Genomic DNA, 230,686 nt, shown 5'->3' on the forward strand with positions numbered 1-230,686 from the left:
TGGCCGCGCCCAGGTGCAGGAGCAGCCCTTCCACCTGGCGCAGCAGCGCCTCCCGCTCGGCGCCGACCGTGCTCAGTGACTGGCTCGTGGTATGGATTCGCCGGGCGAGGGTGCCGGCCTCGCGCAGGCGCGACTCCAGCAGGTCGCGCTGGCCCGCCAGGTCGAGGGCCATCATCGCGCAGACGCCCAGGCCCGTCACCAGCCCCGCGAGCAGCATCCAGTGCCGCAGCACCTGCTGGCGCACGTGGCGCTCGCAGGTCTGGAGGAACTCGCGTACCGAGGTCGTGAGCTGCCGCTCGTGCTCCTTCCGGATGAGGAGCGCGCCCGCCAGCCGCACGCCCGTCGCGAGGTAGGAGCGGCCGCCGTCCGCGTCATCCCGGTGCGCCTGCCATGTCTCCGCCATGGCCCGCAGCTCGCGCCATTGGAGCAGCCGCTTCCGGTTCGCCCGCAGCCAGCCGCGCAGGCGCGGCCACCGGCGGATGAGCGCCTCGTGCGCCACCTCCAGCCACACCCGGCCTCCGCGCTCCGCGTCACTGCTGCGGGTGACCAGCCGCTGGTCCACCAGCTTCTCCAGCACGCGGTCGAAGTCGGCCCGCTCCTTCGCCTCCAGGGGGCGGATGTCGTCCAGCCAGACGCGGCGCCGGCTGTCGGGCGTCGTCTCCTCGCCCAGCGCCACCAGCTCCGCGCGCAGCCTGCGCGCCTGCTCGCGCTCGCCGTCCTCCAGCTCCTCGTACAGCCGCTCCGCCGTCTGCGTCAGGGCGCCGGCCACGCCCTCCATGCGCTCGTACGTCGCATGCGTCAGCCGGTGGCCGTCGCGCCCCTGCCACAACAAATCCAGCGCGTGCTCCAGCAGCGGTAGTGCTCCGGGCTCCTGCCCCACGTCGCGGCACAGCCGGTCCACCAGCCCCGGCTCCAGCTCCAGGCCCACGCGTCGCGCCGGCTTCTCGATGACCTCCGCCAGCTCCTTCGGCTGCAGCTGCGCGACGAAGACGCGGTGCTCCTCCGCGTACACCACGGTGTCCAGCCGCGTGGCGTCGTCCAGCGCCACTTCGCCGCAGCGCTCGAAGGAGTCCACCCGCATCGTGGTCACCACCACGCACTCCAGCTTCGGCTCGTTCGCCAGCGCCCACAGCACCTGCATCACCGCCTGACGCTCCTCCTCCACGTACGGGTGGGTGAAGACCTCCTCGAGCTGGTCCACCACCAGGAGCAGCTTCCGCTCCGGGCGCGCCCTCCGCAGCCGCCGCGCCTCCGCCAGCACCTCGCGCGGGCCGGGGCACACGTCGTCCGGGAGCGGGTCCGCGTCCCACACCCGGTGCAGCCGCTGGAGCAACTCGCGCAGCGGCTCCGAGCGCACGCCCACCGTCCCGGGCAACGTGCGCACCAGCTCGCAGGGGCGCACCACCACCACGTCCCACTCATCCTGTGGCAGGCACGGAATCAGTCCCGCCATCACCACCGAGGACTTGCCCGCGCCGGACGCGCCCGCCACCACCTGGAAGCGGGGCCGCCGTCCGTCCGCCGCCTCGTGCACGCGCGCCAGCAACTCCTTCTCCAGCCGCGCGCGGCCGAAGAAGAAGCGCCGGTTCTCCTTGGTGAAGGGAAGGAGCCCCTGGAAGGGCCGCAGCACCACCGGCCGCAGGTCCGGGTGGCCCGAGCGGCGCGCGTAGAGCTGCAGCGAGGCCCAGTCGAAGCCCCGCGACTCCACCCGCAGCCGGCGCCGCACCGCGCCCAGCGCCTCCTCCAGCGAGCACGAGTCCACCAGCAGCTTCGTGTACAGCGTCTGCGCCAGCAGCACCGAGCCCTCGGTCGTGAGCGGCAGCCGCGACGCCACCACCATCTCGATGCCGGCCCGGTGCAGCTCCTGCGCGACGCTGCCCAGGTGGCTGGACTGCGGGCTCGCGTCCCCACCATGGCACGCGCAGAGCACCACCATCCGCAGCGTGTCCTTGTACGGGGCCAGCACCGCCTGCAGCGCGCCGCTGTCCACCGGGTGCACACCGCCCCTGTCTCCGGACGCGTTCAGCACCAGTCCGTAGTGGCTCGACGACTCCGAGCCCAGCGTCGTGCCATGGCAGAGCAGGTGCAGCACGGACACGGGCCGGCCCGCGTCCTGGGCCGCGCGCAGCGTCCGGTTCAGGCTCTCCAGCGACACCTTGGGGAGCACGTCGCGGCGCGGGTCGAAGTCGAAGCCTCCCTCCCGGCTGGCCTGGAGGAGCGCCGTCCGGTGCCGCTCATCGGGCACGGCGCCCGCCGCCTCGGACCAGGCGAGCAGCACGCGGCCCTCTGCGGCGGCACCTCGCGAGGGCGCCACCGGCGCGCTCCGCGGCCACTCGTAGCGCAGCGTGAAGCCGGGCACGTCCGCCAGGTGCAGCCCGCTGTCCTCGAGCGTCACCAGCTCCCACGGCAGCGAATACAGCTCCGCCGCCGCCGAGCGCACCACCAGCCGGGGGCCACGTCCCCGCCTCAGCTCCCGCTCCAGCGTCTCCTCGTGTCCGCCCCAGTCCAGCGCGTCGAGGAAGCGGCGCAGCTCCTCTCCCAGCCGCCGCGCCGCCACCGGGTCGGGCTCCGCGCGCGCCAGCGCCGCGAGGTCCTCCAACACGCGCTGGCTCCACGGGAAGCTCGCGCCGCGCATCGAGCCCTGGCCCACCCGCAGCAGGTACTTCTGCGGACGCAGGTCCAGCCAGGCATGCGGGTCCTCCGCCCGGTGCGCGCGCGTCAGCTCCAGCACCACCTCGCGGGGCGCGGACTCCCGCTCCTCCTGCGCCTCCACCTCGTCCACCTCGAGCGCCGGGCCCACGACCTCCAGGTGTGCCGTGTTCATGCGCCTTCCCCTCCCTTGCACGACATTCGCCGCGTGCGACGGCGCCCCCAGGCTTCGGCCCTCCAGACAACGCGCCGTGCCGGATTTCTTACCGACGGGCTGCCCCACGGGGCGGCGGGTAACAATTTCCACCCCAGCCGTCTTCTCGCCCTGGAGGGGACCCACGTTCTCCTCCATGTCCTCCTGACCCGAGGAGACGGATGGCCCTCCTGGAACCACCATCGCCGTGTGACACCGCGCCTCCGGGTGCGGAGCGACCCTCGGAGGACGCGTCGGATTCGGCGCGACACGTGGGAGCGGATGCCTCCCCGGCCAGGGGTGCCCGTGTCATAAAGCTGCCCGTTCGGGCCCGCGTGACAGACGCGGGACGGAGCGGGGGGCATCCACAGCCAATGGACAGGGAAAGCCACGAGCGCTGGGTCCGGGAAGTCGTGGCCCGGAACAGGGCGCTGCTGGTCGCCGAGGCCAACACGTTCTGCCGCAACGCGGCCGACGCGGACGACCTGGTGCAGGACACGCTGCTGCGCTTCGTCCAGAGCGCGAGCAAGCCGAACGCCCCCACCGACGAGCGTGGCTGCGTGCTGCTGATGCTCAAGATTCTCTCCAACCGCTTCTTCGACCAGTGCCGCAGGCGGCGCGTCCGGGACCGGCACGCGGAGGACGTACGCTCGGAGAGCGACGAAGTCTTGGACCCGTACGACGCCGCGGAGCCCACGCTGTCCGAGCGCGTGACGGACGAGCAGCTCGCGCAGGCGATGCAGTCGCTGAGCCCCAAGCTGCGCGACACCTTCGACCTGCTCACCGCCGGAATGAAGTACCGGGAGATTGCGGCCGCCCAGGACATCACGGTGGGCACGGTCTCCAAGCGCATCTTCGACGCTCGCGCCCGGGTGCGTGAGCTCCTCTTGAAGCTGATGAATCGGGAGTGAAGCGACATGGCCACCCTTTGCGAGACAGTCGGCCCGTTCGTGGACGGGGAGCTCGGTCCCGAGGAGGCCGAGGCCTTCCGTCAGCACCTCCCGGACTGCGAGAGGTGCCAGCGCGACATGACGGAGCTCGTGCAGCTCAAGTTCCTGGCGCGCGGCCAGCAGGAGCGCGCCGGCAAGCCCACGCCCGAGCGACTACCGCCCGCGCCCATTCCCCTGTTCCGCCGGCGTACCGTCGTCGCGGCGATGTCCGCGTTCGCGGCGTCGGTGCTGGTGGTGTTCGGGGTGCGGCAGGTGGCGCCCTCCGGGCCGCCGCAGGATGCATGGCTGGTGAATCGCCCCGAGCGGCTGCTGGAGGCGCGGCTCGGCTACCCGGGCGCGGATGTCTACCGGCCTCCCGCCGCGAAGATGATGGGCGGCAATGGCACCGCGGGGGACCTGCCGCATGCGGCGCTCGCCTGGCTGGAGGAACACCATGACGTCCACGGGCTGGCGGCGGCCTACCTCGTGCGCGATGCCCCGGGCTTCGCCGAGCATGCGCTCCAGAAGCTGGCGGAGCTGAAGGAGCGCTCGCCGGAGGTGGACAACGACCGCGCGGTGGCGCTGCTGATTGAGCACAAGCCCAAGGAGGCACTCCAGCTCCTCGACGCCGTGCTGCGCGAGCACCCGCGCCATGCGCAGGCATTGTGGAACCGGGGGCTGGCCCTGCGCGAGCTGGGGCTGCCGTTGATGGCGGCGCGGTCCTTCAGCGAGGTCGCGGCCCTTCGGGAGGCCGGCTGGGCCGACGAGGCGGCGCGAAAGGCGGAGGAGCTCCAGCGCGTCACGTATGAGAGAAGAGACAGGTGGAACGCGGCGTACCAGGCGGGGCGCGCGCTCGTCGATGCGCCGCCGGCCATCCTCCCCCCGGGCTTCGTCCAACTGCCCATCGCCCGCCTCTTCTTCTACGACGCCATCCGGGCCGCGCCGAATCGTGAGCGCGTGCAGGAGCTGCTGCCCCTCGCCCGGGAGCTGGATGCGCGCGCGGGCAACACCTTGCTGGAAGCCTATGCGAGCCGCGTCGCGGTGGCGGACTTCTCCCGGCGCGCCCCGCTCGCCCGCCGCTACGCCGCGCTGAGCCGGGAGCTGCCCCCGCCAGAGGAGCAGGAGCGCTTCATGACGGCCCTGCGCCAGGCCCGCGAGGACGACATCCTCCTGGGTACGCTCCTCATGACGTTCGCCACGGACCGCCACCTGGAGCTGTACACGGAGAAGGCGATGGCGACGGGGGACACCTGGTTCCAGCTCCTCGCGGCGCAGGCGCGCGCGCGCGTCGAGCTGTCCGCCGGAAACCGGAAGCAGGCCCTGCGCACGCTCCAGGACGCGTGGAGGCTCTGCCCCGCACGGGGCCTGGAGTACCGCTGCCTCTCCCTGGAGCTCGCCCTGGCCGACCTCTATCGGCAGCGCCACATGGTGGACACCGCGCTGGAGCATGCGGAGCGGGGCTGGAAGGAGGCCGTCGCGAACAATGAGTGGAAGCTGGAGGAGGAGCTGCTGTGGACCCTCTCCCAGCTCGCCCGGCTGGTGAACGACGGGACGCTGACGCGCGCGTACCTGGGGGAGTACCTCGAGCGCGGCCGGGGGGACCCGGAGGCCCAGCTCCGCGCCCACCAGGACCTGGCCAACATGGCGCTCCAGGAGCTGTGGGTGGACGAGGCCCGGAGGGAAATCGACGCCGCGCTGTCCACCGGACTGTCCCTCTACTTCAGCGGGGCCTTCGTCCTGGCGGACATCTCCCGCATGAAGCGCTCGCCCGGAGACGAGGCGCACCTGATTCGCGCGCTGGAGACGTCCCGCCTGCAGCTCGGCCCGGGCGGGCGCGCGGGTGTCACGCACGTCCTGGGGCGCTTCTACCTGGAGCAGGACCCGGCGCGCGGCCGGGAGTTGCTCTGGCGTGCCATCAAGGAAGCGGAGGCCCCCGGGCTGGAGGAGGATGCCGCGGCGAGGCGGGCCCGCGCCTACAGCTACACGTCGCTGCTCCACGACGCGGGCCGGCGCGGAGACTTCAAGGCGGCGCTGGAGCTGTTCTCGAAGGAGCGAGGCACCCGCCTGCCCGGCCAGTGCCTGCTGACCGTCACCGCGGACTCCGAGCGCACGCTGCTCCTGGCGCTGAGCACCTCGGGGGCGCTGGTGGGCCACTTCGACGAGTCCCGGCGCCAGCCGCTGCCCTCCAGGCTCGACGGCCTGGTGCCGGAGCCGCTGCTGGCGGCCCTGCGAGGATGCTCCCGGGTGGAGGTGCTCGCGCGGCCGCCGCTGCATGGCCGGGCGGGGTTGCTTCCTCCAGAGATGGCGTGGAGCTACCTGACCCGCACCGCGCCTCCCACCGCGCAGCGCACGGGGCCCGCGGTGCACCTCGTCGTCTCCGACGTGGCGCCGCCATCCGGCGGCAACCTCAAGCGGCTCAACACGTGGACGCCCGACTTCGGCCCCGACGAGCAGCCCATCACGCTTTCGGGGATGGGGGCCACGCCTTCGCGCGTGCTCGCCTCCATGCGGGATGCCACCGAAATCGACCTGGTGGCCCATGGCGTCATCAACGGAGCTTCCGACAGCTCCTACCTGATGCTGGCGTCCGGCCAGAAGGAGGACCCGGAGTTGAGCGTGCCGCAGGTGCGTGCCGCCTCGCTGCGGGGGGCGCCGTTCGTGGTGCTCGCCGCGTGTCACGCGGCACATGCGACGTACTCGCTCGACGCGCCCTTCAGCCTTCCGGCCGCCTTCATCGACGCGGGTGCCCGGGGCGTGCTCGCCGCGACGGTGGAGATTCCCGACCTGGAGGCCGCGGCCTTCTTCAACGCCGTCCGCCAGCGCATGCGCTCGGGTGCGCCTCCGGCCATCTCCCTGCGCGACGAGCGGATGAAGTGGCGGGAGCAGCAGCGGGGCGCGTCGTGGCTCGACAACGTGCTGCTGTTCGAATGAAGGCCCGTAAGAATTCCGGCGGACCGCGTTGATTGGATGGGTAGGGCGCTCCAGCTACTACCCACCAAGGGGAGGGAGTCATGAGTCAGCGGGAGCCGGTCTTCTACAACCTGGAGTTCACCGAGAACGATACGCCCTTCTGGGCTGACGCCGGGGGCTCCTCGCGGCGCACCTTGCTGATGCCGCTGCCCGACCCGGCGAGCTTCGTGGCCTTCGGAGTGGTGGGCACCGACAGCACCGTGCTGTTCGTGGCGCGGGGCCGCGTGCGTGAGCACCTGGGCGCGTTCATCGCAGCCATGGAGGGGAGCGGGGCCGGCGTGGAGCTGTACGCCCGGGTGCCGCTGCCGTGGCACCTCGTGAAGCGCTACACCTCGGACGACCCCTACGAGAACCAGGAGACGACGGGGCCTCGGAATCCACCCGTGCAGGGCTTCGTCGCCTACGGCGGCGGCGCGCAGGATGGCGAGGCGTGCCTCGAGGAGGGGAGGACGGCGGGGCTGCCCTGCGCGAACCTCGCGTGGCCCTCGGGTGTGGTGGCGTCCGCGAGGCGGGTCTACGTGATGTCCGGGGCGGGCGTGGATGAGTTCCTCGCGTTCGGCGTGTGCCTCACGCCGGACCACTTCGTCTTCCTGGCGAGGGGGCGCAAGAGCGACGAGCTCGGACCCCTCCGCGACCGGGTGAAGCTGGACGGGGCCACCGTGGTGGAGTGCACCTGGCCGTCGTCGGTGGGGTTCATCGAGGACTACCTCGAGAAGCACCCCTCGCTGTACCAGTCCACCCCGGTCATCGGCCTGACCGCGCAGCCTGCCTGAAACCGGAACACGGGAGGGCGTCACCATGGAGCGCAGGCGAAGTCCCATGAGTCTCGACCTGCTGCTCGCCCCCGCCGACGAGGCGGTGGCCGAGCCTCACGCCGGGCTTCGCCTGGATGCGCTCCAGCACGCCCCCCAACCAGAAGCGCTCGACGAGCCCGACGCGCTGTGGGACGCGACGGGGGACCCGAACGATGTCTGCCGCCAGCGATGGGGGCTGGTGGCGCCGTCGGGGCCGAGAGGGGACCAGCTCCTCGGGCTCGTCGAGCCGCTGCGGCGCTGGCGCCAGGAGCAGCAGGGCGCGGACGTTCGCGTCTACCGCGTCAAGCCGGTGATGGACAGTGCGTATGCCCGGCGCTGGAAGCGCGAAGTCTACCGGGACGAGCGCACCTCCGAGCGCAACCGGCCGCGCTACCTGCTCCTGCTCGGAGACCTGCACGAGCTCTCGCTGGAGCTCCAGGCCGAGCTGTCCACCGACGCCTTCGTGGGCCGGCTCGCCTTCGCCACGGATGCGCAGTACACGGCCTACGTCGACAAGGTGCTGCGCTGGGAGCGCGCCGCCGCGCGCGAGACGCAGGCGCGCATGCTCTTCTACACCTCGCGGGACGGCACCTCCGCCACGGAGAACGGCCACCGCGCGCTCGTCTCTCCCAGCGTCGACGCGTGCCGCGAGCGCCAGCAGGAAGCGGACTTCCCCCGCGCGTGCATCCAGACGCTGGGGGACGCGGGCGCCGTGTCGCTGGAGACGCTCCTGGCCCACGCGTCGGATGGCGGGCCGGGCGTGCTCTTCTCGCTGGCCCACGGCAGGGGACGTCCTCCGGGTGGCTGGGCCCGGCCCGAGGAGCGGCTTACGCACCAGGGTGAGCTGAAGCTGCCGGACGGCCGCTTCCTCTCCGCCGAGACGCTGGCCTCGCGCCCCTTCGTCCCCGGCGGTGTCTGGTTCAGCTTCGCGTGCTACGGCGCCGGGACGCCCGCGCGCAGCAGCTACGCGCACTGGCTGCGCACGCTGCCCGCGTCGGACCCCAACGCGCGCCGGGGCCTGGAGGCCCTGCCTCTCGAAGGAGAGACGCCCTTCATCGCCGCGCCGCCCAAGGCCGCGCTGGCCAACCCCGAAGGGCCGCTGGCGGTGATGGGCCACGTGGACCTCGCCTGGAGTCACAGCTTCAGCGACCGGGGCCGTGGCACGCCGTTGCGCTTCATCGAGCTGCTCAAGGAATTGGCGCGAGGAAGCCGCGTGGGCGTGGCGCTGCACTCCTTGATGCGGGTCCTCAACGAGACGAGCAGCGAGCTGGCCTCGCTCTACAACCTGGAGGAGCAGGAGCGCGGGCGCCCGTCCTCCATCGACCTCGTGGAGCGCGCGCGGCTGTGGATTCTCCGCCAGGACCTCGCCAACTACGTCCTCCTGGGGGACCCCGCTGTCCGGCTGCCGCTGGCCTCCCCGCGTGAGTTGGAGCGCGTCGCCCCCGGAGACGCGCGGTCGGCGATGAGCGTCCTGCCCTCGCAGTTCCGTCCGCGTCCCGAGAAGACCTCCACGCGCCCCCCGTTCCGAGCGGGTGCCGGGAAGCCCGCCACGCAAGATTCAGGGAGCACGGGAGACCTGGAGGCGATGGAGGCGGCCATCCTCGCGCTGCTCACCGGAAGAGGGGAGCCCGAGCACCTCGCCAGGGAACATGGCCTCTCGCGCATCGAACTGGAGCAGTGGAAGGAGCGCTACCGCGCCGCGGGCCGCGAGGCACTCACCCGGTGTCTCGCGTTACGAGAGAGAGTGTAGACATCCACCCGCATCCATCCGCTCGCTGCCTCTTCCTCCTGCGTCCATCTGCTCTCGGAACCAGGAGGGCAACCAGCCCGGCGTGCCTGTTCCACGGCCGGCTGAAATCTCGGCTCTCGCTGTGCCACTCTCACCTTGAATCCGAGGCTTGCGTCGGTGTCACTTGCGCCACCTCGGGGACCTGAGGTGTAGAATCCGACTGATGCGCGCCCTCTCGCGTTCCCCCTGGCTCCTCCTCCCCGTGCTGTTGCTGTCGTGCACCGACTCGGGCCTGTATGCCCTGGACGGCCGTGGCCCCAGTGGAAAGGACCGCGCCAGCTTCTCCGGCAACGTCTGTGTTCCGCTCGCGGGCGGCGATGCCTTCCCCACCAAGGTGCTCTTCGCCATCGAGGGAGGACAGGGCGTGGAGGCGGAGATGGTGGGCTACGCCACCGACGGCCTGTCCACGCTGACGAGCCGCTTCTCCGGCCCCTTCGTGAAGTTCGGCCTCGTGGCGTACCACACGGTGGCCACCGGCCTGTTGGGTGGCTTCTCCGACGCCTCGGAGTTCCAGGCCACGCTGCCGCGCTACGCGTCGTACCAGGAGTCGGGGCCGGTGAGCATCCGCGCCTCCCTGAAGCTCGCCAAGACGCTCCTGTCCGGCGACATGCAGACGTCCTGCCGCGGCGAGGTGGCCCGCACGCGCTACATGGTGGTGGTCATCGTCCGCACGGGCGACAGGACGTGCGCCCGCGCCGCCGACAACGACATCTTCGGCGCGGGGCTCGACTCGCGCTGCCTCGCGCTTTCCTCGGGGGCGGGCTGCGGCCCCGTCGGCTCGTCGTCGCGCGACGCCTGTGATGCCGAGTGCGGGAGCTGCGAGCTGACGGCCGTCACCGGCGAAATCAAGTCGCTGGCCCAGCAGTTCGGCGCGGGCGAGGTGGTGGTGCAGCCCATCTACGTGCGCGGCACCTCGCCGGACCCGCTCACCCGCAAGCTCGTGGCGGCCATCGCCGCCGCCGGCGGCACCGAGCCCATTGAAGTGGACTTCGCGGGCCTGCCCGGCGCGCTCACCGGCATCAAGTACGCCGCGCGCACCAACTCCCTCAAGCTCAAGCGCTTCTTCGCCTACAACCGCAACGTGGTGGTGCGCGCCGGCCAGACGCTCGCCGACAGCGACGGGGACGGCCTGCCGGACGGGGACGAGGACGCGCTCGGCACGGATGCGCTCGCGCTGGACTCGGACCAGGACGGGCTCATGGACGGCCTGGAGGTCCGCATGGGCCTGGACCCGCTCCAGCCGGACGTCATCAACGGCTGCAACCTCTCCCTCGACGAGGACGGGGACCGGCTCAACACCTGCGAGGAGCGCGTGCTCGGCACGGACCCGTGCATCGGCGACACGGACGGGGACGCGATACCCGACCTGGTGGAATTGCTGTCCATGACCAACCCGCTCGTCCCCGAGGACCTGCTCGACACGGACCGCGACGGCATCTCCAACGTGGCGGAGGTGGAGGCGCACGGCGACCCGCTCAGCGCGGACATCGACTTCCACGTGGAGCGCGGCTACGGCTACGACCTGGTGGAGGGCGAGCCCTCCGAGGACGGCCGCACCTGCTACGCGGCCCGCGCGGAGAACATCACCGTCGTCCCCACCCGCCAGCGCCCCCACCCCTTCATCCCGGGTGAGGTCATCCCCGCGGGCACCAACGAGGTGTACATCTACCTCCAGGCCGGCCGGGACAATGACCCCCGCGGCGCCGGCATCGGCTCGCTCTTCATCCAGCCCATCCAGTACAGCGACAAGGACGGCCGCAACCCCGCGGGCACCGTCGCCCTGGAGCCCAACGACTTCATCCTCGGAACCTGATCCACCCCTCGGTGTGGAGTTTCCCCCACGTCTTCAATGGGGAGTGCCCCCCACACTCTCCGGCCTGCAATCCCCGGCCTGTCTTCAACCTCTTGATTTTCCTGGTTCTTCACTGAGTGTTGGGTACGGATCGCTCCTTGCTAGGAGCAGCGGGCTGAAAGGAGTCACCATGTCACTTGTTCGCATTGCTTCAGCTTTCACGCTCGGGGCGTTCCTGTTCCTGAGCCCCTCCGTGGCGAAGGCGCAGTCCAACAACAACCCGGACAACCCGGAGTGCCTCGGCGATAGCTGCGGCAAGCCCCAGGAGGAGGGCGGCGGCTGCGGCTGTGGTTGTGGCTGCTCCGTCTGGGTGAACTACACGGACGACGGCGACACGCTCGCCTACACGGACGACGCGGACGGCGACGGCAAGGCGGACGACCGCGACAACTGCCCCTTCGTCTCCAACCGCGACCAGACGGACGAGGACGGCGACGCGGTGGGCAACGCGTGCGACAACTGCTCGGCGCAGTCCAACTTCGCGCAGAGCGACGCGGACGGCGACGGCAAGGGCGATGACTGCGACCCGGACAAGGACAACGACAAGGTCCCGAACGAGCAGGACAACTGCTCGCTGGTGCCCAACACGGACCAGAGCAACCTGGACGGTGATGACAAGGGCGGCGACGTCTGCGACACCGACGACGACAACGACGGCGTCGCTGACGGCCAGGACAACTGCCCGCGCATCTCCAACCCCAACCAGGTGATGCCCACGGACGGCAGCCAGTGCCGCGTGGACGCGGACGGCGACAACATCTCCGACAACGGCGACAACTGCCCCGGCCTGGCCAACCCGGACCAGGCGGACGCGGACGCGGACGGCCAGGGTAACGCGTGCGACGCGGACGTCGACGACGACAGCATCCTCAACGCGCAGGACAACTGCGTGGCCGTGGCCAACCGCGAGCAGACCGACGATGACCACGACGGCTTCGGCGACAAGTGCGACACGCGCTACTGCCTGGTGCTGGACGAGAGCCGCCCGGATGACTGCCTCGACCCGAAGGGGCCCTTCACCGTCAGCGGTGGCCACACGATGACCGTGGACGAGTCCGGCAAGACGCTGCGCCCGCCGCTGTTCGCCAACCGCAACGGCGCGGCCATGGAGTACAAGTGGACGGTGACGAAGCGTCCCGAGGGCTCCAACGCGGTGGTGGAGAACCCGCAGGGCGCCGTGACGCTCAGCCGTGACTGGCAGTACACCTACGTGGACGGCAGCGTGCCGACCTTCACGCCGGACGCGGATGGCGAGTACGAGCTGCAGGTGACGGCGCGTCTGGCCTTCGCCGACCGCGTCTTCCCGGACCAGCGCGTGTCCACGTCCAACCTCGTCATCAAGGTGGGCAAGGACTCGGGCGACGGCACCAACTGCAGCTCGGTCCCCGCGGGCTTCAGCGCCACCGCGCTGGGCGCGGCCCTGCTCAGCGTGCTGATGCGCCGCCGTCGTCGTCACCAGTAGAATCCGAAGCCCCATGCCAGGAGGTCTGTTCCGCATGCGCCGCCTTGTTCGTTTCCCGCTGCTCGCGGCGGGCCTCCTGGCCACTGGCCTCATCTCCTGCACCGACTCGCTGCTCGAGCCGCGCGCGGAGGTGCAGACCCACCTCGATGACCGGTTGACGCTCCAGGGGCGGGTGTGTACGCGCCCGCCCAACCCCTCCGGCTTCCCGGTGAAGGTCGTCGTCGTCATCGACGAGTCGGGCAGCATGTGCATCTCGGACCCGCCGGGCGCGCAGCTCGACAGCGGCTTCTGCCAGCGCGCGGAGGTGCAGGCCGTCATTCCGCCGGGCGTCACCGAGCCCGCGCGCGTGCGCGCCCTCAAGCGGCTGGTGCAGCAGTTCCGCCAGGTCAACGCGCAGGGCGGCAACGTGCAGGTGTCCGTCGCCCCCTTCGAGACGAACGTCCGCAACGTGTGGCCGCCCACCACGGTGGGCAGCCGCTTCGCCACGCCGGACAACAACATCGACAGCTACATCTCCAACCTGCAGAGCCAGCTCGGCAAGGGCACCGACTACCAGGGCGCCCTGTCCTACGCGTACAGCGTCATCGCCAGCGACATCACCGCGGTGGCCCAGTCCAACCCGGAATTGCTGCCGCGCACGCGCTACGTCGTCGTCTTCCTCACCGACGGCACCCCGTACCCGCGCTGCTCCGCCAGCGACAACCTCAGCGTCTACGCCAACCCGGACAACCCGGACCTGACGTGGGCGGACTCCCTCATGGACTTCTGCAACGCGACGAGCACCACCGACGCGATTGACGGCTTCGAGGTGGGCACGGACCGCAACCAGAACTACCAGCTCTTCAGCTACGTGCGCCGGCTGATGGAGCTGAAGGACCAGTACAACGTGGGCGACGTGCGCATGCACACGGTGCTGCTCTTCAACCAGGAAGCCGTTCGCGCCTGCGGCCCCATCTGCCAGGAAATCTACGGCATCTACCCGGGCGTGCCCCAGGCGCAGTACCCCGAGGCCGCGAAGAAGATTGCCTCGTGGCTGCTCAAGCGCTTCGCGGACATGGGCAACGGCGTGTACCAGGAGTTCAACGACACGAGGGAAATCTCCAACCTCGGCCTGGGCGCGCTGGACTACTCGTCCTTTGCCTCGCGCAACGTGATGAAGTCGCTGGTGGTGGAGGCCCTCAGCTCCGGCCCGGGTGACGAGGACAAGGGCCGGGTGCTGGACAGCGACGGCGACGGCGTGCCGGATTCGTCCGACAACTCCTTCACGCTGAAGACCAACAGCATCCTCCCCGACAGCGACGGCGACTGCCTGGACGACGGCTTCGAGTCCCGCCGCGAGGACCAGGGCTTCCGCGCCGCCAATGATTTGGACGCGCGCGGGTGTGACCCGCAGTCCCCGCTCACGCGCAACTGCGTGTGCCGCGACACGGACGGTGACGGCCTGTCGCAGTTCGCCGAGGACTACCTGCACACGCGCACCGGCATCGTGGACAGCGACGGCGACGGCGCCACGGACGCCATGGAGGCGCGCTGGGGGTTGGACCCGCTGGAGCCCAGCGTGGCGGGCCTGGACACGGACGGCGACGGCCTGCCGGACGACGCGGAGCTGCATGGAGGCAGCGACCCCACCCGCAGGGACAGGGCCTTCCACGACCGCTACGGCTACCAGTACGAGACGCGCATCGCCGAGGTCCGCGCGGACGGCAGCATCTGCTACGACTTCACCGTGTCCAACCTGCAGCTCGTCACGCCGCCGGACCGCGCGGGCGCGAAGCAGGGCTTCAACCTCTTCAAGGTGTGGTTCGCCGAGGCGCCGGAGAGCGGCGTCTCCACCGACTACGGCGTGTGGCGCACCGCCTGCGCCTGGGCCCAGTACGCCCCGCCCACCGTGCGCGTGCCCGCCGGCCCCGAGCTGTCCCTGGAGGACTCCGACTTCCGCCGGCCCGACCAGTTGAGCAACCCGTGGACCAACCAGAACAACTGTGTGGGAACGCCGCCCTCGGGCGCGCAGGGAGTCAACCCGTGAGCCGTGCCGCACGAGTGCTGGCGGGCTGTCTGGTATCGCTCGTGGTGGTGGCGGCCTGTACGGATTCGTACCTGTTCGACCCGCGCCGCGACGAGGAAGTGCCCGTGGACAGGGCGGTGTCCTTCGACGGCCGCTTCTGCACCGTGGGCAGCAACGAGGTGGTGCGTCCCATCAAGCTCGTCGTCGCCATGGACGCCTCGCAGTCCATGCGCGTGAGCGACCCGGACGGCACGCGCGCCACCGCGCTGGTGCAGCTCATTGAAAACCTCCCGAGGGACCCGGAGGTCTACATCGCGGTGATGCTCTTCGCGGGCAGCACCACGGCCTTCCTCACGCAGGCGCCGGGCAACCCGCCGCAGGACGGCTTCGTGCAGGTGGCGACGATGGACGACGCCGCCCGCCGCAAGCTCACCGAGCAGCTCCTCACCTTCCGCAACCCGGACAACTCGCCGAATCGCGACTCGACGGACTTCGTCAAGCCGCTGTCGGACATCTACTCGCTCATCAACACGGACATCGCCCGCAGCCGCCTGGAGCCGGGCGGCGCGCAGGCGCTGGCGCAGGCGCGCTACTCCGTCATCTTCCTGTCGGACGGCAAGCCCACCAACGACCAGGACGACGAGCTCATCCAGGGCGACGCGGTGGTGCGCATCCGCCAGCTGCGGGATTTGGTGGAGGAGGTGCGCGTCAACACCGTGCACGTCTTCCTGCCCACCCAGCCGGTGTCGTCGTGTGACATCGAGGGGGACGCGGGCTGCCCGCTGCTCATCATCAACCAGAACGCGGACCGGCTGGAGCAGATGGCCGGGCTGGGCGGCGGCAACTTCCGCGACTTCCGCAACAACGAGCCCATCAACTTCCTGGACTTCTCCTTCGGCCAGGTGCGCCGCGCCTTCATCGTGAAGGAGGTGGTGGCCACCAACTACTCCGCGCCCCCGGGCAGCCCCGTGAATGCGGCGGACACCGACGGAGACGGCCTGACGGATGCGCGCGAGGCGGAGGTGGGGACCAACCCCAACCTCGTGGACACGGACGGCGACGGCTTCAGCGACGGCGTGGAGGTGTACTTCCGCGACCGCGGCGTGGACTTCAACCCCACGCAGATTGCGCTGCCGGACGGTGGAGGACTGGACCCGGGCTGCCCGCCGCTCCTGCGCGCGGAGGACTCGGACTGCGACCAGTTGCTGGACTGTGACGAGCAGTTCATCGGCACCAACGCCAACCTCGCCGACAGCGACCGCGACGGCGTGCCGGACGGCGTGGAGTGGCGCGGCGGCACGCAGGGCTCGAGCAACGATTTGGACGAGGACCCGGACAACGACGGGCTGACGAGCCGCGCGGAGCTGCGCCTGCACACGCGCCCGATGGAGGTGGACACCGCGAACCTGTCGGTGGACGGCTACCGGTACTCCTTCGAGGCGGATGGTGCGCCGGACGCGCTGGGCCGCCAGTGCTACAAGCTTCGCGTCGACAACGTCCTCCTGGCGCCCACCGTCGCCGCCGCGGATGACGCGGGCGTGGTGACGCGCGGGGCGGGCTTCAATGACCTCTCACTGTCCGTGGCCATGGTGCCCGCGGACGACCCCACCGCGCGCACCCTCGTCCGCACCTACCGGGTGGACACCGTGCGCTACCCGGTGGGCGGCATCAAGTCGCCCGCCGACGGCGTCATCCGCGTGGAGCCGGAGCTGTTCATCGACGGTTGCCCCGGCCGCGTCGACTCGCCCTCTTCGCCTTGAGAAATCACGCCATGCCCACCCACTTCCGACTGCTGCCGTTCGCGCTGCTCGTCCTCGTTGCCTGCAAGTCAGGAGGCGGTGAGGGGGAGCAGGATGCCGGCTCCAACCCGGTGGAGGACCTCTGCAACAGCCGCGAGGAGGCGCTCACGCTGCCCGAGTGCGAGCTGAAGCCCGGCCAGGCGCTGGACCGCTTCATCGTGCAGGCGGGCGAGGTGAAGGCGGGGGACCAGGACTGGTACCGCATCGTCCTCCCGGCCGACACCAGCGCGCGCACGCTGCTCAACGTCAACGGCACGTACCTCGCGTCCAGCACCGCCGTGAATCTCTCCGTCACCGTGCTGGAGACGCTGCCCAACGGCACGGACTCGGCGCTGGTGAAGAAGGAGGACAAGCACGGCCAGGGCGCGCCCCGTCCGGTGGACATGGTGCTGCCGCTGCGGGAGGACCTGAAGAGCAAGACGCTGCTGGTGCTGGTGCAGGACTCGCCGGACGTGCCCACGCGGCCCAACTTCGACGCGAAGAGCCCGTACCGGCTGAAGGTGGAGATTGCCACCAACCCGGACACGCACGAGCCCAATGACACCCAGGCCGCGGCCACGCCGCTGGTGCTCAACAACGAGGGCGGCGTGCTGGTGGGCGCCATCACCGGCTACCTCGCCACGGACAACGACGTGGACAACTACACGTTCGACCTGGCGGTGGGGAAGGTGGCGTACGTGCACCTCGTCGCGCCGGACCGGCAGGCCGTCCCCAACTGGCGTCTGGCCTACGAGCTGCGCCGGCCGGGCTTCACGGACAAGGAGGACGAGGGCCAGGTGCCGCCCCAGGTGCGCGGCGGTGAATTGGCCACGGCGCGCAAGGTGAAGCAGGCGGGCAAGTGGCTGCTCGTGGTGAAGGGCTACCGCGGCACCAACGACAAGGAGACGGCCGCGGGTGACTTGAGCCAGCCCTACGAGGTGGAGGTGCGCGTCATGGACGAGCAGGACGCGCAGGACGCCACCGGCACCGGCAACGACACCGTGCAGACCGCCACCGCGCGCAGCCTGGAGAGCGCCACGCCCGGTACTCCGCAGGCGGCCACGTCCGTCACCGGCCGCATCGGCTACGTGCCGGACCGCGACTGGTACTCGGTGCGGCTGCCGGCCTATAGCGCTCCCACGCTGCTGCGCTACCGCCTGGTGCCGCTGGGCACGGGCGGGCGCTTCCCGGCGCTGCCGGACACGCCGGACCGGCTGGTGCAGGTCTTCACGCTGGTGACGAAAGGCGCCAACCTCAACGAGTGGCGCACCGCCTGCCTCAGCGACGTCACGGCCTGCCCCAAGGGCTACGGGGAGAACCCGGACGCGCGCCAGCTGGTGGAGGGCTACTGCACCCGCACGGACCTGCCGGCGCCCATGTGCACGCACTCGTACCGCGAGGAGGCGGCGGAGAACCCGCGCTTCACCAACCTGAGCAACTTCCGCGGCGTGCTGCCCGTGGCCGCGCATACCTCCGCCCTCACGTACTACTTCGTCGTCCAGGACGACGGCACCAACTGGGCGGATGACCGCGACTACCGGCTGGAGGTGTCGTGGGACGCGGAGGACGCGGACGAGTTGTCCCGCTACACGGGCGGCGTGGAGGCGCCGGTGGCCCGCACGCTGGCGCCCACCACCGCCTACCCCGCGCCGCCGGACACCGCCGAGTTCTCGGTGACGGGCCAGCTGTCGGCCGGCTACGGCCGGCTGCGCAGCGGCGATGACCGCCTCAACGGCCTGGGCGTGCGCGGCCCGACGGACTACGACGCGGTGCCCTCGGACGTGGACTCGTACCAGTTCCAGCTGCCCACCGTGGCGGCCCCCGAGGACCGCGCGTGGCTGGTGCAGTGGGAGGTGGCGAAGCTGGCTGACGGTGGCACGCCGCACGGCCTCGCGCTGGACCTCACCTTCTGCGACGGCGACGCGCTCGGTGACGGCGGCACCTGCACGCAGGTGAAGACGGGCAGCCGGAATTCCCCGCTGACGCTGGGCTACCGCGCGGACGCGCTGCGCGCATGGCACACGCCGACCAACGCCACGCTGAGCAGCCTGCAGCCGCAGTACACCCTGGAGGAGCGTCCCAACTCCACCGTCGTCACGCTGGCGCCGTACGCGTGCGGCTGCCTCGAGCGGCGCTTCATCCACGGCGGCACCATGCGGGTGGATGTGTCTGCCTCGGAGCGCCTGGACTACGAGCGCGTCAACTACACGCTGCGCACCGGCTACGGCGCGTACCCGCAGAGCTACACGGTGGATGGCGGGGCCGAGGTGAAGTGCCCGGCGCCGGATGGCGGCATGGTGCAGTCGGACGGAGGAGTGGCCCCCTACGTCGGAGGCTGCGTCTTCACGCGCCAGCCATGAGCGCCGGGGTGGTACGGCGGGAGCCGGAGCTCCCGCCCGGCGGGGGCCGAAGCCCCCGCCTCGAATCAGGGGTCCACGCCCAGGCCGTTGAGGGTGATGACCTTCTCCGGCGCGTTGGCGGCGTTGGACTTGATGGTGAGCGTGCCCGTGTACGCCACGTTGTCGGTGGGGCGGAACTCCACCGTGACGAAGGCGCGCTTGTATGTCTCCAGCGAGAGCGGGGTGCCCGGGGTGAAGCCCTCGGGGAGCACCAGCTTGAACTGCGACGGCGCGGACAGGGTGATGTCCGTCACCTGCAGCGTGCCCTCGCCGTGGTTCTCGAAGACGAGCGAGTTGTAGCCCGTCTGTCCAACGAAGGTGCCGCTGCCGAACTCGCGGTTGAAAGCCATCTCATCGCGGTCGGTGAAGAGCGTGGGCTCCTTCGGAATCTCCGTCTCGTTTCCACAGCCAGCCAGGGCGAAGAAGAATATGGGGAGCCATCGGGTGCGCAGTTGCATGGACGTCCACTCCTCTGATTGAGAGCCAGATGATGAAAGTGTTTGTAACAGTGTTTCGGCGCAACGCACAGGTGGCCGCGAGTCTGTTTTTCGCGATGGTGCTGGGCGCGTGTGGGGGCTCGCGCGAGGACTTCATCGGCGCACGTGTGAAGGACACGTGTGATGCGGCGTGGCCTGTGTGCAGCCAGGTGGCCGGCTGCATCCTCGGCACGGAGAGCTACGCGGAGGGACGCTTCCCCGGACAGGGGCAGTTCATCGTCCAGGTGCCGGAGGCCGCCACCGTCAAGGTGCGCTTCTACCTGGAGGACGTGACGTCCGCGGGCGAGGAGACGGTGGTGCTCTTCCACGAGGAGGGCTGCCGTGCGCGCACGCGCGAGGCGGCGGACGGGCGCACGGTGCAGGACTTCATGGAGAAGTTCGGTGAGTTCTCTCGCGAGGCGGACCTCACCGGCGTGGGGGACCACCTCATCGAGTTCGAGTCCGACATGCAGGCGCGCTACATCGTGAAGGTGGAAGTGACGCCCCTTCGCAACCGGTAGCGCGCCTGGCGCCTCAGCCCTTCAGCGCGCGCACCAGGTGGTTCGCGACGCGGAAGCTGTTGGCGGCGATGGTGAGCGTGGAGGGCACGCTGCCTCCGGTGGGCATGAAGCTGCCGTCCACCACGTAGAGGTTGGGCACCTCGTGCGCGCGGCAGTTCTTGTCCAGCACGGAGGACGCCGCGTCGTTGCCGAAGCGGCAGGTGCCGTGCTGCAGAATCGTCGTCTCGCCCATGACGCCCTTGCGCTGCATGTCATCCGGGTCCAGCCGCAGCAGCACCTCTTCGCCGCGCTCCACCAGGAAGCGCGTGGCGGCGAAGTCCATGGGGTGGCGCTCCACGGTGAGGGCCGCCACGGGGATGCCGTACTTGTCCTTCACGTCCTCGGACACGCTCACGTAGGTGCCGGGCGTGGGCAGCCACTCCGCGTAGACTTCGAACTGGAGGATGCGCGAGTCGCGGTACTCCCGCATCTTGTCCTTCAGCGCCTTGCCGAAGAGCGCGTTCTTCCCGTCGCCGGCCAGTTCCACCGCCGCGTGGATGGGATTGGGGTGCGCCCACATGAAGCCCAGCGTGCCGCCCTTGCGGAAGCCGAAGCGGCTGTCGGGCAGGAGGTAGAAGTCCTGCACGCTGCGGTTGACGAAGGGCGCCGGGTCCTTCAGCCACGGCCGCGCCTCGGCCTGCTTGGACATGCGGAACGTCGCGTACGACTCGCCGAAGGAGCTGAAGAGGAGATTCTTCCCGACGAGCCCGCTGCCATTGGCCAGTCCGCGCGGGAAGCGGCGGGAGGTGGAGTTGAGCAGGAGGCGCGCGCTCTCCACCGCGGTGCAGGACACCACCACCACCTTGGCGGGCTGCTCCTGGGTGACGCCATTCTCGTCCAGGTAGATGACGCTCTTCGCGCGCCCCTGCTTGTCCACCTCCACCGTGCGCGCCATGCAGCCGGGGCGCAGCTCCACGTTGCCGGTGGCCAGCGCGGCGGGGATGAGGCTGGCGTTGGTGCCGCTCTTGGCGCCCGTCTCGCAGCCGTAGCTACCGCACAGCGCGCAGTACGAGCACTGCGCGCGGCCCCGGTACGGCCGGCTGATGATGCCGCGCGCGGTGGGCAGCGAGTGCCAGCCCATGGCCTTGCAGGCCTTGTCGATTTCCGACGCCACCGGGTGCACGTCCAGCGGGGGGAGCGGGTAGGGCCCCGAGCGCGGCTCCGCGAAGGGGTGGGGCACGGCCTCTCCGGACACGCCCAGCTCGGCCTCGGCCTTGTCGTAGAAGGGCGCCAGTTCCTCGTAGGAGATGGGCCAGTCCGCCAGCGTGCTGCCCGGCACCGCACCCAGCGTGGAGCGCAGCCGGAAGTCCACCGGCTTGAGCCGGTAGAAGAAGCCGCTCATGTGCACGGTGCCGCCGCCCACGCAGTTGGCCGTCCACGCGACGTTGGAGCGCTCGTAGCGGTCCTGCGCCCCATGCCGAATCAGGTGCGGCTCCTCCCACGGCAGCGGCATGAAGAAGTTGCGGCGGCTGTTCAGGATTTCGTCGTGGACGAAGTCCTGCGGCTGGTAGTGCCGGCCCTTCTCCAGCACCACCACCTTGAAGCCCGCGCGGCCCAGTTCCAGCGCCATGGGCGCGCCGCCCGCGCCGCTGCCGATGATGCAGACGTCGACCTCGGGCAGGCTCATTTGTGGGCGCCTCCGTGGTGGAGCCCGCACTCGCGCAGGCACTTCGGACCGTCATGGCCCTCCGGAGGCGCCATGGCCACGGTGCCCACGGTGTCGAACCCCATCAGCTTCCAGCCCACCTTCCCCTTGTTGCCGCCGTAGGACGGGTCCCCGAGGTAGCCCTCCAACGACATGACGGTGAGCAATTCGAAGAAGTGCGCCTCGCCGCTCTTCGGCGGGCTGTCCCGGAAGAGGGCAATCAGCTCGTCCTGCTGCTCGGGCGTGAGGGCGGAGAAGCCCTTCTGGAACATGCGCTGCGAGCGGCGCTCCAGCGCGGCCACGCCGCTGAGGAAGTCGTCGCGAATCCGCCCCAGCTCCGGTGTCTGGAGGATGCGGTCGATGTAGACGGGCACGTCCGCCTCCAGCGCGCCCGCGTCCTCGTCGTGGGGGAGGATGCGCTCGGTGGCGGCGGCCACCACGGCGTACTCGAATGCCGAGAAGGTGCGAAGCGCCTGGCCGTTGGCGGTGGCGCCGAGGGGGCCCGGGTCCGCGGGCGGTGTCTTGGCCTTTTCCTCGGAGCGCTTGCAGGCGGGGCCGAGCAGCACCACGCCACCACCAAGGAAGGAGAGTCGCTGGATGAAGGAGCGCCGGGACAGTCGGCTCCGGGGAGAACGTGTGCGGGGCATGGGGCGCCGAGTCTAACCCAGCACTCCGCGTATCGCCTCGAAGATGCAACCTGCTCGGCTGCTCACTCGGACGCGCGGGTGACGTAGGATGCGCGCGACGAAGTGCAGGGCCGACAACGCAAGGAGAAGCACATGAGACGGCACGCCTGGGTACTGGGAACGGCACTCGCGCTGGTGGGCTGCGGCAAGGACAACCCGGGCAACCCGGATGCGGGCAACAAGCCGCCGGACGACCCCAACGCCAACTCACCCTTCACCCGGCTGGTGGTGGACTCGGACCCGAGCCAGTTCGAGCTGATTTCGAATATCGCCATGGCGGTGGGACCCAATGACCGCATCGGCATGGCGTACTTCGTCAGGCTGGCCACCCAGACGCAGAACACGCCCGACTACGAGCTGCGCTACCGCGAGTTCGACGGTGGCTCGCTGAAGGCCGCGGAGGTGGTGACCAAGGTGCAGCGCGTGTACGGCGTGTCCGTGGCCTTCGGGCCGGACGGGCAGCCGGCGGTGACGTACCTCGGCGGCGGCCGCGACGACTCGACGTACTGGTACCAGAGTGATTTGGCCGTCTCGTACCGGAGCGCCAGCGGCACGTGGACGGAGCGCGTCCCGGTGACGCGCTCCAACCAGGCGGTGTCCGGCAACCCGGTGAGCGACAGCGGCTTCCTCGTGGGGCTCAATCCCTCCATCGTCTTCTCCGGCAACCAGGCGCTCGTCGCGTACCGGGACGGGCACCAGGGCAACTTCGGGCGCCAGGACTGGGAGTCGAGCGACGTGGAGCTGGCCTCGGGCGGCCCCACCGCGTGGCAGTACCGCATGCTGATGGCGTCGGGTGACAACAAGCAAGGCTACGGCGGCCACATCCAGCTCATCATGGCGGGCGCGCAGCCGGCCATCATCTACGACAAGGCCCCTGGCGCCTCGACGGACCCCGGCACGGACATCATGTTCCAGCGGCGCAACGCCGACGGCACCACCTGGACCTCGCCGGTGCGTGCGCTGGCGGTGTCGAACGCGCAGCTCGGCGGCTCGGTGGCGTACGACGCGCAGGTGGGCTTCGGCATCGCCGCGCTGGAGAAGGTTGGCGACAAGCTGACCTACGTCGAGTGCGACCAGGGCTCCGCCACGAAGTGCGCGGCGTCCGGGGACTGGTCCACGCCGGACCCGGTGTTCAACTCCGGCACCGGCGGCTGGTACCCGTCGCTGGCGTTCGACCCGGTGAACCACGAGCCGTCCATCGCCTTCTACAACTGCGCGCTGGAGTCGGGCCGCAACGACACGGGCTGCAACCCGAACGACGACGAGCTGGTGGTGTCCACGCGCATCTCTGGCATCTGGCGCGAGACGCTGGTGGACGCGGGCGGCGGCTGGTCTCCCAAGCTGGCGTACCTGTCCAACGGCAAGCGCGTGATTCTCTACCGCGCGCCGGTGGTGGCGTCGGACAAGGGCACCCTGAAGCTCGCGGTGGAGAAATGAGTCCGGCGGCGCGGGCACTGGTGGCCCTCGGGCTGGCGGGCCTCGCGTCCGGCGCGGGCCTGATGGGGTGCGGGCTGTCGGACAACACGCTGTCCGGCAGCGCGTCCGAGCTCTTCTCGTTGGACGACATCTCCCGCGTGGAGGTGCTGCGCAACGCCGAGGCGCTGCAGGTGAGCTACTACCGCAACAACGAGCTGGACGTGGACCTGGTGGCGCGCCTCACGGTGTCCACCGAGGGGCTCGACCTGCGGCCCGGCGCGAAGGTGAACCTGGCGGGCACCACGCCCTCGGGGCTGGCGCGCGCCACGGTGGTGCACCTCAACGCGGGCGAGCCGGCGCGCGTGTTCGCTCCGGTGGAGAACGGCGACCTGCAGCTCGACAAGGGCGGCAACCCGGGCGAGGAAACGCGCGGCGACTTCTCCATGTCCTTCAAGAAGGGCGAGGGATTCGGCGCGGGCCGCAACCTGGAGGGCGCCTTCAAGGCGGTGGCCACGGACGCGAGCTTCGGCCCGGAGCCGGGCGATCTGCTCGACGCGGGCGTGCCGCCTCCGTGACGACGTAGCTACGGCCTACCGCTCGGGGAGGGCTCTCTCGGCCCTCGAAGTCCCGAGCGGAACAGCCACAGGAAGAGCAGCGCGAAGGCGAGGGTGCCGGCGATGAAGATGCCTCCGCCGACGTAGCTCTCCAGCGTGTGTCCCTCCTCCTCGAACAGGACGGCGATGACGACGAGCAGCCACAGACTGCTCGCCGTCAGGCCCAGGCCTCCGACGATGAGCTTCACCCACGCGCCCGCCGTGCGAGGAGGCTCCTCGGGACGGGGGAGCGGGCCCTGCATGTCCACCATGACGGCGCTCGCCGAGGCCATCCGCATGCCGGGGCCCTGCAGCGCCATGACACTCTCGGCGACGTACAGCTCCGCGGGCGCCGCCATGAGCGCGAGCTGCTCCTTTTGGAGGGCGCGGTAGAGCTTGCGGCCCCACTGCACCTCGACGAGCAGCACGCCCAGCGAGAGCACGGCGAAGCCGGTGCCCGTCATGATGAACCAGTCGTAGGCGCCGTGCAGAAGCGTGGCCAGGCCGAGTCCCGCGGCGAGCGGGCTGAAGCGATGCTCGGGTAGCGCGAGCTTCGCGCGGCCGACGAAGGCGCCCATGATGACGCCGGTGAAGGCGTGGCCCGGCACGGCGGTGAGGGCGCGCAGCAAAGCCACGCCCAGACCGTGCTCGCCGACGTAGAGGATGTTCTCCAGCGTGGCGAAGCCGAGCGACGCGGTGGCGCCATACACCACGCCGTCCAGCGGCTCGTCGAAGGCGGGCTGGCGCCAGACGTAGAGGTACAGGACGAGGAACTTGAAGAGCTCCTCGGGGATGGCGGCGCCGAGGAAGGCCCTCACGGCGGCGGAGCCCCAGACGCCCACGGCGAAGGGCTCGCCGAGCTGCTGGAGCGCGTGGGCCGTGGGCACCACGGGCGCGCAGATGACGGCACCGAGGAGGAACGTGCGCCACAGCACGGCATGCGGCTCGGGGCGCTTGTCCCGCGCGTAGACGTACCAGAAGAGCAGCAGTGACGGGACGACCGCCGAACCACCGAGCACCAGCACCGACATGGCCGAGCACGGTAGCAGGCACGCCGCGCGCGACGGAAACCAGGCCCGGGTGCGCGGAAGGGGCGCGAATCACCCGGGCCCGGAGTGGCTTACGGAGCCACGCAGGCGTTGAGGGCGAGGCCGCGGGACACGGAGGCCTGCGCCACGGTGTGCTTCGCGAGGGCCTCGGCGCCTCCCTCCTCGTAGATGCGGCGGGCGAGCTGCATCGCCTCGCTGCCGTGGACGGTGAGCGTGTTGCCGGCCGCGTCCGTCACGGCCACCGCGCCGTCGGCCGCCGCCCGAGCCTGGACGAGCACGCTGCCGGATTCGTCGCGAGCCACCATGCCATCCTCCAGCGGCTCGAAGTAGCGCACCACGGGCTCCTGTCCCTCGCGGTCCAGCTCGATGCGCATGACGCCCGTGTCCGCGTCGCGCGACAGGCGCAGCGTGTCCGTGGGGCTGAGCTTCACCACGCGCGTGCCGTCGTCGGCGCCGTCAGCGCTGCTCACGGGGTTGTTGCCGGACCAGAACTCGATGCTGTTGATGATGAGCGCGTCGATGAGCGAGCCCAGTTGGTAGACGGGGACGATGACGAGCACGAGGAACATCAGCCACTGCACGAACTTCTCGCCCGAAATATTCTTGTTGAACTGCCAGATTTTCTGCGTGAGCTTGAACTGGCCGAAGCAGCCCGTTGCATGCATGGAGATGAATCCAGCGCACAGCAAGGCGAGCCAGGGGGAAGGACGCTTCATCGTGAAACCTCCTCAGGGGGATGGCGTGACCGCAAGTGCGAAGCCACCATGCCACGTGTGCAATAGCTGTCACGACCTCTTCGGTATTGCGTCCGATGTCTGCCAATTGCCTGCGCGCCGGGGGAGGGTGGTGTGACTGCGCGCTTTGCAGCCGTGCTGCTGTTGCTCACGTCGTACGTGGCCGAGGCCCGGGATGTGGGGTCTGCCTCGGACGCGGGTTCCGCCTCGGTGGACGCGCCGCCCGCGCGGCTCGTGTGCATGGCGAAGTGGTACCCCGCCGTGGTGCCGGTGCGTCTGGAGTCCGGCTGGGGCTTCCGTCTCCCCGACGGCCGCACGTACCCGTTCGACGACGGCCGCGAGAAGTCCTTCGCGCAGAAGCTCGAGTCTCCCGACCTGGAGGACACGCTCTCCATCCCGTACCGCACGGGCCCCCTCACCCCGGTGACTCGCGAGGACGAGGACCCGGGTCGCATCCGCTTCGACCCGCTCTTCCTCGCGACCTATGGGGCTTCTGAGGCAAAAGTAGATGTGGTGCCCGTGGTCATCCTCGGCCAGCGCTTGAGAGTCCACCGCAAGGTGGCGCCCGCCTTCCAACGCGTCAGCAAGCGACTGGAGGCACTGCTCGCGGAGGACGCCTCGGTGAAGCCCTTCCTCACAAACCTCGGAGGCACCTTCCACTGGCGCACCATCGCCAACACGAACCGGCGGAGCGCGCACTCCTTCGGCGTGTCCATCGACCTGAACGCCGCGCACGCGCACTACTGGGAGTGGCAGCAGCCGAAGTCACCGCCGCGCTGGCGCAACACCGTGCCCCAGTCCGTGGTGGACGCCTTCGAGGCAGAAGGCTTCATCTGGGGCGGGCGCTGGTACCACTACGACACGATGCACTTCGAGTACCGGCCGGAGCTGTTGGACCCGGCCTGCGCATCGCGCTGACTTCTCAATCCCCCTCGCTCTGCACCAGCCCGTACTTGTGCAGCAGCGAGTAGAGGTGCTTGCGGTCCAACTCCGCCTCGCGGGCGGCGCGGGCGATGTTGCCGCGCGAGCGGCCCAGCAGTCGCGTGAGGTACTCGCGCTCGAAGGCGCGAATCAGCTCGTCCTTGCAGACCTTGAACGGGCCGGTGAATTCCACGGGGAGGAAGTCACCGGCGGCGGCGGGGGCCTCGCGGGTGAACTCGCGCAGCAGCGTGTCCCCGGCCAGCTCGGGGATGTCCACCATGTGCCGCGCGCGCTCCAGCGCGTTGCGCAGCTCGCGCACGTTGCCCGGCCACGTGTGTCCGGTGAATTGCTCGCGAATCTTCTCCGGCAGCCGTCCCCACAGCCCTTCCCCGGCGAAGGCATCCACCAGCAGGGGGATGTCCTCCTTGCGGTCTCTCAGCGGGGGCAGGCTGAAGGTGAAGACGGAGAGGCGGAAGTAGAGGTCCTCGCGGAAGCGGCCGGCCTGCGTCTCCGCCCACAGGTCCTTCTTGCTCGCGACGATGATGCGCGCGTCGAAGGAGATGGGCGACGACGAGCCGAGCCGGCGGAACTCGCGGTCTTCAATCGCGCGCAGCAGCTTGGGCTGCAAGTCCAGCGCGAGGTCGTCGATTTCGTCCAGGAAGAGGGTGCCGCCGTTGGCGCGCTCCAGGCAGCCGATGCGCTGGCCCACGGCGCCGGTGAAGGCGCCCTTCTCGTGGCCGAACAGCTCGCTCTCGATGAGGGAATCGGACACGCTGGCGCAGTCGAAGACGACGAGCGGCCCGGGGGAGCGGGGGCTCAACTTGTGGATGGCCTTGGCGGCGGCGCCCTTGCCGGAGCCCGTCTCGCCCACCAGCAGCACGGTGGAGTCGGTGGGGGCGATGCGCTGGAGCAGCGCGAAGATCTGCCGCATGGGCAGGCTGCGGCCCACGAGGTCGCCGAGTCGGTCCTCGGCGGTGGGCTCCACCTGCACGGGGGCCACCTGCGGGCTGAAGCGCAGGCGCACGTCGCCCACTTCGAGCAGCGCACCGGGGCGCAGGTACGCCTCGCGCACCTGGGCGCCGTCGAGGAAGGTGCCGTTGGTGGAGCCGAGGTCCTGCACGAGGAAGCGGTCGCCCTGTCGACGCACCACCAGGTGATTGCGGCTCACCGTCGGGTGGTCGATGACGACGTCGTTGTCCGGCGCCTTCCCCACGCTCAACGCCTCATTGGCGAGAGGGAAGACGGTGCCAGCGCGCTCGGTGTCGAGGAGAACGAGATGGAAGTGCTGAGCGGACAGCCGCTCACCCTGCGCCCGAGCGCCGACGACGGTGTGGGTGGGGATGGGGGCTGGGGGAAGGGCGGGCATGACTGGCGGGGATTGTAGACGGCTTCTCGTCGGGTGGTGACTTTGTACTGGGGGGCAGTGCCCGACCGGCAAGCAGCCAGGCGTGGCTGGCCCGGGGGGTACCTGCTACGACGGGCGCCCCATGCGCACCCCCTTCCTGCTGCTGGCGCTGGTCACCGCCTGCGCCACCGTCCCCGAAGCGCCTCCCCCCTCGGAAAATCCCACCCCGCCGCCCACGCCCGCCCGCGTCTGGAAACAACCCCGTGCGGTGGTGGTCCGTCACGCGACCGTGATGCCCGCCAGCGGGCCGGCCATCGAGGACGGCGCGGTGTCCTTCGTGGACGGGAAGCTTGCCGCGGTGGGTCGTAATGCGGACGTCGTCTCGCCCCCGGGGGCCGAGGAGGTGGACGGCACCGGCATGTACGTGACGCCCGGCATCATCGACGCGCACAGCCACCTCGGCGTGTATGCCACTCCGTCCAGTTTCTCAAACGACGATGGCAACGAGGCCACCGCGCCGGTGACAGCCGAGGTGTCCGCGGAGCACGCCTTCTGGCCGCAGGACCCGGGGCTGCGGCGCGCGGCGGCGGGCGGCATCACCTCGCTGCTGGTGCTGCCGGGCAGCGCCAACCTGATTGGCGGGCGGGGCTACCCGGCGAAGCTGCACTTCGGGCGCTCGGCGGCGGAGATGCGCTTCCCCGGCGCGAAAGACGTCCTGAAGATGGCTTGTGGGGAGAACCCCCGGCGTGTGTACGGCGAGGCGAAGAAGACGGCGCCTTCCACGCGCATGGGCAACGTGGCCGGCTACCGGCAGGCCTTCGCGCAGGCGCGCGAGTACATGAACAAGTGGGACGACTGGCGCAAGAAGCAGAAGGAGAAGCCGGACGAGGCGGGCCCCGAGCCGCTCCGCGATTTGAAGCTCGAGACGCTGGCGGAAGTGCTGCGCGGCAACATCCTGGTGCAGAACCACTGCTATCGCGCGGACGAGATGGCGGTGATGCTCCAGGTGGCGGAGGAAGCGGGCTACTCGATTCGCGCCTTCCATCACGCGCTGGAGGCCTACAAGCTGCGTGACAGGCTCGCGGAGAAGAGCGTGGCCGTGGCCACGTGGGCGGACTGGTGGGGCTTCAAGCTGGAGGCGTGGGATGGCATCCCCGAGAACGCCGCGCTGGTGTCACAGGCGGGCGGGAAGGCCGTCATCCACTCCGACTCGGAGTACGGCATCCAGCGACTGAACCAGGAGGCGGGCAAGGCGATGTGGCGGGCGCGCGAGTCCGGCATCCCCGTCACGGAAGAAGAGGCGCTGCGCTGGGTGACGCTCAATCCCGCGTGGGTGATGGGCGTGGACGGCGTCACCGGCTCGCTGGAGCCGGGGAAGATGGCGGACGTGGTGCTGTGGAAGGGGCACCCGCTGAGCGTCTACGCACGGGCGCAGCGCGTGTGGGCGGACGGCGTCGTCACCTATGACGCCGCCACCGGCGCGGTGGACCCGAGCGACTTCGAGGTGGGGGACAGCGTGGCCAACGCCGCGAGGCTGGTGGCCGGTGCCGCGCCCGCGCCGTCGCTGGAGGAGCTGGGCCTGGCCACGCGCTGCGACGCGGGCGAGTGCGCGCGGCCCCTGCCGCTGGCGAAGGAGGCGTGCACCGCGTTCCAGGACGTGACGGCCTTCACCGGCACCACGTGGCTGAAGGGCGCCACGGTGGTGGTGGCGGACGGCAAGGTGCGCGGCGTGCAGGCCGGCGCGGCCCCCGTGCCCGCGGGCTGCGCGGTGGTGCAGGGGAAGGGTCGGCTGCTCACGCCAGGGCTCATCGATCCGCTGACGGAATTGGGGCTGGTGGAGGTGGGCGCGGAGGAGTCGACACAGGACGAGGCGCTGCGCGGGGACGCGGCGAAGCAGGACGTGCGCGCGGCGCTGCTGGCCGCGGACAGCGTCAACGCGGCGTCAGCCGTCTTCCCGGTGGCGCGGCTGGGCGGTGTCACCGGCGCGGTGTCGGCGCCGAAGGGCGGGCTGGTGTCGGGGCAGAGCGCCTTCGTCGCGACGGACGGCACCGTGCGCCAGGCGTCGCTGGCCATGCACCTCAACCTGGGCCGGTCGGGCAGGGACGCGGTGTCTGGCTCGCGGGCGCTGGTGCTGGAGCGGGTGCGGGAGTTGTTGTTCGACGCGCGCGAGTACGGCAGGCGCAGGGCGGACTTCGAGCAGCGTCGCATGCGCGACGTGGCGGCGAGCCGGTTGGATTTGGAGGCGCTGCAGCCGGTGCTCGCGGGGAAGCTGCCGGTGGTGGTGAAGGCGGACCGCGTCTCGGACATCCGCGCGGCGCTGGCGCTGGCGAAGGAGTACGGGCTGAAGCCCATCATCGCGGGCGGCAGCGAGGCGTGGATGGTGGCGGGGGAGCTGGCGGCGGCGAAGGTGCCCGTGATTCTCCGGCCCACGCAGAACCTGCCGGCGGACTTCGACCGGCTGAGCAGCCGTGCGGACTCGGCGGCGCTGCTGCGCGCGGCGGGGGTGAAGGTGCTCATCTCCGTGCTGGGCGAGCCGTACATGGTGCGCACGCTGGCGCAGGAGGCGGGCAACGCGGTGGCGTGGGGCCTGCCGCACACGGACGCGCTGCGCGCGGTGACGCAGGACGTGGCGGAGGCGTTCGGCCTCGACGGTGGGCGCATCGCCACCGGTGCCACCGCGGACCTCGTGCTGTGGAACGGAGACCCGCTGGAGTCGTCCTCGCGCCCGGTGGGCATGTGGCTCGGCGGGAAGCAGGTGCCACTGGCGAGCCGCCAACAGGCGCTGTTCGACAAGTACAAGACGCTGGCGAAGTAGCGCGCCCGCGCGAAAAAGACGGCGGCCGTCCCCGGTGAGAGGGACGGCCGCCGTGCCTTCAGGCTACCCGGGTGGGGTCAGTCACCCGAGTAGATGCCAATGGCACCCGGAACCACGGTGCCGTCCTTCTTCGTGTAGCCCTGGAAGGCCACCAGCACCCGGCGCTTCGCGCCGCCGCGGTCGAACTGGATGTCCCAGACGCTGCTGCCGTTGGTGAGCTCCCCGCCGAAGACGCTGCTGCTGTACTTCAGCACCTGGCCCGTCTTGAACCGGGTGATGCCGCCCCACCAGTGCGCGCCGGCCCAGACGCTGCCATCCAGCGGGTCCACCGCCACCGACGACGTGGGCGCCATCGCCGACTTTCCGTTGCCCGCTGGCGTGTAGTTGACGAGGTCCTGCATCACCTTCGTCTGCACCGTGCCATTGGGGCTCAGGCGGGCCAGGCCGTAGAAGAAGGAGCTCACCCACACGTCGCCGCTTCCCGGCACCACGGCCATGCCGGAGACATGGTCATCCACCCGGTCCGCCTCGGTGGGGTAGGGCCACGCCTCGTCGCGGTCCTTGTCCTCCCAGATGTCGAAGCGGTTCCAGGCATACGGCGGGTCCTCCGTCTCCGACTGGGCCTTCCAGTAGTTCTCTTCGTTGGTGCCGTAGCGGAAGCGCGTGGAGCGAAGCTGCCCGCCGAAGAAGACGTCACCATTCGCGGCCACCGCGATGCCGAAGTAGCGGTCCGTCAGCAGCGGGGCGGACTCCCCGGGAGGGGCCGCACCGGGGATGGCCGGGTGCACGTGCTCGAGGAGCCCGTTGCACGAGAAGTCCCACCAGAAGTCCTTGTCCGTGTACGGACGAGGGTCGAAGCAGGCAAGCGGCACCTTGCCGTCGAAGTCCGCGTCACCCCGGGCGAAGCCGTGGTTGCCGCCGAACCAGACGCTGTGCGTCTTCGCGTCATACGCGATGCGATAGATGGTGCAGACCTTCTCGCGTCCCCGCATCTCATTGCCGACCTTGTTCGGTCCGGTGTGGATGTCGTAGTGCACGACCTTGAGCGTGCCGTCCGCCTGGAGCATCACCTTGTCCGCGTCACCGCTCTTGTAGATGGCGGCAATGGGCTCGCGGCCGTCGGCATGGGCCCGGTCCCACTCGTCCTCGCAGGTGGGCATGCCCTTCTGCGGGGGCTTGCCCTCGTAGCCCACGAAGACGGTGCCCGCGGGGCCGCCGGCCACGGAGATGACCTTGAGGTACTTGTCACCCGGAGGCGGGCCGCCCACGCCGTCGCGCATGAGGCCATACGGGTGCAGGCCGTCCTCCAGGGTGAAGCGCTGGTAGGTCTTCTCGCCCTTCTTCAACAGGAAGAGCCCGTCCTCACCGCCGGCCACCCAGACGTTGCCGCCCTCGTCGGCGCTCACGCCGTAGACGAAGCGCGGGCCACCCTGCTGCCGGCCGTAGAACTCCCAGCCCGCGGAGGAGGGGATGTTGACGACCACCTCGCCCGCGTCCGGTGTGCCCGAGTCGGGCGTACCGGAGTCCGGCGTGCCCGAGTCGGGTGTGCCGGAGTCAGGCGTGCCCGCGTCGGGAATCGGGTTGCTGCCTCCATCATCGGGCGTGCCCGAGTCCGGGCGCGGGTTCCCGGCGTCCGGAGTTTCGCCCCCCGCGTCGGGAGTCCCGGAGTCCTCCGCTGGCGGCCGGACGGCCTCGGGAGGGTCTTCCACCACGGGCTCCCCTGAGTCCGTGGTCTCGTTCCCCGAGCCGCAGCCCACCGTCCACATCGCGCCCGCCATGAAGAGCGCGCCCGCCCAACGCCATCCGCGCGTCATATCCGCCACCACCCCTGCGAAAACCGGCCCCGTCTCCTGCCTTGGAGACGGGCAGCCGTGTCCACCCGGGCTCCATCGCAAGCAGGATGCCAGCGCGGCCTGTCCGAAGGCGTGGGGCCACCGTCCGTTCCCGGACAGGCGGTGGGAAACACTGTTCCCACCGTGTGCACGTGGCTGTCCCGAACAACCCTGGAAACGTGCTAGGCCCAGGGCCAATGGGTGGGAACGACGCGCGGGGCCGGACGCCGCTTTCACTGGTGGGGCAGGAGCCGGACCTCCTCTTCTACACGCGGCAGGCGAGCGAGCACGGCGGGCCCGTGCTCGTGCTGGGCGCCGCCAATGGCCGCGTGGTGTGGGCCCTGGCCGAGCACGGCTTCACCACCGTGGGCGTGGACCCGTCCGAGGTCATGATTCGCTCCGCCGAGGAGCGCCGCGCCACGGAGTCCGCCGAGGTCTCCAACCGCGCCCGCTTCCAGGTGGCCGACCTGCGCGCCCTGCGCCTGCCGGACCGCTTCCCGCTGGTGCTCGCCCCGCAGCACGCGCTGGGGTTGATGCCGGGCAACGACGACCTTGAGGCCTTCCTGGCCACGGTGCGCTACCACCTCGCCCCTGGAGGCACCTTCGTCTACGACGTGCTCAACACGCCCCGCGAGCCGGTGCTCCCCCGCGACGACGAGGAGCCCAACGCCGGCCTGGAGCCGCGCCGCCCGCTGTTCGCCCTGCACCTGCGCGAGCGCAAGCGGCCCGACGGCCCGAGCCCCATCCGCCGCCTCAAGCTGCGCCACTTCTCCCCCGAGGAGCTCGACACGGCCCTCACCGCCGCCGGCCTCGTCCCGCGCGAGCGCTATGGCCGCTTCGACGGCAAGCCCTTCGATTTGGAGGACTCGCGCCACATCGGCATCGCCGGACCCTGAAGCGGGCCCGAATACACCGACGCGTGCTCAGCGCTCGAAGCGGTAGCCCAGCCCGCGTACGGTGAGGAAGTGGCGGGGCGCCTCCGGGTCCGGCTCGAACTTCAGCCGGAGCTGGCGCATGAAGTTGTCCACGGTGCGCGCGCTGCCCTCGTAGTGGTAGCCCCACGCGCCGGAGAGCAGCTCGTCCCGCGTGAAGGTCCGCCCCGGGTGGCCGAGGAAGTGGGCCAGCAGCTTGAACTCCTGCGCCGTCAGCTCCACCGGCGTGCCATTGCGCGCCACGGTGCGCGCGGCCATGTCCACCGTCACGTCGCCGAACGTCACCGGCGGAGGCGCCGCGCCCGACGTGGGGTAGCGCCGCCGCAGCACGGCCTTGATGCGCGCCAGCAGCTCCTGGAGGCCGAACGGCTTCACCACGTAGTCGTCCGCGCCCAGGTTGAGGCCCAGAATCTTGTCCGTCTCCATGCCCTTGGCGGACAGCACCACCACGGGCGTGTCGCGGCCGCGCTGGCGCAGCTCCTTGAGGAGCTCGTAGCCGCTCAGCTCCGGCAGCATGATGTCGAGCACCATCAGGTCCGGCGCGTCGTCCAGCGCGCGCGCCAGGCCCGTGCGGCCGTCCTGCGCCTGGAGCACCTCGTAGCCCTCGAAGCGCAGGTTCATGGACAGGCCGGTGAGGATGGACAGGTCGTCCTCGACCACCAGGATGCGCCGCGTCTTCTCCGTCATGCCTTCCCCACCGGCAGGTGGATGGTGAACCGACTGCCCTTGCCGGGCTCGCTCTGCACGCCGATGCGCCCGCCGTGAGCCTCGACGATACGCCGGGCGATGGCCAGCCCCAGTCCGCTGCCCTCCGTCCGCCGCGTCAGCAGGTTGTCCACACGGTAGAAGCGCTCGAAGATGCGCTTGCGCTCCTTGGGGGCAATCCCCACGCCGTTGTCCTCCACCGAAAGGTCCACGTGCCGGGCTCCACCGCGCACCGAGAGGACGATGCGCCTGTCTTCCGGGCCGCTGTACTTGTAGGCATTCTGCAGGAGGTTGAGCAGGGCCCCGGCCACCGCGTCCTTGTCCACGTCCAGCCGGGGCAGCCCGTCCTGTACGTCCACCTTCAGGTCCACGCCGCCTTCCAGCCGTTGCGCGCGGAAGGCCGCCACCGCCGCCTCCACCACGTCCGTCACCGGCAGTGGCGCGCGCTGATACACCTTGCGCCCGCCTTCGATTCGCGCCCAGTCCAGCACGCGCTCGATGAAGATGGACAGGCGCTCCGTCTCGCGCATCAGCAGGGTGAGCACCTCCTGCATCTGCGCCGGGTCCTTCAGCCGGCCCAGCGCCAGCGTCTCGATGAACATGCGGATGGAGGTGAGCGGCGTGCGCAGCTCATGGCTCACCAGCGACACGAAGTCCGTCTTCATCCGGGACAGCTGCGCCTCGCGGTACAGCGCGCGGCCCGTGTAGACGACGCCGAAGGTGAGCGTCAGGTAGAAGAGGCCCAGCAGCACGCCGTACAGCACGCGGTTGCGTAGCGAGGCGCGCGCCACCGGGTCCTCGCCGGTGGGCAGCACCACCAGTCGGAAGTCTTGAAGGGGCGGTGACAGCACGCGCTCGGCGAGGCCCACGGGGCCCAGTGCGCTGGCGCGCGCATGCGCCACTTCCGACACCAGCCGGCCCATGAGGCCGCCCTCGCTCGGAGGCTCGCGTGGGACGGACTGCAGCGTGAAGAGCACCGGCTCGCCGGACACCGCGCGCGGGTCCACCTTCTCCGCCAGCAGCGCCTCCAGCGCCCGCACCGACAGGCGCACGCCGCGCACCTCGCCGCCCTGGCGCTGGGCGGCCACCATCAGCGCGCGTCCGCCCGCGGACAGCGAGAAGATGGTGGGCTCGGCGGGCACCGCGCCCGTCTCCGGGAGCACTGCGTTGAGGGCCTCCTGGAGCTGCGGGTCGCTGGTGTGCACGCGGCCGTCGACCACCTGGAAGGTTCCGTCCGGCTCGGACACCACGCGCCCGTCCGGCATCACCATGCGCAGGAGTCCCGCCTCCTCCTCCAGGCGGGCGGACGCCAGGGAGTGGGGCAGCTCGGCGGACAGTGTCTCCAGCGTGCCGCGCCACGCGGACTCCAGCCGTTTCTCCACGGCGGCGCGCTCGTTGATGATGGCCACCACGCCGAAGCCGGACAGGCCCGCGGACGGCACCACCACCAGGACGATGAGCAGGGCGAAGGTGCGCCGGAAGTTGAGGATGACGGGGGGGGAGCGCGACACGACCCCCCTCCTTTACTCCCACCTGAAGTCACACGCTCGCGACGTTTCATGCCGCTGCGCGCCACGCGATTGTCCACCACCCACACCCGGGGTGCGGAAGGCATCGACTTCCGGGGGATTCTGGTGCAAGCATGATAGGCCTGTGGGGGAGGCGAGCGACCAGGGCCGGCCGCCAGTTCCACCCACGAGGCGCTGACAGCTCCGGCGTCGTCACGGGCCGGTGGTGGGTGGGGCTTCAGGCGCTTGTCGAGGAGGACATTCCCAAATGAGACGGCACGTTCTTGCCGCGGTGCTGGCTTCGATGCTGGGACTGACGGCCTGCGGAGACCGCCAGGCCGAGCCGACGTGGAACAACGCGTCAGGCTCCATGGCGCTCAGCCGCGATGACGCCTTCCTGTACGTGGTGGATGCCGACAACGGCGTCATGTCCGTGGTGGACACCGCGAGCAACGCGAAGGTGGGCGACGTGAAGGTGGGCCGCGGCCCCGAGCGCGTGGTGGTGGGCCCGGACGACACCGTGTACGTGTCCAACCGCGCCGAGCGCAGCGTGTCCGTCATCCGCCGGGGTGACTGGAACGAGTCCGCGCGCATCCCCGTGGGCGTGGAGCCCATGGGCCTGGCCGTAGCCCCGGGCGGGGACACGCTGTACGTGGTGAACAGCACCGCGCTGGACTCCACCGGGCACGGCACGCTGATGGCGGTGGACACGCGCTCGCTGACGGTGCGCTGGGAACTGCCGGTGGGCGAGGAGCCGCGCGGCATCGCCCTGGTGGACAATGGCAAGCGCGCGCTGGTGAGCCTGTTCCGCCACAGTGATTTGGTGACGGTGGACCTGTCGGACTCCGGCCGCCCCCGCGTGCAGCGCGAGCGCACGGACCTGTACTCGCGCGCCAACGTCAGCAACGAGTCCTCCAGCGGCGCCGGCCCGGACATCCTCATACCGAGCGCCCGCTTCCGGCCGCGCGGCATGTCGGACGTGGTGCTGACGCCCGACACCGAGCGCGCCCTGGCTCCGGTGCTGTGGGCCCGCGAGGACCCCATCGGCACGCCGACGACGGGCACGCCCACGAGCGGCGGCTCGCTGTACGGCGGCGGTGGCCCGTGCAACACGGCGGGCGTGGTGGCCCCGGGCATCGTCACGTTCGACACGGACGACGGCACGCCGGTGGTGGACGACCTGGACCAGTGCCGCCCGCCTCCCGATGAGTCGCCGGACTTCCCGCCGTCCACCATCGTCAGCCCGGAGCCCACGCACGCGATTCAAGGCCCGGTGGCCGCGGTGGTGGACCCGTCCGGGCTGTGGGTCTTCGTCGTGAATCGCGAGACGGACAACGTGGCCATCATCCCCATGGACCGCCGCACCGGACCGGACATCGTCAACTTCACCGGCAGCAGCGTGCGCCAGTTGGTGCGCGTGGGCTCGGGGCCCAGCGGCATCGCCATGACGCGCGACGGGCGCAAGGCGTACGTGCACAACGCGTTCGACCACACGGTGACGACGCTGGTGAGCGACGGCTCCTCGGGCGTGGCCAACGTGCGCGCGGAGGGCGCGCCGCTGGTGTTGCTGGGGGACGTGCTGGAGCCCAACGCCGTCGCCGGCCGCAAGCTCTTCTACTCCGCGCTGGACACGCGCATGACGAGCCCCACGGTGAGCGCGTCCTGCGCGTCCTGCCACCTCGACGGCCGCGAGGACGGCCACGTGTGGGGCTTCCCGGACGGCCCTCGCCAGACGCCCAGCCTCGCGGGCCGCAAGGTGACGAAGACGGGCCCGTTCCACTGGAGCGGCGAGTTCCCCACGCTGCGCGACTTCCTCGACGCCACGGTGCGCCGGCGCATGGGCGGCTCGGCGCTGGACAGCGTCATGGTGTCGCAGCTTTCGTCCTTCATCGACGTCATCCCCGTGCCGGACAACCCGCACAAGCGCGAGGCGCTCACCGAGGCGCAGCGCCGCGGCGAGCAGGTCTTCAAGAAGGCCGCCTGCGACACCTGCCACGAGGGCGAGGCGCTCACCAACAACAAGCAGGCCGACGTGGGCACCTTCATCACCACCGGCCCCATCCAGGATGACGTGCAGGTGCGCAAGGTGGGCCTCAACACGCCGTCCCTGCTGGGCCTGGCGCGCACGGCGCCGTACCTGCACGACGGCAGCGCGCCGACGCTGAAGGAACGCCTGCTGCAGGGGCGCACCTCCAACCGGCACGGCACCACGTCGCAGCTCGGCGACGCGGAAATCGACGACCTGGTGGAGTACCTGGAGACGCTGTGAGCGCGTAGGGCCCGCTCGGGGCCAGGAGACGGGGGCTGCCTTCCGCGTGTGGATGCGGTGGCGGCCCCTGGTTTCGTTTCAGGGCTCTCCGGCGTCGGGGGCGGCCGGAGGCGGGGCGAGCACGGCCGGCGTCGTCGCGACGAGGGCGGAGCGCGCCACGTCGAGGGCCCGGTCCGCGTCGGCGCCCAGCCACGTGACGACGACGGCGCAGGGCGTGTCGTCGTCCCATGTCATCACCTGCAACATGCCCTGCGCGGGCGCGCGGCGGACGGCGGCGCGGCCCAGGGCGGGCACCTCCTCACCGCCGGCGCGCAGGGTGGGCGCCATCAGCGCCTTCACGTCCGCCTGCGTGTGACGGGGGTTGCAGTCCCAGGCCACCGACACGGACGTGTCCGCCTCCGTCGTGGAGCGGAAGGTGCACAGCGGGCCGCAGGACGGGCACGTGCGCTCCTCCTTCAGGGTGAAGCCGGGGAGCATCACGTCGCGCAGGTCCGAGGGCAGCAGCACGTCGCAGCCCGGCAGCGGCAGGTCCGAGGCCAGCGCCCGGGCACCCGCGCCGGCATCCGGGGTCGCGGTGGCGTCCGGAGTGCGGGCGCGACACGCGCCCAACGTCAGTGCCAGCACCAGTGCCGCGCGCCCTCCAGCCCTCATCCCGTCATCTCTCCCTGGCGCACGCCGTGCGCGGCGCGGACTGTAGACCGGAGCAGGCCTTGCGCGGCCACGTTTCCCGGCGGGTGCCTGCTTCCGAACGGCTCTCCCGCCGGGCGGGGGAGCAGTCGGGCTTCCCTCGTTTCAACCTGCCCGGTGGACTAAGCTGCCGCCCGCTTCCATGGCTTCCACCCGCCTCCTGTCCCTGCTGTTGCTCCTGCCGGGCCTGCCCGCCCTGGCGCAGTCCTCCGAGGCATCGCCCGCGCGCAATCCGCCCGCGGACGAGTCCTGGGCGACGCCGGGCGGGGAGAAGCCGCCTCGGCGCAATGGCACCCAGAGCGAGCCCGGGAGCCGGTCCTCCGGCTCGGTGGAAACCACCCGACGCAACAGTGTGCCGGACGAGGCCTGGGCATCACCGCCCGGCGAGGTGGAGGCCCCCCGGCGCAACAGCGCTCCGGACGATGCGTCGTGGCAGGACTTCCCTGGCGCCACGGCGGTGCCATCCGGGAGGGACGCGGCGGAGCTGCCGAAGCTGCCTGACGTGCCGCCGCTGGTGCCGGTGGAGGACGACATCGTCATCGCGCCATCTCGGCCTGCGCGCCGGCCCGCGCCCCCGCCGCAGGAGCCGCCGAAGCCCATCAACAACCTCGTGAGCATGCTGGGCGCGCGCACGATGGGGCAGGGCGGGCTGGGCGCGAGCTTCTCGCTGGGCTTCCCCACGCTGTCGGCGCGCGTGGCGTATGGCGTGCTGCCCCGCCTGGACGCCATGGCGGGTGTGGACAGCCTCTACGGGATGATGAACGAGCTGCGCCTGGGCGGGCGTTGGATGCTGCTGGACGGCGGCGCGCGCTGGAGCGTGGGGCTGGTGGCGGAGGGCAGCCATGCCTTCTTCCTCCGGTCGGCGAGCGTGGAGCTGAAGGGCGCGCGCTACCTGAGCGGCCGGCGGAACTGGAACGTGCAGCCCGGGTTCGTCGGCAGCCTGCGGCTGAACGGCCGGCGCGCGTCGCGGTTGTTCCTGGACGTGCGCTACCACCTCTCCCTGGATACCGAGCCGATTCAGCGCACGCCGCTGGGCGGCCTGCCGCCCGCCGTGGTGTCGGGCTCGGCGTTCCCCATCCGCTTCGGCGCGGAAATCCCCCTGAGCGAGAAAACGTCCTACTCTCTGACGTTGGGCGGGGACATCCGCACCCGCCCCGAGGACGCGGACTTCATGCCCATGTTCTCCGTCGGAATCGTCACCGGACTCTAGAGGCGCGCGAAGGCCGCCTCCCCCTCCAGCGAGGTCCTGCATGCGTGGCTGTGTCATCGGCTCCGGCTCCTTCGGTACGGCCCTGGCGAACGTGCTCGCGGTGAACTGCGAGGAAGTGCGCTTGTGGGGCCGGGAGCCCTCCGTGGTGGAGGCCATCAACACGAAGCACGAGAACATCACGTACCTGAAGGGCATCCCCCTCTCCGAGCGGGTGCGCGCCACCAACAGCCTCGAGGAGGCACTGGCCGGCGCGGAAATGGTGGTGCTGGCCACGCCCAGCCACGCCACGCGCGAGGTGGTGGCGAAGGCGAAGCCGTACCTGCCGCGCCACGTGCCCATCGTCACGGTGGCGAAGGGCATCGAGAACGAGACGCTGCTGACGATGACGGAGCTCCTGGAGGACTGCCTGCCGGAGGAGTTCCATCCGTATATCGCGGTGCTCTCCGGGCCGAGCTTCGCGAAGGAGTTGGCGAAGCGGATGCCCACGGTGGTGACGATTGCGTCCCACTGGGACAAGGTGGCGGTGCGCTGCCAGAAGGCACTGCAGACGGAGACGTTCCGCAGCTACACGTCGACGGACGTGGTGGGCGTGCAGTACGGCGGCGCGCTGAAGAACGTCATCGCGATTGCGGCGGGCATGGCGGACGGGCTGGGCATGGGCCACAACGCGCGCGCGGCCATCATCACCCGCGGCCTGGCGGAGATTACGCGCCTGGCGGTGCGCAAGGGCGCCAACCCGCTGACGCTCTCAGGCCTGTCCGGCATGGGTGACCTGGTGCTGACGTGCACGGGCGAGCTGAGCCGCAACCGGCACGTGGGCATGGAGCTGGGCAAGGGCCGCAAGCTGCCGGACATCCTCGCGGAGATGAAGGAAGTCGCCGAGGGTGTGAAGACGGCGAAGAGCGCGCGGGACTTGGAGCTGAAGACGGGCGTGGAGCTGCCCATCTGCCATCAGGTGTATCTGATTGCCTACGAGGGCAAGAGCGCGAAGAGCGCGGTGGTGGACCTGATGACGCGCCAGCCCAAGTCGGAGCTGGCGGGGGGCTGAGGGTCAGCGCGGCTTGTCCCAGACCGGCATGGTATTCCTGTCTGGCGGTCTTGGCTGATAGAACGCGTTTCGCGTGCCTGCCCGCCTGTCGAGTCTCCCTTCGTTCCGCGCCTTCGGGCATCGTGACTTCGTCGCCCTGTGGAGTGGAGCGCTCGTCTCCAACATCGGCGCGTGGATGGAGGTGCTGGCGCTCGGCGTCTACGTGACGACGGTGACGGGCAAGGCCGAGTGGACGGGCGGCATCGCCGCGCTGACGTACCTGCCCTCCGTCATCCTCTCGCCGCTGGGCGGCGCGCTCGCGGACCGGTTCGACCGCCGCGTCTTCATCGCGGTGTGCAACCTGGTGCAGCTGGTGCTGGCCGCCACGCTGACGGCACTGGCCTTCACCGGCCACCTCACCGTGCATGCGGTGGCCGTCATCTCCTTCCTCAATGGCTGCATGCACGTGCTGGGCATGCCGGCCTATGCCGCGCTGACCACCGGGCTGGTGCCGCGGGAGGACATGCACAGCGCGATGAGCCTCATGTCCACGCAGTTCAATCTCGGGCGCATCGTCGGGCCGATGCTGGCCGCGTCGCTGCTCGCGGTGGGCGGCGTGGGCTGGGTGTTCCTGCTCAACGCGGTGTCCTTTCTCGCGGTCGTCGCGGCGATGATGACGGTGCGCCCGCAGACCCGCCCGGCCTCCGCGCCGCCCTCGCGCGGGCTGTTGGCGGACATCGCCGAGGGCGCGCGCGTGTCGCGGCGGGATTCGGCCATCTGGCTCGCCATGATGAACACGTTCGTCATGGCGATGTTGATTTCGCCGTTCATCGCCCTCGTCCCGGTGTTCGCGCTGAAGGTGTTCGGCCAGGGCGCCACGGCGGCATCGGGGCTCCTCTCCATGCAGGGCGTGGGCGCGCTCCTGGCCTCGGTGCTGGTGGGCTCGCTGGTGGAGCGGTGGGGACGGCAGCGGCTCCTCGACACGAGCCTGCTGGTGCTGGGCCCGGTGGCGGCGCTCTTCTGGCTCTCGCCCACGCTGCCCGTGGCCATGGGCGCCATGCTGGTGTTCGGCGCTGTCTACATGGTGGCCCTCACCGGGCTGGGCACACGCTGCCAGGAGCGCGCCCCGCGCGAATTGGCGGCGCGGGTGAGCGGCCTCTCCGCGGTGCTTCTCAACGTGGGGTACTCGCTGGGCGTGTGGCTGCAGGGCGCGCTCGTGGACCGGGTGGGCATGCGGCCCATCACCGCGGGCGCCGCGGTGCTGTTCCTCGTCGCGGCGGTGGGCCTGCGCGCGCAGCGCCCTCGCGAAGTGAGCGTTCCGGAGACGTGAGGCCTTCCTCCGGGACGTCGCGCTTCAGCCCTGCGAGCCTTCCTTCGTGGGCAAGAGCGCGAGCACGCGAGAGAGCACGGCGATGCCCTCCTCGTACTCCTGCAAATCGATGTGCTCGTTCGGCGTGTGGTCCAGCGCGGAGTCCCCGGGCCCGTAGGCGACGATGGGCACGTTCCACGCCGACGCCACCGTGTTCCAGTCGGACGTCCCCGTCTTCAGCCGAAGGGTGGGGCGCACGCCGCGCTCGCGCAGGGCCTGCTTGAAGGCGCGGGTGAGCGCGTCGTTCTGTCCCGCGCTGACCGCTCCCTTGCGAGACACCGTCCGCACATTCACGTTCGGCACGCCCGACAGACTCGCGAGCAGCGCGTCTCCGTCACTCGACGGTCCGGTGCGGATGCTCACGCTGGCGGTGGCCCACTCCTCCGCCTCTTCCGAGCCGGTGTGGAACGCCGTCAGAGACGGCAGGTCCTGCTCGAAGAGGGTGCGCCCCTCGTTCCACCCGTCGCAGCGGCGGCGGAGCGCATTCCAGGCCTCGACGACGTGCTCAGCAGGGGCGCGGTAGTCGCGGCTCGCCGTATGCCGCCGGCTCGCGCGGTGCTCCAGCTCCAGCCGCATCAGCCCCTTGTAGCCCACCGTGACGGCATGGGCGCCGCTCGGCTCGCCGTTGACGACGAAGTCCGGACGGTGATGCTCACGCAGGTGGAGCGCGCCGCGCGTAATCGCAACCTCCTCCTCCACGCAGCCCAGCAGGAGGAAGCGCTTGCCCGCGCGCTCCTGCGCATCCAGCAGTTCGACGGCCTCGATGAACGCGGCCAGCGCGCCCTTCGCGTCCACGGCGCCGCGGCCGAAGAGGCGCGAGCCCTCCAGCCGCACCGGCACCTCGCCGGGCACGGTGTCGATGTGGCCCAGCAGCGCGATGCAGGTGTCCCCGTCACCGAGGCTCGCAATCGTGTTGCCCACCTCGTCCACGTGCGCCTTCCAGCCGCGCTGCTCCAGGCGGCCCGCCAGCGCACGGGAGAAGGCCTGCTCGTGATGGCTGGGGCTGTACTGCTCCACCATCCACCGCAGCAGCTCGGGGCTCTGCTCACGCGCCCGCATCGACCACCGCCTGGGGATGGGTGAGCTTCTTGCCGGACTCGGTCACCGACTGGGGAAGGGTGAGCTTCGTACCGGCCTCGGCCGTCAGCGCGGACAGCACGGGCCGGGGATGGCGAGACGCACTCACGTGGACGACGGGCACGCCGCCCGTCAGCGCACGCCGGGCCGCCTCCATCTTGTAGCGCATGCGTCCCCCCGCCAGCTCCATCGCGCGCGGCAGGTCGTCACACCAGCGCACCAGCGACGCGGGATTCTTCGGGTCCTCCAGCAGCCCCGGCACGTTGGAGAGCATCACCAGCGCCCTGGCCCCGAGTGCCGTGGCAATCGCCGCGGCCGCCTGGTCCGCGTCCACATTCACCAGCGTGCCATCCTCCGTCACCGCCGGAGGGCAGACGACGGGCACGTGGCCCTGCTCCATCAGCAGGCCCAGCAGCCGCGTGTTCACCTCGGTGATTTCTCCGGACAGGTGCTCGCGGTCGATGCGCACGCGCTCGCCGTCCTGGATTTTCAGTGGAGGCCGCCGCCGCGCCAGCAGCACGCGTCCGTCCGCGCCGCACAGCCCCAGGCCGGACACGCCCTTCGCCAGCAGCGCCGTCACGGCGCGTTTGTTCACGTCACCCACCCACGCCATGGTCAGCACGCGCAGGGTGGCCGCGTTCGTGAGACGCACCACGTTGCCGCTGGCCGTCTTCACCTCGGTGCGTTCCATGGACAGGGCCTTCAGCAGCCCGTCCCCGGCGTCCGAGCCGCCATTCACCACGACGATGCACTCGCCGCGCCGGACCAGCTCGGCCACGTCCGCGCAGACGTTGTCGAGGTCCACACCGGCGGCCCCGCCAATCTTCACCACCACCGGCGGGCGTCCACCGCCCTTCTGCATGACGGTGGCGCTCATCCGATCACACTCGCGCCGCCATCCACGAGCTGTACCGTGCCCGTGATGAACGACGCGCGCTCGCTGGCGAGGAAGGCGGCCGCGGCGGCGAACTCATCCGCCCGTCCCACCCGCTTCATGGGGATGTGCGCGGCCATGGCGCGCAGGCTGGCCTCTACGTCCGCCCCGTTCGCCCCCGCGGTGCGCTCCACCGGAGGCGTGCGCGTGTAGCCCGGAGCCAGCACGTTGACGGTGATGCCGCAGTCGCCCAGCTCCTGCACCAGCGCGGAGGCGAAGCCGACCAGGCCCATGCGCGAGAAGCCCGAGAGGGCGAAGCGTGCCACCGGGCGCACCACCGTCTCCGAGGTGATGAGCAGCAGGCGTCCCCACCGCGCCGCCTTCATGTACGGCAGCGCGGCCAGCGCGAGGTTGATGGCGGGCAGGGTGACGACGTTCATCGCGTCCTGGTACGCCTGGAGGCCGAACTGCGTCGCCGGCCCGGGCGGCGGCCCGGCGCTGTTCGTCACCGTGACGTGGATGCCGCCCAGCTTGCTGGCGACGTCCTCCACCCACGCCTTCGCGGCGCCGGCGTCTCGCAGGTCCACGGAGGTGGCGAGCACCTTCCCGCCGCGAGACAGCGTCTTGAGGAGCTTCTCCGCGCGGGCGAGCTTCTCCGCGTCGCGCGCACCAATCGCGACGTGGGCTCCTTCCTTCACCAGCTCCTCCGCCACGGCGAGCCCCAGTCCGCTGGAGCCACCGGCGATGAGCGCGACTTTATTGGCCAGTCCCAGTTCCAAAGGTGTCCCTCCTGGAGTCCGCGGCAGTGACGGATGGCTCGGGCCGAACGACGTGCAGGGAAGGGGGCGACGCTCGGCCGTAGCGGTAGCGCCCCATGAGCGGCCACGCGAGCGCGGTGGCCATGGCCTTCGCGCGCGAGGACAGCTCCTTGCGCCACGTGTCGTCGCCGGCTCGCAGCAGCGTGGGCCCGCTGAGGAAGCGGTCCGGGTTGCCGGTGACGGTGTGGTTCTTCCCCAGGTTGACGGTGCGCCCATGCACCGGGTTCTTCGAGCGGTCCACGCCGATGAGCGACAGCAGGCTGTCGATGGTATCGGCCGGCTCGGCGATGAAGTCCTCGTAGCGCAGGAACAGCGAGCGCTCCGGGTAGCGCCACGTGACGAGCTCGGAGCCCACGTTGAACCCGAGCCAGTACGCGGTGCTGCGCGCCGCGGACATGGGGACGACGTACTGCTTCGTCTTCGTCCACGAGTGCGCGACGGCGCGAGGGTCCCTCACCAGGTGCAGGTAGTACGGGCGGATGCCCTCCACGTGCGGCAGCAGCGCCGCCTCGGAGGGGAACTTGCCGCTGTCCACGATGATGCTCGAGCCGGTGGCGTCGGCAATCGTGCGGTACGTCTTCGCCAGCAGCTCCGCGTGCTCGCGCAGGGCGGGCGTGGGCGTGTCGTGCCGCAGCACGCGCAGCGTATGCCGCGTGCGCACCGTGGTCTGCTGCCGCTTCACCACGCGGGCTGCGTGGGCCTGAGGCGTCTCACCCGGCGCCACGCCCTGCTGGAGCACCTTGGACCAGAGCGCGCAGTCCACGAGCTGCGCGCCACAGCCGCACAGCGTGTTGGAGCCATTCCCGTACGCGTTCTTCCACAGGAAGCTCAGCTCCCCGGTGTGGAAGGCGCCGACCACCTCGTTGAGGACGTTGCCGATGATGGTGCTGCCGCTGCGGCACCATCCGGTGACGTAGAGGACGGTGAGCGGGCTCATGGGCGCAGCGAGGCGACGAAGAAGTGCGTGGGCAGGTGGATGGCGAGCGCCTCGTAGATTTCGCCGCAGACGGCCAGGCCTTCGCGCGGGAAGATGCCCGGGGGCGGCTCCGCGAAGCGGATTTCAGAACGGCCGCTGTCGTAGATGGTGGCGCCCGCGGTGAAGTCACCGACGACGACGGTGCCCTGAGTCACCATGCGCGTGCGGCAGATGCGGATGCCCATGGCCGTCAGCTCGGACAACAGGCCGTTCTGCCCGAGCAGGTACTGGTAGTAGTCCACCGAGTTGATGAGGATGCCGTCCGCCGAGCCGCCCATGTTCTCGACCTCCGCGCACGCGGCGAGCAGCGAGGACACCGGGTCCTTGCGCGCGGGCAGGCGGGTGACGCCCGGCGTCTCCAGGACGCCGCGCACGCGGTCTCCGCCCTTGCCGATGGTGAGCGCCTGGTTCTCCGCCGTGCACAGGCGCACCAGCAGGCGGAAGTCGATGAACTGCGCGAGCGCCTCCGGGTCGTCCAGCAGGTTGGGCGGCACCTGAATCCAGCCGGTGGTGGGCCGCAGCGGCTGCTGGTCGAAGTGGAACTCGAACGCGGCCTCCGGGCGCAGCGTCACGTCCTGCACGTGCGCGCCGGGCGCGGTGGCGGGGCGCGTCTCGTACCAGTAGCGGGCCTGCTGCTTGTCGGACGTCTTCACCTTGAAGAGCGCGCGCACGGCCACGCGGGGCCGGCGCTTGAAGCCCGGGAAGTCCTCGGTGATGGTGGTGTTGAAGGTGGCGCGCGCCTTGGTGCCCTCCTTCTTCACGGCGGCGGCGAAGATGGCTCCGGGAGACAGAGGGGTAGGCTCCGGTGACAGCGTGCTCATGGTGTGCCTTTCGCTTTCGCGCTCTCGCGTCAGAGGGGGTGGAGGCCCCGGAAGCCGAGGCCTTCCGTCTCGGGTCTGCCCAGCATCAAATTGAGGACATGCACCGCGGTGCCGGCCGCGCCCTTCACCAGGTTGTCCAGCGCGGCATTCACGACGATGCGGCCGCGCTCCGCGTCCACGTCCACTGACAGGTCGCAGTGGTTGGTGCCCAGCAGCGGGCCCGGCTCCGGGAAGGGAGACGCGCTCGCGTTGGGCCGCACCACGTGGACGAAGGGCTTCTCGCGGTAGGTGGAGGCCAGGGCGCGCAGCGGCTCGGACTCGTCGATGGGACGCGCGGCGAAGGCGTGCACGGTGGCCAGCACGCCGCGCACGCTGGGCACCGCCGTCGCGCTGAAGTGCACGGTGGGGCGCTGGCCGGTGAGGCGCGCGGTGATGCTCTCGATTTCGCCCGTGTGCCGGTGGCCCACCGGCTTGTAGCAGCGCAGCGCGTTGGCGCGCTCCGGGTGGTGCGACGCGCGGTCCGGCGTGGCGCCACCGCCCGAGGAGCCCGTCTTCGCGTCCACGATGACGTCTGGCTTCACCAGCCCCGCGCGCACCAGCGGCAGCAGGGCCAGCAGCGCCGCGTGCGCCATGCAGCCGGGCACCGCGACGAGACGCGCATTCGGAAGGTCCGCCGCCGTCCACTCCGGCAGGCCGTAGACGAACTCCGGCGTACCGGCGGGGCGGGGATTCTTGCGGTACCAGCGCGCGTGCTCGGCGTCCTCCAGCCGGAAGTCCGCGCTGAGGTCCACGACACGGCCCGCGAGCTCACTGATGCGGGGCCAGCGCTGGAGCAGCCCGCCCTGGGGCATGCAGCTCAGCAGCACGTCGCAGGGACCCAGTTGCTCGTGCGGCGTGAAGCGCAGCGCGCCGAGGCCGCGCAGGTGCGGGTGGGGGTAGTCCAGCCGCTTGCCCGCGAACTGGTCCGACGTGGCCTGCACCACCTCCACGCCCGGGTGCGCGAGCAGGAGCCGCAGCACCTCGCCGCCCGTGTAGCCACTGGCCCCCAGCACCGCCACGCGCGTCATCGCAGCACCCCCAGCACGTAGTCCGCCATCAACTCCGGCAGCGGAATGTGGGTGACTTCGATGCTGCGCGCGAACTCCACGCAGTGGTTGATTTCATTCACCAGAACCTGGCCGTCGCGTGTCTCCAGCAGGTCCACCGCCAGGATGTCGCCGCCCACGGCCTGGGCCGCGCGCTCGGCGAGCTTCGCGTGCGACGGCGGCACCTCGTACCGCTCCGGCATGGCGCCGCGCGCGGTGTTGGTAATCCAGTGCTCCGAGCGCCGGCGGATGCCGCCCACCGCCTTGCCCATGACATAGACGCGCAAGTCGTAGCCGGGCTTGTCGATGTACTGCTGCACCAGCGCGACGTGGTCCTGCGCGCCGCCCATCTCGAAGCGCATGGACATGAGGCCTTCGGCCGCGCTCCTGCTGTCCATGCGCGCCACCATGCGGCCCCACGAGCCGAGCACCGGCTTCGTCACCGAGGGGTAGCCGCGCCGGTCCACCTCGTTCACACACGCCTGCTCCTCGAAGCCGAGGAAGGCCCAGGGCATGGGCACGTCCTTCGCCGCGAGCGCCAGCGTGGTGAGCGCCTTGTCCCCGCACGTGGCGATGGCGTGCGCGCTGTTCAGCACGCGCGAGCCCTTCACCTCCAGGATGGAGGCGAGGTAGCGGGCGCGCGTGAAGGACATGCTGCGCATGAGCACGGGGGCACCGTCGCCCCAGCGCTCCCTGTCCAATGACAGCACCAGGCCCGCGTCCGAGTGCGTCTCCACGGTGACGCCGCGCCCGCGCAGCGCGTCGGCGATCATCCGCTCCTCGGTCCGCAGGCGCGTGTAGACGAGGTTGACCTTCATCCCGGGCTCACTCGCCCCAGTCTTCTTCTACTTCCGGGGCCTCGGCGAAGCGCAGCGGGGCCAGGCTCACCACCTCGAGCTCGGCCGAACAGCCTCCGCACGTGACGACCTCACCCACCTGGTACCGGTCCCCGGTGATGGGGGCGGCACACGTGGGGCACTCGTTGACTCCGACGCTGTCGAGCTTCTGCGGCTGCATTCTCATCCCCTCCTGAGGGCAGGTTTCAGCGCCGCCCGGAGCGGGCGCGGCAGTGCGTGCAGAATCTGTTCGGCCACCGTGGCTCCTTCAATGCCGTGGCGCTTCAGCAATTCCTCATGCGAGCCGGCCGTGGCGTCGTACCGGTCCTGGATGCCCACGCGCAGCACTCGCGCGCCCAGCCCCAGCTCGCAGACGCTCTCGCACACCGCGCCGCCGAGGCCGCCGATGACGGAGTGCTCCTCCACCGTGACGAGCAGCCGCGTGCGCTCCGCCGTCTCGCGCAGCGCCGCCTCGTCCAGCGGCTTGAGCGTGTGCATGTTGAGCACGCGCGCGAAGACTCCCTGTGCCTCCAGAATCCCCGCGGCCTCCAGCGCCACCGCCACCCCCACCTCGCCGTGTGCGATGAGGCCCACGTCGTCGCCCTCGCGCAGGCACATGGCGCGGCCGATCTGGAATCCGGGGCGCTGCGCCACGTCCAGCCTGCTCACACGGTTGCGGCCGAGCCGCAGGTACACCGGGCCCTCGAAGTCCACGAGCGCGCGGATGGCCTGCACCGTCTCCAGCGCGTCCGCGGGCGACACCACCGTCATCCCCGGCATGGAGCGGAGGATGGCCAGGTCTTCAATCGCGTGGTGCGTGGGCCCGAAGAACGCGCCGGACAGCCCGCCGTAGTCGCAGACGAGCTTCACGTTGGCGCGGCCGTAGGCGAGGCCGAGCCGCACCTGCTCGCACGCGCGCATGGCCCCGAAGGCCGCGAAGGTGTGCGCGAAGACCTTCTGCCCGGCGGCGGCCATGCCCGCGGCCGCGTCGAGCATCGTCGCCTCGCAGATGCCCAGGTTGATGAAGCGGTCCGGGTGGCGCGCCTCGAACGGGTCTCCTCCGCCCGCGAGGTCCGCCTCCAACAGGACGACGCTCGTGTCGTCGTCCGCGAAGCGCGCGAGCGCGTGGCGGAACACCTGCCGGTTGGAGAGGGTGGGGTTCTCCTTCAGCCACGTCTCCGGTGCCACGGCCAGGTCCGCGCCGCCCTGCCTGGCGGGCGTCACGGCGTCACCTCACCGAGGGAGGCCAGCGCGCGCTTGAGATGATCCGCGCTGAAGACGGCGTAGTGCGGCCCCTTGCCCTTGAGCATGGGCACGCCCGCGCCCTTCTGCGTGTTGGCCACCACCGCGCGAGGCCCGTCGGAAGGCGCCTCCAGCGCCGCGCAGAGCGCATCCACGTCGTGCCCGTTCACCTCGGCCGTCTGCAGGCCGAAGGCGCGCAGCCGCTCGCCGAGCGCCTTCTGCGAGAGGATGGACTCCGTGGCGCCGTCGTTCTGTCCGCCGTTGCGGTCGACGATGACGGTGAGGTTCGAGAGCCGGTGGTGCGAGGCCACCTGGAGCGCTTCCCAGTTCGAGCCCTCGCCCATCTCTCCGTCGCCGCAGATGACGTAGACGCGGTTGGGGCGCTGCCGCATCCGGTGGCCCAGCGCGAGCCCGACACCCAGCCCCAGCCCATGTCCGAGGCTGCCCGTGGGGAAGTCCACACCCGGCACCTTTGCACTCACGTGTCCGGTGAAGTGGCTGCCTTCCGCGTTGTATCCGCGCACCAATTCTTCAACATCGATGAAGCCGAACTCCGCCAGCGCGGCGTAGAGGCCGGCGGCCGCATGGCCCTTGGAGAGGATGACGTGGTCCCTCACCTCGGCACGCGGCGCGCTCGGGTCCACGTGCATGACACGGCCGAGCAGCGCGACGAGGACATCCACCATCGACAGCGAGCCGCCGAGGTGGCAGCCGGTAGACGTCGCCGCGAGCCGGACGATGGTCCGGCGGATGCGACGGGCGCGCTCCTCGAGGGTTGACTGGGCCATGGGTGTCATGTGCGTCCGCAGGGGTTTCGGACGTCTTCATCTCTGTCGAAGATTCCTGGCTTTGCCGCGCAAGCTAGGAAACCTGATGCACGCAAGTCAATGTGTGTGATTGAGATACAGAGCAATGGACTGTGAGGAATCGCAGCCTTGCACGAAAAACAGGTGAAAGCTATGGTCGCGCGCGGCCGCGTCGGCCCACATTCCAGGGAGCATGCGCGAGATGGCGGGAGGTATCGGCAAGGGCTCGGCACTGGAGAAGGGCGCGCTGTATCGCGGCAGGGGTTGGTGGCGTGATGAGACGGTGCTCGACGATCTGCGCCGTGCCATCCAGTCCCACCCGAATAAAACAGCGATTGTCGCAGCCCGTTACTTCGCGAAGGACGTCACGAAGCTGACATACGCGGAGCTGGGGCAATACACCGAGCGTTTCGCCTGCGCGCTGCTGGAGCTGGGCGTGGGCCGCGGGCAGCTCGTGGCGGTGCAGCTTCCGAACTGGTGGCAGTTCACCGCGCTGGCGCTCGCGTGCGCGCGCATCGGCGCCGTCATCGCGCCCATTCCCCCGGACTACCGTCGCCGCGAGGTGGAGTTCATCCTCGGCCGCACGGAGGCGTCCGTCTACGTCGGGCCCGCGAGCTGGACGGGGCATTCGCACCGTGACATGGCGCGTGAATTGGCTCGCGCGCTGCCCACGTTGAAACATCGCGTTCTCATCGGACTCGATACCCAGACACCGCGTGAAGAGGGTGAGTTGGATTTCGACACACACTTCATCCAACGCCGCTGGGAGGATGAGCGTCCGAAGAGCGTGCTGGACGAATTGGAGGCGCGCGCGGACGACCTGTGCAACGTCCTCTACACGTCCGGTACGACGGGCGAGCCCAAGGGCGTCATCCACTCGCACAACACGAACTACGGCATCACCCGCGCGCTGAGTGACACCATGGCGCTGCGCAACGACGACGTGGTGTCGCTGCCGTCGCTGCTCACCGCGTCGAGCGGCTTCACGTACCTCTACCTGATGCCCGTCCTCCTCGGGGCCACCGCCGTCTACATGGACGTGGGGGACCCGGAATTGACGCTGCGTCTCATCGAGGAGCACCGCGTCACGTTCATGTACGGGATTCCCACGTACATCATGAATGTGATTGCCGCGAAGCGTAAACACGGACGCGACACGTCGTCGTTACGCCGGCTCGCGACGGGCTCCATCCCCGTGCCGCCGCACCTCATCGCCGCGGTGCGTGAGGACTTCGGTGTTCAATTACATACACTCTGGGGCATGACGGAGAACGGCGCGGTGACGATAACGCGCCGCGAGGACCCGCCGGAGTGGCCGTCGAGCAGCGATGGGCGCCCCGTGGAGTGGATGGAAGTGAAAATCGTCCCCGCGCTGGCCGAGGACGGCACGCCCTACCCGGAGGGGACGGGCCGGCTGCTGGTGCGCGGCGCCAGCCAGTGCCTGGGCTACTTCAAGCGCGAGGACCTCTATGCCGCGTGCGTGGACGCGGACGGCTGGTTCGACACCGGAGACCTCGCGCGGGATGACGGCCGGGGCGGCATCCGCATCGTCGGGCGGCTGAAGGACGTCATCTTCCGGTACGGCCAGAAGATTCCCGTCGTCGAGGTGGAGTCGGCGCTCTACTCGCACCCGAAGGTGAAGGAGGTGGCGGTGGTGGGCCACTCCGACGACCGCATCGGTGGCGAGCGGGTGTGCGCGGTGGTGGTGCCCCGCGAGGAGGCGCCGACGCTGGCGGAATTGCGCAACCACCTCAAGGGGCTGGGCATGTCCAACCAGTACTGGCCGGACCGCCTGGAGGTCGTCGAGGAGATGCCGAAGACGCCCTCGGGGAAGATTCGCAAGTACCTGCTGAGGGAGCGGCTGAAGGAGCTGTCCGCGAAGCAGGCCTGAGTGGTGCCGCCGAGCGGTGAGGAGTGACAACGTGAGCAACGACCAACTCATCGCTCCGCTGATGGAGCGGCTGTCCAGCTACTGGCGCGAGCTGCTCGGGGTGGAGGCCGTCCGCCCGGAGGACCACTTCCTGGAGGTGGGAGGCAACTCGCTGATGGCGACGATGCTCGCCAACCGCATCGAGAAGGACCTGGGCGTCCAGCTCTCCATGGTGGACCTGTTCAACACGTTGGAGCACGTGGCCGCGCTGTGCGAGGAGCTGCTGCGCGAGCAGGGCGGCTCCATGCCGGCGGCCTGAGCCGTGTCGCCGCCATGACGGGCGCAGTCCTCGTGGCACCGCAGGGTGCCGCCCAGGCCCCGCGAAGCTCCGCCGATGACGGCCGGAGCCTCGGCGGGGCCTTTCACTTTCAGTATTCCCCCCAGACACGACACGAAGAGGTCCCGACATGAGCGCGCACGAGCCGAAGCCCACGGCCTCCCGGAGCCGCAGGCCGCCCCCGGTGGTGCCCGCGCCCAGAGGCGAGGCGACGCCGCTGTCCTTCGCGCAGCAGCGCATGTGGTTCCTCGCGCAGCTGGACCCGAAGGGCTACGCGTACAACGCGCCCTTCTTCGCGCGGCTGAAGGGGCCGCTGGACGTGGCCTCGCTGGAGCGCGCGCTGGCTGAGGTGGTGCGCCGGCACGAGGCGCTGCGGACGACGTTCGCGGAAGTGAATGGGCAGCCTTCGCAGGTGATTGCATCTGACACCGCGGTGCCGCTTCCGGTGGACTCGCTGGAGTCGTTGCCGCGCGAGGCGCGCGAGCGCGAGGTGGTGCGGCGCGCGGAGGAGGAGGCGCGGCTCCCCTTCGACTTGGAGTCGGGCCCGCTGCTGCGGGCGAGGCTGCTGCGGGTGGAGCCGGAGGAGCACGTGCTGCTGCTCTCGCTGCACCACATCGCGTGCGACGGCTGGTCGCTGAGCGTGATGGAGCGGGAGCTGCGCGAGCTGTACGCCGCGTTCCACTCCGGCGCCGTGCCCGTGCTCCGGCCCCTGCCGGTGCAGTACGTGGACTACTCGCTGTGGCAGCGCGGGTGGCTGAAGGGCGAGGTGCTGGATGAGCAGCTCGCCTGGTGGAAGGAGAAGCTGGCGGGAGCGTCGCCGATGCTGGAGCTCCCGTTGGACCGGCAGCGTCCGCCGGTGCAGTCCATCCACGGCGCGGTGCTGCACGTGCCCATGCCCGCGGAGTTGATGCGCGCGGCGCTGGAGCGCAGCCGGCAGGAGGCGGTGACGCCCTTCATGCTGCTGCTCGCGGGCTTCCAGGCGCTGCTGGCGCGCTACAGCGGGCAGCGTGACGTGGTGGTGGGCACGCCGATTTCGGGACGCAACCGGGGCGAGCTGGAAGGGCTCATCGGCTTCTTCGCGAACACGCTGGCGCTGCGCGTGGACGTGGAGGTGGAGGAGAGCTTCCGGAGTCTGCTGGGCCGCGTGCGCCAGACGTGCCTCGGGGCGTACGCGCACCAGGACGTACCCTTCGAGACGCTGGTGGACGCGCTGCAGCCCGTGCGCGACCTCAGTCGCTCTCCGCTGTTCCAGGTGATGTTCGTCCTGCAGAGCGCGCCGCCGCTGGTGCGGCTGGATGGGGTGCGGACGGAGGAGGTGGACTTCGAGCCCGGCGTCTCGAAGTTCGACCTGACGCTGTTCCTGCGAGAGACGGCGGACGGCTGGGTGTGCGTCTGGGAGTACAGCACGGCCCTCTTCGACGCGGCGACGGTGCGCCGGCTGGCGGAGCACTACCTTCACCTCCTGGGCGCGGCGCTGGCGCGGCCGGAGACGCGCGTCGTCGAGCTGCCGTTGCTGGGTGCGGAGGAGCGCGGTCGGCTCGTGAAGGAGTGGAGTGGCAGCATCGACTCCACGTACGCGCCGGGCCTGATGCACGAGTGGGTGGAAGCGCAGGTGGCGCGCACGCCGCACGCGGTGGCGGTGACGGACGGGCGCGAGTCGCTGACGTACGCGCAGCTCGAGGCCCAGGCGAACCAGTTCGCGCACCACCTGGTGGCGCTGGGCGTGAAGCCGTGCGGCACGGTCGGGCTGTGCCTGGAGCGCAGCAGCCTGCGAATGCCGGTGGCGGTGCTGGCCACGCTCAAGGCGGGAGCCGCCTTCCTTCCCCTGGACGCGAGCTACCCGGCCGAGCGCCTGGTGCAGATGCTGGAGGACACGGGCGCGCCGGTGGTGCTGGTGCAGGGAGGGCTGGAGGAGGCACTGCCGCGCAATCTCCAGGCGCGCGTGGTGCGGCTGGAGGACGAGGCGGAGCGCATCGGCGCGCGGCCCACGCACGCGCTGAAGCTGCCGCTGTCGCCCGAAACCCACTGCTACTTCGTCTACACGTCCGGGAGCACGGGCCGGCCCAAGGGCATCGTCATGTCCCACCGGGCCATCGGCAACCAGATGCGCTGGCTGCTGTCGCGCACGGTGGACCCGGCGGCGACGACGCTCCAGTTCGCGTCGCTGAACTTCGACGTGTCCTTCCAGGAGCTGTTCGGCACGTGGTTCCTTGGAGGCCGCGTGCTGCTCGTCAGCGCGGAGGCGCGGAGGGACCCGCTGGCCATGCTGCGCTTCATGCGCGAGCACCAGGTCGGTCGGCTCTATCTGCCCTTCGTCGCGCTGCAGGCCTTCTGCGAGGCAGCGCAGGGGGAGGCGCAGCTTCCTCCGCTGAAGGAAGTGGTGACGGCGGGAGAGCAGCTCCACGTGACGCCCGCCCTGGTGTCCGTCTTCGAGCGGCTGCCCGGGTGCGTGCTGGAGAACCAGTACGGTCCCTCCGAAGCGCACGTGGTGACGGCCTGGCGCGCGAAGGGCGCGCCGTCGACGTGGCCGGCGCTGCCGCCCATCGGTGCTCCCATCCACAACGTGCAGGTCTACGTCCTGGACGAGCGCGGTGAGCCGTGCCCGGTGGGTGTGGCCGGTGAGGTGTACGTCGGCGGCGCGAGCGTCGCGCATGGCTACCACGACCGGCCGGAGCTCACGGCGGAGCGCTTCCTCCCGGATGTGCTGAGCGGGCAGCCCGGAGCCCGGGTGTACCGGACGGGCGACAAGGCGCGCTGGTTGGCGGATGGCAGCCTGGAGTTCCTCGGCCGCCTGGATGGCCAGGTGAAGGTGCGCGGCTTCCGGATTGAGTTGGGCGAGGTGGAGGTGGCGCTGCGAGCGCTGCCGGGCGTGAAGGATGCCGCGGTGGTGGTGAAGGACGCGGATGCCGGCGCGAAACGGCTGGTGGGCTACGTGGTGCTGGGGGCGGACGCGGCGTGGGATGCCGAGGCGCTCAAGCGGCAGCTCGGACGACGCTTGCCGGAGTACATGGTGCCGTCGGTGCTGATGCGGCTGGAGGCGCTGCCGCTGGCGCCCACCGGGAAGGTGGACCGCAAGGCGCTGCCGGTTCCGGACTTCAGCCGCGAGGAGCTGGGCAGTGGCTACGAGGCCCCGCGCACCACGCTGGAGCGGCAGTTGGTGCAGGTCTGGGAAGAGGTGCTGGGCGTCCGTCCCGTCGGTGTGCGAGACGACTTCTTCGCGATGGGCGGGCACTCGCTGCTGGCGACGCGCGTGGTGTCCCGGCTGCGCGAGGTGCTGGGCCGAGAGGTTCCGGTGCGCCTGCTGTTCGAGTCGCCCACGGTGGCCGGGCTCACGGGGCAACTGCGCGAGCTGGCTCGAAGCGCGCCGCCACCGAGCCGTCCGCCGCTGCTGCCCGCGCCCCGAGAGGGCGAGCTGCCGCTGTCCTTCGCGCAGCAGCGCCTGTGGTTCCTGGGGCAGCTGGACACGGGTGGAGCCACGTACAACCTGCCCTTCGTCCTGCGACTCACGGGACGGCTGGACGTGGCGGCCCTGGAGCGCGCGGTGGCGCAGGTGGTGCGCCGGCACGAGGCGCTACGCACCACGTTCACGGAGGTGCAGGGCCAGCCGGTGCAGCGCATCGCTCCGGAGCTCGCGGTGTCCGTGCCGGTGGAGGACCTGGCGCCGCGCGATGGCGAGCCGGTGGAGGACGCGCTGCGGCGCCGCGTGGTGGATGCATTCCACGGCACCTTCGATTTGGAGCACGGGCCCCTGCTGCACGCGGTGCTGCTGCGGGTGACGGCCGAGGAGCACGTATTCGTCCTGGTGGTGCACCACATCGTGGCCGATGGCTGGTCCATGGACGTGCTGTGCCGCGAGCTGGAAGCGCTGTACGTCGCGAACGTGAAGGGGCAGGAGCCCGCGCTGAAGCCGCTCGCGGTGCAGTACGCCGACTACGCGGTATGGCAGCGCGACTGGCTGAAGGGGGAGGTGCTGCAGCAGCAGCTCGCGTGGTGGCATGAGCAGCTCGAGGGGGCGCCCTCGGTGCTGGAGTTGCCCGGAGACAGGCCGCGTCCGGCGGTGCAGACGTTCCGTGGCGCGAGCCTCCCGGTGAAGCTGCCCCCCGAGCTCTGCGCGGGCCTGCGCGAGCTGAGCCGTCGCGAGGGCGTGACGCCGTACATGACGCTGCTCGCGGCCTTCCAGGTGCTGCTGGCGCGCTACAGCGGGCAGTGGGACGTGGTGGTGGGCTCGCCGATTTCGGGACGCACGGCGAAGGAGGCGGAGGACCTCATCGGATTCTTCGTCAACACGCTGGCCCTGCGCGCGCGCCTGGATGCGCGTGAGTCCTTCCGCGCGCTGCTGCGTCAGGTGAAGGAGACGGTGCTCGGCGCCTTCGCGCACCAGGACGTGCCCTTCGAGAAGCTGGTGGAACACCTGCGCCCCGAGCGTGACTTGAGCCGCTCGCCGCTGTTCCAGGTGCTCTTCACCCTGCAAGGGGCTTCGCCCACCGTGACGCTGCCGGGCGTCACCGCGCGGCCGTGGGACTTCGCGAGCACCGTCGCCAAGTTTGATTTGGAGTTGCTGCTCGTCGACTCCGCGCCGGACGCGATTGCCGGCCAGCTCATCTACAACGCGGACCTCTTCGAGCCCTCCACCGTGGGCCGGATGGCGGACTGCTTCCTGGAGCTGCTGCGCGGACTGGTGGCCGAGCCGAACGCACGGCTCGGGGCTCTGCCGCTGCTGCCCGCCGCCGAGCGCCAGCGCGTCCTGGAGACGTGGAACGCCACGGCGGTGGACTTCCCGCGCGACGCCTGCGTCCACCACCTCTTCGAAGCGGAAGCCGCGCGGCGTCCCCATGCGGTGGCGCTGGAGTTCGGCGAGGAGCGTCTGACGTACGCGCAACTGGACGCGCGGGCGAATCAGCTCGCCTGGGCGCTGCGGGAGCGGGGCGTGGGGCCGGACGTGTTGGTGTCAGTGTGCCTGGACCGCTCCGTGGAGCTCATTGTGTCGCTGCTCGCCATCCTCAAGGCGGGAGGTGCGTACGTTCCGCTGGAGTCCAGCTATCCCGCGCAGCGCCTGGAACAGATGCTGGAGGACTCGCGCCCGCGCCTGCTCATCACCACGCGCGCGCTGCTCGGGCAGTTGCCGGCGCATGCGCTGCCGGAGTTGATGCTGATTGAGGAAGAGCGGCTGGAGTCGCGACCGGGACATGCGCCGCTCGCGGCGGTGGGCGGGCGGAACCTCGCGTACGTGGACTTCACCTCGGGAAGCACGGGGCGCCCGAAGGGTGTGGCCGTGGAGCACCGGGGGGTGCTGCGGCTGTTGTACGGAGCGCCCTACGCGAAGCTGGGTCCAGAGGAGACGTTCCTCCTCATCGCGCCCATCTCCTTCGACGCCTCCACGCTGGAGGTGTGGGGACCGCTGTGCCTCGGGGGCAGGCTGGTGGTCTTCCCGCCTCGCTCGCCCAGTGATTTGGATTTGCTGACGGAGGTGCTGACGCGGCACGGGGTGACGCTGCTGCACCTGACGGCGGGCCTGTTCAGCCAGATGGTGGACCTGCGCATGGAGGGGCTGCGCGGCGTGCGGCAGTTGCTCACGGGCGGAGACGTGGTGTCCGCGCCGCACGTGAGGAAGACGCTGGAGGAGCTGCGCATCCCGGTGACGGCCTGCTACGGCCCGACGGAGAGCACGCTCTTCACCTCCACACACCGGATGACGCGGCTGGAGGACGTGGGCTCGGCGGTGCCCATCGGCCGGCCCATCGGCAACACGCAGGTGTACGTGCTGGACGCGGGCTTCGAGCCCGTGCCCGTGGGCGTGGCTGGAGAGCTGTTCATCGGCGGAGACGGGCTCGCGCGCGGCTACCTGCGGCAGCCGGACGTGACGGCGGACCGCTTCATTCCCAACCCCTTCAGCCGGGTACCGGGAGAGCGGATGTACCGCACCGGAGACCTCGCGCGCTGGCGCGAGGACGGGGTGCTGGAGTTCCTCGGCCGGCGCGACAACCAGGTGAAGGTGCGCGGCTACCGCATCGAGCTGGCGGAGGTGGATGCCGCGCTGCTGCGCTGCCCCGGCGTGAAGGAAGGGCTCGTGGTGGTGCGCGATGGTGCCGCGGGCAAGCGACTGGTGGCGTACTTCGTCGAGCAGCAGGGCCAGTCACTGAGCGTGTCGCAGGTGCGCGAGTCGATGAAGGGCGGGCTGCCGGAGTTCATGGTGCCCTCGGCCTTCGTGAAGCTGCCCGCGCTGCCGCTGACGGCGAACGGGAAGGTGGACCGCAAGGTGCTGCCCTCGCCGGAGGCGGAAGGACTGAATGCGGGCGGAGCCTCCGCGCCTCGGACGGCGATGGAGGAGGTGGTGGCGGGCATCTGGGCGCCGCTGCTCGGCCTCGAGCGCGTGGGCCTGGACGACAACTTCTTCACACTGGGCGGGCACTCGCTGCTGGCGACGCGCGTGGTTTCGCGGCTGCGGGAAGTGCTCCGCCGCGACGTGCCCGTGCGCCTGCTGTTCGAGGCCCCCACCGTGGCCGCGCTCGCGGAGCGGCTGGAGGGATTGGGGGCACGGGAAGTAGAGCTCAACGCGCCACCGCTGGTGCCGGCGGCGAGGCAGGGCGCGCTGCCGCTGTCGTTCGCGCAGCAGCGGCTGTGGTTCCTGCGGCAGCTCGACGTGGAGGGCTATGCGTACAACCTGCCCTTCGTCCTGCGGCTGAAGGGACGGCTGGACGTGGCCGCGCTGTCGCACGCGGTGGCGCAGGTGGTGCGCCGGCACGAGGCGCTGCGGACGACGTTCACGGAGGTGCAGGGCCAGCCGGTGCAGCGCATCGCCCCGGACGTGACGGTACCCGTCCCGGTGGAGGAGCTGGACGCCCGGGATGGCGAGGAGCTGGAAGACGCGATGCGGAGGCGCGTGCTCGAGGTGACGCAGACGCCCTTCGACCTGTCGCACGGCCCCCTGCTGCGCGCGGTGCTGTTGCGCATGACGGCCGCGGAGCACGTGCTGGTGGTGGTGCTGCACCACATCGTGGCGGACGGCTGGTCCATGGGCGTGCTGTGCCGCGAGCTGGAGGCGCTCTACGCGGCCCGAGTGAAGGGCGGAGAAGCAGCGCTCGCCGCGCTTCCGGTGCAGTACGCCGACTACGCGGTGTGGCAGCGCGAGTGGCTGAGGGGCGGCGTGCTGGAACAGCAGCTCGCGTGGTGGCGCGGGCAGTTGGACGGAGCGCCCGCCGTGCTGGAGCTGCCGACGGACCGGCCTCGTCCGGCGTCGCAGACGTATCGCGGCGCGGTGTTGACGGTGAAGCTGTCTCCGGAGCTGAGCGCGGGCCTCAAGGAGCTGAGCCGCCAGGAAGGCGTGACGCTCTACATGACGCTGCTGGCCGGCTATCACGCGCTGCTCGCGCGCTACAGCGCGCAGTGGGACCTGGTGGTGGGCTCGCCGATTTCCGGGCGCACGGCGAAGGAGGTGGAAGGCCTCATCGGCTTCTTCGTCAACACGCTGGCGCTGCGCCTGCGCGCGACGGAGCGGATGAGCTTCCGTGAGCTGCTGCGCCACACGCGCGAGACGGTGCTCGGGGCCTTCGCGCATCAGGATGTGCCCTTCGAGACGCTGGTGGAGGACCTGCGGCTGGAGCGCGACCTGAGTCGCTCGCCGCTGTTCCAGGTGGCCTTCTCGCTGAACGGACCGTCACCCACGCCCGACCTGCCCGGCCTGAGCACGTCGGCGGTGGACTTCGACGCGGGGATGGCGAAGTTCGACCTCGCGCTGTCGGTGCGCGAGGACGAGGACGGCCTGACGACCTTCTGGGAGCGCAACGTCGCCCTCTTCGACGAGGTGACGGTGGCCCGCATGGCGGAGCACTTCCAGCGCCTGCTGGAGGCGGCCGTGGCGCTCCCGGAGGTCCTTCCGGGCACGCTGCCGCTGCTGAACGAGGCGGAGCGGCACCTCGTCCTCGTGGAGTGGAACGCCTACCGGACGGAGTACCCGCCGAACGTGCCCCTCCCCGAAGGGCTCGAAGTGCCCGACGAGCCGAGGCCGGAGGCACGCGTCTACGTGCTCGACGAGACGCTGGAGCCCGTGCCCGTGGGAGTGTGGGGCGCGCTGTGGCTCGGGGGCGCGAGGCTCGCGAGCGTGCCGACGCCGGAGCTCTTCGTCCCGGACCCGCTGAGCGGCGAGCGGAGAGGAAGGTTGTTCAGCACCGGCGTCTGGGGACGCTGGAGGCCGGGAGGCACGCTGGAGATTCGCGAGCGGCTCGACACGCCGGTGCGCGTGAAGGCGCCGCGCGAAGGTGCGCGCGGGACGGCCGTGCCCACGCTCGACGTCGCGAGGGCCGCTCCGGAGGGCTACGTCGCGCCGCGCACGGCGATGGAGCGCATCGTGGCCGACACCTGGGCGCCGTTGCTGGGCCTGCGGCACGTGGGCGCCGAGGACCACTTCTTCGAGCGGGGAGGTCACTCACTGCTCGTCATGCAGGTGGTGTCGCGGCTGAAGGAGGCCCTGGGCCGCGACGTGCCCGTGCGCCTGCTCTTCGAGGCGCCCACCGTCGCAGCCCTGGCGGAGCGGCTGCAGGCGCTGGTGAAGGGCGCCCCCGAGTCGCGGCGCAAGGCGCTGGTCCGCATGCAGGGGGAGGGGGACGCGCTGCCGCTGTCGTTCGCGCAGCAGCGCCTCTGGTTCTTCGACCGGCTTCAGCCGGAGAGCCCGCTCTACAACATCCCCCTGGCGCTGAGGCTGGAGGGGGCGCTCGACGTGCCGGCGCTGGAGTGGAGCCTCGCCGAGCTGGTGCGGCGTCACGAGTCGCTCCGGACGACGTTCCACCAGGGAGCGAAGGGCGCGGTGCAGTTCATCGGCGCCCCCGTGCCGCTGCCGCTGCCGGCGGTGGACCTGCGAAGCGTGCCCGACGCACAGCGGGAGGAGGAAGTCACCCGGCTGAGCAACGAGGAGGCGCGCCGGCCCTTCGACCTGGAGGTCGGGCCGCCGCTTCGCGCCACGCTGCTGCGTGTGGGAGACGCGGACCACGTGCTCGTGCTGGTGCTGCACCACATCGTGGCGGACGGCTGGTCCATGAGCGTGCTGTGCCGCGAGCTGGGAGCGCTCTACGCGGCTCGCGTCGCGGGCCGGGAGGCGGGGCTGGAATCGCCGCCGGTGCAGTACGCGGACTACGCGCTGTGGCAGAGTGAATGGCTGAAGGGCGAGGTGCTGGAGGAGCAGCTCGCGTGGTGGCGCGCGCAGCTCGACGGAGCCCCCGCCGTGCTGGAGCTGCCGCTCGACAAGCCGCGTCCGGCGGTGCAGACGTTCCAGGGCGCGTGGCACTGGGTGCACCTGCCGGCGGAGCTGAGCGCGGCGCTCAAGGAGCTGAGCCAGCGCGAGGGCGTGACGCTCTACATGACGCTGCTCGCGGCGTTCCACGTGCTGCTGGCGCGCTACAGCGGGCAGTGGGACATGGTGCTGGGCTCGCCGATTTCGGGTCGCACGACGAAGGAGGTGGAGGGGCTCATCGGCTTCTTCGTCAACACGCTGGCCCTGCGCGTCCGCGGGACGGAAGGGATGCGCTTTCGCGAGCTGCTGCACCAGGTGCGCGAGACGGTGCTCGGCGCCTTCGCGCACCAGGACGTGCCCTTCGAGATACTAGTGGATGCGCTGCGCCCGCAGCGGGACTTGAGCCGCTCCTCGGTCTTCCAGGTGGTGTTCGCCCTGCAGAACGCGCCGGCCTCGGAGCTGTCGCTACCGGGGCTGCGGTCGCGCCTCGTGGACATCGACGCGAAGACGGCCAAGGTGGACCTCGCGCTGTCGCTGCGCGAGTCGGCGGACGGGCTGGAGGGCGCCATCGAGTACAACACCGACCTCTTCGAGGTCTCCACCATCGAACGGCTGGGCCGGCACCTGGAGCACCTGCTGCGAGCCGTGGTGGCCGGGCCCGAGCGAGGACTGCGCGAGCTGCCGCTGATGAACGAGGCGGAGCAGGCGCGGGTGATGGCCTGGGGTGGCACCGAGGCGCCCTTCGAGGGTGACTGCATCCACCGCCTCTTCGTGGCGCAGGCGGCGAGGACGCCTGACGCGGTGGCGCTGGAGATGGAGGGCCAGACGCTGACCTACGGAGGGCTCGGCGCGCGCGTCAGCGCCCTGGCCCGCGTGCTGCGCCAGCGGGGCGTGGGGCCCGAAGCGGTGGTGGGCCTGTGCTTGGAGCGGAGCCTGGACCTGGTGGTGGGAATGCTCGCCATCCTCGAGGCGGGTGGCGCCTTCCTGCCCATGGACCCGGACCATCCTCCCGAGCGGCTCGCGTACGTATTGGAGAGTGCACGTGCATCGCTGCTGGTGACGCGCGAGCGGTTCGCATCGCGGCTGCCCTCCTATCGTGGCCCCACGCTGCTACTGGAGGAGGGCGCGGTGCCAGCGGTGGACGTGGAGGCTCGGCGGTCCGTGCACGACGTCACCCCTCGCAACCTCGCCTACGTCATCTTCACCTCGGGGAGCACGGGGCGTCCGAAGGGCGTGCTGCTGGAGCACCGGGGTCTGGCCAACCTCGTGGAGTTCGTGCGCGAGACGCTGGGGCTCGGGCCCGGGAGCCGGGTGCTGCAGTTCGCGCCGGTGAGCTTCGATGCGGCGGTGTGGGAAATCATCCCGGCGCTGCTGTGCGGCGGGACGGTGGTCCTCGCGCGCCGCGAGCAGGTGGTCCCGGGCGAGCCCCTGGCCGAGCTGCTCGTCCGTGAGCGCATCACCGTGGCCACGCTGCCGCCGTCGGTGCTCGCGGTGCTGCCGGACGTGACGCTGCCGGAGCTGAAGGTGCTGGTGTCGGCGGGCGAGGCGTGCACGGCGGACCTCGTGTCCCGCTGGGGCCAGGACCGCCGCTTCCTCAACGCCTACGGCCCCACGGAGAGCACGGTGTGCACCACGCTGGGCGAATGCCGTCCCGGTGAGCGGCCCCTGATTGGCGTGCCGTTGCGCAACCTCGTGGTGCGGGTGCTGGACGAGTCGGGGCGCATGGTGCCGCCCGGCGTCTGGGGCGAGCTGTGCCTGGGCGGCGTGGGGCAGGCGCGCGGCTACGCGGGCCGGCCGGACCTGACGGCGGAGCGCTTCGTGCCCGACCCCTTCCGCGACGGGCAGCGGCTGTACCGGACGGGAGACGTGGTGCGCTGGCGCGGCGACGGCCGGCTCGAGTACCTGCGGCGCGCGGACTCGCAGGTGAAGGTGCGCGGCGTGCGCGTGGAGCCGGCGGAGGCGCGGGAGGCGCTCGCGGAGCACCCCGGCGTCCGGTCGGTGGTGGTGATGGGGCGCGAGGACGTGCCCGGCGAGACGCGGCTCGTCGCGTACGTCGTGCCCGCGAAGGGAGAGACGCTGACGGCCGACGTGCTGCGCGCGTGGCTGCGGCGCTCGCTTCCGGAGCCGGCGGTGCCCTCGGCCTTCGTGGTGATGGACGACATCCCCCTCACCGCGCACGGCAAGCCGGACTGGAAGGCGCTGCCCGTGCCGGATGCGCACCGGCCCGTGCTGAGCAGCGGCTACATGGCGCCGGAGGAGGGCACGGAGAAGGCGCTGGCGCAGCTCTGGGCGGAGGTGCTGAAGCTGGACGAGGTGGGCGCGGGCGACAACTTCTTCGACCTGGGCGGCAACTCGCTGCTGCTCCAGGCGGTGCACGTGCAGATGGAGGCGCGCGTGGGACGCAAGGTGCCGCTGGTGGACCTGTTCCAGTTCCCCACCGTGCGAGCCCTGGCCGCGCACCTGTCCCAGGGCACGGCAACTTCGCAGGCTCCGGCACCAGCGGCCACGCCCGACCGGGAGGACCGCCTGCGCCGCCTCTCACGGCAGCGGCGCCTGCGTCCCGGCGCGGACTGAACCGCTCCGCCCCGTTCGGTTCAGAGGGGAGCGGCGCCGAGGCCCGATTTCTCGGCCTCGGCGGTGGTCATCGCCGACGGAACCTGCTTCGGCTGGCTCAGCGCAGCAGCCGCGCCAGCCGTGCGCCGAGCCCCGCCGCATGGGGAGGCTGCAGCATGGTGTTGTGGTCGCCGGGGACGCTCTCCATCCGAACCACCGCGCCCAGGCGCAGCCAGCCCAGCTCCCCGTCAGCGGGGATGCCCGGCGTGGGCTCGCTGGCGCGGAAGTACTGCAGCTCGCCGCCCTCCCATCGCGGGGGGACGTAGCGGTGCAGGGCCGCGCCATTCGCGCGCCACACGTCCATCTGCCGCCGTGCCTGGTTGAGGCTCGGGAACAGCGGCTCGGTGCCCGCCTTCCGTGCCCGCTCGTTGAGGAACTGGAGCTGCTCCTCCAGCGGCAGTCCGCGGAGCTGCTCCGCGGGCACCTCGTAGCGGACGAGGAAGGACAGCAGCTCGGCGTCGTCGTCGAGCCAGGCCGCGCGATGTCCCGGTACGGGTGAGTCGAGCAGCGCGCACAGGGGAACGGACTGTCCCTCGGCCGTGAGCCGGCGGGCCATCTCGTACACCACGAGCCCGCCGAAGGACGAGGCCACGAGGAGGTACGGCCCATGGGGTTGGACCTTCCGGATGGCGTCGAGGTAGTGCGTCGCCATCTCCTCCACCGTGGTGTGGGGCGTTACGCCCTCGGTCAGTCCCGCGGACTCGACGCCGTAGACGGTCCGCTCGGGGGCGATGCTCCGCGCCAGCTCGCGGTAGAAGAGCACCTGCCCGCTGCCCGCGTGCACGAGGAACAGCGGCGTCCCCCGCGAGCCGTCCTGCAGCTTCACGAGGCAACCCGGCTGCGCGGCGGGGGTGGCGTCCCGGGGCGCGCCCACCCGCAGCGCGAGCTGCGCCACCGTGGGCGCCTCCAACACCGTCTTCAGCGCGAGCGGTACGCCGAAGAGCTCCTCGATGCGCGCGCACAGCCGGAGCCCGACGAGCGAATCGCCGCCCAGCGCGAAGAAGTCATCGTGGACGCCCACCTCGTCGAGTTGGAACACGTGCCGGAAGCACTCGAGGAGCTTCGCCTCGATTTCGTCGCGAGCCGGCACCGCCGTGGCGGCCTTGCGCACGCTCCGGGGCGCGGCGGCCTGCCGGGGGCGCTCGTTCGCATCAATCCAGAACCGCTCGCGGTCGAAGCTGTACGTGGGCAGCGTCACGCGGCGGCGGTGCTCGCCGTCGCGGAAGCGCTCCCAATCCACGCTGACGCCCGCGAGCCATGCTTCGCCGAGCGGCGCCAGCAGGCTGCCCCGCGACAGCGTCTCCGTGAGGGTGGCGATGGCCGGCTGTGAGGCGCGCGCCGGATGCTGCCGCGCCAGCGAGGTGAGGGCCGTGCCCGGGCCCACCTCGATGAGCGCCCGCTCTCCCGACGCGAGCAACACGCCCAGCGCGTCGGAGAAGCGCACCGTCTCGCGCAGGTGACGGCACCAGTACGTGGGGTCCACGGCCTCGCGCTCGGTGAGCCAGCGCCCCGTCAGGCTCGACACCACGGGCAGCGATGGGGCGCGCAGGGAGAAGCGGGACACCACGCGCGCGAAGTCGGCCAGGTGCGGCTCCAGCATGGCCGAGTGCATGGCCCGCGTGGTGCGCAGCCGCTTGGACTCGATGCCCTGTCCCGTGAGCAGCGTCTCGAAGGCGGTCACCGCCTCCAGCGGGCCGGAGACGACGCACGCCGACGGCGCGTTGATGGCGGCCAGCGAGAGCCCTGCCGGGCCAAGCAGCGGCTCCACCTGGCCCACCGGAGCGAGCACCGCCGTCATGCCACCGGGCGGAAGCTGCTCCACGATGCGGCCGCGCGCGACGACGAGCTCCAGCGCCTCCTCCAACGTGAAGACGCCCGCGAGACACGCCGCCACGTACTCGCCCAGCGAGTGGCCGAGCAGCGCCTCGGGCTGGACTCCCCAGGAGCGCCACAGCTGCGCGAGCGCCCATTCACAGGTGAACAGCGCGGCGTGCGTCCACAGGGGACGGTCCAGCTCGCGGCTGGCGGTGTCGAAGCGCTCGGGCCCGGCGAACATCACCTCGCGCAGGTCGCTTCCGAGGTGACGGCGGACCTGCTCGGCGCACCGGTCGACGGCGTCGCGGAAGACGGGCTCCGCGAGCAGCTCGGCCCCCATGTTCACCCGCTGCGCGCCCATGCCGGGGAAGAGGAAGACGGCGCCGCGGCGCTCGGCATTTTCGAAGGCGGTGCGGGCCTTGTCGCCGTCCGTGGCGGTGAGCTTCGCGGCGGCCTCGTCCTTGTGGCCCGCGGTGACGAAGCGCCGCCAGCCGAAGCGGTTGCGTCCCACCTGGAGCGTGTGGGCCACGTCGGCCAGGGACTCGGGCGCGTGGCCCAGGTGCCCGGCCAGCTCGGAGGACATGCGCTCCAGGGCCGCCTCGGAGCGGGCGGACAGGAGCACCAGTTCCTCGCGTCGGCGAGGCGCGTCGGTGGGGGGCAGGGGCGGCGCCTCCTCGACCACGACGTGCGTGTTGGTGCCGCCGAAACCGAAGGCGCTCACCCCCGCGCGCCGGGGGAGCGGGCCGTCCCACGGACGCGGCTGGCTGACGACGTAGAAGGGACTGCCCTCCAGCTCCAGCAGGGGATTGGGCCGCGTGAAGTTCACGGTGGGCGGCAGCAGCTTGTTCTCGAGCGCGAGCACCGCCCGGATGAAGGCGGACACGCCGGCCGCGGCATCGAGGTGCCCGATGTTGGGCTTCACCGAGCCGAGGCCGACGGTGCCCGGCGCCACGCCGCGGAAGACCTGCTTGAGCGCGGTGACTTCGACGGGGTCTCCCAGGCCGGTGCCCGTACCGTGGGCTTCGATGTACGAGATGCTTCGCGGCTCGACGCCGGCCACCGCGTGCGCGCTGCCGAGGACAGCCACCTGTCCGGACACCGAGGGCGCGATGAAGCCCGTCTTGCCGCTGCCGTCGTTGTTGACGGCCGAGCCGCGGATGACGGCGCGGATGGGGTCTCCATCCGCGAGCGCGTCCGTGAGCCGCTTGAGCACCACCACCGCGACGCCGTTGCCGGGCACCGTGCCCGAGGCCTTCTCGTCGAAGGTCCGGCAGCGCCCGTCCGTCGAGGAGATGCCGCCCTGCTGCACGCGGTAGGACTCGATTTGGGGCGCCCGCACCGCCGCGCCACCGGCGACCGCGAGGTCACACTCACCCGCGAGCAGCGCCTGGCACGCGAGGTGGATGGCGGTGAGGGACGTGGAGCACGCCGTCTGCACCGTCACCGCCGGCCCGGTGAGGTTGAGCTTGTACGCGACACGCGTCGTCAGGAAGTCGGGGTTCGTCCCGAGCACGCTCTCCATCAAGTCACTCGAGCGCCGCTCCATGTTGGGCAGCACCTGCCGCAGCAGGTACGTGCTGAGCGTCGCGCCCGCGAACACGCCCGCGTGCAGCGGCTTCGAGCGCACCGCGTAGCCCGCGGCTTCGAGCCCCTCCCACGTGCACTCGATGAACAGGCGATGCTGCGGGTCGAGCTGCTCGGCCTCGCGCGGCGAGTAGTTGAAGAAGGCGGCGTCGAAGAGGTCGGCGTTCTCGACGATGCCCGCCGCCGCCAGCCAGCCGTCCTCCGCGGGCATGCCGGCCTTCGCGCGCTGCTCCGAGTCGAGGACGGTGATGGAGTCCACGCCCGCAGCGACGTTGGACCAGAAGCGGTGCACGGTGTTCGCACCCGGAAAACGCAGGGAGATACCGACGACCGCGATGGCTCCCTCGTCGAGCGTGGTCTCTTGCATGCTCTTGATTAGAGCACACACGGACAGACTGGCTAAACGCGACTAGTGCGCGAGAGTCGGAATGCACTCCAGCTTGAACACACCGGCTCACAGGGGTGTGTCGGGCGGGAAGGCCACCGACACATGGAGTGCCGACCTGCGCTCACTCCACGTGGAGCCGCGGACTGTGTTCCGGAGGGCGGCGCCGGAGACGGCGGCGTGACTCAGTAGCGACGCACGTGCGGCTCGGGCGAGGCGCCGCGGATGCGCCACACGGTGAGACGCTGCGAGTTGGTGTGGCTCACCACCAGGCCCTCATGCTGCATCTGCTCCAGCAGGCGGTTGGTCTTCAACCGGTCCAGCCCCACGGCCTTGGCCAGCATGTCTCCGGGCATGCCGCTGATGTTGCGGCGCAGCTCGTTGACGATGGCCTTCTTGAACTCGTTCTTCTGCAGGCCGTCCAGGTCCTGCGTCCTCCATGCCTGGAGGATGCCCGCGGCGATGATGACCAACGTCAGCACCGCCACCGCCGGGTAGACGATGTGGCTGTTCTGCTCGAGTATCTCGAAGTAGCTCGGCGAGAGGGACGAGTCCGGCTTCGCGTAGTCCGGCGGGGGCTGCTGGGAGAGCAGCGCTTGCACCAACATCATCGACGGGGAGGGCATTGCCACGCCCGGACTCTAGGGGGAGCCCACCACGGTCGCAACCCGGCTTCCGGAGCCCGGAAACACCACGGCCCCGGCGTCCTCTCGTGGGAGGAGCACCGGGGCCGCGAGCGATTCAACACCGCGAGGCTGCGTCAGAGCGCGCCGATGGCCTCGGTGGCGCCCTCGGCGAACAGCGTGGTGTCCGCCTTGGCCAGCAGGGACGACAAACCCTCGCGCGTCACCGCGCTGATGGCCACTCCGCCATGGCCGCGCAAGAGCGACTCCACCTCTTCTGGCGACAGCTTGTCCGCCTTGTTCCACACCATGAGGCGCGGCTTCTCCATCAGCCCCAGCGACTCGAGGATGTTCTCCACCGCCTCCACCTGCTCGTCGCGGGCGGGGTCCGCCGCGTCCACCACGTGGAGCAGCAGGCTGGCGTCGTAGAGCTCCTCCAGCGTGGCGCGGAAGGCCGCCACCAGGTCCTTGGGCAAATCGCGGATGAAGCCCACCGTGTCGGTGATGATGACCTCGCGCTCCTGCGGGAAGCGCAGCCGGCGGCTCGTGGGGTCCAGCGTGGCGAACAGCTTGTTCTCCGCCAGCACCTCCGCGTTGGTAATCGCGTTGAGCAGCGTGGACTTGCCCGCGTTGGTGTAGCCGACGATGGAGATGACCGGCAGCTCGCGACGGTTGCGCTGCGCCCGCCGCACGCTGCGCTCGCGGCTGATGGCGTCGATGCGCTTCTCCAGGTGCGTAATCCGCTCGCGCACCCGGCGTCGGTCGATTTCGAGCTTCGTCTCACCGGGGCCGCGCCCGCCGATGCCACCCGCGAGCCGGCTGAGCGAGTCATCGCTCTGCACCAGCCGGGGCAGCCGGTACTTGAGCTGCGCCAGCTCCACCTGGAGCTTGCCCTCGGCGCTCTGCGCGCGCTGCGCGAAGATGTCGAGGATGAGCTGCGAGCGGTCCAGCACCTTGAGGCTGGTGGCCTCGCCGATGTGCCGCCCCTGCGACGGGGTGAGGTCCTTGTCGAAGATGAGCAGGTCCACCATGGACTGCATGGAGCGCAGGTTCAGGTCCTCCAGCTTGCCGCGTCCGATGAGGTAGCGCGGGTCCGCCTCGCGGCGCACCTGGAGCACACTGTCGATGACCTCCACGCCCGCGGTGCGCGCCAGCTCCTTCAATTCCGCGAGGCTGGCCTCGGCCTTGCCGCGGTTGCCGTCCAGGCACACCGCCACGAGGATGGCCTTCTCCCGGCCCCCGACGGTGCGGGCGGCCGCCTTGCGGTTGAACTCCTCCTCCAGCGCGTCCAGCGTGTCCTGCAAATCCGGCTGGTCGTTGTGGACGGAGGGCAGGGTGCTGACGTGCCAGAACTCGCCGGTGCCGTTCTCCGGCACGAGGTACGCGTAGTGGAGCACGCCGGGCAGGCCCTCCTCGCCCACGCCGACAGCGGCCACGCAGTCCAGGCGCAGGAGCGCGAGGTCCGTCAGGTCGTCCTTCGTGAGGGGCTCGCTCTTGAGGTGCGTGTGCACGAGCCGCAGGCCACGCAGACGAATCTGGCCCGCGCGGGCGCGGCCGATGTCCGGCAGCTCCAGCTTGTGCGCGTTGCCCACCACCACGTGCTCGATTTCGCCCTTGCGGTTGATGAGCACACCCACCTGCCGGTTCGTCTCACGCGACAGCTCGGTGAGGTGGCGGGCGAGCTCGGGCGACACGATTTCGTGCGGCGACACCCGCCGACGGAAGGTGTTGCGCAGCCGGTGCTGCTCGCTCGACTTCAGGCCCAGGGTGTTGCCGTAGATTTCCTTCAAACCGTCTCTCCTGGTGAGGGCCTTGGGCCCCCACGCCTCCGGAACTCTATATGGCCACCCGGACGGTGGGTTTCACGACGCGGCCCGTTCCGAAAACCGCGACTGGGGTGAACGCACGGCTGACGCGCGTTTCTTCCATTTCTGACCTACGCTGCCGGACGTGAGTCCGATTTCCGCTGGCCGCACCGCGTTGCGTGCCGCCCGTCGCGTGGTGGTGAAGATCGGCACCAACGCGCTGACCAACGCCACCGGCCGTTTCAACCGCGACCACTTCGATGCGCTGGGCCGGGATTTGTTGTGGGCCGCCCAGGGCCGGGAGCTGGTGGTGGTCTCCAGCGGCGCGATTGCGCTGGGCGTGGAGCGGCTGGGGCTGCCGGCCCGGCCCAAGGACATTCCCGGCAAGCAGGCCTGCGCGGCGGTGGGCCAGAGCCGCCTGATACAGGCGTACGAGGAGGCCTTCAGCGGCGCGGGCCGCGCGGTGGCCCAGGTGCTCCTCACGCACGAGGACGTGCAGGACCGGCGCCGGTACCTCAACGTGAAGCACGCGCTGGAGCGGCTCCTGGCGGCGGGCGTGGTGCCCGTCATCAACGAGAACGACACCGTGTCCGTGGATGAGCTGAAGTTCGGCGACAACGACACGCTCGCCGGGCTGGTGGCGGGCGTGGTGGAGGCCGAGGCGCTCGTCCTCCTCTCGGACGTGGAGGGGCTCTACACGGGCGACCCGCGCCGGGACGCGGGCGCGGAGCTGATGCTGGCGGTGGAGCAGGTGACGCCCGAGGTGCTGGCCCTGGCCGGCGGCACCACCAGCGGCGTGGGCACCGGCGGCATGGCCACCAAGGTGCGGGCCGCCGCGCGGGCCACCGAGTCCGGCATCCGCTGCGTGATTACGTCCGGCGCCGTGCCGGGCCGCCTGCGGCAGGTGCTGGAGGGCGAGCCCGTGGGCACCCTCTTCGAGCCCACCGGCAACCGCCGCAGCGCTCGCGCCGCGTGGATTGCGCACGCCCTGCGGCCGCGCGGGCGCATCACCGTGGACGCGGGAGCGCGCGAGGCCATCGTCACCGGCAAGCGCAGCCTGCTGCCCAGCGGCGTGCGCGGCGTGGAGGGCGACTTCGGCCGGGGAGACCCCGTGGACCTGTCCGACGAGTCCGGCGCCGTCTTCGCCCGGGGCCTCGCCTCCTACGACGCCAACGAATTGCGCCGCATCGCGGGGAAGCGCACGGGCGATATCGAAGCGGTGCTGGGCTACCGCTACCTCGACGAGGCGGTGCACCGCGACGACCTGGCGGTGCTGTAGGGGACGGCGGGGCAGGCGCTGCTCGGTGCTCAGATGGAAGAGCTGGGCGCGGCCTTGTCGGAGTCCTCGCTCAGCTGCATCAGCGCGCGGAACTCCGGCGAGTCCACCTTCATGAGGAGCAGGTGCACTTCCAGCTCCCCCGGCACCCGGCCGAGTTGGAGCTTGCGCTCCTGGCCGTGCAGCAGGGCCAGCTCGGAGTGCCCCTCGGCCTCCGGCAACTGGAGGTCCAACTGGAGGAGGAAGGAGTCGCCCGAGGCCTTCGGCGTGAGGATCAGCCGGTAGTCCGGAAGGGGCGCGCCCGGACGGCGGCGCTCGGCGCGCAGGGTGCGGCCCGTCTCGCCCAGGAGCTTCGGCGTGGCCACCACACGGCCCTCGCGGCGGACCTCCACGGCGAAGTAGAGCGGCTCGGCGCGGGCCGCGGCGGGACTCACGACGGAGCACAGCCCCACCAGCAGCGCCAGTCCGGCAACCATGTTACGGACGAGGGAGGTGCGGCTCATGGTGAGTCCCTTCGGAAGCACCCTCGCTGACCCGGCCGCTCAGCGTCCGGCCGGCCACCGCCTGCCACCGGTGCTTCTCACAACTTTAGACGTCTCAGGAATATCCCAGTCGCGCCCCGAGTGCGAGCCCCCCGTCCCGGGTTGTCTCCTTCCCGGCTGAGGGCCGCCGCACATACAGACGAATACCTGCTTGTCTGTTCAGTTCGGGCCATATATCCCGCCGGACGCGGTGGGACTCGCCGCCTGTTTCCCATCAACACTTCCACCGAATTGACCTCCCCGGGCCCGCCCGGCATCGTGGCCGACCTTCCGAATGGAACGCACCGAACGCATCCTCGACCTCGTGGCCCTTCTGCTCGACGCGCGCGAGCCCATCTCATGGGCCGAGCTGCGCGAGCACTTCCCCGCTGACTACGGTGGCTCGGACGACGCCGCCGAGCGCAAGTTCGAGCGTGACAAGGCGGAGCTCGTGGAGCTGGGCTTCCCGCTCACCTACGTGCAGGGCGACGACGAGCGCCGCGACGGCTACATCGTCGACCGCGACGCCTACTACCTGCCGGAGGCGGACCTCACCAAGGAGGAGCTGGCCGTGCTGTACGCCGCCGGCTCCGCCGCGCTCGCCTCGGGTGCCTTCCCCGGCCGCGACGACCTGGCGCACGCGCTGCGCAAGATTGGCTTCTTCGCCGGCCAGTCGCTGCCCACGCCCCGCGTCCGCATGGAGCTGGGCGCCGTGCAGGAGGGCGAGGAGAAGGAAGTCTCCGCCCGCCTGGAGCAGCTCTGGGACGCGTGCGCCGCGCGCAAGTGGGTGGACCTGACGTACGCCAGCCCCAAGCACCCCACCGCCACGCAGCGCAAGGTGGACCCGTATGGCCTGGCCCTGCGGCGCGGCGTGTGGACGCTGGTGGGCCACTGCCACCTGCGCGGCGGCCTGCGCACGTTCCACGTGCACCGCATCCGCGAGATGAAGGCCAACACCGCCCGCCCGCGCACGCCGGACTTCCAGGTGCCGGAGGACTTCTCGCTGGACGCCCACGTGGCGTACTTCCCGTGGCAGCACCGCTTCCACGAGCCCATGGAGGTGACGTTGCGCCTGTCCGGCGCGCTCGCCTCGCGCGCCGGGAGCCTGCTGCCCGGTGCCATGCTGGAGCCGGCCGGTGAGGAGGGCGTGGTGCGCGCCCGCATGCGGGTGTCGTTCCTGGATGGCCTCGTGCGCTTCATCCTCGCGCTGGGGTCGGACTGCCGCGTGGAGGGGCCGGAGAGCGCCCAGGCGCGGCACAAGGAGATGGCGACGCGCATCCTGGAACGCCACGCGGAGCCGCAGGAAGAGGTGAGCGCATGAGCAACGTCCACGAGCGGCTCCGCCGCCTGCTGTTCCTCGTCCCCTATGTGTCCAAGCACCCCGGCGTCACGGTGGAGGCGCTCGCGAAGGCGCTCAACATCAGCCGGGAGGATTTGCTGGAGGAACTGGACCTGCTCACCTGCGTGGGCCGGCCGCCCTTCAACCCGGACGACTACATCGACATCTACGTGGACAACGACCGCGTCTACGTGGACCTGGACCAGCGCCTCTTCGCGCCGCCCCGGCTGACGCCCGGCGAGGCCGCGGCCCTGGCCGCCGCGGCGGAATTGCTGCGCCCGGCCGCGGGCGACGCGCTGCAGAGCGCCCTCCAGAAGCTGGAGCGTGTCCTGCCGCCCTCCACCCGCGAGAAGTACCGGGAGATGTACCGGAAGATTGACGCCTCCGCGGAGGCGCCCCAGGCGCTGGCGCCGCTCACCCGCGCCATCATCGAGCGGCTGGAGGTGACGTTCGCCTACGCCACGCCGGGCCGCGCGCCCGAGTCGCGCCGGGTGCGGCCGTACGAGCTGCTCAGCCACCGCGGCCAGTGGTACCTCCAGGGCTTCGACCACATGCGCCAGGACGCCCGCCTGTTCCGGCTGGACCGCATGGAGGACATCACCGTCACCGACACCGCCTTCCTGCCTCCGCCGGACGCGCGGGCGGACGTGCCCAACCCGGCGCGCAGCCGCGCGGAGACGTCCGTGCGCGTGCGCTTCTCCCCGGTGGCCGCGCCGTACGTGAAGGAGCGCTTCGGAAGGGACGCCCGCCCGCTCGCCGATGGGGGCGTGGAGGTGGTGGTGGCCGGCGACAGCGAGCGCTGGCTCACCCAATGGGTGCTGTCCTTCGGCGGCGAGGCCCAGGTGGTGGAGCCCGCCAGCGCGCGGGCCGCCGTTGCCCGTGCGGCGCGCGCCTCGGTAGGATAGTAGCCCCCCATGCCTTTCCAGCTGACGATCTCCGAGGGTAGAGAAACTGGCAAGGAGTTCGTCTTCGACCAGGACTCCGTGCTCATCGGCCGGTCGACGGACTGCGACGTCGCGCTGTTCGACCCGGGCGTGTCCCGCAAGCACTGCCGCATCTTCCTCGACGGTGAGGCCTACGCCGTCGAGGACCAGGGAAGCGCCAACGGCACGCTCGTCAACGGCTCGTCGGTGACGACGCAGGTCCTGGAGGACGGCGACAAGCTCACGCTGGGCCCCGTCACCTTCGTCTTCGCGATGATGACGGCGGAGGCCTCCACCGGCGAGGAGGAGATTCCCGCCGGTGCCCAGGAGGACGGCGCCAACAGCACCCGCATCGTCTCCGTGGACAGTCTGAAACGGCAGCGCAACAAGGGCATGGCGCTGGCGCCGGATGGCGCGAACGAGGAGGAGCTGGAGGAGATTCGCCAGGGCGCCACCCGCCACAACCTCCGCTCGCTGCGCCCCGTCTCGGCGTCCCAGTCCGGCTCGCGCGCCGCCGTGTCGCAGTCGGGCTCGCGTGCCGCCGCGTCGCAGTCCGGCGCGTCCCGGGCTTCCGGCCCCAATGCCATTGAACGCGCGGCCCCGGCGGAGCCGCCCGCCCCGCGCCGTCCGGCTGCGTCGTCCGCTCCGGTGCGGGCCCGCGCGTCGGGCGCGCAGCCCGCGGGCGGCGGTCTGTCCGCGGCCGACCGCGCCCGCATCCGCCGCGAGTCGCCCGGCCTGGTCGCCAGCGCGAAGCTCTTCTGGGTGGACGCCAGCTCCGGCGTGCGCAGCGGCATCATCGGCGGCGGCGTGGCGTTGGTGCTCGGCTTCTTCGGCCTCCTCTACTGGCTGGTGCTCAGCGAGGGGGAGACGCAGAACAAGGGCGAGGAGCCGGTGCTGCTCGGCGGCCAGCCCATCCGCGACTCCTTCGGCCTCGGGCCGGGCGTGACGTGGGAGCGCCCGGACATGAAGGTCTTCACCTGGGAGTACACCGCCGCCACCAAGGCGGTGGTCATCCTCCACTACCAGGCGCAGGGCATCTCCAAGGACGAGGTGGTGGTGAGCGTCAACGGCGTGGACGTGGGCAAGGTGCCGCCCGACACGCTGGCCAGCCAGGACCGCCCGCTGGAGCTGATGATTCCCGCCGGCAACCTCAAGAAGAGTGAGCCCAACCGCATCATCTTCGACAACACGAAGAACCCGCCGGGAGAGGAGCCCTGGGTCATCTGGAACGTGTGGGTGGAGCGCGCGCTGCTGCCGGACCTGCCGCCCGAGGAGCTCGTGCTGAAGGCGAACGAGTCCTACAAGCGCGGCCGCAAGCACTTCGACACGCCGGACATCGGCGCCCGCAACCGCTACGAGGCGTGGAAGGCCTTCCGCGAGTCGTGGCTCATGCTGGAGGCCCATCCAGAGCCCAAGCCGGACCTCTACTTCGAGTCCCAGGAGCGCATGAAGGAAGCGCAGCAGGAACTGGACCGCACCTGCGCCAAGCTGCTCCTGGAGGTGGAGGGCTACTACAACCAGGGCAACTACAAGGCCGCCTCCGCCACGCTGGACCACGTGAAGGAGTACTTCCCCGAGTACGACCAGCCCTGCGCCACGCGCGCGGAGAACAAGCGCGCGGAGTACGGCCTCTAGTCTGTAGCCTTTCGAACGGTACCGCCCGCCATGCGGGCAGGCGTCAGGGCCTCGGGTTGCCGGGCCGCGAAGGCATCCTCACCGTTGGGTGGCCATGCGCGACCCGGAGGTGATGAGCGAGCAGTCAGGCATTTCCAGCAGCCAGGAGACGGGGCTCGTGCGCATCCCGTCCCGTGGCGTGGTGCCGGAGCACCCGCGGGTGTGGAGCCCCAACGTCTCCGGGCTGCTGCTGTCGCGGTACTACCTGCCGCGCGGCCACGCCGTGCAGCGGGGCAACGCCTGTCAGTTGCTGCGCGATGGCGTGGAGGCCTACCCGGCCATGCTGGAGGCCATCCGCCGCGCGCGCCGCTACATCCGCCTGGAGACGTACATGTTCATCACCGACGCCGTCGGTGAGCTGTTCGGCCAGGCGCTCGCGGAGGCCGCCGAGCGCGGCGTGCACGTGAAGGTGCTCTACGACGCGGTGGGCTCGTGGACGAGCCGCCGGAGCTTCTTCGAGCAGCTGCGCGCCCGCGGCGTGGACATCCGCCCCTTCAAGCCCTTCAGCCTGTCCCGGGGACTGCGCCACCTGCTCCGCCGCGACCACCGGAAGATTCTGGTGGTGGACGGTGAGGTCGCCTTCACGGGCGGGGTGAACATCTCCGCCCACTGGGCCCCGGAGGGGCAGGGCGCGGCGTGGCGGGACGACGTGCTGCGCATCGAAGGCCCGGCGGTGCACGAACTGGAGCGCCGCTTCCTGGCCACGTGGCGGATGATGTTCCAGGACCGCTTCCACCGGCTGACGGCGGGGCTGCGCCGCGTCCAGCGCCGCGCGCCCCAGCGCGGGCAGGTGGGCCTGGCGGTGCTGTCCAGCCGGCGGAGCATCCACCGGGCATACCTGCACGCGATTCAGCGGGCACGCCAGAGCGTGCTCATCGCCGCCGCGTACTTCATTCCCGACCGGCGCATGGTGGCCGCGCTGCGCGAGGCGGCCGGACGGGGCGTGGAGGTGCACCTGCTCCTCAACGCCCGCAGCGACCACCCCTTCCTGGAGTTCGCCACCCGGGCCTTCTACGAGAAGCTGCTGTCCGCCGGCATCCGCATCTTCGAGTGGCAGCGCGGCGTGCTGCACGCGAAGACGGCCGTGGTGGACGGGGTGTGGGGCACCATCGGCTCGTTCAACCTGGAGCGCCTCAGCCTGGCCTTCAACCACGAGGTGAACGCCGTCTTCGCCGACCCCCGCCTGGGCCGGCAGCTCGAGGAGTCCTTCCGCACTGACTGTGGGAACTGCCGCGAGGTGACGCTGGCCGAGTTCCGCCGCCGGCCCCTCTGGCAGAAGGTGCTGGAGCGCGTGCTGTACGCCTTCCGCAAGGTGCTTTGAGGCGCGACGGGCGGCCGGGCGTCGGACGCATGCCCTGGCCCGTGGCAGGTGGGGCCGTTACTACTCCGGCACAACCCCGGCCACCGCCAGCAGGACGCATGGTTCCGATGAGCGGGACTGGACGTCTCGGGGAAGAACCGTCCGGCCCTGGATGACCACGCAGGAACCCTTTGCAACGCGTCAAAGGCGGGCCTACAAGTCGGCGCATCCCGCGCACGGAAGGACGGCAACGCACATGACCGACAGTTTCGGCACGAAGTCCCAGCTCAAGGTGGGCTCGGCCACGTACGAGTTCTACAGCCTCGCCAAGCTGGCGAAGGCGCACCCCTCGGTGGAGCGCCTTCCGTTCTCGCTCAAGGTGCTGCTTGAGAACCTGCTGCGCAACGAGGACGGCCGCGTCGTGAAGCGCGAGCACGTGGAGAAGATGCTGGCCTGGGACCCCAAGGCCACCCCGGACGTGGAAATCTCCTTCCACCCGGCCCGCGTGCTCCTGCAGGACTTCACCGGCGTGCCCGCCGTGGTGGACCTCGCCGCCATGCGCGAGGCGCTCGCCTCCATGGGCGGCGACCCCGCGAAAATCAACCCGCGCAACCCGGCGGACCTCGTCATCGACCACTCGGTGCAGATTGACGCCTTCGCCACCACGGCGGCCTTCAAGGAGAACGCCGAGCTGGAGTTCGAGCGCAACCGCGAGCGCTACGCCTTCCTCCGCTGGGGCCAGAGCGCGTTCAAGGGCTTTGGCGTGGTGCCGCCGGACATCGGCATCTGCCACCAGGTCAACCTGGAGTTCCTCGCCCGCGTGACGTTCCGCGAGGGCAACACCGTGTACCCGGACACGCTGGTGGGCACCGACAGCCACACCACGATGATCAACGGCCTGGGCGTGGTGGGCTGGGGCGTGGGCGGAATCGAAGCCGAGGCCGCGCTGCTCGGCCAGCCGATTACGATGCTCATTCCGCAGGTGGTGGGCTTCAAGCTGACGGGCCAGCTCCCCGCGGGCGCCACCGCCACGGACCTGGTGCTCACCGTCACGCAGATGCTTCGCAAGAAGGGCGTGGTGGGCAAGTTCGTGGAGTTCTACGGCAGCGGCCTGAAGAGCCTGTCCCTGCCGGACCGCGCCACCATCGCCAACATGGCGCCCGAGTACGGCGCCACCATCGGCTTCTTCCCGGTGGACGAGGAGAGCCTCAACTACCTGCGCTTCACCGGCCGCCCGGATGATGCCGTGGCCCTCACCGAGGCCTACGCGAAGGAGCAGGGCCTGTGGCGCAAGGACGGCGCGCAGGACCCCCTCTTCAGCGACACGCTGGAGCTGGACCTGGCCTCCGTGGTGCCCAGCCTCGCCGGCCCCAAGCGCCCGCAGGACCGCGTGCCCCTCAAGGACATGAAGTCCGGCTACGAGAAGTCGCTCGTGGAGATGCTGGCCGCCGGCAAGAGCAAGGGCGAGGACGACGAGGGCGGCGCCAAGGCCAAGGCCCCCGCGGTGGAAGTGCCCAAGGAGCGCCTCGCGCAGACGGCCACCGTGAAGAGTGGCCGCTCCAGCTACCAGCTCGGCCACGGCGCGGTGGTGATTGCGTCGATTACCTCCTGCACCAACACCTCCAACCCGGCGGTGCTGGTGGCCGCGGGCATCCTCGCGAAGAAGGCCGTGGAGCGCGGCCTCAACCCGAAGCCGTGGGTGAAGACGAGCCTCGCCCCGGGCAGCCGCGTCGTCACCGAGTACCTGCGTGAGGCGGGCCTGCTGCCCTACCTGGAGGCCGTGGGCTTCCACGTGGTGGGCTACGGCTGCACCACCTGCATTGGCAACTCCGGCCCGCTGCCGGACCCGGTGGCCAACGCCGTCACCGAGGCGGACCTCGTGGTGGCCGCGGTGCTGTCCGGCAACCGCAACTTCGAGGGCCGCATCAACCCGCACGTGCGCATGAACTACCTGGCCAGCCCGCCGCTGGTGGTGGCCTACGCGCTGGCCGGCGAGGTGGGGTTGGACCTGGACAACGAGCCGCTGGGCACGGACCCCAATGGCCGTCCGGTGTTCCTCAAGGACATTTGGCCCACCAACGAGGAGGTGCAGCAGACCATCCGCACCGCCGTGAAGCCGGAGCAGTTCCGCAGCCAGTACGCCAACGCCATGGAGGGCGACGCGCTCTGGCAGCAGCTTCCGGTGGGCAAGGGCTCCACCTTCAAGTGGGAGCCGAAGTCCACCTACGTGCGCAAGCCGCCCTTCTTCGAGAACCTGCCCAAGGAGCCGAAGCCCACGCAGGACATCAAGGGCGCGCACGTGCTGGCGCTGCTGGGTGACTCCGTCACCACGGACCACATCTCGCCCGCCGGCAACATCGCCAAGACGAGCCCCGCGGCGAAGTACCTCATGGCCGAGGGCGTGGAGCCGAAGGACTTCAACTCCTACGGCGCCCGCCGCGGCAACCACGAGGTCATGGTGCGCGGCACCTTCGCCAACATCCGCCTCAAGAATCTGCTGGTGCCCGGCGTGGAGGGTGGCGTCACCGTCCACATCCCCACGCGCGAGCGGATGAGCATCTACGACGCGTCCATGAAGTACCAGGCCGAGGGCACGCCGCTGGTGGTGCTGGCCGGCGCGGAGTACGGCACCGGCTCCAGCCGTGACTGGGCCGCCAAGGGCACGCAGCTGCTCGGCGTGAAGGCCGTCATCGCCAAGAGCTTCGAGCGCATCCACCGCTCCAACCTCGTGGGCATGGGCGTGCTGCCGCTCCAGTTCGAGGCGGGCCAGGACGCGCAGTCGCTGGGCCTCACCGGCCACGAGAAGTTCGAGATTGCGGGCATCGCGGAGAACCTGGCGCCGCAGAAGAAGCTCACCGTGAAGGCCACGGGCGAGGGCGGCACCAAGGAGTTCACCGTGACGTGCCGCATCGACACGCCCAACGAGCTCGACTACTACCGCCACGGCGGCATCCTGCAGTTCGTGCTGCGTCAGCTCGCCAAGGCCTGAGCGGCGTCAGTCACCAGTCACAACGCGGCCCGGCGGGTTGCCTGAAGAGGCGCCCTCCGGGCCGTGGTGTTTTCAGGGCTCGCGCAGGCGCGTCCAGGCGGCGCGGTAGCGCGTGAGGCGCTCGGCGTCCCTCGGCGTCACCGCGGCGAGGCGGCGCACGTCCATGTTGTCCTCCAGGTCCGCCAGCTTCACCCGCCGGGCCAGTGCGTGCGGGCGCACCCGCTCGATGAAGGCCTCGTACGTCTCGCCGTCGCGGCGGGTGAGGGCATCCAGCGCGGAGAGCACCTCCTCCGGGTAGCCCGCCGCGCGCAGCTTCTCCAGCGTCCAGGGCGTGTCCTCCACCACGTCGTGGAGGAGGGCCACGGTGCGCTCGGCGTCCGTCTCCAGTCGCATCATGACTCGCAGCGGGTGGAGGATGTACGGCTGGCCGGCCTTGTCCTTCTGCCCGCGGTGCGCTTCCACCGCGAGGGCGAGGGCATCTTCGACGGTGGGCATCAGGGCCTCCCCGGCGGGAGGGCCCCGCCACTCAATTCATGTTGCCGGTGCCGTTCCCCGCGTGGGCCGTGGAGTACGTGGCGCGCTCGCCGTTGTAGCTGAGGAGCCCCTCGTGGGCGAGGTGGGAAACCACGCTGCTCTCGCTGAAGCGAGGCTTCATCGTCTTGGAGATGCAGATGGCGCCCACCACCACGTTGTGGTCGTTGTCGCGGGTGTGGTTGGGGGCGAGCGGGGTGGGCTCGTCGTCGTTGTCGCGAATGTAGATGTAGACGTCGGGATTGTTGGCGCCGTCGCCGTCCAGGTCCGCGAAGAGCTCCGGGTGGTTCTGCTTGAGCACGGCGTCGTTCGGGTTCGCCGGGTTCGGGTTGAAGCTGGACTTCAGCGGGTCGTAGACGCCCGGAGCCGACAGGAAGGTGTTCCACTGGTTGAAGCTGCGCCCGAAGTAGTTGCGCGCGAGCTGCAGGCCGCTCTCCGCGCAACCCAGCTGCTGGGTGGCGCGGCTGGCGGCCACGGCGCGACCGCGCTCCTGGTTGGCATACGTGAGGATTCCGGCGACCAGCCCCATCAGGACCGTCACCAGGATGAGGACCATGAGCAGGGTGGAACCACGGGCATGACGGGAAGAGGGGCGCATGTCGGGGCTCACAGGCTGGCCGCGGCCAGGTTGGGGAGTTCCAAGCGGCGCGAGTAGAGGCTCCGGAAGAAACCGTCCGCGGCCACGGTGGGCGGCTGCGTGTGGTTCTCCACGCTGATGGGCTTGTCGTCGGACAACACGGCCTCGCTCCGGGTGTCCCGGCGGGGACTGTGGCCGGTGGCCACCACGCTGATGCGCACGGAGCGCAGGTTCGGGGCGAACTCCGGCGCCAACCCATTGTCCCAGGTATACGTGTCGGGATTCCCCGTGTTGTTGGTGTCGAAGCCGTACGCCACCTGGAAGTCCTCCACGAAGTTCTGCACCAGCTGGGGCGGCGTGGCACCGTCCGAGTACGGCCGGCCCAGGGCGTCCTGCGCGAGCCGTCCCTCCGCACGGTACAGCGCCGACCGGCCCGTCACCGGGTTGGGGGCAAGATAGAAGTGCACCAGCCTCACCGGGTACACCCAGTCACCCTTCTGGAAGCCTCCCTTCTCCGGCGCATTGGAGTAGGTCAGGCTGGCCTCGGTGTACGACACCTGGCCCGCGGTGCCGGGCGTCTCCGGCACCAGCTGGACGTTGGACAGGAGCGCGCCCGTCGTCATGTTGCTGGCCACGTGGAGGGCCCCGGGACGCAGGCTCCCGGTGCAGTTGACGTTCAGCACCCCGGTGCCGGACTGCGCCACCGTCACCGCGGCGCCCGAGGGCTGTCCGCTCACCGTCGAGCACGGCTCGCCCATGTAGTTGGCATCCGGGAGCACGAGCCACAAATCGTCGCTGCCGTCGGCGGTGACGACGTTTCCGACAGTGCCCTTGCCCGTGGTGCCGTCGCGTCCGAAGACGGAGTTGGTGCGCAAGGGCACGCCGCCGCTCATGACCCAGAGACCCCCGGGCGCGCCCGCACCGGCCTGGCGCGCCAGGTTCATGATGCTCTCCGCGGCGATGCGGGAGTTGTCGTGGCTGTCCGCCGTGTGCTCCGTGTTGTGCACCACGCGCCCGCCCGCCAGCAGCAGCGCCGTCGCGGCGGCGATGACGATGGCCGCCAGCGCCACGACAATCATCATCTCGAGGAGGGTCATGCCACGTCGCGAGGCGGGCACCCGCCCGGGATTGCGCAAGCTCATTGGACGAAGACCTCGCTGTGCAGCTCGGCGGTGGAGGCGTCGTCGCCCTTGCGCCAGACGCGCGTCCACACCGTGAAGGCCTGCGAGCCCGCGGGCAGCACCGAATTGGGGCCAGGCAGCGCGCCGCTCCGGATGCCCTTGGCGATGAGCACCTCACGGCAGAACGTGCCCTTGGGCACGGGCGTGTCGTTGCACGCCGTACCGGGCGGAATCCCGGTGGCGGCCTTCAGCTCCCCGGTGGCGCTCGCCAGGAAATACGCGCCAGAGGCCGGGTCATTGGCCACCGCCGTCGTCGTGTCCGCCAGCCACGGCGCGGTCCCCACGGGGATGTTCTTCGGGTCGGCACCCTGCAGGTCCACGGCCTGCTGCAGCAGCTTCGTCTTGTCGGCGAGCCGCAGGCGCTGGAGGCGGGATTCCACCAGCAGGCGCTTCTCCTGGAAGAGCTGCCCGTCCCGCACATGGCGGGAGGCGCTCAGCATGCCCATCACCGCGCCGGCGGCGGCCACCGCCAGCACCGCCATGGCGATGAGGACCTCGAGGATGCCCGCGCCGCGCGCCAGGGGGCGGCGACGTGGAGGGGAGGTGTGCACGCTCATCAGAAGTACCTCTGGCTCCAGTTCAGCAGCCGGAACACCCAGTCGTTGACGCCGTTGACCTTCTGGGACTTGTCGGGAATCGACGGGCTATTCGCAGGGAGGCCCTTGAGGGTGACGGTGCTGGGGCTCATCCCCACCACGTAGCTGTTGGTGCCCGTTGCCCCCGCCCGGTGGTACACGGTGATGCCACCGTAGTTGGCCAACGTCATGCTGTGGATTTCCGCCGCCGCGGACGCGGCGGAGGTCGCGGTGCTCCCCAGGTCCAGCTCGTAGGACTGGCCGGCGGGGCGCGCGGCGAGCGTCATGATGTCGCTCACCGGGCTCTCGGAGACGCTGAAGTACGCGATGCGGCCCGCCACGGAAATGCTGCCATACAGGTGCTTCGGCCCCCCGAAGTTCAGCGGGAAGGGGATGGGCTCCTGCAGCACGCCCTGGTTCAGGACCAGGGTGCGCGCCTGGACGTCCGTGAGGTCGGTTCCATCCAGCTTCTTGCCGGCCGTTCCCAGGGGGAGCCGCCGGATGGGGCTCAGCATCGCGACGTGGAGCTGCCCCGCCGCGCTCGCGGGCACCCAGGAGACGCCGCCGGTGCCCACCAGGGCCACCAGGTCGCCAGCGTAGTTGGAGAACGCGGTACCCGTCGCCACCGTCGCGGGAAGCCGCGCCACCGCCACGTTGGTGGTGATGGGGCGGGGCTGGGTCTGGGTGGAGGCCGTGTCCAGCGCGGCGTACTTGCACGGCACGGCCTCCGTGCACACCGGGCCCAGCCGCGACACGTTCACGTTCACACCGGTGGCCGCGTCCAGCTCCCACACGCGGCCTTCCATGTCTCCCACGTACACGCGGCCCGCGCCGCCCGTGTCCGAGAGGATGGTCGGGGCGATGGGCGCCGTGTTGTCCACCCACGACTGGGTATACGGCTGCTCCCACTGCCAGAGCTTCTGGCCGTTGGACGCGTCGATGGCGAAGAGCTCGATGCCCTTGGCGGCCACGCCCGCGGCGCCCGAGCTGTTCGACGCGGCGAAGACGACGAAGGTGGGCTCCATGCCCTGGCGGATGCGGCCCATGGAAAGGCTGCGCGCGCCGCCCAGCTCACTGTAGTCATAGAGGCCGGTGGACACGCGGCCCCCATCCGACTGCGGCGCCAGCTTGAAGGCCGTGGTGGGCTGGTGCCACTTCACCGCCCACTGTGTGCCGCCCGTGTCGCGGTCCGCGAGCGCCACCGGCGCGTGCGGCGGGAAGGTGCCCGCCTGGAAGTGGCTGCCCACCAGGTGCCACAGCAACTGCGGCTTGAGCGGGTTGGTGACGTCCAGGGCGAACAGGTCACGCCCCGTGCCGCCCACGTTGGCCACCAGCACGGTGCGCCACTCGCGCAGGCCGGTCCCCGTGAAGTCCGCGAAGACGTCCTGGACGATGGGCGCGCTGTCCACGCGCGCGTTGTTGCTGCGCAGCCAGGCCAGCTGGGTGGCGGGCAGGAAGCTCCACAGCTCGGTGCCGGCGGGCGGCAGATTGCCCTGGCGGAACCGGGTCGCGTAGTCGGTGGAGAACGCCGACTCGGCCGAGGCGTTGACGGCGGCCCGGGGCGTCGCGGGCCCGTCATAGCCATTGCCGCCGGACACGTAGAACGCGTGGAGCTGCCCGTCCAGGCCCGCGGCGTAGATGACCGTGGGCCGCGGTGCGCCCTGGTCCGCGATGTCCGGGCTGGGCGGCACCACCGCGGGCGTGGAGTTGACGAAGCCGCCCAGGTGCGCGCGGTTGTCCGCGTCCGGGTTGTTGCACTGGAGCTGGGTGGGCTCGAGGATGGGCGTGCCGAAGCCGTCGGTGCCCGTGGTGGTGGCGAAGCAGAAGCCGCGCACGCGCTGGAGCATCTGCGCCACCTTGTTGAAGTCCAGGAAGAGCGCGCCCTTGTTGAGGACCGCCGTGCTCACGCCGTAGTCCGTGCCCGCCAACTGCTGGGTGTACTGCACCGCCTGCTGCAAATCACACACGCCGTCCGCGCCCTTCACGAAGTCGAAGTACGGCGTGCCGTCCTTCGCGGTGGCCTGGCCCAGCTTGATTTCGTCCACGCAGTTCGGGTTGGGCACCGTGCCGTAGTTGTTGTTGATGGCGGTGCCCGCCACCCGCTGCGGCTTCCACCCGACCTGCAGCACTCCGCGCGGCGCCTTCTTCCCGGTGCCGAGGTTCGGGTTCACCGTCACCTGGCCACCGAAGTACGTGAAGATGTTGCGCTCGCCCGGCAGTGGCAGCATGGCGTCCGCGTCCCACAGCGTGGCGTCCCCCAGCGCGTTCTCGCCGTTGTGCAGCGCCGTGCCGCCGATGAGCGAGTGCGCGCGCAGGTGGCCAGGGAAGTAGGGGAACACCCAGTGCGAGCCCTGGATGGGGTCATACGTGTCCACGCCGGGCGGGTAGCCGGACACGGCGTCGTACGTGGCCGCGAACACCAGCGCCCGCGTGCCGTTGGCGTCGCTGCCGTTGATGTCGTCGAAGGCCACCGGGGCCGTCAGCGCGCGCTCGCTGTTCACCGGCTCTGAGCCCAGGTTGAGCAGCGTGTTGAGCACGATGCGCGTGCCGGCCACGTCATTCTTGAAGTCGTGGCCTCCGAGGTAGACGATGGTCGCCTTCTCCGGGTCATTGTCCTTCTGGTTGAAGGAGAAGAAGTCGGCGCCGCGCCACGCCGTCTTGGTGAGGTCCGTCGCGTTGTCGTACACCTCGCCGTTCTGGTACTGGTACCAGCTCACCGCGAGCCGCCGGACGCCCGCCTTGTACGAGGCGGAGTAGTTCGTCGTGTGGCCCACCACGCTGTCGAACTTGAAGTTACCCACCTGGGAGAACGGGTCTCCAGGGTTCGGGTAGAGCATGCACTCGCCGCGGCTCGACACCGACTGGGCCAGGTAGTCCGGGTCCGTGCAGTTGCGTCCATCCCAGGTGTTGTTCTGGCCGTTGTTGCTGCCGCCGAGCGGGTTGCGCGCGAAGTTGCTGGCCCCCTGGAAGCGCGACGACGTCACCGGCGTGTTGTCCGGCCGCGTCGTCGTCTCGTACGAGTGGAGGCTCGCGCACTCGGCGAAGACGCCGTTGCCGCGCTGGTTGGCGAAGTACGCGATGTTGTTGAGCAGGTTCTCCTTCTGCGTGGTGGCGCCGTCGCCGTTGGCCAGGTACTCGCTGTAGTTGCTGTTGCCGAGCTCCCAGTGGGGCGCCCAGAAGACCTTGTAGCGGGGCTTCTGGGTGATGGGGTTCTTCGCGTTGAGCAGGCCGTGAGGGTTGCTCGCGGTGGAGATGAGGTCCTTGTTGGCGTGGAGCGCGTCGTAGATGAGGCCGGGCTGGCCGCCATTGAGCGTGCAGCCGGAGGTGGTGCCCACGGGGCAGCCGCCCGCGCCCGGGAAGTCCAGGCCCGCGTTGCGCAGGTAGTCGTCCAGCATGCCGCCCTTCACGTACGAGGCACCATTTCCGGGCTGCGAGTCGTCCGTCGTCTCGTCCAGGTCCAGCAGCGCAATCTTGGGCGGCGTGCGGTTGATGCGGCGGGCGATGGGCGCGGTGAACTCGATGGTGGCCTGGTGCATGCGCACGTAGTAGCAACCACTGTTGTTGCTGAAGGTGTCGCAGTTGCAGGTGGTGCGGAACTTCTGCGGGGACTGACCGCCGGTGCCCGAGCGGATGAAGTCGATGGCGCGCTTGGCGTCCTCCGCCGCGATGATGAAGGCGCCGCCGCTGTAGCTCACCGAGGTGAAGCGCGGGTTGTTGACGGTGTTGTTCAGGGTCGTGTTGTTGAACCACGGGCGCGCGTCGCCGCTGCCCGTGGTGAAGTTGTCCACGCTCGCGTACGGGTAGACGCCGCCGGTGGGGAACGCGACGCCGTAGTTCACCGGCACCACCGGCTGCTCGGTGGCATTGGTGATGGTGAAGTCACAACCGTCATTCCACTTCGTGTCGTTGACGGGGCTGGGCGGCGTGTGCCGGTTGGTGGGCACGCACCGGTTGGGCGACAGCTTCTGGTCGTTGATGGCCAGATAGATGGTGATGGGGTTGTCCTCGTTGGGCTGGCCGGCCTGATTGGACTGGAGGATGCGCCACACGAGGCCGTAGGCGGACAGCGCGCCGCAGCCCTGCTGGAAGGTGGCGTTCTCCGGGATGATGAGCGAGCCGCGGCTGAAGGTGACGATGTCCGTCGCCGAGGCCGGCAGCGCGCTCAGCAGCGCCAGCGCCAGCAGGGCACGACGGAACCACGAAAGGGGCGGTGTGGAGTGCATCAGGAGGCTCCGTACCGTGGGGGTGGGACGACCCTGCCTGGGTCGGCTTTGCACCACGTCAGTGCACACCCTGTGCCCTTTTCAACTCGGCCGCCCTTCCCAGGGGAGCCCAGAAAATCGCGGTGTTCCTGTAAGGATTTGAGACCTTTTGCTACGCAAACTTTGCGAGCCCGCAAAGCGTTGCGTAGCGCAAGCCTCCCCGCAGGGCAGGTGGGAGTGCGCCGGGAGCCTCGTCACCAGTCCGACTTGCCGCTGCGCATCGACTTCTTCTCGGAGGTGCGCTTCTTGCCCTCCAGGCGGCGCCGCTTCGCGCCGGCGCTGGGCCGGGTGGCCCGGCGGACCTTGGGGACGAAGGTGAGGGCACGCAGGCCCTCGCGCAGGCGGTCCAGGGCGATGCCCTTGTTCTGCACCTGGCTCCGGCGCTCGGTGGCGGTGACGGACAGCTCGGTGGGCGGGTGCGTGAGGCGCACGCCGCTGGCGGTGGTGTTGCGGTGCTGGCCGCCGGGGCCGGAGGCGATGAAGTAGTCCACCTCGCAGGCCTTCAGCAGCGCCTCGTCATCCAGTGCGAGGGCGTCGAGCGCGGCCTGTCGGCGGGCGGGTGAGGTGCTCATGGCACCTCTCAACCTATCCCTCGCGGGCCACGTCGTGGAGCGCCGTCTTGCGCCCCCGTGCCCGCACGGCCGTTCCACGCCCCGAGGGGACTCTCTCATTGGGAGGTTTTGGGTATCAATTTGAGAGTCGTATTCGCGCCAATCCAGGTGGCACCTCAGTGATTCCAGGTGCTTGGCCGTGGCCTGCCGGTTGCTCAAGGGGAGGTCAGGACACGCGGGACACAGGAGATACGCACATGGCCATCCAGACCTGGCAGCTCGACACGACGCACTCCACGGTGGGCTTCATGGTGCGCCACATGGTGGTGGCGAAGGTCCACGGCCGCTTCACCCGCTTCGAGGGCAAGGTGGTGCTGGACGGGGAGGACCTCACGCGCGGCTCGGCGGAGGTGAAGATTGAAGCGGCGAGCATCGACACCGGCGTGGAGCAGCGGGACAACCACCTGCGCTCGCCGGACTTCTTCGACGTGGGAGCCTTCCCCAAGGTCATCTTCCGCAGCCGGAAGGTGACGGCGGCCGGGAAGAACCGCTACCACGTGACGGGCGACCTGACGATTCGCGACGTGACGCGCGAGGTGGTGCTGGACGCGGAGCTGCTGGGCCGGATGAAGGACCCGTGGGGCAACGAGCGCCTCGCCTTCCAGGCCTCGACGAGCATCGACCGGAAGGACTTCGGGCTGGTGTGGAACCAGGCCCTGGAGACGGGCGGCCTGCTGGTGGGCGAGCGCATCGACATCTCCATCGACGTGCAGGCGGTGGCGCCCGCGGCGGAGAAGGCGGCGTGAGCGGCGGCGGGGCGCGTCGCCTGCTCGGCCGGCGGCAGGTGACGGGCGGACTGGTGGCCGGCGCGTCGGGGCTTCTGGGCGGTGCGCTGCTGTCGCGCGGCCCGCGCATCGCGGAGGCCTCTTCCGCATCTCGGTTGCAGCAAGAAAGGGAAGAGAGGCAGGCCATGATCTACGTTCGCTCCGGTGAAGAGCGCGGCCATGCCAACCACGGTTGGCTGGACACGCACCACACGTTCTCCTTCGCGGACTACTACGACCCGGACTTCATGGGGTTCCGCACGCTGCGCGTCATCAACGAGGACACGGTGGCGGGGCGGCGGGGCTTCGGCATGCACCCGCACCGGGACATGGAAATCATCACCTACGTGCTGGGCGGCGCGGTGGAGCACCGCGACAGCATGGGGACGCGCGCGGTCATCAGGCCGGGCGAGGTGCAGCGGATGACGGCGGGCACGGGCGTGCTCCACAGCGAGATGAACCCCACGGACGAGCCGCTGCACTTCCTGCAGATATGGATTCTCCCCAACCAGGCGGGGCTGAAGCCGGGCTACGAGCAGAAGGCGTTCGACACGAAGGAGCGCGAGGGGCGCTTCCGGGTGGTGGCGTCGCCGGACGGGCGGGATGGCTCGCTGACGGTGCACCAGGACGTGCTGCTGCACGGTACGCTGCTGGGCCGCGGGGAGCAGGCGGAGTACGCGCTACCGAAGGGCCGGCACGCGTGGGTGCAGGTGGCGCGAGGCTCGGGCACGCTGAACGGCGTGAAGGTGAAGGCCGGTGACGGCGTGGCGCTCGCGGAGGAGGACCGGGTGGTGCTGACCGCCGACGAGCCCCTCGAGGCGCTGCTGTTCGACCTGGCCTGAAGTGACGGCGTGGAAGGCGCGGAGGACCGCCGCGCCTTCCGCGGCGTGCGCATCGCGGCCGAGCCACCCCAGGCAACTGCTGTCAGGGGCAGTCACCGCCGGAGCCGGTTCATCGGGCTTCGGCGCTGCTGCCCCTGAACGGAATCCGTGGGAGCTGGGGCTCAGCGGACGTTGATGGTGAGGCCGGTGGTGGCCTTCCGTCCGTCCTCGCTGGTGGCCACGACGGTGGTGGCCACCGGCAGTCGCGTGATGGAGCGGTCCGTGTAGATGTAGAGCTCCTTGCGGGTCTCCTCCGGAGCGATGGTCATCGTGTCCGCGCGGATGCGGGACGTGGGGGACTCGAGCGTCACCGTCACGGGGCCGGTGAATCCCTCGGCGCGCGTCACGGTGATGGGCACCTGGTCGCTCTGGCCCGCGTAGAGGTTCACCTGGCGGGGCTCGGCGGTGATGCCGAAGTCCGGCTGGGGCGCGGACTTGGGCAGCACGACGATGAAGAAGGTGGCGCCGGCCGCGAACTCGTTGCCGGGGTCCTCGGCCAGCAGCAGCGTCTGGACGAGGCCCGTCGTCGTCACGTCCGAGGCGACCGAGAGCGTGAGCGTGGTGGTGACGCTCTCCTCCGCGGCGGGGAGGACGACCTCGGGGAGGAGGGTGATGCCCTGGGGCGCGTTGGCGAGGGAGAGGCGGATGTCGTTGCTGACGTCGGCGACGCGGGTGAGCGTCAGCTCCACGGGGGTGTTCTCCCCGGGGGAGAGGCTGACGGTGTCGGGCGCGTCGACCTGGACCTGGTAGTAGGGCACGTCACCCGCGCACGACACGGCGAGCGCGCCAACGAGGGCGAGGAGGCTCCAGCGAAGGGCGGATGTCAGGTTCGAGGATTTCATATCGGCCTCCAGCATCCGCCTGACGCGCCGCGCGGGCAAGGCGACCCGTGAGCAGGCGTGCTCAGCGGAACACCGCGAGCGCGACCTCATACGTGCCCACATGCGCGTCGATGGTGGCGGACAACGGCTTCGCATAGCCGCCGCCGAGGGTGAGGACCGCGGGCAGGCCTCGGTGACGTGCGGCCTCCAGGACGACGCGGTCCCTCTCGCGAAGGCCGGCATGGGTGAGGGAGAGCCGGCCGAGCGCATCCTCGGTGAGAGGGTCCACGCCCGCCTGGAAGAAGAGGATGTCGGCGCCGGCGGTGTCGAGCACCTCGGGGAGGTGGAGGGCGAGCGCGTCGAGGTAGCCCGCGTCCCCGGTGTCGTCGGGCAGGCCCACGTCGCGGGTGGAGGGTTGCTTGCGGAAGGGGAAGTTGTGCTCGCCGTGCATGGAGAAGGTGAACACGGAGTCGTCGCCCGCGAAGATGGCGGCGGTGCCGTTGCCCTGGTGCACGTCCAGGTCTACGACGACGGCGCGGCGGATGAGTCCCTCGGCCCGCAGTGCGCGGATGGCCACGGCGATGTCGTTGAAGACACAGAAGCCTTCCCCGTGGTCCGGGAACCCGTGGTGGGTTCCTCCGGCGAGGTTGCCTGAGATGCCATCGCGCAGCGCGGCGCGGGCGGCGTCGATGGTGCCGGACACGGCGGCGCAGGAGCGGGCGACGAGGCCGGGGGACCAGGGGAAGCCGAGGCGGCGGAGCTCGGCCTCGGTGAGGGTGCCCTGGAAGAAGGCGTCGAGGTAGCGCGACGTGTGGACGTGCTCCAGGACTTCACGGGAGCAGGGGAGGGACTCGGTGAGCGAGCCGGGATGGAGGACGCCCCGCCCCACGAGGGCCTCGCGCACGAGGCGGTACTTCTCCATGGGGAAGCGGTGCCCCGGAGGAAGGGGCACCTCGTAGCTGTCCGAGTGGAAGACGCGCATGGCCGGCGATTCAGCGGAACGCGTCGACGACCCAGACTCCCGCGCTGGAGAACTCGACGATGGCGGTTCCGGGCTTGGAGCCGGGCAGCTTCTTCATCTGGCCGCGCGCGAGCCGGGCGACGGCGCAGATGGGAGTGATGTCGCCACCTGGGGGACGTGCTTCGTAATAGCGGATGACCACCTGCGGCCCTCCGGTCCAGACGCGGCCATACAGCCGTGTGGGCGGATCGAAGATTCCGAGGCTGCTGGTGAGCTCGCTTTCGATGGGACCGTCGTAGAGCGTGATGGGGCTGGTGTCCGCCTGATTGAGGTCCAGTTCGACATGCCCTGCGTCGCCAACTTCCAGACGCAGGTAGCGCATCAGCTTCAGCGCTTCGTCAGAGCACTTCTCGGGGCCGGGGCTTCCATCCGGCCGCAGGGACACTCCGCCCGGCGTCGAGCAACCCAGGACGGTGCCGAGCAGAAGGGCCAGGCCAGCGGCCAGCGCGTGAGAGCGGGTCATGACCAGCCGATCTACTCGCGCTCGATCTGCCATTCCAGGACGACCTGCGCATGTTGCAGGCCGTCGGACCGGAAGAGGTCGACGACAAGCTTGTCGAGGCCCTTGTCCGACTGAAACGCGCTCTGGTCCGCGATGATGGCGATGGTCCCCGAGGTGCCCGGATGAATTTCGTCCTGGGCCATTCTGAGGGCAAAGGGTCTCGCTTCGCCGGTCGATGCGAGCGACACGCGAGCCTCCAGGAGTCGCCATGCATGCGCTCCGTGATGGTTCGCGACCTCGAAGACGACGGCTGCCTTCTTGAGGCCTGAATAGCTCACGACCTTGATGTCCGCATCGTCGCCCTTGAGCAGCCAGGTCCGACTGTGACGGAACGGCGTCTGCTTCACGGCTCCCTTCACCATGAGCGCGGCCAGCGCGTGGTCGATGGAGGTCTCTTCCTCCTTGTACCGTTGATTCTCCTCGCTGAGCGCCCGCTCGCGCGCACGCGCATCGGCCAGGGCCGCGCGCACCGCCTTCATGCTTTCCGGGCGCAGGAACACGTTCACCTGTTGATCAATCCGGTAATCACTGGCGGTTACGACGAACGGCAGGTCCTGGCCGTCCTTCAGGCCTACCGACAAGAGGAACCGGTCTTCGGATTCGAGGTTCTGGAGCGGCATCAACACCACGTTCTTGTCGCTCACCAACAGGGGCTCGAAGCGGCCCTCCCATCCGAGCAGCTTCGTCCGTGCCGGGTCGCAGGGTTGTTCGAAGTGAAGCAGGGTTCCGATGCCACCCGCGACGTACACCGGGGAAGCGGTGTTGGCGGAGTCGTCGAAGATGTAGATGTTTCGCACGGCGGGTTCGGGTTCCCGGGCAATGGCCACCGAGGAACACAGGACGAGCACCGGCACGAACCAGCGGAGGATGGGGAGCCGCATCATGGCTACCAAACCTAGCAGGGCAGTCAGGAGGGCTCCAACCTTGTAGTGCCACATCGTGGCACGGTGGGGCGCTCCTCCAGACGGGGGCAGTTCCATGTTGCTGCTCGCATAGACCTTCCGGGCGGGTCGTCCGTTAACGAGTCGAACGCGCGCGCAGGACCCCATCCAAAACCCGCTGTTTCCGCCCCTCCCTTGGAGAACGCCATGGACCTCAAGTCCCTGTCGCGGGCCGTGCTGTCGGCCGCGCTCGCCACCACCCTGTCCGCTGCTCCCGCCCTCGCTCAAACTCCTGCCCCGGACACGAAGAAGCCCGCCGAGGCCGTGAAGCCCGCGCCTCAGCCGCAGACCCAGGTGGCCCCCAACCAGACGCAGGGCGCGCGTCCGGAAATCGAGGTGGTCTTCGTGCTCGACACCACCGGCTCCATGGGCGGGCTGCTGGAAGGTGCGAAGCGGAAGATCTACTCCATCGCATCGCGCATCGCGCAGGGCCGGCCGACGCCGCACCTCAAGGTGGGGCTCGTGGCGTACCGCGACGTGGGCGATGACTACGTGACGAAGCGCTTCGAACTGAGCGACGACCTGGACACCGTCTTCGCCAACCTGCGCCGCTTCGAGGCGGGCGGCGGTGGTGACGCGCCGGAGCACGTGGGCCGGGGTCTCGGCGAGGCCGTGTCCAAGCTGTCGTGGAGCCAGAACCGCGAGGTGATGAAGGTCATCTTCCTCGTGGGCGACGCGCCCCCGGCCGAGCGCCAGGACGAGTGGAACTTCAAGACGTGGGCGAAGCGCGCGAAGGACAAGCACATCGTGGTGAACACGGTGCGCTGCGGCGCGGACGGGGAGACGGAGGTCGCGTGGCGTCACGTGGCGAAGCTGACGGATGGCACGTTCGACACCATCGACCAGTCCGGCGGCATGGTGGCCGTGGCGACGCCGTATGACGCCGAGCTGGCGAAGGTGAACGCGGAGCTCGCGTCGAAGACGCTCTACACGGGCCGTGCGGAGGTGCAGGCCGAGAACCGCGCCCGCGCGGATGCCATGGCGGGCCTGGCCCCCGAGGCCGCGGCGGAGCGCATCAGCTACATGAAGAAGACGCGCGCCGCGGCGAAGCCCGGAAGTGGAGCCGCCGCGCCCGCGATGGAGAGCAGCGCTCCGGCGGCGGTGGGCGGCGCGGTGGACCTGGTGGATGCCCCGGCGGCCCTGGCGAGCGTGAAGAGCGACGAGCTGCCGGCGGAGCTGAAGGGCCTCAGCAAGGAGGCGCAGGCCGCGAAGGTGAAGCAGCTCTCCGAGGAGAAGAAGGTGCTGGAGGCGAAGGCGGCGAAGCTCGCAACGGAGCGGGACACGTGGCTGTCGAAGAACGTGGCCGAGAAGGATGACGCCTTCGACGCGAACGTGATGAAGGGCGTGAAGGCGCAGGCCGCGAAGCACGGCATCGCGTACTGAACCGCGCATCAGGTTGGAGGCACGAGGCCGCGGTCCCACGAGCACGGGGCCGCGGTCTCACGCTATTCGCGTGTCACCGCCTGCAGCACCAGTTCTCGCCGCTGCTCCAGTACCCGCAGCGCCAGGGGCAGCACGAAGCGGTACAGAGCCACATTCAGCGCGGCACACAGCGCAATCATCGCCGCCGTCTGCCACGTGGGCCCGTCCTTGCCCGCGAGCCTCAGCGCCCAGCCGAAGGGCATGCACCCGGCGCTGGCCGCGAAGATGCCGAGCATGGACGCCGTCAGCGGCACCTTGTCCCGTCGCTTCAGGCTCGCGTGGAACTTCACCGGGAAGAACAGCGACAGGAAGTTGCCCGCGGCCAGCAGCATCGGCACCACGGCCGCCACCGCCGCCATGGCGCACAGCATGTCCACCACCGTCCCGAAGCCGAAGTACACGCGGTAGAACAGCGCCACCAGCGCCGCCATGCCGAGCCCCCCCGCGGCCTGCACTCCATTCTTCGCCTTCAGCACGTCCGCCAGGTCCACCGGCGCCGCCAGGAACACGGCGAAGCCCTGCCCGTCATAGCCGAACGTGTTCTGCGAGAAGGTCGACGCAATCACCACCGCGCCGTAGATGCACAGGCCACCCATCAGCCACGCATCCGCGGAGCGGCCCAGCAGGAAGACGAACAAGTCCCTCCCCGACAGCAGCTTCAGCAGAATGGCCAGGATGAAGGGCACCGACGCGAGCAGCCGCGCGCGCGGGTTGCGCCACAAGTCCAGCGCCTCGCGCAGCACCAGCGTGGAGAACCGCGTCCGCGTCCGCGCGAAGGGATTCGAGTCCCCCGACTCCGCGCTCCGTGCCCCCGCGCGCCCCGCCTGCCGGTGGAAGCGCAACAGCAGCGCATACGCCACCGCCATGCCCACCGCCGCGAAGAAGAACAGGCCTCCTGCTTCCATCAACGCAATCCGCCTGCGCCCGAAGGCGAGCTGCCCCAGCCCGTCCCCGAAGAACCCCGGAGGCACCCGTCCCAGCGCCACCGCCGCGTTGATGATGAGCGTCATGTCCATCGCCTCCAGCCCCGCGTCGCCCACCTCCGTCAGCCACGAGGTGTCGATGGGAGGAATGAACGACGCGGCGACGAGGAACGCCACCATGCCCCCGCCCATGATTCGCGCGCTGTGCTTCGCGCGCAGCACGTTGATGACCGCGTACAGCGCCACCCGGCTCCACGCCGCGCACAAGAGCGCGAACAGCACGTACAGCACCACCGCCAGCCACGGCGCGGCCAGCCGATTCACCGACGCATACCCCAGCGCCGCCCCGGTGAGCGGCGCGTAGAACACCAGCGCGCGCGGCTCGAAGAGGCTCGCCACCGTGGAGGCGATGAGCAGCCGATAGGGCGAAATCGGAAACGCCGCGTACCGGCTCAGCTCCGAGTGGTCATCCACGCCCGCCGACAACAGCGGCCACAGCACCCACACCAGGCAGGTGACGAAGCACAGCAGGTTGAGGATGAAGTATGGCCACACGTTGCTGTGCGCGATGAGCTTCATGCGCATCAGCGCGAAGAAGAACAGGCCCAGGAAGAGGCCGGGCGCACTGGACGCGAGGAACACGCCCACCGCGAGCAGCCGGCTCTTCCCCGGCCCCCGGTTGAGCCCGATGTCGAAGCGCAGCCCCCACAGGAGCCACAGGTGCCGCAGGAAGCCGGGCACGGCCGGGCGGCTCATGCGGACTCCCGGCGTGGCACCACGGCGGCCGCGGCCTCGGGCGCGTCCCCGTAGAAGGACAGGCGCGCGTTGCGCGAGGCCGGCACGGCGATGAGCTTCTCGAACACCGCCTCCAGCGAGGGACAGTCGTAGCGCTCCAGCAGCGTCCCCACCGGCCCCTGGTCCAGCGTGTGCCCGCCTCGGATGATGCCCGCGTGCGTGGCCAGCCGCTCCGCGATTTCCAACACGTGCGTCGTGAGCAGCAACGTCACCCCGCGCCGGCTCAACTCGCGCAACAGCTCGCGGATGACTCCGGCCGCGAGCACGTCGATGCCCTCGAAGGGCTCGTCCAGCAGCACCAGTTCGGGCGCATGGATGAGCGCCGCGGCGATGGCCAGCCTCCGGCGCATGCCCTTGGAGTACTCCGCCACCAGCGCGCCGGCCTTGTATGTGAGCTCCGTCAGCTCCAGCAGCTCCGTGGCGCGCGCGGCGGCCTCGTCACCGTCGAGCCCGTACATGCGAGCACAGAACGTGAGGTACTGCCGGCCGGTGAGCCGCTCGAAGAGGCTCAATTCCTCCGGCACCACGCCCACGCGCCGCTTCACCTCCAGCGGCTTCGTCACCGCGTCCACACCCAGCATGCGGATGGTGCCCGCGTCCGGGCCGTACACGCCCGTCAGCAGCGCGATGCTCGTGGACTTGCCGGCTCCGTTGGGCCCCAGGTACGCGTAGAAGGCGCCACGGGGAATCTGCAAATCCAAGCCGTTGAGCGCGGTGAAGCCGCCGAAGCGTTTGACGAGCCCACGGGCATCGACGGCCAGTTCATCGGAGGAGGGGGGCGACATGAAGTGCCCAGCATCACACCCGAGCCCGGCACTCCGGTACAGCCCCCATCGGACAACGGACGGATGGGCTTGTCGCCACTCAGTGGACGAACGCCATCTCCGGCGGGCCGGCGATCTGCTGCACCGTCATCCGCACCTTGTCGAGGTCCACCGGCTTGGAGATGTAGCCGGCGGCGCCCACCAGCTCGGCCTCCCACTCGAAGCCGTAGCCGGAGATGATGATGATGGGCAGGCCGCGCGCTCGAGGCATCTTCTTCAGCGCGTCCAGCAGCCCCCAGCCGCTCATGACAGGCATCCGAAGGTCCAGCAGCACCGCCGAGGGCATGTCGCCCTCCAGCAGGTCCAGCGCCTCGCGGCCATTGGCCGCCTGAACCGTTCGGTAGCCCATCTCCTCGAGGGCATCGCAGATGAGCGTGCGGTGACTCGCGTCGTCATCGACGACCAGGATGTGGGACATGGCAGGGCCTCAGGGGAGCAGCGGCGCTCGGACCGCGAAATTCTATGGGGGGGAAGATGCGAACTCCCATTCCATTCCGGAAGGGGCTCCGCCACTTTTCAACAGCCAACGTGGGGCGTGAAAGGACTTGCTCCAGGTCTCTTCGGACACGCCGCGCGTCTCATTCCCCATACAAGCGGAGTGCGTTCTGACCCAGGACGCCCGCCAGGGTCTCGTCACCCAGCTTCAAGCCGAGCAGCGTCTTGAGCTCGCGGTCCCACGCGTAGGGGATGTTGGGAAAGTCCGTCCCGTAGAGGACGCGCTCGGGCCGGACTTGAAGTGCCCCGCGGGGCAGGGGGACGGGGAAGTAGCCGGCCACCGTCATGGTGGTGTCCAGCCAGAGGTTGTCGTGCCGTTCGAGCAGGCGCGCGTACGCGTCGAACTCGTCCGCCCCCAGGTGGGGGATGCAGAGCTTCAGCGTGGGATGGTCCTTCAGCACGCGCTCCACGCGCTCGGCGCCGCAGAGGGCGTACGTGTCGCATTTGTAGTTCGGGCTCGAAGGCTCGCGGCCGGCATGCATGACGAGCGGCCGTCCCGCCCTCGCGCACGCGGCATAGATTTCGTGCAGCTCCGGCGCGTCCGGCGCGAAGCACTGCACATGGCAGTGCAGCTTCACGCCGCGCAGCCCGAGGGCGAAGGCCTCTTCGAGAATCGACACGGCCCCCTCCTCGCCGGGCAGCACCGTGGCCAGCCCCAGCACGCGGGGCTCGGCGCGGGCGACTTCCGCCACGTACGCGTTGAGGGCGCGCGCCATGCCCGGCCGGTGGGCGTAGTGGAGCGCCACCACCCGGCTCACTCCTCGTGACAGGAGGAAGGACACCACCTCGGGCGTGTGCAGCTTGTAGCGGATGGGCCAGCCGTAGTGGTCGAACCAGCGCCACACCGCCTCGAAGACGCGGTCCGGGAAGAGGTGCACGTGCGCGTCCACCACCGGGGGAAGCCCCGAGGGCAGGCGCAGACCTTCTTCATCCGCGAGCGCGGGCATGGGCATGTTGATGCCCTTGTCCCGCCACGTGGGCGAGTGGACGAGGCACGGCTCGGGAGCGTCAGTGGGCGGGAGCACGGAAGGAATGACTATTCCTTCTTGGAGCCGCCGTCCCGTCCTTCGACATCCGTCCGCCGCAGGTACGTGTTGTGCGAGTACCCCTGGCGGGCCAGCCGCTGCGACTCGATGGCGTCCGCGACCTTGCTGCACACCTGACCGAGCATGCGCAGGGACTCGGCCAGCAGTCGCTCCGCGTGGTCCTGCGCGTCGGCGGCCTGGATGGTGGTGCGCTCTTTGCGGAACAGCCCGGGCAACTTCATCCCGGGCAATTTAAGGGACGTGCCCGCCACATGCCACCAGCCTCCGGGCTTCCTCCCCGCCGCGCGGCCGACCTCCGTGGGCCCCTGCGTTGATCCGCGAGTCCCACCCGGGAGGCTGCTTGACTGCGTTGACAGCGCCGAAAATTTACACTTTTGAGCAGTCACCGCTGACCTGGCCCCTGGCTGGCCCCGGAAGCGTCGTGCAAGCGACTGGATTCCCAGGAGATTGACGAATTTTCAAGAGGGGGGATGACACGGAGTTAATTCGTTCCTACATTGGGGACCGTTGGATTTACGGCAGAGGAGCTGCGCATGGCTTACGACGGCGAGCTGGTGAAGATGGAGAACGGTCGCTGGGCGCGGTTCCAGCGGTGCCAGGTGTATCGCCCCGGCGTCGAGGACGCGGGCGAGACGATGCTGCTGATCGCGGTGGAGCTGGAGGAGCGTTACCAGCAGCTGCTCGATGGCGCGGCGGATTCGCTGGCCCAGTACCGGTTCCAGGGCGTGCCCGTTCAGGTTCGGCTGGACCCCGACGCGCAGGGCATCACCCTGCAGCCCGAGGCGTCCATGGCCGCACCCGCGGTGCACTAGCCCCCGCACTCCGCGTTCGCGGAGCTGACAGGGATTGACGGATTCACAACACTCGGGGCCTCGCGATTCACATCGCGGGGCCCCGTGCTTTTACAGCCCCTGGCGTGGGGCGTCAGGCGCCGTCCAGCCAGCGGGTGTAGGCGCCGAAGCCGTAGTCGCGGCCGAGGAAGTCCCTCACCAGGTCGGCCGCGTCCTTGGAGCCTCCCGGCCCCAGCACGGCGTCCCGGTAGCGCCGCGCGGTGGTGGGGTCCATCAGCCCGTGCTGCTGGAAGGGCGTGAGCAAGTCGCGCGCGATGACGAGCGACCAGAGGTACGCGTAGTACGCGGATGAGTAGTAGCCGTCGAGCTGGGTGAAGGAGAGGTGGACGTACGAGTCGCTCGCGGCGCGGAAGGGCATGTAGCGCTCCTGCAGCGCATTCACGCGCGTGGTGGTGTCCAGGCCGGCCGGGTCCGCGGTGTGGAGCTGGAGGCTGACGGCGGCGTAGAAGAGCTGCTGGCGCAGCCACAGCCCCTTGCCGAACGCGTCCGCGCGGCGCATGCGGGCGATGGTGTCCGCGGGCAGCGGCTCGCCGGTGACGAAGTGCCGCGCGAAGAGCTGCAGGGACTCGGGGCGCCAGGCCCACTCCTCCAGCACCTGCGCGGGGGCCTCCACGAAGTCGCGCTCGGTGCGCGAGCCGGACAGCCCGGCCCAGCGCGTGCGGCCGCCGAGGATGTGGTGCAGGAGGTGGCCGAACTCGTGGAAGAAGGTGCGCACCTCGCTGTGCTGGAGCAGGGCGGGGTGGGCGCCGGGCCGGGGGAAGTTGCACATCAGCACCGCCTCCGGAAGCGAGCGGCCGGCGCGGCCCGTGGCCAAATCCCACTGCGCCGCGTGCGTGAGCTTGTCGGGCCTGGGGTGCATGTCCAGGTAGAAGCGGCCCAGGCGCGTGCCGCCTTCGTAGACGTCCCAGGCCTCCACGTCCGGGTGCCACACGGGCGCGTCCTTCACCTGACGGTACGTGAGGCCGAAGAGGCGCGAGGTGATGTCCAGCAGGCCCTGCTTCACGCGGGTGTACTCGAAGTAGCCGCGCACCTCGCGTGAGTCGAAGTGGTACTGCTCGGCGCGCACGCGGTCCTCGAGGTACGCCTGCTCCCAGGGCTCCACCTCGGTGGCGCCGGGCACGTCCTTGCGCTTGCGCTCCAGTAGCGCGGCGTAGTCGTCCTTCGCGCGTCCGGCGGCGGCGGCGGAGAGGCGCTCGATGAAGTCCGCGGCGGCCTGGGGCCCGCGCACCATCTTGTCCTCGGAGGCGTACGCGGCCCAGTTGGGGTAGCCCAACAGCGTGGCCAGCGCGTGGCGGGCCTGGAGCAGGCGCGACAGCGTCTCGAGATTCTCCGGGTAGCCGCGCTGCCGGTTGACGCGCCACAGGGCCTCGCGCGCCGCGCCGTTGCGGGAGTACGCCATGAAGGGCAGGTAGTCTGGCGTCTCGGTGGTGATGCGCACGCGGCCCTCCGGCCCGGGCGGGTGCGCACGCTCGTAGTCCTCGGGCAGGCCCTCCAGCGCCTCGGGGGCCACGTCCACGTGCCGCACGTCCTCCTGGATGTGGCGGCCGAACTCCTGGCCCAGCCACGTGAGCTGCTCGTGCAAGCCACGCAGCTTCTGGCGCGTGGCCGCGTCGCGGTCCACGCCCTCGCGCCGGAAGTCGCGCAGCACCCGCGCCACCCAGCGCCGCGTGGGCGCGTCCTGTCCGTTCAGCTTCAGCGAGGCCAGCGCCGCGTAGAGGCGGTCGTCGAGCGAGATGTCGGTGCGCGCCGCCTCCACCTGCTGCTCGCACGTGCGGCCCGCCTCGCGGAAGGCCGCGTCCGGGTGCGCGTTGGCGGCGATTCCCGAGCGCGACACCGCGTCATCCATCAGCGCGATGGCGTCGTCATACGCGGTGAGGGCCGACACCGTGTCGCGAGGCGCGCGCTGCGCCACGAGCCACTCCACGCGCGAGCGCGCCTGTTGGATGTCGTGCAGGCAGGCTTCGAGGAAACGCTCGGGCGTGGTGGCGAGATGGCGCCCCGCGTCGGGCTCCGGCGGCGCGGCCTCGGTGGCGAGGGACGGCGCGGGGCTTGGGAGGTTGGCGTGGCCGGCGCACCCCGCGAGCGCGAAGGTGACGATGATGACAAGCGTGAGGTGCAAGTGCCCTCCCTGAGCAGGGAGTTGGGGCAACGGGTGGAGGTTGGGGCTATTTCCGCTGCTGCTCTTCCTGAAAGGACGACGAGCGCGCCGTTTCATCGAAAAAATACGCGCAGGGCGGTAATCACCCAGTCAGCTCTCTGGCTGTAAGAAGGTGGAGCGAGCAGGCAGACAGACGCTCAGCCGCCCACCTGGAAGAAGCGGACGGCGTTCTCTCGAGCGACGCGGCGCACGATGCGCTCGGAGAGGTTGGCCTTGGCGAGCAGGTTGGCGAGGCGCGCCAGGCCGAGGATGTCGCCCGCGCCGTCGCCGGCGTCGGAGTTGAGCACCAGCCGCTCGCTGCCGAGCCGCCGCACCACCGCCACCGCGCGCTCGGCCTTGAGCGCTTCCGGGTGCAGCGTCAGCCCCGCCCAGTGGCCCACCTCGAGGATGGTGCGCACGGTGCGCGCGTTGGCGTGGTCCACCAGCACGCGCGAGGCCAGCACGCCGGACTGGCGCAGTAGCGTGAGGATGCGCCGTGTGTGGCGCTCCTTGTCCTCCGTGGGCGTGTGCACCACCACGCGCAGCTTGAGGCTGCGCGCCAGCGCGAGCTGCTCCAGGAAGGCTTCCTCCTCTTCCTCGCCGCCCGAGTGCAGCCCCGTCTCACCCAGTGCCACCACGCGGCCGCCCTGGAAGTAGTCGGGCAGCGCGGAGAGGACTTCCGACAGGCCGCGCCGGGGGATGCAGCGCGGGTGCACGCCGAGCGCGGCGTACGCGCGGATGCCCACGCGCTCCAGCCGGGGAAGCTGCCGCTCCACCAAATCATCGAAGTGGCGCAGCAGCGCCTTGGACGTGGGCTCCGGGAAGTGGTGCGCCACCACCAGCGCCCGCTCCACCCCGAAGAAGCGCATCGACTCCAGGTCCTGGTCGCTCAGGCCCTCGGGGTGCAGGTGCGCGTCGAAGATGGGGACGGGCTCCGGCAAGGCGTCAGTCCTGTCCCAGGGCCATGCCCTCGTTGCGTGGGTCGCTCGCGGAGTAGCGCAGGCCCGTCTTCGGGTCGCTGAACACCGCCTCCGCGTCGCCCCACTGGTCCACCCGGCGGACCTTGTGCCCCTTCGCCTCCAGCACGGACAGCGTCGCCGGCTCCAGGCCCCACTTGTCCACCCAGAGCTCGTCCGGCAGGTACTGGTGATGCACGCGGCCCTCGTTCACCGCGCGCGCCACGTCCATGCCGCTGTCCACCACGTGGCTGATGACCTGGATGACGGTGGTGGGAATGGTGGAGCCGCCCGGGCTGCCCACCGCGAGCATCACCTTCTTCGGGTCCTCCTTGGAGAACACCAGCGTGGGGGACATGGAGGACTGCGGCACCTTGCCGGGCTGAATCGCGTTGGGCTCGCCGGTGACGAGGCCATACGCGTTGGGCACGCCGGGCTGCGCGGCGAAGTCGTCCATCTCGTCGTTGAGCAGCACGCCGGTGCCCTTCGCCACCACGCACGAGCCGAAGCCGTAGTTGACCGTGGTCGTCATGGCCACCGCGTTGCCGTCCTTGTCGATGACGGAGATGTGCGTGGTGTTCTTCCGCTCCGGCTCGGGCGTGAGCACCGCGGGCTTGTCCGTCAGCGTGGAGCCCTGCGCGCCCGGCACCGGCGGCAGCAGCGAGGCGCTGGCCGTGGCCTTCTTCGGGTCGATGGAGCCCGCCAGGTCCGCGATGTGGCCCGGGGACACCAGCCGCGCGGTGGGCACGTCCGAGAAGTCCGGGTCACCCAGGTACTTCGCCCGGTCCACGTACGCGCGGCGCACCGCCTCCACGTAGAGGTGCAGCGCCTCCGCGTCCCGGAAGGCCATGCCCTGCGGGCGCAGCTTCTCCAGCGCGCCCAGGACTTGAAGGACCGCCACGCCGCCCGCGCTCGGCGGCGGCATGGTGAGGATGCGGTGGCCGCGGTAGCTGCCCTCCAGCGGCTGGCGCGGGCGCGTCTTGTACGCGGCCAAATCCTCCACCGTGACAACGCCGCCGCCGGCCTGCACCGTGTCGGCGATGGCCTTGGCGACGGGGCCCGAATAGAAGGCCTTCACGCCGCCCCTGGCGATGCCGCCCAGCGTGCGCGCCAGGTCCGGCTGCTTGATGACGTGTCCCAGCGGCGGCATCTCGTACTCGCCCTGCGCGTTCTTCACCAGGAACACGCGCGAGGCCTCCGCGTCACGGCGCAGGCACTCCAGGCGTCCCGCGCCCATGGTGAGGTAGCGCGGCGTCACCCAGATGCCCTTCTTCGCGGCGGCGATGGCCGGCGCCAGCACGACGGACGGAGGCAGCTTCCCGTGCTCCTTCAGGAGCTGGAGGTAGCCCGCCACCGCGCCCGGCACGGCCACCGCGAGCGGGCCGTCCGTGGACAGGCCCGGCACCACCTTGCCGTCCTTCATGTACATGTCGCGCGAGGCGCCCTTCGGAGCCACCTCGCGGAAGTCGAGCACCTTCGTCTCGCCCGTCTTCCCGTCGTGCACCAGCGCGAAGCCGCCGCCGCCGATGCCCGAGTGGTACGGCCCCACCACCGCCGCGACGAAGGCCGCCGCCACCGCCGCGTCCGCGGCGTTGCCGCCCTTCTCCAGCATCTCCAACGCCGCGGCGCTGGCCTGCGGGTACGCCGTGGCCACCGCGCCACCGCGATACGGGCGCGCCGCGTGCGCCACACACGCCAGGAGCACCACCGTCACCGCCAGACACCGTGATGCCAGGCGCCGCGGAGCCGGACGCCGCATGGAGGCACCGCGTGCCGTCATCACTCCCACCCACGCGCCGGGGCGCGAGGCTTCACTCCTGAAGCTCGTGTCCTTCACCGGTCCAGCCTCCTCGCGGCGCGTGAATATCCCAGCCTGGCCTTCGTTCTGGGTAATGTGTTACCCAGGGGACAGAAACCCACCCTGCGGGGATGGGACTCCGGAGCGCCTGACGGACTACAGGACTCTCGGTATGCACGAACCTGCTTCCCAGAACCAGGGTTTCAGCAAGACAGTATTTTTTCTCTTGGATTGTGTCCGGATTGGGTGCATCCTTCCTTCATCGATATGAGCCGTCATCGGGGGAGCGTATGAGCACGCCAGTCGCGCCCGAGAAAAAGACACCACCCGGGTCCATTCAGCCCTCGGGGGAGTTGACGGTCTTCCTGAAGCCCAGCTTCGGGATTTCCGTGCAGAGCAACTCGCTGAGTGTGGCCGTCAGTGCCCGGCCCCCTCCGGTTGACACCGCGGAAGAGACTCCTGCGGGTGCGGTTGACGAGTCGATTCCCTGTCCCTAATTCTCCGCCGCATGACAGCTCTGGCGGCGGTGGTGCTGTGCGCGGGCAAGGGCACGCGGATGAAGTCGGAGAAGGCGAAGGTCCTTCATCCCATCCTCGGAAGGCCCCTCTGCGCGTATCCCCTCAATCGGGCCCTCGAACTGGGCGCCACCACGGTGGTGCCGGTGGTGGGTCACCAGGCCGAGGCCGTGGAGAAGACGGTCCGCGCCTTCTTCCCGGATGCCCCGCTGCGCTTCGCGCTGCAGCGTGAGCAGCGCGGCACCGCGGACGCGGTGCGCTCCGCCGAAGAGGCCCTGAAGGGGTACTCCGGCCGCGTCCTCATCCTCTATGGCGACGTGCCGCTCCTGCGCCGCGAGACGCTGCGGGCGCTCATCGCCGCGCACGACAAGGCCGGCGGTCCGCTGGCGCTCGTGTCCACCGTGTTGGAGGACCCCACCGGCTACGGCCGCGTCATCCGCGAGGGTGGCAAGGTGGCGCGCATCGTCGAGCACAAGGACGCCACGCCGGAGCAGCGCAACGTCCGCGAGTGCAACGCGGGCATCTACACCGTCGACGCGGACTTCCTCTGGAAGGCGCTGGCGGAAATCAAGCCGGCCAACGCGCAGGGCGAGTACTACCTCACGGACCTCGTGGAGATGGCCGCGAAGCTGGGCCCCGTGGCTTCCATCGAAGCGGATGCCACGGAGACGGCCGGCGTGAATGACCGCGTGGAGTTGGCGGCACGCGCCCGCGTCCTCCAGCAGCGCATCAACGAGGCGCACATGCGCGCGGGCGTGTCCATCCAGGACCCGGCCACGGCCTACATCGAGGAAGGCGTCGTCATCGGCGCGGACACCGAGGTGGCCCCCGGGGTGACGCTCTCCTCGGGCACCATCATCGGCAAGGGCGTCACCATTGGTCAGGGCAGCGTCATCACCGCCTCCACCGTGGCGGACGGCACCGTCATCAAGCCCTACTCCGTGCTGGAGGAGGCCAAGGTGGGCGAGCGGAACGTCATCGGCCCGTTCGCCCGTCTGCGCCCGGGCACGGAGCTGGCCGAGGATGTGCATCTGGGCAACTTCGTGGAGACGAAGAAGGCGCAGATCGGCAAGGGCTCCAAGGCCAACCACCTGACGTACCTGGGCGACGCGAAGATTGGCGCCGGGTGCAACGTCGGGGCGGGGACCATCACCTGTAACTATGACGGGGTGAACAAGCACGTCACGGAGCTGGGGGATGGCGTCTTCATCGGCTCGGACACCCAGCTGGTGGCGCCGGTGAAGGTCGGTGACGGTGCGTATGTCGGCGCGGGCACCACCGTGACGAAAAATGTGCCTCCGGGGAGCCTCGCTGTGTCACGGACGCCACAGGTCACCAAGGATGGCTGGGTGGTTGCGAAGAAGGCGCGTAGAGAGACGAAGCCCGGGAAGGGCTGATCGGCGCGGCTCTTGCTTGGTGGGCAGCCAGAGAACTGCCCATACTGGTTGTAGGGGAATGCCCCGGATTGCTCTGGCGGGCGTGGGCGTGAGAGAGAGGTCGATATGTGCGGGATTGTTGGTTACGTCGGTGACAAGGAATCTGCCCCCATCCTCGTGTCCGGGCTGAAGAAGCTCGAGTACCGGGGATATGACTCGGCGGGTGTCGCGGTGGTGAGCCGCAACCAGCTCAACGTGGTGCGCGCCACGGGCAAGCTGCGCAACCTCGAGAACCGGGTGGTGGCGGACCAGCCGCAGGGCACCATCGGTATCGGTCACACGCGGTGGGCCACGCACGGGCGCCCGTCCGACGAGAACGCCCATCCGCACACGTACAGGAACGTGGCGGTGGTGCACAACGGCATCATCGAGAACCACCTCGCGCTGAAGGAGGAGCTGCGCTCGCGCGGGCACGTCTTCTCCTCGGAGACGGACACCGAGGTGTTCGCCCACCTCATCGCCGAAGAGCTGGACCGCGGCCTGGAATTGCCGGAGGCGGTGCGCGCGGCGATTGACCACGTGAAGGGCACCTACGCCCTGGCGGTGGTCTCCGCGAAGGACCCGAACCGCATCGTCTGCACGAAGAACGCGTCCCCCATGGTGCTGGGCCTGGGCCAGGGGCAGAACTTCATCGCCAGCGACGTGCCGGCGGTGCTCGAGCACACGCGCGACATCGTCTACATGGAGGAGGGTGACCTCGCCGTCGTCACCGCCGCGAAGGTCGACATCTTCAACCGCCAGGGCCAGCCGGTGAACCGGGCCACGCGCCGCATCGACTGGACGCCGATGATGGCGGAGAAGGGCGGCCACAAGCACTTCATGCACAAGGAGATCTTCGAGCAGCCTCGCGCCGTCGGCGACACGCTGCGCGGCCGGATGCTCCTGTCCGAGGGCGACGTCCACTTCGAGGGTTGGAACCTCTCCCCGGAGAAGGTCCGCTCGCTGACGAAGATTACGATTCTGGCCTGCGGCACCTCGTGGCACTCCGGCGTCGCCGGCAAGCACATGATTGAGTCGCTGGCGCGCCTGCCCGTCGAGGTGGAGCTGGCCAGCGAGTTCCGCTACCGCGACCCCATCGTCGACCCCACGCACCTGGCCATCGCCATCAGCCAGTCCGGTGAGACGGCGGACACGCTGGCGGCCTTCAAGGAGGCCAAGGCGCGCGGCGCCACGGCCATGGCCATCTGCAACGTCATCGGCAGCGCCATGACTCGCGAGGCCGAGTTCTCCGTGCTCACCAACGCGGGCCCGGAGATTGGCGTGGCGTCCACCAAGGCGTTCACCACGCAGCTCGTCGCGCTCTACCTGCTCGCGGTGAAGCTGGGCCGCATGCGCGGCACCCTCACCGTCCAGGCGGCGCAGGAGCACCTGACGCACCTGACGCAGATTCCGAAGATGATTGAGGACGTCCTCAAGTGCGAGCCGCAGGTGAAGCGCGTCGCGCGAGAGTTCATGAACTCGCAGGACTTCCTCTTCCTCGGCCGTGGCCCCATGCACCCGGTGGCGCTGGAGGGCGCGCTGAAGCTGAAGGAAATCTCGTACATCCACGCGGAGGGCTACGCGGGCGGAGAGATGAAGCACGGCCCGATTGCCCTCATCGACGAGAAGATGCCGGTGGTGGTGATTGCGCCGAAGCAGCCGCACGTCGCCTACGAGAAGATCATCGGCAACATCGAGGAGGTCCGCGCGCGCGGCGGCAAGGTCATCGCCGTCATCGACGAGGACGACACGCATGTCTCCACGCTGGCGGACCACGTCATCCGGATTCCGGCGGCCTGCGCGCTGCTGGCGCCGGTGGTGGCCACCATTCCGCTGCAGCTCCTCGCCTACCACGTGGCGGAGATGCGCGGGAATGACGTGGACCAGCCGCGCAACCTCGCCAAGAGCGTGACGGTGGAGTAGCCGCCGCGCCTTCCGAGCGAAGGTGATTCCACGAGCCCGGGTTCCCCGCGAGGGGGCCCGGGCTTCGTCGTTTCAGCGGATGTGCTGGAGCCCGATTGCCGCGAGGGGCCCGGGCTTCGTCGTCTCAGCCGATGAGGCCGAGCACGTCCGCGAGCCAGCGGCGGACTTCCGCGCGCGTGAGCTCCTGTCCCGAGTCGAGGGACCAGGTGAGGAGCGCGCCGGCGAGCTCGCCCGCGGTGTGGTAGCGGCTGACCACGTCCGGTGCCAGGGCCTTGCGGAGGATGGCCGCCAGCCCCCTATCCAACGTGTCCGGCAGGTGGAGCCGCGCGGCGCGGATGGCGTTCATCACCACCTTCGGGTCTGTCTCCTCGCGACGGAAGGGGTGCCGGCCCAGCAGCAATTCGTGGAGGACGATGCCCACGGCGAAGACGTCCGAGGCGGGCGTGAGCGGCTCGCCGCGCGTCTGCTCCGGCGAGAGGTAGTGCAGCTTGCCCGCGGCCACGCCATCCGCCGGGCCGATGTCCGCGCCCCGCGCCTTGGCCACGCCGAAGTCGCCCACCTTCACGTCGCCTTCGCCGGAGAAGAAGATGTTGGCGGGGTTGATGTCGCCGTGCACGAGCTCCAGCGGCCGGCCGCTGCGCGTGCGCGCCTGGTGGAAGTAGGCAAGGCCGCGCAGCACCTCGATGCCCACGTGCGCGGCGAGGCCGTGCGGGAAGGGCCGGCGCTGCTGCTGCAGGGCGCGCATCAGCCCGCCCAGGTCCCCACCCACCAGCAACTCCATGGCGATGAAGGGGCGCCCGAAGGCCTCGCCCACCTCGAGCCGCTGCACGAGGTTGGGGTGCTCCAGGAGGCCCATGAGGTCCGCCTCGTCGGCGAACACCTCCGCGGGCACCTCCTTGCGCATGAACTTGAGCGCCACGCTGAAGGGCTGGCCGCGCACGTCCACCGCGTCCGCGAGGAACACCTCGGCCATGCCTCCCGAGCCGAGACGGCTGCGCAGTTGGTACTGGCCGAAGCGGCGGGAGGGCACCTCGACGGGGCGGGGGACCGCGACGTGCATGGACGGCAGTGTACCTCGAAGCCGTCGCGCGTCACCCGCCCCCCACTCGGATGCATGGGCCTGGAGGGTGGTTGGGAGGCGGGTGCGCGCAATTCGGTTACACCATTCCGCCGAACGTGGACGGAGGTGCGGGAGGCTCACTCCTCCTGGCTGAGCTCCAGGAGCAAGTCGAGGTCCTCCGTCGTGTCCAGGCTCTCCAGCAGCTCCAGGTTCTCCACCACCTCCTGGTCCTCATCGGTGAGCGTGGTGCGGGAGCGCGGAGCGTCCTTCGGCGAAGGTGGCTGGGTGGGAATGGACGGGGGCGGAGGAGGAGGCTTCGACTCCTGCGCGGCGGCGGGGAGCGCTCCCAGCAGCAGGGCGAGCAGGAACAGGGGGAGAACCCGGGCCAGCATCGCCGCGCCGCGCGCCGGGAGCGCCGTCACCGCATGAGTTGCCGGAGCGCGTGCTGACCGTGCCGCGCATCGTGAATGGCTCGACGCCAGCGAGCGCCATATCGGACCGCGGCTCACTGGCGCCGCCTTTCGCGCAGGCGCTCGCGAATCTCCTGGCGCTGCTCGGGCGACAGCTGCCGCCAGCGCCGCAGGTTCTCCATCATCTGCTCGCGCTTCTCCGGGTGCTCACGGAGGTACTCGCGCACGCGCTGGCGCATCTCCGCGCGCTGCTCGGGGGGCAGCTTCCTCAGCTCGCGCACGCGCTCACGCAACGCCTGACGCTCGGCGGGGGTGAGGCGCTTCAGCTCGCGCAGGTTGGCGCGGATGCGCTCGCGCTCCTCGGGCGGCAGCTTGCGCCAGCGCTCGAGATTCTCTCGGATGCGCGCCCGTTCCTCCGGGGGCAGCGCCTTGAACTCGCGCAGCTTCGCGCGCAGCGCCTCTTTCTCCTCGGGTGTCATCCGCTCGAAACGCTCGGCCGCCGTGCGCGGCGCTTCCGTCTCCGCGCGCACCGTGGCACCGGCGAGCAGCGTCACCACCAGCCCCAGCGCGGCCAGGTCCCATCGCTTCATCACGGCGTCACCTCCAGCTCGTGGAGGTTCGCGACGACCTCCAAATCCTCCGCGGTGTCCAGGCCAAGCACCTCGAAGTCCTCGGCCACCTCCAGGTTGGCGGCCAGCTCCATCACCGCCGGGTCCGCCAGCTCGGGCGGCGCCTCGGGGCCGGGGCCCGCCATCAGCAGCGCCACGCCCAGCGCGGCGGCGAGGCCCACCGAGGGCACCAGCACCGCGGGCCGCAGCAGGACCCCGAGTCGCTGCCACCACGGCACCGGCAGCGCGTCCAGCTTCGCCAGCACCGCGCGCCGCGTGGCGGGGGAGGGCTCATACGCGGGCAGTTCCGCCAGGCGCGCCACGGCGTTGCGCAACAGCGCGTGCGTGGCGCGGCACCCGGCGCAGGTGCCCAGGTGGGCCTCCACCTCCACGCGCCGGGCCGGGGGCAGCTCCCCGTCCAGGTACGCCGTCAGGTCCTCTTCGAAACCACAGCTCATGCCCTGCTCCTCGCGGGCGCGGCGCCCGCCTGCAGCTCTTCAATCCTTCGCGCCACCGCCAGCGTGGCGCGGTGGATGAGGCTCTTCACGGCGGCCTCGCTCGCCTCGAGCGCTTCCGCGATGTCCCGGTACGCCATGCCCTCGAAGCGGCACATGGTGAAGGCCGCGCGCTCGCGGGCGCTCATGTCCCCCAGCGCGGCGCCCACCACCCGCTCCAGCTCCCGCCCCGCCAGCGCCTGGTCCGGCCTGTCGCCTTCCGGCCCCGCCATCTCCACCGCGCCGGTCTCCTCTCCCTCCGGCGTCTCCGACGAGGTGTGGGACACGCGGTACTCTCCTCGACGGACCTCGTTGAGGCAGTGGTTGGTGGCCACCCGGAAGAGGAACGTCTTGAAGCGCGCCGTGGGCTTGTAGGAGCCCGCATGGCGGTAGAGCTTCACGAAGATGTCCTGAGTGAGCTCCTCCGCGCGCTCCCTGTCGTTCACGAAGCGGAAGGCGAACCGCGCCACGCTCGCGTGGTAGCGGTCGAACAGCCAGGCAAACGCCTGCCGGTCTCCCTCGGCCACCTTCAGCATCGCCTGTGCGTCCGAATCCAGGTCCACGGCGGACATCAACCCCGTTGTCCGGAAGAAGTTGCGGGCTCGCTTCGCTTTGAACCTGAACCGGGGCCGTGGCTACAGTTTCTCCGTGTCGGACGTCCCCCGCCTACATCCGCCCACGCACCGGCTCCCAGAGGAGGCGCCTCCAGAGGAGGCCCGACCTGCGGATATGGCCCCGTGGGAGCCGCCCGCCACGGAGAGGCCGGACGCGGCGCCTTCCGATGTGGCGCCCTGGGAGCCTCCCGTCGAGGAGAGGCCTGACGCCGCGCCCTCCGATATGGCTCCCTGGGTGTCCGGGACGTCTCCGGGGGCAGTGCACCCCACCGACGCCGCCGTCCATTCGCTGCACCGCCCGGCGCTGTCCGGGAAGCCCACCCCGCAGCTGGAGCTGCCGCTGCCCGTGCTGGTGCTGACGGAGCAGGCCCGCCGCGTGTCCGACGAGGAGCGCTTCGACGTCGCCCTCAAGCTGAACGAGGTGCTGGAGGAGATGGCCTCGGAGGGCGGCAGCCGCCAGGTGGCGGACACCTTCCACCGCCTCCTGGAGAGCGGGAAGCTGGAGGGACTGGTGGACAGCCAGGGCCGCTCCTGCCGCGCCGTGGCGGTGGAGTCGCTCCTGGCCCTGGGCTTCCCCTATGCCCTGGAGGTACGGCCCGAGGACCTGGAGCACCTGCGCGCCAGCTCGCGACGGGAGCTGCGCCTCCAGGGAGGCCCCGCCATCCCCGGCGCCGTGCTGCTCGTGGGGCTGGTGGCGCAGGTGGCACAGGAACTGGCGAGGTCCTCCGGGCCTGACAGCCTGGTCACCACCCAGGTAGGTCTCTCGGCGCTGGCCCTGATGGCATTGTGGCTTGCTCCTCCGAAGTCCCCCGTATACCGGGTGGGGCTCGGTCTACTGGCCCTCGTCACCCTCCTCGGGGTGGTGGCCCCACAGGTGATGGGGGGGCCTGTGGGCCTGTGGGCCGTCCTGGGCGGGCTGGTGGCCGCCTTCCTGGCTGCCCTCCGCGAGAGCTGAAAGCCAGGATGCAGGACGGATGTCAGAGGGGTGGACTAGGGTCTACCCATCGCGTACTAAAAGCGCGTTCAGGTGGACCGGGGTGGTCCGCCAATACAAGGAGCCGCAAGAAATGGCCGTGAATCAGGAGAAGGAAAAGGCGATCGAACTGGCGATGTCCGCGGTGGAGCGCCAGTTCGGCAAGGGGTCCATCATGCGGCTCGGCAAGGACGAGCCCTTGATGCGGGATGTCCAGGCCATTTCGACGGGCTCCATCTCACTCGACATCGCGTTGGGCGTGGGTGGCGTTCCCAAGGGCCGCATCATCGAAATCTTCGGGCCGGAGTCCTCCGGTAAGACGACGCTGTGCCTCCACATCGTCGCCGAGGCGCAGAAGCGTGGCGGCATCTGCGGCTACGTGGACGCGGAGCACGCGCTCGACGTGGGCTATGCCCGCAAGCTGGGCGTGCGCACCGATGACCTGCTCCTGTCCCAGCCGGACACCGGTGAGCAGGCGCTCGAAATCGCGGAGATGCTGGTGCGCTCCGGCGCCATCGACGTGCTGGTGGTGGACTCGGTGGCCGCGCTCGTGCCGAAGGCCGAGCTCGAGGGTGAGATGGGCGACGCGCACATGGGCGTGCAGGCCCGCCTCATGAGCCAGGCGCTCCGCAAGCTCACGGGCACCATCGCCAAGAGCCAGACGTGCGTCATCTTCATCAACCAGATTCGTATGAAGATTGGCGTGATGTTCGGCAACCCCGAGACGACGACGGGCGGCAACGCGCTGAAGTTCTATGCGTCGCAGCGCCTGGACATCCGCCGCATCGGCGCCATCAAGAATGGCGAGAGCGTGGTGGGCAGCCGCACCCGCGTGAAGGTCGTCAAGAACAAGGTGGCGCCGCCGTTCAAGGAAGTCGAGTTCGACATCATGTACGGCACGGGCATCTCCCGTGAGGGCGACCTCATCGACCTCGCCTCCAACGACAACATCGTGGAGAAGAGCGGCAGCTGGTTCTCCTTCAACGGAGAGCGCATCGGCCAGGGCCGTGAGAATGCGAAGGACTACCTCAAGGAGCACCCCGAGGTGGCGAAGGACATCGAGGCCCGCGTCCTCGAGAAGTACGGCATCGCCAAGACGCCCGCCGCCGCCGCCGCGCCCGCCGCGGAGGAGCCCGCCGCCGAGGGAGCCAGCGAGAAGCGCGCCCGCGTGAAGGCCGTGAAGTGAGCCGGAGCTGAAGCGCACGCGGGCCCGCTCAACGGTCCGCGTCACCGGGTCAATGCAGCGACGGTACGAGGGCCGGCCTTCCGCGAGGAGGGTCGGCCCTTCTGCTTTTTCTCGCCGGGCCCGGGCCCTTCCACACCGCTGGTGGATGACACAGCGCGTTGGGCGTTTGGTGCGAGTGGGATGTTTCCTGGTGGGTAGACGAGCGACTTAGACTCCGCGCTCTCCAGTTTCCAAAACCCGCCTTGGAGTCCTGCCTTGTTCGACAAATTCAAGCGTCGCAGTTTCCTGCAAGCAACCGTCGCCGTCGCGGCGAGCACCGCGTTCGGTTGTGCCGAGGATGTGACGCCGCCGTCGGATGACACAGCGAAGTTCTTCCCGCAGTCGGTGGCCTCGGGTGACCCGCGCCCGGACAGCGTGGTGCTGTGGGTCCGCGCGGTGGACCCGGACAACGCTGGCAGCGACATGAAGGTGAAGCTGGAGGTCTCCACCAGCGAGGACTTCAGCAGCCTCGTGGTGAACGAGGACTTCACGGCGCAGGCGGAGCATGACCACGCCCTCAAGGTGAAGGTCACCAGCCTGACGGCGCGCACGACGTACTACTACCGCTTCACCGTCGACGTGGGCGGCCAGAAGGTCAGCACCCATACGGGCCGCACCCGCACGGCGCCGGCCGCGGGCGCGGACGTTCCGGTGAAGTTCGTCTTCGCGAGCTGCCAGGACTTCATCGGCCGCTACTACAACGCGTGGCAGCGCCTGCTGCAGCTCGACGAGGACCTCGACTTCGTCGTGTTCCTCGGCGACTACGTCTACGAGACGACGGGTGACGCGTCCTTCCAGGATGCCAACGGCCAGCGCTCCATCGTCTTCGCCGAGCCGGAGAAGGCGCAGCGCGAGGGCACGGGCCTGACGGCCTTCTACGCCGCCAGCGCGCTGTCCAACTACCGCGACCTCTACAAGGCCATCCGCTCGGACAAGGTCCTGCAGAAGGTTCACGAGCGCTACCCGTTCATCATCGTCTGGGATGACCACGAGTTCTCCGACGACTGCTGGGGCGACACCGCGACGTACTCGGACGGCCGCGTCAACGAGAAGCAGACGGAGCGCCGCAAGAACGCGGAGCAGGCCTTCTTCGAGTACATCCCCCTGGACAACACCCTGGCGGCCCGCGGTGCCATCGACATCGACGCGGTCGTCGCCGCGCAGGCGGGCGGGACGAAGATCTGGCGCGACTTCGAGTTCGGCCAGCACCTGAAGCTGCTGGTGACGGACCTCCGCACGATGCGGCCGGACCACCTCATCCCCGAGGACGCGTACCCGGGCACGGTGGTCATCACCTCCGAGGTGATGCCGGCGCCGTACAAGCCGGCCTTCGCGGGGGACCAGTTCGCGTACGTCGACATCGATGCCGCGCCGCTCGCCACGTACAAGGGGGCCCTGCAGAGCGTGTACGTACAGCAGGCGGTGCAGGCGGGCCTCACCCAGGAGCAGGCCGCCGCCAAGGCCGCCACGTGGGTGAAGGGCAACCTGTCGCTCTTCTACGTCAACCAGGTCATCGACGCCGTCAACACGGCGCGCGTGGCCGCGGGCCAGCAGGCCATTCCGCGCATCGCCATCACCGCGGAGACGCCGCGCGGCCTCGCCTACGTGCACATGGGCAAGGGCTCGCTCTTCACCATCCAGGGTTCGCGCTACATCGTGGTGAAGCCGACCTTCGACCTGTACGCGGGCATCAAGTACGCATCCCCTCCCACGCCGCGCGCCAGCGAGAACGTGATGGGTGAGGCGCAGGAGACCTGGTTCAAGAGCACGGTGAAGGACTCCACCAACACCTGGAAGATTGCCGTCTCGTCCGTGTCGCTCACCTCCATGGTGTTCGACCTGTCGAACAAGACGGACGTCCCCGAGGCCAACCTGCGCCAGCCCTTCTACTTCAACGTGGACCAGTGGGACGGCTTCCCCACGAAGAAGAAGGAGCTGCTGGGCTACATCGCCGCCAACAACCTCCAGAAGAACACGCTGTTCGTCTCCGGTGACATCCACGCGTCCTTCGCGTCGGTGGAGTCGGGCGTGGCCACACTGACGGCGCCGGCCATCTCCTCCGGCTCCATCAAGGAACTGGCGGGCCGCGCGCTGCTGGGCGCGGGCTACGGCTCGGGCGCGGCGGTGCACAGGTACATCGTGCAGGAGCTGGAGAAGTCGCTGACCGAGGCCAACCCCGGCATGAAGTTCGCCGACGGCGACGGCCACGGCTTCGTGGTGCTGGAGGTGAAGAAGGACGAGGCCATCGCCTCCTTCCACCTCATCCCCAGCACGGAAATCGCGAAGGACTACTCGCTGCGTGCCGACTCGGAGCTGGCGGCGAAGTTCACCACGAAGAAGTTCCGCATCAAGGACGCCGAAATCACGGCCATCTGAAGCGGGTGGCTCGTAGCTGAATCCCCGAGGGCCGCGTGCCGGGAGCTTCCCGGTGCGTGGCCCTCGGCCTTTTCAGGGGCGCGGACAGGGGCGTGTCGGGACGTTAGTCTGCCGGGAATGAGTGCTGGTGACATGCGACTGGTGCCCGCCCGGCCGGAGCACGTGGACTACTGGATGGTGCTGCGCGCGGAGCCGGGCGCGCGGCGCTACGTGGACACGGATGAGGACACGCGCGAGCAGCTCCTGCACCGCATCGCCGAGGCGAGCCTGCTGGGCGACACTCGCGCGAAGGGCTACCGCTGGTTCGTGGAGTACGACGGGAATCTCATCGGCACGGTGTCCGCGCGGGACGTGTCGCGGATGCATGGGCGGGCGCAGCTCGGCTACATGATGTCGGAGGCGTACCACGGCCGCGGGCTGGGCACGCGCGCGGTGGGGATGATGCTGGAGCAGCTCTTCACCGGGCTGCCCTTCCTGCAGCGGCTGTGGCTCGTGACGCTGGCGGAGAACGCCGGCTCCCAGGGCGTGGCGCGCAAGCTGGGCTTCTCGTTCGAGGGCACGATGCGCGGCCACAGCGTGCACCTGGGACAGCGCAGGGACCAGCAGACGTGGGGCCTGTTGCGGTCCGAGTGGGAAGCACGGCGGCGCGGGTAGGCACGCCGTTCGCCACACGTCGCTCCGGACGGCAGGTCACTGGGAGGTACCGGAGGGCCGGGTTATAGAGGCGGCGCCATGCACGCCTACGCCGTCGAGCTTTCGCAGGAGCTGGGCCTCAAGCCCGAGCAGGTGGACCGGACCCTCGCGCTGAGCGAGGAGGGCTCCACCGTTCCCTTCATCGCGCGCTACCGCAAGGAGGTCACGGGGGGCCTGGACGAGGTCCAGATTCAGACCATCCTCGACAAGGCCGCGGAGCGCACCGAGCTGGACTCCCGCCGCGACACCATCCTCCGCACGATTGAAGAGCAGGGGAAGCTGACGCCCGCGCTGGAGAAGGCCCTGAAGGCCGCCAAGACGCGCACCGAGCTGGAGGACCTGTACCTCCCGTACAAGCCCAAGCGCCGTACTCGCGCCGCCATTGCTCGCGAGCGCGGGCTGGAGCCGCTGGCGGACCTGCTGTGGAAGCAGGAGGGGAAGCGCGGTGACGACCGCGACGCGAAGGTGCGCCCGTTCGTCAACGCGGAGAAGGAGGTGCCGGACCTGGACGCGGCGCTCGCGGGCGCGCGCGACATCTGCGCCGAGCGCGTGGCCGAGGACGCCACCCTGCGCCGCGAGGCCCGTGAGGTGTGCACGAAGCGCGGGACGCTGCGCTCGGACGTGGTGCCTGCCAAGAAGGGCGAGCCCACCAAGTTCGAGAACTACTACGGCCACGAGGAGCCGCTGTCCCAGGCCCCGTCCCATCGCGTGCTGGCGCTGATGCGCGGCGAGGAGGAGGGCGTGCTGAAGGTGAAGCTCCACATGCCGGACGACGAGGTGAAGGCGCTGCTCGCCTCGCGCGTGGTGACGAAGCCGCAATCCCTCTTCGCTCAGGAGCTGCGCGCGGCGGTGGAGGACGGCTGGGAGCGGCTGATGGGGCCGTCGCTGGAGTCGGAGCTGCGCTCGGAGCTGAAGGAGCGCGCGGACCGGCAGGCCATCGGCGTCTTCGGGGAGAACCTGCGCCACCTGCTGCTCACGCCGCCCGCCGGAGCGCGCGCGGTGCTGGCCCTGGACCCGGGCCTGCGCACGGGCATCAAGCTGGCGATGATGGACGCCACCGGCAAGGTGGTGGAGACGCTGACGCTCTACACCGAGCGCAGCGCGGACGAGCGCGCCCGCGCCGCGAAGCTGCTGTCCGCGGTGGTGCAGAAGCACAAGCCGGAGCTGATTGCGGTGGGTAACGGCACCGGCAGCCGCGAGGCGGAAGGTTTCGTGCGCGACACGCTGAAGGCGATGGGCTCGCAGCTCCCCGTGGTGTCGGTGAGCGAGCAGGGCGCATCGGTGTACTCGGCGTCGGAGGTGGCTCGCGACGAGTTCCCGGACCTGGACGTGAGCCTGCGCGGCGCGGTGTCCATCGGCCGGCGCCTGCAGGACCCGCTGGCGGAGCTGGTGAAAATCGACCCCAAGAGCATCGGCGTGGGGCAGTACCAGCACGACGTGGACCAGGGGCTCCTCAAGAAGAAGCTGGGCGAGGTGGTGGACTCGTGTGTGAACGCGGTGGGCGTGGATGTGAATACCGCGTCGCCGCAGCTCCTGGAGCACGTGTCCGGCGTGGGTCCGTCGCTCGCGAAGAAGCTGGTGGCGCACCGCGCGTCGAAGGGGCGCTTCACCACGCGGCGCGAGCTGCTCAAGGTGAGCGGGCTGGGGCCGAAGACTTTCGAGCAGGCGGCGGGCTTCCTGCGCGTGCGAGGGCCGGAGCCGCTGGACTCGAGCGCGGTGCACCCGGAGCGCTACCCGGTGGTGGAGCGCATGGCGAAGGACCTCGGCGTGGAGGTGGGCGCGCTGGTGGGCAACGCGGCGCTGGTGCGGAAGATTGATGCGAAGCGCTACCTGGGCCCGGACCTGGGTGAGATGACGCTGAAGGACATCCTCGCGGAGCTGGAGAAGCCCAGCAGAGACCCGCGCGGCGACTTCACGGCGCCGCAGCTGCGCGAGGACTTGCGCACGCTGGAGGACGTGAAGGAGGGCATGGTGCTCCAGGGCGTGGTGACGAACGTCACCGCGTTCGGCGCCTTCGTGGACGTGGGCGTGCACCAGGACGGCCTCGTGCACGTGTCGCAGCTGTCGACGAAGTTCGTGAAGGACCCATCCGAGGTGGTGAAGGTGGGCGACAGGTTGACGGTGCGCGTGCTCACCGTGGACCTGGCGCGCAAGCGGCTGGCGCTCTCCGTGCGCGCGGCGCAGGAGGGCGGGGCGGCGCAGTCCGGAGGCGCGAGCCGGCCGCCCGTGGGCGGCGCGACGGGCCCGGGACGGATGACGGAGCGCGGCGGCGGAGGGCAGGGTGCGCGGCCTTCCGGCGCGGGTGGTCCTTCGGGAGCCGGGAGCCGGCCGGCTCCGGGCGCTCGCCCTGGTGCCACGGGTGGCAAGGCTTCCTCGGGCCCAGGCGGCACGGGCTCAGGCGACAAGAAGTCCCCCGAGCCATTCAACAACCCGTTCCGCAATCTCAAACGCTGAACGCACACGGCAAGGCCGCCAGGCCCGGGATGTACTCCGGGCCCGGTGGTCTGTTTGTGATTCAAGTCATCTCGAGCTGCTCAGTGCTCAGGGATTGGTGCTCCAGCAAGTGCCATACGGCGTGTAGCCGCAGGCACTGGTACCCCTCGCCGTGCATTGTCCGAAGGGCACATTGTTGATGAAGAACCAGGGGGAAGTGCTGGTGCACTTGATGCTGCAGACCGCGCCAGCCGAATAACCCTCACAGATGCCCTGCTCCGACGTGGCGAGCTCTTCTTCAGCGGGCAGCCGCGTGTCCTCATCCATCCCGGCACCACCGCACGCGACGGCACCCGCGGCGAACGCAGCCAGGACGACACTCTTTGCGAAGTTCATGGATTCACCTGTCACTGATGTTGGGAGGAACCCCGGCGGGCAGGGGGCAATCGCTCCGCCGGGGGCGTCCATTCCGGACGCGCGCCATCAGTACGGGTTCGCCATGAGTATCGTTATCGCGGGTTTCACGTATTCGCGTGAATGGTGAACAGACGCGGGCCGTCAAAGGCACTCCTCATGTCCGCTGCGTTGCAGTTGTCACGGAGTTGAGTCAATGGCGAACGGCCGCACCTCGTCCGCCAGCGTCCGGTTGCGCGCCAACAGCCGCGCGAAGCGGTCCGTCCCGTTGCGCGCGTCGAAGCGGGAGGCAATCTCCCGCGCCTGTCCGTCCACCCACGCGTGCAGCGCCTTCACCTCGTAGCCGCAGTCCGCGCGGTACAACGGAAACGCCTTGGTCAGCCGCAGGCTCACCGTGTCCCGGCCGCCCTCCGCGCGGATGCGCTCCAGCAGGAACGCGGCCGCCGCGTAGAAGGTGAACCTGTCCCGGTGGCTCGGGTGCTCCAGCGCCCATCCCAGGTGCTTCTCCAGCAGCGTCAGCCCGCGCGACAGGTTGTCCGTCAGCGCGAGGAACTCCAGGTGCTCGCCCACCGTGGCGAGGAACTCGCGGTTCTTCGCCACCATCGCGTAGCCACGCCGGTGGATGTCACGTGCCTGCTCCAGGTTGCCCAGCTTGAAGAGCGGGTACAGCAGCGTGCCGAAGGTGAGGTGCGGAATCTCCGCGCAGCCCTGTCTGCCTTCCAGAATCGGCCGCGCCTTGCGCAGGGCCTGCTCCCACTCGCCCTTGTCGACGTGGTGGTCCAGCTCGTCATCCAGCTCGCACGCGCGGCAGTCGGTGAGGTGGTCCCTCGGAGCCTCCAGCCAGGCGGCCCACAGGCGCTCGGCCTCGGCCGTGTCGCCCATCTCCCGCGCCGCCATGTAGCGCAGCTTCAGCACGGAGCGCTTCCCCGCGTCCGCCTTCGCGAAGCACTGCTCCATGTCGTCCAGCGCGTCGGCAATCTGCTTGCGGGTGATGTGAGGGAACTCCTTGATGCGCCCCACCACCCACTTCTGCTTCCAGAACATCCCCTCCGGGTCGAAGCGCTTCGGGTCCTTCTTCTGCTGGCCCCGGCACCACGCGAAGGCCACCAGCGCCTTGTCGGGGAAGCCGCCGAAGGTCGCCGCGTCGATGAGCGCGTCGCGCAGCATGTAGCCCAGGCCCGTGTCCGAGTGCGCGTCCGCCAGTCGCACCGCCTCCTCCAGGAGCCGCACCTTGCCCTCGCCGGGCTCCATCGCGTCCGCGCGCTCCCACAGGTCCTGCGCCTGCTCGCGCCAGTCGCCGGACATCAGTGGAACCCCCTGGAGCCGGACCCGCCGCCGCCGTCCTCGCCGCCGTCGCCCGTGCCGCCGAGCTGCGCGGAGATGAGCCCCAGGAGGCCCTGGTTCAACAGCGCCATTTCCTGCGCGTTCAGCGGGTGGTGGCCCAGCAGCAATGCCTGCACGTAGAGCATCTCCACCGACAGCTTCAGCACCTCCCGGTCCGCCACCGCCGCCAACCGGCGCACCACCGGGTTGTGCAGGTTGAAGCAGAGCTGCGCCGGCTCGCCGCTCGACGCCGCCATGACGCCCTCCAGCACGCCCGCGTAGAGGTCGTCGGACTCCTCGCGCGCCCGCTCCGCGTCACGCCGGAAGGTGCCCTCCGCGTCCGAGCTGTAGAGCGTGGGCACCTCCGCCGGGAAGAACTTCTTCACCACCACGCCGCAGCGGAACGGCGCCAGCACGCGCTCCGCCATGCGCAGCAGTGGGAAGACGGCCTCGCGCTCGTCCAGCGACAGCTCCTCGAAGCTCTGTGGCAGGTCCGCCGCGGAGAAGGGCTCCACCCGTGCGTCCGGCACCACGTGCGGCAGCTTCTCCAGCAGCGCCGCGTCGTGCGTGTACGCCGCGTTGATGATGCACAGCCCCTGCGCCCCCGCCACCCGCGCCACCTGCCGGAAGCCGTCCAGCGTGGGCGTGTACCGCACCACCTCGTGCGCCCGCCGGTAGTCCGCCAGCGTCATGACCCCCATCGACGTCTCGAAGGGCAGCCAATGGATGACGAGCTTGTAGAAGTCGTCGTCGTCCAGCGCCAATGCCTTCACGCTCAGCCCGTGGAGGGCAATCAGCCGCTGCAGCGCGCGCGGGTCCTCGTGCGCCAGGTCCACCAGGTAGGTGCGCAGCCCCTGGCCCAATGCCTCACGCGCCAGTGCCAGGGATTCGTCCTCGTAGAAGGACTCGCGGCTGGCGGTGGGACGCAAGGCATTGGCGTTGACCACGCACTTCACGAAGAAGGCCCACTCGGGGAGCAGGTTCTCCGCGCTCTCCGACAGCAGCATGTGCTTCAGGTACACGCGGTGCTTCTGCCGCGCGTTGAAGTGCGGCGACGCCGGCAGCACGAAGGCCACCCCGTCCACGTCGCCCGCGGTGGAGCGCAGGGGGATGCAGTCGATGAAGTCCGTATCGAACACCTCGCGCCCGTAGGCCAGCAGCGCCTTGCGCCGCTCGGATGCGCTCTCGTACTCGCGGCGCCACGGGGGGCCATCCGGGTTGAGGCGCTCGGTGTGGCCGCCCGCGGTGAGCTGGATGGGGAAGGGGAGCAGGCCGCCGTAGTGTCTCGCGAGGTGGCGCAGGCGCTCGGTGGTGAACCACTCCGTCATGTCCGCGCGGGCCATGAGGAAGACCTGGGTGCCCGGCCTGTCGAGCGGGTGCTCGGACGGCCGCACGGCGTAGGTGCCGTCATGGCGGCCGCGCCACTCCAGCGTGCGCCCGTCCCCGCGTGCCGAGCGCGTCACCACCAGCAGCTCATCGCACACCATGAAGCAGGACAGGAGGCCGATGCCGAACTGGCCGATGAAGTCGTTGCGGCGGGCGGCCAGGGACTCCTCGCGCTTGGAGGACTCGCCAATCGTGGCGAGGAAGCGGTGGATTTCGTCCTCCGTCAGCCCCACGCCGTCGTCGCTGAAGAGGAGGGTGGGCGGGCTGCCGTCCTGCTTCTCCATCAGCTCCAGCCGGACGGTGCCGGTGTGGCCGGGCTCCACGAGTTGCCGCGCGCGGATGGCGTCCGTGGCGTTCTGCAGGAGCTCGCGCACATACACCCCGGGCGAGCTGTACAGGTGGTGCGAGAGGAGGTCGATGACCCCGCGGAGGCTGACTTGGAATCGGTGGTCCACCGTCCGGGGACGTTAGCGCGGGGCCGCCCCGTGCGGGGAAGGAAGCTCAGCACGCCCGGCGGGCCCTCCGGCTGCCCGCGTGCCCGTCATGTCGACGGTCGATTCGAGATTGAGGCCTCCGCTCCTCCCAGGCATCTGTCCGCCGGGTGGCAGGCGGGTGTGGCAGGCCCTTGATTGGCCGTCCGGGGAATGACAATCGGCGGCCCGGCCGTGGGGTGCCTCCAGACGGCGCCACGGCGGCGGTTCGATATCTCGACGCACAGGAGTGGACACATATGCGGACGCAGCTCATGGCAGTGGTGGTGGGAGCGCTGTTGACCTTCGGCGGGACGGCGGCGGCACAGGGCGCCCCGGCCGCTCCGGCCCAGGGCACTCCGGCCACTGGCAAGGCCTCGGCGGGCGCGAAGGGCGCGGCGGCGGCGAAGGGCAAGACGGAGGTGACGTGGTGGGGCCACGCGGCCTTCATCGTGCGCACCCCGGGCGGGGCGGTGATTGCCATCGACCCGTGGCTCACCAACCCCAAGGCCCCGCAGGGCGCGGCCCAGCCGGACGCGCTGGACGCCATCCTCGTCACCCACGGCCACTTCGACCATGTGGGTGAGACGAAGGCGCTGGCACAGAAGACGGGCGCGAAGGTGTTCGGCTCGTTCGAGCTCATCAACCTGCTCGGCCTGCCCGAGGCCCAGGCCGTGGGCGCCAACGCGGGCGGCACCTTCAAGGTGAAGGACGTCACCATCCACCTCGTGGAGGCGGTGCACTCCAGCAGCTACCAGGCGGACCCCAAGGCCCAGTCCCAGTACGCGGGCGCGCCGCTGGGCTACGTGCTGGCCATCGACAACGGCCCCACGCTGTACCACGCGGGTGACACCGGCCCCTTCGAGGGCATGTCGCTCATCGCCACCCAGTTCAAGCCCACCGTGGCCATGCTGCCCATCGGCGGGCACTTCACCATGGGCCCGGCGGAGGCCGCCCAGGCGGCCCGGCTGCTGAAGGTGCAGAGCATCGTCCCCATGCACTACGGCACCTTCCCGTTGCTCCAGGGCACCCCCGATGCACTGCGGGGTGAGTTGAAGACGCTGCGCGGCCCGGCCAAGGTGGTGGACCTGGAGCCCGGCAAGGCGACCGCGCTGTAGTGCACGCCGGCGTCCCCGGCCCCCGAAGCGCGTGCATGGTGCCGATGTCTGGGGTTGAACAGAGCCATCGCGCCGGGGTGCAATGAATTGCGTGGACTCCGCCCGCCGTTGGATGGTGGCGGTGTCTGGGATTGGTTAAGGCCCTCCTTGCCTGCTCGTGGCAAGGGGGGCCTTCGTGTCAGCACATATCGAGAATCACACCCGCTTCGCCGCGAATGATTTCCTGCTCTGGGACAGGCACGGGTGTGAAGTCCTGGTGGTGTGTGTCGCGGGTCGCTTCGACCTGCCGCCCGCCGGGCGCTCGACATCACAGCCATTGAAGGTCAGCGACGTCCAGCGTCCCCCACCCGAGGCGGACGTGTACTGGGGCGAGCCGGAGCTCAGCGCGGGCGGGCCGGGTGAGCCGGCCAACCCGGTGGGCCGTGGCCTCCACGCCAGCGTGGGCGCGGCGGTGGACGAGCTCCTGCCGCAGTTGGAGGACCCGGAGTCCCCCTGGAGCACCCCACGCGGCGAGTGGCGCCGGTGGGCTTCGGGCCGGTGGCTCGACACTGGCAACCCCGGCGCGCGTACGCGGGCACGTACGACGCGCGGTGGGTGGAGTCCCGGGCTCCGCTGTGGCCGGAGGACTTCGACGAGCGCTTCTTCCAGGCCGCGGCCCCCGGGCTGAATGCCGCGGAGGGCCTGCGGGGCGGCGAGACGGTGGTGCTCGCGGGAATGCACCCGGACGGGCGAAGGGAGCTCCTCCTGCCCTGCCATGACCTCCAGGTGGAGGTCCGTTTGCGGCGGCGGGCGGAGAAGCGCGCGCTGGTGCTGGACGCGGTGCATCTCGAGGTGGACGCGGGCGCGGTGACGCTGCTGTGGCGCGCGGCCATCCCCGTGCACCGGGAGCTGGCGGAGTACGAGGGCAGCGTGGTGCGCGAGGTGGGGACGCGATGAGCCACGGCACTGAGAGACTGGCCGTGGTGGCGGTGGGGGCCTGCACGCCGGTGGGACTGACGGCGGCGGTGACGTGGGCCGAGCGGACGGCGGGGACGGCGGGCCTCGTCCGGACGGAGGTTCGCGGTGCCGATGGAGAGGAGGTGCGGGCCGGGCGGCTCAAGCTGCTGGAGGCGTGGCGCTCACGCACGCAGCGCATGGCGGCGCTGGGCGCGACGGCGCTGGAGGACTGCCTGGCGGCGGTGAGGGGACGGTGGGAGGAGGCGCGGTTGCCGGCAGTGCTTGTGCTTCCCGAGGAAGGGCTGGGAGCGCCCTGGGACGAGGTGGCGCTGCGGGACGCGCTGGAGGCGGAGGCACGGCTGGAGTGGGACGAGTGCATCGCGCGAGCGGGGCGGGGCGGACTCTTCTCCGCGCTGGCGCGGGCTCGCAGGCTGCTGAGCGAGGGCCGGGCGCGGTGGGTGCTGGTGGGCGGGGCGGACTCGCTGAGTGACGGGCCGTCGCTGCGGCGTCTGGTGGAGACGGGGCGGTGCCTGGGAGGGGGACGCCGGGAGGGGCTGATTCCAGGCGAGGGCGCGGGCTTTCTCCTGCTGGCGCGCGCGGAGGAGGCACGGCGTCACGGGCTGGACATCGCCGGGTGGGTGTTGGCGGAGGCGCACGGCCAGGAGACGCGACACTTCCGGCAGGCGGCGCCCGGACGGGCCGAGGCGCTGACGAAAGTCTTTCACCAACTGCGGAGACACCCGGCGGTGGAAGGGCGGCGGGTGGATGCGGTGCTGTCGTGCCAGACGGGGGAGGGGTACTGGGCGCGGGATTTCGGCCAGGCGTACCTGCGCAACGCGGCACTGTTTCCGGAGCCGCTGGTGGTGCGCGAGATCTCCGAGGGATTGGGAGACGTGGGAGCGGCGGCGGGGGCGCTGCAGGTGGGGCAGGGGCTGTACCTGCTGCGCAAGCGCGGAGGCGGGCGGGTGCTGGTGTACGGCAGCGCGGACGGCGGCGCCGTGGGGGGCTGCGTCCTGGAGGTGGCGCCATGAAGACGTATGTCAATGGCCGCTCCGTGTTGCACGAGGGGGATGGGAATACCCAGACAGCGGCGGCGCCGGACGTGTGCAAGACGCCCTCTCCCGGAGGGCCGGTGCCCGTGCCGTACGGGAATGTGGCCCGGGACAGTGACCTGGCGGATGGCAGCACTTCGGTGGATATCGAAGGGCACCCGGTGGCGCTGAAGGGAAGCTGCCTGAGCACCAGCACCGGCGACGAGGCGGGGACGGCAGGTGGTGGACTCGTCTCATCGAAGGTTCAGGGGAAGGTGGTGTTCCTCACCGCGAGCCTCGACGTGTGGGTCGAAGGCCAGGGCGTGGTGCGCTTCCTGGATACGTTCCTGGCCAATGCCAACACCGGCAACACGCTGGGACTGGTGTACGGCGACCCGCTGGTGGTGCCGAAGGGGAGGAACGGCGAGGAACCGGTATGTGCTGCCTGCGGGCAGCCCTTCTCGGAGCACGCTCCAGGACTCGAGCCCTCCGAGGACGTGCGCAAGGAGATGAGATTGCTCGTGCGCGGGGAGCAGGCGGCCTTCAAGCATACGGTGGCGGCGAGAAAGAACAGTGGCTTCATGCTGGGCGTGCTCAAGTGCCGCAAGCGTGACGGAAGCACGGTCCACCTTCGAGCCACCTCGGGCATGTTCGAGCCGAAACTGGGGCTCGCGCTCGACCCGGCGTTTCACGTCGCGCCTGGCATCGATGGGGCGAAGCTCAACAAGGCCATGAGGATTCAGGAGAAGCGGCTTGCCGAGCGGCCCAGACACGGCTTCGAGATAGAGAAGTTGAAAGGCGAGAGCAGGACCGCCAATCGTCCGGGCAATTGCGCGGCGCCGAGGCTGCTGCTCTATGCAATGAGCCGTGGTTGGGAACCGCTGGAGTTGGTGGAGCAGTGGTTCGGCCCCGCGACGGAGACGAAGGAGCACGGACAGGACTACCCGCCTTGTGAAACGTGCAGGTTGTTGGTGCCAGTGCTGTTGTGTGAGGCGCGGCAGCGGGCCCGGAGTGAGCCCTCGCATGAAGAAGGGGAGGTGTGAAGGTGAAGAACAAGATTGAGCGGGTCATGGACTTCATGCAGGAGAACTGGCCATCGCACCGGATGCCGCTGAAGGGAGCGTCCGCTGAAGACATCGCCGAGTTGGTGACCGAGTGGCAGAGGCCGCTTCCCGAAGATTACGTGGCCTTCCTTCATCGCATGGGACACCGCACCGAGGGGCTCAAGTGGGAGCACATCGACTTCCGGCTCGGCACCATGCTCCGCGGCCTCCGCTACTGGGGCGAGAAGCGCGTCCTCCCCAGACGCTACCTCTTGATTGGAGATGACCTGACGGAAACCGACCTCTGCTATGCGTTGGATTTGGAGAAACGTTCGGAGGATGGGACGGCGGTGGTTCGCACCGTCTACAGGATGAACCACGAGGTTGAGCCCGAGAACACGCTCCAATGGGCGACCAGCCTTGCCGAGCTGCTCTTCCACAACATGTATCTGGAAGTGCGCAGTGAGTCGCTGCCTCACCGTGCAACCTCTGCATGGGTTGAAGTCGTGGGGAAGTCCGACGAGAAGCAGCCCTACGAATTCGTCCTGGAAGAACTGGGCCTCACCCGTCATCCGCTCTCTGGTCCCTACTTCCAGGCGTATGAATGCGAGGAGGGCCGCGTCGCGGTGAGGTGGGAGGAGTTCGAGTCGGACAGGAAGATGCACGGTCAGGTCATCAGCGCCTCGGAGACGGAGGACTGGGTGTGGAAGGTGGGCGGGACGCTCAAGAGCCACCTGCCCCCTCGTCAGTGACAGCCGCCTCCCGAGGACTGAACCCATGGCGTCCCTGTCCAGACACCCCGGCGCGGAGGACTTCCTCCGGGAGCTCGGCGAGGTCCACCTGTCCGAGCTGGAGTTCCTGCTGGCCCAGCGCTCGCGCCACCTGCGCGACCCCAACGTCCCCTGGCCCGGCATTGCAAGGCTGGAGGCTCGAGCCCTGGCCCACGCGGAGGCGCTTCACGCGGGAGGCGCGGGCAGTCTCGACCTCGCTCGTACGGCCCTCGCAGAGGAGGACTCCCACCGGGTGCGCGCCGCCGCCTTCGCGCTCGCCCTGCACGGCCCCGCGAGTCTGGAGGACGTCGTCCGCTCCCTGGTCCAGGCCCCCGAGGACCTCGTCCCCGCCTGGTTCGAAGCCCTCGCGCTGGTCCCCCCGGGCCACACGGCCTCCGCGCTCATGACCCTCCTCGACTCGCCGCGTCCCAACGTGCGCGCCGCCGCGGCCCACGCGCTGGGCTGGAGGAGGGAAGGAGACGCCACGCGCCTGTTCCTCCTGCTCGACGATGCGCTGGCCCCGGTGCGCGAGGCGGCCGCGCTGGCCCTCGCGCGTCTTCGGTACGTCCCCACATTGCAGCTCCTGGAGGCCCGGGTCCCTCACGTTCCTCCGGACGAGGCCGCCGCGCTGCTGCGGGCCACCCTCCTGTTGGGCTCCTCCAGCGCGCTCGGCCGGGTGCGTCACCTGTGCGCGAGCAGCACGCCTCCTCCTGCGCGGTTGCTGGAGCTGTTGGCGCTCGCGGGAGACGCGCGGGATGTGACAGGGATTCAACGCTGGCTGGCGGTGTCCTCGCTGTCCGTGCCCGCGCTGCTCGCGTTGGGCATTCTTGGAGTCCCTTCCACCGTACCGTTGCTGCTCGAACATCTCGAGTCCGGAACTGCCGCGGCCGCCGCCGAGGCACTGGCCCTCATGACGGGCGCCCCATTGCTGCACGAGGTGCGCATGCGCGGCGCGTGCGACGAGGAAGACGAGGAGCCCTCCGGGCCCCGGGTGCTGCTGCCCCGGTGCGAGCCCGGGCCCTGGCGGAGCTGGTGGCAGGAGCACCACGGCCGGTTCCTCTCGGCGCCGCGCTGGCGGCACGGCCGGCCCTTCAACACGGACCTCTGTCTCAGGGAGCTGGCGGACCCGCACGGCCGGTTGGAAGCGCGGACCCGCGCGGCATGGGAGCTGGCCCTCCGCTCCCCACGAGGCTTCGACTTCGAGCCTGACTGGCCGGTTGCTCGTCAGCTTCAGGTGCTGCACGGCGCCCGGCTCCAGCTTGTGGGCTGACGTGCGAGAAGTGGGCGCTGGCTCGGGCTCCAGGCCTGGAAGGCTGTCGGGAGGGAAGCAGTAGCGCGTGTTCTGGGGCCGCTGACGCATGGGGAACGAACGGGGCCCCAGGGCGGGTGGAAACCAGAATGCGGCTGGGTTACATCCGGCGTCACTGCTCCCGAACTGCCGGCGGCGGTCGAGGGGGTGTACCGGTGTTGGACTTCAGCAAGGCGGGATGGCTGCTCCCGCTCCTGGACGAGGCGATGGCCTCCGCGAGCTCGTCCTCGCTGGAGCCGTCCGCCGCGCCGCTGGCGTCCGGCCGTGCCCGGGCCCGCGCGTACCTGCGCCGCACGCTGCGCGCCACCGGGCTCCTGTATGGCACCCCCGCGGATGCCCCGACGCCCCAGGACGCGGACGCCCCCACCGAGCTTCAGGCGCGAGCGCTGGAGGAGCAGCTCTTCCGCGCGGTGGTGAAGACGCTGGCGCGCCTGGCCCTGGACCTGGCCCACCTGGTGGGGGCGCCGGAGGGGCCCCGACGTGAGCAGTTGCTGCTGCTGTTCGCGGTGCTGACCGGCGAGCTGGACCTGGCGGACGCGCTGGACACGCGGCTGGCCGCCGGGACGGCGGTGCAGAAGCGGCTGGTGGGGAAGGTGGAGGCAGCGCTGCGCAAGCGCGAGCCGACGCTGGCGGGCGACCCGATGTACGGGCTGGTGCTGCACAACGGCGCGCAGTACGCGGACGCGCAGCTCTTCTGCCGGCAGGCGATTGATTACTTCTCCTCCGGGCGCTTCCAGCGCGAGCGCGCGCGGCGGCGGCTGGACTTCGCGGCGAGGCAGAAGGCGCTGCTGGTGGACGTGCTGACGGGGCTGGCGTGCGTGGACCGCCTGCCCGGGCCTCCCGCGCGCCGGGCGATTCTGCGGCAGGTGGAGGACCTGCGGCTGCCGGACAAGGTGGAGACGGAGCTGAAGGCGGCGGTGAAGCAGTCCTTCGAGCGGCGGCGCTCGGTGCGCGACGTGGTGAAGCAGGTGCGCAGCGTGGACATGCGGCACTTCCTGCTGGAGCAGACGCTGCTGGCGGCGCTGGTGGACGGCCGGCGCACGCGGCGCGAGCGGGTGTTCATCAGCGAGCTGGCGGACGCGCTCCACGTGCCGAAGGCGGAGCTGCAACGGCTGGAGCTGGAGATGGCGGAGTTCTACGCCCAGCACCGCTCGCTGGTGGACGCCTTCACGGTGACGGACGCGGCCGGTGCCATGGGCGAGGACATGGTGGCCGGGGTGCAGGAGGTGGTGGAGAAGAACTTCCACCGGCTCATGCAGGAGATTCGCGAGACGGGCGACCTGGCGGTGCTGCTGACGAAGGCGGCGCGGCGGCAGACGCTCACGGGTGAGGAGCGCAAGCGGATGCGGGCGCAGCTCATCGACGTGGCCAAGGCGATTCCGGCGCTCGCCATCTTCGCGGCGCCGGGCGGGTTCCTGCTGCTGGCGGCGCTGACGAAGCTGCTGCCCTTCAACCTGCTGCCCAGCTCATTCCAGGATGAGCAGCCCGTCGACGCGGACAACGACGAGCTCGTCCCCGAGCGCGAGGTGGGCTGAGTCGCGCACGACGTCACGGAGTCCCGAAGCTGTGGCTCCACTTTCAGGACCGCGGTCCGCTCCGATGCCGCGGTTCTCGTTCTCCAGTCGACTGTGAGGGCTTTCAGCCCAGCATCCGTTGAATGCTGATGTCCAACTGACTGCGCACCAGTCCCAGCAGGCTCTGCATCGTGAGGGGCTCCTGCCTCAGCCGGGTGGCCAGCTCCGCCTGGACGCGCTTGAGCAGCCGTTCGCGGGCGTGGGCCACCTTGCGCGCCACGCCGGAGCGGGAGTCGCCGTACATCAGCGCGAGCCGGTCCATGGTGAAGCCGTGGAAGTGGTGCAGGCGCAGCAGCGCGCGCTCCTGCTCGGGGAGCGCCGCCACCACCTTCTGGAGCACCTCGCCGAGGAGCTGGCGCGTGTCCTCCCGGAGCACCTCGTGCTCCGGGTTGCCCGAGGCCAGCATCCGGGCGAAGGACTCCGGAGGCTCGGTGACGAGGACCTCGCGCCCGTTCTTCTCCACCAGCTCTCCGGAGATGCGCGCGGCGGTGATGCTCACCCAGGTCAGCAGCGGCCCCCGGCCCCCGTAGCTCTCAATCTTGGGCGGTGCCTTCTCGCTGCCCACCAGCAGCCGCTCGCGGAGCACCTGCAGCACCTCCTCCACCATGCTGGGGGACAGTGCGCCGAGCCGGCCGGGGATGTACCGGAGGACGTGCTGCTCGAAGGCCCGGAGGGCCGCGGTCTCCCCGGTGGCGCAGGCGCACGCGAGGTACAGGTCGGCGCCGTGGATGATGCGCAGCACCTCCGCGGCCTTGCCCGCGGGCAGGTGCCGGGCCAGGTGCCGCACGAAGGCCTCGGCCGAGAGCCGCAGCGTGGGCCATGCCTTCCGGGCCGCGTCGACGTGCTGGAGCAGCAGCGTCTCGAGTCCCTCCAGGGCCTCCAGCTCCGCGCGCTGATTGCGCGGCACGTGCTCCAGCAGCAGCGCCGCCAGTGGGCCTGTCTTCCGTTCCTCGCTCATCACCTTGCCTCACGGCGCTGCCAGGCCAGCACCTTCTGGAGCTCTGGCCGGCCCCGGACTCCCACGGACTCCAGCCACGTTCGGGCCTCCTCGGCCATGGCGAGCGAGCGCGCCCGGTCCGGGGCGGAGCGCGTCTCCACGAGCGCGCGGGCCAGCAGGAAGGACGTCCTCCCGGCGGCCTCCAGGTCACCGGGCTCACCCCACCGCGTCTGGATGCGCCGGGCACGCTCGAGCAGCGGTACGGCTTCCTCCGCGGCGCCCAACGACAGGTGTGCCTTTCCGGCGCAGGCCAGGGCGTTGGCGCCGTCCACGGACTCCACGCCCTGCGTCTTGCCAGTGATTGCGCGCGCACGCTCGCAGTAGGCGCGCGCCTCTTTCGGAGCGTGGGTTGCCAGGGCCAGCTCGGCCAGGGGGAGCAGCACCGTCACCAGGTCTCCACCCTCGGGGCCCTGCTCCTGCTCCAGCCGCTTCAGCGCCTCCATCAGGTCGCGCCGGGCCTCGGGGTAGCGGCCCGCGCTCAGCTGCACCTGCCCCCGGGTCGTCAGTGGCAGGGCGGCGCGTATCGTATCCGGGCCCATCGAGTGCTGGATGCGCTCCAGGGACTGGGTGGAGAGGGCGAGCGCCTCGTCGTGCTGGCCTGTTTCGCTGGCCAGCCTCGCTTGCGCCACGAGCGACTGGACGACCGTGAGGTGGTTGGGGCCACGGGTGCTCTCGAAGATGGCGCGCGCCTGCTCCAGCATGGACCGCGCCTCCTCCAACCGGCCCTGGACCCGCATGGCCTCGCCGAGGTTCAGCAGCACCGTCCCGCGGGCGGTACCTCCCGAGCCTGGAGAGGCCTCCAGGATGGCCAGCGCCGTGCGCCAGAAGCCAACGGCCTCGGCGAGCCGGCCCAGGGGCTCATGGCTCGAGGCGACCCTGTTGTAGGACGTCACGAGGGCGGGGTTGTCGGGGCCCAGCAGGCGCTTGCGCAGCTCGAGGGCCTGGACGTGGAGCTCCAGCGCTTCGTCGAAGCGGCGCTGGCCGAAGCGGATGCGTCCGAGCTGGTGGAGGAGGATGGACGTGCGGAGGCTGTCAGGCCCATTCCTCCTGCGCGAGAACTCCAGGCCCTGGAGCGCCTCCCGCTCCGCCTCGGCGGCGTTGCCCTGCAGCTCTCGCAGCGAGGACAGGCGGAGGTGCAGGTCCGTCGTGATGTCCGGGAAGCGCTCCCGCCCCAGCCGCTCGACGGCGGCCTGAGCGTGCCGGACTATCTTCTCCGCGTCCTCGGTGCGGGACAGCGCCTCACCCACCATCCAGATGAGCTCCACCCATGCACGGGCTTGGGTCTCATCGTCACGCCCGGCCTCGGCGGCCCACACGGCCTTGTAGAGGAACTCCTCCGCCTCCTCCGGCTTGCGGCTCTCACCGAGGAACTCGGCGTGGGCCAGGTACACCTCCGCCGCCAGCGGCTTGTAGTCGAGCGTCTTCAGTTCCTCGATGAGGGGCGTCGTCACCGCGAGGCCCTCGGAGAATCGGCGCGCCACGAGGTGGACCCGGGCCTGCGCCAGCTTGTGCCGCACGGCATCCACCCGGGAGCGCAAGGAGTCAGGCGGCTGCGGGCGGCTGGAGCGCCCGGGCGCGTCCCGGCAACCGGCGAGCCCCTCGAGGGAGGCCATCACCTGAGCCGCGCTCTGCACCGTCTGCGCGTCCGCCTTCTCCAGCACCTCGGTGACCGCGGCGAACTGCCAGAGCCGCGTGTCGAGGCAGGCGGCTGTCTGCCAGGAGCCGTCCCCGGTATCCGCGGGCGCGGCCAGGCACGCCTCGGTCCTGAGCGTCCGCCACTGGGCGGCGTAGGCGTCCAGCGCCGACGCGAGCCTCTCCCAGGACGATGCGGCGAATGAAGTCCCCGTGGCGAGGAAGGCCGCGCGCACCCGCTCGCGCCGCGCGGGGCCCCACGCCGCCGCGAGCTTCTCCACCTCCTGTTCACAGCGCGCCTCGCGCCGGTGCGTCACCCCATAGGCCACGAGGGCGCCCAGCACTCCCGCCACCGTCGCCGCGGCCACCACCCGCGTGAGCATCTTCCGGGGCGGCGGGGTGAGCTCCGTCAGCAGCGACTCCATGGAGGGGAAGCGCTCGGCGGGGTCGGCCCGCAGTCCCCGGAGCACCGCGCGCCGCACCCGGGCCGGAATCTTCACCTCGCGCTCGGGCGGGCACACCCGGCCTTGTTGAATGGCCTGCGCCAGCTCCCTCAGCGTCTCTCCCTGGAAGGGGCGCACGCCGTGGAGGGCCTCGTAGAGCGCCACGCAGAAGCTGAACGCGTCCGAGCGCGCGTCGGCGCGCTGTCCCTGGAGCAGCTCGGGCGCGAGATAGGCGGGAGTGCCCAGCACGAGGCCCGTCCTCGTGAGCCCTCCCCCGGGAGGAACGGGAGCCTCGGGGCTCGCCGCCCGCGAGGGTGCGTCTTCCTCGCGGAGCAGCCGGGCGATGCCGAAGTCCGTCACGCACACCCGGCCATTCCGCCCGAGCAGGGTGTTGGCGGGCTTGAAGTCGCGGTGCACCAGCCCCGCCGCGTGCGCGGCCGCCAGGCCCCGCCCGGCCTCCAGGAAGACTCGCAGCACCTCCCTCCAGGGACGCGGCTCCTTCATCCACTCGGCCAGCGTGGTGCCGTCCACCAGCTCCATGGCCAGGAAGATGCCGTCGCCGTGGGTGCCCACGTCATAGAGGGTGACGACGTTGGCGTGGGAGAGCCGGGCCAGTGCCTGCGCCTCGCGCAGCAGCCGCTGCTGCAATTCCTCATGTTGGCGCCCCTCGGGGCGCAACACCTTGAGGGCCACCTGCCGGCCCAGCTCCGGGTCATCCGCCGCGTACACCACTCCCATGGCTCCGGAGCCGAGGCGCTCGCGCACCACGTAGCGGGAAACCCTGTCGCCGCGCTCCAGCGGCGGTGGGAAGAGCTCCCCCATGAGCGCCGCCGTGGGGCTGGTCAGTGCCCGGGCACCAGCCCCCGCCGCCAGGACCCACTGGCAGTCCGGGCAGTGCTCCACATGGGCCATGACATGACTCCGGTGCTCCTCGGAGAGCACCCCCGCCAGGAAGTCACTCAGCGTCGTTTCTTGCGGGCACGCCTTCATGCAGCCACTCCGAGAGACCCCTGCGCGTCAATGTACGGACAGTGGCCATGCACGATTGGAAGTTTCTGGGATGCGGGCCACGCCATTCCCTCTTTTACGCCCGAACGCCCGGGGCTGCCTTTGGCGGCTTCACGGGGCAACTAAATTGCATTTCAACCAGAGGGGAGTTTTCCCATGGGCGGTCTGGCACCAGTCGGTGGGGGTTCTGGCAAGTCGGGAGTGGACAAGGCCGAGGCCGCGCAGAAGCCCGGGCGGACGCCCGAGGCCGCGAAGAAGTCCCGGCAGGCGGACGCCGCCGCGCCGAAGAAGAACGAGCTCGCCTCCGCCTTCGACGGCACCAGCCGCAAGGCGGAGCTGGAGAAGCTGCTGGGCACCACGGCGCCTCCAAAGGTGAAGCCCGTGAAGGGCGAGAAGCCGCCCGAGTCCATCAACGCGGTGGACTCCAAGGACCTCGAGAAGGCCCGCTCGCTGGCGGACGGGCAGACGTACACCGATGCGTCCTCGGGCGCGAAGTACCAGGTGAAGAAGGACGCGGCGACGGGCGACACGGTCCTGTCCGACGCGAAGAGCGGCAACACCGTCACCGTCAAGCCGGACGGCAGCTACACGTCCACGGTGAAGGCGCAGGAGAAGACGCAGTCGGGCGCCACCGTGGACTCGACGTGGACGAAGACGGTGGACGCCAGGGGCCGGCCCATCAGCCTCCAGTCCCAGAAGAGCACCACGGAGCAGCACCCGGAGACGGGCGCCACCACCACCTCCGTCACGTCCTCCTATGACACGACGAGGTCGCCTCCGCTGCTGAAGTCTCGCACGGAGGAGAAGCGGATGGAGAAGCCCCCGGCGGCGCTGGCGCAGCGGCCCGGCACGCCCCAGGGCCCGGCGACGGTGAAGACGGAGACGCAGTACGACGCGCGGGGCATCCCGACGAAGCAGGTGAAGACGACGGAGGTCCACACTCCGGGCTTCAACGCGGGTGCCGTGAGCGCTTTCGAGGCCGGTCAGGAGTCGGCCCTGCGGAATGCCTCCAAGGGAGAGGACCACCACCGGACGAACAACGCCCCCACCTCGCTCAAGCCCGGCGAGTCGAGCCTCACGACGACGGAGGAGACGCGCTTCAACGCCCAGGGCGAGCCCGCCGTCTCCACGCGCAAGACGGAGTCGGTGGCCACGCAGGCGCTCAAGTCGGACAAGAACGGCAACGGCGTGGAGGTGGTGCGCACCCAGCAGGAGGTGACGCGCGGGCCAAAGGATGCCGCCTCCACCGACGCGCTCCCTGCGCTCGACCCCCAGAAGCCCGGCACCGTCACCCGGCGCACCACGGTGACGGGGTATGACCCGGACGGCAGCCGCTTCGGCGCGGGGCATGCCAGCCGCTCGCGGACGGTGTCCCAGTCCTCGGGCACGGTGGACGCGCACGGCCAGACGCAGCTGAAGCACCAGCCCACCGAGGTGCAGAGCCTCCACGAGGCCAGCGACAACCGGTGGCGGTATGACCACGTCGCCTTCGACGTGGGCGCGGACGGCAAGCCGGTGCCGGGCAAGGAGCCGCGGCAGCTCGACAAGGAGCGGCAGCTGCCCTGGTACGAGGACGCGACGGAGTTCGCCGCCGACGAATTGAAGAACCTGGCGGACCGGGCCGGTGACGTCGTGGACGCCGCGTCCGAGCTCGTGACGGCGCCGCTGGAAGACGCGCTGACGGACGAAATCAAGAAGCTCAACAGCGTGGGGGACACGCTGACGCTCAGTGGGAACCTGGACGTCAAGGTGGGGCTGAAGGCGGGCATCGCGGGCGAGGCCGAAATCGAGCGCACCGAGGACGGCAAGTACCAGCTCTCGGCGGAGGTGACGGCGGACGTGGGCGTGGGCTTCCTGGGCTCCGCGTCGGTGTCGGGCGGGATGCGCATGGAGTGGAAGTTCGACTCGCCCGAGGAAGCGGCGAAGGCGTCCCTCCTGTTGGGCAAGGGGCCCTCTGCGATGCTGCCGGGAAGCGAGGACCAGAAGTTCCTCATGGACCACCTGTCGGCGGCGGAGCTGAACGTCGGTGGCCAGGCGGAGGCGGGTGTCGGCGGGAAGGCCGGCCCGGCGTCGGCGGAGCTGTCCATCAGCGCGGAAGCGACGACGGGCGTCCGTGTGGAGTTCGACAAGGGCAAGCCGACGCACCTGGTGAGGACGACGGAAGTCTCGGGCTCGGGCGCGGCGGGGGCGGCCACCGGGCTCAAGGGCAAGGCGGGCGTCAACGTGGGCGGAGAGGTCAGCGGCTCGGTGAGCATCGAGTCGAAGATTCCGCTGGATGCCAGCAAGGTGGACGCGAAGGACATGCTGGCGTTCCTGGCGAGCCCCACGAGCGCGGCCTTCGCCGGGCCGGCGGAGACGAGCATCACCGTGGAGGGCTCGGTGGATGCCGGCGAGCACGGCGAGTTCTTCACCGCGGAGGTGAGCGGGCTGAGCGGTGAGGAAGCGCAGTCGGTGGCGAAGAAGCTGCTCGAGGGCCAGGGCGAGAAGGCCTTCGAGGGCGTGAAGGCCGAGACGAAGTTCACCACGGGCAGCTTCAAGGACCGCGAGGCGGGCTTCGGCGCGAAGCTGGGCGTGGTGGACTTCGACATCAGCGCGCGGCACCGCGACGTGACGGCGGAGGGCGGCGGCGGCAGCGGTGGCACCAACATCAACGCGGGCGGCGGGAAGCGGAAGGGTGGCAGCGACGGACCCTCGGGGAGCCATGGCGCGAAGGGGGGGAGCGACCCGAGCGGCTCCAACGGCCCGAGCAGCGCCGAGGGTCCGGAAGCAGGGGCGGACGCGCCGACGCGTCAACCGGGGGACACGTCGCGGGGGCGTGACGACCGGCCCGGAAAGGACCCGTCGGCGCGTCCGCCGGGGGACACGACGAAGGACCGCACTCCGCCCGCGGAGTACCGGGTGAATCCCGCCACGGGGAAGCTCGTGCCGGTGACGCCGCGCGAGGGTGGGCCCTCGCGCTCGGAACGGGCCGAGCGTCCCGAGGCGAAGAGTCCTTCCGGAGCGAAGGACGCGAAGGGCGACACGGAGGGCACGTCGGGGCGTCGCCCCGTGCCCGTCGAGAGGAACCCGGAGCTGCCCGGCCGCACCACGCTCGCGCGCTACGACGACGGCAAGGTGCGCATCGAGGCGGGGCCGGACGCGGCGCCCGAGGACGAGTCACGGGTCGACTCCCTTGCCCCGGGGGGCGGCTTCGTGGCCCGGCATGGGCCGACCGCCGCCGTGCCCGACTGGGCGGGGCTCGGGCAGGCCGTGAATCCCCAGGCACCCCGGACAGCGATTGCTCCACCTCCGTACCAGCCTCCGACGGCCGAGGAGAAAGCCGCCATCGAGAATGGCTCTCGTCGCGACAGGAAAGCGGCCCTGCTCGACCATGTCAGGCGCGCCTACGACCCGAAGACGCGGACCCAGACCGAGCTCAACAAGGACGTGGATGAAAAGCCATACAAGCACACGGTTGGAGGCGTCGAGCTCGTCGAGCCAGAGGCCTACGCCAAGGTGCGGGCAGGGCTCGCCCGGGAAGAGGCGGCGCGCCGCGCGGAAATCCGCGACCAGCAGCTCCGGGAGCGATTCCCGGATGGGCCCAGAATCGACATGGCCACCAATGATGCGGCGTTCGCGCATTGGGAAGACCACACGAGGCCGCACACGCAGTCGCGACACGGACCCGAAGTGCCCTACCGGATTTCCGACGCGCCCGGAGCCCAGTCCCTGGAAGGCCGTGTCACCCCGGGCCATCGATGGAAGGAAGACTCGAAGCAACCGGATGCGTCATTCCAGTGGGCAAACAATCGCATCATGAATCAGACCGTCAATCATCACCTGCGCACGCATTGGGACCGCATCCGGCCCGAGCTCGCCAAGAAGGGCCACTACGAAGAGGAGGTGCTCCTTCCCCGCCAGTCTCCGAGGCTCGGGCGGGGGTTCGTGGCCGACGATTCGGGGACGGCCGTGCCGGCGAACGCGAAGAGCTACACCCTCCGAGTCCGTATCGTCGACGGCGCGCCGCCGCGACTCGCGGTGCAGTCGACCTTCCCCGGTCCCAAGAAGGTGTAGCTGCGACAACTCGGGCAGCAAGGGCGCCAGGCTCCGGCCGCTGACGAGCCTGGACGACTCAGGGGCAATTCAATGATTCGCATGTCATGGCTGATGGGATGCCTGCTCCTGCTGGGAGCGGGCTGTGTCGTGCCGGGCATCGATGAGCTCTGCCCGAAGGAGAGCATCATGGATGCCTATCCAGACAAGGATGGGGATGGGCACGGCGCTCGTGGCTCCGTGGCGGAGCGCGTCTGTGGGCGCGTGCCCGAGGGATATTCCAAGACGAAGGATGACTGCGACGACCGTTCCGGCGCCGGCGCACGGGTCCATCCCGGCGCAGTGGAGGTGTGTGACGGCATCGACAACGACTGTAACGACAAGGCCGATGAAGGCCTCGTGAGGGATTACTACCCGGACCTGGATGGTGACGGAGTGGGGGCGGGCGCCGCGGTGGCGGCCTGTGGACCGCCTCCTGCGCATGTCGCTGTCGCGGGAGACTGCGACGACCGTGATCCGGAGCGCAGTCCGGGCATGTTCGAGATGCTCGACGGCAAGGACAACAACTGCTTCGGAGCCACGGACGAAGCGCTCTTCTCCGCGGGAGAGAACCACGCCGTGGCGCTGCGCCAGGATGGAACGCTGCTCTCGTGGGGGCGTAACGGATGGGGCGAGCTCGGGGATGGCACGCTCATCGGCCACGAGGTGCCCGCGCCGGTCCCGGGCCTCGACCGCGTCATCGCCATCGCGGCGGGACGCTTCCACACGGTGGCGCTGAGGCAGGATGGCACCGTCTGGACGTGGGGGGACAACGCGTGGGGCCAGCTCGGCCTGGGAGATACGACTTCGAGGTGGGTGCCTACGCAGGTTCCAGGCCTTGCGGAAGTGACCGCAATCTCCGCGGGGCTGACCCACTCCGTGGCCCTGCTGCGCGATGGCACCGTCAGGGCGTGGGGATACAACGCCAGCGGAGAGCTGGGGGATGGGACCAACTTCAGCCGCATCCGCCCCGTGCAGGTGAAGGGCATCTCGGAAGTCGCCGCGGTGGTCGCGGGAGCGATTCACACCGTGGCCCTGCGGAGGGACGGCACGGTCTGGGCATGGGGGTTCAACGGGAATGGCCAGCTCGGAGATTGCACGACGGAGAACCGGTCCGTGCCCACCCAGGTCCTGGCGCTGCCGGACGTCGAGCTGACGGACGTCACCGCTGTGGACTCTCACGGGGACCACACCGTGGCCTTGAAGAAGGATGGCACCGTGTGGGCCTGGGGGCGCAACGACTGGGGGCAGCTCGGGGATGAGACGGCCACCGACAGTCTCGTGTCCGTGCAGGTCGAGGTTCCGGCGGGCATTTCCTTCGTCTTCGTCTCCGGAGGGGGTGACCACACGGTGGCCTTGTGCCGGGACGGAAGCGTCTGGGCCTGGGGGCGTGGGGAACGGCTGGGGAATGGCACGCTCCGCGGCAGCCCGAAGCCAGTGCAGGTGTCTGGGATTGGAGAGGTTGTATCCATCGCCGCTTCCTGGTCGAACACCCGGGCGGTGCGACGGGACGGAAGCGCCTGGGCCTGGGGAAGCAACGAGTGGGGCCAGCTTGGGGACGGGACGACGACAGCCCGGACGGCGCCGACAGCGGTGCCCGCGTTGGACTACCCCGTGAGCCATTGAGCAGGGCGGAGGACGCGGGCCTAGTGGAAAGGCCTTAGCGCAGAGAGGTCGAGCAGCCTGCTTTCGTGGGGCCGTTCAACGACAAACCATTTCCCGTCAGGGCGATGGACGGCAGCCGCGCAAGTGATTGATGCTTGCACAAGCAACCGCATTGCATTTCAGCCAGGAAAGAGATTTCCATGGATTGCCCTGACGAGTCTGGCATGAGTACGGATGGCGCCGTGCGTCGAGCCGAGGAAGCCCGTCAGAAGGCCGAGGCCGCCCGGTGCGCGGTGGAGGCAGCGGGCCGTGCACGCCGTGCCGCGGAGGCCGCGCGCCGCGCCGTGGAGGCCGCGCGCCACCTGAAGACCGTCGCGGAGAAGGCCGCCGCCGACGCGCGGAAGCCCGGACAGGCTCCCGAGGCCGCGAGGAAGTCCCCTGTGGACGCCGTCGCCGCGGAGAAGCATCGCCAGTGGGCCACCGGGAGGGTGGCCGCCGCCGAGACGAAGCTCCAGGCCGCCGAGGAGAAGAGGGTCCTGACGGCGAAGCGGGCCTGGGAGGCCATGGTCGAGGCCAACGCACTGGCCGCCTGGGCGAAGACGGCGCCGCCCTTTGCCCTGAAGGACATCGACAGCGTCATGCCCGGGGGCGCCGAGCTCGCCTCCGCCGCCGAAGGAACCCCTGCTCCTTCGGCGGCCTGGCCCGTCGAGGAGGAGCAGCGTCCCAGCGCCTCCGACGCCGTGGGCTCCAATGACATCCAGTCCGCCGCGAATCGCGCTCCATCCGGCCTTCCCGGTTGGAAGAGACCTCTCTCGAGGAGCGGCGGGGGAGAGTCGCTCCTTCAAATGGACACGTAGAGACTCCCATGAGCGGGTCCAGGTGCATGGGATTGCGGGCGCCGTATGGGGTTCTCCCAGGGTATGGATTGACCGTCACCCTCGGTGAGCGCCATAAGCTCGTCCATGACGACTCCCGCTCGCACGTTGCTCCTCCCGCTGTGCCTGGTCCTCCTGTTATTTGCTGACGGTGCGGCCGCGGCCAGTCTGGGCTCCGCGTCATCCACCGCCTTCACCATTCCCAACGGGACGTTCGAGACGCCCGCCCTGCCAGCGTCGCCGGGGTACCAGTACGCGCCGGCCGGGAGTGGCTGGACGCTCGACCAGGGCGCGGGGCTCACCCGGAACGGCACCGCGTTCACCTCGGGCAACCCGAGCGCGCCGGAAGGTGCCCAGGTGCTCTTCCTCCAGGGCACGGGCTTCGCTTCGCGGACGCTGAGCTTCGCGGCGGGCTATTACGTCTTCAGCCTCTCCGCCGCGCAGCGCGGAAACCTCGCCAGCAACCAGCAGGTCGGACTGCTCATCGACGGCGGCGTCGTCCAGGGCTTCATTCCCGCCGGCGCGGCCTACCAGCGCTTCACCTCGGTGGCGGTGCTGCTGTCCTCCGGCACGCACTCCATCGAATTGCGCGGGCTCAGCGCGGGGGGAGACAACACCGCCTTCGTGGATGACTTCCGGGCCGTGCGCGTCAGGGATGTGGCCATCAGCGGCTTCGAGTCTCCAGCCCTCCCTGCCTCTCCCGGCTACGCCTATGGCCCGGCCGGTGGGCCGTGGACCTTCTCCGGTGGCGCCGGTCTCGCCCGCAACGGCAGCGGGTTCACCGTCAGCAATCCCGCGGCGCCGGAGGGCGGCCAGGTGCTGTTCCTCCAGGGCGGCGGCTCCACGGCGACTACCACCATCACCATTCCCCGTGGCGGCTTCTACCGGTTCCGCCTCAAGGCAGCCCTGCGCGCCAACGACCCGGCCCAGCCGCCGGCCAAGAATGTCCGCATCACCGTCGGCGGCATCCAGGCGGGCGAGTTCCGCCTCGCCAGCATTCAGTACGTCGAGCAGGTCTCCACCGCGCGCTACCTGGCCGCGGGCCCCATCACGGTGGGCATCACCGGTGTGGACACGGCGCTCGGAGACCACACGGGGCTGGTGGACGACCTCCGGATGGAGATGCTCCACGACTGGCAGGACCCGTACGTCTGGGGCGGCGCGGTGCCCGGCGCGGGTGACGACGCCACCGTCAGCGCCGGCAGCGCCGTCTGCCTCCAGGGGACGCTCGCTCCGAGGAGCATCACCGTGAACGGCGAGCTGCTCGCCGCGCAGGACCGGAACGTGGCCGTCACCACGAAGTACGTCATGGTGATGGGCAGCGGCTCCCGGCTGGAGGTGGGCCAGGAGCGGACGCCCTATCCGGGCTCCGCCGTCTTCACCCTCAACGCCACGCCCGCCGACCCGGACATCATGGGAATGGGCAACAAGTTCATCGGGGCCATGGGCACCGGCACCGTCCACCTCCACGGCCTTGAGCGCGTGAGCTGGACGCAGCTCGGGGCGAATGTGAGCGCGGGCAGCTCCACCCTCGTCCTCAAGGAGCCCGTGGACTGGCAGCCGGGCGATACCCTCGTCGTCGTCTCCAGTCACCTCAACTGGAACGAGGCGGAGAAGCGCACCATCAGCTCCATCCTCCCGGGCAACACGAGCCTCACGTTGTCGAGCCCGCTCGCGTACTCACACACCGGCGTGGTGAAGACCTATAGCGACGGCTCGCGCACCTGGACGGCGGACCTGCGCGCCCAGGTGGGGTTGCTCACGCACAACATCCGGGTGCAGGGCGATGCGGCGTCCGCGTCCTCCGGCGGGTTTGGTGGCCACATCATGGTCATGGACAACTCGACGGCGTACGTCAGCGGCGTCGAGCTCTTCAACATGGGCCAGAAGGCACGCCTGGGGCGCTACCCGTTCCACTGGCACATGCTGGGCAGCGTCGGCGCGGGTCAGTACTTCCGGAGCTCCAGCATCCACCAGTCCTACAACCGTGCCATCACCATCCACGGCACCGAGAGCACGCTCGTCGAAAACAACTTCTTCTATGACCACATCGGCCACGGCGTGTTCCTGGAGGATGGCAGCGAGCGCTTCAACGTCATCAAGAAGAACGTGACGCTGCTCACGAAGCGCCCCGCGCCGGGCGAGGAAGTCACGCCGTCCGACAACCAGCTCAATCAAATCCAGAACCGCACTCCGTCCAGCTATTGGATTACCAATCCGCAGAACACGTTCGAGGACAACGTGGCGGCGGGCACCGAGGGCACCGGGTTCTGGTTCGCGCTCCCCGCCCGCCCGATGGGCCTGTCCGCGACGGACCCGCGCTTCTCGTCGCTGCGGCCCAACGCGCTCCCGATGATTTCCTTCAAGGGGAACAGCGCTCACAGCACCATGAACGGGTTCGACATCTTCGACGGGCTGGATGCCAATCACTCGCTCCAGCCGAACCTGGGCTGGTCCGACACCGCCCTCCACCTCATCGAGAACAGCACGTGGTACGCGAATGATTTGGCCCTCTACACGGGCCTCGGCGCCGGCGGCCCGTCCGACAACCTCATCTTCCGCAACAACGTGCTCGTGGAGAACACGGTCGGCACCATGCTGGCCAGCTACAGCATCGTCGACCAGAGTGTGTTCGTGGCCAACTCCGGGGAGGGGCTCGCCTCCGGCACCCACTACGCCTATCGCGTGTATGACGGCGCGGGACAGGTGCGGGACTCGCACTTCATCGGGTGGGACGCGGCCAACGCCAACTTCCTCATCAACACGGGTGCCGCCACCAAGCATCCGAACCACAACTTCACCGGCAACACGATGTCTCCCGCGAGCCCGCCGCGCACCAGCCTGGAGGACTTCGACATCCGCCCCGTGTTGGGCACCCACGCCAACCACCCCGGGCACCCGCGCTACTGGTCCATCGTGCTCCGGGATGTCACCGGCGGCATCAGCGGCAAGGCCAACACGTCCATCATCTCCAACCACCCGTTCATGCGGGTGGGAGACGAATACCAGCCGCCCACCTGGGTGCGCGCGTACCGGAGCGACCACCGCTTCGTCCTGTCGCGGCTCACCTACGACGTGCCGTTCGAGCAGACGCCCAACATCACTTGCACGCGCGAGAAGGCGGGGACGGCCACGGTGCCTGTCTTCTACATCGACGACGCCGGCTACCACGAGTGGCACCAGCTTCCGTTCATCGTCAATGAGGGCTTCGAGTACACCTATACCTATCAGTCCCTGCCCGCCGTGAAGCGGGTGACGATGAACATGGAGGACGCCACCGCGGGCGACAGCTACGTGGCCCACTTCAAGGACTTCGGGAAGCTGGGAGGCATTGCGCTCGCGTCGAGCCAGAGCAGCTTCACCGCCTACTCGTCGCTGGCCAGCCTGCGCGCCTCCGCCACCTCGGGCTACTACGTGCAGCCGGGTGGAGACCTCCACATCAAGGCGGTCGCCACCGGCAAGAGCCAGTCCTTCAGCATCGCCTGGACCACCAACTTCGCGGTGCCGCCGCTGGACACGGACGGGGACCAGCTGACGGACTCCGCGGAGGTCTCCGCGTCGCGGCACCCCTTCGACGCCGCCGACCTGGGCGCGGAGTTCGCCACGCCTGGCGGCTTCGAGGGCTGGACTGGATTCGGCAACATCTCCGGCCAGGCGGTGGCCAACGGCGTGCTGACGGGCACCTCCAACAACAACGGCGACGCGCAAATCGTGAACAGCGACTACAACTTCAGCGCCAGCCGTGTGCCGCAAGTCCAGGTCCGCATGCGGGCCTCCCAGAACACCGGAGTCCAGCTCTTCTTCGCCACTGGCACGCAGCCCGGGTTCTCCGGCACGCGCGTGGCCACCGTGGGGTACACCGGCAACGGCGCCTACCAGACGCTCACCTTCGACATGGCGGGCCAGGTGGACTGGAACGGGACCGTCACCGACCTGCGCTTCGACCCGGTGTCGGGAGTGGGCATCCAGTTCGACATCGACTGGATTCGCGGGCCGGGGCTGTAGCCGCTCCCGCCGCGCATGCTCCGCACCTTCATACCCAGACTCGGGGAGGTGCGGAGTCATTGCAGGCCCGTCGGGTTGCGAGGACGGCGCGCCGGACCAACCCGCGGAACCACTGCGCCGCGGGGTCGGTGTGCGTCCGCTCGTGCCAGCTCAACGCAATCTTGACGGTGTGCGCGGGGCATGGAGCGTTGACGGCGCGCACGCCCATGCGCGTGCCCTGCGCGGCGGCGAATGACTCCGGCAGCGTCGCGACGAGGTCCGTCTCGGCCACGACCGCCGCGGCGGCCGTGAAGGAGGGCACCGTCATCACCACCTCGCGGGGGATGCCCGAGCGGGCGTACGCGGCACCGACGAAGTCACGGAAGCCCTTTCCCGGCACCATCTCCACGCCGACATGCCGGAGCATGCCGAGCTCGCGCCTGGACAGCCGCTTGCCCAGGGCAGGGTGGTCCTCACGCGCGACGAGGACGGTGCGCTCCTCCAGCAGCGGCTCGACGTGCAGGCCCGCGCCACGCGCGGCGACGCCGATGTGCAGATCCACCTGGGACGAGGCCAGGTCGCCCAACGAGACGAGCGAGGCGATGCCCACCACGGAGAGGCGCGCGTTCGGCATCTCCGTGGTCATCAGCGCGGCAATCCGAGGCACCCAGGTGACCTGCCCCGCGTCGGCAATGGCGAGGGTGAAGGTCTGCTTGCAGCTCGCCGGCTCGAACGGGACCTCGTGGATGGCGAGCTCCAACTCCCGCAGCCCGCGCGCGATGGCGGGTGCGAGCGCGAGCGCGCGAGGCGTGGGGACGATGCCGCGGCCGTTGCGCGTCACGAGCGGGTCTCCAAGCGCGGAGCGGAGCCGTGCGAGGCCGTTGCTGATGGCCGACGGCGTGACGTGAAGCCGCTCGGCCGCGCGCGCCACGCTCCTCTCGGAGAGGACGGTGTGGAGCATCAAGAGGAGGTTGAGGTCGAGGGCGGCAATCGAAGTGCTCACGGTTGGTGAGGTTACTGCTCACGAATCATCACTGCCAGGGAGGAGTCTCCGGGCCCATATTGCCGGCATGCACAGATTGCTCGGCTGCCTCGTCGCGGGCGCGCTCGTCGCGTGCCACGCCGCTACTCCTCTTCCTTCCCGGAGCACTCCCTTGTCCTCAACGACGCATCGAATCCAGGTCCTCGACTCGCACATGACCTACCGAGAGGCCGGCAGTGGCTCGCCCATCGTGTTCCTGCACGGCAACCCCACGTCCTCGTACGTGTGGCGCAACGTGATTCCGCAGCTCGCCGACCGGGGCCGGTGCCTCGCGCCAGACCTCATCGGGATGGGGGACTCGGGCAAGCCCGACGTGCCCTACCGCTTCGCGGACCACGCGCGGTACCTCGATGCCTGGTTCGAGGCGCTCGGCCTGCGGGACGTCGTGCTCGTCGCCTACGACTGGGGTGGGGTGCTCGCCCTGGATTGGGCGCGGCGGCACCCGGACCGCGTGCGCGGCGTGGTGGTATTCGAGACGTTCCTCCGGCCGATGCACTGGAGCGACTGGCCGCCGCAGGGCGAGCAGCTCTTCCGCGCCCTGCGCACGCCAGGAGTGGGGGAGAAGCTGGTGCTCGAGCAGAACGAGTTCCTTGCGCGCTCGCTCGCGAACGGCGTCCAGCACGGCCTCGCGGAGAGCGACCGCGCCGTGTACTACGCCCCGTATCCCGATGCGGCGTCGCGGCGCCCGGTGCTGCAGTGGCCTCGTGAGATTCCGATTGATGGCGAGCCCGCCGACGTCGCCGCCGTCATCGAGCAGAACGGCGCGTGGCTCGCGAGCCCGTCCGCGAAGCCGGCGATGCTCCTGACTTTCGGAGACACCGGACTCAGCGCGACGAAGATCATCGAATGGGCGCGAGGCATGCTCCCGGCGCTCGAAATCGTCCCGCTCCGTCGCGCGGGGCACCATGCGCCGGAAGACGCGCCGGATGAAATCTCGCACGCCCTCCGGAGCTGGCTCGACCGTCACTCGTGGTGAGTGCCTGTCTCATGGATTGAGCCGGCGATGTGGACGATGATGCGGAGAAGCCGTTCCATCCGATGGCCGCTCTACACCGCCCTCATCCCGGAGAATGTATGTCCCCCAGGAGACTTCATCGGTCGCCCGCGGTCCGCTCATTGGCTGCGGCGTTCGCCCTCGCTTGCGCACCGGGCTGCTCGGACGACGCGGAGGACACCGTGGACGTGCCCAATCCGCTGACCAACCCCAAGGACGGTCCGCCCGCCGGCAATCCGAATGCGGAGGCCACGTGCAGCGTCCCGGCCGAGGCAGGCCTCGCCGACGTCTCCAAGCCCACCACCGTCGTCGGGACGGGCACGGCGGCGAGCTGCACCAGCGCGGCCTTCATCGAGGCCGTCGCAAAGGGCGGCGTCATCACGTTCGACTGCGGCTCGGAGCCGGTCACCATCACGCTCGACAGGACCGCGAAGGTCTTCAACGACAAGGGGCCGGACATCGTCATCGACGGCAAGGGCCTGGTGACGCTCAGCGGCGCGGGGAAGCACCGCATCCTCTACATGAACACCTGCGACAAGGCGCAGGTGTGGACGACCTCTCACTGCGACAACCAGGACCATCCCCGGCTGACGCTGCAGAACCTGACGTTCGTGGACGCCAGCTCCAAGAGCGAGAGTGAGTTCGACGGAGGCGGAGCGGTCTGGGTGCGCGGCGGGCGCGTTAAGGTCATCAACTCCCGCTTCTTCAACAACGTCTGCGCGGACGTGGGGCCCGACGTCGGGGGGGGCGCCCTCCGGGTGTTCAGCCAGTACGAGGGGCGGCCCGTCTACGTGGTGAGCACGACCTTCGGCGGCAAGCAGGGCTATGGCGGAGCCTGCTCCAACGGCGGCGGTATCAGCAGCATCGGCGTGTCATGGAACATCATCAACAGCCTCTTCTCGTACAACCGTGCCGTCGGTAACGGCGGGAATCCCGCCAGCGGGGGCACTCCGGGTGGCGGCAGCGGTGGGGCCATCTACAACGACGGCAACAAGATGACGCTGTCCCTCTGCGGCACGCGAATCGAGCACAACGAGGTCAAGGCCTACGGCAGCGCCATCTTCTTCGTCAGCAATGACCACTCGGGCGACATCCGCATCGACCGCTCGGTCATCAAGAACAACGTCGGTGGCTCTTGGTACCCCACGCACCCCCAGATATCGAATCACGCGGATACGCCCATCACGGTCACCCATTCCACGATTGAGTGACGGTGCCGCGGTGGGCGCCCACCGGCTCCAGGCTCCGCATCAGTTGGTGAGCAGCACCTTGCCCACGCCGCCCTGCTCCGCGAGCTTCTGGGCCTCCTTCGCCTGCTCCAGCGGGAACCGCTTGCTGACGGGGATGACCAGGTCTCCCTTCGCCGCGCTCTGCCCGAGCTGCGTGAGGCGGCGCGAATCCGGATGACTGAAGATGGCGCGCACGGTGATGGACCGTCCCTTCGCTTCGGGAGGCTCGCCCACCACGCTGCCCAGGGTGCCGCCCGGCTTCACCTTCTCCAGCAGTCCGGCCACCGTCTTGCCGCCCACGGTGTCCGCGATGGCATCCACCACGGGCAGCTTCGCGACATCCTCCGCGACGTCGAGCGCGACCACGCCGTCCACGCCCAGCTTCTCCGCCTCCGCCTTCTGCTTCGCACGCACGCCGGCCCAGACCTTCACGCCCCGGGCCTTCGCCGCGAAGACGGCGACGCGCCCCACCGCGCCCAGTGCTCCGGTGATGAGCACCGTGTCACCCTGGCGCGGGTTCACCGCTTCCTCCAGCAGTTGCGTGCCCGTCAGCGCGACCAGGGGCAGCGCGGCGGCGTCCTTCAAGTCCATCGACTCGGGCACCTTCGCCAGGGCTTCCACGGGCGCGACGACTCGCTCCGCATAGCCGCCCTGCACGAGGCCCATCACCCGGTCCCCTGGCTTGAAGGCATCCACGCCCGGTCCCACTTCGATGACCTCGCCGGCCATGTCCCTTCCGAGGATGGCGGGGAACTTCTCGGGCATCCTCCCCTTGAAGTCTCCCCGGCGAATCTTCCAGTCCACCGGATTGATGCTCGCGGCGGAGACGCGCACCTTCACCTGTCCTGGTCCCACTTGAGGCTCGGGCATCTCCTGCACGGCGAGCGCGTCCACGTCCCCGTAGGACTTCATCACCACGGCTTTCATGAGGGCCTCCCCGACGCGAGAGGGAGGGCTCCCGCGTCGCACGAACGGTAATCACCGGGTGTGGGCACGCCCATCGGCCGCCACGGAGGAGCGGGCAGTCGAGCCCCACGCGGGCCGATGCGCGGGGGAATACCGTGCCGCGGGCGGGGGCGTCGTGCTGGCCGGCAGAGCGCCCGTGGTGGCCGTGCCGAACAGGCGCCGGAGGTTGTCGCCGAAGAGGACGAGCGTGAGCAGGCCCATCAACGCAATCAGCGAGAGCGCGGCCGTTGCCGTCACGGCCGTACCGAGCAGCGTGGCTGCCTCCGCGCGCTGCTGGTTCCACACGCGGCGGCAGTCGCCCGTCACCACCGTTCCGTCCTTCCGCCGGTAGAGCCGGGCACAGACACGGCCGTCGGGCTGGAGCAGTGCCTCCACCTCGGTCGTGCTCATCTCGCTCACGTTGTAGACGGAGAGCCGGCAGGCGCCGCAGTGCCGGACGCGCGCATTACCCGTCATGTCCTCCCAGCGCATGTCGCAAGGCACCGCGATAGTGAGCCGCTCAGCCAGGGCGCGTGGGTCCATGGCGGATGACGATACGGGCCTCGTGCGGCTCCGCGCATCGGTCGTTCATCCGTAGGACGAATGACCGACCCCTCACGCCAGGAGCACCAGAGCGCTGGAGCACACGACGAGCGACGAGTACCTCGCCTGCCAAATGAATGCCCGTTCCAGCCTCTTCGGCGTCAGGCTCTGCGGACCGTGGTGGAGTGGATGAGTCTGAGCACCAGTAGCAACACCACGGCTCCGATGAAGGCCACGAAGATGGTTCCGGCGAGCCCTCCGAAGGGAGCTCCCGTGCCGAGCGCCCGGAAGATGAACCCTCCGAGGAATGCGCCCACCACGCCGACGACGATGTCGCCAACGACGCCGTAGCCTCCGCCCACCACGGCCGATGCTAGCCATCCCGCGATGAGGCCGATGACCGCCCACAACAAGATCGTCTCCAAAGACATCTCATCCCTCCGGGAGATCCATTTGAGGGAACATGGGCACGCCATGTCGCCTGTGCACTGTTGCTCCCCTGGAGGGCTGGCGAGGAGCCAGGCGGGTTCCAAGCGCGTAGAGTGGAGCTGGCATGGCGACTGTCACCCTGAATGAGCTGCTCGGCCCCGCGGTCGAGTCCTTCGACCGTTACGAGGAGGCCGAGGCCCTCACGCACCTGTTGGAGGCGTGGCGCCTGACGCGCGCGGAGCGCCTCGCGATGCTCATCGAGCGGCTGTCGAAGCGACTGACGGCGGGCATGCCACCGCTCGTGGTCGATACCCATGCGCAGTTGCTGCAGCGGAGCGGGCCATTGGACCTGCCCCGGGTCATGGCCCATGGCGTGGCGCTGGCGAACAGGGGGCAGTGGGACGCCGTGACCTACCTCCTCCAAGGGGTCCACCGACTGCCCGCGGACCCCCGCGTCACCGCGCCCCTGCTGGACCTGGTGCAGCGCCCCGATGCCATCGCGCAGCGGACCTTCACCGCACTCTGCGAGGTGTTCTCAGCCACGAGAGACCCGCGTGCGCTGACGCCCCTGCGTGCGATGTGGAAGACGCTGCATCCCGGCTCCCCTCATGCTGGATTGTTGGACAGGTCGCTGCGCTCCTTCACCCCCGAGGCGCCCCTGGGCGCGGAGGACAGCGCCACGTGCGCGGCGCTGGAGCACGCCCTCTCCGCGCGCGAGGAGGCCGAGACTCGGCGTTCGCCCACTCACGAAGCCTTGCTGGCCCGTGTGTACGCGGACCCCCAAGACACGTCCGCGCGCATGGTGCTGGGCGACCACCTGCTGGAGCAGGGCAACCCGCTGGGCGAATTCATCATGCTCCAGTGCACGCCGCGCTCGGACCGGCAGCGCATCGCGCGCCTGCTGCATGAGCACGGTGGGCGGTGGGCCTCGGTGCTCGGGCCTCACGTGGACCTCTTCTCCACCCGCTTCGAGCGGGGCCTCCCCGCCGCCGTCCGGCTGAGCCCTGACTGGCGCGGGCCGCTGCCTCCGCCCGGGTCTGAGTGGGGCACGGTGCGCGAGGTGGATGTGGCCGGAGCCATGTTTCAAGACCTGGCGGCGTGGCTGTCCTTCCCGGAGCTGCGGAACGTGACGGTGCTGAAGCGCGTGGAGCCGAGGCTCGCACCAGGCCTCGGCGCACAGGCGCTCGGCATGCGGCAGCTCGGACTGTTGGGACCCGCGTTGCAGAAGGCGCCGCGACTGCTCACCGAGCTGGAGCGGCTGCCGTACCTGTCGCGCCTGCTCATCCGCGACGCGGACCCGGAGGACGTGCAGGCGTGCGCCGCGTCTCCAATGGCTGGGATGCTGGAGCGCTTCGAGGCGCGAGGCGCGGGGGCGTGGGCGCTCGTCGCGGCGCCCGCGAAGGGTGCTCCCATCCGGGCGACGCTGATGTTCAGGGATGGAGTCGAGCCCCTCGCCCGTGTCATCCGTGGCGCGGTGGGCTTCGGCAGAGAGGCGCTGCAGGTCCGGGTGAGGGGCCGCGCAACGTCCGAGGGACTGCGGCTGCTGAAGGCCGCGGCGTCTGCCTACGCGCGGGTGGAGTGGTCCTGAAGATGGCGGGAGACATCCTTGCCGACCTGCTGGCGCGCGCGCTCACGGCCTTCGAGCAGCGCGAGGAGGAGGAGGCCCTGCTGCGCCTGCTGGAGGCGTGGCGGGAGTCGCGCTCGGAGCGCCTCGCCGCGCTGGTGGAGAAGCTGTCCGAGCGGCTCATCGTCGGAATGCCTCCGCTCTCCTGCAAACCCGACTCACCCGCGATGCAGCAGCACCGGCCCATCGACCTGGCGAGGATGCTCGGTCGCTTCAGGGATACCGCGACCTGGGGACACTGGGAGATGCTGTGCCAGCAGTTCGAGGCGTTCCAGAAGTGGCCCGCGGCCCCCCCGGCTCACGCCCGTGCTGGTGGCCATCCCCCGGATGAACATCTCGAACAAGCGCCAGGTCCTCGAGGGGCTCTGCGGGCTCTTCATGTACTTGAGAGACCCGCGCTCCCTCGAGGCCCTCCGGCGGCTGCGCGCACGCAGGAGCATGGCGGACCACCTCGTCCGGCGGTTCGAGGAGGCCATCGAGCTCATCACCCAGCAGGAGCTTCCACCGCTGGATGCGGAGGCGCGGGGGTGGCCTACGAGCACGTCGAGTGGACGTGAGGCCTCCTTGAAAGATGCCTCAATGCGGCCCGATGCACTGGAGCACCCGCTGCTGCTGATACGCATTGCGCAGGAACAGCGCCGTGTCGATGAGCAGCAGCATGGTGCCGTGTAGCAGCAGGGACGCGCCGGTTCCCCGCAGCGTCTCGTTTCTCCGTGATGCGCGGAGCGCGATGACTCCGCCCAGCATCGCTCCCACGTCCGAGGCGATGCCCGCGCTCAGGAATCGCAGCAGCCTCGCTCCGCGTTGCACGCTGTCCCGGGTTCCCAGCGTGGCGGGGTCGTGCAGCTCGATGGCCGCGCGGCCCACCACCGCCGTGCCGAGGACGAACAGGTGCACGCCCACGCTCGTCAGGTGGAACGCGCGGGCGCGGGCTCGCTGCGTCCGAAGCGCTCCGAAGGCGCCCACCGCCACGCTCAACAGCGACGTCGCGGCGAGCCCGTCCACCGCGAGCCTGTCCTCGCGCAATCGCTCCGCGTTGATGGACTGGAGCTCCGGAGTCGGTGGCTCGGCGAGCCCCGTCGGAGGCGAGAGCAGCGACCACGGCTTCGAGGGCGGGGGCCATTGAAAGGTGAGCATGTCTGGAAGAAGCAGATGCTCACGGCTCCGGCCTCTGGCAGCTGTCCTGACGGTGGACCCCCAAAGCCGCGCTGGGGTTGCTTGCATGGCAGGCCGTGACGGGGGACGTCGCGGTATGGATATGGCTTCGAGCTGGGGTGTCTGGCATCACCATGGCGTTTTCTGGGGTTGCAAGGCTCACTGGATTACGCTGCATGGATGGCCCGAAAGAAGAAGACCCAGGCTGTCGAGCTTCCGCCTGGCCTGAGCCTCGTCCGTGTCTTGCGAGGCCATGGAGACTCCGTCAATTGCATCGCATGGTCTCCGGATGGTCGGCTCCTGGCTTCTGGCACCGCCGACAAAAGCATCCATCTCTGGGATACGGAGACCGGCGAGCAGCTGCGGACACTGAGAGGGCACATCCACGCGGTCCAGAACCTGGTGTGGGTGGCGAATGGTCAGACGCTGCTCTCGTACTCGGCGGACCGGACCCTCCGGCATTGGGATGTCCGGAACGGCCGGCAGCTCAGCGTCCACAAGGGGTATGGCAATGAGGTGTTTGGCGTGGCCTGGTCCCCGGATGGACGGTTCACGGCCGCGGCCTTCCGTGAGCAGGCCATTCGCATCTGGGACAACCGGACCGGCAACATGCGCAAGGAGCTGGATGGGCACACGGCTACGGTCCTGATGGTGGCGTGGTCGCCGGACGGGCGCGCCCTGGCCTCGAGCTCGGTGGATACCACCGTCCGCATCTGGGATGCCCACAGCGGCGAGCTTCAGCGGACGTTCGATGGCGTCGGCGAAGGGAGCTTCTGCATGGCCTGGGCGCCGGATGGACGGACCCTGGCAACGGGGTCACCGGGCAACACCATCTACATCTGGGACACGGAAACGGGCCGCGTGGTTCACGTGCTGGAAGGGCACACCAGCAGGGTGGAGAGCCTTCGCTTCGAGCGGAATGGCCGCATCCTGCTCTCACAATCCCGGGATGGCACCATCCAGCTCTGGCGCTGCGACTCCTGGGAGTCGGTGGCCATCCTGGAGTCGATGTTCGACCGCCACGGGGACATGAGCTTCCACCCGCAGGCGGACCTCCTCGCCATCGCTTACAAAGAGGAGGTCCAGATTCTCGAGCTGGACCCCGATGCCCTGCTCGGCGCGATGCCCGGCCCCACGGCCCGGCACTATCGGAATGCGAAGGTGGTGCTGGTCGGCGACACCGGCGTGGGCAAGACGGGCCTGGGCATGGTGCTCTCGGGCCAACGCTTCCGTCCGACGATTTCAACGCATGGCCGCCGGGTGTGGACGTGTGACTACCACGAGGAGGACCTCTCGGATGGCCGACGCGAGATGCGGGAGCTGCTGCTCTGGGACCTCGCGGGCCAGCCGGGCTATCGCCTGATTCACCAGCTCCATCTCAACGAGGTCACGGTCGCCCTGGTGGTCTTCGATGCCAGGAGTGAGGTGGACCCCTTCGCGGGCGTGCGTCATTGGGACCGGGCCTTGCGTCAGGCCGAGCGCCTGCAAGACATCACCGCGGGACGCATCAGGAAGTTCCTCGTCGCCGCCCGCTGCGACCGGGGCGGCATCTCCGTCAGTCCCGAGCGGCTCACGGCCACCATCCGCGAGCTCCACTTCGATGGCTTCTTCGCGACCAGTGCCAAGGATGGCGCCCAGATCGCCGAGCTCTCCACGGCCATCCGGCAGTCCGTCTCCTGGAATGTCCTGCCGTGCGTCAGCTCCAACGACCTCTTCCAGACAATCAAACAGTTCCTGGTCAGTGAAAAGGAGTCGCGGGTGCTGCTCGTGACGGCGGAGCAGCTCTATCGCTCCTTCGCCCAGGCCCATCCCGAGCTGACCGGTGACCCCGAGCTCCGGGCGAAGTTCGACACGTGCATCGGCCGCGTGGAGAACCGGGACCTCATCCGGCGGCTGAAGTTCGGTGGGTACATCCTGCTCCAGCCGGAGGTCCTCGACGCCTATGCGTCTTCATTGATTGAAGCCGCGAAGAACGAACCCGACGGTCTGGGGGCCATCGCGGAGGAGTATGCGCTGGCGGGCCGCTTCGCGATTCCGCAAGAGGAGCGCATCCCCGACAGGGATTTGGAGAAGCTGCTGCTCATCGCCACGATTGAGGAACTGCTGCGTCACGAGCTCGTGCTCCGGGAGACGACGGACGCGGGAGTGGACCTGGTCTTCCCCTCCCAGTTCACGCGAGAGGCGCCGGACGCGCCCGCCGCGCCGGGGACCGCCATCATCGGCTTCGAGGGCGCGCTGCTGAACATCTACGCGACCCTGGTGGTGCGGCTCTCCCACAGCCAGCTCTTCAAGAGGAAGGAGATGCGTAAGAACGCAGCCTCGTTCGAAGCCGACGTCGGGGGGCTCTGTGGAATCCACCTGAAGGAGATTGAAGAGGGCAGGGGCGAGCTCACGCTCTTCTTCGACAGCAATGCGAGCGAGACGACCCGCTACCAGTTCGAGAGCTATATCGCCGCCCATCTCCATCGCCGGGCCATCGCGGGCAGCATCCGGCGCCGGCGCATCTTCGTCTGCCCCAGCTGTGGCGAGCCCATCACCGATGGCCAGCGGAAGGGACGCCTGGCACGGGGCTTCTCCTTCGCGGAGTGCCCCGTCTGCGAGACGCGAATCGACCTGCTGGACATCGAGGACCGGGTTCCACCGCACACGGTGCCCTCCGTCATCGCGATGGATGACAACGCCGACCAGCAGCGCAAGCGCAACTCGGCCGAGGCCATCATCCGGGGCAAGCGGGAGTCGAGGGATTACGACGTCTTCCTGTGCCACAACAGCCAGGACAAGACGGCGGTGAAGGCCATCGGGGAGCTCCTCAAGCAGCGGGCCCTCCTGCCCTGGCTCGATGAATGGGAGCTCCGGCCGGGTCTCCCCTGGCAGGAGGCGCTCGAGGAGCAGATAGAGAAGGTCAAGGCGGTGGCCGTGTTCGTCGGCGAGGAGGGCCTGGGTCCATGGCAGGACCTGGAACAGAGCGCGTTCCTCCGTCAGTTCGTCAAGCGCAGGTGCCCCGTCATCCCGGTCATCCTGCAGACCTGTGCGCAGGTTCCGAAGCTTCCGTCCTTCCTCGGGGGGATGGGCTGGGTCGACTTCAGGAAGAGCGAGCCGGACCCGATGCAGCAGCTGCTCTGGGGCATCACGGGGACGCGCAACCCACCCTGAGGTGCACCGGGTGAAGCGGGTGGGCACGGCTCCCCGCTCCGGCACCTGTCCTCCCGGTGGAGTCATGGAGACCTGTCGCTCGCTTGCATGGCGGGCGGGCGCTCCGGGTGTTACCTACCGCCGTGACTTCGATGCGAGAGCCCCACGAGGCGCACGGCCGCCGGCTCCCCTTGCACCCGGGGAGGAGACCCCGGCCGGGAGCGCCCTCGGACACCACCTTCACGGAATGGGTCCGGGCACTCGCGGTGCCCGCGTCGGGAGGAGTGTCGATGCGTGTACACGACCGTGACGTGGAAATCGGTGTCGCCGGGCGGCTGCTCCATGGACGGCTCTCCGTGCCCGAGCGCGCCTCGGGGCTCGTGATGCTCGCCACCGATGGCGCCGGTCAAGACAGCCACCGGAGCAGCCACGTCCTCCGCGTCCTCCACGCCTCGGGGCTGGGCACGCTGAGCCTGGAGCTCCGCACCGCCGAGGAGGAGCTGGCCCAGGAGTGGACCCTGCGCGAGGGCTCCAATGTGGAGCTCGTCGCCCACCGCCTGGAGGTCGCCCGCGACTGGCTGCAGCGCGATGATTCCCTGTCGCTCCTGCCCGTGGGCTATCTCGGCTCGGGCCTCGGTGCCGCCGCGGCCCTCGTGGCCGCCGCGCATCAGCCTCGCGGTGTCCAGGCTGTCGTCACCCTCGGTGGACGTCCCGACATGGCCGGGGAGTTCGTCAACGACGTGCGCGCGCCCACGCTGCTCCTCGCCCCGGCGTTGGATGAGGACCGCGTCGCGCTCCATCGCCGCGTGTTCGACACGTTGATGACTCGCAAGGCGTTGCAGCTCGTCGAGGGTGCCACGCGCGGCTTTCCCGAGGACGCTCCGCTCGTCGCGGCGGCGCGCATGACGGCGGCCTGGTTCTCCGACTGCTTCCGTGCCGCGGCCGGGCCGGGCGTCCTGGAATGGACGGGTGAGCCCTCCGCCCCATGAGTCCCCTGCGGCACCAGCTCCAGTCCTCCTTCCTCCACGTCGAGCGTGCCCGGCCCGCGCTGGGGGCCGGACTCCGGGCCGCGCTCGCCGTCGGCATCCCCACGGCGGTGGCGGCCGCGTGGCACCTGCCCGCCGCCACCTGGGTGGGGCTCGCGGGCCTCTTCGTCGCCCTCGTCGACAGGGGCGGGCCCTACCGCGACAGGGCGCTGGCCATGGGTGCCATGACGGTGCTCGGCGCGGTGGCGGGGCTCATCTCCGCCGCGCACCTGCCGGGCCAGGCCGCCGTCGTCTTCACGCTGTGCTGGGTGACAGTGTGCGGCTTCGCCCGCTCCTACGGAGACACGCCCGGCTTCATCGGCGTGGTGCTCGCCAACTACGGCGTGGTGTCACTGTTCCTCCCCGCGCACGACTTCACCGAGGCGCTGACGCGCTCCGGGCTCTTCGTGGTGGGGGGCGTGTGGGCCATGCTGCTCGCGCTGCTGCTGTGGCCCCTGCGCCCGTACCGGCCCGTCCGCCGCGCCATCGCCGTCTGCTACGAGGTGCTGGCGGAGCGCGCGGACGAGGTGGGGCGTTGGCCGCTCGAAGGCCCGGCGCCCTCCGCGCTCACGGTGCCGGCGGTGCCCTGGGAGCCCCGGATTCGACAGTCCCTGGAGACCGCCGGCTCCATCCTCGCCGTCACCCGGCGCGGCAGGGTGGGGGAGAGCGGGCGCGGTGAGCACCTCCTCGTGCTGCTCGAGGGCGCGGACGCGCTGGTGCCCGTGCTCGTCTCCCTCACCGAGACGCTGGAGCTGGCGCCACGCGAGCCGCGCTACCTGGCCCTGCGCGCCGAGGTGCAGCGTGTCCTGGCGGAGCTGGCCACGGACCTGCGCAGCATCGCGCTCGCGTTGTTGACCGGCGAGGAGGTGCGGGCGCGCAAGGCCGGTGGACCGGAGCGGGTATGCCATGCCCTGAAGGTCCTCGAGGCCGAGGGTCCGCTCTCCGAGCCCGCCCGCGCCGCGTACGCCCACGCGCACGCGCTGCTGACCCGGTTGTACGAATACTCGCTGGCGCTCCTCGACGTGGCCACGCGCCTGGAGGACGGAACACCGATGCCGGCCGGGTTGCCGCTCGTGCCCCGGCCCGAGCAGACGGCCTCGCGCTCGCTGCTGGAGCCGCTGCGGGAGAACCTCAACCCGCGCTCGGTCATCTTCCGCCATGCGCTGCGGCTGGGCGTGTCCGCGGCGCTCGCCACCGCGCTGGTGGTAGGGCTCGGGCTGAATCACGGCTACTGGGTCATCATCACCGTCAACGTCGTGCTCCAGCCCTACGCGGGGCTCACGTTGCAGCGGAGCCTGCAGCGCGTGGCGGGCACCATCCTCGGCGCGGCGCTGGCGGCGGGGCTCGTGGTGCTGGTGAAGGACCCCATCGTCATCCTCATGGCCATCATGGTGCTGTTCGCCGTGGCCATGAGCATCCAGCCCATCAGCCTGCCCGCGTTCCAGGTGCTGCTCACGCCCGCGCTGGTGCTGCTCGCCGAGCTCCAGTCCGGCGATTGGGATCTGGCCGGAGTCCGCATCGTCAACACGCTGCTGGGTGGCGTGCTCGCGCTGCTGGGCGCGCGGCTGTTGTGGCCCAGCCCGGAGCACCTGCGCTTCCCCGAGCAGGTGGCCACCGCGCTGCGGGCGGACGGGGACTACCTGCGCCAGGTGGCCGCCGCGCGCTCGGACGCGGAGCCCGCGGTGCGCGAGGCCCGGCGGCGCATGGGCATCGCGCTGCTCAACGCGGAGGCCTCCTTCCAGCGGATGCTCTCCGAGTGGCGCGGGCCCGCGCGGCAGCTCGAGCCCATCATGGCGTTGCTCACCTACGCGCGGCGCCTGACGTCGGCGGTGACGGCGCTGTCCACCAGCCTGCGAGGGCCCAACGCACCAGACCTGGAGCCCGTGGCGCGCTACACCGCCGCAGTGCTGGAGGAGCTGGCCCTGGCGGTGGAGCAGCGCCGCGCGCCCGCGCCGCTGCCTCCCGAGTCACCGCTCCTGGAAGGGGACGTGCTCACGCGCACGCAGGGAGAGCGGCTGGTGCGTCAGCTCTCCGTGCTGCACCACGCGGCGGAGCGCCTGCCGTCCACGCTCCTCGCCTGAGCGTGTGCTGGCCGCTCAGGTCCGGTCGATGCGCGCCACCAGCCGGCGCAGGTCCTCGTTCACGCTGGCGAACTGGGTCACGCCCTGCTCGTCCTGGAGCTGCTTGCGCAAGGCCGGCAGCGCGGACTCTCGAATCTTGTTCGCCGCGTCCTTCGAGTCCTCCAGCAGCCAGCCCACCGCGAGGATGAGCGCCATGCGCGACTCGGTGTTGCGCTCGGTCAGCCGCGTGGCGAGGGCGCCCGCGTGCTCGGCCGAGCCGGAGCGGCCCACCTCCAGCGCCGCGCGCTCCATCAGCAGCGGGTCCGCCTTGTCCATGCGCTGCACCCAGCAGCCCGCGTTGCCCGCGCACGCCTGGCCCGCCTCCAGCAGCTTCGTGTATGTGGCCAGCTGGTCCGAGCGCTTCTTGCCCAGCGCCGCCGCGTTGTCGCATCCCTCCTCGTTCGTCTTCTTGCAGTCGGCCGTGGTGCGCGCAGGCTCGCCGGCGATGAGCTTCTGGAGGAGGGGCAAGTCCCGCCCGTCGCCCAGCATGGCCAGGCCGCGCACGGCGATTTCGCGCGTGTCGAAGTCGCCCGTGCCCGCCGCCTTCTCCAGCGCTGGCAGCGCGTCACGCCCGCCCAGCCGCGTGAGGGCGCGCACGTAGGCATCGCGCACGGTGGGGTCCGTCTCCGTCAGCATGGCGGCCAGCGGCTTCACCGCATCCGCCGCGCGCATGCGCGCCAGCGCGTCCGCGGACTGCATCCGCACCAGCGCCTGAATCTGCGCGTCCGAGTGCGTGAAGGAGAGCTGCTTCACCAGCGCCCCCACCGCGCGCTTCTCGCGCAGGTCTCCCAGCACCGTCGCCGCCTTCATCGGGTAGCTCGCGGGGTTGACGCCATTGGCCTTCGCCCACTTGAGCAACTCCGCGTCGCGGCCCTCCAGCGCGGGCAGCAGCGCGTCCGCCGCGGGCTGGCCCAATTGGAACAGCGCGTACGAGCTCTCCACGTAGAAGGACTTGCCCTTGCGCTCCTTCGTCAGCATGCGAATCAGCGCGGGCGCCGCGCGCGGGTCGCCGATGTTGCCCAGGGCCTCAATGGCCTTCTTGTTGAGGAAGGGCTCCACCGTGTCGTCGGTGGCCAGGGCGATGAGCGGCTCCACGGCCTCCGTCGCCTTCATGCCGCCCAGCACCTGCACGGCCTCGATGCGCGTGTAGTTGTCCTTCGCGCGCAGCAGCGGCACCAGCGCGGGCACCGCGCGCGGGTCGCCAATGGCCCCCAGCGTCGTCACCATGGCCTTGTTGGCGAGCTGCGAGGACATGTCCCCGGCGGCCGGGTCCAACGCCGCCTTCAGGGGCTCCACCGACTCCTTCGACTTCAAGTCCCCCAGGGCCCGCGCCAACGCCGCCCGCACCTCGGGCTTCTTCTCGCTCGCCAATTGCTCGTGGAGCATGGGGAGGAAGGTGTCGTTCATCTTCCCCGAGGTGCGCAGCGCCTCGATCATCCGGACGCGGTCCTCCGCGCGCCGCGATTGCTGGATGTTCGACCCCCAGTAGTCCGGACTTGAAGGATCCCCCTTGCACCCCGTGAGGGTGAGGAACGAAAGCGCGACACACAACGCGAGAGAGCGGGCCATGCGGTCTCCAAGGCGTCTGCGGGTTTGTCCTGTCTTCCGTGTAAACCTCCTGGCACGAAGGAAGCAAACCACCCAGGTCTCCTGGGGTACGCTGGTCAACGACATGGCCGAAGAACCCCAGAAGCCGACGCGCCCCACCCACGTTCGCCGGCAGTACATCCTCGACCGCGAGTTCCAGCTCAAATACATCACCCTGCTGGCCGGCCTCGGCGCGGGGGGCATCCTCGTCTTCGGGCTGCTGGCGCACCGCGTCCACGTGTCCGCCATGGAGTCGGGCGTGAGTGGCGACGCGACGTTGCTGTGGCTCACGGGCCTGGGCACGGTGGGCACGGGCGTGGCGCTCGGGCTCTTCGGCCTGCTCTTCACGCACCGCGTTGCGGGACCGGTGCATGTCATGAGCCTCTACGTGGCGGCGCTCGCCGCGGGGCGCTATCCGCGACTGCGGCCGCTGCGGAAGGGGGACGAATTGAAGCGCTTCTTCGAGCGTTTCAGCGAGGCCTTCGACCGCATCCGCCAGCGCGAGGCGGACGAGGCGCTCGCCCTGGAGTCCGCGGTGGAGGCGCTCAAGGGGGCGGCCACCACCCCCGAGGCCCGCGCGGCGCTGGAGACACTGACGGCGCTGCAGCTCCGCAAGCGTCAAGCATTGGACAATCCCACCGGCGGCACCTTCAAGTCCGTGGCCTGAGTCGCCCGCCGCAGGAGAAGCGCAAACGTTATGAGCCGACCCCGCATCATCTTCATGGGCACGCCGGAGTTCGCCGTGTCGTCGCTCGCCGCCTGCTTCGAGCTGGGCGACGTGGTGGCCGTCGTCACCCAGCCGGACAAGCCGAAGGGCCGTGGCAACGCGCTGGCCGCGCCGCCGGTGAAGGAGCTGGCCCTGTCCCGCGGCGTGCCCGTGCTGCAGCCGGTGAAGCTGAAGACACCGCCGCTTTCCGAGGAGCTGCGCAAGTACAACCCGGACATCTGCGTCGTCACCGCGTACGGGCGCATCCTCCCCAAGGACATCCTGGCGCTGCCGCCCAAGGGCTGCGTCAACGTGCACGCCTCGCTGCTGCCGCGCTTCCGGGGCGCCGCGCCGATTCAGTGGTCCATTGCCCACGGTGACGCGGAGACGGGCGTGTCACTGATGGTGATGGACGAGGGCCTGGACACCGGCCCGGTGCTGGCGATGAAGCGGCTGCCGATTGCGCCGGACGAGACGAGCGCGTCGCTGCACGTGAAGCTGTCCGCGCTCGGCGGCGACGTGCTGCGCGAGTCCCTGCCGAAGTACCTCAGCGGCGAGCTGAAGCCCGTGCCGCAGCCCACCGAGGGCGTGGTGCTGGCGCCCATCATCGAGAAGGACGAGGGGCGGCTGGACTTCACGAAGTCCGCGGCGGAGCTGGAGCGGCGGCTGCGCGCCTTCACGCCGTGGCCCGGGGCCTTCACCACGCTGGGCGGGAAGCTGCTCAAGGTGCACAAGGTGCGGGCGGCCGGGAGCACGGGCACGCCGGGCACGGTGCTCGCGGCCAACCCGGACGGAATCGAGGTGGCGTGCGGCGAGGGCTCGCTCGTGCTGCTGGAGCTCCAGCCGGAGGGCAAGCGGGTGATGCGCGCGGCGGACTTCCTGTCGGGCCACAAGCTGGCGCCGGGCAGCCAGCCCTTCGGCGCGAGCCAGTAGGGCGCGGGCGGTGTTGAAAGTGAACGAGGGCAAGCGGGGATGGGCATGAGATTGCTGGTGCTGCACGGGCCGAACCTGAATCTGCTCGGCGTGCGCGAGGGCACGTCCGGAGGACGGCTGTCGGACCTGGAGGCCGCGCTGAAGGCGAAGGCGGAGGAGCTGGACCTGGAGCTGAAGGTGGTCCAGTCCAACCACGAGGGTGTGCTGCTGGACACGCTCGCCGCCGAGCGCGAGGAGGTGGACGGAGTCCTCATCAACCCCGCCGGCCTCTTCGGCTCGTACGCGCTGAAGGAGGCGCTGGAGCTCGTGGGCCTGCCCTCGATTGAGGTGCTGCTCCGTCCGCCAGGCCGCGAGTCGGTGGTGGGCGAGGCGTGCGTCCTCCAGGTGCACGGCACGCAGGGCGGCTTCGAGCCGTACCTCCAGGCGCTGGAGACCTTCGCCAGCGGCGTCTTCACGCCGGAGCAGGGGTCGAAGAAGACGCTCGGCCGGAAGAAGGACACGCCTGTCGCGAAGCCCGCCGCCGCGCCGGTGAAGTCGCTGGGCCGTGACAAGGACGAGCCCACGCCGCAGGCGGCCGCGCCGGTGAAGTCCCTGGGGCGCGGGAAGGACGAGGCCGCGCGCCCCCTGCCCGTGTCGCTGGTGAAGTCCGTGGGCACGCCCGCGAAGTCGCTGGCCCGCGCCGCGGAGGCGGGCGGCGCGACGAAGACGCTGGGCCGCAAGCATGCGGCCGCGCAGGAGGCGCAGGAGGCCCGTTCGGGCAAGACGTTGGGGCGCGGCTCGAAGTCCACCACGCCCGCGTCGGACCTGCTCACGCGGGCGCTGGTGCGGCAGAAGATTTCGGACCGGCTCTCGGGGAAGCTCACCCCGGCCGAGCTGGCCGCGTGGGCGCGCACGCAGTATCAGGCCGTGCAGCGCGGTGCTCCCGCGGAGAGCGGCCACCGCGAGCTGCTGGAGGAGAGCCTCCAGAGCCTCACCCTTTCCACGTTGCCCGCGTCGCGGCTCTCGGATGAGCAGCTCGTGGACATGCTGACCCGGCTGGACGAAGGATGAACGCGCGCGCACTGGCCATCAACGTCCTCGCGCGCGTGCGCGCCACGGACGCATACCTCAACGTGGTGCTGGACACGCTGCTGTCCGAGTCTCCTCCGAAGGACCCGCGAGACGCCGCCTTCGTCACCGAGCTGGCCTACGGCAGCACGCGCCGGCAGCTCGCGCTGGACTACGCCATCACCCGCTTCGCCGACCGCAAGCTGGACGCGCTGGAGGACAAGGTGCTCGCGGCGCTGCGCATCGGCGCGTATCAAATCTTCCACACCCGCGTGCCCGCGCGCGCGGCGGTGGCGGAGACGGTGCAGGCCCTCAAGGAGGTGGGCCTGACGCGCGCGGCGGGCTTCACCAACGCGATTCTCCGCAAGCTGGCGGAGCTGCCGGGGCCGCCGCTGCCTCCGGCGTCGGACGTGGTGGAGCACCTGTCCGTGCGGGAGAGCCACCCGAAGTGGCTGGTGGAGCGCTGGCTGCGCCAGTTCGGCCGCGAGCGCGCCGAGGCCATGCTGGTGGCGGACAACCAGGCCCCCGCCGTGGTGGTGCGCGCCAACACCGCGAAGGTGACGCGCGACGCGCTGCTCACGCAGCTCCAGGAAGCGGGCGTGGACGCGAAGGCCACCACGGTGTCCCCGGTGGGCATCATCCTGCCGTCCGTGGGCCGCGTGGAGGACGTGTACGGCTACGCGGAGGGGCTGTGGCAGGTGCAGGACGAGGCCGCGCAGCTCGTCGGCGTGTACGGCGCCATTCCGGAGACGGCGCGCGTGCTGGACGCGTGCGCCGCGCCGGGCGGCAAGTCCTGCCACCTCGCGCAGGAGCACGAAGTCGTGGCGGTGGACCTCCACGCCAACAAGATTCGCAAGATTGAAACCGAGGCGAAGCGCCTGGGCCTCTCCGGCCGGCTGAAGGCCTACGCGCACGACGCGGCGGAGCCCTTCCCGGAGGAGTGGGGCGAGTTCCACGCCTTCCTCGTGGACGCGCCGTGCTCGGGGCTGGGCACGCTGCGCCGCCACCCGGAGCTGCGCTACCGCCGCAAGGAGGAGGACCTCTCCCGGCTGGCCGCGCTGCAGCGGAAGATTCTGGAGAACTGCCAGGAGGCGGTGCCCGCGGGCGGGCTGCTCGTCTACGCGGTGTGCACGGTGGAGCCGCAGGAGGCGCAGGACCAGGTGGAGATGTTCCTGCGCAGCCACCCGGAGTGGACGGCGGAGCCACCGGTGCTGCCCGGGCTCAAGCTGCCGATGTCCCAGGCGTACCTGCGCACGCTGCCGGGTCCGGAGGGCTTCGACGGGTTCTTCGCCGCGCGCCTCCGGAAGCTCTACTGAGAGAAAGGCTCAGGCCTCGTCGCTGGGGCTGAGGGGCAGGTTGGCGGCGGCCTTGAAGGCCTCCAGCACCGCGGCGGACGCGCGGTCCAGGTACTTGCCCTTGCGGATGAGCAGGCCGATGGGGCGCGACACGGGCCCCTCGGCGAAGGGCTTGGCCACCAGCGAGCCGCCCTTCACCTCGCCCTGCGCCGTGGCCATGGGCAGAATCGCCACGCCCAGGCCCATCTCCACCGCCCGCTTGATGGTCTCCACGTTGTCCATCTCCATCACCGGGTTGATGTCGATGTTCTTCTCGCGGAAGAGCCTGTCGAGCGCCTTGCGCGTGGGCGCCTCGCGGTCGAACGCGATGAAGGGCACGCCGGACAGCGCGGTGAGGCTCACCTTCTGCTTGGTGGCGAAGGGGTGGTTGGGCGCGCAGACGACGGCGAGCTTGTCGTCGCGGAAGGGCAGGATGTCCACGCCCGCGCGCGGCTGCGGGTACGCGACGATGCCAATCTCCGCCGCGCCCAGGATGACGTCGTCATAGACCTGGTCGTTGCGGCGGTAGTTCAGGCGCATGTTCACCTTCGGGTGCGCCTTGAGGAGCTGCTTCTGCACGGCGTTCAGCTCGTGCAAGCCCACCGAGTAGATGGTGGACACCGTGCTGGTGCCGGCCACCTCGGTGGCCTGCTCGCGGATCTCCTGCTCCACCTCCGCGAAGCGGGCGAGGATTTCCTTGCACCCGCGGAACAGCCGCTCGCCCGCGGGCGTCGGCGTCACCTGGCGCGCACTGCGTGAGAGCAACTTCTGCTCATAGCGGTTCTCCAGCGCGCGAATCTGCTGGCTCACCGCGGACTGCGTCACATGGTTGAGCTGCGCCGCCCTGGAGAACGAGCCCGTTTCGACCACGTCGCAGAACATCTTCAAGGATTCGAGCTGCATAAGGGCGCCTCCTACCCCCAAACCCAATGATTAGGCCAGAGTTAATTAGCTTGCCTACCGCACGCCGCGAAATGACCTTACCGGAAACAGGCCTGCCCGGCCGTTCAGCACCTTGACGGCCTGGTGTGGAAGCGACTCAGGGAGCGCCTGAATCCACGGGGGGTTTCGGAGGGCGCGGGCGCAGCAGGACGAAGAGGGATGAGCCCAGGGCAATCAGCGCCCCGCCCGCGAGCGTCTGCATGCGGCCGATTTCGCGCGTGGCCTGCTGGAGCAATTCGCACTCGGGGCCGGAGAGGCCCGCGCAGTCCACGCCGAAGAAGAGGGCGCGCAGGCCGGAGATGAGCAGTCCCAGGCCGCCCAGTCCCAGGCCGCCGCACAGCCCCAGCGCGGCCGAGCGGCCCACGGATGGACGCCGGGTGGGGGAGGGCTCCGGGGAGGAGGACATGGGGGGCGCTATAGCACGGGGGGCGCGCGGGCCGCGTATGCTGCCAAGCCATGCGAATCCTCTACGGTGTCGTCGGCGAAGGCATGGGCCATGCGACGCGCTCGCGCGTGTTGCTCGAGGAGCTCACCAAGGAGCACGAGGTCCACATCGTCGTCTCCGGCCGGGCCCAGGACTACCTCAAGAAGCGCTTCCAGAACGTGCATGGCATCTGGGGCCTGACGCTGGCGTACGAGGGCAACTCGGTGAAGAAGTGGCAGACGGTGCTGCAGAACCTCACCGGCGCCGTGACGGGCCTGCCGCAGAACATCCGCCAGTACTTCGATTTGGTGGATGACTTCAAACCGGACGTGGTGGTGAGCGACTTCGAGACGTTCAGCTACCTGTTCGCGAAGACGCACCGGCTGCCCGTCATCAGCGTGGACAACATGCAGGTCATCAACCGCTGCCAGCACGAGCCGGAGTTGCTGGCCGGGTATGAAGACAGCTTCGAGACGTCGCGCGCGATTGTGAAGGCGAAGCTGCCGGGCGCGTTCCACTACCTCGTCACCACGTTCTTCTACCCGCCGGTGCGCAAGCGCCGCACCACGCTGGCGCCGTCGATTCTGCGTCCGGAAATCCTGGAGGCGAAGTCCGAGCCGGGCGAGCACCTGCTCGTGTACCAGACGTCGACGACGAATACGGCATTGCCGGACATCCTCAAGGCCGCCGGGATTCCCTGCCGCGTGTACGGGCTGCGCCGGGATATCACCGAGGACCTGGTGGACGGCAACCTCACGTACCGGCCGTTCAGCGAGAAGGGCTTCATCGATGATTTGCGCACGGCACGCGGCGTGGTGGCCAGCGGCGGCTACACGCTGATGAGCGAGGCGGTGTACCTGCACAAGCCGATGCTCAGCGTGCCGCTGGTGGGCCAGTTCGAGCAGATCATCAACGCGCTGTACCTGGAGAAGCTGGGGTACGGCATGTACGTGAAGGAGCTGTCCGTGGACGCGCTGAAGGAGTTCCTCCAGCGCATCCCCCGCTGCCAGGAGGCCCTCAAGGGCTACGAGCAGGAGGGCAACACGAAGATGATTGCCGCCCTGCGCGAGCAGCTCGCCCTGGCGTACGAGCACCGCGGCCACTGGGCCATGGAGAGGGCCCAGGACTGAGGCTGAGCGCCTCGGGCTCGCGCCCGTCGCGAAGGAGCTGACGGGGCCCGCTGCCCGGGAAGGCGGCGGGCCTCGCGCGTCAGTGGATGGGCACGCCGTTCTCGTTGTTGCGCTCGGCGGCGCGGCGCGAGAGCTCGGCGAGCCAGGACCGCGTGAGCGGCGTCTCGCTCTCGCTGCCGCGCACGCGGTCCGTGTTGCTGTCCTGGGGCAGCGAGCGGTTGACGAAGGCGGAGACGGTGGCCGTCAGGTTGGGTGCCAGCGCTCGGCCCACAGCGGCCAGCTTCGCGGGCAGGCCCACCAGCGCCTCCGCGTCGCCGCGCCGGCACGCCTCCAGCACCTTGCGCGCCGCCGTCTCGGCATTCATGGAGATGAAGGGCATCGAGTCACCCAGGGAGAACCACGCGTACTCCTTCTCGTTGTTGCCCTTGAACCAGGCGTTGCGCGGGCTGCCCGTGCGCATCAGCCCGGGGCACACCGTGGTGACGAAGATGCCGTCCTGCCGCAACTCGGCTCGCATCCCGTCCGACAGGCCCACCAGCGCGAACTTGCTCGCGGCGTACGGCACGAGGTGGGGGATGCTCACCTTGCCGCCCATGGAGGAGATGTTGACGATGCGGCCCTTCCCGCGCCGCTTCATCTCCGGCAGCACCGCGAGCGTCGTGTACAGCGGCGCCCACAGGTGCGTGTCCATGGCCTCGCGGAAGTCCTCCAGCGTCATCGACTCCAGCGGACCCACCTGGATGACGCCCGCGTTGTTGACGAGGACGTCCACCGCGCCGAAGCGCTCGTGGATGGAGGCCACCATGGCCTCCACCTGCACCTGGTCCCTCACGTCGCAGGGGATGGCCAGCACCTCGCCGCCCGCGCGCTCCAGCTCCTCGCGGGCGCGCTCCAGCGTGGCCTCGTCGCGGCCGCAGATGGCCACGCGTGCCCCTTCCTTGAGCAACAGGCGCGCCAGCACCAGCCCCAGCCCGCGCGAGCCGCCGGTGATGAGCACCGTGCGGCCGGCGAACTGGAAGCGCGGCTTCAGGGCCCTGCGCAGGCCCAGGGCCGCGCCAACACCGGCCGCGGCCAGCGTCCCGAGGGAGATGCGGGGAGCGTCCTTGTCCTTGCGGCTTGCCATGGGGTTCTCCGTAGGTGTCAGGTGCGGCCCGGGGCTTCAGGGCGCGGGAGCGGCGGCCGAGGTGTCGTAGCGGGTGAAGCGGTCAATCACCTGCTGCACCTTGTGTGCGCCGTTGCGTCCGGTGAAGTGGTGACGCAGCCGGCCCGTCTCCGCGTCGAACACCAGCCATGCCGGCGTCTGCGTCACGCCGTAGGCCTGCGCCATGGAGCCGTCGTCCACGGCGATGGGATGGCGCAGGTCGTGTCTGCGCGCGAAGGACTCCACCGCGTTGGTGTCGCGCAATTCCTTCTCGGAGTGCGTGACGTCCACGCTGATGACGCGCAGGCCGCGCGGGCCGAACTCCGCGATGAAGCGCTTGAGCTCATCGAAGTCCGCGGTGCTGTGGACTTCGTCCATGGAGAAGAAGTGGAGGAGGACGGGCAGCTCGTCCAGCTCCGAGACGTGGACCGGGGCGTTGACCCAACCGCCATCCGGGTCCAGCAGCTTGATGGGGATGTCGAGCGTCGGCATGCAGGCTCCCGCGAGAGGGCTTCTGGAGGACGCGACTCAAGCTATGCATCGGCCGGCGCCGTCCTCCCCCCGCGAGGCCTCCGGTGACGCTCGCCTGCCAGGACGGCACGGGCCCCGGTGCCGTGCTCCTGTCTCCGAGGACACGCGGCACGGCCCGCGCAACGTCCGGGCGCCTGGCCTCCAGGGGCGCTCTGGACGCCCGTTCCCAAAGAAGGCAGAGAGGCGGCCATGCGCATTCCCGACTTCAAGCTGGAGCGGTACTTCGCGCGGTACGAGTTCTCCGCGCCCTACCTGCTGTGCTCCTCGGACATCGAGGGCTGGCGGATGAAGGACCTGCTGGCGCTCGCCGACGCGGACGCCCTGGAGCGCTGGGAGGGGCTGACGCTGGGCTACACGGAGTCCACGGGCCTGCCCGCGCTGCGCGCGGAAATCGCCGCGCTGTACCCGGGCCTCGCGCCGGAGGACGTGCTCACCTTCGCGGGCGCGCAGGAGGCCGTCTTCGTGCTGATGAACGTGCTGCTGGGCGCGGGCACGCACGCCGTCGTCACGTGGCCGGGCTACCAGTCCCTGTACGAAGTCGCTCGCGCCACCGGCGCGGAGGTGACGCTGCTGCCGCTGCGCGAGGAGGATGGCTGGACGCTGGACCTCGAGGCGCTCCGCCGCGCGCTGCGCCCGGACACGCGCGTGGTGGTGGTGAACTTCCCGCACAACCCCACGGGCGCGCTGCCGGACCGGGCCACCTTCGACGCGCTCTGCGCGCTGTGCGACGAGCGCGGCATCCACCTGCTCTCCGACGAGGTGTACCGGTTGCTGGAGTACGACGCGCGCGACACGCTGCCCTCCGCGGCCGAGCGCACCCCGCGCGGCATCAGCCTGGGCGTCATGTCCAAGGCGCTGGGGCTCGCGGGGCTGCGCGTGGGGTGGCTCGCGAGCCGCGACGCGGACGTGCTGCGCCGGTGCATGGCCTTCAAGGACTACACCACCATCTGCAACAGCGCTCCCAGCGAGGTGTTGTCATTGATTGCCTTGCGCGCGAAGGAAAAGGTGCTCGCGCGCAGCCGAGACATCCTCGCGTCCAACCTCGCGTTGCTCGACGCGTTCTTCGCGCGCCACGCGGACACGTTCCGCTGGGTGCGTCCGCGCGCGGGCAGCGTGGCCTTCCCGCGCCTGTTGCGTGACACACCCGTGGCACGTTTCACCGAGGACCTCGTCCAGCGCGAGGGTGTGCTGTTGTTACCCGGTGACGTCTACGACTTTCCCGGCAATCACTTCCGCCTGGGTTTGGGTCGCCTCAACCTGCCAGATGCCCTGGCCCGCTTGGAGCGCTACGTCAACGCAACGCGCTGACACTGACGCACGCGGACTTGTCGACATGCGTCGTTTTCACTCTGCGACGCATTGCGTCAGTTCTTTCCAACACTCCAAGATTTCCGTGACCTCGACCTTTTACACCCCAACGTCCTAGAGTGAGCGCTTCCCCGACCGGTCCCCCACCGTGCGGGGTCATCCCTCATCCGGAAGCCGGAGGCGCTCAACTATGAAGAAGCTGCTCGGTATGGCCGTAGCCGCCGTCACGTTGCTGGCGGGCACGGAGGCCGCCGCGACCAACTACACGCTGTGGATTCACGGGCGTAACGGTGGCTCGACGCAGGCCGGCAACTACAACGACTTCAGCTATTGGGGCCCTTCGACCACGGCGGCCGGCGTCAACAAGAAGGCCGTCAACTGGGACGGGCGGCAGTCGGTTGGCAGCCAGAACTATCGCGTCCGTGACGCGCTGGACTGTTTCTGCACGGGCGCGAACTGGTGCTACATCGCCGCGCATAGCGCGGGCGATTTGCAGATTGGTTACGCGTTGTCGCTGTACGGCGGCTCGGCGCGTTACAAGAAGAACGCCACCCCCAACTCCAGCGGCGTCTGTGGCAACACGGACGGTACGACGCAGGTGGGGTGGAACATCAAATGGGTGGACGTGGCGTCCGGCGCGGGCGGCGGCAGCGAGCTGGCGGACGTGGGCGAGTGGGCGGTGAGCGAGCCGCTGGTGAAGGACCTCGTCACCACGACGGCGCGCGCGCTGTACAACCACAACACCACGCGCAACATCTGGTTCTACATGTTCGCGGGAGCGAGCGGCACGCTGTACTCGGGCATCCTCCCGGGCCAGGACGACGAGGCCGTGTCGTACCACTCCACCGGCGGCGTGTCGGGCGGCTCCGGCAGCTCGCAGTGCAACCCCGGTGACTGGTTCTGCGGCGGCACGCTCACCACCGGCACCGCCGCGTGCAGCGACGGCAAGGCCAAGTGGAGCTACCACACGGTGCAGCTGCGCGACGACGGTGAGGCGTACAACCACTACGCCAACGGCAACTGGGGTGGCATCGTCGCCAAGGTCCGCGAGGACATGGTGAACTACGCGAAGTAGGCCGCTGCCCCTCCCCCCGAAGCGACATGACTGCTCCCGGCACCGTCCCCCCTCCCGTGTCCCGCTCCCGCCGTGTCTGGTGGGCCATCGTCCTCGTCCCCGTCGCCCTGGGGATACTCGGGTGGTGGTGGCTGGGAGGCGACGGTGCCAGCCTCGCGCCTCCCGCGCAGGCCTCTTCCGATTCCGTGGACGAGGCCGCGCGGCCGGGCCCCATGGAGGCGCCCGGCAAGGGCGGCGGCGGTGAGCAGGGCAGGGGCCCAGGCACGGCGGCGTCCGCATCCCCGGGCGCCGCGCAGGTGGGCGAAGGGAGTCCGAAGAACGAGGAGCGCGAGGCGTTGCGCAACGTGTGGGCGCAGCGGCTGGAGCGGGCGAAGCGCACGCTGGACACGTACATGGCCGCCACGCGCTATCCGCCGGAGTCGCGCCCCAGTCGCGAGCAGCCGGACCAGATGGAGCTGGCCGAGCCGGAGCGCACGCGCCCGCTGAGCCGGGACACTCCGGACGTGCAGCTGAAGCTGAAGCAGGACCGCATCTTCGTCGTCGGCGAGGAGGCGGTGCACTTCTTCGTCTCCTGTGAGGACCTGCAGCGCGCGCCCCGGCCCTGCCAGGTGGTGTCCGCGTCCGCGCACGAGGCCGAGCACATGACGGGCGGCGGCGCGGCGGCGCCGATTCCGCTGGCCTTCGTGGACAACGGCGGCGGTGGAGATCCGCTCGCGGGCGACGGCATCTTCACGGGGAAGTTCCAGCCCTCGAAGCAGGGCTTCCCGATGTTCTCCGGCACGCTGCGCGTGGACGTGCGCGTGCGCTCGGGCCAGTCGGAGGGCAGCGCCTTCTTCGACATCCTCTACACGCCGTCGCCGCCGGCCCTCTTCACCGGCCAGGTGCGCGAGGTGGTGGAGGGGGGCTCGCTGCAGCTCTACCTCGGGATTCAGGTCCGCAAGGCCGGACGCTACGTGGTGGCCGGCCGCGTGGACGACGAGAGCGGCATGCCCTTCGCGCACGTGTCCTTCAACGAGGAGCTGAAGGAGGGCGCGCAGGAGGTGAAGCTCACCGTCTTCGGCAAGCTCGTGCTGGACGAGGTGCCCACCTTCCCGCTGAAGCTGCGCGACGTGGAGGGCTTCCTCCTCAAGGAGTCAGGAGACCCGGACCGCGAGCTGATGACGAGCCTGCGCGGCTACGTGCACACCACGGCCGAGTACGCGTCCTCCGTCTTCGCCTCCGCGGAGTGGCAGAGCGAGGAGCGCGAGCGCTACCGGAGGGAGCTGGCCAACGACGTCGACGAGGCCCAGCACCAGCTCGACCTGCTGGCCGACGCCGACGCCGACGCGGATGTCGCCCCCAAGAAGCCCTGACGGCTTCACCCCTCCTGCGTGACGGACGGCCGGGGCATGGCCTGCTCGCCCGACGCGTTCAGGTCCACGGTGGCCTGGGCCGCGGGCTCCACCTCGAAGGTGTCCGCCACCGCCTCTACGCTCTGCGACGCGAGCGCTGCGGACACCGGAGCGCTGGCCGCGGCCGGGTTGGCGGCGAGCGGGGCCAGCACGCCGGCCAGGGCCGCGTCACCCACCGAGGGCTCCTCCGGCACCAGCGAGCCCAGGTCGTCCGTGTCCGCGAGGAACTCGTCCGGACCAGCGGGCCGCACGGCGGGGTCCAGGTACTCGGGCGAAGGGTCCATGGCCTCGTCCACGGCGTCCGGCGCGAGGTCGTCGAGCGCGGCCACGTCCTGGGCCTCCGGCGCGGCGCCCACGCCGGAGATTCCGGCCGGCCCGTCCTCGAAGACGTCGTCCATGTTCAGCTCGAGCACGGGCGCCTTGGAGGAGGCCGAGCCCGGCGGGTCCAGCATGAAGAGCAGGTCCTCCGGCTCCACCACGGTGGGCGTGGAGGTGTCCAGGTTCTGCAGCTCCCACGCGGCCGTGTCGGGCGACAGCAGGTCGTCCATGCCCGCCGCGCCCGTGCTCCGGCCTCGGCCGCCTGACACCGCGGACGCACCGGCCGAGCGCTCCTGCGGGGCGCCCAGCGAGGACGGAAGCTGCGAGCCCAACATCTGCGCGTAGCGCGAGCGCGTGCCGCCGGACTCGAAGGAGCTCTCTCCGGAGAAGACGCGGAGCTGCTCCGACGCGGGCCCGGACGAGGACGCGGACGCGGAGGACGCACCCGCGAGGTTCGGCGCATGCGCGGCGAGCGACGCGTCCAGGTCATCCACCTCCGTCTGGAAGTCGCTCTGGTCGGAGAAGCCGCGCCGGACGGGCTCCACCGGCTTCAGCGACTCACGCGGGGTGAGCGGCGTGACGGGCTCCGCCTCCACGTCCAACCGGGCGCGGGAGATGGAGGAGGAGATGCCGGACAAGACGCGGCGGATGGTGGACATCGGGCACCTTGCGCGGCACGCACGAGTGGCCGCATCTGGATTGTCGCGCCGTCACCCGGAAAGTTGCCAGGGCCCCCCACCGCGTCGCCTCCCTCCGCGTGGGCATGGGCCTTCATTTCGTTACTGCGCGGATCATCGAATGACATCTCGTAAACCTCGTCGTCGCTGAGAATCCGTTCAGATGTTCGCTTCCATGCCAGGCCCCGGGTGTGGGGTAGAAACCCCACGCCTCGGGGCGCGTTGATGGATGGAAGGCGGTTGCAGCGTCGGCCATTGGACGGGTGTGGGTGGGATGTCGGGGGTCTGTGGCACTCACTCAGCAGGCGCCCCCCGAACGGAGGTATCCGTTCCAGAGCCCGACCGGGGGAAGCGGGCGCTGGCCTCTCGCTTGCTGGTGGGAGGCCCGAGGAGGCAGTCATGAGATTGGACAGCGCGGGACAGACCCATATCGGCCGGAGGACTCACAACGAGGACGCCTACTGCGTCCTGCCGGAGCTGGGGCTGTTCGTCGTGGCGGATGGGCTGGGCGGACAGGAGGGTGGTGAAGTCGCCAGCCGTTGTGTGGTGGACACCTTCGCGGGCTTCGGCCTGCGGCTGGAGAAGGACCGGGATTCCACGTGGCCCACGGTGCCGGACCCGGGGCGCAGCCGGGAGGAGAACCTGCTGTCGGCGTGCTCGGCGCTGGCGCAGCGGAACCTGCAGGCGCAGCGCGTGGGCCGCCTGAGGGAGATGGCGTCCACGGTGGTGGCCCTGGCCGTGAGCGAGAAGGGCGCGGCCGTGGCCCACGTCGGCGACAGCCGGCTGTACCGGCTGCGCGCGGGGAAGCTGGAGATGATGACGAGAGACCACTCGCTCATCGAGGAACTGCGCGACGCGGGCATGGAGCCGCCGGGCGGCGCGGGGAACTGGAGGCACCTCATCACCCGCGCGCTGGGCACGGACAACGCGGAGCCCACGGTGCAGCGGCTCTCCCCGGAGCCCGGAGACGTGTTCCTGCTGTGCTCGGACGGGCTCTACGAGCCGCTGGGCATGGAGGGGCTGCTGCGGCGGCTGACGCTGTCCTCGGCGCGCGAGGTATGCGACACGCTCGTCGCGGATGCGTACGAGGCCGGTGGAAGGGACAACATCACCGCGGTGGTGCTGCGCTTCGCGGAGGCGTGATGCGCGTTTGACGCGTCAAAACCCCACGCCGAAGGAGAGGCTGGCCGACGGCAGCCACGTGTCCTGGGGCTTCACCAGCTCCGGGCCATGGGGCAGCCAGGCCATGCCCAGGCTGAAGTCGCCCACCAGCTCGAGGCCGGAGGTCAGCGGGCGCAGGTAGCGCAGGCCCACGCCCACCTCCGGCCCCGCCGTGGACACGTGGCGTGCGTCCGTGCCGCTGAACTGGAAGCCCGGGTCGTCCTCGCCCACCTGCGCCTCGGCCATGCCGCCGGCGAGGAAGGGCTGGAGGCTGCCCCACCTCTCCGAGTCGAAGGACACCAGCCGCAGCTTGGCGCGGAAGTGGGCCACCTCCGGTGCCGGGTCCCCGTGCAGGAAGCCGCTGCCCGTGCCGCAGCCCTCCACGGAGAGGAATGACACCGGTGACAGTTCCAGGCACAGCTCGGGGCGGCGGTTGTCGTTGGCCGTGGAGCCTCCCACGCGCAGGTTGATGAAATTCCGAGGCGTGGGGGCGGGCTCTGCCCTCGTGCGGACCTCGTCCACGGCGTCCTCCGCCGTCGCCACACCGGGCGTGAGGGCGAGCAGGCTCAGCGTGGGCAGCAGGACGGACGCGCGCATGCGGCGCACGGCAGCGCAGGGCTTCTGCCCGCGTCAATCCGGTGGCACGGGGAGTGTTGGACTCCGGGCGCACCGGCCTGGAGATCCACGGACGACCGCTGGCGTCACCACCCCGAGGACGACCCTGGACGCCGTGTCCGGTTCACCCGGGGCATTCAGACCACCCTGTAACGTGGGAATTCAGCGCTCACCCCTCAACAACCGACCCTGATCGGAGTAGGCTCGGTTGCTCCCCCTCGTCCCTCACCTCTGGCTTCGCAGCGAATGACGCACAGCCTTGCCGCGCGCTTGTCCGTGGCCATCACCCTGGTCATCTTCGTCCTCACCACGGTGAGCGTGGCGCTCACGGGCGCCGTGCTGCGCGAGGCGTTCACCCTGGGCGCCCTGCTCTGGCTGCTCTTCCTGAACGGCGCGCTCGCGCTGGCCGCGGGAGGCGCCTCCTTCGCGCTGATTCGCCGGATGACGGCACCGTTGCGCGAGCTCACCGCCGCCACGGCCCGCGTGGTGGCGGAGGGGGACTTCCGCGGCACGCTCCAGGTGCGCTCGAAGGACGAGATTGGCCAGCTCGCCGCGTCCTTCTCGGAGCTGATGGCGCAGCTGCGCACGCTGCTGCTGACGCTGCGGAGCTCGGCGGACCGGCTGGAGACGGCGTCCTCGCAGCTCACGGACTCCGCGTCGGTGCAGAACGAGGCGGTGGGGCAGCAGGCGGTGGCGCTGCACGAGACGCAGCTCGCGGCGCAGCAGCTCCAGGAGGCCTCGCGCGCGGCGGCGAAGCGGGTGGAGGCGATTCAGCGCGAGGCGGAGCGGGCCAGCGAGTTCGGCCAGGCCGGCGAGGCCGCGGTGTCCGGCAGCGTGGGTGGGCTCACGCACATCCGCTCCGTGGTGGAGCAGATGGGGAGCACCATCTCCGAGCTGCACCAGCGCACGCGGCAGGTGGGCGACATCACCCGCACGGTGAAGGATTTGGCGGACCAGTCCAACGTGCTGGCGCTGAATGCGTCGATTGAGGCGGCGCGCAGCGGGGAGACGGGGCGCTCGTTCGCGGTGGTGGCGCGGGAGATGCGCTCGCTGGCGGACCAGTCCGCGGGGGCCACCACGCGGGTGCAGGCGATTCTCGGGGACATCGGCCGGGCCATCGCCGACGCCGTGCACGCGAGTGAAGGCGGCAAGCGTGAGGTGGAGGGCGGGCTGGAACAGGTGCGCGCCGCGGGAGAGAGCCTGCGCTCGCTGGCCACCATCATCCAGACGAACGGCCAGACGGTGCGCAGCATCGCCGAGGCCGTCAGCCAGCAGGACGCGGGCATCGCGGAGCTGTTCGCCGCGCTCAGCTCGATGGCGGACCTGGCGGACCAGATTGTGGACCGCATGGCCGAGAACGAGCAGGCCGCGATTCAGCTCTCCACCGCGTCCAGCGAGCTGAGCGCGATTGTGGGGCGCTACCAGCTCTGAGCACTCTTGCTTCCGGCGCGGCGACGTGTCGGAAGCCTCGGGGCGTCGGGTTCAGCTCCCGCCGCGTGTGCGCGCGGAGCTCGAGGAGGTCCCTATTGCTCCCGGCCCGGCACCTCGAGACCCCGGCACGAAGCGCGGTGTTCGGGCGTCCCCCTGGCGTCCGAGTGACTCCCGCAGGAAGTCCTTGAGCACCTGCACGCGCGTGGGCACCGGCCGTCCGGGCCGTGACACCAGGAAGAGCGGGGCGTCCCGGAACGTGCTGCCGGGCAGGACACGCACCAATGAGCCCAGGGCCACGTCCTGCGCGGCGAGGAACGTGGGCAACAGCGCCACGCCTCCGCCCGCCCGTGCCACCTCCGCCAGGAAGCCGAAGTCGGAGCACTCCACCGAGGACTCCGGCGGCTGCTTCCCACCCCCTCTGCCGAAGGGGGCACGGCCCCGGGGTGGCGCGGGCCACAGGCACTCGTGGTGCGCGAGGTCCGGGGGCGCGGCGGGAATCCCCCGGCGCTCCAGGTAGCGGGGCGACGCGAAGAATCCGGCCTCCAAATCCATCAGCTTGAGCGCCACGAAGCTGCCAGCGCCGGGCCGGCCCACGCGGAGCGCGAGGTCCACACCCTTCTCCAGCAGGTCCACCACCTCGTACGTCAGCACGGCGCGCACCCGCACGCCGGGGTGGTGGACGCGGAAGCGAGCCAGCACGGGAGCCAGCAGCGCACGTCCCACGTCGGGAGGCGCGGTGAGTGTCACCTCGCCCGTGGGCAGGGACGCCTTGCCGGGCGCGCCCTCCACCGCGGCCCGCAACCCGGACAGCAGCGGCGCCACCTGCCGCAGCAGCGCCTCGCCCTCGGCCGTCAGCCGCACCGAGCGCGTGGTGCGCACGAGCAGCGGCGTGCCGAGTGTCTCCTCCAGTGCCCGCAGCGCACGGCTCACCCGCGACTTGTCGAACCCCAGCCGGCCGGCTGCCTTCGTGAAGCTTCGCGACTCCGCGACGGCCTGGAAGACGGTGAGCTGGTTCAGGTCCATTGTTGCCAATCTACAACAGTGAGTTGCCATTCCCCCGGATTGTTGTCGCGGCGGCTCGGGCGCAAGGTGCCTCCCGAGCATTCCGCTCCCGTGTTCCCTGGACGAGAAGACGATGACGCTCCGGATTCTGATGGTGTTGATGGCGGTCCTCACGCTGGCGGGTTGTGCCTCCACACGCGAGGCGGTGGTTCCCACGCAGGACGGGCCCGGCGCGGAGCCGGTGCTCACGCTGGTGTGGGCGGGCAGGGGAGAGGCGGAGCGCCTGGAGGGCGGCGCCTGGAAGCGCATCCCCGAGTTCGACTACGAGTTCACCGTGGAGCAGCGCCGGTACCGCACCCACTGGGAATCGGTGAAGAGCGTGCGGCGCCGCCACCCCGGCTACGACGGCAGCGCGGGCCCCCGCGAGCAGACGATGTTCTTCCGCCTGGACTACACCGCGCCGGATGCGCAGGGCCGCGTCTCCAGCACCATCCGCTCGTCGCTCGGCGACGGCACGGGTCGCACGGACGTCGAGTTCCGTGAGGCCGTCCTGGAGATGCACCCAGACGTCAGCCGCTTCGCGCCCTTCGACCGCTACCGCATCTCCCAGAAGTATGCGTACGAGCGCGGCGCGCTGGAGGAGACCGTCGAGCTCCTCGATGGAGAGACGCCCTGGGTGCGCAACAACGAGAAGGCCGCACTCTACGCGCCGCACCGCTTCGACAGCGCCCCCACCGCGATGTCCGCGCCGTGAGGATGATGCCCGGAGCATGGGATTGAGAGGGAGGGCCGGGGAGCAACTCCGCCAGCAGCCGCTGGCAGGGCCCCGGCGAATCGCGTGGCGTTGTCACACGATGCTGGCGGGGATTTGACGCACCCCTCGGCCGCCCCGGGCGCAGGGCGTCAGCTCGCGAGCAGGAAGCCGGTGAGGCGGTGCGCCAGCCATTGCCGGAAGGCGTCCGTCGTGGGCGGGCAGTGGAGGCAGTCCTGGATGAGCTCCTGGTCGACGAGCGTGGGCAAGAGTTCCTCCGGCTTCGCGAGCGCCGGCACCCGCATGGCCTCTCAGTCGCCATCCTGCCGCTCGACGCACTTCTTGGGAGTGGGCTTGCCGTCCTTGAAGGGAGCGCCGCGCTTGATGAGGTCGCGCGTCATCTCGAGGTCCCCCTGCTGTGTGCAGGCCCAGTCCGCCGCCGAGTAGCCATTCTCCGAGACGAGCCTGGCGTCCGCGCCCGCTTCCAGCAGCGGCTCGACCAGCCCCCAGGGGTCGTTGCTCCGAGACCAGGTCGCGAGATAGAGGGCGCTCTCGCGACGCGCGTTCAGGGCATTGACCGGGGCACCCCCCGCGAGCAGCAGCTTCACGAGCTCGGGGTTTCCGCTCAGCACGGCCCGGTGGAGCGGAGTATTTCCCTGTTTGTCGGTCAGGGTCAGGTTGGCCTTGGCCTTGACCAGCGCCTTTGCCGCATCCGGGTCATTGAGGCGGATGGCTTCATGCAGGGCCGTGCCCGAGTCCCTCCGCGCGTTGCGTCCACTCCGGCCGCGATGAGCGCGTTGATGCGGGCGAGGCGCGCCGAGACCAGATTCGTCGCTCGCTCGTCGCGCGAACCGGTCCGCGAGAAGCAGTCGGTGACGGCATGAACGAGCATCGTCGTGCCCTGGGGCGTCGTCGCGCGCAGGTCCATGCCATGCTTTCCGAGCGCCTCCAGGAGCTCGGGTCCACCGTTGCAGGCGCTCGCGAAGTAGAGCGGGGTCACCTCTTCAGCGCCAACATCGCCAGCCTTCCACGCGAGCTTCGCGTCGGCCCCGGCGTCGAGCAGCGCGGTGACCAGCTCGAGTCTTCCTGACTGAATGGCCCCCAGAAGAATGGGGGTTCCGGAGTTCGTACCGTTGGGGTTCGCGCCTCGCTCGAGGAGCATCCGCGCCATGTCGTACTGGCGCGCCGAAAGGGCCGTGGAGAGGAGCGTCCAGGAGGTGGTGCCATCCGTCTCGACCGCATTGACGTCGAGGCCTTCGTCCAGCGCACGCTTCACCGCTGGGAGCTCGCCTTTCCTCACGGCGGCGAGCGCCGCGGACAGCCTGAGGTCGCCGAGCACCGGGCATTCGACTTTCTCCCGGGTCACGTTCCGTACGTATGCCCCGGCGATCTCCGAGCGAATCCGCTCGAGGACCCGCTGCGCCTCCGAAGCCGGGCAGAACCCGAGAATGGCGACCTCGAACCCGGGCTTGAGCCCCGGAACGGCATTGCTTTGGAGGACCTGGGGGAAGGCCATCCGCGGACGGACCCCCACCTTGGCTTGCGCATCATCCCACTGACGTAGCGCCCGGTAGGCATCCGCCTTCGTCTTGCCGCCGCCAAGGATGATGGCCTGCATGGGTTCCGAGCCGGGCGAATCGCCTGCTCCCGCGGAGACTACGAGCGAAACGACGAGTGCGAGGACCATGCCCCCCCTCCGGTGTGTGGTGGGAACGTATCGGAAGGACAGGCGTCCTGTTAGGGGGAGTGGGCGGCAGCAGCCGCTGCGTTGGCTCAGGCCCCGCGCTTTGAGAGGCCCTCGTAGCGGCACAGCCGGTGCAGACCCTGCCTCCTCAGTCCAGCGCAGCCGCTGTTGCAGGGTGTGCAGGTGGGCGGAGTGGCGTATTCGCCCGTGCGGCGGGGGCCCTCGCCCCGCGACGCAGGAGCTGGAGGCCCGTGGCGAGCGACCACAGGCACCAGAGTCCGAAGGCGACCACGGGAGCCTGGGAGAGCGGGCCGGGCGACAGCGGCAGCACCGTGGCCAGTCCGTCCACCAGGCCCACGAGGAACAGGAGCGCGGAGAGTGCTCCCAGCGCCGCCACGCGCCGGCCGCGTCCCGCGCGCGCCCAGGCAAGGCATACGCCGGCCGTCCAGCCCGCGAGGAAGAGCTGGCCCACGTGCTCGCCGAGCATCACGCCGAAGAGCTGGTGCTGCACCGTGAAGGCCACCTCCAGCGCGCGCCGCGTGGCCTCGTCCGTGCCCGGGGCCACGTAGGAAGAAGCGAGCGCCGGCACCACGAACGTCCAGCGCATCAGGCCGAGCAGCTGCACCGCGCAGGACAGGACTCCGAGCACCGTGGCCACGCGGAGCGCCGGGCCTGCTTCGTCGTTCAGGACCCGCGGCAGCAGCACCACGGCGGCGAGGTACGGCACCACGAGCAGCGCGTATGCGTACCAGGTCCACACGAGGGACGGACCGCCTTCGGCGAAGCGCGTGAGGACGTGGGCGGCGGGCTCGCGCAGCACGTCCGGATAACCGAAGCGTGTGGCGAGCAGCCCGAAGGGCACGTTCACCGCCAGCGGGAACAGCAGCATCACCCAACCCACGAAACGTTCTGCGCGCATGTGTCGTGACTCCTCGAATCGATGTGAGGGCTCGTTCATCCAGGCAGCGGGAAGCTCCAGCTCACGCCGGGCGTCGGGTTGACGCGGGGCGAGCGGCCCGGTGCGAGCAGCAGGCCCGCGCCCAGGCGCAGGTCCAGGCCCTGCCACACGGCCCAGCGGAAGCCCGCCTCCAGGAAGAGTGCGTCGTCCCAGCCGCGGTTGAGACCGCGCAGGTACGCCACCGAGACGAAGGCGAGGGAAGGGCGCTCGGAGGTGAGGCGCAGCGGGAGGAAGTATCCCGTGAGCCCCGCCTTGGCGAACCACGTGGTCTCCAAGTCGCCACGTGCATCGCGCGAGATGACCGTGGGGTACGCACCGGCATGGACGCCGAGGAAGCCCCGCCGGTACTCGACGCCAATGGAGGGCGAGCGCCAGCCGTGGAGGAGCAGCTCGTGGTCCGTGGCACCAGGCGGCTCCTCGGCCCGGGCCGTGGTCGTCAGGCCCAGTGCTCCCAGGAGCAAGGTCGCGCACAACGTCTTCATGGTTGCCTCCCCGCCGCGCCGTGCGCGGGCCGAATCACCTGGGACTCAGGCTACGGAGGGGAGGCCTCCGTCACAGTGGCCGGCGGCGACAATCCCTTGTCCGCGCGCGACAGCGACTCCTTCGGGACATGGATGGGGCCTGCCTGGTGACGCACTTCTCGCCAGCGCGTCTGCGCGGCACAGGGACGGGCCCGAGCCGTAGGGGCCGGGGCCCGTCTCCGCCAGTGCTTCAGGGGAAGAGCGACGCCGCGAGCCTCGCGGTGCGCGCACGCTGCGGGTGGTCGCCGACGGGGATGCGGGCCACCTCCTGCTCGGTGGCGTAGGAGATGACCGACACCGTGTCGTCCCCAGCCACCGAGACATAGCAGTAGTTTCCGTCCGTGCTGGTCGTTGCCCAGTAGGTCCTCGCGCCGAGCGGGCGGAGGGTGTAGCGGAACGTCTCACGCGAGACGATGGCCGCGTAGTTGGACATCGTGCCCGCCACGCAGAGCTTCGTCCCGTCGCCGCTCATCGCGAGCCCGTGGTGGGCGGAGTCGAGGACGTACTGGTCGCGGCGCAGCGCCTGCGTCTCGGGAGGGACCGGCAGGTGCGCAATCCGCGTCACCTTGTCCTCCGCCAGGTCGTACTCCACGAAGCCGTGGAAGAACGACACCTGGAAGTAGAGGAACCGCTCATCGGGGGACAGCGCCATCGGCCGGACCGCCGCGCTCATGTCGGGCATGCCGAGCTCGGCGAGCTTCTGGCGCATGTTCAGCCGCTTGAGGACCTGCAGCGTGCGCGCATCGACAATCTGGAAGTAGCGCTCACCCTTGGTGCCGTCCATGTCAGGGGTATCGAGCGCCGTGTAGACGGTGCCGATGCTGGCATGGAATATCTTGCTGCCGTCGCGGGAGTAGTTGTTCTCGTGCGGGTTGTCCCCCGAGGAGAAGTTCCCGACGATGTTCCCCGTGGCGGTGTCGATGATCTCCACGCGATTCGCCGTCGACGCCGAGACGGCGAGCCGGGTGCCATCCGGGGAGATGGCCATGTGGTCGGCGCGATTCCCGCCGACCCGCGTCCGCCAGCGGATGTTGCCGGTGCTCAGCTCGATGGCAACGACGTCCGCGAAGCTGGGGCGCGAGACGAAGATGACCTTCCCGTCCTTCGAGGCGAACATGTCGTCCACGAGCTGGTCGTGGCCCTCGCCCACCTGCTCGCGGATGAACAGGAAGTACGTCAGGCGCACCGGGTCCAGGGTGATTTCCAGCATCCGCTGGCTGCGGTCCGGAACCACGTTGATGCGGGCCAGCCGCTGGTAGGTCCGGACGTCGATGATGTCGGCGGTCCCGTCCCAGTTGTTGCCGACCAGCAGGACGTCGCGCATCGATGACGTCTGGGCGGCGGCGCTGAACGAAACCAGCATCGATACGGCGGCACACAACGAAATGGCATGAGCGCGCCATTGGCTCAGGCTCGCTCCCACTTGCCAGGTACCCATGTTCTGTCCTCCTCTGGACGAGTCAGTGTTGCGGTGTGGGAGTACCAAGCCACGCCGCGACAGCGCCCCCATCGAAGGGAGGGTTTCGTCTTGTAATCCGGTTGTTTCAGCGCATGACGCGGAAGGCCGAGGGCGTGGTGCCCGTCCAGCGGCGGAAGGCACGGTGGAAGCTGGCCACGTCCGCGAAGCCGGTGAGGAAGGCCACCTCCGCCACCGTCATGCCGGCCTCCGCGAGGTAGCGCTCGGCGTACGCGCGCTGCACCTCGGCCACCAGCTCCGCGTACGTGGTGGCGTGCTCGCGCAGCCGCCGCTGAAGCGTCCGCGCACCGAGAGCGAGCTGCGAGGCCACTTCCTCCACGTCGGGTGGCGGAGCACCGTTGCCGAGTCGCTGGGCAATGGCGTGTCGCACTCGGGCGGGAAGCTCCTCCTCGGTGGCGGGCAGCCGCGACAGCACGTCGCGGGCATAGGCCTCCAGGTAGCTGCCCACGGCCGGCTCGCGCGTGACGATGGGCGTGTCGAGGAAGTCCGGTGGAAAGGCCAGCAGCGTCTCCGGCTGGCTGAAGCGTGGACTGACTCCGAGCAGACGCCGGTGCTCTGTCACGCGTCGCGGGTCCGCGTGACGGAAGCGCACCTCGGTGGGGGCCCAGCCGCGCTGGCCGGTGATGCGTCGCAGGAGCACCACGGCGGAGGCCGTCGAGAACTCGGCGATGTGACGCGGCCAGGCGTGCAACAGGCCCCGGCAGCCCGGATAGAGGAACATCTGGCCTTCGTGGGCCTCCAGCTCCACGCGGCCGGCGTCGTGCAGGATGCGCGAGTACGCGACGATGCGGGTGAGGGACTCGCGCACCGTGGTGCTCTTCGCGGCGAGGTGGCCGATGACGTGGAAGGCATCCAGGTCCAGCCGCTCGGCGAAGTGCAGGCCGAAGTCCTCGTCGCCCGAGGCTTCCACGACGAGGTCCCAGACCTGGTTGTACGCGGCCTGCGGGATGCGCGCCTCGGGACCGGAGAGTGAGGTTTCCTCCAGTCCCGCGCTCGCGAGCATGCCGTGTGTCTCGATGCCGAGCCCGCGCGCGTACGTCAGCAGCGAGGCAAGCGCGCCCGCCGACACCGTGAAGCGCATGCCCGCGTCCGCTTCTTCCGTGCGCATGAGCCACGAGCGTAGCCGAGGGCCCGGGTTCTCTGCGCGGTCGTCAGGCGCTTGTTGGCGTGCGTGGTGGTGTTGCGCTCAGGGCCGCTGCGCAGCCCGACCCGAGCGCGAGTTTCCGCCGCCCGCCGTCACCCAGCCCGTGGTCGCGGGCTCGGTGGGCGCGGACAGGTCGAACGCGCGAATGCTCATCCGCCGCGTCCAGTCGTTGCTCGCGAGCCAGTTCGTCCACGCGCCCAGCACCACGCGTCCCCCATGCAACGCGGGCGGAGTGATGTAGGGCGCCTTGCCCGGCAATGCGCACGCGGCCAGCTCCCGCCCGTCATCCACAGCCAGCTCGCGCAGGAACGTGTTGTTCGACGAGTCATCCCCCGTGCACGTGTTGCTCTCCTCGCAGCCTGCTTCCGGCGGACGGTCCACGAGGAGCAGCGAGTCCCGCTGCGTGAGCAGCGGCGACATGGGCCAGGCGCCCACGGCCCGGTGCCACCGTGTCGAGCCGTCCTCCGGGCTCAAGCCGTAGAGGAACGTGCGGCCGGGATGCGCCTCCGTCGGGCAGCCCGCCCCCGTACAGGGCGGAGCCGGAAGCACGAGCATGCCGCTCGCCTGGAACGTCACGCGTCCGAACGCGGAGCTGGACTGACCGAGCGAGAACCAACCGTCCTCCACCGACGCGGTGGCCAGCGTGGCGAGCTTCGCGCCAGTGGCCGCGTCCGCCAGTTCAGCACGGTCCAGCACGAGCCTGCCGCTCTCCACCGCCGTCGGCTGATGCTCACCCGCGCGGCGCACCTGCCAACGCTGCTCGCCCTCCGGCGAGTACGAGAAGAGCGTCGTCTCTCCAGCGGCCGGGGCGAAGGAGCCGCCGTAGACGTTGCCCTCCGCGTCCAGCACGAGCGGCGTGCGCACCGCGGGCGTCAGCGCCGTCCAGGCCACCACGCCCGTGTCCGCTCGCAGCGCCACGAGCAGCGTCTTCCCGTCCTCATCCTCGAACACGTGCCGCACCACCGCGAACACGTACGGCGCTCCGAGCGACACCGAGTCGACGATGAACGACAGGCCCGCCTGTGGGTCCTCGGAGCGCAGCTTCGCGAGGTCCACGTTCCACAGTTCGCGCCCATCCTCGAGCGCCTGTGCGGAGAGTGTCGCGCCTCCGGACGTCAGGAACAGGCGCTCCGCATCCACCGCGTGCACGGCCGTCTGCCTCGCGCGTGGCAGCAACAAGCGATAGCGGATGGCGCCGTCGCGCGTGGCGGAGACGAGGTGGCACCGGAGCTGGCTCGGGTCCTTGTCCGACCAGTACGCGCTGTCGCACTCCGTCCAGTACGTCCGGCCCTCCGCGTCCATCGTCCCGCGGAAGTCCACGCTCTGGTCCCACGCGGCGTCATGGCTCCACGCCAGCCGCGCCGTGCCGTCCGGACCCGAGCATGTCGCGGCGGGCGCCGGCTGCTCGGGCACACCCGCGTCGACGGGAGGCTCCTGCACCACCACCGGGCCTCCCGTGCCGAGGGGCGGCGGCTCGGGGCTGGGAGTCACCTCTCCGGCGGGGACTTCCGCCGCCGGTGCACCACCGTTGTCCGCCGAACACCCCGCCCATACACACGCGCCCAGCACCACACCCCACCACTGCCTCACGCCCGACCTCCTCACCGCGAAGCACCCGAGCCGTCCGGGCGATGGCGGACACTGGGGATGGGGTGCTCGTGGCGCAACGGTGCCCGGCCGCGAGTGGCGGCCCGGCAGCCGGTCAGGCGGAATGGGAGTGAAGTCTCAGCCCAGCTCGCCGCCGTCGATGGCGTACGCCGCGCCGGTGATGCCGCCCGCCGCGTCGGACGCAAGGAAGGCGCAGAGCGCGGCCACCTCCTCCGGCTGGATGATGCGGCCCATGGCGTTCATCGACGCGAGCGCCTCGCGCGCCTGCTCGTCGGTGCGGCCGGTGGTCTTGCTGATGGCGGCCGTGGCATTGGTGAACATGTCCGTCTCCACCCAGCCCGGATTCACGCAGTTCACCGTGATGTTCTTCTGCGCGTACTCCGACGCCAGCGCGCGCGTCATGCCCAGCAGCGCGTGCTTGGACGCGCAGTACGCCGACGTGTACTTCATCCCGCGCACCGCCGCCATGGAGCCGATGTTGATGACGCGCCCGCCGCCCGCCTTCGCCATCGCCGGCATCAACTCGCGGCAGAGGATGAAGGGCGCGGTGACGTTGACGGCCATGACGCGCGCCAGGTCCTCCGTGCGCGTCTTCGTCAGCGGCGCGGACACGGTGATGCCGGCGTTGTTCACCAACACGCGCGGCGCGCCGTCCGCGAGGATGGTCTTGCTGATGGCGAGCAGCGCGGCCTCGTCCGCCACGTCCACCGCGTGCGGCCGGATGTGCTCACCGCCCTCCGCGCGCAGGGACGTCAGTGCGTCCGCGCTGCGGGCCAGGGCCCATACGCCGTAGCCCTCGCGAGCGAAGGCCAGCGCCACGGCGCGGCCGATACCCCGGCTCGCGCCCGTCACCACCACTGTCTTGCGGGTCGTCGTCATGGGCCCGGAGCCTAGCGCCGGAGATTGATTCCGGCATCAACGCTCGCGCGCCATGAGTGGCTACACGGTGTCAGGAGGTGGGTGCGAGTGCCTCAGGCAGTTTCGCAGAGCGAACGCGCTCGCCGATGCGCTCCAGTCCCTGGCCGGCCCGCGCTCGGGCGTGGACCTCCGCGTAGTCGTCGAACGCCGTGCCGAGCCACCGGTCCAACATGGGCGTGAAGAGGCCGTAGTGTCCCTGGTAGCGCGCGTGGTGCAGCGCATGGAACGTGGGGGTGAAGAAGAGGCGCCCGGCCCAGGAGCGCACGAATCGCTCGGGCAGCCACTCCGTGTTGCCATGGGCGAACACGTTGAGGGCGTAGTTGGTGAGGATGTACGCCATGAGGCCCGCCTGCGTGACTGGCATGAACCGCATGGCGAGGAGGACGAGCCCGAAGCCGCCGCCCATCAGCACCAGCCGCTCCACCACGGAGAAGGACAGCGACGTGAGCGGGTCCGTCACCTGCGCCACGTGGTGCTGCGCGTGGAAGCGGTAGAGCGCGCGCGTGTGCAGCAGGCGGTGCGTCACGTAGAACCACACCTCGAAGCCCACGAACATCCACGCGAAGGTGAGCAACGCGGCGCCGGCGCTGAACGGCGCGAAGCGGTGCGCGTTGGCGGTTCGGAAGGCGGTGATGAGCAGGGCGTCGCACAACACCACGCCCACGGCCGCACGCGCCTCGCCGCGGAGCTGTCCCGGTGCCAGGGCACGGCGGTACACGCGCCAGCGCTCGGCCAGCCGCGTGCGGTCCATCAGGAAGCCCACCGTCACCGGCACGGCCTTCACCAGTCCCGAGACGACGAAGACGACGGGCAGCAGCAGCAGGTAGGGAGTGACCATGGCCTGAGGATGGTAACCCCAGGGCCCGCGCGAAGTTGCGGGCGGGGTGTGGCCCCGCGAAGTCGCCACGAAAAGAAAAACCCTCCCCCGGTGGTCCGGAGGAGGGTGGGGTGAACGGGAAAGGGGCTGGCTCAGCCGCCGACGTTGGTGCCGCCCTCGGGCTTCTGCTCGGAGGACTCCTCGGCCGCGCCCTCGGGAGCGGCCTGGGCTTCTTCCGCACCGCCCTCGGCCGCGGCCTGGGCTTCTTCCGCACCGCCCTCGGCTTCTGACTCGTCCGGCAGTTCCGGCGCGGTGCCGGCGGCCTCCGCCGCCTGCTGCGCCTTCAACTCCTCGTCGTTCATGAAGCCGATGGGGCTGTCCTTGCGGTTGAGGAAGCGCACGGCCTTCTTCGACAGCGCGAACATCTGCTCCGCCGCCGCCGCGGGCACCAGCGAGTGCTCGATTTGCGCCGGCTCCGGCCGCTCCACCACGCCGAGCTCGCCGTCCTCGAGCTGCTTCGCCTGCGCCGGGCTCAGCTCCAGCCGCCGCAGCTTGCCCTTGCGGGTCATGAAGTAGAACGCCGTCTCGCCCGGCTCGACGGCCACCTGCGAGCCGAGCACCAGCTCCCTCAGCGCCCGGTCCAGCTCCACCTGCTTCTTGGACTCGGCGCGCTGATAGGCCTTGGAGCCCGGCATCGGCGGCAGCTTGGGGATGGCCTTCTCAGGGGGGGAGGCCGCCCCCCCCGTACCGAAGCGGGGAATCGGGCCACCGGGACGGCCACCGCCGCCGGGACGGCCGCCACCGGCCGGACGGCCACCGCCGCCGGGGCCGAAGCGCCCGCCTCCCGAGGGGGGACGGCCACCGGCCTCGCGGCGGCCACCGCTGTCGCGGGTACCGCCCTCGCGGCTCGGCGGACCGCCGTGTGTCCGGTTCTCGTCACGCGGGGGGCCGGAACGGTTGCCGCCTGGACGCCCGCCCTCCTGGGAGGACTGCCTCCGGGCTTCCGTCTGGCTGGCCGAGGACTCCACCTTCTTGGTCTGTTCCTCGGTGACGAGGCCCGCCTTCAACAACTTGTCGCGCAGGTTCTGCATGAGTTGGGCGTTCTATCCCTTGCACGGCCGCACGCAAGCCACTGCTTGCCGCTCCTGTATGCCCCACGTAACTTGCCGCCCCTGCCGCACCCCTCTGGAGGAGCCGTGAGCCGTTCGATGAAGTCCGCCTTCACCCTCGCCCTGGCGTTGGCTGCCGCGGGCTGTTCAGACCCGGTCGACAAGGCGGCCAAGGCCCGCATCTTCTCACCGGAGGACCCGCCGAAGGTGGTGGCGTCCGCGAAGCAGAAGCTGCCCCCCGAGGACGTCGCCAGCAACCCCCAGGTGGCCCGCCGCATCCTGGGCATGGACGCCGCCGAGGTGACCGAGCGGCTGGGGCCCCACAAGTTCCAGTCCACCGTCTCCTATGAGTGGGCCTCCGCCAACTCCAACCCGGTGAAGCTCACCGAGACGCGCACCTTCCGCGCCGGCCCCGGCGGCGTCAGCGGGGACTTCCACGGCGTCATGGAGAACTCGCGGGACCAGGGCCTGGAGGTCATGCGCGTGGGCGGCCAGGTGTTCGCCCGCAACCGCTACGGCCCGTTCCGCCAGCGCCTGCGCGACCGCGGCATGGCCGAGCGCACCCGCGCCGAATTGACTGGCGCCATCCGCGACTTCGACAGCCTCTTCCAGGGCCGCCTCAAGCTCACCCCGGACGGCACCGTCACCTACGAGGGCCGCACCGCGTGGAAGTACACGGTGACGCTGGCCCCCGCGCCGGAGGGCACCACCACCCGGACGCTGCCCACCGCGTTCGCTCCCAAGGGGGGCGCCGACGAGAGCACGCGCCGCCGCGGCAACTTCTTCGCCCACCGCGTGCCCCGCTCGCTGGACGGCGAGGTGGTGGTGGACGCCGACACGTCCGTGGTCCTCAAGGCCCGGCTGGACGGCCGCATCGACGTGCCCGCGGACAAGACGCCCGAGGCCGCCGAGCTGCGCCTGACGCTCGAGTCCGCGCTCTCCGAGATTGGCCGCCAGGACCCGCCGCTCACGCCGCCGGAGAACTTCCTCCCCGACGCGGACAAGCCCCAGGGTATCGCCGACGCGCTGGACACCTTCGGCATCGAGCGCAAGAAGCCCGAGGGCGCCGACAAGGACAAGGCCGCCGGCGAGGGTGGCCCCGCCGAGCCCGAGGACGAAGAGGCGCAGTGAGCTGGAGCCTCCCGGCCTGAGGAAGGGGCCGCTCCGAGGGACGGCCTTGACCGTGGACGACGCGGCCGGGCCATTGATTCGCGGCGCCGGGGCCACCGGGTGCGGCGCGCCCCTGGCCCCCGCGTCATGCAGGTTGCCTCCCCTGGGAAGGAGGCTGCTCGCCTGCCCTGACCGGTCCGCCCGGACAGGGGTGGCAGGGCGCCCCTGTCCGCCCCCGCAAATCACTGACTTCATTGACCTTTCGGGCGTGGCGTGTGCCTTGCTCAGGGTCGGGGCATGCGCCGTCTCGCCGTCATCGCCGCCTGTCTCGCCGGGCTCTTCGCACCCGTGGTGCTTGCCGAGCCGCCCCTGCGCAACCTGGGCATCACCATTGCGCCGGTGGGGGCCTACGTCATGACGGACGCGGATGGGGCCCACGAGCGTGGCTACACCGCGAGCCTCGCCTGGGGCTACCGCAAGGACTTCGCCATCATGGAGGTGGGCGGCCATGTGGCCACCAGCCGGCGGCGCACCGAGGCCACGCCCATGTCCATCCGGATTACGCCGCCGGGCTCCCGGCGCGTGCGGCCCTACCTGGGCGCCGGGGCCAGCCTGCTGGTGGCCCACGAAAAGGACGACGCGGCCGCCTCACGCGCGCTGCAGGTGGGCGCGGAGCTGTGCGGCGGGGTGGGTGTGGAGCTGGGACGCCAGCTCTTCCTCTCCGCCGAGGCCCGCTACCAGAACTTCTCCGCCGGGGGAGACCCGTTCTCCGGTGAACGGCAGGCTCTGACTTCCGGGTACCTCGGGCTGGGCTTCCGTTTGTAGCCCGACACCCCGGGCGCTACAGCCCGGCAGCGACCTGTTGGAAGAAAATTTGCGCTCACTCTTGCGTCCTCTACAATCCCCGACGGTTGCGGCCCAGACGCGTCCGACATGTACGGGCGTTCAGCGGGCTATACAGCAAGGGAGCGGCGATGGAGCGCAAGGTCGGAAGTAGCACGGTGACGGCCAAGGAGGTCAAGGCGGCGCTGGAGAAGACGCGCACGCTGACGGCCGAGGAGGAGAGGGTTCTGCGCATGCGGCACGGTGCGGGCGCTTCCAGCACCCGTGCTCCGCTTCCCCGCGCCGCCGGTGACAACGAGGAGCTGGGCGACGAGCTTCTGGTCATTGAAATGCAGTTGCTGAAGGCCATGCGCGCCCGCGCGGGCGGCAAGCCGGTGGCCAGCGGCAACAACAAGCAGACGATGGCCCCGGCGCCCGCACCCGCCAAGGCCTCGACGAACGCGACCAAGGACAAGATCGTCCGGGCGCTCCGCAAGAAGAAGTAGTCCTCTCGCGGAGTCACCCCTAGCGGTTGAGGATGGCCACGAGGCGCTCCCCGGCCTCGGGCATTGCCAGTGGCGTGCCCGAGACCTCCGTTGCCAGGCCTTCCGCGTCGTCGGTACCTCCCCGCGCGAACAGCCCCTTGAGCCAGGCGGCGGCGGTGGGATTCCTCCAGAAGTCCTCGTTGAAGCGCTCCATGAGGCGGGCGGTGAGCCGCGTCTCAAGGGCCCAGGCGCGCAGGTAGTTCGCCACGTAGAGCTGCGGGTCCACGTCCTGGAGGAAGAAGCCCGGGTGCGGCTCCACGAAGAGCGCCTGGCGCTGGCCGTCCGCGTACTCGTCCGCGCGCTCCGCCGAGGGGCCACGCGTCAGCAATGACAGCTCGTAGGACAGCTTCGCGCAGTGGCGGCGCAGCACGGTGAGGGCCTGGAAGGCGGCCAGCCGCACCGAGTCGCGCGCGGCCATGGCCGGCAGGTCCAGGTAGCGCTTGAGCCAGCCGGGGGACAGGAGCAGCCGCTCGAAGACGGCGGCGTAGCCTTCCGTCACCGAGGCGTCTCCCAGGCGGCGCAGCTCCACGGGGTGGTTCTCCGACACGTGGGCGCGGTGCTGCGCGTGGCCCATCTCGTGGAGGAGGGCGGCCAGCGCGTCCATGCCGCCGCGCCGCTGAACCACGAGGCGCACCTCGCCGGGCACGCGCACGCTGGCGACGAAGGGGCGCGAGGCCTTGCCGGGGCGGGCCTCGTCGTCGATGCGGATGCGGCCCTCCGCGTTGGGCGTGAGGCCCCACTCGCCGAGCCAGCGCACCACGGCGGGCCAGGCGTCCTCGCGGCGGTAGAAGGTGTCCATCCACGGCGTCTGGAGCGCGTGCTGGAGGTCATGCCGGCGCGCCTCGCCGCCGGGCAGCGGGCGCAGCAGCGGGTCCACCTTCTTGAGGACGTAGGCGAGCACGTCGCGGTAGGCGTCCTCGGTGCGGCGGAGCGTCTCGGCGGCGGCCTCGGCGAGCTTGCCGTAGTCGATGCCGGTGACGTCCTGGCGCAGGGAGGGGTAGTCCTTCGCGCCCAGCCGCTCCGCAGCACGGAGGGCGGCCTCGCGCCGGTCCGAGTAGGGGCCCCGGTGCTCCCAGAGGAAGTTGCCGGCGGCGCGCTCCAGCAGGGTGCGGCGGCCGCGCGAGGTGTCGCGGGGGAGCTGCTCGAGCACCTCGGCGAGGGAGAGCGTCCGGTCATCGACGGGGAGCTGGGATTGGGCCTCCAGGGTGGCCACGGCCTCGGCGGGACGGGCGGCGAGCGCCTCCTCGACCTGCGTGGCCACGAGCTCACGGAGGAGCTGGATGCGGCGGACGGCGAGGGGCTCGTCCTTCGTGCGGGCCTTGGCGAGGGCCTCGTTGGCGGCGGCGAAGGTGTCCGGCGAGGACAGCTCGGGGAAGGAGGCGTAGAGGCTGGAGATGGGCAGGCCCGGTGAGAGGCCGGCGCCGTGCCGGTAGTGGAGCGTGGCCAGCTCGGCGAGGAAGTCGTCCAGCCGCGTGCGCACGGAGTGCAGGGGACGGTCCATGGGGCGCGGAAGGTAACAGGAAGCAGGCGGCGCGGAAGGGCGATGCGGGCGTAGAGTGCCGCCGCATGACACCTCCGCCCGTCGCAGGGATGGATGGGGCTGCCGGTGGCGCACGGCGGCGGGATGGGGTGGAGGGGCCTGCCCGGATGCATGGCCGGAATGGGCGCGGGGGGCGGAGTCGGGCTTGCAGGGCGGAGAGTTCCTCGTGTGAGTGAGGTGGGGTCGTGAAGCGAAGGACGTTCCGCGCGGAGGGCGCGGTGGTGGGGCGGGCCGTGGCGGACGCGGTGGCTTCCGAGCTGGGCATTCCGGCGGCGGAGGCGCACAAGCTCGTGGACGTGGGCGCGGTGTACATCGCCGGGCGGCGAAGCCGGGACGCGAAGGCGAAGCTCACTTCGGGGCAGGTGGTGATGGTGGTGCTGGAGGAGGGCGGGCAGAGCGCCCTGGCCGAGACCACTCCCGCCCCGGCGCTGCGCGTGCTCTACGAGGACTCGGACGTCATCGCCGTGGACAAGCCGGCGGGACTGACGGCGCAGCCCACGGAAGGTCGCGTGGGCGGCAGTCTGGTGGACCTCGTGAGCGCGCACCTGGGCCACGAGGCGGGGCTGGTGCATCGGCTGGACCGCGAGACGTCCGGCGTCACGGTGTTCGGCAAGACGGCGGAGGCCACGTCCGCTCTCGCCGGTGAGTTTCGCGAGGGAACGGCGCGCAAGCGGTACGTCGCGGCCACGGGCCCGGGGCTGCCGCCCTCGGGGACGGTGGACCTGCCGCTGTCGAAGGACCCTTCACGTCCCGGGCGTTGGCGGGCCACTCGCGCGGCCAACGGCGTGCCCGCGCTGACGCACTTCCGCACGCTCTACGCGGGACCGGAGCTCTGCGTGGTGGAGCTGCTGCCGCAGACGGGACGCACGCACCAGCTCCGCGCGCACCTGACGGCGCTCGGGGCGCCGATTCTCGGGGACGCGCGCTATGGCGGGGCGAAGCGGGCTGGTGGAGTGGAGGCGCCTCGCTGTCTGCTGCACGCGCAGGCGCTGGAGCTGGGACACCCGCGCACGGGCAAGGTGCTGCGCGTGGAGTCGCCGGTGCCAGAGGACCTGATGCGCTTCTTCACGGCGGCGGGGGTCGCGGCTCCTCAGGGGCCCATCGAAGCGACGTGAGCCGCGCCCGTGACGTGAGGAGGCTCTGCCCCGTCACGCCGCGCAGGTGAAGTCCCGGCCCTCCACCCAGCCTCGCGATGCCAGGTCCGCGCGAATCTCCTCCCGCGCCCAGCGCACGCCCACGCAGACGAGCAGGTGGCCTCGTCCCGGCGGACCGAGCGCGTCGGGAGATACCACGGGTGTGTCCTGGATGCGCGTGCCCACCTTGCGCGGGTGGACCTCCACGAAGCGCTCCACCGTGGCGCCCTCTTCGCGGAGGAAGCGCGCCAGTGTCTTGCCGCTCGGGCCCGCGCCCCACACGGTGCAGGGACGCCCATCCGCGAGCGGCCCGCGTCCTCGCACGAGGTAGCGCGCCTTCGTCCAGGTGAAGCGCTTCACCGCGTAACGCGGGTCCGTCCACGTGAGTCGCTGGCTGCTGTCCCTCCAGCGCAGCAGCACCACCCCGACGTTCCGCATGCCGTGGCCCCGGTCCATCAGCTCCAGCCACAGCGCGTAGTCCTCCGGGAAGTCGCCATGGCGCCAGCCTCCCGCGGCCACCACGGCCTCGCGCCGCAGGCAGACGGAGGGGTGACACACGGGGCTCTCGATGAAGCGCTCGCGGAAGAGGCGCTCGGCGGAGGTGAGGCCGTTGAGCCAGGCCGCATACGCCTGGAGCGAGGGGCTCACCGGCTGGTCGTCCCGGAACAACTCCACGCCCGTGCCCACGCCGGCCAGGTGCGGCTCTGCCTCCAGGGCGGCGACGCTCGCCTCCAGCCGGCGGGGGAGGGCCTCGTCGTCCGCGTCCATCCGGGCCACGTAGGGCGAGGTGGCCGCTCCGAGCCCCAGGTTCAGGGCCGCCACCAGCCCCCGGCCCCCGCCGTCAAGGACCTCCACCCGAGCGTCCCGGGCCGCGAGCCCCTCCAGGATGCGGCGCGTACCGTCAGTGGAGCCGTCGTCCACCGCGAGGATGCGGACCTCCCGGAGGGTGCCTTCCAGGAGGCCCTCCACGGCCCGGGCCACGGTGGACTCTGCATTTCTTGCAGGGAAAAGGACGGTAACAACCGGGAGGGGCATCGTTGTGTAGACTGCCGCACCCATGGGTGGCGTGAGAAACGGCAAGAGCGCCGGCACGCCGGAGCCCGCGGCCGCCCGCCAGGACGCGCTGCGAGCCGGCGCGCCCGACGCGAAGCCGGAGGAGGCTGCGCAAGACACGGTGGACCGGCACCTCCGGTCCGCCGTCGGATTGTTGCGAGAGGGCTCCGCCGCCCGAGCCTTCGGCCAGCTCGCCCGAGCCAGCCGCACCGAGCCCATGACGCCGCGCCTGGCCGCCGCGCTCGTCCGCTTCGCCCTGCTCGCCGGCACCGAGGCCGCCGCCATCACCCTGCTGGATGCCTCGCAGGGCTCGACCTCCGAGGTGCGCCGAGCGGTGCGGCGGCAGCTCGCGAGGGTGTTGCGGAGGGTGGGGCAGGTGCCTCGCGCCATCTCCGCGCTGGAGGCCGTGCTGGCGGACCGGCCCGAGGACCGTCGGGCCCGGCGCGTGCTTCGGGTGCTTCGGGAGCGGGAGACGCGGCCGCAGGCCGGTGAGCCCGTTGCCGGTGGGGTGCTGGGGAAGCTTCCGACCCGGAAGGCCGGAGTGCAGGCCCCGGCGGTCTGGGACGAGGACTCGGGCTACCGGGAGGACACGCTGGTCGAGGAGGACTCCGGCTCGGGAGCGGCCGTGCCTCGCGAGCGGACCGCCGTGGCCTTTCCCACGGCGGAGCCTCCGGAGCCTCGTGAGAAGACGGCAGTGGCCTTCCCCTCGGCGACACCTCCTGCTCCGCACGTGCCCTGGTCCGTACCGGGACGGGCGGCTGACGTGTCTCCGGCTGAGTCGCGTTCGAGGACGGAGACTGAGCTTCCGGCGGCAGGCGGGGCACCGGGCCTGGAGTCGCCTGTGGCGCGTTCGAAGACGGAAGAGGTTCCGGCGTTGGATGGGGACTCACCCAAGGAAGAGCACCACTCGATGGCGAAGGCTCCTGTCGCGGGAGCCACGCTGGGGGCTTCATCGGGCGATGCGCGCAAGACCGTGGTGGAGCTGCCCGCGGTCGGTGTGGCTTCGAGCGCTTCCGCCCCTGATTCGCGCCCGACCGTGATGGAGATGCCGGCGGTCGGCATGCTCGCGAACGAGCCATCCACCGGGACCCGCAAGTCCGCGGTGGGGCTGCCTGTCACGGGCGCGGCATCGAGCCAACCCTCTTCCGGACGGCGCACGGAGCGCGGCGGCGGAGCGCCAGACCTGTCCGTGCCGTGGCCCGAGTCCCCCGCGGAGCTCGATGAGGAGCCCCCGGCGCGAGACAGCCGCGCACAGTCTCCTCGCGCCAAAGCCTGGGCAGACGACGAGACGACGGGCGAGGTCACTTCCGAATCGCCGCCGCCCCCTCTGGAGGACGCGCCTGGGGGAGCGTCGTCGCGAGCGAAGTCCCCCGAGAAGGGGACGCCTCGTACCCCCACGGCGCCTCCCGAACGCTTGGAGCGTGCGCAGGCTTCTGCCTCGGCCTCGAACGCTTCCGAGCAGGACGATGCTGTCGCTCCGGCCTCCCCCGTGGATACGCAGGAAGTCTCCATGGCGGACCTGGAGGCCGCGCTCTCGGGTGCGAGCCGGACGGGGGACGCTCCTGCTCGCGGTGAGGCTCCACCGTCATCCCTCGCGAGACGCGGCCACACGGACGACACGGACCCGGCGGCGAAGGCCCCGCTGGCCGCGGTAGCCAGCCGGGCGTCCAGCTCGCGAGCCGAGGAACTGGAGGAGTTGGTCCGCTCGCAGAAGCTGGAGGCCCAGCTCATCGCGCGTCAGGCATGGCGCGAGCTGGCGCAGCTCTACCTCAAGCGCGCGGACCGGGCGAAGGACGCGACCGTGCGAGCGGAGGCCCTGACGCGCCTCGCGGAGGTGATGGAGAACGAGCTCCAGGACCCCGCCGGCGCCGCGCGCATGTACCGGGAAATCGTCGAGCTGACCGGTGACCGCGCCGCGCTCCGTGAGCAGGTGCGGCTGCTGTCCACGCGCGGCGATGCGTCCCTGGTGCGGCGCGCGCTCGACGAGGCCATCCAGCGGGCCCGCACGTCCCGGGCTCGCGCGGGTGCGCTGCTGACTCGCGGCGAACGCTGGCTCCACCTGGGCGAGCCTCGCAAGGCACGCGCGGACTTCGAGGCGGCGGAGGCGCTCGTGCCGGGGATGCTGCCCGTGCTCGCGGGGCTCCTCCGCTGTGTCTCCGACGCGGAGCGCCCCACCATCGCCGAGCGGCTGCGCATCGCGCTCGCCGCCGCGCCGCGCCGCGCGCTCGACAGGCTCGAAGGGCTGCGCATGCTCGCGCAGGCCGCGGAGGAGTCGCTGGGCGACCTGCGCATGGCCCAGTGGGCCTGGACGGAGGTGCTCGCGGAGAACCCCGACAGCGAGCACGCCCGAGCGCAGTTGCTGGCGCTCGCGCGGAAGCTGGGGGACCCGAAGGCACTCGGTCATCTCCTTCGGGCACAGCTTGCGCACGAGGCGCGAGGCCTCGCCGCGCGTCATGCCCGCTTGGAGTTGGTGGCCACGCTGGACGCGCTGGGAGATGAGGACGGCGCGCTGAACGAATTGCGGCAGGCGGTGCGCTACGAGCCCGGCCACAAGGAGGCATGGCTGCTGCTGGTGGACCGCCTCACCGCGCGCGGGAACATGGGCGAGGCCGCATGGGCGCTGGAGCACGGGGCCTCGGCGACGGAAGACGAGCTGGAGCGCGAGCAGACCTGGGAGCGGCTCGCGAGGCTGTGGCGGGACGTCCTGCGCAATCCCGAGCGTGCACAGGTCTACGCGCGTCGCGCGGAGGGCCTGCGACAGGCGCGCGAGGAGCGGGACCTTCCGCCGCCCGAGCCGCCTCGCAGCGCCACGCCCCGCCGTGAGCCGAGCGGGCCGAAGTCGCCGCTCGTCCCGGCTCCCGCGACGTTGTCGCTCACGCCCTCGGGCATCGCGGCGCTCGCCAACGAGGTCACCTCCAACACGGATGTCGGGCCCGTGCCCGCTGCCGTCGATGCACCGGCCGCCAGCAAGGAGGAAGCCGGAGCGAAGGGACGCAAGGCCGAGGAGCCCGCACCGAAAGCGTCGGCCCGTGAGAAGGCCAGGGCCGAGCGGGCCTCGGCGTCTCCTGGAGGGAAGAAGGCTCAGTCCAAGGGAGAGCCGGAGTCGCGCGAGGAACGCGCAGCGCCTCCCTCTGGAGGCAGCGGAGCTCCGTCCGCCGCGAAAGCGGGGGCCGCGTCGCCAAGAGGGGAACGCGCGTCCGCACCAGGTGGTGCACCTTCTGCTCCGAGCTCGCCAGCTACACCGCCAGCTCGCGCTGAACAGCGCGCTTCCGCGCCCTCGGCTCCGTCCACCCGTGCGGAGCCGCGCGCCACCGCCGCGCGAGAGGCCGTCCCCGCATCTCCGCCCCGCGGTCCCGCCTCCCGGAAGGACAAGGGCGCCCCGCCACCGAAGCCCCCGCTACTCCTCCCCGTCGACGAGCCCTCCGTCGTGGCGACCCGGGCCCTTGGCTTCAACAGCACTCGCGCCGAGAAGGCCGTGGACCCCACGGACGAAGAGCCCATCGACCTGGGCTCGGCCCCCGTCGCCGACACGCGCGTCATCTCCTGGGAAGCGCCTCCCGGCCGCATGGACCCGGTGCGCCGCATCGTCCGCTCGCGCCCGGAAGGCACCGCCTCCATCTCCGTCCCGGCCCGCCCGGCCCCCGCGAAGCCTCCCGAGTCCGCGCCTCGCGTCGGCCCCGGTGCTACCGAGACGCGCGAGGCCCCCGTCGTCTCCGAGCCGTCCCCCGACACCGAGCCCAACTTCTTCCGGCACCTCCGGGAGCGCCCGCTCGACCCGAAGCCCTACCGCGAGTCCGCGGAGTACTTCGACAGCCGCAAGGACACCGGCCGCGCCACGCTGATGCGCGAAATCGCCGACGCGCTCGAAGGCCGCGAGACGCCCACGCCTCCGCGCCCCCAGCGCCCACCGCTCACCTCGGAGGAGCGCGCCGGCCTGCGCCACCCCGGCCTCCGCACTCCCTCGGGCGAGCTGCTCGCGCTCGCCGGCCTCGCGCTCTGCCGCCTCTTCCCCGCGCAGGGCCGCGCCGCCGGCGCCTCCGAGCCCCTGCGCGCCACCTCCGGTCCCGGCGCCCCCGCCGTCCTCGACGCGCTCCACGCCTCCGCGCGCCTGCTCGACGTCCACCTGCCCGAGCTCGTTCTCGCCGAGGACGAGGGCCCGCCCTTCACCGCCGTCCACGCGGGCCAGCCGCGCCTGCTCGTGGGACGGCTCGCGCTGCAGCAGCCTCCGTCCGCCGCCGAGCTGCGCTTCCACGCCGGCCGCGCGCTGCTGTCGCTGTCCCCGGACCTGCTCGCCCTGCGCGCGCTCAAGGGCGGCCAGCTCCTGCGCGCCCTGGCCCTCCTGTCCACCATCCTCAAGGACCCGCGCGCCTCCAGCCCCGAGGCCCGAGTGGTGCGCGAGTCCCTCTCACCGCGCGCCCTGGAGCGTGCCGTCGCCCTGCTGGAGCCCGGCACGCGCGACTTCAACGCCTCCGCGCTCGCGGACGCAGCCCGCGACTCCGCCAACCGCGCGGGGCTCGTCGCCTGCGGTGGCATGGGCCCGGCGCTCGCCGTGCTGCGCGCGCGCCACAACCCGGAGGCGGAGGTGGTGGAGTTGCTGCGCTTCGCCGCGTCCGAGCGCTACCTCGAGCTGCGCGCGCCGCGCTGACTCACTGCAACTGCAGGCGGATGGTGAGCGCCAGCAGGCGGCCCGTCCCATCCCCGAGGTCATGGCGGTAGGCGATGTCCAACCCGCCGCCGCCCTCCGAGATGAAGCCCAGGCCCGTGCTGAGCTGGGACACCTTCCGGAAGCCGTCGTACGTGTAGCCCGCGCGCACCGGCAGAACCTGCCCGACGAGGTACTCCGCGCCCGCGGCGTACGTGAAGATGTCCTTCTCGGCGGAGTCGAAGTCCGCGCGCACGTCGGCGGCCACCGAGAACTGCTGCGTGAGGAAGCCCAGGTGCGCCGAGTAGTAGCGCGTCAGCTCCACGTTGTCGGTATTGATGATGTTGTGAGCGGACACGCCGGCCATGAAGTTCGGGACGGGCCGCAGGAGCAGGCCCGCGTCCCCGGTGACGGAGTTCGCGTAGCGCGAATCACCGCTCAGCCGCAGGTAGCGCACCGCCGCGCCCAGCATCACCGCCTGGCTCAGGGGCAGGCCCGCCGCCAGCGAGCTCAGGTGCGCGCTGGAGCGCGCGCCGCCGCGGCCCAGGCTCACCCAGTGGTAGTCGACGCCCATGGCGAGCCGGCCCATGGACGCGTCCAAGACCGAGATGCCGAGCAGACCTTCCTTCTGACTGGCGTCCCACGCGCCCGTGCCCTCCACCCGGTAGGTGGGGAAGAGCGCCATGGCCGCGGGGTTGCCCAGCACGGCCTCGGTGCCCAGGCCCAGTGCACGGTAGGCGCCGCCCATGCCATAGGCCCGGGCGCTCATCACGTCCCGAAGGTCTTCCGCGGGCTGGGCCAGGGCGGCGGTGGACACGCACAGCGCAATCAGCAGGACAGTAGGGCGGAGCGGCATGACGTTGGCATCCTATCCAGCTTGAAGGGGGCGGGGGCCATCAATACATTGCCGGCCCCAAAGGTGGGCTACCTGACCCATTCCGCCTCCGCGACCGGGCGCTCGGCTGCCCGGCTGCTCGCGTGGGCCGTCACGACGGAGAAGCCGTGAAGCGCACCGCCGCACTCCTGGCAGTCCTGGTCTCCTTCGCCGCGGGCGCGTACGTCCTGCCCGGAGGCTCCATCCTGCGTCGCATGGTGGCCGAGCGCGACGAGCTCAACCTCGCGTCGTTCCGCGTGGAGGGCTCGCTCAGCTTCAGCGGCCCCGCGGTGAGGGAAGCCGGCGCGGCGCTGGGCACGCCCACGGACCGCCCGGAGGTGCAGGGTGACGGCGTGCTCTCCGTGCGCGTGCCGGGCCGCTGCCGCTTCGACGCCTCCGTGCCCGACGGCAATGCCCGCGCCGCCGCCATCCTGGCGGGTGGCCGCAAGCGCTCGGAGGGCACCGAGGTGCCGTCCATGTCGGTGCTCGTCTCGACGGTGTGCCCCATTCTCGCCGCCAGCGGCAACGTGCAGGACATGAAGGAGGCGCTGCAGCAGCACCTCCAGACGCTCGGGGTGGAGACGGGGCGCACCGGCCTGGCGCGCTTCGGCGGCGAGGTGGCGTACGTCGTCGGGGAGATGGCCGAGGGCCGCCCGCAGTTCTGGGTGTACAAGGACTCCTTCCGGCCGGCGCGGCTGCGCTACACGGACTCGGCGAACAACGCCTGGGACATCCGCTTCCTCGACTACACCTCGCCGGCCACCGGCGAGTGGATGCCGCGCACGATTGAGGTGTGGCGCGGCGGCCAGCGCGCGCTGCGTTTCACCGCGCTCAAGGGCGACAACCGCGCCACGCTGGCGGACAAGCTCTTCACGCCGTAGCGCGCCGTCACACTCCCGTGCCATTGACGCGGCCCGGCATGAGGGCCGCTCTGTGCGGAGTCGTACCTCGCGCGTCGGGACGCTTGCGGCGCGCGCGGGCGCCGATGAAGAGTCCGCCCGCGCCCGGCCGGGGCTCCACCCGGCCCGCCACGCAAGAGGAGTGACACATGAAGCTGTACGGCCATCCGATGAGCACCTGTACGCGCAAGGTCCTCACCACCCTGGCGGAGAAGGGCCAGGAGGCCCAGTTCGTCCTCGTGGACCTCGCGAAGGGGGAGCAGAAGCAGCCAGCGCACCTGGCGCGCCAGCCGTTCGGTGTCATTCCCGCCTTCGAGGACGACGGCACCATGTTCTACGAGTCGCGCGCCATCATGCGCTACCTGGACCGCAAGCTGCCGGGCACGCCGCTGACGCCGACGAACCCGCGCGCGTACGGGCTGATGGAGCAGTACATCAGCGTGGAGCAGTCGTACTTCAGCCCCGCGGCGATGAAGGTCGTCATGGAGCGCTTCTTCAAGCCGCACATGGGTGGTGGCGCGCCGGACGAGGCCCGTGTCGCGGAAGGCCTGAAGGGCGTGGAGCGGGTGTTCGGCATCGTCGACCCGGTGCTGGGCAAGCAGCAGTTCCTCGCGGGTGACAGCTTCTCCCTCGCCGAGGTGTCGTGGATGCCGTACATGGAGTACTTCGCGCTCTCCGGCGGCGCGGACCTCATCAACCAGCACAAGAACGTGGCTGCGTGGTGGAACCGCGTGAGCGGCCGCCCGTCGTGGAAGAAGGTCGCGGGCAAGTAGCCCGCCGCGCGCTTCCTCACGGCACGGGTGGCATCGACGCCATCCGTGCCCCTCGCGGCACCGTCGAGGCGTGTGTCTCCGGTGCGCATCGCCGCATGCAGGGCCCCCCGCGGCCCGTTTCAGCTTCATGCCTTGCGATGAGCCGCCACCTCCAGGCGCGCTCGCGGCTCATTCCCGCCTCATTTTCCGGCGCGCGAGACGGCCCTAATCACGCCTCCTCCCGGTTGCAAGGAGGGCATGCCGGTCGGGGCCGGGACGGAGGACCCGGGAGGGCATGTCAGACCCCAAGGGCACTGTGTCACTCGGTAGCAGGACGGAAGGGGCCGGGGCGGCGGTTGAAGGGAGTGCCATGGAGCAACAAGCCTTGTGGGACGACACGCACGCGCCGCCGGAGAAGGCGTCCCCCACCCGGGGTTCCAAGTCCGTGCGCACCTCCCGTACGAGGAGCCGCCGGGAACTGTCCGAGCCCGAAGGCGCCGCTACAGTGGGCGCCGCAGTGAGCCCTCCCGTCCTGGCATCCATCGCCGTTGGCCGCCCCGTCCGGGGCGAGTTCACCTATTCGGTGCCGGACGCGCTCGCCGGCCAGTTGTCGCCGGGCCAGCGCGTGCTGGTGCCCTTCGGCCGGGGCACCGCGCTGGGCTTCTACCTCGGGCCCGCCAACCCTCCGGCCGAGGAGGGCGTGAAGCTCAAGCCCATCCAGCGCGTGCTGGAGGACTCGCCCTCGCTGCCCAAGGACCTCATCGCCCTGCTGCGCTTCGCGGCCGTGCACTACCGCTACCCGCTGGGCGAGGTCATCCGAGGCGCACTGCCCCCCGGCCTGTCCAAGGCCGTGGACGAGAAGGAAGCCAAGCCCGACGTGCAGCTCTTCGCGGTGGCCCTCGTCAACGAGGTGCCTCCGGAACTGCACCGCGCTCCCGCGCAGTCCGCCGCGCTCGCCTACCTGCTGGCCGTGGGAGGACGCGCGCCGCTGGAGGAAGTCAGCCACGCGATTCCGGGCGCCCGCGAGACGCTGAAGAAGCTCGCCGCGCGCGGCATGGCGCGGATTGAAGAGAAGAAGCTGGAGGCCGGCGTGAAGGACGGCCTCATGCAGGGCCGCCCCGAGCGCCTCACCCCGGAGCAGGACGCCGCCGTCACCGAGCTGCGCGCCGCCCTCGACACCGGCGAGTTCCAGCCGTTCCTCCTGCACGGCGTCACCGGCAGCGGGAAGACGGAGGTGTACCTGCGCGCGGCGGAGCATGCGCTGTCGCTCGGCAAGGGCAGCCTGATTCTGGTGCCGGAAATCGCGCTGACGCCGCAGCTCGTGGGTCGCTTCCGCAGCCGCTTCGGCTCGGAGGTGGCGGTGCTGCACTCGGCGCTGAAAGATCGCGAGCGCCTCTTCCACTGGCAGGCGCTGCGCCGGGGCGACGTGAAGATTGCCGTCGGCGTGCGCTCGGCGGTGTTCGCTCCGGTGGACAACCTGGGGCTCATCGTCGTGGACGAGGAGCACGACCCGTCCTTCAAGCAGGAGGAGAAGCTGCGCTACCAGGCGCGAGACCTCGCCGTGGTGCGCGGCAAGCAGGCCAGCGCGGTGGTGGTGCTGGGCTCGGCCACGCCAGCGCTGGAGACGCTGGAGAACGCGCGGCGCGGACGCTACCGGTTGCTGGAGCTGAAGAACCGCGTGGATGACCGGCCCATGCCCACGATTGAGCTCGTGGACCTGCGCGTGGAGCGTCCCCGCGAGGGTGTGGTGACGGAGGAGGCGCCCATCCTCAGCGCTCCGCTGCTGGCGGCGATGGAGGAGACGATTGGCCGCGGGCAGCAGGTCATCCTCTTCCTCAACCGTCGCGGCCACAGCACCGTGCTCTTGTGCGAGGTGTGCGGCCTGTCGCTCAAGTGCAGCGACTGCGACGTGTGCCTCACACACCACCGCTCGCAGAACCGGGTGGTGTGCCACTACTGCGGACTGGCCATGCCGGTGCCGGACCGGTGCACGGAGTGCACGGGCCCCATGCTCAAGCTGGGCATCGGCACGGAGAAGGTGGAGGCCGAGGTCCTGGAGCGAATCCCCACCGCGCGCGTGGCGCGGCTGGACAGGGACTCGGCCACCAGCGCGGAGCGGCTGACGGAGATGCTGGCCTCGTTCGCGCGCCGCGAGATTGACGTGCTGGTGGGCACGCAGATGGTGGCCAAGGGGCACGACTTCCCGGGCGTGACGCTGGTGTGCGTGGTCATGGCGGACACGTCGCTGGCCATTCCGGACTTCCGCGCGGCGGAGCGGACCTTCCACCTGCTCACCCAGGTTTCGGGGCGCGCGGGACGGGGCAAGGACCCGGGGCGCGTGCTGGTGCAGACGTACAACCCGGACGCCGAGCCGGTGCGGCGCGTGCTGGCCCACGATTTCGACGGCTTCGCGAAGCAGGAACTGGACTGGCGCAAGGCGCTGGCGTACCCGCCCTACTCGCGCATGGCGGCCGTCCGGCTGGAGGGGGAGCACCCCGAGCAGGTGGCCAGCGTGGCGCGGCACCTGGGGAACCTCGTGTCGAGGCACATGCCGCCCGCGTCGGCGGGGGTGCGCCTGTTGGGGCCGGCGCTGGCGCCCATCTCCCGAATCCGGGGGAAGACGCGGTGGCAGTTGCTCGTGAAGGGTCCGACACATGCTGCGCTCGCCCCGTTGCTTGGAAGGCTTGAGGCGGCCCTGGGGGACGTGCCCAACGGAGTGAAGGTTGTGATCGACGTGGATCCGGGGGCCATGCTGTAGACTCGGTGCCCCCCATGGGCGCACCGGTTCTCCTCGTCCACGACGACATCGCCACCATCGCCGCGGTGCGGCGTCTGCTCACGCGTGAAGGGTACGAGGTCATCCTCGCCACCTCCGCCGCGGATGCCCTCATTGGCTTCGGGCACCATCAGCCCGTGCTCGTCGTGCTCGCTCCGGGAGTTGAGAGCGGGCGCGGCCACGTGGTGCTGGAGGAGTTGCTCCAGCATCCGGACGGGAAGAAGGCCCGCGTGCTGCTCCTGGGCGAGCCCATCGCCGGCTTCAGCGCGCCGGTGGCCCCGCTGCCGTTGGACGGCACGGGCTTCATGGCGTTGGTGAACTCGCTCATCAAGGCGCCAACGGAAGCAGACGCCTGGCACGTGGTGGAGAACCGCACCCTGCCCGGGGCCGGCGCCGGAGCGCAGGCGGATGAGGGCGAGACGTGGCATGCCACGCCGCCGCGCCCGGTGGGTGGCGACCCCGCGCTGGCGAATGCGCTGTTCGGTGATTTGGCGCCGCTGCACCAGACGGACTGGGAGCTGGCGGCGATGACGCGCGAGGAGCGCACCGCGCACGAGGAGGCCAAGCAGCGCGAGCATCAGACGACGCTCGTCATGTTCTCCGCGATGGAGATGGCGCACCAGGAGGTGGAGGCGCAGGCGATGGCCTCCATCGACTCGGCGCTCGCCACGGGAGGCCCGGAGGCGTGGGGTGAGGGGACGGCCCAGGCGCCGACGGACGACTGGGCGGCGGCGGTGGAGGGTGCGGAGGCGGGGGCCACGGCGGCACAGGCCGGTGCGCAGGATTGGGCGGCGGCGGATGGGACGGCTGCTCCGGAGGCCGGTGCCGCGCCGGAGGAGTCGCAGGCACAGGACTGGGCGGCTGGGACGTCCGCGTCGGAGGTTGATGCAGCGGCGGAGCAGGCTGGCGCGCAGGGTTGGGATGGGGCGGCTGCGTCTGAGACTGATGCGGCGGACCAGGCCGGTGCTCAGGGCTGGGATGCTGCGGCTGCGCCGGAGACTGATGCGGCGGAGCAGACAGGTGCGCAGGGCTGGGATGCTGCGGCTGCGTCGGAGACTGATGCGGCGGAGCAGGCCGGTGCGCAGGACTGGGACGCCGCAGCTGCTGCGGAGCCCGGTGCGCCGACGGAACAGCAGGGTACGGAAGACTGGGGAGCGGCGGACGGGGCTGCATCCGTTGCGGAGCCCGGGGCCTCGGCATCGTCCGCGACCGAGCCCCCATCCACGGGCAGCGACATGGACGCGGAGCTCCGCGCCGAAGCCGAGCGCCTGGCGCAGCTCGAGATGGACGCGGCGCTGGCGCGAGAGCACGCGGAGCTGACCGCGGAGGCCGCACCACCTCCGGGGCGGCTCGCGTGGACGGAGGAGCCCCTCTCTCCGCCCGGGCTGCGCCCGGTGACTCCGACGCCGAAGCTGGGCGACGAGGGATTCTTCGACGTCGAAACGCCGGAGAATGAGCAGGGCAGTGGGCGCGGCGACGTGTCGCGAGGAGAGCAGGCCTTCGCGGAAGCCGCGGCGGAGGCGCCGACCTGGACGGAGTTGCCGCCGGACCCGGAGATGGAGAACACCGCGAGGATGGCGGTGGGCTGGAGCGATGGTGTCCCCTCCACGAGTGGGGCTCCAGTCGCCGCGGTCGGAGCCGGGACGGCGGATGTCTCCTCCGGAGACGAGTGGGGAACGGAGGCCGAGCTGGGCGAAGACACGCCCACGGCGACAGCGACCGGCACCGCCGAGGCGAGCGCTTCGGAAGGTGACGCCGCGGATTCGACGGAAGGCACGGGCGACGAAGAGGCCGTGCCGTCGGCCTGGGACTTTCTGGAGGCGGAGCTGCAGGCCTCGGTTCGTGCGCGCGAGGCAGCGGAGACAGGAGCGCCCACGTCGGGCGAGGTCGAGCCGGGCTCGGATGAGGATTGGAGCGGAGTGGCTCCGGATGACACCGAGGGCGCTGCGCAGGAGAGCGAAGCGACCGGCATCTCGGCGACAGCAGCGGGTGAATCCGAGCAGTGGAGCAACGCGCAAGCGGCGAGCACCGACGCGCCGGAGCTGAGCGAGGGTGGTGCGGGGGCCGGTGCCGACGCAGCCAGCGCCGAAGCCTCGGCCACGAGCATCGCGGCGCCTTCGCATTCGAATACCGTCGCGCCGAGCACCGGCGCGGGAGCGGACTGGTTCGACTCGGATACGGACAATGCCGCGCCCTCGACGGGGCCGAAGACGCTGGTGGAGTGGCCGTCTGAGTCCACGTCCCTCACGGACGTCGCCGCGTCTGGCGTCTCCGAGCTGGAGGCGCCGGCCTACCTGGACGAGCCTTCCTTCGAGGAACCCGCGCAGGCCTCCATGAGCGAGGCCCGCGTGCCCGGTGCCGCGCCCTCCGCGCTGCTGGCGCAGTGGCAGGCACAGCAGGAGGAGGCGGAGCGCCAGCTCGAAGAAGCACACGAGCGGATGCGCGCGGTGCGGGACGATCTGGAGAAGGAACTCGCCCTGCGCCAGCAGCTGGAGCAGCAGGTCGTGGAGGCGCGTGAGCTGGGCGAGTCGCTGCGCGGAGTCCTGGACCGCGAATCCGCGCTGCGAGTCGAAGCGGAGGCCGCGAGGGACCAGGAGGCTTCGCTCCGGCTCGTGGCGGAGGAGCTGGCGGAGGCGGCCCGGCTGCGGGAGCAGTCGCTCGACGAAGAGCGCTCGCGCGAGGCGGAGCTGCGGCTCGAAGCGGAGCACCAGGCCCACGCCCTCCAGGAGCGGCTCGCGGCGCTGGAAGCCGTCCATCAGCGTGACGCCGGTCTGGAGACCGAGCGCACGGGCGCGCTGGAGCACCTGCATGCGCAGGTGGCCGAGCTCCAGGCGAAGCTCGACGAGGCGGAGGCCCGAGTCCGCGAGGAAGCGGAAGCACGCGCGGAGGTGGAGACCCGCGCCATCGACGCGGAAGCGCGAGCCGAAGCCCAGGAGCGCGCGAGGGTGGAGGCGGAGGTCCGGGCACAGGATGCCTCCGCCGCCAGTGATGACGCCCGGGTGCGCTCCGATGCGGAGGCCCTGGCGCGCAGCGAGCTCCAGATTCGCATCGAGAAGCTGGAGGCGAAGCTCCGGGAGGAGACGAAGGCCCGCACCACGGCGGAGACACGCGCCAAGGCGGCGATGCAGGCGCTGAAGGAAATCGAGACGAGGCTCGAGTCCGAGGCCGCCGGCCGCGTCGAGGCCGAAGGCCGCGCCGAGGCGGAGGCCAAGGCCCGTCGGGATGCGGACTCCCGAGCCGAGTCCGCCGAGACGGCGACCGCGGCAGCGGAGGACCGGGCCGAGGCGGAGACGCGAGCCCGTGAGGCCGCGGAGGCGAGAGCAGAGGTCGAGGCAGAGGCCCGGCTCGCGGCGGAGACCCGAGCGACGTCCGAAGCCAGCGCCCGCGCCGACGCGGACGTCCGCGCCGAGCTGGCGACCCAGGCACAGTCCGAAGCGGAGGAGCGAGCGGAGTCCGAGTCCAAGGCCCGCGCCGAGGCCGAGGCCCGCGCCGAAGCGGAGTCGAAGCGCCGCGCCGAGGCGGAAGCCCGCGCCGACGCCGAAGCGAAGAAGCGTGCCGAAGCCGAAGCGCGCGCCGAAGTCGAGGCCCTGGCCCGCGCCGAAGCCGAGGAGCGCGCCGAGTCCGAGGCACAGGCCCGTGCTGAATTCGAAGCTCGCGCCGAGGAGGGAGCGACCTCCAGCACCGAGGCGGAAGCGCGAGCCGAGGCGGAAGCGAAGAAGCGCGCGGAGGCCGAAGCCCGCGCCAAGGCGGAGGCGCGGCAACGCGCGGAAGCCGAAGCGCGAGCCGAAGCGGAGGCACAGCAGCGCGCGGAAGCCGAAGCCCGCGCCGAAGCCGAGTCGAAGCAGCGTGCCGAAGCCGAGGCCCGCGCCGACGCCGAAGCGAAGCAGCGCGCCGAAGCCGAAGCGCGCGCCGAAGCGGAGGCACAGCAGCGTACCGAAGCCGAGGCTCGCGCCGAAGCCGAGTTGAAGCAACGTGCCGAGGCCGAGGCCCGAGCCGAAGCCGAATCGAAGCAGCGTACCGAGGCCGAGGCCCGCGCGGAGTCCGAGTCGAAGCACCGAGCGGAAGCCGAAGCTCGCGCTGCTTCCGAAGCAGAGCAGCGCGCCGAAATCGAGGCGCGTGTCGAAGCCGAGTCGAAGCAGCGCGCTGAAGCCGAAGCCCGTGCCGAGGCCGAAGCGAAGCAGCGTGCCGCCTCGGACGCGCGCGCCGAGGCCGAAGCGAAGCGCCGGGCCGAAGCGGAAGCCCGCGTGGAGTCCGAGTCCAAGGCCCGCGCCGAAGCCGAGGCCCGCGTGCAGCAGTCCGCACAGGCCGCCTCCGAAGCCGCTGCCCGTGCGAAGGCCGAGGGCCGTCATCGCACCGCGCTCGAAGTCCGCCTCGAAGCCGAGTCCAACCAGCGCGCGGCCGCGGAGACGCGAATCGAAGAAGAAATCCGAGCCAGGAACGCCGCCGAGTCCCAGCTCTCCGCCATCCAGGCCCGGCTCGAGCAGGCCCGCCAGGCCTCCGAGAGCATCCGTCAGGAACTGGCCCGCGAGCGCGAAGCGCGAGAAGCCGTCGAGAAGGAGCTCGAAGCCCTGCGTGCGGCGAAGGCCCAACTGGAGGCCGACTCCGTCGAGCAGGCCGCCCGCGCCGAGCGCGAGCGCCTCGAGCTCGAAGAACGCGCACGCCGCGAAGCCGAAGAAGCCGCCGCGCAGGCCCGTGCCGCGCTCCTCCCGCTGGAGACCCCTCCCGGCCGGCCGGAGCTGGCGGTGGCCCGCAGTGGCAGCGTCACCCAGGACGGCCTCGCCAAGCTGGTCCTCCGGCTCTGCGAGGCGCGCATGGAGATGCGCCTGGAGCTGAAGGTGATGAACGCCCTGCGCGTCCTCTGGCTGCGCGATGGCACGCTCGTGGGCGCCGTCTCCTCGGCCCCGGGCGAGTCGCTCATCGACCGCGCCCGCGCGGACGGCCTCATCGACGCGCGCCAGGAGGGCGAGCTGCGCCTCGTCCGCAGCGCCACCACCGGCGCACTGCTCGACGCCCTCCGGGGCCGCGGCTACCTGCGTGAGTCCGAGGCCGTGCCGCTCGTGCAGCGCTACACGGAGCAGGTCTTCCTCGACGCGCTCGCCGAGCCCTCCACGCTCTACCGCCTCGTCCCGGAGCCCGCGCCGCACGAGGTGGCCCTCGCCGCCGCCACGCGCCCGCCGCTGCATCTGCTGGCCGAGGCCCTGCGCAACACGCTCTCCGCCGAGTCCCTGCTCGAAGCCGCCGGCAGCCTGCGCGCCCGAGTCACACGAGGTGACATCCACCTCGCCCCGGATGACTTCGGTCTCCCCCCGCGCGACCTGCAGCTCCTCTCGCAGGTGGACGGCGAGCACACGCTGGAAGCGCTGCTCCTCGGAGCGGGGCTGCCGCAGGAGTCCGCGCTCAAGTCGCTCGCGGTGGCACGGACGCTCGGACTCATCACGCTGCAGAGCGCCAGCGAGGAGGACGCCGGCGAGCTGCCTCCGGAGCTGGACGTGCGCCGCCTCGAAGCGAAGTTCGAGGAGATTCAGGACGCGGACTACTTCACCGTGCTGGGCCTGGCTCGCACGGCGGGCAGCGAGGAGGTCAAGCGCGCGTACGAGCTGCTGGCCGCCGAGTTCCACCCGCTGCGCTTCGCCGGCCACCCGGACCCCGCGCTCCAGCACCGCGCGCAGCAGATTCGCAGCGTCCTCTCCGAGGCCGCCCAGGCGCTCGGCGATGACCGGCTGCGCTCGGAGTACGCCCGCAGCCTGCTCGATTGACGCACGGTGGACAGCCGTGCACCCGGAGGCGCCGCGCCGTCAGGCGCGGTTGCCCGGCCGGTGCGGTGGAGTTAAGACGGCGGCCATGGTTCGCGAAATTCTCATCTGGCCCGACCCTGTCCTGAAGCAGAAGGCCCGGCCCGTGGCGAAGGTGGATGACGCCGTCCGCGTCCTGGTGAAGGACATGTTCGAGACGATGTACTCCGCCGAGGGCGTCGGCCTCGCCGCACCGCAGGTGGGCGTGCTCCAGCGCATCATCGTCCTGGACACCACTCCCAGCCAGCCCGACTCCAAGCCCATCGCGATGATCAACCCCGAAATCATCGCCATGGAGGGCGAGACGACCTACACCGAGGGCTGCCTCTCCATCCCCGGCGAGGCCGAGGACGTGGACCGGGCCGCCATCGTCACGGTGAAGTTCCTCGACGTGGAGGGCCAGGAGCAGACGATGCGCTGCGACGGGCTGCTCGCCATCGCCGTGCAGCACGAGACGGACCACCTCAATGGCACCGTCTTCGTGGACCACGTCTCCACGCTGAAGCGCGAGCTTATCCGCAAGCGGATGAAGCGCCTCAAGACCTCGCGCGAAGAGAGCGCGCAGGCCGCGCGGTAGCAGCGACCTCCCGGGCCGGAGCCTTCTTGCGAGGCTTCGCCGGGGCCGGAGCCTTCTCGCGAGGCTCCGCCCCGCCCGCGCGCACCCCCTTCTTCGGACACACGTCCGCGACGACGCAGCGTCCGCACTCGGGTGAGCGCGCGAAGCACGTCCGCCGTCCGTGCCACACCAGCAACTGGTGTCCCAGCGTCCACCGCTCCGGTGGAAGCACGGCCTGCATGTCCAGCTCCACCTTGTCCGGGTCCTCCTGCGTGGTGAACCCGAGCCGGTACGCCAGTCGCTTCACGTGCGTGTCCACGGGGAAGGCCGCGTCGCCGCCCAGGTGGATGCACACCACGCCGGCCGTCTTGCGGCCCACGCCGGCAAGCTGCTCCAGCACGCCGCGCTGGAGGGGGACCTGGCCTGCGTGCTCCTGCACGAGCGCCCGCGCGGCGGCCACGATGTTCTTCGCCTTGGCGCGGTAGAGGCCACAGGTGCGGATGAACGGCTCCACGTCCGTCGGTTCTGCTCTCGCGTATGTCTGGGCGTCGGGGAAGCGCTGGAAGAGGGCGGGCGTCACCATGTTCACCCGCTTGTCCGTGCACTGCGCGGAGAGGATGACCGCCACCAGCAGTTCGAGGGGCGTCCGGTAGTCCAGCTCGATTCGCGCATCCGGCATGTCGGCCTGAAGCCGGTCCATCACCAACAGTGCACGCTTCTTCTTCTCCGCGGCGGTCTCACGTCCAGGCACGCGGCCGTTGTATGTCACCCCTGACGCGAGCCCAAGCACCGCCTGGGGCCCATCCATTTCGAGAGACCCATGAAGCCCATCGACTTCCGCTCCGATACCGTCACCAAGCCCACTCCCGCCATGCGCCGCGCCATCGCCGAGGCCGAGGTAGGCGACGACGTCTATGGCGAGGACCCCACCGTGCGCCGCCTCGAGGAGCGGGTGGCCGAGCGGCTCGGGCTGGAGGCGGCGGTCTTCGTGCCATCGGGCACGCAGGCCAACCAGATTGCGATTGGCGCGCACTGCCGTCAGGGCGACGAGGTCCTCACCGAGGCCGGCAGCCACATCATCCAGTACGAGGGCGGCGCGGTGCCGGCGCTGTGGGGCGTGCAGCCCGCGCCGCTGCCGGGCCAGCGCGGCCTGCTGACGCCGGAGCAGGTGACGGAGGCGGTGCGCGCGGAGAACGTGCACGCGCCGCGCACGCGCCTGTTGTCGCTGGAGAACACGCACAACCGTGGCGGCGGCTCGGTGTGGCCGGTGGAGCGCTTCCGCGCGGTGGTGGAGGCGGCGCGCGCGGCGAAGCTGGCGGTGCACCTGGACGGCGCGCGCCTGTTCAACGCCGAGGTGGCGGCGGGCGCGCCGGCGTCCTCGTGGGCGAAGCTGACGGACTCGACGTCGGTGTGCTTCTCGAAGGGGCTGGGCGCGCCGGTGGGCTCGGTGCTGGCGGGCCGCGCGGACGTCATCTCCGAGGCGCGCCGGCTGCGCAAGCGGCTGGGCGGCGGCATGCGGCAGGCGGGCGTGCTCGCGGCGGCGGCGCTGTACGCGCTGGACAACCACGTGGCCCGGCTCGCCGAGGACCACGCGCACGCGCGCCGGCTGGCGGCGGGGCTGGCGGAAATCCCCGGCGTGAAGGTGGACGCGGCGCAGGTGGAGACCAACATGGTCTTCGCTGAGTTCACGACGCCCGCGATGGAGATGGTGGCGCTGCTGGCGAAGCAGGGCGTGCTGACCAACCCCGCGGGCGGTCCGCGCACGCTGCGGCTCGTCACCCACCTCGACGTGTCCGCCGCGGACATCGACGAGGCCGTGGCCCGCATCCGTCGCGCGGTGGCCTGAGCGTCACGACGGAGCGTGGAGCCTCGCCTCCTCGCTCCCACGTCGCGTGAAACGCGGACTGGCCGACACCGCGTGCTCCACTCCCGCGACGAGAGGAGGCATCCCGGGCGGGCGTGGTAGGCTCGCGGTGCCGTGCGCCGCCTCAGCCTCCTCGTCCTCGCCACCGCCTGCTCCTGCGCCACCCCGCGCGAGGAGCCGAAGATGAGCTTCGAGGAGCTCTACGGCGCCTCCCGCTCGGACGCCCCGCGCGCGTCCTCCTCCTCCGCTCCGCTCGTTCCGCAGTCCTCCGAAGCGCTCCAGACCGCGCTCGCTGCCTTCACCGAGAAGGCGCGGGCCTACCGCTCGCAGGTCGCGCGCGGCGGGACCATGCCCGCGTCCCAGGTGGAGAACTGGGAGTCGATGAACCGCATGCTGGACGGCTTCCTCGCGCAGCCGGTGAAGGCCTCGGACGCGCGCAACGTGACGCATGTGCGCAGCGCGCTGGAGGCCGAGCTGGAGCAGGACGGCCGCGCCTACGGCGACATGCCCGGCGCGCTGGCGGAAGCCGTGGTGCAGCGCGTGGGCCGCCTCGCGCTGCTCCTCGCGCAGATGCACCGTCTGGAGAACCCGGCGGATCCGAACGACCTGCCGCGCCTGATGTGGCCCCTGGCGCCCGTGAAGCTCACCAGTCTCTTCGGCCATCGCTGGCACCCGATTCTGGGTGAGAGCCGCCGCCACCTCGGCGTGGACCTGGCCGCGCAGCACGGGCAGGTCATCTACACCGCCGACAAGGGCGTCGTGCTGCGCGCCGGGTGGAATGGCGACCACGGCAACCAGGTGGAGGTGCAGCACGCGGGCCGCTGGGTGACGCGCTACAGCCACCTGTCCCGCGTGCTCGTGGAGCCGGGTGAAATCCTGGAGCGGGGTGACGCCCTGGGCCTCGCCGGTGAGACGGGGCTCGCCACGGGTGTCCACCTCCACTTCGAGCTGTGGCGGGACGGCCAGCCCCTGGACCCGCTCGACGCGCTGGGCGGTGACGAGGAGACGTCCGTGGAGGGCATCCCCATGGCCCGGCACCACGTGGACATGGAGCCCGCAACGCATCAGGGGCGCCAACCGCCAGGTCAGCGCCCCTGATTGGGGACCACGTCCGTGCCGAGCGTACGGCTCAGAGCGAGTTCTTCAGCTCCTTGGCGGGCCGGAAGCCGATGGTCTTCGAGGCCTTCAGCTTCATCATCTCGTTGGTCTGGGGGTTGCGGATCTTCCGCGCCTTGCGCGAGCGCACCGACCAGGTGCCGAAGCCGGGGTAGCTGAAGCGGGCGTCCTTCTTCACCGCCTTGCCGATGTTGGTGAAGACGATGTCGAGGATCTGCGCCGCGGACTTCTTGGTGAGACGTGTCTGCGCCGCCACCACCTCGACGAGCTCTGCCTTGGTCATTACGCCCCTCCGTCCTTGCGTTGTCTGTTCTTGAAAATGCTTGGCCGAGCGGTGGTAACAAATCGCTCTTTTCCCTGTCAATGCTGGCCGCGCTCCGAGGCCGGAAAATCGGCCTCCGGACGAAAAGTTGGCTCTCTGAAACAGCGGGCTTACAGAGGAGAAGTGCCTCTCGCGCGTGTCACATTCCGACACTCCACCCGCAGTGAGGGTTTGAGTGCGGAAATGATCGTGATTGGAAGAAAGTCTTTGGAATTTTGATCACTTGGCGGGTTGGGTTGATCGCATTCCCGCGCGCCCGTGCGGGGTGGCGCTAGAGTGCCTGGCTGCGTGCGCTTCCGAACGGTCCTCCCGCTGCTCCTCGTGCTGTGCACCTGCCGGAGCCCGGCGCCCCGTGACGTCACCGGGCCCGGGGAGACCCGCACCCACGTGTGGGTGGACGCGGCGGGGCCAACGTCCGGGGATGGATCTCACGAGCGGCCCCTGCGTTCGCTGGCCGAGGCGCTGATCCGCCCCGGCCCGCTCACGGTGCACCTGGGGACGGGGACGTACTCCGGGCCCTTCACGCTTCCGGAGGGTGTCCGGGTGGAGGGGCAGGGCGCGGCCTCGGTACTGGCCGTGGAAGGCGAGGCCAAGCCGGTGCTGCGGGCCTCGCGCGACGCGGCGCTGGTGGGCCTCACGGTGCAGGGAGGAGGGTGGGGGTTGGAGGTGGAGGGCGGCCGGATGCGGCTGGAGCGGGTGGCCTTCAGCGGGCAGCGGACGGGCGCGGTGCGGGTGGTGGCCGGGCGACTGGAGGTGGAGTCCGGACGATTCGACACCACGGTGCCGGGAGGCACGGGGGTGTTGCTGGAAGGCGCGGAGCCCGAGGCGGAGGCAAGCGCGCCGGCTCCCCTGGCTGGAGCAGCGGATCACGCATCTGGAGCGCCAGCAGCCCAGGCCGGGTCGAGGGAGCGCGCACCGTCCACGGCTCGGGCCCGGGCAATCGACGCGCGCATCACCGCCAGCACGTTCACCGGCCCCTACCGGCGCGCGGTGCGGGTGCGCGGAGCCCAGGCCCGCGCGGAGCTGGAGGACGTGCGCTTCTCCGGCCCGGACTCCGCCGTCGGCATGGACGGCGGCCACGTGGAGGTGCGGCGCGCGGTGGCGGAAGGCGGCAAGGGCTCCGCCTTCTCCATGATGGGCGGCACGCTGGTCCTCGAAGACGCACAGGTGACGGGGCACGAGTACGGCCTGTCCGCCACCCAGGCGCGAAAGCTCGAGGTGCGGCGCTTCACGTCGGTGCGCGCCGAGCGCGCCGGCCTCGGCCTGGTGCACGCGCAGGGCGTGCTGGAGGACGTGGTGGTGCGAGACAGCGGCGACTACGGAGGCCTCCAGCTCGTGGGCGGGGACCTGCTCGTCCAGCGCTTCCGCGTGGAGGGCTCGGGTGAGTACGGCCTGTCCGCCGTGCACGGGAAGCTGCGCCTGCGCGATGGCACCCTGGTCCGCGTGCGCTCGGCCGACGGTGCGGCCGGAGACGGCTTGCAGCTCCGCGAGGTGGAGGCGGACGTGGAAGGCGTGGTGGTGCGCGACGTGGCGGGCTCATGCGTGCTCGCCGCGCAGGCGGCCCGCGTGAAGCTGCGTGACGCGGAGTTGCGCGGGTGCAGGTACGCGGGGCTCTCCGTTGACACGCAGGCGCGACTGGACGCCACGGGCGTGGAGGTCCACGGCGCCGGAGCCGCCATGACGGCCCAGGGGCAGGGCGAGCTGCGCGTGGACGTGCTCACCGCGAGCGGCCTGCAGGACGGGCTCGTCTGGGCCGAGTGTCAGGGCACGACACGCATGAGCCTGAAGCGCGTGCGCTCGGAGGACGCGCGAGGCCTGCCGCTCCCCTGCGTCGAGGGCCGGCCCGAGAAGCCCGCCACGCCCAGGTGAGGAGCGTGGCCCTCAGGCCGGAGGCGGCACCGTCTCGGTGGGGAGCCGCGTCGCGTGGCGCTCCAGCCACTCGCGGATGAGTGGGTAGACCTCCACTGGCGCGCCGGTGCCGAAGACGAGGTCGCCGTGTCCGTAGTCCATCTTGTCGCCGCGGTCCCTGCCGAAGATGTGCAGCGTGCGGTCCGGCGCGGTGGCGAGCGCGAACTGGGCCTCCACGTTCTCCGCCGTGGCCAACCGGTCCGAGCTGCCGCCCATGATGAGCAGGGGGAGCTGCAGGCGGGAGATGCCCGCGCGCCAGTCCGTGGCGCGGTCGAACGAGCGGAACGCGTCGTGCTCAATCCAGTCCTGGAACTGGAGCAGCACCTTGCGGCTCATCGACGACATCATGTTCGCGTAGACCTGCCGTTGGATTCGCGGGGGGATGTGCGCCGGATTCACCACCAGGTCCGAGAGGGGCAGCGCGACGTAGCCGAGGAACGGCGCGAGGCTGGCGCTCATCCACTCCTGCCGGAAGCGCGCGGGCCACGCGGCGCGCACGCCCAGCGAGATGAGCGCGCGCATCAGCGGCCCGGACTTGAAGTGCACGGGAGACCCCAGCACGAGCAACCCCGCAAGCTTCGAGCCCTCGGCCCCCTGCGCCACGCCGTAGCCCACCAGCCCTCCCAGCGAGTGGCCGAGCCAGAAGGCGCGCTTCGCCCCCGTCTCCTTCAGCGCCGCTTCCAGCAGCGCCGGCCCGTCGTGGAGGATGTGGTCATCGATGGTGAAGTCCGTGTAGCGTCGTCCCGGAGGTGGCTGGCGCGAGTGCCCGGTACCGCGCCACTCGACGCTGAAGCAGTCGAAACCGGCGTCGGCGAGGTAGTGCGCGACGGAGTAGGGTGGCTCGAAGTCGAAGGTGTACCGGTTGGCGGCCAGCCCATGGCACAGGAGCACCGGCTCCTCGAAGCGGCGCACCTTGGCCCGCCGCACGTGGACGGTGAGCTCCCAGCCGTCGTCGCAGCGGACGCGGAGGGCCTGGGGCAGGTCCGTCCTCAGACGGTACCACCGCCGCACGGCCACCACCCAGACGATGTTCCACAGCACCAGGGCGAGCACGGCGACCAGCACCCACACGCCCCACCGCCAGGCATCCATTCCGCCTCCTTAACGAACCCCAGGGTGACGTTGGCGCAAATAAAACCCTGCTAAGGTCGGTTCACCCGCCGTCCTGTTGCCGGAACAGACGGGTATCAGAGGAAGTCGAGGGAATGATGAAGCTACGGAAACTGATGTTCGTGCTCCCGAACCTTTTCACCGTCACGTCCATCTTCTGTGGTTTCTATGCCATCACCCTTTGCACGGGCGAGGCCGGCCCCGTGCAGCTCTACCAGGCGGCCCTGGCCATCTTCTTCGCCATGTTCTTCGACGGGTTCGACGGCCGGGTGGCCCGCCTGACGAAGACGCAGAGCGACTTCGGCGTACAGCTCGACAGCCTGGCGGACGTCATCTCGTTCGGGGCCGCGCCCGGCCTGCTGGTCTACAAGTGGGCGCTCGCGCCGCTGGGCTTCGTGGGCCTGTTCATCTCCTTCGCCTTCGCCGCGTGCGGCGCGCTGCGGCTGGCGCGCTTCAACGTGCTGGCGGCGCGCAACCCGCACGGCGGCGGTGGCCGCTTCTTCGTGGGCCTGCCCATCCCGATTGCGGCGGGCATGCTGGTGTCGGTCATCATCTCGCACCACGCGGCGGCGGGCGGTGCGCCCCTGCGCGAGGGTGCCGCCATGCCCATGGCCGTGGCGGTGTCCGCGCTGTCGCTGCTGATGGTGTCGACGGTGCGCTACCGCACCTTCAAGGACGCGCGGCCGAACCGGAAGAGCGCGCTGGTGTTCATGCTGATGGTGCTGGGCGGCGTGGTGATTGCCACGCAGTTCCACCCGGCCTGGGTGCTGGTGGCCTGCTGCGGCGCGTACCTCGCGCTGGGCCTCGTGGAGTCGGTGGTGCACGTGCGCAGCAACCTGGTGGCGCGCAAGGTGGCCTCGGGCGCCGTGGCGGCGGTGGCCGTGGCCGCCGTCATCGACGATGAGGACGAGGACGAAGAGGACGCCGAGGAAGAGGCCGGTCCGGGCAACGACGGCCCCGCGTACCTGTAGTCGCGCGGCCCCCGGGGCGCGGTGGCGCTCGTTCAATCCGTGCCGCCGCCGCCCGCTGCCGCTAGGATGCGCGGCCCATGCGCGTCGAGCTGCTGTGCACCGGTGACGAGCTCGTCACCGGCCTCATCACGGACACGAACAGCACGTACCTGGAAGCCCACCTCTTCGACCTGGGTGTGAAGGTCGAGCGCGTGGTGCTGGTGGGTGACGTGCGGCCGGACATCACCCATGCGTTGCTGTCCGCCGCCTCGCGCGCGGACGTGGTGGTGGTGTCCGGGGGACTGGGCCCCACCGCGGACGACTTCACGCTCGAGTGCGCCGCCGCGGCCGCCGGTGTGCCGCTGGAGGAGGACGCCCGGGTGCTCGGCTGGCTTCGGGAGCGCTACGCCGCGAGGGGCATGTCCACCAACCTCAACCCGGGGCAGCTGCGCATGGCGCGCATCCCCCGCGGCTCCGAACCGGTGCGCAACCCCGCGGGCTCCGCGCCCCTCGTCGTCCTCACCCTGGGCCGCTGCCGGCTCTTCTTCCTCCCGGGCGTGCCGCGAGAGTTCAAGGCCCTGCTGGACGCCGAGGTGCTGCCGCGCATCCGCACATGGCTGGAGGCGGCGCCCGGCCGCACGTATCGCGCCTTCCGGCTGCTGCGCACGGTGGGCATGGGCGAGTCGGTGCTGAACGAGCAGGTGATGCCGCTGGCTCCGCGCCACCCGAGGGTGGTGTTCGGCTTCCGCACGCACGCGCCGGAGAACCACCTCAAGCTGATGGCCGAGGCGCCCTCGCAGGCCGAGGCCGACGCCGCGCTCGCCGCCGCGGAGGCGGACTGCCGCCGCGTGCTGGGCTCGAGCGTGTTCGGCGCGGACGCGGAGGAGTACGCGCCGGTGCTGCTGGGCCTGCTCGGCCGCGCGAAGGCCACGCTGTCGGCGGCGGAGAGCTGCACGGGCGGCCTCATCTCCCAGCAACTCACCGCGGTGCCGGGCGCCAGCAACGTCTTCATGGGCGGCGCGGTGGTGTACACGGAGAAGATGAAGACCGCGTGGGTGGGTGTCCCGCCCGAGGTGCTGGAGCGCCACACCGCGGTGTCTCGCGAGACGGCCATTGCCATGGCCGAGGGCGTCCGCGCCGCCTGTGGCACCACGTACGGCCTGTCCGTGACGGGGTATGCGGGCCCGGGCGGAGGCACGCCGGAGGACCCGGTGGGCACCGTGTACTGCGCGCTGGCCGGCGCGGGGATGACCACCCGCTGCGAGCGACTCTCTCTCTCCGGCGACCGCGACCGCGTGCGCCTCTTCGCTGCTTCCCACACGCTGGAGATGCTGCGGCAGCACCTGCTCGCCGCGCCCGTCACCCCATGAGCCGCTCCAAGTCCAAGCGCCCCCGTCCGTCCCCCCCCGCGCGAGGAGCCTCCAGCCCGGGCGATACCCCCCAGGGACAGGACACTCCCGCGTCCGAGCAGGGGCGCGACACCTCGGGCGGCACCGTCACGTCGACCTCCGCCACCGAACACGGCCGTGTTGACACCGGTGCCGTCGCCGCCTCTGGAGCCACCGCCGAGCAAGGCCGGGCCGGCGCATCGTCTCCCGGCTCCACGGCGTCGCCGCACGGAACCCTCCCGTCGCCCTCGGGAGGCCTGCCGCTCAACATCCTGCGCGTGTGGCTGTCCGCGTACCGCGTGGAGGTGGTGCTGTTCCTCGTGGCCTTCGTGGTGCTCGCCAGCTTCAGCTCGCAGCGCTTCCTGCGCCAGAGCGCGGCGCCGCACTTCGTCTACCAGGCGCAGTCGTGGCTGGAGGGCCGGCTGGACATCGACCCTCAGGTGCTGCCGAACCTGGAGGACTGGGCCTGCGTGCGGGTGGTGAACGGCGAGAAGGTCCGCTGCGAGGGCCGGCCGCTCCCGAGTGACCGCTGGTTCGTGAGCTTCCCGTCCTTCCCCGCCGTGGTGATGCTGCCTTTCGTCGCGCTGCACGGCTACCAGTTCAACGACACGTCCTTCGACGTCATCGTCGGCGCGCTGGCGGTGGCGCTCTTCTATTCGCTGCTGCGCTTCCTCGCGAAGGAGGGCGAGACGGCGCGAAACCGGGACGAGAACATCGCCCTCGCGCTCATCCTCGCCTTCGGCACCCTGTTCTTCTACTGCGCCATCCGCGGCGAGGTCTGGTTCAGCGCCGAGGTCATGGGGGTGGCCTTCACCTGCCTCTACGCACGCAACGCGGTGCGCGCGCACCGCCCCGTGCTCGCCGGCCTGTTCTTCTCCATGGCCACACTCACGCGTACGCCGCTGCTCTTCACGGGCCTCTTCTTCGTCCTGGAGGCGCTGTGCCCCGGGCCGGAGTCCCGCCTGGAGCAGCTCAAGGCGATGGGGAGGAACTGGAAGCCCGCGGCGCGCAAGGTGGGCCTGTTCGCTCTGGGGGCCGCGCCCCTCGGGCTGCTCGCGGCCGCGTACAACGTCTACCGCTTCGGACGTCCCGGCGAGTTCGGCCACCGCTTCCTCTTCAACAACCGCGTCAACACGGACATCGACCGCTGGGGCCTGTTCCATTGGGAGTACCTCCCGCGCAACCTGGAGGCCGCGTTCCTCAAGCTGCCGAAGGTGTCCTTCGAGCCGCTGCGCCTCGCGTATGACCCGCACGGCCTGACGTTGCTGCTGACGCTGCCGCTGCTCGTCTTCCTGCTCATGCCGAAGACGCGCCCGCGCCTGCACTGGCCGCTGTGGCTCACCGTGGCCGCGTGCGCGCTGCCGGGCCTGCTGTACCAGAACACCGGCTACATGCAGTTCGGCTTCCGCTTCAGTCTCGATTACACGCCATACCTCCTGTTGCTCTTCGCCATTGGCGGCTGGTCCCTGCGCAACCGCGCGGTGCTGGCCGTGGTGGCGCTCGGCGTGCTGGTGAACTTCTGGGGCGCCGTGGCCTTCCGTGGCTACACGGAGCTTGTCCGGAACTGGTAGGCGCCCGGAGTCCACGGGCTTGAATCCTCCGCGCCCCGCGCGCACATAAGAGAGGCCATGCAACCTCCCACCGGACAGCCCCCTCCCGGCAAGCGCTGGCACACCCGCGAGGACAGCGGCATCCGTCTCGACGCCACCCTTCGCTGGTGGCACGACGACGAGCCCATCCAGCACCCGAAAATCATCGAGCTCTTCAACAGCTCGCTGGTGCTGGATGACGAAGGCCGCTATCAGCTGCGCATCGGCAAGGACTGGTGCTACGTCCAGGTGGAGGGTGCTGCCTACGAGGTGCGCACCGTGGACGTCACCCCGGACGAGCGGGTCTCCATCCGCCTGAGTGACCGCACCGCCGAGGCGTTGGACCCCACCACCCTGCACGTGGAGCCGGACGGTGTCCTGTCCTGCCGCGTGAAGCACGGCAGGGCACAGGCGCGCTTCTCCCGCGACGCGCAGTACCAGCTCGGTCAGCTCCTGGAGGAGGGGAGTGACGGCAGCCTCGTGCTGTGCGCGGGCCAGCGCCGGCTGCCCCTCCCCATGTCCCTGGACGCGCTGCCGGGCTCGCCCTAGGCGGCGGCCTCCGCGGAGGCGGGAGGGCAGGGGAGTGCCGCCGCCCCCGAGAGCTCCTTGCCCAGCGCCTCCAGCACCTCCGGATGCTCGCGCAGCCACTCCGCGGCGCGCTCGCGGCCCTGGCCGATGCGCTCCCCGCGCAGGCTGAAGTGGCTGCCCGACTTCTCGATGAGCCCCGTGGCCACGCCCAAGTCCAGCACCTCGCCCGCGCGGTGGATGCCGGTGCCGTAGAGCAGGTCGAACTCCGCCTCCTGGAAGGGCGGGGCCACCTTGTTCTTCACCACCTTCACCCGCGCCCGCGAGCCCACCACCACGTCCCCGTCCTTGAGGTTGCCCGTGCGGCGAATCTCCATGCGCACCGACGCGTAGAACTTCAGCGCGTTGCCACCCGTCGTCGTCTCCGGGTTGCCGAACATGACGCCAATCTTCATGCGAAGCTGGTTGATGAAGATGATGCACGTGCCCGAGCGGCTCACCGCGCCGGTGAGCTTGCGCAGCGCCTGGCTCATCAGCCGCGCCTGCACGCCCATGTGCGCGTCCCCCATCTCCCCCTCGATTTCGGCCCTCGGCACCAGCGCCGCCACCGAGTCCACCACGATGAGGTCCACCGCCCCCGAGCGCACGAGCTGCTCGGTGATTTCCAGCGCCTGCTCACCGGTGTCCGGCTGCGACACCAGCAGTTCCTCCACCTTCACGCCCAGCTTGCGCGCGTAGGACACGTCCAGCGCGTGCTCCGCGTCGATGAAGGCCGCCACGCCGCCCACGGCCTGCACCTGCGCAATCGCATGCAGCGTGAGCGTCGTCTTGCCCGAGGACTCGTTGCCGAACACCTCCACCACGCGCCCGCGCGGGTAGCCCCCCACGCCGAGCGCCCGGTCCACGCCGACCGAGCCCGTGGGAATGACGGCCACCTTCTGCTCGCGAGCGTCGCCTCCGAGCGTCATCACCGAGCCCCGGCCGAACTGCTTCTCGATTGTCGCCACCGCCGCCGCCACCGCCTTCAGCTTCTCCGTGAGCTTGCTCATTGCTCCCTCGCCGCCCTGCCTGTGAGTGATTGCTGCGCCACCGCGCGGCCTCATGTGAAGGTCGTGCCGGGCACATCGGCGGGGAGATGAGCAACGAGCATGCCGCGTCGTGCTCACTCGGGAGCAGCGGCGGCGGGGCGTCCACACGCGTGGCTGGAGTCCCGCGCGGTGGAGGGTGCGTCCGCGTCAGGGGTTGAAGGCGGGCAGCGCGCGGCTGGACTCCGGCGTGGGGGAGGCCACCTGCGGCGCTTCACTCTGGCCACCGATGTCGCGGTGCAGTTGGACGATGGACTCGCGCACCTCGCGCATCAGCGCGTCGCGGTCGGCGGGGGTGCGTCCCTTCGTCTCGATGGGGCGCCCCACCTTCACGCGGATGACGTCGCGGCGCGGAGTGAGCCGGCCCGGCGGCAGCACGCGGCCCGAGCCTTCAATCGCCACCGGGACGATGGGCACCTGGGCCTCCAGCGCGAGCACGAAGGGCCCCTTCTTGAAGGGCAGCAGGGCTCCGTCCTGGGAGCGTGTCCCCTCGGGGAAGGCGAGGATGTTGGCCCCTTCTCGGATGCGCTCACCAGCCAGGGCGAGGCTCTTCACCGCCTCGGTGCGCCGGGAGCGGTTGATGAAAATCATCCCTGTCATCGCCATGTACTGCCCGAGGAACGGCACGTACCGGAGCACGTGCTTGGCCACGAAGCGCAGGTTGACGGGCAGCGCGGCGAAGGCGCAGGGGATGTCCAGCGCCGATTGGTGATTCATCAGGAAGATGTGCGGCCGGCTCCAGTCGATGTCCGGCAGCGGCTCCACCTTCATCCGCGAGCCCGTGATTCGCCAATGAAGGGGCGCCCAGTAGCGGCGGGCCAGCATCAGCGCGACATCGCCGTTCCGGGTCAGCAGCGTCATCACCCCGGCGAGCGATATCCAGAACACGCTCCACGCCATCAGGATGAGGACCTGGAGCACGGTCAACAGCGGTAACAGGAGCATCATGTGCGACGTCAGGGGGATTTCAGTCTCCCACTGACGCAGCGCGTTGTCACCTCTTCTTCTGGGAGCCTCCAGGGGAGGGCCCGGTTGGCCGCCCGCAAGTTGGCGCTTCGCGTTGAATCTGGAGGGAGCGGGTATGAATTTCCGTCGCGTGAGCCCGAACCGCGAAAACCTGCCCCATGTGGTCATCCTCGGAGGAGGTTTCGCCGGCCTCTACGCGGCGAAGCACCTCTTCAAGAAGCCCGTGCGTGTCACGGTGGTGGACCGACACAACCACCACCTCTTCCAGCCACTGCTGTACCAGGTGGCCACGGCGACGCTCAGCCCCAGCGAGATTGCCGCGCCCCTGCGGGGCCTGCTGGGCCGCCACAACGTCGGCGTATTGCTCGCAGAAGTCACGGGCGTGGATACCGCCGGCAAGCGGGTGCTCCTGGCGGATGGCGAGCTGACCTACGACTACCTCATCATCGCCACCGGGGCGACGCACTCCTACTTCGGCAATGACCAGTGGGCGCAGTACGCCCCCGGGCTGAAGTCCATCGAGGACGCGACGGAAATCCGCCGCCGCATCCTGATGGCCTTCGAGCTGGCCGAGCGCGAGGCGGACCCGGAGGCCCGCCGCGCGTTGCTCAACTTCGTCATCATCGGCGCGGGCCCTACGGGGGTGGAGCTGGCGGGCTCGCTGGCGGAAATCAGCCGCCACTCGCTGCCCGGTGACTTCCAGAACATCGACCCTCGCGAGGCGCGCATCATCCTCATCGAGGGCGTGAAGAACATCCTGCCCGTCTATCCGGAAGACCTGTCCAACAAGGCCCGGCGCACGCTGGAGAAGCTGGGCGTCGAGGTCCGCACGGGCGCCCGCGTCACCAACATCGACGAGACGGGTGTGTTCATCGGCGAAGAGCACATCCCGGCCCGCACGGTGCTGTGGGCGGCGGGCGTGGCCGCCTCTCCGGTGGCCCGGTCGCTGGGCGTGGAACTGGACCGCGCAGGCCGCGTGCTGGTGACACCCGAGCTGACGGTGCCCGGGCACGACGACATCTTCGTCGTCGGAGACCTCGCCTCGGTGAAGGAAGAGGATGGAAAGCCCGTCCCGGGCCTCGCGCCCGCGGCGATGCAGATGGGCAAGCAGGCCGCCCTCAACATCCGCAATCGGCTGATGGGCAAGCCGATGCAGCGCTTCAAGTACTGGGACCGCGGCTCCTACGCAGTGATTGGCCGGGGGCACGCGGTGGGCATCGCCTTCCGCCGCTTCAAGCAGTCCGGCTTCCCCGCCTGGGTGGCCTGGCTGCTCATCCACATCACCTTCCTCATCGGCTTCCGCAGCCGGCTGGCGGTGCTGCTCGACTGGGCGTACTCGTACCTGACGTTCGCCAAGTCGGCCCGCATCATCACCGGCCCCACGCCGCGGCTGAGCCAGCCGCCCGCACGCCCGGCGCTCCCGGATGGCGGCGGAAAGGTGGATGTCGAAGCCACGGCACGGGCCTCCGCGGCCCATCAGGAGCCGGCCGTCCCTGCGGCGCACTGACGTCCCCGTCGGAACCATGGCTACTCCCGGGGACTCGCCGGCCCGGACATCTGGGGTTGGGCGGGTTCCACCTGGGAGACACGGGGCCCGGGCGTCGTGGCGTCCGCGTAGTTCGAGCGGTCCAGCATCCGGAAGTCGATGGCGAGCTGGATGTCCACCTCCTCGATGCGCGCGTGCCCCTCCAGGTCCATCCGGGTCAGCGCCACTTTGAGGATGCGGTCGTGGGCGCGCGCGGACAGTCCGTACTTGCGTACCGCGCGCTCCAGCATCCACTCGGCGCGCGAGCTCAGGATGCAGTGGCGACGCAGCAGGTGCGGTGGGAGTTGGGCATTGCAGTGCACGCCCGGCTCGTCGCGGTAGCGGGCCCGCTGACGCTCGCGCGCGGCCTGGACCCGCTCGCGGTAGTAGTGGCTCGTCTTCTCCCGCGATTCCGCGTGCGCCAGGTGCTGGTACTCCACCGGCCGCGTCTGCAGCGTCATGTCGATGCGGTCCAGCAGGGGACCACTCACCCGGGTGTTGTACTCGAAGCGCCGGTGGTCGCCGCATTTGCAGCTGCGCCCAGCGACGCCGTGGTAGCCGCAGGGGCAGGGATTCATCGCCGCGACCAGCATCACCCGGCATGGGTAGGTGATGTGCTGGTTGGCTCGCGCCAGGTGGATGAAGCCTTCCTCCAGCGGTTGGCGGAGGACTTCCAGCACGTTCCTCCGGAACTCCGGCAGCTCATCCAGGAAGAGCACGCCGTTGTGGGCCAGTGACAGCTCTCCGGGGCGTGCCATCGAACCACCGCCCACGAGCCCCGCGTCGGAGAGGGTGTGGTGTGGCGCTCGGAAGGGGCGCTCGCGCATCAGCGCGTGCCCCTCTCCCAGGAGCCCCATCACCGAGTACACCTTCGTCACTTCCAGCGCCTCGGCGAAGGTCATCTCCGGGAGGATGCCGGGCAGCCGCCGCGCCAGCATGGTCTTCCCCGAGCCGGGAGGTCCGCTGAGCAGCAGGTTGTGGCCGCCGGCGGCCGCCATCTCCAAGGCCAGCTTCAGCTCTGGCTGCCCCCGGACGTCCGCCATGTCCGGTACTGCGCCGCCGCGCCCGGGCACGCCCACGGCTTCCTCCCGGACGTAGGGCTTCACCAGCCGCGCCCCCGTCAGGTGGTCCACCGCCTCGCGCAGGGTGGAGACGGGAAGCACCCGCAGCCCCTCCACCAGCGCTGCCTCGGCCGCGTTGGCCGCCGGCACCATGACGCCCTCGAAGCCGTGATTGCGCGCCGCCACGGCCAGCGGCAGGGCGCCCTTGATGGGCCGCAGCGAGCCGTCCAGCGACAGCTCTCCGCCGAAGAGGAGCCGCGACACGGGCCCTTCCTCCATCAGCTTCGCCGCCACCAGCACGCCCAGGGCAATCGGCAGCTCGAAGGCGGCTCCTTCCTTCCTCAAATCCGCGGGAGCCAGATTCACGGTGATGCGCTTCTGCGGCAGCTCGAAGCCCGTGTTCTTCAGCGCGGAGATGACCCGCACCTTCGACTCCTTCACCGCCCCTTCCGCCTGCCCCACGACGTTGAAGTAGGGGAGGCCGAGCGCCATGTCGACCTCGCACTCCACCACCACCGCGTCGATGCCCATCAACGCCCCCGACCGCACCCTCGCCAGCATGTCCCGTCCTTCCCGAAGCCCGCCGCCAACCCCCTGAGCAAGGTGCATACCTGCGCCCACCCGAGACGCAGCGCCCCCCCGCTCAATCCAGCGCGGTGGATACCCATCCCGGCGCATGGAGCACGGATTCCAGGCATATCGGATTAGTGAACCAGGGTCTGGTCACGGCCGTGTGAGTCCGGTACCTTGCCTCACACGTGGGGAACGCAATGGGGGTACAGGTCACCGTGGACACCGAGACTCGTCAACGCCGTCCGGTCCGCATCCGCAGAGCAGACATGAAGCGGGGTCAGCGCATGAAGCTGGCCTTCGGGGTGTTCCGCTTCTGCCTCTACGGGATGGTGGGTCTCAGCTCGGAGATCTTCTTCTACAACCTCGTGCGGATTGCCCGGCACGTGCCCCTGCTGGAGGCGCTCTTCCGGTTCCAGTGGCGCGTGGATGATCGGCTGGGGCTCAACGGAATCTGGGACACCCCCGTCGTCACCGCATACGGCCAGTGCTCGCTGTGGATGTTCCTCATCTACGGCGTGGCCTGTTTCTTCTTCATCGAGCCGCTCTACCGGTGGATGCTGTACCAGCACACCGGCCTGCGCGCCGCCATCTACGGCATCGTCATCCTGCTCTTCGAGGCCTTCACCGGCGTCGTGTTGGAGCGGCTCACCGGCTACCGCATCTGGTACTACGGCGACGCGGGCGCCATCCTCTGGCAGATGACGTCGCTCTACATCCTGCCCATCTGGATGGTGACGGGCCTCATCGCCGAGTTCATCTACAGGGAGATGATGGACCCGGACCTCTTGGCCGCCTTGGAGTCCCCGCTGCCCGCCACGCCGGAAGAGACGGAAGCCTCCCTCCAGCTGATGCGGTAGGTGCAGGCGTGGCCGTCGTAGCCGGACATCTCGATGACGATGTCCTGCGCGCCGGCCACCCGCAGCCCGGCGTGGATGATGCCCGCGGTGAAGGAGGGGTAGGGGCCCACCTCGTTCATCCACAGCTCGAACTGCGCGGGCCCCAGCTCCTTGAGACGGGACTCCGTGTAGTTGTTGCCGGCGCGGAAGTTCTGCGTGGCGCGCATCAGCGCTCGCCGGGGGCCCAGCACGCGCAGCAGTGACAGCACGGCGCGCCCCAGCATCGTCTCGCGGAAGCCTTCGATATAGGCCTCACCCAGCTTCCAGGTGCCCTGCTCCAGCGGCTCTCCTGGGAAGAGCTCCTCCGCGGTGATGCGCAGGAAGTTCATCCAGGATTCGAAGGGGTAGGCCGGCCGAAGCTTCTGGTCCACGTCCAGCCCGGCCTGGCGCAGCCGCGCCTTGCACTCGGGTGTCAGGCGCCCGCCGAGCGCGCGCAGGAACAGAGCTTCGATGGTCTGCTCAAAAATGAGAAGCTCGTCGGCCATGAGCGTTGAACTCTAGCCGACGAGCTTCTCGATGTGAACCGCGACCCCAACCCGGAGCGTAGGCTGCGGGGAGGAGGCTCTCAGGGAGCGGGCGCGGGGGCGGGCGCAGCGCCGCCAGTGTCTACTTCGGTGCCCTGGATGACCGCGTTCTGCGGCAGCTCCGTCGCCATGCCGAGCACCTTCGCCCCGGCGGCCTTGGCTCCATCCAGCGCCAGGATGAGGCGCCCGTAGTTGGTGGCGTCGTCCGCCATGAAGAAGACGACCTTGTCGTCCGCCTTCTTGGCCGCCAGCATCTTCTTGAGACGGGTGACGTAGTCCGACTGCGGAATCTTCTCCGTGTTGATGGAGTAGCCGCCGTCCTTGTCCAGCTGGACGACCAGCTGCTGGTCGTTCGGGTCTGGCGGCGTGGGCTCCTCCTCCACCTCCGTGTCGGGGACGCGCACCAGGATGTCCTTCTCCATGAGCGGCGTCACCACCATGAAGATGATGAGGAGCACGAGCACCACGTCCACGAGCGGCGTGACGTTGATTTCCGAGTTCGGCGCGGAGGCAGGCTTCACCCACTGCCGCTGCTTGCGTCCGGACATTACTTCTTCTCCTCTACGCCGAGCGCGATCTGCTTCGCCTTGGACTTGCGGGCCACGTCCAGCACCTTGCGCACGTCGCCGACGTTCAGCGTGTTGTCACCCTTGAGCAGGATCTTCTTGCCCGGGTCCTTCGCCAGCTCCTCCGACAGCTTCGCCTGGAGTGCCTGGTCGTCCACCTGGTCGTTCTCCACGAACACCTTCTTGTCCGGGG

General features: G+C 70.4%; 175 protein-coding genes and 1 pseudogene (2 of these 176 only partly in view). 87 read left to right on the forward strand and 89 right to left on the reverse strand.

The features are described 5' to 3' along the window. Positions 1 to 2,824 carry the 5' portion of an nSTAND1 domain-containing NTPase gene (locus ACVTJA_RS09490; protein ID WP_465835740.1) on the reverse strand. Its footprint begins 374 nt before the window's first position, so only the first 2,824 of its 3,198 coding nucleotides appear in the window; the start codon lies at positions 2,822 to 2,824; its stop codon lies beyond the left edge, outside the window. 431 nt (positions 2,825 to 3,255) lie between these two features. Between ACVTJA_RS09490 and ACVTJA_RS09495 the strand changes: the two genes are divergently transcribed. From ACVTJA_RS09495 to ACVTJA_RS09535, 9 genes are all read left to right on the forward strand, one after another. Continuing rightward, a complete protein-coding gene (locus tag ACVTJA_RS09495) occupies positions 3,256 to 3,753 on the forward strand; it encodes an RNA polymerase sigma factor (RefSeq protein WP_465835742.1) in 498 nt (165 codons plus the stop codon). A 6-nt stretch (positions 3,754 to 3,759) separates the two neighbouring features. Further along, positions 3,760 to 6,702, forward strand: coding sequence for a CHAT domain-containing protein (locus tag ACVTJA_RS09500; RefSeq protein ID WP_465835744.1), 2,943 nt, complete (start codon positions 3,760 to 3,762; stop codon positions 6,700 to 6,702). An 80-nt stretch (positions 6,703 to 6,782) separates the two neighbouring features. After that, entirely contained in the window at positions 6,783 to 7,514 is a 732-nt protein-coding gene (locus ACVTJA_RS09505; protein ID WP_465835746.1) for a hypothetical protein, read from the forward strand. Positions 7,515 to 7,560: 46 nt separating this feature from the next. Next, positions 7,561 to 9,285 (forward strand): hypothetical protein, encoded by a 1,725-nt coding sequence (locus ACVTJA_RS09510; RefSeq protein ID WP_465835748.1) that lies wholly within the window; start codon positions 7,561 to 7,563, stop codon positions 9,283 to 9,285. Positions 9,286 to 9,487: 202 nt separating this feature from the next. Beyond that, complete coding sequence (locus ACVTJA_RS09515) at positions 9,488 to 11,137, forward strand: calcium-binding protein (protein WP_465835750.1); 1,650 nt, start codon at positions 9,488 to 9,490, stop codon at positions 11,135 to 11,137. Positions 11,138 to 11,306: 169 nt separating this feature from the next. Further along, on the forward strand, positions 11,307 to 12,638 hold the full coding sequence (mtsC, locus tag ACVTJA_RS09520; protein ID WP_465835752.1) for a cell-cell cohesion MYXO-CTERM protein MtsC: 1,332 nt from the start codon (positions 11,307 to 11,309) through the stop codon (positions 12,636 to 12,638). Positions 12,639 to 12,672: 34 nt separating this feature from the next. Next, positions 12,673 to 14,664, forward strand: coding sequence for a cell-cell cohesion protein MtsD (mtsD, locus tag ACVTJA_RS09525; protein WP_465835754.1), 1,992 nt, complete (start codon positions 12,673 to 12,675; stop codon positions 14,662 to 14,664). Beyond that, entirely contained in the window at positions 14,661 to 16,403 is a 1,743-nt protein-coding gene (locus ACVTJA_RS09530; RefSeq protein WP_465835755.1) for a vWA domain-containing protein, read from the forward strand. The genes mtsD and ACVTJA_RS09530 overlap by 4 nt, the downstream gene beginning before the upstream one ends. A gap of 11 nt (positions 16,404 to 16,414) precedes the next feature. Continuing rightward, a complete protein-coding gene (locus ACVTJA_RS09535) occupies positions 16,415 to 18,781 on the forward strand; it encodes a hypothetical protein (RefSeq protein ID WP_465835757.1) in 2,367 nt (788 codons plus the stop codon). Between the two features lie 65 nt (positions 18,782 to 18,846). Here the strand turns inward: ACVTJA_RS09535 and ACVTJA_RS09540 are convergent, their stop codons facing one another. Next, the gene (locus ACVTJA_RS09540) at positions 18,847 to 19,278 is read right to left on the reverse strand and encodes a hypothetical protein (RefSeq protein WP_465835759.1); all 432 of its coding nucleotides are present in this window, start codon (positions 19,276 to 19,278) and stop codon (positions 18,847 to 18,849) included. A gap of 29 nt (positions 19,279 to 19,307) precedes the next feature. Between ACVTJA_RS09540 and ACVTJA_RS09545 the strand changes: the two genes are divergently transcribed. Continuing rightward, the gene (locus ACVTJA_RS09545) at positions 19,308 to 19,817 is read left to right on the forward strand and encodes a hypothetical protein (RefSeq protein ID WP_465835761.1); all 510 of its coding nucleotides are present in this window, start codon (positions 19,308 to 19,310) and stop codon (positions 19,815 to 19,817) included. 13 nt (positions 19,818 to 19,830) lie between these two features. On the opposite strand, the gene ACVTJA_RS09550 is transcribed toward ACVTJA_RS09545, so the two are convergent. Then, positions 19,831 to 21,483 carry a GMC family oxidoreductase gene (locus ACVTJA_RS09550; protein WP_465835763.1) on the reverse strand — a complete coding sequence of 551 codons (1,653 nt, stop codon included), beginning with the start codon at positions 21,481 to 21,483 and terminating at the stop codon, positions 19,831 to 19,833. Then, positions 21,480 to 22,148: a gluconate 2-dehydrogenase subunit 3 family protein gene (locus tag ACVTJA_RS09555; RefSeq protein WP_465835765.1), complete on the reverse strand. Its 669-nt coding sequence runs from the start codon at positions 22,146 to 22,148 to the stop codon at positions 21,480 to 21,482. Before ACVTJA_RS09555 ends, ACVTJA_RS09550 begins: the two co-directional genes overlap by 4 nt. Positions 22,149 to 22,280: 132 nt before the next feature. On the opposite strand from ACVTJA_RS09555, the gene ACVTJA_RS09560 reads away from it, so the two are divergent. Together ACVTJA_RS09560 and ACVTJA_RS09565 are read left to right on the forward strand one after the other, a co-directional pair. Further along, positions 22,281 to 23,624, forward strand: a complete 1,344-nt coding sequence (locus ACVTJA_RS09560) for a hypothetical protein (RefSeq protein ID WP_465835767.1) — start codon at positions 22,281 to 22,283, stop codon at positions 23,622 to 23,624. Further along, positions 23,621 to 24,178: a hypothetical protein gene (locus ACVTJA_RS09565; protein WP_465835768.1), complete on the forward strand. Its 558-nt coding sequence runs from the start codon at positions 23,621 to 23,623 to the stop codon at positions 24,176 to 24,178. Before ACVTJA_RS09560 ends, ACVTJA_RS09565 begins: the two co-directional genes overlap by 4 nt. Positions 24,179 to 24,186: 8 nt before the next feature. Here the strand turns inward: ACVTJA_RS09565 and ACVTJA_RS09570 are convergent, their stop codons facing one another. Both ACVTJA_RS09570 and ACVTJA_RS09575 read right to left on the reverse strand, forming a co-directional pair. Further along, the gene (locus ACVTJA_RS09570) at positions 24,187 to 25,227 is read right to left on the reverse strand and encodes a PrsW family intramembrane metalloprotease (protein ID WP_465835770.1); all 1,041 of its coding nucleotides are present in this window, start codon (positions 25,225 to 25,227) and stop codon (positions 24,187 to 24,189) included. A gap of 89 nt (positions 25,228 to 25,316) precedes the next feature. Beyond that, positions 25,317 to 25,961 carry a DUF3332 domain-containing protein gene (locus ACVTJA_RS09575; RefSeq protein ID WP_465835772.1) on the reverse strand — a complete coding sequence of 215 codons (645 nt, stop codon included), beginning with the start codon at positions 25,959 to 25,961 and terminating at the stop codon, positions 25,317 to 25,319. Between the two features lie 132 nt (positions 25,962 to 26,093). Here ACVTJA_RS09575 and ACVTJA_RS09580 point away from each other — a divergent pair, with 132 nt between their 5' ends. Then, positions 26,094 to 26,897: a M15 family metallopeptidase gene (locus ACVTJA_RS09580; protein WP_465835773.1), complete on the forward strand. Its 804-nt coding sequence runs from the start codon at positions 26,094 to 26,096 to the stop codon at positions 26,895 to 26,897. A 4-nt stretch (positions 26,898 to 26,901) separates the two neighbouring features. Here ACVTJA_RS09580 and ACVTJA_RS09585 read toward each other — a convergent pair whose 3' ends face one another. After that, the gene (locus ACVTJA_RS09585) at positions 26,902 to 28,266 is read right to left on the reverse strand and encodes a sigma 54-interacting transcriptional regulator (protein WP_465835775.1); all 1,365 of its coding nucleotides are present in this window, start codon (positions 28,264 to 28,266) and stop codon (positions 26,902 to 26,904) included. Positions 28,267 to 28,387: 121 nt separating this feature from the next. On the opposite strand from ACVTJA_RS09585, the gene ACVTJA_RS09590 reads away from it, so the two are divergent. Next, positions 28,388 to 31,060: an amidohydrolase family protein gene (locus tag ACVTJA_RS09590; RefSeq protein ID WP_465835776.1), complete on the forward strand. Its 2,673-nt coding sequence runs from the start codon at positions 28,388 to 28,390 to the stop codon at positions 31,058 to 31,060. A gap of 77 nt (positions 31,061 to 31,137) precedes the next feature. Here ACVTJA_RS09590 and ACVTJA_RS09595 read toward each other — a convergent pair whose 3' ends face one another. Beyond that, the gene (locus ACVTJA_RS09595) at positions 31,138 to 32,874 is read right to left on the reverse strand and encodes a hypothetical protein (protein ID WP_465835778.1); all 1,737 of its coding nucleotides are present in this window, start codon (positions 32,872 to 32,874) and stop codon (positions 31,138 to 31,140) included. 215 nt (positions 32,875 to 33,089) lie between these two features. Between ACVTJA_RS09595 and ACVTJA_RS09600 the strand changes: the two genes are divergently transcribed. Next, positions 33,090 to 33,788, forward strand: a complete 699-nt coding sequence (locus ACVTJA_RS09600; protein WP_465835780.1) for a class I SAM-dependent methyltransferase — start codon at positions 33,090 to 33,092, stop codon at positions 33,786 to 33,788. Between the two features lie 27 nt (positions 33,789 to 33,815). Here ACVTJA_RS09600 and ACVTJA_RS09605 read toward each other — a convergent pair whose 3' ends face one another. Together ACVTJA_RS09605 and ACVTJA_RS09610 are read right to left on the reverse strand one after the other, a co-directional pair. Beyond that, on the reverse strand, positions 33,816 to 34,511 hold the full coding sequence (locus ACVTJA_RS09605) for a response regulator transcription factor (RefSeq protein ID WP_465835782.1): 696 nt from the start codon (positions 34,509 to 34,511) through the stop codon (positions 33,816 to 33,818). Continuing rightward, complete coding sequence (locus ACVTJA_RS09610) at positions 34,508 to 36,040, reverse strand: sensor histidine kinase (protein WP_465835783.1); 1,533 nt, start codon at positions 36,038 to 36,040, stop codon at positions 34,508 to 34,510. Before ACVTJA_RS09610 ends, ACVTJA_RS09605 begins: the two co-directional genes overlap by 4 nt. Positions 36,041 to 36,305: 265 nt before the next feature. Between ACVTJA_RS09610 and ACVTJA_RS09615 the strand changes: the two genes are divergently transcribed. Beyond that, entirely contained in the window at positions 36,306 to 38,306 is a 2,001-nt protein-coding gene (locus ACVTJA_RS09615) for a c-type cytochrome (protein ID WP_465835784.1), read from the forward strand. Between the two features lie 78 nt (positions 38,307 to 38,384). On the opposite strand, the gene ACVTJA_RS09620 is transcribed toward ACVTJA_RS09615, so the two are convergent. Next, positions 38,385 to 38,957: a hypothetical protein gene (locus ACVTJA_RS09620; RefSeq protein WP_465835786.1), complete on the reverse strand. Its 573-nt coding sequence runs from the start codon at positions 38,955 to 38,957 to the stop codon at positions 38,385 to 38,387. 178 nt (positions 38,958 to 39,135) lie between these two features. Between ACVTJA_RS09620 and ACVTJA_RS09625 the strand changes: the two genes are divergently transcribed. The 3 genes from ACVTJA_RS09625 to ACVTJA_RS09635 all read left to right on the forward strand — a co-directional run bounded on the left by ACVTJA_RS09625 (position 39,136) and on the right by ACVTJA_RS09635 (position 42,560). After that, positions 39,136 to 40,203 (forward strand): hypothetical protein, encoded by a 1,068-nt coding sequence (locus ACVTJA_RS09625; RefSeq protein ID WP_465835788.1) that lies wholly within the window; start codon positions 39,136 to 39,138, stop codon positions 40,201 to 40,203. Between the two features lie 40 nt (positions 40,204 to 40,243). Further along, on the forward strand, positions 40,244 to 41,251 hold the full coding sequence (locus tag ACVTJA_RS09630) for an NAD(P)H-dependent glycerol-3-phosphate dehydrogenase (protein ID WP_465835789.1): 1,008 nt from the start codon (positions 40,244 to 40,246) through the stop codon (positions 41,249 to 41,251). 73 nt (positions 41,252 to 41,324) lie between these two features. Further along, the gene (locus tag ACVTJA_RS09635) at positions 41,325 to 42,560 is read left to right on the forward strand and encodes an MFS transporter (RefSeq protein WP_465835791.1); all 1,236 of its coding nucleotides are present in this window, start codon (positions 41,325 to 41,327) and stop codon (positions 42,558 to 42,560) included. A gap of 24 nt (positions 42,561 to 42,584) precedes the next feature. Here the strand turns inward: ACVTJA_RS09635 and ACVTJA_RS09640 are convergent, their stop codons facing one another. Genes ACVTJA_RS09640 through ACVTJA_RS09685 form a run of 10 tightly spaced genes read right to left on the reverse strand, consistent with a single transcriptional unit; the run spans position 42,585 to position 51,116 of the window. Then, on the reverse strand, positions 42,585 to 43,658 hold the full coding sequence (locus ACVTJA_RS09640) for a M20/M25/M40 family metallo-hydrolase (RefSeq protein WP_465835793.1): 1,074 nt from the start codon (positions 43,656 to 43,658) through the stop codon (positions 42,585 to 42,587). Next, positions 43,645 to 44,553, reverse strand: coding sequence for a [LysW]-aminoadipate kinase (locus tag ACVTJA_RS09645; RefSeq protein ID WP_465835794.1), 909 nt, complete (start codon positions 44,551 to 44,553; stop codon positions 43,645 to 43,647). Before ACVTJA_RS09645 ends, ACVTJA_RS09640 begins: the two co-directional genes overlap by 14 nt. Beyond that, positions 44,550 to 45,329, reverse strand: a complete 780-nt coding sequence (locus ACVTJA_RS09650) for an SDR family oxidoreductase (RefSeq protein WP_465835795.1) — start codon at positions 45,327 to 45,329, stop codon at positions 44,550 to 44,552. Before ACVTJA_RS09650 ends, ACVTJA_RS09645 begins: the two co-directional genes overlap by 4 nt. After that, positions 45,307 to 46,305: a sulfotransferase gene (locus ACVTJA_RS09655; RefSeq protein WP_465835796.1), complete on the reverse strand. Its 999-nt coding sequence runs from the start codon at positions 46,303 to 46,305 to the stop codon at positions 45,307 to 45,309. Before ACVTJA_RS09655 ends, ACVTJA_RS09650 begins: the two co-directional genes overlap by 23 nt. Beyond that, complete coding sequence (locus ACVTJA_RS09660) at positions 46,302 to 47,165, reverse strand: family 3 encapsulin nanocompartment shell protein (protein WP_465835798.1); 864 nt, start codon at positions 47,163 to 47,165, stop codon at positions 46,302 to 46,304. The genes ACVTJA_RS09655 and ACVTJA_RS09660 overlap by 4 nt, the downstream gene beginning before the upstream one ends. Before the next feature lie 29 nt (positions 47,166 to 47,194). Next, a complete protein-coding gene (gene argC, locus ACVTJA_RS09665; protein ID WP_465835800.1) occupies positions 47,195 to 48,232 on the reverse strand; it encodes an N-acetyl-gamma-glutamyl-phosphate reductase in 1,038 nt (345 codons plus the stop codon). Continuing rightward, entirely contained in the window at positions 48,229 to 49,068 is an 840-nt protein-coding gene (locus tag ACVTJA_RS09670; RefSeq protein WP_465835802.1) for a RimK family alpha-L-glutamate ligase, read from the reverse strand. The genes argC and ACVTJA_RS09670 overlap by 4 nt, the downstream gene beginning before the upstream one ends. Positions 49,069 to 49,075: 7 nt before the next feature. Beyond that, positions 49,076 to 49,267: a lysine biosynthesis protein LysW gene (gene lysW, locus ACVTJA_RS09675; RefSeq protein WP_465835804.1), complete on the reverse strand. Its 192-nt coding sequence runs from the start codon at positions 49,265 to 49,267 to the stop codon at positions 49,076 to 49,078. 2 nt (positions 49,268 to 49,269) lie between these two features. Further along, complete coding sequence (locus tag ACVTJA_RS09680; RefSeq protein ID WP_465835806.1) at positions 49,270 to 50,310, reverse strand: transketolase family protein; 1,041 nt, start codon at positions 50,308 to 50,310, stop codon at positions 49,270 to 49,272. After that, positions 50,307 to 51,116, reverse strand: a complete 810-nt coding sequence (locus ACVTJA_RS09685) for a 1-deoxy-D-xylulose-5-phosphate synthase N-terminal domain-containing protein (protein WP_465835808.1) — start codon at positions 51,114 to 51,116, stop codon at positions 50,307 to 50,309. The genes ACVTJA_RS09680 and ACVTJA_RS09685 overlap by 4 nt, the downstream gene beginning before the upstream one ends. 220 nt (positions 51,117 to 51,336) lie before the next feature. Here ACVTJA_RS09685 and ACVTJA_RS09690 point away from each other — a divergent pair, with 220 nt between their 5' ends. The 3 genes from ACVTJA_RS09690 (at position 51,337) to ACVTJA_RS09700 (ending at position 65,138) form a co-directional block, all read left to right on the forward strand. Further along, positions 51,337 to 53,025, forward strand: coding sequence for an AMP-binding protein (locus ACVTJA_RS09690; protein WP_465840347.1), 1,689 nt, complete (start codon positions 51,337 to 51,339; stop codon positions 53,023 to 53,025). Positions 53,026 to 53,056: 31 nt separating this feature from the next. Next, positions 53,057 to 53,323 (forward strand): phosphopantetheine-binding protein, encoded by a 267-nt coding sequence (locus ACVTJA_RS09695; RefSeq protein WP_465835810.1) that lies wholly within the window; start codon positions 53,057 to 53,059, stop codon positions 53,321 to 53,323. A 148-nt stretch (positions 53,324 to 53,471) separates the two neighbouring features. Further along, positions 53,472 to 65,138, forward strand: coding sequence for an amino acid adenylation domain-containing protein (locus ACVTJA_RS09700; RefSeq protein ID WP_465835812.1), 11,667 nt, complete (start codon positions 53,472 to 53,474; stop codon positions 65,136 to 65,138). Positions 65,139 to 65,235: 97 nt separating this feature from the next. Here ACVTJA_RS09700 and ACVTJA_RS09705 read toward each other — a convergent pair whose 3' ends face one another. From ACVTJA_RS09705 to hflX, 3 genes are all read right to left on the reverse strand, one after another. After that, a complete protein-coding gene (locus ACVTJA_RS09705) occupies positions 65,236 to 68,943 on the reverse strand; it encodes a type I polyketide synthase (protein ID WP_465835813.1) in 3,708 nt (1,235 codons plus the stop codon). Positions 68,944 to 69,146: 203 nt separating this feature from the next. Then, positions 69,147 to 69,587 carry a hypothetical protein gene (locus tag ACVTJA_RS09710; protein WP_465840348.1) on the reverse strand — a complete coding sequence of 147 codons (441 nt, stop codon included), beginning with the start codon at positions 69,585 to 69,587 and terminating at the stop codon, positions 69,147 to 69,149. 134 nt (positions 69,588 to 69,721) lie between these two features. Beyond that, positions 69,722 to 71,374, reverse strand: a complete 1,653-nt coding sequence (hflX, locus tag ACVTJA_RS09715) for a GTPase HflX (protein WP_465835815.1) — start codon at positions 71,372 to 71,374, stop codon at positions 69,722 to 69,724. Positions 71,375 to 71,534: 160 nt separating this feature from the next. On the opposite strand from hflX, the gene proB reads away from it, so the two are divergent. Continuing rightward, positions 71,535 to 72,668 (forward strand): glutamate 5-kinase, encoded by a 1,134-nt coding sequence (proB, locus tag ACVTJA_RS09720; protein WP_465835817.1) that lies wholly within the window; start codon positions 71,535 to 71,537, stop codon positions 72,666 to 72,668. A 29-nt stretch (positions 72,669 to 72,697) separates the two neighbouring features. Here proB and ACVTJA_RS09725 read toward each other — a convergent pair whose 3' ends face one another. Beyond that, the gene (locus ACVTJA_RS09725; protein WP_465835819.1) at positions 72,698 to 73,168 is read right to left on the reverse strand and encodes a hypothetical protein; all 471 of its coding nucleotides are present in this window, start codon (positions 73,166 to 73,168) and stop codon (positions 72,698 to 72,700) included. Positions 73,169 to 73,481: 313 nt separating this feature from the next. On the opposite strand from ACVTJA_RS09725, the gene ACVTJA_RS09730 reads away from it, so the two are divergent. From ACVTJA_RS09730 to acnA, 5 genes are all read left to right on the forward strand, one after another. Further along, on the forward strand, positions 73,482 to 74,507 hold the full coding sequence (locus ACVTJA_RS09730; RefSeq protein WP_465835821.1) for a helix-turn-helix transcriptional regulator: 1,026 nt from the start codon (positions 73,482 to 73,484) through the stop codon (positions 74,505 to 74,507). Further along, the gene (locus tag ACVTJA_RS09735) at positions 74,504 to 75,430 is read left to right on the forward strand and encodes a helix-turn-helix transcriptional regulator (RefSeq protein ID WP_465835823.1); all 927 of its coding nucleotides are present in this window, start codon (positions 74,504 to 74,506) and stop codon (positions 75,428 to 75,430) included. Before ACVTJA_RS09730 ends, ACVTJA_RS09735 begins: the two co-directional genes overlap by 4 nt. Positions 75,431 to 75,439: 9 nt before the next feature. Continuing rightward, a complete protein-coding gene (locus ACVTJA_RS09740) occupies positions 75,440 to 77,083 on the forward strand; it encodes an FHA domain-containing protein (protein ID WP_465835825.1) in 1,644 nt (547 codons plus the stop codon). Positions 77,084 to 77,195: 112 nt separating this feature from the next. Next, positions 77,196 to 78,443, forward strand: coding sequence for a phospholipase D-like domain-containing protein (locus ACVTJA_RS09745; protein ID WP_465835826.1), 1,248 nt, complete (start codon positions 77,196 to 77,198; stop codon positions 78,441 to 78,443). 235 nt (positions 78,444 to 78,678) lie between these two features. After that, positions 78,679 to 81,411 carry an aconitate hydratase AcnA gene (acnA, locus tag ACVTJA_RS09750; protein ID WP_465835828.1) on the forward strand — a complete coding sequence of 911 codons (2,733 nt, stop codon included), beginning with the start codon at positions 78,679 to 78,681 and terminating at the stop codon, positions 81,409 to 81,411. A gap of 72 nt (positions 81,412 to 81,483) precedes the next feature. On the opposite strand, the gene ACVTJA_RS09755 is transcribed toward acnA, so the two are convergent. From ACVTJA_RS09755 to ACVTJA_RS09780, 6 genes are all read right to left on the reverse strand, one after another. Next, positions 81,484 to 81,906, reverse strand: a complete 423-nt coding sequence (locus ACVTJA_RS09755) for an HD domain-containing protein (RefSeq protein ID WP_465835829.1) — start codon at positions 81,904 to 81,906, stop codon at positions 81,484 to 81,486. Between the two features lie 31 nt (positions 81,907 to 81,937). Next, entirely contained in the window at positions 81,938 to 82,540 is a 603-nt protein-coding gene (locus ACVTJA_RS09760; RefSeq protein WP_465835831.1) for a hypothetical protein, read from the reverse strand. Between the two features lie 8 nt (positions 82,541 to 82,548). Beyond that, positions 82,549 to 83,616 carry a PilW family protein gene (locus ACVTJA_RS09765; RefSeq protein ID WP_465835833.1) on the reverse strand — a complete coding sequence of 356 codons (1,068 nt, stop codon included), beginning with the start codon at positions 83,614 to 83,616 and terminating at the stop codon, positions 82,549 to 82,551. Positions 83,617 to 83,657: 41 nt separating this feature from the next. Next, entirely contained in the window at positions 83,658 to 84,257 is a 600-nt protein-coding gene (locus tag ACVTJA_RS09770; RefSeq protein WP_465835834.1) for a type IV pilus modification PilV family protein, read from the reverse strand. Then, positions 84,257 to 88,498 carry a hypothetical protein gene (locus ACVTJA_RS09775; RefSeq protein ID WP_465835836.1) on the reverse strand — a complete coding sequence of 1,414 codons (4,242 nt, stop codon included), beginning with the start codon at positions 88,496 to 88,498 and terminating at the stop codon, positions 84,257 to 84,259. Before ACVTJA_RS09775 ends, ACVTJA_RS09770 begins: the two co-directional genes overlap by 1 nt. A gap of 233 nt (positions 88,499 to 88,731) precedes the next feature. Next, positions 88,732 to 89,109, reverse strand: coding sequence for a peptide chain release factor-like protein (locus ACVTJA_RS09780; protein ID WP_465835838.1), 378 nt, complete (start codon positions 89,107 to 89,109; stop codon positions 88,732 to 88,734). A 236-nt stretch (positions 89,110 to 89,345) separates the two neighbouring features. Here ACVTJA_RS09780 and ACVTJA_RS09785 point away from each other — a divergent pair, with 236 nt between their 5' ends. Further along, positions 89,346 to 89,894, forward strand: a complete 549-nt coding sequence (locus ACVTJA_RS09785) for a YceI family protein (protein WP_465835840.1) — start codon at positions 89,346 to 89,348, stop codon at positions 89,892 to 89,894. Between the two features lie 164 nt (positions 89,895 to 90,058). Then, positions 90,059 to 90,754: a pirin family protein gene (locus ACVTJA_RS09790; RefSeq protein WP_465835841.1), complete on the forward strand. Its 696-nt coding sequence runs from the start codon at positions 90,059 to 90,061 to the stop codon at positions 90,752 to 90,754. 161 nt (positions 90,755 to 90,915) lie between these two features. On the opposite strand, the gene ACVTJA_RS09795 is transcribed toward ACVTJA_RS09790, so the two are convergent. The 4 genes from ACVTJA_RS09795 to ACVTJA_RS09810 all read right to left on the reverse strand — a co-directional run bounded on the left by ACVTJA_RS09795 (position 90,916) and on the right by ACVTJA_RS09810 (position 94,021). Further along, on the reverse strand, positions 90,916 to 91,635 hold the full coding sequence (locus ACVTJA_RS09795) for a hypothetical protein (protein WP_465835843.1): 720 nt from the start codon (positions 91,633 to 91,635) through the stop codon (positions 90,916 to 90,918). A 61-nt stretch (positions 91,636 to 91,696) separates the two neighbouring features. Continuing rightward, complete coding sequence (locus tag ACVTJA_RS09800; RefSeq protein ID WP_465835845.1) at positions 91,697 to 92,596, reverse strand: histone deacetylase family protein; 900 nt, start codon at positions 92,594 to 92,596, stop codon at positions 91,697 to 91,699. Between the two features lie 10 nt (positions 92,597 to 92,606). Next, positions 92,607 to 93,098, reverse strand: coding sequence for a serine/threonine protein kinase (locus ACVTJA_RS09805; protein WP_465835847.1), 492 nt, complete (start codon positions 93,096 to 93,098; stop codon positions 92,607 to 92,609). Positions 93,099 to 93,109: 11 nt separating this feature from the next. After that, a complete protein-coding gene (locus ACVTJA_RS09810; RefSeq protein WP_465835849.1) occupies positions 93,110 to 94,021 on the reverse strand; it encodes a DUF2381 family protein in 912 nt (303 codons plus the stop codon). 204 nt (positions 94,022 to 94,225) lie between these two features. On the opposite strand from ACVTJA_RS09810, the gene ACVTJA_RS09815 reads away from it, so the two are divergent. Beyond that, a complete protein-coding gene (locus ACVTJA_RS09815) occupies positions 94,226 to 95,461 on the forward strand; it encodes a vWA domain-containing protein (RefSeq protein ID WP_465835851.1) in 1,236 nt (411 codons plus the stop codon). A 62-nt stretch (positions 95,462 to 95,523) separates the two neighbouring features. On the opposite strand, the gene ACVTJA_RS09820 is transcribed toward ACVTJA_RS09815, so the two are convergent. The 5 genes from ACVTJA_RS09820 to ACVTJA_RS09840 form a co-directional block, all read right to left on the reverse strand. Next, a complete protein-coding gene (locus tag ACVTJA_RS09820) occupies positions 95,524 to 97,179 on the reverse strand; it encodes a hypothetical protein (protein WP_465835853.1) in 1,656 nt (551 codons plus the stop codon). Next, positions 97,176 to 98,003, reverse strand: coding sequence for an ABC transporter ATP-binding protein (locus tag ACVTJA_RS09825; RefSeq protein WP_465835855.1), 828 nt, complete (start codon positions 98,001 to 98,003; stop codon positions 97,176 to 97,178). The genes ACVTJA_RS09820 and ACVTJA_RS09825 overlap by 4 nt, the downstream gene beginning before the upstream one ends. Before the next feature lie 79 nt (positions 98,004 to 98,082). Beyond that, complete coding sequence (locus ACVTJA_RS09830) at positions 98,083 to 98,460, reverse strand: response regulator (protein WP_163996180.1); 378 nt, start codon at positions 98,458 to 98,460, stop codon at positions 98,083 to 98,085. Between the two features lie 160 nt (positions 98,461 to 98,620). Beyond that, the gene (locus ACVTJA_RS09835; RefSeq protein ID WP_465840349.1) at positions 98,621 to 99,490 is read right to left on the reverse strand and encodes an amidohydrolase family protein; all 870 of its coding nucleotides are present in this window, start codon (positions 99,488 to 99,490) and stop codon (positions 98,621 to 98,623) included. An 83-nt stretch (positions 99,491 to 99,573) separates the two neighbouring features. Beyond that, positions 99,574 to 99,804: a hypothetical protein gene (locus ACVTJA_RS09840; RefSeq protein ID WP_465835857.1), complete on the reverse strand. Its 231-nt coding sequence runs from the start codon at positions 99,802 to 99,804 to the stop codon at positions 99,574 to 99,576. A 312-nt stretch (positions 99,805 to 100,116) separates the two neighbouring features. Here ACVTJA_RS09840 and ACVTJA_RS09845 point away from each other — a divergent pair, with 312 nt between their 5' ends. Next, positions 100,117 to 100,395 (forward strand): hypothetical protein, encoded by a 279-nt coding sequence (locus tag ACVTJA_RS09845; protein WP_465835859.1) that lies wholly within the window; start codon positions 100,117 to 100,119, stop codon positions 100,393 to 100,395. Between the two features lie 112 nt (positions 100,396 to 100,507). Here the strand turns inward: ACVTJA_RS09845 and ACVTJA_RS09850 are convergent, their stop codons facing one another. From ACVTJA_RS09850 to ggt, 3 genes are all read right to left on the reverse strand, one after another. After that, on the reverse strand, positions 100,508 to 102,553 hold the full coding sequence (locus ACVTJA_RS09850; protein WP_465835861.1) for a M3 family metallopeptidase: 2,046 nt from the start codon (positions 102,551 to 102,553) through the stop codon (positions 100,508 to 100,510). A 176-nt stretch (positions 102,554 to 102,729) separates the two neighbouring features. After that, on the reverse strand, positions 102,730 to 103,512 hold the full coding sequence (locus ACVTJA_RS09855; RefSeq protein ID WP_465835863.1) for a TatD family hydrolase: 783 nt from the start codon (positions 103,510 to 103,512) through the stop codon (positions 102,730 to 102,732). 4 nt (positions 103,513 to 103,516) lie between these two features. Beyond that, positions 103,517 to 105,286 carry a gamma-glutamyltransferase gene (gene ggt, locus ACVTJA_RS09860; protein WP_465840351.1) on the reverse strand — a complete coding sequence of 590 codons (1,770 nt, stop codon included), beginning with the start codon at positions 105,284 to 105,286 and terminating at the stop codon, positions 103,517 to 103,519. A gap of 547 nt (positions 105,287 to 105,833) precedes the next feature. Between ggt and glmU the strand changes: the two genes are divergently transcribed. Together glmU and glmS are read left to right on the forward strand one after the other, a co-directional pair. After that, positions 105,834 to 107,237: a bifunctional UDP-N-acetylglucosamine diphosphorylase/glucosamine-1-phosphate N-acetyltransferase GlmU gene (glmU, locus tag ACVTJA_RS09865; protein WP_465835864.1), complete on the forward strand. Its 1,404-nt coding sequence runs from the start codon at positions 105,834 to 105,836 to the stop codon at positions 107,235 to 107,237. A 105-nt stretch (positions 107,238 to 107,342) separates the two neighbouring features. Next, positions 107,343 to 109,178, forward strand: coding sequence for a glutamine--fructose-6-phosphate transaminase (isomerizing) (gene glmS, locus ACVTJA_RS09870; RefSeq protein WP_465835865.1), 1,836 nt, complete (start codon positions 107,343 to 107,345; stop codon positions 109,176 to 109,178). 124 nt (positions 109,179 to 109,302) lie between these two features. On the opposite strand, the gene ACVTJA_RS09875 is transcribed toward glmS, so the two are convergent. The 5 genes from ACVTJA_RS09875 to ACVTJA_RS09895 form a co-directional block, all read right to left on the reverse strand. Further along, positions 109,303 to 110,238, reverse strand: coding sequence for a serine/threonine-protein kinase (locus tag ACVTJA_RS09875; RefSeq protein WP_465835866.1), 936 nt, complete (start codon positions 110,236 to 110,238; stop codon positions 109,303 to 109,305). Positions 110,239 to 110,375: 137 nt separating this feature from the next. Then, entirely contained in the window at positions 110,376 to 110,660 is a 285-nt protein-coding gene (locus ACVTJA_RS09880; RefSeq protein WP_465835867.1) for a hypothetical protein, read from the reverse strand. A gap of 83 nt (positions 110,661 to 110,743) precedes the next feature. Beyond that, positions 110,744 to 111,238, reverse strand: a complete 495-nt coding sequence (locus ACVTJA_RS09885) for a DUF3106 domain-containing protein (protein WP_465840352.1) — start codon at positions 111,236 to 111,238, stop codon at positions 110,744 to 110,746. After that, on the reverse strand, positions 111,238 to 111,714 hold the full coding sequence (locus ACVTJA_RS09890; RefSeq protein WP_465835869.1) for an anti-sigma factor family protein: 477 nt from the start codon (positions 111,712 to 111,714) through the stop codon (positions 111,238 to 111,240). The genes ACVTJA_RS09885 and ACVTJA_RS09890 overlap by 1 nt, the downstream gene beginning before the upstream one ends. Then, positions 111,711 to 112,322: an RNA polymerase sigma factor gene (locus ACVTJA_RS09895; protein WP_465835871.1), complete on the reverse strand. Its 612-nt coding sequence runs from the start codon at positions 112,320 to 112,322 to the stop codon at positions 111,711 to 111,713. Before ACVTJA_RS09895 ends, ACVTJA_RS09890 begins: the two co-directional genes overlap by 4 nt. 301 nt (positions 112,323 to 112,623) lie before the next feature. On the opposite strand from ACVTJA_RS09895, the gene ACVTJA_RS09900 reads away from it, so the two are divergent. The 5 genes from ACVTJA_RS09900 (at position 112,624) to ACVTJA_RS09920 (ending at position 120,085) form a co-directional block, all read left to right on the forward strand. Continuing rightward, positions 112,624 to 113,319 carry a hypothetical protein gene (locus tag ACVTJA_RS09900; protein WP_465835872.1) on the forward strand — a complete coding sequence of 232 codons (696 nt, stop codon included), beginning with the start codon at positions 112,624 to 112,626 and terminating at the stop codon, positions 113,317 to 113,319. 112 nt (positions 113,320 to 113,431) lie between these two features. Beyond that, positions 113,432 to 114,523: a recombinase RecA gene (gene recA, locus ACVTJA_RS09905; protein ID WP_465835873.1), complete on the forward strand. Its 1,092-nt coding sequence runs from the start codon at positions 113,432 to 113,434 to the stop codon at positions 114,521 to 114,523. 255 nt (positions 114,524 to 114,778) lie between these two features. Next, on the forward strand, positions 114,779 to 116,938 hold the full coding sequence (locus ACVTJA_RS09910) for an alkaline phosphatase D family protein (protein WP_465835875.1): 2,160 nt from the start codon (positions 114,779 to 114,781) through the stop codon (positions 116,936 to 116,938). Positions 116,939 to 117,070: 132 nt separating this feature from the next. Beyond that, positions 117,071 to 117,592, forward strand: a complete 522-nt coding sequence (locus ACVTJA_RS09915; protein WP_465835876.1) for a GNAT family N-acetyltransferase — start codon at positions 117,071 to 117,073, stop codon at positions 117,590 to 117,592. A gap of 78 nt (positions 117,593 to 117,670) precedes the next feature. Beyond that, positions 117,671 to 120,085: a Tex family protein gene (locus ACVTJA_RS09920; protein WP_465835878.1), complete on the forward strand. Its 2,415-nt coding sequence runs from the start codon at positions 117,671 to 117,673 to the stop codon at positions 120,083 to 120,085. 87 nt (positions 120,086 to 120,172) lie between these two features. Here the strand turns inward: ACVTJA_RS09920 and ACVTJA_RS09925 are convergent, their stop codons facing one another. The 3 genes from ACVTJA_RS09925 to ACVTJA_RS09935 all read right to left on the reverse strand — a co-directional run bounded on the left by ACVTJA_RS09925 (position 120,173) and on the right by ACVTJA_RS09935 (position 123,642). Then, positions 120,173 to 120,460, reverse strand: a complete 288-nt coding sequence (locus ACVTJA_RS09925; protein WP_465835879.1) for a hypothetical protein — start codon at positions 120,458 to 120,460, stop codon at positions 120,173 to 120,175. A gap of 198 nt (positions 120,461 to 120,658) precedes the next feature. Next, a complete protein-coding gene (locus ACVTJA_RS09930; RefSeq protein WP_465835880.1) occupies positions 120,659 to 121,783 on the reverse strand; it encodes a hypothetical protein in 1,125 nt (374 codons plus the stop codon). Beyond that, positions 121,783 to 123,642, reverse strand: coding sequence for an HSP90 family protein (locus tag ACVTJA_RS09935; RefSeq protein WP_465835881.1), 1,860 nt, complete (start codon positions 123,640 to 123,642; stop codon positions 121,783 to 121,785). The genes ACVTJA_RS09930 and ACVTJA_RS09935 overlap by 1 nt, the downstream gene beginning before the upstream one ends. Positions 123,643 to 123,917: 275 nt before the next feature. On the opposite strand from ACVTJA_RS09935, the gene ACVTJA_RS09940 reads away from it, so the two are divergent. From ACVTJA_RS09940 to ACVTJA_RS09970, 7 genes are all read left to right on the forward strand, one after another. Then, positions 123,918 to 124,775, forward strand: coding sequence for a metal-dependent hydrolase (locus ACVTJA_RS09940; protein WP_465835882.1), 858 nt, complete (start codon positions 123,918 to 123,920; stop codon positions 124,773 to 124,775). A gap of 513 nt (positions 124,776 to 125,288) precedes the next feature. Further along, a complete protein-coding gene (locus tag ACVTJA_RS09945) occupies positions 125,289 to 125,711 on the forward strand; it encodes a DUF2169 domain-containing protein (protein ID WP_465835884.1) in 423 nt (140 codons plus the stop codon). Further along, a complete protein-coding gene (locus ACVTJA_RS09950) occupies positions 125,708 to 126,742 on the forward strand; it encodes a 3-oxoacyl-ACP synthase (RefSeq protein ID WP_465835886.1) in 1,035 nt (344 codons plus the stop codon). The genes ACVTJA_RS09945 and ACVTJA_RS09950 overlap by 4 nt, the downstream gene beginning before the upstream one ends. Next, positions 126,739 to 127,785 (forward strand): DUF4150 domain-containing protein, encoded by a 1,047-nt coding sequence (locus ACVTJA_RS09955; protein WP_465835888.1) that lies wholly within the window; start codon positions 126,739 to 126,741, stop codon positions 127,783 to 127,785. The genes ACVTJA_RS09950 and ACVTJA_RS09955 overlap by 4 nt, the downstream gene beginning before the upstream one ends. After that, the gene (locus ACVTJA_RS09960; RefSeq protein WP_465835889.1) at positions 127,782 to 128,537 is read left to right on the forward strand and encodes an SMI1/KNR4 family protein; all 756 of its coding nucleotides are present in this window, start codon (positions 127,782 to 127,784) and stop codon (positions 128,535 to 128,537) included. Before ACVTJA_RS09955 ends, ACVTJA_RS09960 begins: the two co-directional genes overlap by 4 nt. Before the next feature lie 25 nt (positions 128,538 to 128,562). Then, entirely contained in the window at positions 128,563 to 129,825 is a 1,263-nt protein-coding gene (locus tag ACVTJA_RS09965) for a HEAT repeat domain-containing protein (RefSeq protein ID WP_465835890.1), read from the forward strand. Positions 129,826 to 130,019: 194 nt separating this feature from the next. Further along, positions 130,020 to 131,399, forward strand: a complete 1,380-nt coding sequence (locus ACVTJA_RS09970; protein ID WP_465835892.1) for a TerB family tellurite resistance protein — start codon at positions 130,020 to 130,022, stop codon at positions 131,397 to 131,399. Positions 131,400 to 131,502: 103 nt separating this feature from the next. On the opposite strand, the gene ACVTJA_RS09975 is transcribed toward ACVTJA_RS09970, so the two are convergent. Both ACVTJA_RS09975 and ACVTJA_RS09980 read right to left on the reverse strand, forming a co-directional pair. Next, entirely contained in the window at positions 131,503 to 132,396 is an 894-nt protein-coding gene (locus tag ACVTJA_RS09975; protein ID WP_465835893.1) for an RNA polymerase subunit sigma-70, read from the reverse strand. Further along, positions 132,396 to 135,500, reverse strand: a complete 3,105-nt coding sequence (locus tag ACVTJA_RS09980) for a tetratricopeptide repeat protein (protein ID WP_465835895.1) — start codon at positions 135,498 to 135,500, stop codon at positions 132,396 to 132,398. The genes ACVTJA_RS09975 and ACVTJA_RS09980 overlap by 1 nt, the downstream gene beginning before the upstream one ends. A 174-nt stretch (positions 135,501 to 135,674) precedes the next feature. Here ACVTJA_RS09980 and ACVTJA_RS09985 point away from each other — a divergent pair, with 174 nt between their 5' ends. The 4 genes from ACVTJA_RS09985 to ACVTJA_RS10000 all read left to right on the forward strand — a co-directional run bounded on the left by ACVTJA_RS09985 (position 135,675) and on the right by ACVTJA_RS10000 (position 146,074). Further along, positions 135,675 to 139,571 carry a hypothetical protein gene (locus tag ACVTJA_RS09985; RefSeq protein ID WP_465835897.1) on the forward strand — a complete coding sequence of 1,299 codons (3,897 nt, stop codon included), beginning with the start codon at positions 135,675 to 135,677 and terminating at the stop codon, positions 139,569 to 139,571. A gap of 72 nt (positions 139,572 to 139,643) precedes the next feature. Then, positions 139,644 to 141,215 (forward strand): RCC1 domain-containing protein, encoded by a 1,572-nt coding sequence (locus tag ACVTJA_RS09990; protein ID WP_465835899.1) that lies wholly within the window; start codon positions 139,644 to 139,646, stop codon positions 141,213 to 141,215. Positions 141,216 to 141,418: 203 nt separating this feature from the next. After that, positions 141,419 to 142,051, forward strand: a complete 633-nt coding sequence (locus tag ACVTJA_RS09995; RefSeq protein WP_465835900.1) for a hypothetical protein — start codon at positions 141,419 to 141,421, stop codon at positions 142,049 to 142,051. 375 nt (positions 142,052 to 142,426) lie between these two features. After that, positions 142,427 to 146,074 carry a G8 domain-containing protein gene (locus ACVTJA_RS10000; RefSeq protein ID WP_465835902.1) on the forward strand — a complete coding sequence of 1,216 codons (3,648 nt, stop codon included), beginning with the start codon at positions 142,427 to 142,429 and terminating at the stop codon, positions 146,072 to 146,074. Positions 146,075 to 146,102: 28 nt separating this feature from the next. Here ACVTJA_RS10000 and ACVTJA_RS10005 read toward each other — a convergent pair whose 3' ends face one another. Next, positions 146,103 to 147,056, reverse strand: coding sequence for a LysR family transcriptional regulator (locus tag ACVTJA_RS10005; RefSeq protein WP_465835904.1), 954 nt, complete (start codon positions 147,054 to 147,056; stop codon positions 146,103 to 146,105). 193 nt (positions 147,057 to 147,249) lie between these two features. Between ACVTJA_RS10005 and ACVTJA_RS10010 the strand changes: the two genes are divergently transcribed. Continuing rightward, positions 147,250 to 148,071 carry a haloalkane dehalogenase gene (locus ACVTJA_RS10010; RefSeq protein ID WP_465835905.1) on the forward strand — a complete coding sequence of 274 codons (822 nt, stop codon included), beginning with the start codon at positions 147,250 to 147,252 and terminating at the stop codon, positions 148,069 to 148,071. Between the two features lie 98 nt (positions 148,072 to 148,169). Then, positions 148,170 to 149,300: a hypothetical protein gene (locus ACVTJA_RS10015; RefSeq protein ID WP_465835906.1), complete on the forward strand. Its 1,131-nt coding sequence runs from the start codon at positions 148,170 to 148,172 to the stop codon at positions 149,298 to 149,300. Positions 149,301 to 149,339: 39 nt separating this feature from the next. Here the strand turns inward: ACVTJA_RS10015 and ACVTJA_RS10020 are convergent, their stop codons facing one another. The 3 genes from ACVTJA_RS10020 to ACVTJA_RS10030 form a co-directional block, all read right to left on the reverse strand. Beyond that, the gene (locus ACVTJA_RS10020; protein ID WP_465835908.1) at positions 149,340 to 150,245 is read right to left on the reverse strand and encodes an NADP-dependent oxidoreductase; all 906 of its coding nucleotides are present in this window, start codon (positions 150,243 to 150,245) and stop codon (positions 149,340 to 149,342) included. 51 nt (positions 150,246 to 150,296) lie between these two features. After that, positions 150,297 to 150,755: a hypothetical protein gene (locus ACVTJA_RS10025; protein ID WP_465835910.1), complete on the reverse strand. Its 459-nt coding sequence runs from the start codon at positions 150,753 to 150,755 to the stop codon at positions 150,297 to 150,299. 212 nt (positions 150,756 to 150,967) lie between these two features. Continuing rightward, entirely contained in the window at positions 150,968 to 151,237 is a 270-nt protein-coding gene (locus ACVTJA_RS10030; RefSeq protein WP_465835911.1) for a GlsB/YeaQ/YmgE family stress response membrane protein, read from the reverse strand. Positions 151,238 to 151,359: 122 nt separating this feature from the next. Here ACVTJA_RS10030 and ACVTJA_RS10035 point away from each other — a divergent pair, with 122 nt between their 5' ends. Together ACVTJA_RS10035 and ACVTJA_RS10040 are read left to right on the forward strand one after the other, a co-directional pair. Then, the gene (locus tag ACVTJA_RS10035) at positions 151,360 to 152,823 is read left to right on the forward strand and encodes a hypothetical protein (RefSeq protein WP_465835912.1); all 1,464 of its coding nucleotides are present in this window, start codon (positions 151,360 to 151,362) and stop codon (positions 152,821 to 152,823) included. Positions 152,824 to 152,825: 2 nt separating this feature from the next. Then, positions 152,826 to 153,416 (forward strand): hypothetical protein, encoded by a 591-nt coding sequence (locus tag ACVTJA_RS10040; RefSeq protein WP_465835914.1) that lies wholly within the window; start codon positions 152,826 to 152,828, stop codon positions 153,414 to 153,416. Positions 153,417 to 153,435: 19 nt separating this feature from the next. Here ACVTJA_RS10040 and ACVTJA_RS10045 read toward each other — a convergent pair whose 3' ends face one another. Further along, entirely contained in the window at positions 153,436 to 153,996 is a 561-nt protein-coding gene (locus ACVTJA_RS10045; RefSeq protein ID WP_465835915.1) for a DUF6992 family protein, read from the reverse strand. A gap of 198 nt (positions 153,997 to 154,194) precedes the next feature. Between ACVTJA_RS10045 and ACVTJA_RS10050 the strand changes: the two genes are divergently transcribed. The 3 genes from ACVTJA_RS10050 to ACVTJA_RS10060 all read left to right on the forward strand — a co-directional run bounded on the left by ACVTJA_RS10050 (position 154,195) and on the right by ACVTJA_RS10060 (position 160,252). Next, positions 154,195 to 157,167 (forward strand): WD40 domain-containing protein, encoded by a 2,973-nt coding sequence (locus tag ACVTJA_RS10050; protein ID WP_465835916.1) that lies wholly within the window; start codon positions 154,195 to 154,197, stop codon positions 157,165 to 157,167. 269 nt (positions 157,168 to 157,436) lie between these two features. Next, entirely contained in the window at positions 157,437 to 158,135 is a 699-nt protein-coding gene (locus ACVTJA_RS10055) for a dienelactone hydrolase family protein (protein WP_465835918.1), read from the forward strand. Continuing rightward, positions 158,132 to 160,252: an FUSC family protein gene (locus ACVTJA_RS10060; protein ID WP_465835919.1), complete on the forward strand. Its 2,121-nt coding sequence runs from the start codon at positions 158,132 to 158,134 to the stop codon at positions 160,250 to 160,252. Before ACVTJA_RS10055 ends, ACVTJA_RS10060 begins: the two co-directional genes overlap by 4 nt. A gap of 15 nt (positions 160,253 to 160,267) precedes the next feature. Here the strand turns inward: ACVTJA_RS10060 and ACVTJA_RS10065 are convergent, their stop codons facing one another. Then, complete coding sequence (locus ACVTJA_RS10065) at positions 160,268 to 161,860, reverse strand: HEAT repeat domain-containing protein (RefSeq protein ID WP_465835921.1); 1,593 nt, start codon at positions 161,858 to 161,860, stop codon at positions 160,268 to 160,270. Positions 161,861 to 161,963: 103 nt separating this feature from the next. Between ACVTJA_RS10065 and ACVTJA_RS10070 the strand changes: the two genes are divergently transcribed. The 4 genes from ACVTJA_RS10070 to rsmB are packed head-to-tail and all read left to right on the forward strand — an operon-like array spanning position 161,964 to position 165,880. After that, a complete protein-coding gene (locus tag ACVTJA_RS10070) occupies positions 161,964 to 162,545 on the forward strand; it encodes a signal protein (RefSeq protein WP_465835923.1) in 582 nt (193 codons plus the stop codon). A 30-nt stretch (positions 162,546 to 162,575) separates the two neighbouring features. Further along, positions 162,576 to 163,517, forward strand: a complete 942-nt coding sequence (fmt, locus tag ACVTJA_RS10075) for a methionyl-tRNA formyltransferase (RefSeq protein WP_465835924.1) — start codon at positions 162,576 to 162,578, stop codon at positions 163,515 to 163,517. Positions 163,518 to 163,562: 45 nt separating this feature from the next. Then, positions 163,563 to 164,567, forward strand: coding sequence for a type II 3-dehydroquinate dehydratase (locus tag ACVTJA_RS10080; protein ID WP_465840354.1), 1,005 nt, complete (start codon positions 163,563 to 163,565; stop codon positions 164,565 to 164,567). Beyond that, positions 164,564 to 165,880: a 16S rRNA (cytosine(967)-C(5))-methyltransferase RsmB gene (gene rsmB, locus ACVTJA_RS10085; protein WP_465835926.1), complete on the forward strand. Its 1,317-nt coding sequence runs from the start codon at positions 164,564 to 164,566 to the stop codon at positions 165,878 to 165,880. The genes ACVTJA_RS10080 and rsmB overlap by 4 nt, the downstream gene beginning before the upstream one ends. Before the next feature lie 9 nt (positions 165,881 to 165,889). On the opposite strand, the gene ACVTJA_RS10090 is transcribed toward rsmB, so the two are convergent. Then, positions 165,890 to 166,801: a LysR family transcriptional regulator gene (locus ACVTJA_RS10090; RefSeq protein WP_465835927.1), complete on the reverse strand. Its 912-nt coding sequence runs from the start codon at positions 166,799 to 166,801 to the stop codon at positions 165,890 to 165,892. Positions 166,802 to 166,937: 136 nt separating this feature from the next. After that, positions 166,938 to 167,246, reverse strand: a complete 309-nt coding sequence (locus ACVTJA_RS10095; protein ID WP_465835929.1) for a hypothetical protein — start codon at positions 167,244 to 167,246, stop codon at positions 166,938 to 166,940. 50 nt (positions 167,247 to 167,296) lie between these two features. Between ACVTJA_RS10095 and ACVTJA_RS10100 the strand changes: the two genes are divergently transcribed. Next, a complete protein-coding gene (locus ACVTJA_RS10100) occupies positions 167,297 to 168,394 on the forward strand; it encodes an MJ1255/VC2487 family glycosyltransferase (protein WP_465835931.1) in 1,098 nt (365 codons plus the stop codon). Positions 168,395 to 168,473: 79 nt separating this feature from the next. Here the strand turns inward: ACVTJA_RS10100 and ACVTJA_RS10105 are convergent, their stop codons facing one another. Both ACVTJA_RS10105 and ACVTJA_RS10110 read right to left on the reverse strand, forming a co-directional pair. Continuing rightward, positions 168,474 to 169,517: an SDR family NAD(P)-dependent oxidoreductase gene (locus ACVTJA_RS10105; RefSeq protein ID WP_465835933.1), complete on the reverse strand. Its 1,044-nt coding sequence runs from the start codon at positions 169,515 to 169,517 to the stop codon at positions 168,474 to 168,476. Positions 169,518 to 169,553: 36 nt separating this feature from the next. Beyond that, positions 169,554 to 170,027 (reverse strand): TlpA disulfide reductase family protein, encoded by a 474-nt coding sequence (locus tag ACVTJA_RS10110; protein ID WP_465835935.1) that lies wholly within the window; start codon positions 170,025 to 170,027, stop codon positions 169,554 to 169,556. 228 nt (positions 170,028 to 170,255) lie between these two features. Between ACVTJA_RS10110 and ACVTJA_RS10115 the strand changes: the two genes are divergently transcribed. The 3 genes from ACVTJA_RS10115 (at position 170,256) to ACVTJA_RS10125 (ending at position 173,801) form a co-directional block, all read left to right on the forward strand. Next, positions 170,256 to 171,374, forward strand: coding sequence for an aminotransferase class I/II-fold pyridoxal phosphate-dependent enzyme (locus ACVTJA_RS10115; RefSeq protein ID WP_465835937.1), 1,119 nt, complete (start codon positions 170,256 to 170,258; stop codon positions 171,372 to 171,374). A 190-nt stretch (positions 171,375 to 171,564) separates the two neighbouring features. Further along, the gene (locus ACVTJA_RS10120) at positions 171,565 to 172,449 is read left to right on the forward strand and encodes a hypothetical protein (protein WP_465835939.1); all 885 of its coding nucleotides are present in this window, start codon (positions 171,565 to 171,567) and stop codon (positions 172,447 to 172,449) included. A gap of 26 nt (positions 172,450 to 172,475) precedes the next feature. Then, the gene (locus ACVTJA_RS10125; protein WP_465835941.1) at positions 172,476 to 173,801 is read left to right on the forward strand and encodes a choice-of-anchor X domain-containing protein; all 1,326 of its coding nucleotides are present in this window, start codon (positions 172,476 to 172,478) and stop codon (positions 173,799 to 173,801) included. Positions 173,802 to 173,806: 5 nt separating this feature from the next. Here the strand turns inward: ACVTJA_RS10125 and ACVTJA_RS10130 are convergent, their stop codons facing one another. After that, a complete protein-coding gene (locus ACVTJA_RS10130) occupies positions 173,807 to 174,817 on the reverse strand; it encodes a hypothetical protein (RefSeq protein ID WP_465835943.1) in 1,011 nt (336 codons plus the stop codon). Between the two features lie 417 nt (positions 174,818 to 175,234). On the opposite strand from ACVTJA_RS10130, the gene ACVTJA_RS10135 reads away from it, so the two are divergent. Further along, entirely contained in the window at positions 175,235 to 175,978 is a 744-nt protein-coding gene (locus tag ACVTJA_RS10135; protein WP_465835944.1) for a PP2C family protein-serine/threonine phosphatase, read from the forward strand. A gap of 15 nt (positions 175,979 to 175,993) precedes the next feature. Here the strand turns inward: ACVTJA_RS10135 and ACVTJA_RS10140 are convergent, their stop codons facing one another. Next, complete coding sequence (locus ACVTJA_RS10140) at positions 175,994 to 176,593, reverse strand: hypothetical protein (RefSeq protein ID WP_465835946.1); 600 nt, start codon at positions 176,591 to 176,593, stop codon at positions 175,994 to 175,996. 420 nt (positions 176,594 to 177,013) lie between these two features. Between ACVTJA_RS10140 and ACVTJA_RS10145 the strand changes: the two are divergent. Continuing rightward, positions 177,014 to 178,042: pseudogene (locus ACVTJA_RS10145) on the forward strand (methyl-accepting chemotaxis protein); the annotation flags it as partial. Between the two features lie 51 nt (positions 178,043 to 178,093). Here ACVTJA_RS10145 and ACVTJA_RS10150 read toward each other — a convergent pair. Beyond that, entirely contained in the window at positions 178,094 to 179,065 is a 972-nt protein-coding gene (locus tag ACVTJA_RS10150) for a LysR family transcriptional regulator (protein ID WP_465835948.1), read from the reverse strand. Positions 179,066 to 179,177: 112 nt separating this feature from the next. Here ACVTJA_RS10150 and ACVTJA_RS10155 point away from each other — a divergent pair, with 112 nt between their 5' ends. Continuing rightward, on the forward strand, positions 179,178 to 179,798 hold the full coding sequence (locus ACVTJA_RS10155; RefSeq protein ID WP_465835950.1) for a YgdI/YgdR family lipoprotein: 621 nt from the start codon (positions 179,178 to 179,180) through the stop codon (positions 179,796 to 179,798). Between the two features lie 149 nt (positions 179,799 to 179,947). Here ACVTJA_RS10155 and ACVTJA_RS10160 read toward each other — a convergent pair whose 3' ends face one another. The 11 genes from ACVTJA_RS10160 to ACVTJA_RS10210 form a co-directional block, all read right to left on the reverse strand. Next, entirely contained in the window at positions 179,948 to 180,100 is a 153-nt protein-coding gene (locus ACVTJA_RS10160; RefSeq protein WP_465835952.1) for a hypothetical protein, read from the reverse strand. A 6-nt stretch (positions 180,101 to 180,106) separates the two neighbouring features. Then, positions 180,107 to 180,538 (reverse strand): ankyrin repeat domain-containing protein, encoded by a 432-nt coding sequence (locus tag ACVTJA_RS10165; RefSeq protein WP_465840355.1) that lies wholly within the window; start codon positions 180,536 to 180,538, stop codon positions 180,107 to 180,109. Next, positions 180,469 to 181,482 carry an ankyrin repeat domain-containing protein gene (locus ACVTJA_RS10170; protein ID WP_465835954.1) on the reverse strand — a complete coding sequence of 338 codons (1,014 nt, stop codon included), beginning with the start codon at positions 181,480 to 181,482 and terminating at the stop codon, positions 180,469 to 180,471. Before ACVTJA_RS10170 ends, ACVTJA_RS10165 begins: the two co-directional genes overlap by 70 nt. Before the next feature lie 145 nt (positions 181,483 to 181,627). Continuing rightward, on the reverse strand, positions 181,628 to 182,398 hold the full coding sequence (locus ACVTJA_RS10175) for a DUF4386 domain-containing protein (protein ID WP_465835955.1): 771 nt from the start codon (positions 182,396 to 182,398) through the stop codon (positions 181,628 to 181,630). Positions 182,399 to 182,433: 35 nt separating this feature from the next. Next, complete coding sequence (locus ACVTJA_RS10180) at positions 182,434 to 182,919, reverse strand: hypothetical protein (RefSeq protein WP_465835957.1); 486 nt, start codon at positions 182,917 to 182,919, stop codon at positions 182,434 to 182,436. 229 nt (positions 182,920 to 183,148) lie between these two features. After that, positions 183,149 to 184,282: a YncE family protein gene (locus ACVTJA_RS10185; RefSeq protein WP_465835958.1), complete on the reverse strand. Its 1,134-nt coding sequence runs from the start codon at positions 184,280 to 184,282 to the stop codon at positions 183,149 to 183,151. 220 nt (positions 184,283 to 184,502) lie between these two features. Next, positions 184,503 to 185,543 carry an AraC family transcriptional regulator gene (locus tag ACVTJA_RS10190; RefSeq protein ID WP_465835960.1) on the reverse strand — a complete coding sequence of 347 codons (1,041 nt, stop codon included), beginning with the start codon at positions 185,541 to 185,543 and terminating at the stop codon, positions 184,503 to 184,505. Between the two features lie 78 nt (positions 185,544 to 185,621). Further along, positions 185,622 to 187,169, reverse strand: a complete 1,548-nt coding sequence (locus ACVTJA_RS10195) for an outer membrane protein assembly factor BamB family protein (protein WP_465835962.1) — start codon at positions 187,167 to 187,169, stop codon at positions 185,622 to 185,624. Between the two features lie 135 nt (positions 187,170 to 187,304). After that, positions 187,305 to 188,066, reverse strand: coding sequence for an SDR family NAD(P)-dependent oxidoreductase (locus ACVTJA_RS10200; RefSeq protein WP_465835964.1), 762 nt, complete (start codon positions 188,064 to 188,066; stop codon positions 187,305 to 187,307). 70 nt (positions 188,067 to 188,136) lie between these two features. Next, positions 188,137 to 188,943: a sterol desaturase family protein gene (locus ACVTJA_RS10205; protein WP_465835965.1), complete on the reverse strand. Its 807-nt coding sequence runs from the start codon at positions 188,941 to 188,943 to the stop codon at positions 188,137 to 188,139. A gap of 131 nt (positions 188,944 to 189,074) precedes the next feature. Beyond that, positions 189,075 to 190,013, reverse strand: a complete 939-nt coding sequence (locus ACVTJA_RS10210; RefSeq protein WP_465835966.1) for a DUF2058 family protein — start codon at positions 190,011 to 190,013, stop codon at positions 189,075 to 189,077. Between the two features lie 105 nt (positions 190,014 to 190,118). Here ACVTJA_RS10210 and ACVTJA_RS10215 point away from each other — a divergent pair, with 105 nt between their 5' ends. The 3 genes from ACVTJA_RS10215 to ACVTJA_RS10225 all read left to right on the forward strand — a co-directional run bounded on the left by ACVTJA_RS10215 (position 190,119) and on the right by ACVTJA_RS10225 (position 192,469). Continuing rightward, positions 190,119 to 191,162: a hypothetical protein gene (locus ACVTJA_RS10215; protein WP_465835968.1), complete on the forward strand. Its 1,044-nt coding sequence runs from the start codon at positions 190,119 to 190,121 to the stop codon at positions 191,160 to 191,162. 276 nt (positions 191,163 to 191,438) lie between these two features. Continuing rightward, a complete protein-coding gene (locus ACVTJA_RS10220; RefSeq protein WP_465835970.1) occupies positions 191,439 to 191,966 on the forward strand; it encodes a hypothetical protein in 528 nt (175 codons plus the stop codon). A gap of 149 nt (positions 191,967 to 192,115) precedes the next feature. Continuing rightward, a complete protein-coding gene (locus ACVTJA_RS10225) occupies positions 192,116 to 192,469 on the forward strand; it encodes a hypothetical protein (protein ID WP_465835972.1) in 354 nt (117 codons plus the stop codon). 19 nt (positions 192,470 to 192,488) lie between these two features. Here ACVTJA_RS10225 and ACVTJA_RS10230 read toward each other — a convergent pair whose 3' ends face one another. Then, entirely contained in the window at positions 192,489 to 194,009 is a 1,521-nt protein-coding gene (locus tag ACVTJA_RS10230; RefSeq protein ID WP_465835974.1) for a gluzincin family metallopeptidase, read from the reverse strand. Between the two features lie 224 nt (positions 194,010 to 194,233). Between ACVTJA_RS10230 and ACVTJA_RS10235 the strand changes: the two genes are divergently transcribed. Next, on the forward strand, positions 194,234 to 195,163 hold the full coding sequence (locus ACVTJA_RS10235; protein WP_465835976.1) for an RluA family pseudouridine synthase: 930 nt from the start codon (positions 194,234 to 194,236) through the stop codon (positions 195,161 to 195,163). Positions 195,164 to 195,196: 33 nt separating this feature from the next. Here ACVTJA_RS10235 and ACVTJA_RS10240 read toward each other — a convergent pair whose 3' ends face one another. Continuing rightward, positions 195,197 to 196,162, reverse strand: coding sequence for a glycosyltransferase family 2 protein (locus tag ACVTJA_RS10240; protein WP_465835977.1), 966 nt, complete (start codon positions 196,160 to 196,162; stop codon positions 195,197 to 195,199). A gap of 76 nt (positions 196,163 to 196,238) precedes the next feature. Between ACVTJA_RS10240 and ACVTJA_RS10245 the strand changes: the two genes are divergently transcribed. Then, positions 196,239 to 200,879 carry a tetratricopeptide repeat protein gene (locus ACVTJA_RS10245; protein WP_465835979.1) on the forward strand — a complete coding sequence of 1,547 codons (4,641 nt, stop codon included), beginning with the start codon at positions 196,239 to 196,241 and terminating at the stop codon, positions 200,877 to 200,879. A gap of 1 nt (position 200,880) precedes the next feature. On the opposite strand, the gene ACVTJA_RS10250 is transcribed toward ACVTJA_RS10245, so the two are convergent. Further along, the gene (locus ACVTJA_RS10250; protein WP_465835981.1) at positions 200,881 to 201,732 is read right to left on the reverse strand and encodes a hypothetical protein; all 852 of its coding nucleotides are present in this window, start codon (positions 201,730 to 201,732) and stop codon (positions 200,881 to 200,883) included. 146 nt (positions 201,733 to 201,878) lie between these two features. On the opposite strand from ACVTJA_RS10250, the gene ACVTJA_RS10255 reads away from it, so the two are divergent. The 5 genes from ACVTJA_RS10255 (at position 201,879) to def (ending at position 212,546) form a co-directional block, all read left to right on the forward strand. Beyond that, positions 201,879 to 202,631 carry a hypothetical protein gene (locus ACVTJA_RS10255; RefSeq protein ID WP_465835983.1) on the forward strand — a complete coding sequence of 251 codons (753 nt, stop codon included), beginning with the start codon at positions 201,879 to 201,881 and terminating at the stop codon, positions 202,629 to 202,631. A 167-nt stretch (positions 202,632 to 202,798) separates the two neighbouring features. Next, positions 202,799 to 203,422 (forward strand): glutathione S-transferase family protein, encoded by a 624-nt coding sequence (locus ACVTJA_RS10260; RefSeq protein ID WP_465835985.1) that lies wholly within the window; start codon positions 202,799 to 202,801, stop codon positions 203,420 to 203,422. A gap of 349 nt (positions 203,423 to 203,771) precedes the next feature. Then, positions 203,772 to 206,159: a replication restart helicase PriA gene (priA, locus tag ACVTJA_RS10265; protein WP_465835987.1), complete on the forward strand. Its 2,388-nt coding sequence runs from the start codon at positions 203,772 to 203,774 to the stop codon at positions 206,157 to 206,159. A 14-nt stretch (positions 206,160 to 206,173) separates the two neighbouring features. Continuing rightward, a complete protein-coding gene (locus ACVTJA_RS10270; protein ID WP_465835988.1) occupies positions 206,174 to 211,933 on the forward strand; it encodes a DnaJ domain-containing protein in 5,760 nt (1,919 codons plus the stop codon). Between the two features lie 85 nt (positions 211,934 to 212,018). Next, entirely contained in the window at positions 212,019 to 212,546 is a 528-nt protein-coding gene (def, locus tag ACVTJA_RS10275; protein WP_465835989.1) for a peptide deformylase, read from the forward strand. Here the strand turns inward: def and nth are convergent. After that, a complete protein-coding gene (nth, locus tag ACVTJA_RS10280; protein ID WP_465835991.1) occupies positions 212,506 to 213,333 on the reverse strand; it encodes an endonuclease III in 828 nt (275 codons plus the stop codon). The two genes, def and nth, sit on opposite strands and share 41 nt — an antisense overlap. Positions 213,334 to 213,345: 12 nt before the next feature. On the opposite strand from nth, the gene ltaE reads away from it, so the two are divergent. Beyond that, positions 213,346 to 214,371, forward strand: a complete 1,026-nt coding sequence (gene ltaE, locus ACVTJA_RS10285; protein ID WP_465835993.1) for a low-specificity L-threonine aldolase — start codon at positions 213,346 to 213,348, stop codon at positions 214,369 to 214,371. Positions 214,372 to 214,503: 132 nt separating this feature from the next. Continuing rightward, a complete protein-coding gene (locus ACVTJA_RS10290) occupies positions 214,504 to 215,487 on the forward strand; it encodes a M23 family metallopeptidase (protein ID WP_465835995.1) in 984 nt (327 codons plus the stop codon). A 31-nt stretch (positions 215,488 to 215,518) separates the two neighbouring features. Here the strand turns inward: ACVTJA_RS10290 and ACVTJA_RS10295 are convergent, their stop codons facing one another. Continuing rightward, positions 215,519 to 215,788: an HU family DNA-binding protein gene (locus tag ACVTJA_RS10295; RefSeq protein WP_002635502.1), complete on the reverse strand. Its 270-nt coding sequence runs from the start codon at positions 215,786 to 215,788 to the stop codon at positions 215,519 to 215,521. Between the two features lie 327 nt (positions 215,789 to 216,115). On the opposite strand from ACVTJA_RS10295, the gene ACVTJA_RS10300 reads away from it, so the two are divergent. After that, positions 216,116 to 217,696 carry a hypothetical protein gene (locus ACVTJA_RS10300; RefSeq protein WP_465835998.1) on the forward strand — a complete coding sequence of 527 codons (1,581 nt, stop codon included), beginning with the start codon at positions 216,116 to 216,118 and terminating at the stop codon, positions 217,694 to 217,696. Between the two features lie 12 nt (positions 217,697 to 217,708). Here ACVTJA_RS10300 and ACVTJA_RS10305 read toward each other — a convergent pair whose 3' ends face one another. Next, positions 217,709 to 218,827 (reverse strand): alpha/beta fold hydrolase, encoded by a 1,119-nt coding sequence (locus tag ACVTJA_RS10305; protein WP_465836000.1) that lies wholly within the window; start codon positions 218,825 to 218,827, stop codon positions 217,709 to 217,711. A 113-nt stretch (positions 218,828 to 218,940) separates the two neighbouring features. On the opposite strand from ACVTJA_RS10305, the gene pssA reads away from it, so the two are divergent. The 4 genes from pssA to ACVTJA_RS10325 all read left to right on the forward strand — a co-directional run bounded on the left by pssA (position 218,941) and on the right by ACVTJA_RS10325 (position 223,321). After that, complete coding sequence (pssA, locus tag ACVTJA_RS10310) at positions 218,941 to 219,816, forward strand: CDP-diacylglycerol--serine O-phosphatidyltransferase (protein ID WP_465836001.1); 876 nt, start codon at positions 218,941 to 218,943, stop codon at positions 219,814 to 219,816. A gap of 77 nt (positions 219,817 to 219,893) precedes the next feature. Then, the gene (locus tag ACVTJA_RS10315) at positions 219,894 to 221,165 is read left to right on the forward strand and encodes a CinA family nicotinamide mononucleotide deamidase-related protein (RefSeq protein ID WP_465836002.1); all 1,272 of its coding nucleotides are present in this window, start codon (positions 219,894 to 219,896) and stop codon (positions 221,163 to 221,165) included. Further along, positions 221,162 to 222,754: a hypothetical protein gene (locus tag ACVTJA_RS10320; protein WP_465836004.1), complete on the forward strand. Its 1,593-nt coding sequence runs from the start codon at positions 221,162 to 221,164 to the stop codon at positions 222,752 to 222,754. The genes ACVTJA_RS10315 and ACVTJA_RS10320 overlap by 4 nt, the downstream gene beginning before the upstream one ends. A gap of 57 nt (positions 222,755 to 222,811) precedes the next feature. Further along, the gene (locus ACVTJA_RS10325) at positions 222,812 to 223,321 is read left to right on the forward strand and encodes a DUF1285 domain-containing protein (protein WP_465836006.1); all 510 of its coding nucleotides are present in this window, start codon (positions 222,812 to 222,814) and stop codon (positions 223,319 to 223,321) included. On the opposite strand, the gene recA (ACVTJA_RS10330) is transcribed toward ACVTJA_RS10325, so the two are convergent. Continuing rightward, positions 223,318 to 224,346, reverse strand: a complete 1,029-nt coding sequence (gene recA, locus ACVTJA_RS10330) for a recombinase RecA (RefSeq protein WP_465836008.1) — start codon at positions 224,344 to 224,346, stop codon at positions 223,318 to 223,320. The two genes, ACVTJA_RS10325 and recA (ACVTJA_RS10330), sit on opposite strands and share 4 nt — an antisense overlap. Before the next feature lie 186 nt (positions 224,347 to 224,532). Beyond that, entirely contained in the window at positions 224,533 to 225,330 is a 798-nt protein-coding gene (locus ACVTJA_RS10335) for a lysophospholipid acyltransferase family protein (RefSeq protein ID WP_465836010.1), read from the reverse strand. 133 nt (positions 225,331 to 225,463) lie between these two features. On the opposite strand from ACVTJA_RS10335, the gene ACVTJA_RS10340 reads away from it, so the two are divergent. Continuing rightward, positions 225,464 to 226,855, forward strand: coding sequence for an NAD(P)/FAD-dependent oxidoreductase (locus ACVTJA_RS10340; RefSeq protein WP_465836012.1), 1,392 nt, complete (start codon positions 225,464 to 225,466; stop codon positions 226,853 to 226,855). A 20-nt stretch (positions 226,856 to 226,875) separates the two neighbouring features. Here ACVTJA_RS10340 and ACVTJA_RS10345 read toward each other — a convergent pair whose 3' ends face one another. Further along, complete coding sequence (locus tag ACVTJA_RS10345) at positions 226,876 to 228,495, reverse strand: YifB family Mg chelatase-like AAA ATPase (protein ID WP_465836014.1); 1,620 nt, start codon at positions 228,493 to 228,495, stop codon at positions 226,876 to 226,878. Between the two features lie 197 nt (positions 228,496 to 228,692). Between ACVTJA_RS10345 and ACVTJA_RS10350 the strand changes: the two genes are divergently transcribed. After that, the gene (locus ACVTJA_RS10350; RefSeq protein WP_465836016.1) at positions 228,693 to 229,364 is read left to right on the forward strand and encodes a hypothetical protein; all 672 of its coding nucleotides are present in this window, start codon (positions 228,693 to 228,695) and stop codon (positions 229,362 to 229,364) included. On the opposite strand, the gene ACVTJA_RS10355 is transcribed toward ACVTJA_RS10350, so the two are convergent. From ACVTJA_RS10355 to ACVTJA_RS10365, 3 genes are all read right to left on the reverse strand, one after another. Beyond that, the gene (locus tag ACVTJA_RS10355) at positions 229,265 to 229,888 is read right to left on the reverse strand and encodes a DUF2378 family protein (RefSeq protein ID WP_465836018.1); all 624 of its coding nucleotides are present in this window, start codon (positions 229,886 to 229,888) and stop codon (positions 229,265 to 229,267) included. The genes ACVTJA_RS10350 and ACVTJA_RS10355 overlap by 100 nt on opposite strands. 80 nt (positions 229,889 to 229,968) lie before the next feature. Further along, complete coding sequence (locus ACVTJA_RS10360; protein ID WP_465836020.1) at positions 229,969 to 230,475, reverse strand: ExbD/TolR family protein; 507 nt, start codon at positions 230,473 to 230,475, stop codon at positions 229,969 to 229,971. Further along, on the reverse strand, positions 230,475 to 230,686 hold the 3' portion of the coding sequence (locus ACVTJA_RS10365) for an ExbD/TolR family protein (RefSeq protein ID WP_206721325.1). Its footprint extends 202 nt past the window's final position; only the last 212 of its 414 coding nucleotides appear in the window; the start codon falls outside the window, past its right edge; its stop codon occupies positions 230,475 to 230,477. Before ACVTJA_RS10365 ends, ACVTJA_RS10360 begins: the two co-directional genes overlap by 1 nt.

This window comes from Pyxidicoccus sp. M6, from assembly GCF_055568925.1.

Bases quoted from the DNA above. Each gene is read 5' to 3' on its own strand.
- ACVTJA_RS09500 (WP_465835744.1), top strand. From the start codon at position 3,760: ATGGCCACCCTTTGCGAGACAGTCGGCCCGTTCGTGGACGGGGAGCTC.
- ACVTJA_RS09505 (WP_465835746.1), top strand. From the start codon at position 6,783: ATGAGTCAGCGGGAGCCGGTCTTCTACAACCTGGAGTTCACCGAGAAC.
- ACVTJA_RS09510 (WP_465835748.1), top strand. From the start codon at position 7,561: ATGAGTCTCGACCTGCTGCTCGCCCCCGCCGACGAGGCGGTGGCCGAG.
- ACVTJA_RS09515 (WP_465835750.1), top strand. From the start codon at position 9,488: ATGCGCGCCCTCTCGCGTTCCCCCTGGCTCCTCCTCCCCGTGCTGTTG.
- mtsC (WP_465835752.1), top strand. From the start codon at position 11,307: ATGTCACTTGTTCGCATTGCTTCAGCTTTCACGCTCGGGGCGTTCCTG.
- mtsD (WP_465835754.1), top strand. From the start codon at position 12,673: ATGCGCCGCCTTGTTCGTTTCCCGCTGCTCGCGGCGGGCCTCCTGGCC.
- ACVTJA_RS09535 (WP_465835757.1), top strand. From the start codon at position 16,415: ATGCCCACCCACTTCCGACTGCTGCCGTTCGCGCTGCTCGTCCTCGTT.
- ACVTJA_RS09540 (WP_465835759.1), bottom strand. From the start codon at position 19,278: ATGCAACTGCGCACCCGATGGCTCCCCATATTCTTCTTCGCCCTGGCT.
- ACVTJA_RS09545 (WP_465835761.1), top strand. From the start codon at position 19,308: ATGATGAAAGTGTTTGTAACAGTGTTTCGGCGCAACGCACAGGTGGCC.
- ACVTJA_RS09550 (WP_465835763.1), bottom strand. From the start codon at position 21,483: ATGAGCCTGCCCGAGGTCGACGTCTGCATCATCGGCAGCGGCGCGGGC.
- ACVTJA_RS09555 (WP_465835765.1), bottom strand. From the start codon at position 22,148: ATGCCCCGCACACGTTCTCCCCGGAGCCGACTGTCCCGGCGCTCCTTC.
- ACVTJA_RS09560 (WP_465835767.1), top strand. From the start codon at position 22,281: ATGAGACGGCACGCCTGGGTACTGGGAACGGCACTCGCGCTGGTGGGC.
- ACVTJA_RS09565 (WP_465835768.1), top strand. From the start codon at position 23,621: ATGAGTCCGGCGGCGCGGGCACTGGTGGCCCTCGGGCTGGCGGGCCTC.
- ACVTJA_RS09570 (WP_465835770.1), bottom strand. From the start codon at position 25,227: ATGTCGGTGCTGGTGCTCGGTGGTTCGGCGGTCGTCCCGTCACTGCTG.
- ACVTJA_RS09575 (WP_465835772.1), bottom strand. From the start codon at position 25,961: ATGAAGCGTCCTTCCCCCTGGCTCGCCTTGCTGTGCGCTGGATTCATC.
- ACVTJA_RS09585 (WP_465835775.1), bottom strand. From the start codon at position 28,266: ATGCCCGCCCTTCCCCCAGCCCCCATCCCCACCCACACCGTCGTCGGC.
- ACVTJA_RS09590 (WP_465835776.1), top strand. From the start codon at position 28,388: ATGCGCACCCCCTTCCTGCTGCTGGCGCTGGTCACCGCCTGCGCCACC.
- ACVTJA_RS09595 (WP_465835778.1), bottom strand. From the start codon at position 32,874: ATGACGCGCGGATGGCGTTGGGCGGGCGCGCTCTTCATGGCGGGCGCG.
- ACVTJA_RS09600 (WP_465835780.1), top strand. From the start codon at position 33,090: ATGGGTGGGAACGACGCGCGGGGCCGGACGCCGCTTTCACTGGTGGGG.
- ACVTJA_RS09605 (WP_465835782.1), bottom strand. From the start codon at position 34,511: ATGACGGAGAAGACGCGGCGCATCCTGGTGGTCGAGGACGACCTGTCC.
- ACVTJA_RS09615 (WP_465835784.1), top strand. From the start codon at position 36,306: ATGAGACGGCACGTTCTTGCCGCGGTGCTGGCTTCGATGCTGGGACTG.
- ACVTJA_RS09620 (WP_465835786.1), bottom strand. From the start codon at position 38,957: ATGAGGGCTGGAGGGCGCGCGGCACTGGTGCTGGCACTGACGTTGGGC.
- ACVTJA_RS09625 (WP_465835788.1), top strand. From the start codon at position 39,136: ATGGCTTCCACCCGCCTCCTGTCCCTGCTGTTGCTCCTGCCGGGCCTG.
- ACVTJA_RS09630 (WP_465835789.1), top strand. From the start codon at position 40,244: ATGCGTGGCTGTGTCATCGGCTCCGGCTCCTTCGGTACGGCCCTGGCG.
- ACVTJA_RS09640 (WP_465835793.1), bottom strand. From the start codon at position 43,658: ATGCGGGCGCGTGAGCAGAGCCCCGAGCTGCTGCGGTGGATGGTGGAG.
- ACVTJA_RS09645 (WP_465835794.1), bottom strand. From the start codon at position 44,553: ATGAGCGCCACCGTCATGCAGAAGGGCGGTGGACGCCCGCCGGTGGTG.
- ACVTJA_RS09655 (WP_465835796.1), bottom strand. From the start codon at position 46,305: ATGAGCCCGCTCACCGTCCTCTACGTCACCGGATGGTGCCGCAGCGGC.
- ACVTJA_RS09660 (WP_465835798.1), bottom strand. From the start codon at position 47,165: ATGAGCACGCTGTCACCGGAGCCTACCCCTCTGTCTCCCGGAGCCATC.
- argC (WP_465835800.1), bottom strand. From the start codon at position 48,232: ATGACGCGCGTGGCGGTGCTGGGGGCCAGTGGCTACACGGGCGGCGAG.
- ACVTJA_RS09670 (WP_465835802.1), bottom strand. From the start codon at position 49,068: ATGAAGGTCAACCTCGTCTACACGCGCCTGCGGACCGAGGAGCGGATG.
- lysW (WP_465835804.1), bottom strand. From the start codon at position 49,267: ATGCAGCCGCAGAAGCTCGACAGCGTCGGAGTCAACGAGTGCCCCACG.
- ACVTJA_RS09685 (WP_465835808.1), bottom strand. From the start codon at position 51,116: ATGGCCCAGTCAACCCTCGAGGAGCGCGCCCGTCGCATCCGCCGGACC.
- ACVTJA_RS09690 (WP_465840347.1), top strand. From the start codon at position 51,337: ATGGCGGGAGGTATCGGCAAGGGCTCGGCACTGGAGAAGGGCGCGCTG.
- ACVTJA_RS09700 (WP_465835812.1), top strand. From the start codon at position 53,472: ATGAGCGCGCACGAGCCGAAGCCCACGGCCTCCCGGAGCCGCAGGCCG.
- ACVTJA_RS09705 (WP_465835813.1), bottom strand. From the start codon at position 68,943: ATGCAAGAGACCACGCTCGACGAGGGAGCCATCGCGGTCGTCGGTATC.
- ACVTJA_RS09710 (WP_465840348.1), bottom strand. From the start codon at position 69,587: ATGCCCTCCCCGTCGATGATGTTGGTGCAAGCGCTGCTCTCCCAGCAG.
- ACVTJA_RS09725 (WP_465835819.1), bottom strand. From the start codon at position 73,168: ATGAGCCGCACCTCCCTCGTCCGTAACATGGTTGCCGGACTGGCGCTG.
- ACVTJA_RS09730 (WP_465835821.1), top strand. From the start codon at position 73,482: ATGGAACGCACCGAACGCATCCTCGACCTCGTGGCCCTTCTGCTCGAC.
- ACVTJA_RS09735 (WP_465835823.1), top strand. From the start codon at position 74,504: ATGAGCAACGTCCACGAGCGGCTCCGCCGCCTGCTGTTCCTCGTCCCC.
- ACVTJA_RS09740 (WP_465835825.1), top strand. From the start codon at position 75,440: ATGCCTTTCCAGCTGACGATCTCCGAGGGTAGAGAAACTGGCAAGGAG.
- ACVTJA_RS09745 (WP_465835826.1), top strand. From the start codon at position 77,196: ATGAGCGAGCAGTCAGGCATTTCCAGCAGCCAGGAGACGGGGCTCGTG.
- acnA (WP_465835828.1), top strand. From the start codon at position 78,679: ATGACCGACAGTTTCGGCACGAAGTCCCAGCTCAAGGTGGGCTCGGCC.
- ACVTJA_RS09755 (WP_465835829.1), bottom strand. From the start codon at position 81,906: ATGCCCACCGTCGAAGATGCCCTCGCCCTCGCGGTGGAAGCGCACCGC.
- ACVTJA_RS09760 (WP_465835831.1), bottom strand. From the start codon at position 82,540: ATGCGCCCCTCTTCCCGTCATGCCCGTGGTTCCACCCTGCTCATGGTC.
- ACVTJA_RS09765 (WP_465835833.1), bottom strand. From the start codon at position 83,616: ATGACCCTCCTCGAGATGATGATTGTCGTGGCGCTGGCGGCCATCGTC.
- ACVTJA_RS09770 (WP_465835834.1), bottom strand. From the start codon at position 84,257: ATGAGCGTGCACACCTCCCCTCCACGTCGCCGCCCCCTGGCGCGCGGC.
- ACVTJA_RS09775 (WP_465835836.1), bottom strand. From the start codon at position 88,498: ATGCACTCCACACCGCCCCTTTCGTGGTTCCGTCGTGCCCTGCTGGCG.
- ACVTJA_RS09780 (WP_465835838.1), bottom strand. From the start codon at position 89,109: ATGAGCACCTCACCCGCCCGCCGACAGGCCGCGCTCGACGCCCTCGCA.
- ACVTJA_RS09785 (WP_465835840.1), top strand. From the start codon at position 89,346: ATGGCCATCCAGACCTGGCAGCTCGACACGACGCACTCCACGGTGGGC.
- ACVTJA_RS09790 (WP_465835841.1), top strand. From the start codon at position 90,059: ATGATCTACGTTCGCTCCGGTGAAGAGCGCGGCCATGCCAACCACGGT.
- ACVTJA_RS09795 (WP_465835843.1), bottom strand. From the start codon at position 91,635: ATGAAATCCTCGAACCTGACATCCGCCCTTCGCTGGAGCCTCCTCGCC.
- ACVTJA_RS09800 (WP_465835845.1), bottom strand. From the start codon at position 92,596: ATGCGCGTCTTCCACTCGGACAGCTACGAGGTGCCCCTTCCTCCGGGG.
- ACVTJA_RS09805 (WP_465835847.1), bottom strand. From the start codon at position 93,098: ATGACCCGCTCTCACGCGCTGGCCGCTGGCCTGGCCCTTCTGCTCGGC.
- ACVTJA_RS09810 (WP_465835849.1), bottom strand. From the start codon at position 94,021: ATGATGCGGCTCCCCATCCTCCGCTGGTTCGTGCCGGTGCTCGTCCTG.
- ACVTJA_RS09815 (WP_465835851.1), top strand. From the start codon at position 94,226: ATGGACCTCAAGTCCCTGTCGCGGGCCGTGCTGTCGGCCGCGCTCGCC.
- ACVTJA_RS09820 (WP_465835853.1), bottom strand. From the start codon at position 97,179: ATGAGCCGCCCGGCCGTGCCCGGCTTCCTGCGGCACCTGTGGCTCCTG.
- ACVTJA_RS09825 (WP_465835855.1), bottom strand. From the start codon at position 98,003: ATGTCGCCCCCCTCCTCCGATGAACTGGCCGTCGATGCCCGTGGGCTC.
- ACVTJA_RS09830 (WP_163996180.1), bottom strand. From the start codon at position 98,460: ATGTCCCACATCCTGGTCGTCGATGACGACGCGAGTCACCGCACGCTC.
- ACVTJA_RS09835 (WP_465840349.1), bottom strand. From the start codon at position 99,490: ATGCCCATGCCCGCGCTCGCGGATGAAGAAGGTCTGCGCCTGCCCTCG.
- ACVTJA_RS09840 (WP_465835857.1), bottom strand. From the start codon at position 99,804: ATGAAGTTGCCCGGGCTGTTCCGCAAAGAGCGCACCACCATCCAGGCC.
- ACVTJA_RS09845 (WP_465835859.1), top strand. From the start codon at position 100,117: ATGGCTTACGACGGCGAGCTGGTGAAGATGGAGAACGGTCGCTGGGCG.
- ggt (WP_465840351.1), bottom strand. From the start codon at position 105,286: ATGCGGCGTCCGGCTCCGCGGCGCCTGGCATCACGGTGTCTGGCGGTG.
- glmU (WP_465835864.1), top strand. From the start codon at position 105,834: ATGACAGCTCTGGCGGCGGTGGTGCTGTGCGCGGGCAAGGGCACGCGG.
- glmS (WP_465835865.1), top strand. From the start codon at position 107,343: ATGTGCGGGATTGTTGGTTACGTCGGTGACAAGGAATCTGCCCCCATC.
- ACVTJA_RS09875 (WP_465835866.1), bottom strand. From the start codon at position 110,238: ATGCACGTCGCGGTCCCCCGCCCCGTCGAGGTGCCCTCCCGCCGCTTC.
- ACVTJA_RS09885 (WP_465840352.1), bottom strand. From the start codon at position 111,238: ATGAAGCGATGGGACCTGGCCGCGCTGGGGCTGGTGGTGACGCTGCTC.
- ACVTJA_RS09890 (WP_465835869.1), bottom strand. From the start codon at position 111,714: ATGAGCTGTGGTTTCGAAGAGGACCTGACGGCGTACCTGGACGGGGAG.
- ACVTJA_RS09895 (WP_465835871.1), bottom strand. From the start codon at position 112,322: ATGTCCGCCGTGGACCTGGATTCGGACGCACAGGCGATGCTGAAGGTG.
- recA (WP_465835873.1), top strand. From the start codon at position 113,432: ATGGCCGTGAATCAGGAGAAGGAAAAGGCGATCGAACTGGCGATGTCC.
- ACVTJA_RS09915 (WP_465835876.1), top strand. From the start codon at position 117,071: ATGCGACTGGTGCCCGCCCGGCCGGAGCACGTGGACTACTGGATGGTG.
- ACVTJA_RS09920 (WP_465835878.1), top strand. From the start codon at position 117,671: ATGCACGCCTACGCCGTCGAGCTTTCGCAGGAGCTGGGCCTCAAGCCC.
- ACVTJA_RS09925 (WP_465835879.1), bottom strand. From the start codon at position 120,460: ATGAACTTCGCAAAGAGTGTCGTCCTGGCTGCGTTCGCCGCGGGTGCC.
- ACVTJA_RS09930 (WP_465835880.1), bottom strand. From the start codon at position 121,783: ATGTCCGGCGACTGGCGCGAGCAGGCGCAGGACCTGTGGGAGCGCGCG.
- ACVTJA_RS09940 (WP_465835882.1), top strand. From the start codon at position 123,918: ATGCGGACGCAGCTCATGGCAGTGGTGGTGGGAGCGCTGTTGACCTTC.
- ACVTJA_RS09950 (WP_465835886.1), top strand. From the start codon at position 125,708: ATGAGCCACGGCACTGAGAGACTGGCCGTGGTGGCGGTGGGGGCCTGC.
- ACVTJA_RS09955 (WP_465835888.1), top strand. From the start codon at position 126,739: ATGAAGACGTATGTCAATGGCCGCTCCGTGTTGCACGAGGGGGATGGG.
- ACVTJA_RS09965 (WP_465835890.1), top strand. From the start codon at position 128,563: ATGGCGTCCCTGTCCAGACACCCCGGCGCGGAGGACTTCCTCCGGGAG.
- ACVTJA_RS09975 (WP_465835893.1), bottom strand. From the start codon at position 132,396: ATGAGCGAGGAACGGAAGACAGGCCCACTGGCGGCGCTGCTGCTGGAG.
- ACVTJA_RS09980 (WP_465835895.1), bottom strand. From the start codon at position 135,500: ATGAAGGCGTGCCCGCAAGAAACGACGCTGAGTGACTTCCTGGCGGGG.
- ACVTJA_RS09985 (WP_465835897.1), top strand. From the start codon at position 135,675: ATGGGCGGTCTGGCACCAGTCGGTGGGGGTTCTGGCAAGTCGGGAGTG.
- ACVTJA_RS09990 (WP_465835899.1), top strand. From the start codon at position 139,644: ATGATTCGCATGTCATGGCTGATGGGATGCCTGCTCCTGCTGGGAGCG.
- ACVTJA_RS09995 (WP_465835900.1), top strand. From the start codon at position 141,419: ATGAGTACGGATGGCGCCGTGCGTCGAGCCGAGGAAGCCCGTCAGAAG.
- ACVTJA_RS10010 (WP_465835905.1), top strand. From the start codon at position 147,250: ATGACCTACCGAGAGGCCGGCAGTGGCTCGCCCATCGTGTTCCTGCAC.
- ACVTJA_RS10015 (WP_465835906.1), top strand. From the start codon at position 148,170: ATGTCCCCCAGGAGACTTCATCGGTCGCCCGCGGTCCGCTCATTGGCT.
- ACVTJA_RS10020 (WP_465835908.1), bottom strand. From the start codon at position 150,245: ATGAAAGCCGTGGTGATGAAGTCCTACGGGGACGTGGACGCGCTCGCC.
- ACVTJA_RS10025 (WP_465835910.1), bottom strand. From the start codon at position 150,755: ATGCGCTGGGAGGACATGACGGGTAATGCGCGCGTCCGGCACTGCGGC.
- ACVTJA_RS10030 (WP_465835911.1), bottom strand. From the start codon at position 151,237: ATGTCTTTGGAGACGATCTTGTTGTGGGCGGTCATCGGCCTCATCGCG.
- ACVTJA_RS10035 (WP_465835912.1), top strand. From the start codon at position 151,360: ATGGCGACTGTCACCCTGAATGAGCTGCTCGGCCCCGCGGTCGAGTCC.
- ACVTJA_RS10040 (WP_465835914.1), top strand. From the start codon at position 152,826: ATGGCGGGAGACATCCTTGCCGACCTGCTGGCGCGCGCGCTCACGGCC.
- ACVTJA_RS10045 (WP_465835915.1), bottom strand. From the start codon at position 153,996: ATGCTCACCTTTCAATGGCCCCCGCCCTCGAAGCCGTGGTCGCTGCTC.
- ACVTJA_RS10050 (WP_465835916.1), top strand. From the start codon at position 154,195: ATGGCCCGAAAGAAGAAGACCCAGGCTGTCGAGCTTCCGCCTGGCCTG.
- ACVTJA_RS10055 (WP_465835918.1), top strand. From the start codon at position 157,437: ATGCGTGTACACGACCGTGACGTGGAAATCGGTGTCGCCGGGCGGCTG.
- ACVTJA_RS10060 (WP_465835919.1), top strand. From the start codon at position 158,132: ATGAGTCCCCTGCGGCACCAGCTCCAGTCCTCCTTCCTCCACGTCGAG.
- ACVTJA_RS10065 (WP_465835921.1), bottom strand. From the start codon at position 161,860: ATGGCCCGCTCTCTCGCGTTGTGTGTCGCGCTTTCGTTCCTCACCCTC.
- ACVTJA_RS10070 (WP_465835923.1), top strand. From the start codon at position 161,964: ATGGCCGAAGAACCCCAGAAGCCGACGCGCCCCACCCACGTTCGCCGG.
- fmt (WP_465835924.1), top strand. From the start codon at position 162,576: ATGAGCCGACCCCGCATCATCTTCATGGGCACGCCGGAGTTCGCCGTG.
- ACVTJA_RS10080 (WP_465840354.1), top strand. From the start codon at position 163,563: ATGAGATTGCTGGTGCTGCACGGGCCGAACCTGAATCTGCTCGGCGTG.
- rsmB (WP_465835926.1), top strand. From the start codon at position 164,564: ATGAACGCGCGCGCACTGGCCATCAACGTCCTCGCGCGCGTGCGCGCC.
- ACVTJA_RS10090 (WP_465835927.1), bottom strand. From the start codon at position 166,801: ATGCAGCTCGAATCCTTGAAGATGTTCTGCGACGTGGTCGAAACGGGC.
- ACVTJA_RS10095 (WP_465835929.1), bottom strand. From the start codon at position 167,246: ATGTCCTCCTCCCCGGAGCCCTCCCCCACCCGGCGTCCATCCGTGGGC.
- ACVTJA_RS10100 (WP_465835931.1), top strand. From the start codon at position 167,297: ATGCGAATCCTCTACGGTGTCGTCGGCGAAGGCATGGGCCATGCGACG.
- ACVTJA_RS10105 (WP_465835933.1), bottom strand. From the start codon at position 169,517: ATGGCAAGCCGCAAGGACAAGGACGCTCCCCGCATCTCCCTCGGGACG.
- ACVTJA_RS10110 (WP_465835935.1), bottom strand. From the start codon at position 170,027: ATGCCGACGCTCGACATCCCCATCAAGCTGCTGGACCCGGATGGCGGT.
- ACVTJA_RS10115 (WP_465835937.1), top strand. From the start codon at position 170,256: ATGCGCATTCCCGACTTCAAGCTGGAGCGGTACTTCGCGCGGTACGAG.
- ACVTJA_RS10120 (WP_465835939.1), top strand. From the start codon at position 171,565: ATGAAGAAGCTGCTCGGTATGGCCGTAGCCGCCGTCACGTTGCTGGCG.
- ACVTJA_RS10125 (WP_465835941.1), top strand. From the start codon at position 172,476: ATGACTGCTCCCGGCACCGTCCCCCCTCCCGTGTCCCGCTCCCGCCGT.
- ACVTJA_RS10130 (WP_465835943.1), bottom strand. From the start codon at position 174,817: ATGTCCACCATCCGCCGCGTCTTGTCCGGCATCTCCTCCTCCATCTCC.
- ACVTJA_RS10135 (WP_465835944.1), top strand. From the start codon at position 175,235: ATGAGATTGGACAGCGCGGGACAGACCCATATCGGCCGGAGGACTCAC.
- ACVTJA_RS10140 (WP_465835946.1), bottom strand. From the start codon at position 176,593: ATGCGCGCGTCCGTCCTGCTGCCCACGCTGAGCCTGCTCGCCCTCACG.
- ACVTJA_RS10150 (WP_465835948.1), bottom strand. From the start codon at position 179,065: ATGGACCTGAACCAGCTCACCGTCTTCCAGGCCGTCGCGGAGTCGCGA.
- ACVTJA_RS10155 (WP_465835950.1), top strand. From the start codon at position 179,178: ATGACGCTCCGGATTCTGATGGTGTTGATGGCGGTCCTCACGCTGGCG.
- ACVTJA_RS10160 (WP_465835952.1), bottom strand. From the start codon at position 180,100: ATGCGGGTGCCGGCGCTCGCGAAGCCGGAGGAACTCTTGCCCACGCTC.
- ACVTJA_RS10170 (WP_465835954.1), bottom strand. From the start codon at position 181,482: ATGGTCCTCGCACTCGTCGTTTCGCTCGTAGTCTCCGCGGGAGCAGGC.
- ACVTJA_RS10175 (WP_465835955.1), bottom strand. From the start codon at position 182,398: ATGCGCGCAGAACGTTTCGTGGGTTGGGTGATGCTGCTGTTCCCGCTG.
- ACVTJA_RS10180 (WP_465835957.1), bottom strand. From the start codon at position 182,919: ATGAAGACGTTGTGCGCGACCTTGCTCCTGGGAGCACTGGGCCTGACG.
- ACVTJA_RS10185 (WP_465835958.1), bottom strand. From the start codon at position 184,282: ATGCGCGACGTCCTGCTGGTCGGCAACAACTGGGACGGGACCGCCGAC.
- ACVTJA_RS10190 (WP_465835960.1), bottom strand. From the start codon at position 185,543: ATGCGCACGGAAGAAGCGGACGCGGGCATGCGCTTCACGGTGTCGGCG.
- ACVTJA_RS10200 (WP_465835964.1), bottom strand. From the start codon at position 188,066: ATGACGACGACCCGCAAGACAGTGGTGGTGACGGGCGCGAGCCGGGGT.
- ACVTJA_RS10205 (WP_465835965.1), bottom strand. From the start codon at position 188,943: ATGGTCACTCCCTACCTGCTGCTGCTGCCCGTCGTCTTCGTCGTCTCG.
- ACVTJA_RS10210 (WP_465835966.1), bottom strand. From the start codon at position 190,013: ATGCAGAACCTGCGCGACAAGTTGTTGAAGGCGGGCCTCGTCACCGAG.
- ACVTJA_RS10220 (WP_465835970.1), top strand. From the start codon at position 191,439: ATGCGCCGTCTCGCCGTCATCGCCGCCTGTCTCGCCGGGCTCTTCGCA.
- ACVTJA_RS10225 (WP_465835972.1), top strand. From the start codon at position 192,116: ATGGAGCGCAAGGTCGGAAGTAGCACGGTGACGGCCAAGGAGGTCAAG.
- ACVTJA_RS10230 (WP_465835974.1), bottom strand. From the start codon at position 194,009: ATGGACCGTCCCCTGCACTCCGTGCGCACGCGGCTGGACGACTTCCTC.
- ACVTJA_RS10245 (WP_465835979.1), top strand. From the start codon at position 196,239: ATGGGTGGCGTGAGAAACGGCAAGAGCGCCGGCACGCCGGAGCCCGCG.
- ACVTJA_RS10250 (WP_465835981.1), bottom strand. From the start codon at position 201,732: ATGCCGCTCCGCCCTACTGTCCTGCTGATTGCGCTGTGCGTGTCCACC.
- ACVTJA_RS10260 (WP_465835985.1), top strand. From the start codon at position 202,799: ATGAAGCTGTACGGCCATCCGATGAGCACCTGTACGCGCAAGGTCCTC.
- priA (WP_465835987.1), top strand. From the start codon at position 203,772: ATGGAGCAACAAGCCTTGTGGGACGACACGCACGCGCCGCCGGAGAAG.
- ACVTJA_RS10270 (WP_465835988.1), top strand. From the start codon at position 206,174: ATGGGCGCACCGGTTCTCCTCGTCCACGACGACATCGCCACCATCGCC.
- def (WP_465835989.1), top strand. From the start codon at position 212,019: ATGGTTCGCGAAATTCTCATCTGGCCCGACCCTGTCCTGAAGCAGAAG.
- nth (WP_465835991.1), bottom strand. From the start codon at position 213,333: ATGGATGGGCCCCAGGCGGTGCTTGGGCTCGCGTCAGGGGTGACATAC.
- ltaE (WP_465835993.1), top strand. From the start codon at position 213,346: ATGAAGCCCATCGACTTCCGCTCCGATACCGTCACCAAGCCCACTCCC.
- ACVTJA_RS10295 (WP_002635502.1), bottom strand. From the start codon at position 215,788: ATGACCAAGGCAGAGCTCGTCGAGGTGGTGGCGGCGCAGACACGTCTC.
- ACVTJA_RS10305 (WP_465836000.1), bottom strand. From the start codon at position 218,827: ATGGATGCCTGGCGGTGGGGCGTGTGGGTGCTGGTCGCCGTGCTCGCC.
- pssA (WP_465836001.1), top strand. From the start codon at position 218,941: ATGATGAAGCTACGGAAACTGATGTTCGTGCTCCCGAACCTTTTCACC.
- ACVTJA_RS10315 (WP_465836002.1), top strand. From the start codon at position 219,894: ATGCGCGTCGAGCTGCTGTGCACCGGTGACGAGCTCGTCACCGGCCTC.
- ACVTJA_RS10320 (WP_465836004.1), top strand. From the start codon at position 221,162: ATGAGCCGCTCCAAGTCCAAGCGCCCCCGTCCGTCCCCCCCCGCGCGA.
- ACVTJA_RS10325 (WP_465836006.1), top strand. From the start codon at position 222,812: ATGCAACCTCCCACCGGACAGCCCCCTCCCGGCAAGCGCTGGCACACC.
- recA (WP_465836008.1), bottom strand. From the start codon at position 224,346: ATGAGCAAGCTCACGGAGAAGCTGAAGGCGGTGGCGGCGGCGGTGGCG.
- ACVTJA_RS10335 (WP_465836010.1), bottom strand. From the start codon at position 225,330: ATGATGCTCCTGTTACCGCTGTTGACCGTGCTCCAGGTCCTCATCCTG.
- ACVTJA_RS10340 (WP_465836012.1), top strand. From the start codon at position 225,464: ATGAATTTCCGTCGCGTGAGCCCGAACCGCGAAAACCTGCCCCATGTG.
- ACVTJA_RS10345 (WP_465836014.1), bottom strand. From the start codon at position 228,495: ATGCTGGCGAGGGTGCGGTCGGGGGCGTTGATGGGCATCGACGCGGTG.
- ACVTJA_RS10355 (WP_465836018.1), bottom strand. From the start codon at position 229,888: ATGGCCGACGAGCTTCTCATTTTTGAGCAGACCATCGAAGCTCTGTTC.
- ACVTJA_RS10360 (WP_465836020.1), bottom strand. From the start codon at position 230,475: ATGTCCGGACGCAAGCAGCGGCAGTGGGTGAAGCCTGCCTCCGCGCCG.